Source organism: Pseudomonas sp. 1152_12 (genome assembly GCF_052850675.1).
This window is the reverse complement of the sequence record NZ_VXCW01000001.1, coordinates 288,357-517,726: the sequence shown is the minus strand read 5'-3', so window position 1 is coordinate 517,726 and position 229,370 is coordinate 288,357. Positions and strand designations below refer to the sequence as shown.

The 229,370-nt window shown below is 60.1% G+C and carries 199 protein-coding genes, 2 tRNA genes and 13 pseudogenes (2 of these 214 cut by a window edge); 88 read left to right on the top strand and 126 right to left on the bottom strand.

Features of this window, described 5'->3' with window-relative positions; translation table 11 throughout:
- The 12 genes from FW764_RS02270 to FW764_RS02215 all read right to left on the bottom strand — a co-directional run.
- Positions 1 to 1,347, bottom strand: the 5' portion of a protein-coding gene (locus FW764_RS02270) for an AAA family ATPase (protein WP_446432555.1). The gene continues 2,292 nt to the left of window position 1, outside the view; only the first 1,347 of its 3,639 coding nucleotides appear in the window; it begins with the start codon at positions 1,345 to 1,347; its stop codon lies off the left edge, out of view.
- Complete coding sequence (locus FW764_RS02265) at positions 1,344 to 2,585, bottom strand: exonuclease SbcCD subunit D C-terminal domain-containing protein (protein WP_446432554.1); 1,242 nt, start codon at positions 2,583 to 2,585, stop codon at positions 1,344 to 1,346. Before FW764_RS02265 ends, FW764_RS02270 begins: the two co-directional genes overlap by 4 nt.
- A 173-nt stretch (positions 2,586 to 2,758) precedes the next feature.
- Complete coding sequence (locus tag FW764_RS02260; RefSeq protein ID WP_446432553.1) at positions 2,759 to 3,058, bottom strand: DUF6124 family protein; 300 nt, start codon at positions 3,056 to 3,058, stop codon at positions 2,759 to 2,761.
- Between the two features lie 347 nt (positions 3,059 to 3,405).
- Positions 3,406 to 5,064, bottom strand: coding sequence for a 5'-methylthioadenosine/S-adenosylhomocysteine nucleosidase family protein (locus FW764_RS02255; protein WP_446432552.1), 1,659 nt, complete (start codon positions 5,062 to 5,064; stop codon positions 3,406 to 3,408).
- Between the two features lie 18 nt (positions 5,065 to 5,082).
- Positions 5,083 to 5,151, bottom strand: a tRNA-Lys gene (locus FW764_RS02250).
- Between the two features lie 84 nt (positions 5,152 to 5,235).
- The gene (locus tag FW764_RS02245; protein ID WP_446432551.1) at positions 5,236 to 6,876 is read right to left on the bottom strand and encodes a BatD family protein; all 1,641 of its coding nucleotides are present in this window, start codon (positions 6,874 to 6,876) and stop codon (positions 5,236 to 5,238) included.
- On the bottom strand, positions 6,873 to 8,612 hold the full coding sequence (locus tag FW764_RS02240) for a tetratricopeptide repeat protein (protein ID WP_446432550.1): 1,740 nt from the start codon (positions 8,610 to 8,612) through the stop codon (positions 6,873 to 6,875). Before FW764_RS02240 ends, FW764_RS02245 begins: the two co-directional genes overlap by 4 nt.
- Positions 8,609 to 9,697: a vWA domain-containing protein gene (locus FW764_RS02235; RefSeq protein WP_446432549.1), complete on the bottom strand. Its 1,089-nt coding sequence runs from the start codon at positions 9,695 to 9,697 to the stop codon at positions 8,609 to 8,611. The genes FW764_RS02240 and FW764_RS02235 overlap by 4 nt, the downstream gene beginning before the upstream one ends.
- Positions 9,690 to 10,184 carry a DUF4381 domain-containing protein gene (locus FW764_RS02230; RefSeq protein WP_446432548.1) on the bottom strand — a complete coding sequence of 165 codons (495 nt, stop codon included), beginning with the start codon at positions 10,182 to 10,184 and terminating at the stop codon, positions 9,690 to 9,692. Before FW764_RS02230 ends, FW764_RS02235 begins: the two co-directional genes overlap by 8 nt.
- Positions 10,181 to 11,113: a DUF58 domain-containing protein gene (locus FW764_RS02225; RefSeq protein WP_446432547.1), complete on the bottom strand. Its 933-nt coding sequence runs from the start codon at positions 11,111 to 11,113 to the stop codon at positions 10,181 to 10,183. Before FW764_RS02225 ends, FW764_RS02230 begins: the two co-directional genes overlap by 4 nt.
- A 5-nt stretch (positions 11,114 to 11,118) precedes the next feature.
- Positions 11,119 to 12,078, bottom strand: a complete 960-nt coding sequence (locus FW764_RS02220; RefSeq protein ID WP_017739127.1) for an AAA family ATPase — start codon at positions 12,076 to 12,078, stop codon at positions 11,119 to 11,121.
- 218 nt (positions 12,079 to 12,296) lie between these two features.
- Complete coding sequence (locus FW764_RS02215; protein ID WP_446432546.1) at positions 12,297 to 12,650, bottom strand: hypothetical protein; 354 nt, start codon at positions 12,648 to 12,650, stop codon at positions 12,297 to 12,299.
- Between the two features lie 493 nt (positions 12,651 to 13,143).
- On the opposite strand from FW764_RS02215, the gene FW764_RS02210 reads away from it, so the two are divergent.
- Positions 13,144 to 18,012: an NAD-glutamate dehydrogenase gene (locus FW764_RS02210; RefSeq protein WP_446432545.1), complete on the top strand. Its 4,869-nt coding sequence runs from the start codon at positions 13,144 to 13,146 to the stop codon at positions 18,010 to 18,012.
- Positions 18,013 to 18,212: 200 nt separating this feature from the next.
- On the opposite strand, the gene FW764_RS02205 is transcribed toward FW764_RS02210, so the two are convergent.
- Positions 18,213 to 18,875 carry a hypothetical protein gene (locus tag FW764_RS02205; protein WP_446432544.1) on the bottom strand — a complete coding sequence of 221 codons (663 nt, stop codon included), beginning with the start codon at positions 18,873 to 18,875 and terminating at the stop codon, positions 18,213 to 18,215.
- 134 nt (positions 18,876 to 19,009) lie between these two features.
- Here FW764_RS02205 and FW764_RS02200 point away from each other — a divergent pair, with 134 nt between their 5' ends.
- Positions 19,010 to 19,588, top strand: coding sequence for an LOG family protein (locus FW764_RS02200; protein WP_446432543.1), 579 nt, complete (start codon positions 19,010 to 19,012; stop codon positions 19,586 to 19,588).
- A gap of 30 nt (positions 19,589 to 19,618) precedes the next feature.
- Here the strand turns inward: FW764_RS02200 and FW764_RS02195 are convergent, their stop codons facing one another.
- From FW764_RS02195 to FW764_RS02185, 3 genes are all read right to left on the bottom strand, one after another.
- Positions 19,619 to 20,305 (bottom strand): GntR family transcriptional regulator, encoded by a 687-nt coding sequence (locus FW764_RS02195; protein WP_446432542.1) that lies wholly within the window; start codon positions 20,303 to 20,305, stop codon positions 19,619 to 19,621.
- A 17-nt stretch (positions 20,306 to 20,322) separates the two neighbouring features.
- Complete coding sequence (locus FW764_RS02190) at positions 20,323 to 21,024, bottom strand: FadR/GntR family transcriptional regulator (RefSeq protein WP_446432541.1); 702 nt, start codon at positions 21,022 to 21,024, stop codon at positions 20,323 to 20,325.
- Positions 21,025 to 21,189: 165 nt separating this feature from the next.
- Positions 21,190 to 22,515: a C4-dicarboxylate transporter DctA gene (locus FW764_RS02185; RefSeq protein WP_446432628.1), complete on the bottom strand. Its 1,326-nt coding sequence runs from the start codon at positions 22,513 to 22,515 to the stop codon at positions 21,190 to 21,192.
- Between the two features lie 217 nt (positions 22,516 to 22,732).
- Here FW764_RS02185 and FW764_RS02180 point away from each other — a divergent pair, with 217 nt between their 5' ends.
- Positions 22,733 to 23,362, top strand: coding sequence for a DNA-3-methyladenine glycosylase I (locus FW764_RS02180; protein WP_446432540.1), 630 nt, complete (start codon positions 22,733 to 22,735; stop codon positions 23,360 to 23,362).
- 46 nt (positions 23,363 to 23,408) lie between these two features.
- Here the strand turns inward: FW764_RS02180 and FW764_RS02175 are convergent, their stop codons facing one another.
- Complete coding sequence (locus FW764_RS02175; RefSeq protein ID WP_446432539.1) at positions 23,409 to 23,810, bottom strand: cupin domain-containing protein; 402 nt, start codon at positions 23,808 to 23,810, stop codon at positions 23,409 to 23,411.
- An 84-nt stretch (positions 23,811 to 23,894) separates the two neighbouring features.
- Positions 23,895 to 25,328 carry a MocR-like pyridoxine biosynthesis transcription factor PdxR gene (pdxR, locus tag FW764_RS02170; RefSeq protein ID WP_446432538.1) on the bottom strand — a complete coding sequence of 478 codons (1,434 nt, stop codon included), beginning with the start codon at positions 25,326 to 25,328 and terminating at the stop codon, positions 23,895 to 23,897.
- Between the two features lie 154 nt (positions 25,329 to 25,482).
- On the opposite strand from pdxR, the gene FW764_RS02165 reads away from it, so the two are divergent.
- Entirely contained in the window at positions 25,483 to 25,926 is a 444-nt protein-coding gene (locus tag FW764_RS02165; protein WP_446432537.1) for a carboxymuconolactone decarboxylase family protein, read from the top strand.
- On the opposite strand, the gene FW764_RS02160 is transcribed toward FW764_RS02165, so the two are convergent.
- From FW764_RS02160 to FW764_RS02130, 7 genes are all read right to left on the bottom strand, one after another.
- Positions 25,927 to 26,694, bottom strand: a complete 768-nt coding sequence (locus FW764_RS02160; RefSeq protein ID WP_446432536.1) for an SDR family oxidoreductase — start codon at positions 26,692 to 26,694, stop codon at positions 25,927 to 25,929.
- Between the two features lie 9 nt (positions 26,695 to 26,703).
- Entirely contained in the window at positions 26,704 to 27,771 is a 1,068-nt protein-coding gene (locus FW764_RS02155) for a phosphotransferase family protein (protein ID WP_446432535.1), read from the bottom strand.
- Between the two features lie 130 nt (positions 27,772 to 27,901).
- Positions 27,902 to 29,794 carry a pilus assembly protein TadG-related protein gene (locus FW764_RS02150; RefSeq protein WP_446432534.1) on the bottom strand — a complete coding sequence of 631 codons (1,893 nt, stop codon included), beginning with the start codon at positions 29,792 to 29,794 and terminating at the stop codon, positions 27,902 to 27,904.
- Positions 29,795 to 29,875: 81 nt separating this feature from the next.
- Complete coding sequence (locus FW764_RS02145) at positions 29,876 to 30,835, bottom strand: 2-hydroxyacid dehydrogenase (protein WP_446432533.1); 960 nt, start codon at positions 30,833 to 30,835, stop codon at positions 29,876 to 29,878.
- A gap of 96 nt (positions 30,836 to 30,931) precedes the next feature.
- Positions 30,932 to 31,456 carry a cysteine hydrolase family protein gene (locus FW764_RS02140; RefSeq protein ID WP_446432532.1) on the bottom strand — a complete coding sequence of 175 codons (525 nt, stop codon included), beginning with the start codon at positions 31,454 to 31,456 and terminating at the stop codon, positions 30,932 to 30,934.
- 526 nt (positions 31,457 to 31,982) lie between these two features.
- On the bottom strand, positions 31,983 to 32,429 hold the full coding sequence (locus FW764_RS02135; RefSeq protein WP_446432531.1) for a hypothetical protein: 447 nt from the start codon (positions 32,427 to 32,429) through the stop codon (positions 31,983 to 31,985).
- Between the two features lie 55 nt (positions 32,430 to 32,484).
- Entirely contained in the window at positions 32,485 to 32,985 is a 501-nt protein-coding gene (locus FW764_RS02130; protein ID WP_446432530.1) for a DUF4822 domain-containing protein, read from the bottom strand.
- A 1,930-nt stretch (positions 32,986 to 34,915) separates the two neighbouring features.
- On the opposite strand from FW764_RS02130, the pseudogene FW764_RS02125 reads away from it, so the two are divergent.
- From FW764_RS02125 to FW764_RS02115, 3 genes and pseudogenes are all read left to right on the top strand, one after another.
- Positions 34,916 to 35,422 (top strand): annotated as a pseudogene (locus FW764_RS02125) (methyl-accepting chemotaxis protein); the annotation flags it as partial.
- A 349-nt stretch (positions 35,423 to 35,771) separates the two neighbouring features.
- Positions 35,772 to 37,049, top strand: coding sequence for a serine/threonine transporter (locus tag FW764_RS02120; protein ID WP_446432529.1), 1,278 nt, complete (start codon positions 35,772 to 35,774; stop codon positions 37,047 to 37,049).
- A gap of 138 nt (positions 37,050 to 37,187) precedes the next feature.
- Positions 37,188 to 38,828: a SulP family inorganic anion transporter gene (locus tag FW764_RS02115; protein ID WP_446432528.1), complete on the top strand. Its 1,641-nt coding sequence runs from the start codon at positions 37,188 to 37,190 to the stop codon at positions 38,826 to 38,828.
- 48 nt (positions 38,829 to 38,876) lie between these two features.
- Here the strand turns inward: FW764_RS02115 and acnB are convergent, their stop codons facing one another.
- On the bottom strand, positions 38,877 to 41,486 hold the full coding sequence (gene acnB / locus FW764_RS02110; protein ID WP_122719137.1) for a bifunctional aconitate hydratase 2/2-methylisocitrate dehydratase: 2,610 nt from the start codon (positions 41,484 to 41,486) through the stop codon (positions 38,877 to 38,879).
- 396 nt (positions 41,487 to 41,882) lie between these two features.
- Between acnB and FW764_RS02105 the strand changes: the two genes are divergently transcribed.
- Positions 41,883 to 42,353, top strand: a complete 471-nt coding sequence (locus tag FW764_RS02105) for a DUF1289 domain-containing protein (RefSeq protein WP_446432527.1) — start codon at positions 41,883 to 41,885, stop codon at positions 42,351 to 42,353.
- An 804-nt stretch (positions 42,354 to 43,157) separates the two neighbouring features.
- Here FW764_RS02105 and FW764_RS02100 read toward each other — a convergent pair.
- A complete protein-coding gene (locus FW764_RS02100) occupies positions 43,158 to 44,021 on the bottom strand; it encodes a universal stress protein (protein WP_446432526.1) in 864 nt (287 codons plus the stop codon).
- A gap of 157 nt (positions 44,022 to 44,178) precedes the next feature.
- Here FW764_RS02100 and miaE point away from each other — a divergent pair, with 157 nt between their 5' ends.
- On the top strand, positions 44,179 to 44,781 hold the full coding sequence (gene miaE / locus FW764_RS02095; protein ID WP_446432525.1) for a tRNA isopentenyl-2-thiomethyl-A-37 hydroxylase MiaE: 603 nt from the start codon (positions 44,179 to 44,181) through the stop codon (positions 44,779 to 44,781).
- On the opposite strand, the gene FW764_RS02090 is transcribed toward miaE, so the two are convergent.
- Entirely contained in the window at positions 44,737 to 45,936 is a 1,200-nt protein-coding gene (locus tag FW764_RS02090; protein WP_446432524.1) for an MFS transporter, read from the bottom strand. The two genes, miaE and FW764_RS02090, sit on opposite strands and share 45 nt — an antisense overlap.
- A gap of 157 nt (positions 45,937 to 46,093) precedes the next feature.
- On the opposite strand from FW764_RS02090, the gene FW764_RS02085 reads away from it, so the two are divergent.
- A complete protein-coding gene (locus FW764_RS02085; protein WP_446432523.1) occupies positions 46,094 to 46,801 on the top strand; it encodes a winged helix-turn-helix domain-containing protein in 708 nt (235 codons plus the stop codon).
- Positions 46,802 to 48,079 (top strand): ATP-binding protein, encoded by a 1,278-nt coding sequence (locus tag FW764_RS02080; RefSeq protein ID WP_446432522.1) that lies wholly within the window; start codon positions 46,802 to 46,804, stop codon positions 48,077 to 48,079. It abuts the gene before it with no gap.
- A gap of 414 nt (positions 48,080 to 48,493) precedes the next feature.
- Here FW764_RS02080 and FW764_RS02075 read toward each other — a convergent pair whose 3' ends face one another.
- From FW764_RS02075 to FW764_RS02065, 3 genes are all read right to left on the bottom strand, one after another.
- Positions 48,494 to 49,285, bottom strand: coding sequence for a MipA/OmpV family protein (locus tag FW764_RS02075; RefSeq protein ID WP_446432521.1), 792 nt, complete (start codon positions 49,283 to 49,285; stop codon positions 48,494 to 48,496).
- 17 nt (positions 49,286 to 49,302) lie between these two features.
- Positions 49,303 to 51,126, bottom strand: coding sequence for a serine hydrolase domain-containing protein (locus FW764_RS02070; protein WP_446432520.1), 1,824 nt, complete (start codon positions 51,124 to 51,126; stop codon positions 49,303 to 49,305).
- A gap of 94 nt (positions 51,127 to 51,220) precedes the next feature.
- Positions 51,221 to 51,709, bottom strand: coding sequence for a GFA family protein (locus FW764_RS02065; protein ID WP_446432519.1), 489 nt, complete (start codon positions 51,707 to 51,709; stop codon positions 51,221 to 51,223).
- A gap of 91 nt (positions 51,710 to 51,800) precedes the next feature.
- Here FW764_RS02065 and FW764_RS02060 point away from each other — a divergent pair, with 91 nt between their 5' ends.
- The 4 genes from FW764_RS02060 to FW764_RS02045 are packed head-to-tail and all read left to right on the top strand — an operon-like array spanning position 51,801 to position 58,044.
- The gene (locus tag FW764_RS02060; protein WP_446432518.1) at positions 51,801 to 52,922 is read left to right on the top strand and encodes an AAA family ATPase; all 1,122 of its coding nucleotides are present in this window, start codon (positions 51,801 to 51,803) and stop codon (positions 52,920 to 52,922) included.
- On the top strand, positions 52,919 to 53,365 hold the full coding sequence (locus FW764_RS02055) for a bpX5 domain-containing protein (protein ID WP_446432517.1): 447 nt from the start codon (positions 52,919 to 52,921) through the stop codon (positions 53,363 to 53,365). Before FW764_RS02060 ends, FW764_RS02055 begins: the two co-directional genes overlap by 4 nt.
- Positions 53,352 to 55,157, top strand: a complete 1,806-nt coding sequence (locus FW764_RS02050; protein ID WP_446432516.1) for a hypothetical protein — start codon at positions 53,352 to 53,354, stop codon at positions 55,155 to 55,157. Before FW764_RS02055 ends, FW764_RS02050 begins: the two co-directional genes overlap by 14 nt.
- On the top strand, positions 55,150 to 58,044 hold the full coding sequence (locus FW764_RS02045) for a bpX6 domain-containing protein (protein ID WP_446432515.1): 2,895 nt from the start codon (positions 55,150 to 55,152) through the stop codon (positions 58,042 to 58,044). Before FW764_RS02050 ends, FW764_RS02045 begins: the two co-directional genes overlap by 8 nt.
- Here the strand turns inward: FW764_RS02045 and FW764_RS02040 are convergent.
- Positions 58,031 to 58,930 (bottom strand): LysR family transcriptional regulator, encoded by a 900-nt coding sequence (locus FW764_RS02040; RefSeq protein ID WP_446432514.1) that lies wholly within the window; start codon positions 58,928 to 58,930, stop codon positions 58,031 to 58,033. The genes FW764_RS02045 and FW764_RS02040 overlap by 14 nt on opposite strands.
- Before the next feature lie 203 nt (positions 58,931 to 59,133).
- Here FW764_RS02040 and FW764_RS02035 point away from each other — a divergent pair, with 203 nt between their 5' ends.
- From FW764_RS02035 to dctM, 8 genes are all read left to right on the top strand, one after another.
- Positions 59,134 to 59,952 (top strand): FAS1-like dehydratase domain-containing protein, encoded by an 819-nt coding sequence (locus FW764_RS02035; RefSeq protein WP_446432513.1) that lies wholly within the window; start codon positions 59,134 to 59,136, stop codon positions 59,950 to 59,952.
- Between the two features lie 28 nt (positions 59,953 to 59,980).
- Entirely contained in the window at positions 59,981 to 61,144 is a 1,164-nt protein-coding gene (locus FW764_RS02030; protein WP_446432512.1) for an acyl-CoA dehydrogenase family protein, read from the top strand.
- Between the two features lie 10 nt (positions 61,145 to 61,154).
- Positions 61,155 to 62,504, top strand: a complete 1,350-nt coding sequence (locus FW764_RS02025; protein ID WP_446432511.1) for an MmgE/PrpD family protein — start codon at positions 61,155 to 61,157, stop codon at positions 62,502 to 62,504.
- Between the two features lie 9 nt (positions 62,505 to 62,513).
- Positions 62,514 to 63,707, top strand: a complete 1,194-nt coding sequence (locus FW764_RS02020) for a CaiB/BaiF CoA transferase family protein (protein ID WP_446432510.1) — start codon at positions 62,514 to 62,516, stop codon at positions 63,705 to 63,707.
- Between the two features lie 15 nt (positions 63,708 to 63,722).
- Positions 63,723 to 64,538, top strand: coding sequence for an HpcH/HpaI aldolase/citrate lyase family protein (locus tag FW764_RS02015; protein WP_446432509.1), 816 nt, complete (start codon positions 63,723 to 63,725; stop codon positions 64,536 to 64,538).
- 158 nt (positions 64,539 to 64,696) lie between these two features.
- Positions 64,697 to 65,680, top strand: a complete 984-nt coding sequence (locus FW764_RS02010; protein WP_446432508.1) for a TRAP transporter substrate-binding protein — start codon at positions 64,697 to 64,699, stop codon at positions 65,678 to 65,680.
- A gap of 177 nt (positions 65,681 to 65,857) precedes the next feature.
- Complete coding sequence (locus tag FW764_RS02005; protein WP_446432507.1) at positions 65,858 to 66,490, top strand: TRAP transporter small permease; 633 nt, start codon at positions 65,858 to 65,860, stop codon at positions 66,488 to 66,490.
- The gene (dctM, locus tag FW764_RS02000; protein ID WP_446432506.1) at positions 66,490 to 67,770 is read left to right on the top strand and encodes a C4-dicarboxylate TRAP transporter large permease protein DctM; all 1,281 of its coding nucleotides are present in this window, start codon (positions 66,490 to 66,492) and stop codon (positions 67,768 to 67,770) included. The genes FW764_RS02005 and dctM overlap by 1 nt, the downstream gene beginning before the upstream one ends.
- Positions 67,771 to 67,885: 115 nt before the next feature.
- Here the strand turns inward: dctM and ampC are convergent, their stop codons facing one another.
- Positions 67,886 to 69,040: a class C beta-lactamase gene (gene ampC / locus FW764_RS01995; protein ID WP_446432505.1), complete on the bottom strand. Its 1,155-nt coding sequence runs from the start codon at positions 69,038 to 69,040 to the stop codon at positions 67,886 to 67,888.
- A 128-nt stretch (positions 69,041 to 69,168) separates the two neighbouring features.
- On the opposite strand from ampC, the gene FW764_RS01990 reads away from it, so the two are divergent.
- The gene (locus FW764_RS01990) at positions 69,169 to 70,059 is read left to right on the top strand and encodes a LysR family transcriptional regulator (RefSeq protein WP_446432504.1); all 891 of its coding nucleotides are present in this window, start codon (positions 69,169 to 69,171) and stop codon (positions 70,057 to 70,059) included.
- 76 nt (positions 70,060 to 70,135) lie between these two features.
- Positions 70,136 to 71,320: a DUF2252 domain-containing protein gene (locus FW764_RS01985; protein WP_446432503.1), complete on the top strand. Its 1,185-nt coding sequence runs from the start codon at positions 70,136 to 70,138 to the stop codon at positions 71,318 to 71,320.
- Between the two features lie 142 nt (positions 71,321 to 71,462).
- Here FW764_RS01985 and FW764_RS01980 read toward each other — a convergent pair whose 3' ends face one another.
- From FW764_RS01980 to FW764_RS01970, 3 genes are all read right to left on the bottom strand, one after another.
- Positions 71,463 to 71,765, bottom strand: coding sequence for a DUF6124 family protein (locus tag FW764_RS01980; protein WP_446432502.1), 303 nt, complete (start codon positions 71,763 to 71,765; stop codon positions 71,463 to 71,465).
- Positions 71,766 to 72,239: 474 nt separating this feature from the next.
- Complete coding sequence (yghX, locus tag FW764_RS01975; RefSeq protein ID WP_446432501.1) at positions 72,240 to 73,127, bottom strand: YghX family hydrolase; 888 nt, start codon at positions 73,125 to 73,127, stop codon at positions 72,240 to 72,242.
- 44 nt (positions 73,128 to 73,171) lie between these two features.
- A complete protein-coding gene (locus FW764_RS01970) occupies positions 73,172 to 73,666 on the bottom strand; it encodes a PaaI family thioesterase (protein WP_446432500.1) in 495 nt (164 codons plus the stop codon).
- Positions 73,667 to 73,789: 123 nt separating this feature from the next.
- Here FW764_RS01970 and FW764_RS01965 point away from each other — a divergent pair, with 123 nt between their 5' ends.
- Complete coding sequence (locus tag FW764_RS01965) at positions 73,790 to 74,356, top strand: YceI family protein (RefSeq protein WP_446432499.1); 567 nt, start codon at positions 73,790 to 73,792, stop codon at positions 74,354 to 74,356.
- Here FW764_RS01965 and FW764_RS01960 read toward each other — a convergent pair.
- Positions 74,353 to 75,243: a DMT family transporter gene (locus tag FW764_RS01960; RefSeq protein WP_446432498.1), complete on the bottom strand. Its 891-nt coding sequence runs from the start codon at positions 75,241 to 75,243 to the stop codon at positions 74,353 to 74,355. The genes FW764_RS01965 and FW764_RS01960 overlap by 4 nt on opposite strands.
- 90 nt (positions 75,244 to 75,333) lie before the next feature.
- Between FW764_RS01960 and FW764_RS01955 the strand changes: the two genes are divergently transcribed.
- Positions 75,334 to 76,659 carry an aminotransferase-like domain-containing protein gene (locus FW764_RS01955; protein ID WP_446432497.1) on the top strand — a complete coding sequence of 442 codons (1,326 nt, stop codon included), beginning with the start codon at positions 75,334 to 75,336 and terminating at the stop codon, positions 76,657 to 76,659.
- 16 nt (positions 76,660 to 76,675) lie between these two features.
- On the opposite strand, the pseudogene FW764_RS01950 reads toward FW764_RS01955, so the two are convergent.
- A pseudogene (locus FW764_RS01950) lies at positions 76,676 to 76,846 on the bottom strand (nuclear transport factor 2 family protein); the annotation flags it as partial.
- A 99-nt stretch (positions 76,847 to 76,945) separates the two neighbouring features.
- On the opposite strand from FW764_RS01950, the gene FW764_RS01945 reads away from it, so the two are divergent.
- The 3 genes and pseudogenes from FW764_RS01945 to FW764_RS01935 all read left to right on the top strand — a co-directional run.
- Positions 76,946 to 77,164: a DUF6434 domain-containing protein gene (locus FW764_RS01945; protein ID WP_446432496.1), complete on the top strand. Its 219-nt coding sequence runs from the start codon at positions 76,946 to 76,948 to the stop codon at positions 77,162 to 77,164.
- Complete coding sequence (locus FW764_RS01940) at positions 77,161 to 77,631, top strand: RidA family protein (protein ID WP_446432495.1); 471 nt, start codon at positions 77,161 to 77,163, stop codon at positions 77,629 to 77,631. Before FW764_RS01945 ends, FW764_RS01940 begins: the two co-directional genes overlap by 4 nt.
- An 86-nt stretch (positions 77,632 to 77,717) precedes the next feature.
- Positions 77,718 to 77,969: pseudogene (locus FW764_RS01935) on the top strand (CPBP family glutamic-type intramembrane protease); the annotation flags it as partial.
- Between the two features lie 31 nt (positions 77,970 to 78,000).
- Here FW764_RS01935 and FW764_RS01930 read toward each other — a convergent pair.
- Both FW764_RS01930 and FW764_RS01925 read right to left on the bottom strand, forming a co-directional pair.
- On the bottom strand, positions 78,001 to 79,710 hold the full coding sequence (locus FW764_RS01930; protein WP_446432494.1) for an amidase: 1,710 nt from the start codon (positions 79,708 to 79,710) through the stop codon (positions 78,001 to 78,003).
- 55 nt (positions 79,711 to 79,765) lie between these two features.
- Positions 79,766 to 80,554: an MmyB family transcriptional regulator gene (locus FW764_RS01925; RefSeq protein WP_446432493.1), complete on the bottom strand. Its 789-nt coding sequence runs from the start codon at positions 80,552 to 80,554 to the stop codon at positions 79,766 to 79,768.
- Between the two features lie 83 nt (positions 80,555 to 80,637).
- On the opposite strand from FW764_RS01925, the gene FW764_RS01920 reads away from it, so the two are divergent.
- Complete coding sequence (locus FW764_RS01920) at positions 80,638 to 80,943, top strand: DUF2834 domain-containing protein (protein ID WP_242150129.1); 306 nt, start codon at positions 80,638 to 80,640, stop codon at positions 80,941 to 80,943.
- Positions 80,936 to 81,067, top strand: a pseudogene (locus FW764_RS01915) (MAPEG family protein); the annotation flags it as partial. The gene FW764_RS01920 and the pseudogene FW764_RS01915, both read left to right, overlap by 8 nt.
- 78 nt (positions 81,068 to 81,145) lie before the next feature.
- Here FW764_RS01915 and FW764_RS01910 read toward each other — a convergent pair.
- Positions 81,146 to 82,357: an MFS transporter gene (locus FW764_RS01910; protein ID WP_446432492.1), complete on the bottom strand. Its 1,212-nt coding sequence runs from the start codon at positions 82,355 to 82,357 to the stop codon at positions 81,146 to 81,148.
- A 97-nt stretch (positions 82,358 to 82,454) separates the two neighbouring features.
- Between FW764_RS01910 and FW764_RS01905 the strand changes: the two genes are divergently transcribed.
- Positions 82,455 to 83,276 (top strand): AraC family transcriptional regulator, encoded by an 822-nt coding sequence (locus tag FW764_RS01905; RefSeq protein WP_446432627.1) that lies wholly within the window; start codon positions 82,455 to 82,457, stop codon positions 83,274 to 83,276.
- Here the strand turns inward: FW764_RS01905 and FW764_RS01900 are convergent.
- Together FW764_RS01900 and FW764_RS01895 are read right to left on the bottom strand one after the other, a co-directional pair.
- Entirely contained in the window at positions 83,269 to 84,456 is a 1,188-nt protein-coding gene (locus FW764_RS01900) for an MFS transporter (RefSeq protein ID WP_446432491.1), read from the bottom strand. The genes FW764_RS01905 and FW764_RS01900 overlap by 8 nt on opposite strands.
- Positions 84,456 to 85,478 (bottom strand): alpha/beta hydrolase, encoded by a 1,023-nt coding sequence (locus FW764_RS01895; protein WP_446432490.1) that lies wholly within the window; start codon positions 85,476 to 85,478, stop codon positions 84,456 to 84,458. Before FW764_RS01895 ends, FW764_RS01900 begins: the two co-directional genes overlap by 1 nt.
- 165 nt (positions 85,479 to 85,643) lie before the next feature.
- On the opposite strand from FW764_RS01895, the gene FW764_RS01890 reads away from it, so the two are divergent.
- Positions 85,644 to 86,576: an AraC family transcriptional regulator N-terminal domain-containing protein gene (locus FW764_RS01890; protein ID WP_446432489.1), complete on the top strand. Its 933-nt coding sequence runs from the start codon at positions 85,644 to 85,646 to the stop codon at positions 86,574 to 86,576.
- Here FW764_RS01890 and FW764_RS01885 read toward each other — a convergent pair.
- Together FW764_RS01885 and proP are read right to left on the bottom strand one after the other, a co-directional pair.
- Positions 86,551 to 87,057, bottom strand: a complete 507-nt coding sequence (locus tag FW764_RS01885) for a GAF domain-containing protein (protein ID WP_446432488.1) — start codon at positions 87,055 to 87,057, stop codon at positions 86,551 to 86,553. The genes FW764_RS01890 and FW764_RS01885 overlap by 26 nt on opposite strands.
- Positions 87,058 to 87,114: 57 nt before the next feature.
- Complete coding sequence (gene proP / locus FW764_RS01880; RefSeq protein WP_446432487.1) at positions 87,115 to 88,617, bottom strand: glycine betaine/L-proline transporter ProP; 1,503 nt, start codon at positions 88,615 to 88,617, stop codon at positions 87,115 to 87,117.
- Positions 88,618 to 88,770: 153 nt separating this feature from the next.
- Between proP and FW764_RS01875 the strand changes: the two genes are divergently transcribed.
- Complete coding sequence (locus FW764_RS01875; RefSeq protein ID WP_446432486.1) at positions 88,771 to 89,301, top strand: GNAT family N-acetyltransferase; 531 nt, start codon at positions 88,771 to 88,773, stop codon at positions 89,299 to 89,301.
- Positions 89,302 to 89,444: 143 nt separating this feature from the next.
- On the top strand, positions 89,445 to 90,848 hold the full coding sequence (locus tag FW764_RS01870) for an MFS transporter (RefSeq protein ID WP_446432485.1): 1,404 nt from the start codon (positions 89,445 to 89,447) through the stop codon (positions 90,846 to 90,848).
- A gap of 76 nt (positions 90,849 to 90,924) precedes the next feature.
- On the opposite strand, the gene FW764_RS01865 is transcribed toward FW764_RS01870, so the two are convergent.
- On the bottom strand, positions 90,925 to 92,217 hold the full coding sequence (locus FW764_RS01865) for a PQQ-dependent sugar dehydrogenase (RefSeq protein WP_446432484.1): 1,293 nt from the start codon (positions 92,215 to 92,217) through the stop codon (positions 90,925 to 90,927).
- Complete coding sequence (locus tag FW764_RS01860; protein WP_446432483.1) at positions 92,214 to 92,639, bottom strand: DUF2231 domain-containing protein; 426 nt, start codon at positions 92,637 to 92,639, stop codon at positions 92,214 to 92,216. The genes FW764_RS01865 and FW764_RS01860 overlap by 4 nt, the downstream gene beginning before the upstream one ends.
- A 255-nt stretch (positions 92,640 to 92,894) precedes the next feature.
- Between FW764_RS01860 and FW764_RS01855 the strand changes: the two genes are divergently transcribed.
- From FW764_RS01855 to FW764_RS01845, 3 genes are read left to right on the top strand one after another with little or no spacing between them, the layout of a single operon-like run.
- On the top strand, positions 92,895 to 93,923 hold the full coding sequence (locus FW764_RS01855; RefSeq protein ID WP_446432482.1) for a UV damage endonuclease UvsE: 1,029 nt from the start codon (positions 92,895 to 92,897) through the stop codon (positions 93,921 to 93,923).
- A 40-nt stretch (positions 93,924 to 93,963) separates the two neighbouring features.
- Positions 93,964 to 94,443, top strand: coding sequence for an AAA family ATPase (locus FW764_RS01850; RefSeq protein ID WP_446432481.1), 480 nt, complete (start codon positions 93,964 to 93,966; stop codon positions 94,441 to 94,443).
- Entirely contained in the window at positions 94,440 to 95,210 is a 771-nt protein-coding gene (locus FW764_RS01845; RefSeq protein WP_446432480.1) for a nucleotidyltransferase domain-containing protein, read from the top strand. The genes FW764_RS01850 and FW764_RS01845 overlap by 4 nt, the downstream gene beginning before the upstream one ends.
- Positions 95,211 to 95,332: 122 nt before the next feature.
- On the opposite strand, the gene FW764_RS01840 is transcribed toward FW764_RS01845, so the two are convergent.
- Complete coding sequence (locus tag FW764_RS01840; RefSeq protein ID WP_446432479.1) at positions 95,333 to 95,815, bottom strand: MarR family winged helix-turn-helix transcriptional regulator; 483 nt, start codon at positions 95,813 to 95,815, stop codon at positions 95,333 to 95,335.
- Between the two features lie 64 nt (positions 95,816 to 95,879).
- On the opposite strand from FW764_RS01840, the gene FW764_RS01835 reads away from it, so the two are divergent.
- Positions 95,880 to 97,346, top strand: coding sequence for an FAD-dependent oxidoreductase (locus FW764_RS01835; RefSeq protein WP_446432478.1), 1,467 nt, complete (start codon positions 95,880 to 95,882; stop codon positions 97,344 to 97,346).
- 9 nt (positions 97,347 to 97,355) lie between these two features.
- Here the strand turns inward: FW764_RS01835 and FW764_RS01830 are convergent, their stop codons facing one another.
- Positions 97,356 to 97,592, bottom strand: a complete 237-nt coding sequence (locus FW764_RS01830) for a hypothetical protein (RefSeq protein WP_446432477.1) — start codon at positions 97,590 to 97,592, stop codon at positions 97,356 to 97,358.
- Positions 97,593 to 97,701: 109 nt separating this feature from the next.
- On the opposite strand from FW764_RS01830, the gene FW764_RS01825 reads away from it, so the two are divergent.
- From FW764_RS01825 to FW764_RS01815, 3 genes are read left to right on the top strand one after another with little or no spacing between them, the layout of a single operon-like run.
- The gene (locus FW764_RS01825; RefSeq protein WP_446432476.1) at positions 97,702 to 98,133 is read left to right on the top strand and encodes an HIT family protein; all 432 of its coding nucleotides are present in this window, start codon (positions 97,702 to 97,704) and stop codon (positions 98,131 to 98,133) included.
- A 20-nt stretch (positions 98,134 to 98,153) separates the two neighbouring features.
- On the top strand, positions 98,154 to 98,609 hold the full coding sequence (locus tag FW764_RS01820) for a bleomycin resistance protein (RefSeq protein WP_446432475.1): 456 nt from the start codon (positions 98,154 to 98,156) through the stop codon (positions 98,607 to 98,609).
- Complete coding sequence (locus FW764_RS01815) at positions 98,602 to 99,066, top strand: NUDIX hydrolase (protein WP_446432474.1); 465 nt, start codon at positions 98,602 to 98,604, stop codon at positions 99,064 to 99,066. Before FW764_RS01820 ends, FW764_RS01815 begins: the two co-directional genes overlap by 8 nt.
- On the opposite strand, the gene FW764_RS01810 is transcribed toward FW764_RS01815, so the two are convergent.
- Positions 99,021 to 100,118, bottom strand: coding sequence for an NAD(P)/FAD-dependent oxidoreductase (locus FW764_RS01810; protein WP_446432473.1), 1,098 nt, complete (start codon positions 100,116 to 100,118; stop codon positions 99,021 to 99,023). The two genes, FW764_RS01815 and FW764_RS01810, sit on opposite strands and share 46 nt — an antisense overlap.
- Before the next feature lies 1 nt (position 100,119).
- Positions 100,120 to 100,683, bottom strand: coding sequence for a cysteine hydrolase family protein (locus FW764_RS01805; protein WP_446432472.1), 564 nt, complete (start codon positions 100,681 to 100,683; stop codon positions 100,120 to 100,122).
- A gap of 127 nt (positions 100,684 to 100,810) precedes the next feature.
- Here FW764_RS01805 and FW764_RS01800 point away from each other — a divergent pair, with 127 nt between their 5' ends.
- Positions 100,811 to 101,317: a GNAT family N-acetyltransferase gene (locus FW764_RS01800; protein ID WP_446432471.1), complete on the top strand. Its 507-nt coding sequence runs from the start codon at positions 100,811 to 100,813 to the stop codon at positions 101,315 to 101,317.
- 7 nt (positions 101,318 to 101,324) lie between these two features.
- Here the strand turns inward: FW764_RS01800 and FW764_RS01795 are convergent, their stop codons facing one another.
- From FW764_RS01795 to FW764_RS01780, 4 genes are all read right to left on the bottom strand, one after another.
- Positions 101,325 to 102,638 (bottom strand): NAD(P)/FAD-dependent oxidoreductase, encoded by a 1,314-nt coding sequence (locus FW764_RS01795; RefSeq protein WP_446432470.1) that lies wholly within the window; start codon positions 102,636 to 102,638, stop codon positions 101,325 to 101,327.
- Between the two features lie 49 nt (positions 102,639 to 102,687).
- Positions 102,688 to 102,843 carry a hypothetical protein gene (locus FW764_RS01790; protein WP_446432469.1) on the bottom strand — a complete coding sequence of 52 codons (156 nt, stop codon included), beginning with the start codon at positions 102,841 to 102,843 and terminating at the stop codon, positions 102,688 to 102,690.
- A gap of 101 nt (positions 102,844 to 102,944) precedes the next feature.
- Positions 102,945 to 103,751, bottom strand: a complete 807-nt coding sequence (locus tag FW764_RS01785; RefSeq protein ID WP_446432468.1) for a suppressor of fused domain protein — start codon at positions 103,749 to 103,751, stop codon at positions 102,945 to 102,947.
- 28 nt (positions 103,752 to 103,779) lie between these two features.
- Complete coding sequence (locus tag FW764_RS01780) at positions 103,780 to 104,412, bottom strand: TetR family transcriptional regulator (protein ID WP_446432467.1); 633 nt, start codon at positions 104,410 to 104,412, stop codon at positions 103,780 to 103,782.
- Positions 104,413 to 104,523: 111 nt separating this feature from the next.
- Here FW764_RS01780 and FW764_RS01775 point away from each other — a divergent pair, with 111 nt between their 5' ends.
- Positions 104,524 to 105,180, top strand: coding sequence for an O-methyltransferase (locus tag FW764_RS01775; protein ID WP_446432466.1), 657 nt, complete (start codon positions 104,524 to 104,526; stop codon positions 105,178 to 105,180).
- Positions 105,181 to 105,183: 3 nt separating this feature from the next.
- Here the strand turns inward: FW764_RS01775 and FW764_RS01770 are convergent, their stop codons facing one another.
- On the bottom strand, positions 105,184 to 105,804 hold the full coding sequence (locus tag FW764_RS01770; RefSeq protein ID WP_446432465.1) for a LysE family translocator: 621 nt from the start codon (positions 105,802 to 105,804) through the stop codon (positions 105,184 to 105,186).
- A 133-nt stretch (positions 105,805 to 105,937) separates the two neighbouring features.
- Between FW764_RS01770 and FW764_RS01765 the strand changes: the two genes are divergently transcribed.
- Positions 105,938 to 108,136, top strand: coding sequence for an OsmC domain/YcaO domain-containing protein (locus FW764_RS01765; RefSeq protein ID WP_446432464.1), 2,199 nt, complete (start codon positions 105,938 to 105,940; stop codon positions 108,134 to 108,136).
- A 132-nt stretch (positions 108,137 to 108,268) separates the two neighbouring features.
- Here the strand turns inward: FW764_RS01765 and FW764_RS01760 are convergent, their stop codons facing one another.
- The 11 genes and pseudogenes from FW764_RS01760 to FW764_RS01710 all read right to left on the bottom strand — a co-directional run.
- Complete coding sequence (locus FW764_RS01760; RefSeq protein ID WP_446432463.1) at positions 108,269 to 109,435, bottom strand: cystathionine gamma-synthase; 1,167 nt, start codon at positions 109,433 to 109,435, stop codon at positions 108,269 to 108,271.
- Complete coding sequence (locus FW764_RS01755) at positions 109,432 to 110,808, bottom strand: pyridoxal-phosphate dependent enzyme (RefSeq protein WP_446432462.1); 1,377 nt, start codon at positions 110,806 to 110,808, stop codon at positions 109,432 to 109,434. Before FW764_RS01755 ends, FW764_RS01760 begins: the two co-directional genes overlap by 4 nt.
- A 141-nt stretch (positions 110,809 to 110,949) precedes the next feature.
- Positions 110,950 to 111,813, bottom strand: a complete 864-nt coding sequence (dapA, locus tag FW764_RS01750; protein ID WP_446432461.1) for a 4-hydroxy-tetrahydrodipicolinate synthase — start codon at positions 111,811 to 111,813, stop codon at positions 110,950 to 110,952.
- A gap of 283 nt (positions 111,814 to 112,096) precedes the next feature.
- Entirely contained in the window at positions 112,097 to 113,074 is a 978-nt protein-coding gene (locus FW764_RS01745; protein ID WP_446432460.1) for an alpha/beta hydrolase, read from the bottom strand.
- A gap of 257 nt (positions 113,075 to 113,331) precedes the next feature.
- Positions 113,332 to 113,469, bottom strand: a pseudogene (locus FW764_RS01740) (VOC family protein); the annotation flags it as partial.
- Positions 113,470 to 113,503: 34 nt separating this feature from the next.
- On the bottom strand, positions 113,504 to 113,644 hold the full coding sequence (locus tag FW764_RS01735) for a hypothetical protein (protein WP_446432459.1): 141 nt from the start codon (positions 113,642 to 113,644) through the stop codon (positions 113,504 to 113,506).
- A gap of 70 nt (positions 113,645 to 113,714) precedes the next feature.
- Positions 113,715 to 114,230 carry an SUKH-4 family immunity protein gene (locus tag FW764_RS01730; protein WP_446432458.1) on the bottom strand — a complete coding sequence of 172 codons (516 nt, stop codon included), beginning with the start codon at positions 114,228 to 114,230 and terminating at the stop codon, positions 113,715 to 113,717.
- A 10-nt stretch (positions 114,231 to 114,240) separates the two neighbouring features.
- On the bottom strand, positions 114,241 to 114,879 hold the full coding sequence (locus FW764_RS01725; protein ID WP_446432457.1) for a hypothetical protein: 639 nt from the start codon (positions 114,877 to 114,879) through the stop codon (positions 114,241 to 114,243).
- Positions 114,880 to 114,957: 78 nt separating this feature from the next.
- Positions 114,958 to 115,908 (bottom strand): RES domain-containing protein, encoded by a 951-nt coding sequence (locus FW764_RS01720; protein ID WP_446432456.1) that lies wholly within the window; start codon positions 115,906 to 115,908, stop codon positions 114,958 to 114,960.
- 211 nt (positions 115,909 to 116,119) lie between these two features.
- Entirely contained in the window at positions 116,120 to 116,740 is a 621-nt protein-coding gene (locus tag FW764_RS01715; protein WP_446432455.1) for a LysE family translocator, read from the bottom strand.
- Positions 116,741 to 116,867: 127 nt separating this feature from the next.
- Positions 116,868 to 116,999 (bottom strand): annotated as a pseudogene (locus tag FW764_RS01710) (hypothetical protein); the annotation flags it as partial.
- Between the two features lie 143 nt (positions 117,000 to 117,142).
- Here FW764_RS01710 and FW764_RS01705 point away from each other — a divergent pair.
- Positions 117,143 to 117,553 carry an ASCH domain-containing protein gene (locus tag FW764_RS01705; RefSeq protein WP_446432454.1) on the top strand — a complete coding sequence of 137 codons (411 nt, stop codon included), beginning with the start codon at positions 117,143 to 117,145 and terminating at the stop codon, positions 117,551 to 117,553.
- A gap of 285 nt (positions 117,554 to 117,838) precedes the next feature.
- Here FW764_RS01705 and FW764_RS01700 read toward each other — a convergent pair whose 3' ends face one another.
- From FW764_RS01700 to FW764_RS01685, 4 genes are all read right to left on the bottom strand, one after another.
- On the bottom strand, positions 117,839 to 118,291 hold the full coding sequence (locus FW764_RS01700) for a hypothetical protein (protein ID WP_446432453.1): 453 nt from the start codon (positions 118,289 to 118,291) through the stop codon (positions 117,839 to 117,841).
- An 87-nt stretch (positions 118,292 to 118,378) separates the two neighbouring features.
- Positions 118,379 to 118,675, bottom strand: a complete 297-nt coding sequence (locus tag FW764_RS01695; RefSeq protein ID WP_446432452.1) for an antibiotic biosynthesis monooxygenase family protein — start codon at positions 118,673 to 118,675, stop codon at positions 118,379 to 118,381.
- Between the two features lie 42 nt (positions 118,676 to 118,717).
- Complete coding sequence (locus FW764_RS01690; protein WP_446432451.1) at positions 118,718 to 119,692, bottom strand: zinc-dependent alcohol dehydrogenase family protein; 975 nt, start codon at positions 119,690 to 119,692, stop codon at positions 118,718 to 118,720.
- A gap of 65 nt (positions 119,693 to 119,757) precedes the next feature.
- A complete protein-coding gene (locus FW764_RS01685; protein WP_446432450.1) occupies positions 119,758 to 120,060 on the bottom strand; it encodes an ArsR/SmtB family transcription factor in 303 nt (100 codons plus the stop codon).
- A gap of 135 nt (positions 120,061 to 120,195) precedes the next feature.
- On the opposite strand from FW764_RS01685, the gene FW764_RS01680 reads away from it, so the two are divergent.
- Positions 120,196 to 120,531, top strand: a complete 336-nt coding sequence (locus tag FW764_RS01680; RefSeq protein WP_446432449.1) for a helix-turn-helix domain-containing protein — start codon at positions 120,196 to 120,198, stop codon at positions 120,529 to 120,531.
- Between the two features lie 313 nt (positions 120,532 to 120,844).
- Here FW764_RS01680 and FW764_RS01675 read toward each other — a convergent pair whose 3' ends face one another.
- The 5 genes and pseudogenes from FW764_RS01675 to FW764_RS01655 all read right to left on the bottom strand — a co-directional run bounded on the left by FW764_RS01675 (position 120,845) and on the right by FW764_RS01655 (position 126,481).
- Complete coding sequence (locus tag FW764_RS01675) at positions 120,845 to 123,001, bottom strand: TonB-dependent siderophore receptor (protein ID WP_446432448.1); 2,157 nt, start codon at positions 122,999 to 123,001, stop codon at positions 120,845 to 120,847.
- 212 nt (positions 123,002 to 123,213) lie between these two features.
- Positions 123,214 to 123,942: a CPBP family intramembrane glutamic endopeptidase gene (locus FW764_RS01670; protein ID WP_446432447.1), complete on the bottom strand. Its 729-nt coding sequence runs from the start codon at positions 123,940 to 123,942 to the stop codon at positions 123,214 to 123,216.
- 67 nt (positions 123,943 to 124,009) lie between these two features.
- Positions 124,010 to 124,852 carry a PD-(D/E)XK nuclease domain-containing protein gene (locus FW764_RS01665; protein ID WP_446432446.1) on the bottom strand — a complete coding sequence of 281 codons (843 nt, stop codon included), beginning with the start codon at positions 124,850 to 124,852 and terminating at the stop codon, positions 124,010 to 124,012.
- A gap of 50 nt (positions 124,853 to 124,902) precedes the next feature.
- Complete coding sequence (locus tag FW764_RS01660) at positions 124,903 to 125,817, bottom strand: RES family NAD+ phosphorylase (protein WP_446432445.1); 915 nt, start codon at positions 125,815 to 125,817, stop codon at positions 124,903 to 124,905.
- 166 nt (positions 125,818 to 125,983) lie between these two features.
- Positions 125,984 to 126,481, bottom strand: a pseudogene (locus FW764_RS01655) (Lrp/AsnC family transcriptional regulator).
- A 121-nt stretch (positions 126,482 to 126,602) separates the two neighbouring features.
- Between FW764_RS01655 and FW764_RS01650 the strand changes: the two are divergent.
- Complete coding sequence (locus tag FW764_RS01650) at positions 126,603 to 127,637, top strand: histone deacetylase family protein (RefSeq protein WP_446432444.1); 1,035 nt, start codon at positions 126,603 to 126,605, stop codon at positions 127,635 to 127,637.
- A gap of 66 nt (positions 127,638 to 127,703) precedes the next feature.
- Positions 127,704 to 129,109 (top strand): annotated as a pseudogene (locus tag FW764_RS01645) (amino acid permease).
- A gap of 276 nt (positions 129,110 to 129,385) precedes the next feature.
- On the opposite strand, the gene FW764_RS01640 reads toward FW764_RS01645, so the two are convergent.
- The 18 genes and pseudogenes from FW764_RS01640 to FW764_RS01555 all read right to left on the bottom strand — a co-directional run bounded on the left by FW764_RS01640 (position 129,386) and on the right by FW764_RS01555 (position 150,301).
- Positions 129,386 to 130,147, bottom strand: coding sequence for a PIG-L deacetylase family protein (locus tag FW764_RS01640; RefSeq protein ID WP_446432443.1), 762 nt, complete (start codon positions 130,145 to 130,147; stop codon positions 129,386 to 129,388).
- A 177-nt stretch (positions 130,148 to 130,324) separates the two neighbouring features.
- Positions 130,325 to 130,480, bottom strand: a complete 156-nt coding sequence (locus FW764_RS01635; protein WP_446432442.1) for a hypothetical protein — start codon at positions 130,478 to 130,480, stop codon at positions 130,325 to 130,327.
- On the bottom strand, positions 130,477 to 131,076 hold the full coding sequence (locus FW764_RS01630; RefSeq protein ID WP_446432441.1) for an SAM-dependent methyltransferase: 600 nt from the start codon (positions 131,074 to 131,076) through the stop codon (positions 130,477 to 130,479). Before FW764_RS01630 ends, FW764_RS01635 begins: the two co-directional genes overlap by 4 nt.
- Positions 131,073 to 131,831, bottom strand: a complete 759-nt coding sequence (locus FW764_RS01625; RefSeq protein WP_446432440.1) for a PIG-L deacetylase family protein — start codon at positions 131,829 to 131,831, stop codon at positions 131,073 to 131,075. Before FW764_RS01625 ends, FW764_RS01630 begins: the two co-directional genes overlap by 4 nt.
- On the bottom strand, positions 131,828 to 132,826 hold the full coding sequence (locus FW764_RS01620; RefSeq protein ID WP_446432439.1) for an acyl-CoA dehydrogenase: 999 nt from the start codon (positions 132,824 to 132,826) through the stop codon (positions 131,828 to 131,830). The genes FW764_RS01625 and FW764_RS01620 overlap by 4 nt, the downstream gene beginning before the upstream one ends.
- 1 nt (position 132,827) lies before the next feature.
- Complete coding sequence (gene glgX, locus FW764_RS01615) at positions 132,828 to 134,984, bottom strand: glycogen debranching protein GlgX (protein WP_446432438.1); 2,157 nt, start codon at positions 134,982 to 134,984, stop codon at positions 132,828 to 132,830.
- Positions 134,985 to 135,118: 134 nt separating this feature from the next.
- Positions 135,119 to 135,388 carry a DUF2934 domain-containing protein gene (locus FW764_RS01610; RefSeq protein ID WP_446432437.1) on the bottom strand — a complete coding sequence of 90 codons (270 nt, stop codon included), beginning with the start codon at positions 135,386 to 135,388 and terminating at the stop codon, positions 135,119 to 135,121.
- A 24-nt stretch (positions 135,389 to 135,412) separates the two neighbouring features.
- On the bottom strand, positions 135,413 to 138,169 hold the full coding sequence (locus tag FW764_RS01605) for a malto-oligosyltrehalose synthase (protein WP_446432436.1): 2,757 nt from the start codon (positions 138,167 to 138,169) through the stop codon (positions 135,413 to 135,415).
- Positions 138,166 to 140,250: a 4-alpha-glucanotransferase gene (malQ, locus tag FW764_RS01600; protein ID WP_446432435.1), complete on the bottom strand. Its 2,085-nt coding sequence runs from the start codon at positions 140,248 to 140,250 to the stop codon at positions 138,166 to 138,168. The genes FW764_RS01605 and malQ overlap by 4 nt, the downstream gene beginning before the upstream one ends.
- Entirely contained in the window at positions 140,247 to 141,992 is a 1,746-nt protein-coding gene (gene treZ, locus FW764_RS01595) for a malto-oligosyltrehalose trehalohydrolase (protein WP_446432434.1), read from the bottom strand. The genes malQ and treZ overlap by 4 nt, the downstream gene beginning before the upstream one ends.
- A 19-nt stretch (positions 141,993 to 142,011) precedes the next feature.
- Positions 142,012 to 143,568 carry a glycogen synthase GlgA gene (glgA, locus tag FW764_RS01590; RefSeq protein WP_446432433.1) on the bottom strand — a complete coding sequence of 519 codons (1,557 nt, stop codon included), beginning with the start codon at positions 143,566 to 143,568 and terminating at the stop codon, positions 142,012 to 142,014.
- A 492-nt stretch (positions 143,569 to 144,060) separates the two neighbouring features.
- Positions 144,061 to 145,014 (bottom strand): D-2-hydroxyacid dehydrogenase family protein, encoded by a 954-nt coding sequence (locus FW764_RS01585; RefSeq protein WP_446432432.1) that lies wholly within the window; start codon positions 145,012 to 145,014, stop codon positions 144,061 to 144,063.
- 27 nt (positions 145,015 to 145,041) lie between these two features.
- Positions 145,042 to 145,567 (bottom strand): annotated as a pseudogene (locus FW764_RS01580) (alpha/beta fold hydrolase); the annotation flags it as partial.
- A gap of 44 nt (positions 145,568 to 145,611) precedes the next feature.
- A complete protein-coding gene (locus tag FW764_RS01575) occupies positions 145,612 to 146,052 on the bottom strand; it encodes a YqaA family protein (protein ID WP_446432431.1) in 441 nt (146 codons plus the stop codon).
- Positions 146,053 to 146,055: 3 nt separating this feature from the next.
- Positions 146,056 to 146,502 (bottom strand): DUF411 domain-containing protein, encoded by a 447-nt coding sequence (locus FW764_RS01570; protein ID WP_446432430.1) that lies wholly within the window; start codon positions 146,500 to 146,502, stop codon positions 146,056 to 146,058.
- Positions 146,503 to 146,613: 111 nt separating this feature from the next.
- Positions 146,614 to 147,072: an SRPBCC family protein gene (locus FW764_RS01565; protein ID WP_446432429.1), complete on the bottom strand. Its 459-nt coding sequence runs from the start codon at positions 147,070 to 147,072 to the stop codon at positions 146,614 to 146,616.
- Between the two features lie 90 nt (positions 147,073 to 147,162).
- Positions 147,163 to 149,157, bottom strand: coding sequence for a methyl-accepting chemotaxis protein (locus tag FW764_RS01560; protein ID WP_446432428.1), 1,995 nt, complete (start codon positions 149,155 to 149,157; stop codon positions 147,163 to 147,165).
- Positions 149,158 to 149,305: 148 nt separating this feature from the next.
- Positions 149,306 to 150,301: an aldo/keto reductase gene (locus FW764_RS01555; RefSeq protein WP_446432427.1), complete on the bottom strand. Its 996-nt coding sequence runs from the start codon at positions 150,299 to 150,301 to the stop codon at positions 149,306 to 149,308.
- 119 nt (positions 150,302 to 150,420) lie between these two features.
- Here FW764_RS01555 and FW764_RS01550 point away from each other — a divergent pair, with 119 nt between their 5' ends.
- Positions 150,421 to 151,329, top strand: a complete 909-nt coding sequence (locus FW764_RS01550; protein ID WP_446432426.1) for a LysR family transcriptional regulator — start codon at positions 150,421 to 150,423, stop codon at positions 151,327 to 151,329.
- Here the strand turns inward: FW764_RS01550 and FW764_RS01545 are convergent.
- Entirely contained in the window at positions 151,326 to 152,231 is a 906-nt protein-coding gene (locus FW764_RS01545) for an AraC family transcriptional regulator (protein WP_446432425.1), read from the bottom strand. The genes FW764_RS01550 and FW764_RS01545 overlap by 4 nt on opposite strands.
- Before the next feature lie 102 nt (positions 152,232 to 152,333).
- On the opposite strand from FW764_RS01545, the gene FW764_RS01540 reads away from it, so the two are divergent.
- The 5 genes from FW764_RS01540 to FW764_RS01520 are packed head-to-tail and all read left to right on the top strand — an operon-like array spanning position 152,334 to position 156,751.
- Complete coding sequence (locus FW764_RS01540; RefSeq protein ID WP_446432424.1) at positions 152,334 to 152,894, top strand: carboxymuconolactone decarboxylase family protein; 561 nt, start codon at positions 152,334 to 152,336, stop codon at positions 152,892 to 152,894.
- A gap of 51 nt (positions 152,895 to 152,945) precedes the next feature.
- A complete protein-coding gene (locus tag FW764_RS01535; protein WP_446432423.1) occupies positions 152,946 to 154,007 on the top strand; it encodes an acyl-CoA dehydrogenase family protein in 1,062 nt (353 codons plus the stop codon).
- Positions 154,004 to 154,807: an ABC transporter ATP-binding protein gene (locus tag FW764_RS01530; RefSeq protein ID WP_446432422.1), complete on the top strand. Its 804-nt coding sequence runs from the start codon at positions 154,004 to 154,006 to the stop codon at positions 154,805 to 154,807. The genes FW764_RS01535 and FW764_RS01530 overlap by 4 nt, the downstream gene beginning before the upstream one ends.
- Positions 154,794 to 155,993 carry an ABC transporter substrate-binding protein gene (locus tag FW764_RS01525; RefSeq protein WP_446432421.1) on the top strand — a complete coding sequence of 400 codons (1,200 nt, stop codon included), beginning with the start codon at positions 154,794 to 154,796 and terminating at the stop codon, positions 155,991 to 155,993. The genes FW764_RS01530 and FW764_RS01525 overlap by 14 nt, the downstream gene beginning before the upstream one ends.
- Before the next feature lie 11 nt (positions 155,994 to 156,004).
- Positions 156,005 to 156,751 (top strand): ABC transporter permease, encoded by a 747-nt coding sequence (locus tag FW764_RS01520; RefSeq protein ID WP_446432626.1) that lies wholly within the window; start codon positions 156,005 to 156,007, stop codon positions 156,749 to 156,751.
- A gap of 41 nt (positions 156,752 to 156,792) precedes the next feature.
- On the opposite strand, the gene FW764_RS01515 is transcribed toward FW764_RS01520, so the two are convergent.
- The gene (locus FW764_RS01515) at positions 156,793 to 156,930 is read right to left on the bottom strand and encodes a hypothetical protein (RefSeq protein WP_446432420.1); all 138 of its coding nucleotides are present in this window, start codon (positions 156,928 to 156,930) and stop codon (positions 156,793 to 156,795) included.
- A gap of 172 nt (positions 156,931 to 157,102) precedes the next feature.
- On the opposite strand from FW764_RS01515, the gene FW764_RS01510 reads away from it, so the two are divergent.
- On the top strand, positions 157,103 to 157,297 hold the full coding sequence (locus FW764_RS01510) for a hypothetical protein (RefSeq protein ID WP_053255884.1): 195 nt from the start codon (positions 157,103 to 157,105) through the stop codon (positions 157,295 to 157,297).
- A 10-nt stretch (positions 157,298 to 157,307) separates the two neighbouring features.
- On the opposite strand, the gene FW764_RS01505 is transcribed toward FW764_RS01510, so the two are convergent.
- The gene (locus tag FW764_RS01505) at positions 157,308 to 157,688 is read right to left on the bottom strand and encodes a fe2+ zn2+ uptake regulation protein (RefSeq protein WP_446432419.1); all 381 of its coding nucleotides are present in this window, start codon (positions 157,686 to 157,688) and stop codon (positions 157,308 to 157,310) included.
- Between the two features lie 237 nt (positions 157,689 to 157,925).
- On the opposite strand from FW764_RS01505, the gene pvdQ reads away from it, so the two are divergent.
- Positions 157,926 to 160,205, top strand: a complete 2,280-nt coding sequence (gene pvdQ / locus FW764_RS01500) for a bifunctional acylase PvdQ (protein WP_446432418.1) — start codon at positions 157,926 to 157,928, stop codon at positions 160,203 to 160,205.
- 212 nt (positions 160,206 to 160,417) lie between these two features.
- Positions 160,418 to 160,491: transfer RNA gene (locus FW764_RS01495), tRNA-Cys, on the top strand.
- A gap of 144 nt (positions 160,492 to 160,635) precedes the next feature.
- Here the strand turns inward: FW764_RS01495 and FW764_RS01490 are convergent.
- From FW764_RS01490 to FW764_RS01480, 3 genes and pseudogenes are all read right to left on the bottom strand, one after another.
- Positions 160,636 to 161,070 (bottom strand): annotated as a pseudogene (locus tag FW764_RS01490) (methyl-accepting chemotaxis protein); the annotation flags it as partial.
- A gap of 99 nt (positions 161,071 to 161,169) precedes the next feature.
- Positions 161,170 to 161,847: pseudogene (locus FW764_RS01485) on the bottom strand (PAS domain-containing protein); the annotation flags it as partial.
- 423 nt (positions 161,848 to 162,270) lie between these two features.
- A complete protein-coding gene (locus FW764_RS01480; RefSeq protein WP_446432417.1) occupies positions 162,271 to 163,104 on the bottom strand; it encodes an enoyl-CoA hydratase/isomerase family protein in 834 nt (277 codons plus the stop codon).
- 104 nt (positions 163,105 to 163,208) lie between these two features.
- On the opposite strand from FW764_RS01480, the gene FW764_RS01475 reads away from it, so the two are divergent.
- Complete coding sequence (locus tag FW764_RS01475; protein WP_446432416.1) at positions 163,209 to 163,571, top strand: winged helix-turn-helix transcriptional regulator; 363 nt, start codon at positions 163,209 to 163,211, stop codon at positions 163,569 to 163,571.
- Between the two features lie 254 nt (positions 163,572 to 163,825).
- On the opposite strand, the gene FW764_RS01470 is transcribed toward FW764_RS01475, so the two are convergent.
- Entirely contained in the window at positions 163,826 to 164,089 is a 264-nt protein-coding gene (locus FW764_RS01470) for a hypothetical protein (RefSeq protein ID WP_446432415.1), read from the bottom strand.
- A gap of 80 nt (positions 164,090 to 164,169) precedes the next feature.
- Between FW764_RS01470 and FW764_RS01465 the strand changes: the two genes are divergently transcribed.
- Positions 164,170 to 164,385: a hypothetical protein gene (locus tag FW764_RS01465; protein ID WP_446432414.1), complete on the top strand. Its 216-nt coding sequence runs from the start codon at positions 164,170 to 164,172 to the stop codon at positions 164,383 to 164,385.
- A gap of 211 nt (positions 164,386 to 164,596) precedes the next feature.
- On the opposite strand, the gene FW764_RS01460 is transcribed toward FW764_RS01465, so the two are convergent.
- Together FW764_RS01460 and FW764_RS01455 are read right to left on the bottom strand one after the other, a co-directional pair.
- Entirely contained in the window at positions 164,597 to 165,157 is a 561-nt protein-coding gene (locus FW764_RS01460; protein WP_446432413.1) for a fasciclin domain-containing protein, read from the bottom strand.
- A 276-nt stretch (positions 165,158 to 165,433) separates the two neighbouring features.
- Complete coding sequence (locus FW764_RS01455; protein WP_446432412.1) at positions 165,434 to 165,703, bottom strand: helix-hairpin-helix domain-containing protein; 270 nt, start codon at positions 165,701 to 165,703, stop codon at positions 165,434 to 165,436.
- 323 nt (positions 165,704 to 166,026) lie between these two features.
- Between FW764_RS01455 and FW764_RS01450 the strand changes: the two genes are divergently transcribed.
- Entirely contained in the window at positions 166,027 to 166,491 is a 465-nt protein-coding gene (locus FW764_RS01450) for a hypothetical protein (protein ID WP_446432631.1), read from the top strand.
- A gap of 75 nt (positions 166,492 to 166,566) precedes the next feature.
- On the opposite strand, the gene FW764_RS01445 is transcribed toward FW764_RS01450, so the two are convergent.
- Entirely contained in the window at positions 166,567 to 166,734 is a 168-nt protein-coding gene (locus FW764_RS01445; protein WP_446432411.1) for a hypothetical protein, read from the bottom strand.
- 106 nt (positions 166,735 to 166,840) lie between these two features.
- Positions 166,841 to 167,137: a hypothetical protein gene (locus tag FW764_RS01440; protein ID WP_446432410.1), complete on the bottom strand. Its 297-nt coding sequence runs from the start codon at positions 167,135 to 167,137 to the stop codon at positions 166,841 to 166,843.
- Between FW764_RS01440 and FW764_RS01435 the strand changes: the two genes are divergently transcribed.
- The 3 genes and pseudogenes from FW764_RS01435 (at position 167,130) to FW764_RS01425 (ending at position 169,323) form a co-directional block, all read left to right on the top strand.
- Positions 167,130 to 167,738 carry a LysE family translocator gene (locus FW764_RS01435; protein WP_446432409.1) on the top strand — a complete coding sequence of 203 codons (609 nt, stop codon included), beginning with the start codon at positions 167,130 to 167,132 and terminating at the stop codon, positions 167,736 to 167,738. The genes FW764_RS01440 and FW764_RS01435 overlap by 8 nt on opposite strands.
- A 372-nt stretch (positions 167,739 to 168,110) precedes the next feature.
- A pseudogene (locus FW764_RS01430) lies at positions 168,111 to 168,269 on the top strand (S26 family signal peptidase); the annotation flags it as partial.
- A gap of 43 nt (positions 168,270 to 168,312) precedes the next feature.
- Positions 168,313 to 169,323 (top strand): GlxA family transcriptional regulator, encoded by a 1,011-nt coding sequence (locus FW764_RS01425; protein ID WP_446432408.1) that lies wholly within the window; start codon positions 168,313 to 168,315, stop codon positions 169,321 to 169,323.
- Here FW764_RS01425 and FW764_RS01420 read toward each other — a convergent pair.
- From FW764_RS01420 to FW764_RS01365, 12 genes are all read right to left on the bottom strand, one after another.
- A complete protein-coding gene (locus FW764_RS01420; RefSeq protein ID WP_446432407.1) occupies positions 169,316 to 171,232 on the bottom strand; it encodes an avidin/streptavidin family protein in 1,917 nt (638 codons plus the stop codon). The genes FW764_RS01425 and FW764_RS01420 overlap by 8 nt on opposite strands.
- Before the next feature lie 138 nt (positions 171,233 to 171,370).
- Positions 171,371 to 172,711 (bottom strand): MFS transporter, encoded by a 1,341-nt coding sequence (locus tag FW764_RS01415; protein WP_446432406.1) that lies wholly within the window; start codon positions 172,709 to 172,711, stop codon positions 171,371 to 171,373.
- Between the two features lie 21 nt (positions 172,712 to 172,732).
- Positions 172,733 to 173,554, bottom strand: a complete 822-nt coding sequence (locus tag FW764_RS01410; protein ID WP_446432405.1) for an aspartate/glutamate racemase family protein — start codon at positions 173,552 to 173,554, stop codon at positions 172,733 to 172,735.
- Positions 173,555 to 173,585: 31 nt separating this feature from the next.
- Positions 173,586 to 174,476: a hypothetical protein gene (locus tag FW764_RS01405; RefSeq protein ID WP_446432404.1), complete on the bottom strand. Its 891-nt coding sequence runs from the start codon at positions 174,474 to 174,476 to the stop codon at positions 173,586 to 173,588.
- A gap of 67 nt (positions 174,477 to 174,543) precedes the next feature.
- Complete coding sequence (locus tag FW764_RS01400; protein WP_446432403.1) at positions 174,544 to 176,202, bottom strand: hydantoinase B/oxoprolinase family protein; 1,659 nt, start codon at positions 176,200 to 176,202, stop codon at positions 174,544 to 174,546.
- A 12-nt stretch (positions 176,203 to 176,214) separates the two neighbouring features.
- Positions 176,215 to 178,293, bottom strand: coding sequence for a hydantoinase/oxoprolinase family protein (locus tag FW764_RS01395; RefSeq protein WP_446432402.1), 2,079 nt, complete (start codon positions 178,291 to 178,293; stop codon positions 176,215 to 176,217).
- A gap of 167 nt (positions 178,294 to 178,460) precedes the next feature.
- Positions 178,461 to 181,088: a LuxR C-terminal-related transcriptional regulator gene (locus FW764_RS01390; protein ID WP_446432401.1), complete on the bottom strand. Its 2,628-nt coding sequence runs from the start codon at positions 181,086 to 181,088 to the stop codon at positions 178,461 to 178,463.
- A 599-nt stretch (positions 181,089 to 181,687) separates the two neighbouring features.
- On the bottom strand, positions 181,688 to 182,947 hold the full coding sequence (locus tag FW764_RS01385; protein WP_446432400.1) for an NAD(P)/FAD-dependent oxidoreductase: 1,260 nt from the start codon (positions 182,945 to 182,947) through the stop codon (positions 181,688 to 181,690).
- A 3-nt stretch (positions 182,948 to 182,950) separates the two neighbouring features.
- Complete coding sequence (locus tag FW764_RS01380) at positions 182,951 to 184,522, bottom strand: aldehyde dehydrogenase (NADP(+)) (RefSeq protein WP_446432399.1); 1,572 nt, start codon at positions 184,520 to 184,522, stop codon at positions 182,951 to 182,953.
- A 56-nt stretch (positions 184,523 to 184,578) separates the two neighbouring features.
- The gene (locus FW764_RS01375) at positions 184,579 to 185,526 is read right to left on the bottom strand and encodes a dihydrodipicolinate synthase family protein (protein WP_446432398.1); all 948 of its coding nucleotides are present in this window, start codon (positions 185,524 to 185,526) and stop codon (positions 184,579 to 184,581) included.
- A 38-nt stretch (positions 185,527 to 185,564) separates the two neighbouring features.
- Positions 185,565 to 186,491 (bottom strand): 4-hydroxyproline epimerase, encoded by a 927-nt coding sequence (locus tag FW764_RS01370; RefSeq protein WP_446432397.1) that lies wholly within the window; start codon positions 186,489 to 186,491, stop codon positions 185,565 to 185,567.
- A 12-nt stretch (positions 186,492 to 186,503) separates the two neighbouring features.
- Complete coding sequence (locus FW764_RS01365; protein WP_446432396.1) at positions 186,504 to 188,129, bottom strand: APC family permease; 1,626 nt, start codon at positions 188,127 to 188,129, stop codon at positions 186,504 to 186,506.
- A 177-nt stretch (positions 188,130 to 188,306) separates the two neighbouring features.
- Here FW764_RS01365 and FW764_RS01360 point away from each other — a divergent pair, with 177 nt between their 5' ends.
- Positions 188,307 to 189,077 (top strand): helix-turn-helix domain-containing protein, encoded by a 771-nt coding sequence (locus FW764_RS01360; RefSeq protein ID WP_446432395.1) that lies wholly within the window; start codon positions 188,307 to 188,309, stop codon positions 189,075 to 189,077.
- Positions 189,078 to 189,103: 26 nt separating this feature from the next.
- On the opposite strand, the gene FW764_RS01355 is transcribed toward FW764_RS01360, so the two are convergent.
- Positions 189,104 to 189,964, bottom strand: a complete 861-nt coding sequence (locus tag FW764_RS01355; RefSeq protein WP_446432394.1) for a S1 family peptidase — start codon at positions 189,962 to 189,964, stop codon at positions 189,104 to 189,106.
- 378 nt (positions 189,965 to 190,342) lie between these two features.
- Between FW764_RS01355 and treS the strand changes: the two genes are divergently transcribed.
- Positions 190,343 to 192,409, top strand: a complete 2,067-nt coding sequence (gene treS, locus FW764_RS01350; protein ID WP_446432393.1) for a maltose alpha-D-glucosyltransferase — start codon at positions 190,343 to 190,345, stop codon at positions 192,407 to 192,409.
- Between the two features lie 109 nt (positions 192,410 to 192,518).
- Here the strand turns inward: treS and FW764_RS01345 are convergent, their stop codons facing one another.
- Complete coding sequence (locus FW764_RS01345; RefSeq protein ID WP_446432392.1) at positions 192,519 to 193,124, bottom strand: cysteine hydrolase family protein; 606 nt, start codon at positions 193,122 to 193,124, stop codon at positions 192,519 to 192,521.
- A gap of 195 nt (positions 193,125 to 193,319) precedes the next feature.
- Here FW764_RS01345 and FW764_RS01340 point away from each other — a divergent pair, with 195 nt between their 5' ends.
- Positions 193,320 to 193,607, top strand: a complete 288-nt coding sequence (locus FW764_RS01340; RefSeq protein WP_446432391.1) for a helix-turn-helix domain-containing protein — start codon at positions 193,320 to 193,322, stop codon at positions 193,605 to 193,607.
- A gap of 80 nt (positions 193,608 to 193,687) precedes the next feature.
- Here the strand turns inward: FW764_RS01340 and FW764_RS01335 are convergent, their stop codons facing one another.
- Genes FW764_RS01335 through FW764_RS01325 form a run of 3 tightly spaced genes read right to left on the bottom strand, consistent with a single transcriptional unit; the run spans position 193,688 to position 195,301 of the window.
- Positions 193,688 to 194,395 carry a 2OG-Fe(II) oxygenase gene (locus tag FW764_RS01335; protein ID WP_446432390.1) on the bottom strand — a complete coding sequence of 236 codons (708 nt, stop codon included), beginning with the start codon at positions 194,393 to 194,395 and terminating at the stop codon, positions 193,688 to 193,690.
- Positions 194,392 to 194,661, bottom strand: a complete 270-nt coding sequence (locus FW764_RS01330) for an Ada metal-binding domain-containing protein (protein ID WP_446432389.1) — start codon at positions 194,659 to 194,661, stop codon at positions 194,392 to 194,394. The genes FW764_RS01335 and FW764_RS01330 overlap by 4 nt, the downstream gene beginning before the upstream one ends.
- Positions 194,651 to 195,301 carry a 2OG-Fe(II) oxygenase gene (locus FW764_RS01325; RefSeq protein WP_446432388.1) on the bottom strand — a complete coding sequence of 217 codons (651 nt, stop codon included), beginning with the start codon at positions 195,299 to 195,301 and terminating at the stop codon, positions 194,651 to 194,653. Before FW764_RS01325 ends, FW764_RS01330 begins: the two co-directional genes overlap by 11 nt.
- 345 nt (positions 195,302 to 195,646) lie before the next feature.
- Here FW764_RS01325 and FW764_RS01320 point away from each other — a divergent pair, with 345 nt between their 5' ends.
- Both FW764_RS01320 and FW764_RS01315 read left to right on the top strand, forming a co-directional pair.
- A complete protein-coding gene (locus FW764_RS01320; RefSeq protein WP_446432387.1) occupies positions 195,647 to 196,357 on the top strand; it encodes a glycosyltransferase in 711 nt (236 codons plus the stop codon).
- A 379-nt stretch (positions 196,358 to 196,736) separates the two neighbouring features.
- Entirely contained in the window at positions 196,737 to 198,455 is a 1,719-nt protein-coding gene (locus FW764_RS01315; protein WP_446432386.1) for a hydrogenase maturation protein, read from the top strand.
- Between the two features lie 326 nt (positions 198,456 to 198,781).
- On the opposite strand, the gene FW764_RS01310 is transcribed toward FW764_RS01315, so the two are convergent.
- Entirely contained in the window at positions 198,782 to 199,696 is a 915-nt protein-coding gene (locus FW764_RS01310) for a LysR substrate-binding domain-containing protein (protein WP_028616088.1), read from the bottom strand.
- 247 nt (positions 199,697 to 199,943) lie between these two features.
- On the opposite strand from FW764_RS01310, the gene FW764_RS01305 reads away from it, so the two are divergent.
- From FW764_RS01305 to pgm, 4 genes are all read left to right on the top strand, one after another.
- Positions 199,944 to 200,966, top strand: a complete 1,023-nt coding sequence (locus FW764_RS01305; RefSeq protein ID WP_446432385.1) for a zinc-dependent alcohol dehydrogenase family protein — start codon at positions 199,944 to 199,946, stop codon at positions 200,964 to 200,966.
- 702 nt (positions 200,967 to 201,668) lie between these two features.
- On the top strand, positions 201,669 to 203,102 hold the full coding sequence (locus FW764_RS01300) for a hypothetical protein (RefSeq protein WP_446432384.1): 1,434 nt from the start codon (positions 201,669 to 201,671) through the stop codon (positions 203,100 to 203,102).
- The gene (locus FW764_RS01295) at positions 203,099 to 204,505 is read left to right on the top strand and encodes an aminotransferase-like domain-containing protein (protein WP_446432383.1); all 1,407 of its coding nucleotides are present in this window, start codon (positions 203,099 to 203,101) and stop codon (positions 204,503 to 204,505) included. Before FW764_RS01300 ends, FW764_RS01295 begins: the two co-directional genes overlap by 4 nt.
- Before the next feature lie 106 nt (positions 204,506 to 204,611).
- Positions 204,612 to 206,255 (top strand): phosphoglucomutase (alpha-D-glucose-1,6-bisphosphate-dependent), encoded by a 1,644-nt coding sequence (pgm, locus tag FW764_RS01290; protein WP_446432382.1) that lies wholly within the window; start codon positions 204,612 to 204,614, stop codon positions 206,253 to 206,255.
- A gap of 125 nt (positions 206,256 to 206,380) precedes the next feature.
- On the opposite strand, the gene FW764_RS01285 is transcribed toward pgm, so the two are convergent.
- Complete coding sequence (locus FW764_RS01285; RefSeq protein ID WP_446432381.1) at positions 206,381 to 207,076, bottom strand: pirin family protein; 696 nt, start codon at positions 207,074 to 207,076, stop codon at positions 206,381 to 206,383.
- A 220-nt stretch (positions 207,077 to 207,296) separates the two neighbouring features.
- Here FW764_RS01285 and FW764_RS01280 point away from each other — a divergent pair, with 220 nt between their 5' ends.
- Positions 207,297 to 209,744, top strand: coding sequence for a UvrD-helicase domain-containing protein (locus FW764_RS01280; RefSeq protein ID WP_446432380.1), 2,448 nt, complete (start codon positions 207,297 to 207,299; stop codon positions 209,742 to 209,744).
- A 92-nt stretch (positions 209,745 to 209,836) separates the two neighbouring features.
- Here the strand turns inward: FW764_RS01280 and FW764_RS01275 are convergent, their stop codons facing one another.
- Positions 209,837 to 210,109 (bottom strand): DUF1652 domain-containing protein, encoded by a 273-nt coding sequence (locus FW764_RS01275; protein ID WP_446432379.1) that lies wholly within the window; start codon positions 210,107 to 210,109, stop codon positions 209,837 to 209,839.
- Positions 210,110 to 210,367: 258 nt separating this feature from the next.
- Between FW764_RS01275 and FW764_RS01270 the strand changes: the two genes are divergently transcribed.
- The 4 genes and pseudogenes from FW764_RS01270 to FW764_RS01255 all read left to right on the top strand — a co-directional run bounded on the left by FW764_RS01270 (position 210,368) and on the right by FW764_RS01255 (position 213,985).
- Positions 210,368 to 211,177: a helix-turn-helix domain-containing protein gene (locus FW764_RS01270; RefSeq protein ID WP_446432378.1), complete on the top strand. Its 810-nt coding sequence runs from the start codon at positions 210,368 to 210,370 to the stop codon at positions 211,175 to 211,177.
- Between the two features lie 49 nt (positions 211,178 to 211,226).
- Complete coding sequence (locus tag FW764_RS01265; RefSeq protein WP_446432377.1) at positions 211,227 to 212,633, top strand: NAD(P)/FAD-dependent oxidoreductase; 1,407 nt, start codon at positions 211,227 to 211,229, stop codon at positions 212,631 to 212,633.
- Between the two features lie 26 nt (positions 212,634 to 212,659).
- A pseudogene (locus FW764_RS01260) lies at positions 212,660 to 212,803 on the top strand (cupin domain-containing protein); the annotation flags it as partial.
- 102 nt (positions 212,804 to 212,905) lie between these two features.
- Positions 212,906 to 213,985 carry a polyamine ABC transporter substrate-binding protein gene (locus FW764_RS01255; protein ID WP_446432376.1) on the top strand — a complete coding sequence of 360 codons (1,080 nt, stop codon included), beginning with the start codon at positions 212,906 to 212,908 and terminating at the stop codon, positions 213,983 to 213,985.
- Positions 213,986 to 214,078: 93 nt separating this feature from the next.
- Here FW764_RS01255 and FW764_RS01250 read toward each other — a convergent pair whose 3' ends face one another.
- Positions 214,079 to 214,864: a response regulator transcription factor gene (locus FW764_RS01250; RefSeq protein WP_446432375.1), complete on the bottom strand. Its 786-nt coding sequence runs from the start codon at positions 214,862 to 214,864 to the stop codon at positions 214,079 to 214,081.
- 199 nt (positions 214,865 to 215,063) lie between these two features.
- Here FW764_RS01250 and FW764_RS01245 point away from each other — a divergent pair, with 199 nt between their 5' ends.
- The 9 genes from FW764_RS01245 to FW764_RS01205 form a co-directional block, all read left to right on the top strand.
- On the top strand, positions 215,064 to 216,428 hold the full coding sequence (locus FW764_RS01245; protein ID WP_446432374.1) for an APC family permease: 1,365 nt from the start codon (positions 215,064 to 215,066) through the stop codon (positions 216,426 to 216,428).
- Between the two features lie 9 nt (positions 216,429 to 216,437).
- Complete coding sequence (locus FW764_RS01240) at positions 216,438 to 217,541, top strand: DmpA family aminopeptidase (RefSeq protein ID WP_446432373.1); 1,104 nt, start codon at positions 216,438 to 216,440, stop codon at positions 217,539 to 217,541.
- Positions 217,542 to 217,907: 366 nt separating this feature from the next.
- Positions 217,908 to 219,341 carry a serralysin family metalloprotease gene (locus FW764_RS01235; RefSeq protein ID WP_446432372.1) on the top strand — a complete coding sequence of 478 codons (1,434 nt, stop codon included), beginning with the start codon at positions 217,908 to 217,910 and terminating at the stop codon, positions 219,339 to 219,341.
- A 50-nt stretch (positions 219,342 to 219,391) separates the two neighbouring features.
- The gene (locus tag FW764_RS01230; RefSeq protein WP_446432371.1) at positions 219,392 to 219,760 is read left to right on the top strand and encodes a protease inhibitor Inh/omp19 family protein; all 369 of its coding nucleotides are present in this window, start codon (positions 219,392 to 219,394) and stop codon (positions 219,758 to 219,760) included.
- A gap of 102 nt (positions 219,761 to 219,862) precedes the next feature.
- Positions 219,863 to 221,617 carry a type I secretion system permease/ATPase gene (locus tag FW764_RS01225; RefSeq protein ID WP_446432370.1) on the top strand — a complete coding sequence of 585 codons (1,755 nt, stop codon included), beginning with the start codon at positions 219,863 to 219,865 and terminating at the stop codon, positions 221,615 to 221,617.
- A complete protein-coding gene (locus FW764_RS01220; protein ID WP_446432369.1) occupies positions 221,614 to 222,927 on the top strand; it encodes an HlyD family type I secretion periplasmic adaptor subunit in 1,314 nt (437 codons plus the stop codon). Before FW764_RS01225 ends, FW764_RS01220 begins: the two co-directional genes overlap by 4 nt.
- A 2-nt stretch (positions 222,928 to 222,929) precedes the next feature.
- Positions 222,930 to 224,264, top strand: coding sequence for a TolC family outer membrane protein (locus FW764_RS01215; protein WP_446432368.1), 1,335 nt, complete (start codon positions 222,930 to 222,932; stop codon positions 224,262 to 224,264).
- 30 nt (positions 224,265 to 224,294) lie between these two features.
- Positions 224,295 to 227,252 carry an autotransporter serine peptidase EprS gene (eprS, locus tag FW764_RS01210; RefSeq protein ID WP_446432367.1) on the top strand — a complete coding sequence of 986 codons (2,958 nt, stop codon included), beginning with the start codon at positions 224,295 to 224,297 and terminating at the stop codon, positions 227,250 to 227,252.
- A 118-nt stretch (positions 227,253 to 227,370) separates the two neighbouring features.
- A protein-coding gene (locus FW764_RS01205) for an autotransporter outer membrane beta-barrel domain-containing protein (RefSeq protein WP_446432366.1) crosses the window boundary here: on the top strand, positions 227,371 to 229,370 show its 5' portion. It continues 1,111 nt past the right edge of the window; the window shows 2,000 of its 3,111 coding nt (coding positions 1-2,000); its start codon is at positions 227,371 to 227,373; the stop codon falls past the right edge of the window.

Below are 229,370 nucleotides of genomic sequence, written 5' to 3'. Positions count from 1 at the left end.
TTGCAGGCGGTCGCGGTAGGCGCCCCAGGCATCGCTCAACGGCGCCAGGGCGGCGCTGCGCTCAAGTTCGGCGGCCAGGCGCTGCAGGCGCTCGGCGACTTGGCTGTGCGTGTCCTGCAAACCCTTCAACAAGGTCTGGCCTTCAGCGCAAGCCGTTTCGTGTTGCTGCTTGTCTTCGGTGCGTTTGGCCAGGTCCTTGGTCAGGTGGGCGAGGGTGCTTTGTTCTTCGAAGGCTTGGCGTAATAGCGGCCCGGCATCGCTCTGAGCTTTAAGCGCATCCGCTAATGCAGTCTGAGCCGCGACCTGTTGCTGATGGGCCTGATCCTGGCGACTGTGCAGCGTGCCTTGCTGTTCGATGTGCAACTGAATCTGCGCCGCCAGCGGTGCGAGCAGCGTGCCGAGTTCAGCTTGGCGAGCGAAGTAATGGCGTTGCGGCGCCAATTGCTCCAGACGGCGCAAATCCTGGCGCTGCGCGTCTTGGCCGTCCGAATGCTGCTGGGCGTGTTGCAGTTGTTCGACGGCGCTGAGCTGGCGCTCCTGCCATTCGCGCAGTTCCTTGAGCCACGTGTGCTGCAGCTCCAGCTGTTTGAGCTGGGCCTGTTGGGTTTTGAGCTGCTGCTGCGCCTCGGCCAGCTGTTGATCAAGCTCGGCGCGGGCTTCGGGAGCCAGGGGCACCACGCCAGTGGCTTGGTCCTGCAGTTGTTTGTGCGCGTCCTTGGCGTCCTTGGCCTTGTCGAAGGCGCGGCGGCCAAGCTGGGTGTAGAGCGCGGTGTCGGTGAGCTTTTCCAGCAACTCGCTGCGCTCATTGTCGTTGGCCTTGAGGAACGCGCTGAATTCACTTTGCGCCAGCAACACCGCACGGGTGAACTGCTCGAAATTCAAGCCCAGCGCGAGTTCCAGCTGGGTTTTGTATTCGGTCTTCTGGCTGGCCAGCAGTTGGTCGCTGTCGAGGTCGATCAGGCTTTGCCTGCTGTTCTGCAACTTGCCGCTGGCCTTGTCGCGCGCGCGGTTGGCCTCCCAGCGTGCACGGTAGCGGCGGCCACTGACGCCGACAAAATCCACCTCGGCATAACCGCCGCCGGTGCCGCGCCGCAGCAGCGTGCGCGGGTCGCCGATGGAAATATCGCTATCGGCATCCGGCATCTTCGCCTGGCCGGTATCGCCCAAGCGCGGTACTGCGCCAAACAGCGCCAGGCACAAGGCATCGAGCAGGGTGCTTTTACCCGCGCCGGTCGGCCCGGTGATGGCGAACAACCCGGCGCTGGCCAGCGGCTCGGCGGTGAAGTCGATTTCAAACGGGCCCGCCAGGGAGGCGAGGTTTTTCAGGCGGATGGCGAGGATCTTCATGGTTGTTCGCCCTCCTGTTGCACTTCCTGGAGCAGCACGGCGAAATCCTTCAACGTCTGTTCATCCACTTCGCTGCCGTAGCTGTCCTGCCAGGCGCGGCTGAACAGCTCCTGGGGCGTGAGCTGGTCGAGTTCGATCAGGCGCTCGTCGTCCGTGTTGTCGCTGCCGCGGTTACCCGCGTATTCGGCGGCGATGCGCACCAGGCGCACGGCTTTGCCTTGCAGGGCGGCTTCGATTTGCTGGCGCAGGTCCGGCTGCGGTTCGTCGAGGCGCACGCGCACTTCCAGCCATGGGTGGCGTTGGGTTTCGGCGAGCAGGTCGATGTCGGGCAGATCCGCCAACTGCTTTAGGATATCCGCCAGCGGCGCGGCTTCCAGGCGTTGCAGGTTGACCGAACGCGGGATCAGGCGCGGCTCGACATTCACCAGGCGTTGGCCCTGAAAGGTCACATCGAGAATCTGATGTTTGTAGCCGATTTCGGAAAACGACAAGGGAATCGGCGAGCCACTGTAGCGAATCCTGTCCTCGCCATTCACGCGCTGCGGCTTGTGCAAATGGCCGAGGGCCACATAACTCACGCTGTTATCGAACAGGCTGGCGGGCAGCGCCTCGGCATTGCCGATGATCAGGCTGCGCTCGGAGTCTTCCGATACCGAGCCACCCGCCATATGCGCATGGCTGATGGCAATCAGCGCCTGGCCCTTTTTGCGCTTGGCGTTGGCGGCGGCGATCAGCCACTCATGCACTTGGCCGATGCCGCGCAGGTAATCATCCCCCAAGTGCGCGCCGGTGACTTCCGCCGGGCGCAAGAATGGCAGCGCCAGGCACCACGCGGCGATTTTGCCTTTGGCGTCGGGCAACGGAATCAGCAAACGATCGACATCCAGTTGGCCGTCATCCAGCCACAGTACGCGGCCCAAGGCATGCGTGCGCAGGCGGCGCATCAGTGGCGCCGGCAGCTCGATACGTGAACCGGAGTCGTGGTTGCCGGCGATCATCACAATCGTGAGTGTCGGGTTTTGTTCGTGGGCGCTGATGATGAAGTCATACAGACGCTCCTGGGCCTTGAGCGGCGGGTTGACCGTGTCGAAGATATCGCCCGCGATCAGCAGCGCATCTGGCTGCTCGGCTTTTAGTTGGCCCAGCAGCCACTCGAGAAAACAGGCGTGTTCGAAGTCGCGTTCCTGGCCATGCAGGTTTTGGCCAAGGTGCCAGTCGGAGGTGTGAAACAGACGCAAGGCGAACTCCGTGGAGAAGATGAAAAGGAGGGGAGTTTACCTGTAAAAGCCCACACAGTGCCCGCGGACGAGCCAGATCAAATGGGGGAGCTGGCTTGCCTGCGATACAGGCACCTCGGTCTTTCAGTCACACCGAGGTGATGCCATCGCAGGCAAGCCAGCGCCCACAGGGGTTATGCGGCGTGCAGGCAGTCCAGCGCGCGCTCGGCGAGGGTTCTGGCGCTGTTGATCAAGTGCTCGGTGGCGCCGGCCAGGTGGTGTTGGTCGGCGGACAGCCCTTGGGAGGAGGCAGCTGCGGTGGCGGCTGCGCAGCGCAACAGGTCGCAGAGTTGGGCGAGAGCGTCTTCGAAGCTGAGGTCGTGATGTGCGGAGAAAGCCGGCGGTGAGTCGGGTTGTAGGTAGTGGCTCAGGGCGCGCTCGAAGATTTCGCGGTCGGGGGTGAAGCGGGGTGGGTCTGGGACGATTTTGTTCATGAATGAAACTCCTGAAAGGTCTGGAGCCATTCTTTTGCCGATCTCACTCGTCAAAAGGTGGCAGCTATGTGCGGGGTGAGATTGCCGGTCAGGAGCACCCGGTCAGACCGAAGTCTGCCCGCACACAGCCGCCATAGAGCATGTTGCTCGCGGTTGTGGCACTTGGCACCTAATCACATCACAGGATCTCACCCCTGATCGCTGATATGCAGCGACGGAGCGAAGGCTAGCCAATGGACTGAGCAGGCGCAAGGCTGAAGGATTGTCTAGGAAACTTCCCGCAAATTAAAGAGATATGGATTGCTGGCCTTTAACAATGCATGTCGATCAGGCCGTGTGCGTCGGTCTCAAGCAGTGGAGCTGAGCATGTGTACAACAAAGTTAGCTGCCGCTGTTGCCGCAATCTGCTGATTAACTGTTTTATTGTCGCCCTTATCGCCATCTGCCCAATCGCAAATGGCTTTGATCAACAGCCAATCTACTCGAGCCTCTTGGCAAGCTACATACAGCCCTGCGCCCTCCATTTCGCCTCCCAGGGCTTCCGGTGCGAGAGTGGTGAGTGCTGTCCGATAATTCAAGTTGTCGATTAATTTATCGCCGCTCAACATCAGGCCGGCCTTAACTTTTCCGGAGTCTTCGGGCCAAGTCATTTCGGCATTACGTAACCAGTTTAGCGGTGCAGAGGATGCTGAGGCCTTGTCACCGCGCAGGGTGATGTTGCCGTCCTTGCTCACGCGTTGCAGGTCATACATCTGTAACTGCTTGGCGACGAGAATGTCTCCAATGGCGTATTGAGTATCATCGATGCCAAACGCGATGCCGACCATGATGACGGTCTCTGGTTTGATTTCGCTGATCGCTTTCTGGATTGACATTTGCGAGCCACTTGCACCGCCTGAACCCATGTCAGAGGTCGCTAAAAAACACTCAAACCCGGCGACGACACCCAGTTGCTTGTAAACATGTTTGTCGACTTTATGATTTCTTGCGAGTTGGCCGGTTTTTGTCGCGAAGGCTGATAGAACAGCTCGGCTCTCTACGGAAGTAACAGTCACTATTAGTAATCGTTGCGACGCCATCTCAGGTCCTTTTTGAGGTGCATGTTCTAATTCGTTCACAAGCTTGAATTCGGCATTAACCAGTTCCCAAGCCTTTTGCGCAGAGACGCTGTCGGCAATTGCGGCATGCGGTGAGGTGATCAGCCGTAGGGCGTCCTCGGGCAGCGCTACGCGTTTTTTCAGTTGGAACTGCAGCATAACCGCAAACTCGAGCATGGCGATGGCATTGGCGAAGCGTTGCAAATTTCCAGCTGCCGCAGCCGATGCGTAGGCAGGCACATAAGCAACGACGCCCTGCTTATCAATCAGTAATAACGACTGATCTACCTGATGAGGGTCGTTTTTCTCCAGCACGGTGTCCGCTACGCGATCCAGCATCAGTGGGTGTCTTGACACCAAGACGGCCATCCGGCGACGCCAATCAGCCGGGTCATCCTCTAAAGACACGATACGAATGGCGGGGTAGTACCTGGGGAGGTTGCCCAGGGGTTCTGCACGATGGTCGTAGGTACTGGCAATCGCTAATACGTAGCGAAACAACTTTTCAAGATCGGGGTAGTTCTCGACTTTCTGAAGTTCGCTGAAATCGCAGCCACCCGCAATTTCAAATTCAGACAGGATGAAGTTGAGAAATAGAAGTTTGCCGAATAGGTGGAAATTGATGTTGAGCCGCCCCGGCATATCGGTCCGGAGAGACTCGAGATCATACGGAAGTTTCTTGCCGCTGAAGTTCAATGTTGTCTGCAACTTTTTTAACGTCGCATAAAAAACATCCGTAGGCTCGAGCACAACAGGCGCGTAACTCGTTCTGATGCGCCCGCCGATGCTTCTAAGAAAACGCTTGCCGCCTCTTTGGTTGAACAGCAGGTTGGAGTTACTCAGCGTCGCCAGGCCTGAGGAGGTCATCTCAATCGCAAACCCCCATTGAAGCGTGACCCGGTAACTCATGAGCTCTCCTGAATTGGGCGGCCGGGAGCAGGAATCGAACCTGCCGACGCTGAGCAAAGCTCAGCCCTTGAACCTTCAAGCCCGGCCAGATGGTGGCATATTAACATCCGATGGATCCAAAGTGCAGTGCGATTTTCAGGCGTTTTCGCAATCTGGACCGCAACCCCACGATTATTTCGGATACAACGGCGGCAAGCTGGTGGTATCCGTCGCCGGGTCCTGTACGCGCTCGGCAACCGGAATGGCCTTGACCGCACGCCACAGGTCTTCACCCAACCAGAAATGCCCACTCTCGCTATACAGCGCGCCATTCAATCCATCCAGCGCATCCGACAACGGCACAAACCGCGCCGCCATGTCCGCCAATGTTTCCGGCTGTTGCCGCGCCCAGGCGTCCAGGGCCTGGCGCGTGGCTTGCGGGTCGTTGGCCTGGGTGGCGCGCTTGAGGTCGTCGAGCAGGCTGCGCGGGCTCGGGCCAGTCTGCGCGGCGCGCTGCACGGCCGGTTGCCGGCGCGCACGCCACCACAGGCCAAAGCCCAGCAGCGTGGTACAGGCGAAGATCAGCGTGCTCAGTTGCCACAGCCACAGGCGGTCATCGTCCGGTGCTGTAATCACGGTTGGCGTGGCGGGGGTGTCCACCACCAGGCTCGGGTTGGTCGCCACTTGCAGGGTGCGCGCGGGCAGGGTGGTGCGTTCGAGGTGGTCTTCGTGGGTGTTCCACCACACCACTTCCACGGCCGGCAGTTCGACGGCGCCGGCGCGGGTCGGCACCAAGGCTTCGCGGTCTTCGCGGCTGCCCGTCAGGCCGTGGTCGTTGTTCTGGTTGGCGAGCACCGGCTGGTCGGGGTAGCGGCGCAGGCCGTTGATGTCGGTGCTGGGCAGGGCCGGCAGTTGCGCGCTGGACAGGCCTTCGGCCTTGACTGTGAGGCTGCGGGTCAACGAGTCGCCGACTTGTACGTGCTCAGGCTCCGGGTTCCAGGCTTGCGTCAGGGTCAGGCTGCGTGCCGGTATCCAAGGGGCGTCGGCGGGGTACATTGCCGGCTTGGGCTTGACGATCAGTGGCAGCTCGGCGGAGCTGACGTGGATCAGCTTGCCCGGCTTGGTGCCCTGCAGCGTGTTCTCCTGGGGCGGGCGCGATTCCACCAGCGTAGCGCTGAAGGTTTGTGCCGGAATCACCAAGGCGCCGCTGTGCTGCGGGTAGATCGCGTAGCGGGTTTCGATCACGCCATGGCGAATGCTGTTGATGACTTTTTCGTAGGTGCGCGACTCGCCCAACTGCTCGATGCGTGCATCGGGAATCTGCAGCGGCGTGAGGCTGCTGTCGTCGTACAGCGAAACCGAGTGGTACACGCGCACGGTCAACAATACCTGGGCCTGCACGTACACGCTGGTCTGGTCGAGGTTGCTTTCGATGAACACCGGCGCCAGTTCGGCGCTGGTGTTCTGGCTGGCGGTTTCAACCACTTGCAGGCTGATGGGCTGGGTCTTGAGCTCGCCCACTTGCAGCGGTGGAATCACCACGGTGCCGTTTTCCTTGGGCAGCAGGGTAATGATCCAGCGCGTGGTAGCGTGGTTATCGCCGCCCAGGGTGGTGAGTTGGTTGATCTGGCGTGTGCCGCTGACTTCGAATTGCGCATCCAGGGGCGACAGGTCGGGTTTGCCGAACTGCGTGACGTCGCTGGATTGCACCGTCAGCTCCACCGTTTCCCCGGAATTGAGGCGGCTGCGGTCGACGCTGGCGGCCAGGTTCGCCGCCTGGGCGTGGCCTGCCGTTAACGCGAGCAGGAGCAAAAGGGTGGTGCGGCGGCTCATCGAGTCTTGTCCTGATGTTGTTGCTGTTCGTACCAGAATTTGCGCCGCAGCAGTTCGCCGGGGTTGTCCGGGATCTCCTGCAGCCATTGCTCCAACGCTTGGCGGTGCTCGCCGTCAATGTTCGCATCGGCGGGGCGCAGCGGCGGGGTGGTGGTGTGTTCATCGCCCAGTTCGCTGCCCGGTACGTCGTTGCTGCCGGCTTTGGGCGTGCCGCCGGTTTGAGTATCGCTCGTGCTGGCCTCGCCCTGGCCTTGGGACGAGTGTTCGCCGCCCGAAGCACTTTGCCCGCTCGTGCCCGGTTGCGCAGTTTGGCCGGGTTGGGTGGTTTCGTCATCCTCGTTTTTTTCGGGTTTGGCGGGGTCAGGCTGAGCTTGTTGCTGCATCAGGCTTTCCACCAAGGCTTTGTTTTTCAGCGCCGGTTGCAGGTCGGGCTGGGCTTCCAGTGCCTGTTCGTAGGCGTCGATGGCGGCTTCCAGTTCGCCGGACTTGGCCAGGGCATTGCCGCGATTGTAGTGGGAATAGGCGTCATTGCTCAGCGCAAAGCGCTTGATCGCCTCGGCGTAATTGCCCGCCTCATACAGGGCAACGCCTTGCCACTGCGGGTTTTCGAAGTGTTCGGCGGCCTCGGCCGGGCGCTTTTTCTTCAGCAGGTACTGGCCCTGCTGATCGGGACGCAGCCACAGGTCTTGGAAGTCGAAGGCATAGCTGGGCTGCGGCGCGCCCAATAGCAGCAACGGCAGGCAGAACAGCCAGCCCCGGCGCCCGGCGCAGGCGGCGAGCAGCAACAGCGGCAGCAGTAGCCAATAACCCTGGTCGGCCCAACTGTCGAGGTGCAGCAGTTGGCCGTCGTTGCGCAGGGTTTGCGGGCCATCGAGCAGGTTGAGTTGGCGCAAGTCCTTGTCGTCCAGGCGCGCGGAGCGGTAGCGGCCGCCCATTTCGCTGGCGAAGGCCTTGAGGGTCGGGCTGTCGAGGCGTGGCACCAGGATCGCGCCCTGTTCGTCCTTGAGGAACTCGCCGCTTTCCTGGGTCACCGGTGTGCCTTCGCGGCTGCCGATACCGAGGATCGACAAGGTCGGCGCCTGCGCGCCTTGCAACTGCAGGCGGATGCCCTGGCGTTCCTGTTTCGACAGCGAGGAGCCGACCAGCAACAAGCGCCCCTGGCCGAGGCCGCCTTGCTTAAGCAAGCCCAGGGCTTTCTCCACGGCGAGGTCGGCGCGATGGCCGGGCTCGGGCATGATCGAGGGGCGCAGGGCTTCGAGCAGGTTTCGGCTGGTGGCCAGGTCATCCGACAGCGGCACCAGCGTGTGGGCGCTGCCGGCATACACGATGATGGCGGTCGGTGCGTCGGCGCGCGCTTGCAGCAAGTCATACAGCTTGCGTCGTGCCTGCTCCAGGCGATTGGGCGGGCTGTCGGTGGCGAGCATCTCCGGGGTCAGTTCCAGCAGCACCACCAGCGGGTCGGCGGGTTTCTGGCTGGATTGCTCCACGCGCTGCCAACTGGGGCCGAGCAAGGCCAGCACGGCCAGCAGCCAGGCGATGCCGAGCACCACCCATGGCGATTTGCTTTCGCGACCACTGCCGCCACTGAGCAACACCGCGTGAAAGGCCGGCGGCAAAATCATCTGCCAGCGCCCGGCACGCTTTTGCCGATGCCACAGCTGCCACAGCAGCCAGCCGAGCAGCGGCAACAGCAACAGCCACCAAGGACGGAACCAGTGCGGCCACAGGTCGATCATCGACGCCTCCGCAAACGCAGGCGTTTGAGGCGCTGACGCCATTCAGGGTGCTGTTGCAGGAAGTTGCCCTGGGTCGAGAGTTTGTTAAACAAGCGCTGCAGCGCGTTGTTGGGCCAGCGTTCCTGGATCACCAGCAACATGCTCAGGATCAGCGCGAGGGCCAATGGCGCGCTGTACAGCGCCTGCGCCGGGCGGGCTTGGGTCGGTTGCTGGGCTACGGGTTCAAGCTGGTCGAGGGTTTGCTTGATCTTCTGCAATTCGTCGCCGTCGCGGGCCCGGAAGTAGCGGCCGCCGGTGGCGCCCGCGAGGGCTTTCAAGGCCGGTTCGTCGAGGTCCAGGCTCGGGTTGACGCCAAGAATGCCCAGGGAACCGGTTTGCTCCGGATCGGCGCCAATGCCGATCGGGTAGATCTTTACACCTTCTTCAGCGGCCAGGCGTGCGGCAGTCAGTGGGTCGATCCGCCCGGCGTTGTTGGCGCCGTCGGTGACCAGGATCAGTACGCGGCTTTGTGCCGGGCGCTGACGCAGGCGTTTCAGGGCCAGGCCAATTGCATCGCCGATGGCGGTGTTCTTGCCCGCAATGCCGATGCGCGCTTCGTCCAGCCAACTGCGCACGGTGCGCCGGTCGAAGGTCAGCGGGGCTTGCAGGTAGGCCTGGCTGCCAAACAGGATCAGGCCGACGCGGTCGCCTTCACGGCTTTCCAAAAAGTCGCCGAGCAGGTGTTGCACCAGGCTCAGGCGGCTGACGTCTTCGTCCTGCCAGTGCATGTCGGGGAAGTCCATGGAGCCGGAGACGTCCACGGCGACCAGCAAATCGCGGCCACTGGCGGCAATCGGCAAGGGTTCGCCGAGCCATTCCGGGCGGGCCGCCGCGGTGAGTAGCAGCAGCCACAACACCACAAAGGGTGCCTGCTGACGCCATCCAGGCAGGTTGACGCGCGCGCGCCGTCGGGCCAAGCCTTCGAGGTCGGCGAGGTAGCTGACTTTTAACGCTGGCTCACCGCTGTCGGCCACCGGCAAGATAAGCCGCATCAACCAGGGCAATGGCAACAGGGCGAAGATCCACGGCCAGGCGAACTCAAACATGCTTGCGAATCCAGGTGTCGACGGCTTGGGTCAGACCAGCGATGGCTTTGTCGTCGAGTTTGCATTCGGGTTTGTAGGCGCCTTCGACCAGCACCATCCAGCGCGTGAGGCCGGCGGCCGGGCAACGGTTGTCGAGGAACGCCAGCCATTTACGCCCATTGAGGGTGTGGCTCTGGCTGTAGGGGTAGTCGTTTCGGCACAGGCGTTTGAGCAGGCCATTGACTTGTTGCAGCCAGGCGCCGGCGGGTGCACCGTCGTAAGGTTTGGGCATCAAGGCCAGTTCGGCCAGGGCGGCGATGCGCAGCGGATCCAACGGTTGTTCGGCACGAGCCACGGGGCGGCGCGTGGGCAGGAAGCGTCGTAAGGACCACAAGCCCCAGCTGAGCAGCGCAATCATCAGCAGCAACAGCCACCAACCCGGCGCAGGCGGCCAGAAGCCGATGGGCGGCGGGGCGATCAGCGGTTGCAGTTGGTCGAGGCTGCTCATTGCTTTTTAACCGGGCGTTGCGGGTTGAGGTATTCGCGCAGTTGCTCGACCATTTCGCTTTGTGTGCTCAATGGCATCAGCAGGATCCGCAGTTTCTGCGCGAGCAATTCCCAGCGGGCGATGCGCGCTTCGGCCTGGGCCTTGTAGGCTTGGCGCAAGTCGAAACTCAGCGTGTCCAGTTCCAACTGCGCGCCTCTTTCCGCGAAACGTAATAGCCCGGCCGCGGGCAGTGCGTGGTCCAGCGGGTCGGAAATTGGCAACAGCAGCAGGTCGCAATGTCGCGACAGCAAGCTCAGTTGTTGCTCGGCGCCTTCGGTCAGCGCGCGCTCGTCGCAAATCACGATCACCAGGCTGCCAGGGCGCAGCACTTCACGGCCACGGCGCAGCGCCATGCCCAGGGCATCGGCTTCGGGGCGGCTCTCGGTATTCAGGCTCTCGTTGACACGCACCAGGCGGTTGAGCAGTTGCAGCAGGCTTTGCTTGCTGCGCCGAGGCTTGATTTCGTAGTGCTCGTTGTCGCCAAACACCAGCCCCCCGACCCGGTCGTTATGCCCCAGCGCCGCCCAACCGATCAGGCTGGCGGCTTGCGCGGCGAGCACCGACTTGAACATCTGGCCGGAGCCGAAAAACAGCCGGCAGCTTTGCTCCACCATGATGAAAATCGGCCGCTCGCGTTCTTCGTGGAACAGCTTGGTGTGCGGCTCCTGGGTGCGTGCCGTCACGCGCCAGTCAATGGTGCGCACATCGTCGCCAGCCTGGTACACGCGCACCTGGTCGAAATCCACACCACGACCGCGCAACTTGGAGTGGTGCAAGCCAATCAGCGGGCTGCGCTGGCTCGGCGTGGAAAACAGCTGCACTTCGCGCACGCGGTGGCGCATCTCAATCAATTCGCTGAGGGTGACGCGGATTCCATCGCTTGCGTTCATGGGGTTCAAGCGACGGCAACGACGTCGAGAATGCGTTGCACCACGCGGTCCTGGTCAATACCGGCGGCTTCGGCCTCAAATGACAGAATGATGCGGTGGCGCAGCACGTCGAACAGCACCGCCTGGATGTCTTCCGGGCTCACAAAGTCGCGACCGGCCAGCCAGGCGTGGGCGCGGGCGCAACGGTCTAGGGCAATGGAGCCGCGTGGACTGGCGCCGTAGGCGATCCACTCGGCCATCTCCGGGTCGAACTTGGCCGGGGTGCGCGTGGCCATTACCAACTGAACCAAGTACTCCTCCACCGCGTCGGCCATGTACAAACCGAGGATTTCCTTGCGCGCCGCAAAGATGGCCTGCTGGCTGACGCGGCGCTCGGGCTTGGTTTCGCCGTTGAGCGCTTCGCCACGGGCCTGTTGCAGGATGCGCCGTTCGACGGCGGCGTCGGGGAAGCCGATCTTGACGTGCATCAGGAAGCGGTCGAGCTGGGCTTCGGGCAGCGGATAGGTGCCTTCCTGCTCGATGGGGTTCTGCGTGGCCATCACCAGAAACAGCGGCGACAACTCGTAAGTACTGCGTCCGACGCTGACCTGGCGTTCGGCCATGGCTTCGAGCAATGCCGACTGCACCTTGGCTGGTGCGCGGTTGATTTCGTCCGCCAGCACCAGGTTGTGGAAGATCGGCCCTTGTTGGAATACGAAGCTGCCGGTTTCCGGGCGATAGATCTCGGTGCCGGTGATGTCGGCGGGCAACAGGTCGGGGGTGAACTGGATACGATGGAACTGCGCTTCAATGCCTTCGGCCAACTCTTTGATGGCCTTGGTCTTGGCCAGCCCTGGTGCGCCTTCGACCAGCATGTGGCCGTCGGCGAGCAGCGCGATCAGCAGGCGATCGATGAGTTTTTCCTGGCCGAGAATCTGCGTAGAAAGAAAAGTTCGCAGCGCGAGCAGCGCTTCACGATGTTCCATCGATGACGGTTCCTGGAGAGATTGGCCGGGCGTTGAGAAAAAACACCGGGCCTGGGGGGCTTACTTTAATGCATCGAGGGGTGTAGCGACTAACGGCGCGCGGGGTATTTTTTGGAAAACTTGTAGGAATATTGTGTGGGCTGCACAAAATAGGCTGATTGCGCGTGCTTCCTGTGGCAGTGAGCTTTCTCTGTGGCGAGCAGGCTCGCCACAAGGCGTCATGCGCGGGTGAACGTCCCCGTGCCCTTGAGAATATTCTGCAAAGTTTCTTCAACCTCAGCCAAGTCCGACACAGCGGTGGCATGGGTAATCTGAAGCTGATCCTTGCCCCCCAACGCATCCGCATCGCCCGCTGCCAGCTCGATCAGCAGTGTGGTGTCACTCAAGGTGACCTTCAGCCCATCCAAGGTCGACGGCTCGTAATCCCAAGTGAGCTCAACCTCATCTTCATCCGGGTAACGGGTGAGCATGAACATCTCGCCGTTCTTACCGTGACAGCAGAGCATGGCCATGTTGTCTTCTTCGTCGTCGCACGGGGTGGCCATCAGTGCGTCAGTGTTCAGTTGCAGCATGAGAAATCCTGTCTGGGGGAGGGCACAGCGAGGCAATTGTGCCATTGCGGCGAATTTTGTGCTGCATCGTATGTCAGACCCAATGCATGACCTGATGGGCAATACCAGTCATTTTCGGTACTCGCAGGCTTGAAATTCGCCGGTTTTTCTGCGGAAAAAACTGGGTTGCTCAAGTCGCAACCCCAAGCCTGCGTGCCGATGACCGAATATGTCGCAGCATCGCAAGCAGCTGTCTTCCTACACTCGTTAAGCTGCGCAACGGATGTGCCCTGTGCCGGGAGTCTGACCTGCCCGTCGTACCGTCGCCCTACATCGCGCACATCTTATGGAAGTTGTATGTGACCTCATTGTCTTGTCCAGCTTCACCCACCTGTCACCCTGATTCGTTTATGGTACTTATTGACCCGTATCGACGAACAGCGCTGACGGTCTCCCCGCAAGGGGATAACACGCGACGCTTCCATCAATAACAAGCCCAAGCGGAGTACCACAGATGGCGTTCTTCACCGCAGCCAGCAAGGCCGACTTCCAGCATCAACTGCAAGCGGCACTGGCGCAGCACATCAGTGAACAGGCACTGCCACAAGTGGCGCTGTTCGCTGAACAATTTTTCGGCATTATTTCCCTGGACGAACTGACCCAACGTCGCCTGTCCGACCTGGCCGGTTGCACCTTGTCTGCCTGGCGCCTGCTTGAGCGCTTTGATCACACCCAATCGCAAGTACGGGTCTATAACCCCGATTACGAACGTCACGGCTGGCAGTCGACCCACACCGCGGTCGAAGTGCTGCACCATGACCTGCCCTTCCTGGTGGACTCGGTGCGTACCGAGCTGAACCGCCGTGGCTACAGCATTCATACCTTGCAAACCACCGTGCTCAGCGTACGTCGCGGCAAGAAAGGCGAACTGCTGGAAGTCCTGCCCAAAGGCACCCAGGGCGAAGGCATCCAGCAAGAATCGCTGATGTACCTGGAAATCGATCGCTGCGCTAATGCCGCCGAACTGAGCGTGCTGAGCAAAGAGCTTGAGCAGGTGCTCGGCGAAGTGCGCGTGGCCGTGGCTGATTTCGAACCGATGAAGGCCAAGGTCCAGGAACTGCTGGACGGCATCGACGCGAGCCAGTTCAGCATCGACGGCGAAGAAAAAGCCGAGATCAAGAACTTCCTGGAATGGCTGGTGGGCAACCACTTCACCTTCCTCGGCTATGAAGAATTCGTGGTACGTGACGACAAGGACGGCGGCCATATCGAATATGACGCCAATTCCTTCCTCGGTCTGACCAAGCTGCTGCGTGCCGGCCTCACTGCCGAGGACCTGCGCATCGAAGACTACGCCGTGGCCTACCTGAACGAGCCGGCTGTGCTGTCGTTCGCCAAAGCCGCGCACCCAAGCCGCGTGCATCGCCCGGCTTATCCTGACTATGTGTCGATCCGCGAGATCAGCGCCGACGGCAAAGTCATCAAAGAACACCGCTTCATGGGCCTCTACACCTCTTCGGTGTACGGCGAAAGCGTGCGGGTGATTCCGTATATCCGTCGCAAAGTGGCGGAAATCGAACGTCGTTCAGGCTTCCAGCCTAAAGCTCACTTGGGCAAAGAGCTTGCCCAGGTGGTTGAAGTACTGCCGCGTGATGACCTGTTCCAGACCCCGGTCGACGAGTTGTTCAGCACCGTGATGTCGATCGTGCAGATCCAGGAGCGCAACAAGATTCGCGTGTTCCTGCGCAAAGACCCGTACGGTCGTTTCTGCTACTGCCTGGCCTACGTGCCGCGCGACATCTATTCCACCGAAGTGCGCCAGAAGATCCAGCAAGTGCTGATGGATCGCCTGAAAGCCTCGGATTGCGAATTCTGGACCTTCTTCTCCGAGTCCGTGCTGGCCCGTGTGCAGCTGATTCTGCGGGTTGACCCCAAGAACCGCCTGGACATCGACACGCTGCAGCTGGAAAAAGAAGTGGTGCAGGCTTGCCGCAGCTGGCAGGACGACTACTCCAGCCTTGTGGTTGAAAGCTTCGGCGAAGCCCACGGCACCAACGTGCTGGCAGACTTCCCGAAAGGCTTCCCGGCCGGCTACCGCGAGCGTTTTGCCGCGCACTCGGCCGTGGTCGACATGCAACACCTCAACAGCCTGACCGAAACCAACCCTCTGGTGATGAGCTTCTACCAGCCGCTGGGTCAGATCTCCGGCCAGCGCGAGCTGCATTGCAAGCTCTACCACGCCGACACGCCGCTGGCACTGTCCGACGTGCTGCCGATTCTGGAAAACCTCGGCCTGCGCGTGCTGGGTGAATTCCCGTACCGCCTGCGTCACGCCAATGGGCGCGAGTTCTGGATTCATGATTTCGCGTTCATCGCCGCCGAAGGCGTGAACCTGGACATCCAGCAGCTCAACGACACTCTGCAAGATGCGTTCGTGCACATCGTCCACGGCGATGCCGAGAACGATGCGTTTAACCGTCTGGTACTGACCGCCGGCCTGCCATGGCGCGACGTGGCGCTGCTGCGTGCTTACGCGCGTTATCTGAAGCAGATCCGCCTGGGCTTTGACCTGGGTTATATCGCCAGCACCCTGAACAACCACACCGACATCGCTCGCGAGTTGACCCGGTTGTTCAAGACCCGCTTCTACCTGGCGCGCAAGCTCACCGCCGATGACCTGGAAGACAAGCAGCAACGCCTGGAACAAGCGATCCTCACCGCCCTGGACGACGTTCAGGTGCTCAACGAAGACCGCATCCTGCGTCGCTACCTGGACCTGATCAAGGCCACACTGCGTACCAACTTCTACCAGACCGATGCCAACGGCCAGAACAAGTCGTACTTCAGCTTCAAGTTCGACCCGCGCGCGATTCCTGAGCTGCCTAAGCCGGTGCCGAAGTTTGAAATCTTCGTTTACTCGCCGCGTGTTGAAGGCGTGCACCTGCGCTTCGGCAACGTGGCGCGTGGTGGCCTGCGCTGGTCAGACCGTGAAGAAGATTTCCGTACCGAAGTGCTCGGCCTGGTAAAAGCCCAGCAAGTGAAAAACTCGGTGATCGTGCCTGTGGGCGCCAAAGGCGGCTTCCTGCCGCGTCGCCTGCCATTGGGCGGCACCCGCGACGAGATCGCGGCCGAGGGCATCGCCTGCTACCGCATCTTCATTTCCGGCCTGTTGGACATTACCGACAACCTCAAAGACGGCGCCCTGGTGCCACCGGCCAACGTCGTGCGCCATGACGACGATGACCCCTACCTGGTAGTCGCAGCGGACAAGGGCACGGCGACCTTCTCCGACATCGCCAACGGCATCGCCATCGACTACGGCTTCTGGCTGGGCGACGCGTTCGCTTCCGGTGGTTCCGCCGGTTACGACCACAAGAAAATGGGCATCACTGCCAAGGGCGCGTGGGTCGGTGTGCAGCGTCACTTCCGTGAGCGCGGCATCAACGTGCAGGAAGACAGCATCACCGTGGTGGGCGTCGGCGATATGGCCGGTGACGTGTTCGGTAACGGCTTGCTCATGTCCGACAAGCTGCAACTGGTCGCGGCCTTTAACCACCTGCACATCTTCATCGATCCAAACCCGAACCCGGCGACCAGCTTCGTCGAGCGCCAGCGCATGTTCGAGCTGCCGCGTTCGGCATGGACCGACTATGACACCAGCATCATGTCTGAAGGCGGCGGCATCTTCTCGCGCAGCGCGAAGAGCATTGCCATCTCACCACAGATGAAAGAGCGCTTCGATATCCGGGCCGATAAGCTGACCCCGACCGAACTGCTGAACGCCTTGCTCAAGGCACCAGTGGACCTGTTGTGGAACGGCGGCATCGGTACTTACGTCAAGGCCAGCACCGAAAGCCATGCCGACGTGGGCGACAAGGCCAACGACGCGTTGCGCGTCAACGGCAACGAGCTGCGCTGCAAGGTCGTGGGCGAGGGCGGTAACCTCGGCATGACCCAGCTGGGTCGTGTGGAATTCGGCCTCAATGGTGGCGGTTCCAACACCGACTTCATCGACAACGCCGGTGGCGTGGACTGCTCCGACCACGAAGTAAACATCAAGATCCTGCTCAATGAAGTGGTGCAGGCCGGTGACATGACCGACAAGCAGCGCAACCAACTGCTGGCGAGCATGACCGACGAAGTCGGCCATCTGGTGTTGGGCAACAACTACAAGCAGACCCAGGCGTTGTCCCTGGCCGCGCGCAAGGCCTATGAGCGTGCCGCCGAGTACAAGCGCCTGATGAGCGACCTGGAAGGCCGTGGCAAACTGGACCGCGCCATTGAGTACCTGCCGACCGAGGAGCAGCTCACCGAGCGTGCCTCTACTGGCAAGGGCCTGACCCGTCCGGAACTGTCGGTGCTGATCTCGTACAGCAAGATCGACCTCAAGGAAGCCTTGCTCAAGTCGCAGGTGCCGGATGACGACTACCTGACCCGCGACATGGAGACCGCGTTCCCGCCGAGCCTGGTGGCCAAGTTCGGCGAAGCCATGCGTCGCCACCGCCTCAAGCGTGAGATCGTCAGCACCCAGATCGCCAACGACCTGGTCAACCACATGGGCATCACGTTCGTGCAGCGACTCAAAGAGTCGACCGGCATGAGCCCGGCGAACGTAGCGGGCGCGTATGTGATCGTGCGTGACATCTTCCATCTCCCGCACTGGTTCCGTCAGATTGAAGCCCTGGACCACCTGGTCTCCGCCGACGTGCAACTGGAGCTGATGGACGAGCTGATGCGTCTGGGCCGCCGCGCTACGCGCTGGTTCCTGCGCAGCCGTCGCAACGAGCAGGACGCTGGCCGTGACACCGCGCACTTCGGTCCGCACCTTGCGGCGTTGGGTCTTAAGCTTGACGAACTTCTGGAAGGTCCGACCCGCGAAGGCTGGCAGAACCGCTACCAGGCCTACACCGAAGCCGGTGTGCCGGAGTTGTTGGCGCGCATGGTTGCAGGCACTACTCACCTGTACACCTTGCTGCCGATCATCGAAGCCGCTGACGTGACCGGGCATGACGCTGCCGAAGTGGCCAAGGCCTACTTCGCCGTCGGCAGCGCCCTCGACTTGCCGTGGTACCTGCAGCAGATCAGCGATCTGCCGGTGGCCAACAACTGGCAAGCCGCGGCCCGCGAAGCCTTCCGCGACGACGTGGACTGGCAGCAACGAGCGATCACCATTTCGGTACTGCAAATGGCCGACGCGCCACACGACATGGAAGCCCGCGTGGCCCTGTGGCTTGAGCAGCATCAGGACATGGCCGATCGCTGGCGCGCAATGATGGTGGAAATTCGTGCCGCCGTCGGCACGGACTACGCCATGTACGCGGTCGCCAACCGTGAGTTGCTGGACCTGGCGTTGAGTGGTCAGTCGGTGCTGCAGCCGGCTTGATCAGGCAGTAAAACCAAAGCCCCCGTATCGTCAGATACGGGGGCTTTTTGTTGGAGCACGATTTATCAAACAACGGGATCAACTGTGGGCGCTGGCTTGTCGTGTAGCCGCGCCGCTGCGATAGCGGTCTCTGAGTGAAAAGAAGGGCAAGCTGGCCCACCGCTGTCGCAGGCAAGCCACACGGGGTCCGACCTCAAACGTTAGCGTGCAGCCGCACTGGCATTATTCAGGCAAGGCTGGAGGGCTTTTTTCAGTCCGTTGTTGTTTGCCGGCAATGTGAACACTGCCGTCAGCGGCTTGCCGCCTGCGATGGCGGGTGCCAACACAAGCTTCAGTGTCTGGCCCCGTGAGGCATCGCTGGCCCAGTAGGCCAGTTCGTCGCGCGGCACCTGGCTGTTGAGCGCATAGATAGTGCCGATCTGGAAAGACCCGGCGTAGGTCCAAACGCCATTGACCGCAAGCTCGATGGCCGTGCGTGTGCCCGTGGTGATGCGCAGCGGCCCACTTGCATTGGCGTCTGGGCCTTCAAATGGATCAGTGTCAAAACCCAGCATTTGCGGCGCTATTTGCAGCGCCAGCCCGGCCGTTGGGCTTCGCGGGTGACAGCTGATTTCCAGGCTGGCCTTAGTGTGGAAGTCGTCGTAAGCGCTGTCACCAAACGTCCGTGCGGTGGTCAGCATCGGGCTGTCGGTGTCGGGACGCTCAATCAACCACACAGGGTGCGCAGGCGTGATGATTGCGTCGTCATCGGCGTGCGCATACGCAGTGAGCGTTGGAATGAAAAGTGTGGCGAGCAGTGCAAAGCTGAGGGTTTTCATAGAGGCATTAATCCGCGTGTAAGGCTTGCTGAAAGGAAGAGTCATTCGTCGTCGAGGGCTCCATGGAATGACCCTATTCTGCAGAGTGGCGGCCATTTTATCTGTCAGTCATTACGCAAAGGTCTGAGCGTGGTTTAATCACGGCTGTGCTCCAACACAACCAGATCAAGCGAGGATGTATGCGACTTTGTATTTTCTCGGGTTCAAGCCCGGGTCGGTTGCCGGTGTATTCGCAAATGGCTGCCCAACTGGGTCAAGCGCTGGCCAAGGCGGGTATCGGTGTGGTCTACGGTGGTGCCTCGGTTGGCTTGATGGGCGCGGTGGCCGACGCCGCGCTGGCCAGTGGCGGTGAAGTGATCGGTGTGATGCCGGGGTTCCTGGCCGAGAAAGAACTGGCCCACAGCGGCTTGCAAGACCTGCGAATCGTCAGCTCCATGCATGAGCGCAAGGCGCTGATGGCTGAGCTGTCCGACGGCTTTATCGCGTTGCCCGGCGGCATCGGTACGTTTGAAGAGTTGTTTGAGGTGTGGACCTGGGCGCAACTGGGGCAGCACGCAAAACCTTGCGCCTTGCTGAATATCAACGGCTTTTACGACGGCCTGGCCACGTTCCTCGAGACGGTTGTCAGTGAGGCGTTTTTAAAGCCTGTGCATCGCGACATGCTTATCGTTGAACCGAACGTCGAGCGTTTGCTGGCCGCGGTGCTGAGTTATCAGGCGCCCAACGTGCCCAAGTGGATCAAGCGAGAAGACACCTGATGGTGCAAAACACCGGCGCGGTAGTGACCGTTAGTTGAGTTTCAGCAGTTTTGCTTCCAGGTGATCCAAGTGCTGGGTCATCAGGCGGATCGCGCTGCTCACATCGCGTTGTTCCAGCGCATCCACAATCGCCACATGCTCCTGCCACGCACAGTACGTACAGGCTTGCGCCTCGTACTGGGCAATGATCAGCGAGGTCAATGGCACCAGGCTGTTGAGGAACTGCGCCAAGGGCACGTTACGCGCCATCGCGGCCAATTGCAGGTGAAACTCCCCGGACAGACGAATCGCCGGCCCGCGCTGGTCGCGCTCAATGCACTCACGTTCCCGGGCGATCAACTCGCGTAACTGACGGATCTGCGTTGGTGTGGCCTGGGCACAGGCCAGCTGCACCACGGTGATTTCGGTCAAACGCCGCGCTTCCAGAATCTGCCGGGTTTGCTGGGCATCCGGCGCCGCCACTTGGGCGCGCTGGTTGGGGCGCAGGATGATCACTTGCTGGTGCGACAGTTTGGCCAATACCCGGCGAATCACGCTGCGGCTCACACCAAAGATTTCGCCCAGGCTTTCTTCGGTAAACCGGCTGGAGGGGGCGATGCGTTGTTCGAGGATGGCGTCGAACAAGCGTGGGTAGATGTCATCCACCGCGGGCTTTTTGCCGGACACCCGACGCAGGGCAGGGAGGATGGGGTTGCGTTGCAGGGCATGGGCGGTCATGGCCGGTCTCCAAAAAATCAGCTGCTCAGGTGGTCGTCCGGGATGTTCAAGCGAATGCCCATGCGCAGCCCTTCTTGGAGGATGTGCCGGCGCATCTCGGCACTGGCCAGGGCGCTGTTTTTATTGCGGACCGCGCGTACCACGGCTTCGTTTTCCTGTAAGCGTTGCGCCAAATGTTCGGGCGAGTTGCGCAGTACCTGAGCGCTTTGCTTGAGGGCGTTGCTGGTCTGTTGCACCACGTTCTGAAAGATTGGATTGGAGGTCAGCGCAAACAACGCCTCATGGAAGCCGATGTAGGCGTTCATGCCCGCTTCGGCGTCGCCCGCGTCAAGGGCTTCGCGCATGTCCATCAGCGTCAGACGCAGTTGGCCGACTTCCTTGCTGCTGATGGTTTGGGCGACCAAGCCGACGATAAACGGCTCAAGGGTGTAGCGCAGTTGCAGGATGTCTTCGAGGCTGGCCTCGGCCACAGCGTCGGTCGATTGCGCTTCGCTGAGACGGGTTTCCAGCACTACCACGCCCTTGCCGGGCATCGAGCGCACGAGGCCGAGGGTTTCCAGCACGATCACCGCTTCGCGCAAGCTGGGGCGGCTGATGCCCATCTGTTCGGCCAGTTCACGCTGGCCGGGCAGCATTTCGCCACGCCGCCATTGGCCGCGCGCCAGGGCGGCGCGCAGTTTTTCTACGACTGAATTGACGACGGTTGAGGTGCTGATCACGTCGATGGCTCCTTGAGGGGGCGAATGTTGTAGTGAACCCTGCGACAGCCAAAATGTGGGAGCGGGTGTGTTCCCGAAAGCGCTATGTCAGTTAATCAATCTGGACCTGATGCGCCGCTATCGGGGGCAAGCCCCACATTTGACCTGTGTCGCGCATAGAATGGGTCAGAACTCCTGATGTGCCGGCAACACCGGCTTCTTGGCCTGGAAGGCATAGCCCTGCTGACCGTCTAGCACCTTGTTGGCGCGCTGAATATCGATGTCTTTTTCCCAGCGGGCAATGGCCACGGTAGCGACACAGTTGCCGATCAGGTTGGTCAGTGCGCGGCCGATGCCCATGAACCAGTCCACCGCCAATACCAGCACTAGACCCACCACCGGAATCGCCGGGATGGCGGTGAGGGTCGCTGCCAGGATCACCAGCGCCGAGCCTGGAATCCCATGCGCGCCTTTGGAGGTAATCAGCGACACCAGCAGGATGGTCAGCAAGTCGGTCATTGACAGCGGCGTACCGGTGGCGTTGGCGATAAACACGATGGCCAGGGTCAGGTAGATGGAAAAACCGTCGAGGTTGAACGAGTAGCCGGTAGGGATCACCAGGCCCACGGTGGAGCTGCCAATGCCCAGGTGCTCGAGTTTACGCATGATCTGCGGCAACACCGCGTCGGACGACGCGGTGCCCATCACGATCAGTAGCTCTTCGCGCAGGTACTTGAGCAGTGGCAACATGCGCAGGCCCGACAGGCGCATCACCAGCCCGAGGATCACCGCCACGAAGGCAAAGCAGGTCAGGTAGAAAAGCCCCACCAGGCTGCCCAGGTGTTGCAGCGAGTCCAGGCCGTAGGTGCTGGTGGTGAACGCGATAGCACCGAATACGCCAATCGGCGCCAGGCGCACGATCATGCCCATGATGCGGAAGATCACATGGCTCAATTCATTGATCAGCCGCGAGATGCCGCTGGCCGCTTCACCCACCAGGTTCAGCGCGCTACCGAATAGTACTGAGAACAGCAGTACTTGCAGCACGTTGTTGTCAGCAAAGGCGCCGATCACCGAATTGGGGATCAGCTCCATCAGGAACTGGCTGGTACCGCGAATATGTTGACCCTTGTCGGCCAGTTCGTTCAAACCGGCGGACGACAGCTGTTCCAGATGGATATTTGCGCCTTGGCCGATTCCGGTGCTGAAGGCCATGATCAGGCCGATCACCAAGGCGACGGTGGTCAACACTTCAAAGTAAATCACCGACTTGAGGCCAATGCGCCCAACTTTCTTCAAGTCGCCGGCGCCGGAAATACCGCTGACCACCACGCAGAACACAATCAGGCCAATCAGCATTTTGATCAGCTTGATAAAGCCGTCACCCAGGGGTTTGAGTTGCGAGGAGAATTCGGGAAGGGCCAGGCCGCAGGCTATGCCGAGCATCAGGCCAATCACGACTTGCAGGAAAATCGAACGCGAGCACCATCTGAGCATGGGAGGGATCTCTATTCGGTGCCCTGGTGGTTCCAGGGCTTAATTGTTGTGGTCTTACCGGTAAGTCCAGTGCGCGGCCAGTCTACGCTGGGTTTTTTTCAAATCACAAGTAAATATTGGACGGTGCCTAGGTCCCGGTCTGACCAGTTGGTCGGTAAGGTCGATGCTTGAGCGGTTGGCGGGTTGGAAAATTTTTCGCTTATCATCCACGGCAAGATTGGCGAGGTGATGGATGGACGAACCTGGATTGACCACGGATGTAACAGGGCGCACCCACTGCACTTGGCGCACAGCGGCGGCGGAGTACCCGCGTTACCATGACCACGAGTGGGGCGTGCCGGTGGCCGACGATATCCAGCTGTACGAGAAAATCTGCCTGGAGGGGTTTCAGGCGGGTATGGCGTGGATCACTATCTTGCGCAAGCGCGAACAGTTTCGAGTGGCGTTCGAGGGCTTCGATTTTCGCCGTGTGGCGCAGTACGGCGAGGCGGATATAGAGCGCTTGATGAATGATCCCGGCATTGTTCGCAATCGGGCGAAGATTGTGTCCACCATTAACAATGCGCGCAGGGCGTGTGAGCTGGTGGAAGAAACCGGCTCGCTGGCACGGTGGATATGGGCGTTTGAGCCGAGTGATGAGGAGCGCCCGGCGGTGGTGGACATGGCGTACTGGACCGGTAATCCGACGTCCCCGGCTTCGGTACGGTTGTCGAAGGCGTTGAAGAAACGTGGCTGGACCTTTGTTGGCCCGACCACGATGTACGCGCTGATGCAGGCGATGGGCATGGTCAATGATCATTTGGAAGGTTGCGTTTGCCGAGCGCACATCGAAGACCTCCGCCGCCAGTTCAAACGCCCCTGAATGATTGGCTGAACCCGCTCCCACACGTGTTCAGCAACGTGGCGAATTATTGTTTAAGCGGCGTCAGCACCTCAGCCTTATCATCCAGCACCATCACTACCAGCAGCTTGGCCGGTTCAGTCTGGCTGGCATTGCTCGATTCAAAGTGCCGCGAACCGGCCGGTTCATAGAACGACTCACCCACGTTGTAGGTAATCGCCTTCTCATCATTGACCCGCGACGTAACCTGGCCTTGCAGCACATACGCCACGGCCGTGCCGGTGTGGCTATGGGGCGCGGTGGCCTGGCCCGGCGCGTAATCAACGGTGAGCATGATGGTTTTCTTGCCTGGCACATTGGTCAAGGCATGCGCTTGCAGCACCTTGATGGATTCTTGGTTGTACACTGGTTCATGGGCAAAGGCGCCGAGTGAGGCGAGCATCAGGGTGGCAGCGAGCAGTGGTTTCATGATGAGGTTTGCGCAGTAATCGAGACCTCATCACCCTACGCCGCAGGCGGCAGGCCACCAATGACCAATCCATTGGAAAACCTGCTAGCCAATCTGTTGCAGAATATCGCGCACCCTGTCCAGCGCCGGGTCGATGTCCAGCAACTCGATGGCACCAAAACCGATGATCAAACCGTGCCGAACGGGTGTGTCATGGAAGAACACATCCACCGGGTAAAGCCCCACCTCCATCCGCCGCGCCAACGCCATCAGCAACGGGATATTCACCGCCACCTTACATAGCGCCGCCATGTGAAACCCCGCTTCAGTGGGCACCGCTTCAAACCACGGCGACAAGTCACCCGCCAGGCGCTGCAGGATGCGTTCGCGGCGCCCGGCGTACACCGTGTGACAGCGGCGGATATGCTTGAGCAGGTAGCCTTCGCTAATGAACTTGGCCAGCGCCCATTGTGGCAGTGTGGAGCTGTGTTGGTCGGTCAATTGCTTGGCCTTCAGCACGGCGCCGTAAATAGCTGGCGGCAGTACCGCATAACCCAGGCGCAACTCCGGCAGCAGGGTTTTGGAGAAGGTCCCCACATAGGTCACGATACCGCGCGTGTCCATGCTTTGAAGCGAGTCGGTAGGGCGGCCTGCGTAGCGGAATTCGCTGTCGTAGTCGTCCTCGATGATAATCGCCCCCAGCTCGAATGCGCGCGCCAGCAAGGCTTCGCGGCGCGACAGGCTCATGGGCATGCCGAGAGGGAACTGGTGAGAGGGCGTCACGTAGATCAGCCGCGTGCCATTGGGGATCTTGTCGACCTGAATGCCCTGTTCGTCAACGGGCACGCCGGCAACGTTGGCGCCCATGGCCATGAACAACTGGCGCGCCGGGCTGTAGCCGGGGTCTTCCATGGCCACTGTGGTGCCCGGTTCCAATACCACGCGGGCGATCAAATCCAGCGCCTGTTGCGCGCCATTGGTGACCACGATGTCGTCGGCACGGCCTTTCACCCCACGGGAAAAGGCGATGTGCCCGGCGATCGCTTCGCGCAATGCCGGCAAGCCTTCAGGCTGGCTGTAGAAGCCGCTGTCACGGGCGATACGGCGCAACGCATCCTGGGTACAGCGTCGCCATTCATCCTGCGGGAATTGATTGCGCGTGGTGGCGCCGCCGATAAATTCATAGCGCAGGGTACTGTCGCGCGTGGGGTGGCGCATGGGGGAGGGCAGCGTCGCCCATTTGCTCAGGTTGGCGGCGCAGGCCAGGTCGGTGGCGGTTTGCAGGCGTTGGGTGGCTGGCGTGTTGGCGTTGACGAAGGTGCCACGGCCAGTCTTGCCCACCAACAGGCCTTCGTAGGTGAGGGTGGCGTAGGTGTCGGACACGGTCTTGCGTGATACACCGATTTGCTCGGCCAGCAACCGGCTCGGCGGCAGCTGCGCGCCGGCGGCCAGGCGCCCGGACGCAATGGCTTCACGCAACTGCTGGTACAGTTGTTCAGCCAGGTCTTTGCGGCCGTTGATGACTACGTGCAGTTCCATATCTTTTCCTGAGGCACACACTCTGCGCCCAGATTACGCGCTCGTGTGGCGCACTCAAAATGGTCTGCGCATAAACCGCTTGATTGGCTATAGAGCTTATGGCGTGAGGCCCCTAGGCTGGGACGTGATGACCTACCCCGCCCGAGAACCGCCCATGGAACCGCGTCTGGATTACTACACTGCCTCACCGCAAGCGCTTAAAGGCATGTTGATGCTTGAGGCGGCGACCTTTGACCTGTCCATCGAAAAGCCGTTGTTGGAATTGGTCAAGATCCGCGTGTCGCAACTCAACCACTGCGGGTTCTGCACCGACATGCACTCGATGGCTGCACGCCAGCGAGGCGAGACCGAGCGACGCTTATTTGCAGTGTGTGTGTGGCGTGATTCGCCGTTTTTTACCGCGCGGGAGAAGGCCGCCTTGGCCTGGAGCGAGTCGGTAGCGAAGCTGCCGACTTCAAGCGTCTCGGATGAACTCTACGCGACGGTGCGCGCGCAGTTCAGTGAACAGGAACTCGTGGACCTGACCATGGCGGTGTCCAGCATCAGTGGCTGGAACCGCCTGGCGGTGAGCTTTCGCCAGCAACCGCCGAATGCGTGATCAGGACAGGAAGCCGCCGTCCACATTCAGCGACACACCGGTGGTGTAGCTCGATGCGTCACTGGCCAAGAACAACACCGCACCGGCCATTTCGCTAGGGTCGGCGACGCGCTTGAGCGGGATCTGCGCCAAGGCCATTTTCAGGATCGCGTCGTTCTTGACCAGCGCCGAGGCGAACTTGGTGTCGGTCAGGCCCGGCAGCAGGGCGTTGCAGCGAATGCCAAACGCCGCGCACTCCTTGGCGAATACCTTGGTCATATTGATCACGGCAGCCTTGGTCACCGAGTAGATGCCTTGGAACACGCCCGGGGAAATTCCGTTGATCGACGCGACGTTGATGATGCTGCCGCCGCCGTTGTCGCGCATCAGCTTGCCGGCTTCCACCGACATGAAGAAGTAACCGCGGATATTCACGTCAACGGTCTTCTGGAATGCGCCCAGGTCGGTGTCCAGCACGTTGCAGAATTGCGGGTTGGTCGCGGCATTGTTGACCAGGATATCCAGGCGGCCGAACTGTTCGCGGATGTCGGCGAACACTTGGGTGATCTGCTCCATTTCGCCGATATGACAGGCAATGGCGGTCGCCTTGCCGCCGTCGGCGATGATCGCGTCAGCCACGTGCTGGCAGCCTTCGAGCTTGCGGCTGGAGACGATCACGTGGGCGCCTTGTTGGGCCAGCAGCTTGGCAATCGCTTCACCGATACCACGGCTGGCGCCGGACACAAAGGCAACCTTGCCGTCGAGGTCGAACAGGTGGGTCTTGGACATAACAACTCCTTAAAGGGTGGATTTGCCAATCACATTCAGGCTCATTTGCTCAAGCAGCTTGTTCATGTGGATGAACTGGGCAAAGCGCTTGTCCTGGGTCTGGCCGTGGAAGAAACGGTAGTAAATCTGCTGCACGATGCCAGCCAGGCGGAACAGGCCGTAGGTGTAGTAGAAGTCGAAATTGTCGATCTGGATGCCCGAGCGTTCGGCGTAGTAATCGACGAACTGGCGGCGGGTGAGCATGCCCGGCGCGTTACTCGGCTGGCGGCGCATCAGTTGCACGGGCGCAGGGTCGGCAGCTTCGATCCAGTAGGCGAGGGTGTTGCCCAAATCCATCAGCGGGTCGCCTAGGGTGGTCAGTTCCCAATCCAGTACGCCGATGATTTGCATCGGGTTCTGTGGGTCGAGGATCACGTTGTCGAAACGGTAGTCGTTGTGCACGATGCTGGAGGTCGGGTGGTCGGCTGGCATCTTGTCATTGAGCCAGGCGCGCACCGCTTCCCAGCGCGGGGCGTCGGGGGTCAGGGCTTTTTCGTAACGGTCGCTCCAGCCGCGAATCTGCCGTGCGACGTAGCCTTCAGGTTTGCCCAGGTCGGCCAGGCCGCAGGCGGCGTAGTCCACGTGGTGCAGCTCGACGAACTTGTCGATAAAGCTTTTGCACAGCGCCTCGGTCTTGGCCGCGTCCAGGCCCAGCTCGGCCGGTAGATCGGAGCGCAGGATGATGCCGTTGACCCGCTCCATCACATAAAACTCGGCACCGATCACCGATTCATCGGTGCAGTGCACATAGGCTTTGGGGCAATAAGGAAAGCCGTCTTTAAGCTGATTGAGAATGCGGTACTCGCGGCCCATGTCGTGGGCAGACTTGGCCTTGTGGCCAAACGGCGGGCGACGCAGCACAAATTCCTGGCCCGGGTATTCCAGCAGGTAAGTCAGGTTGGACGCGCCGCCAGGGAACTGGCTGATCTTGACCGTGCCGCTAAGACCTGGAATATGGGCCTTGAGGTAGGGATCGATGAGGCTGGCATCAAGTTCTTCGCCTGGGCGAATCTGGGTCGATTGGTCGTTGAGCGCCATGCTTATCCCTTCTGCTTATTCTAAAGGCCTTGGACTATTGGCTAATCTAATGCGCACCGCCGCCCAGCGACAAGGTCGGGGCGGCTTTATAGGTTAGCGTGTTGGATGATGATCAGCGGGCATGATGTGCTCAAATCACCAGCATGGCCCGGCCACCGGGGTTGCAGGACAGGTTGGCACCGATTTCGACTTTTGCCAGGTCAATGCCAAGGCCGGCGAGCAGGTTATTGACGATGGGGTCGAGCAGCGGCCCGAGCAGCCCGGCAATCAACCCGCCCAGGGTGGAAAGCAAGCCGTTGACCAGGCCGGTGACGAGGCCGAGTACGGCGCCCAGCAGGCTGGCCATTTTCGGCGGATGGTTGATCAGTTGGATGCCGGTGAGCGTCTCCTTGAGGCTGCTGACCACATTTGAGGCGGCGAACTGATAATAGGTGGGCGGCTGGTTAACGACGGGCGGTTCGGTGTAAGTGTGCGCGCGCTCGGTTTTCAGGACTTTGCTGTCGACGCGTATGCCCAGGCCGCCTGCCGCGTACGCCTGCCTGTCGCCACAGACTCCCGTGCCGCGCTTGCAGGTTTTAGTGCCAATATCCACCACCGGGTATTCGTCGGCGCTGAGCGCGTCCTTGGATGAAAACAAATGCTTGGAATCAACCTGACCAATCATCACGTGTAATGCCGAAGTTTCGCCGAGCACCGACAATGATTTTTCATCGCTGTCGCAACGGTAATCTGTGACCTTGGCAAAGCCACCGGCAGCTTCCAGGGCGATGTCGAGTTTGTCGCCGATTTCAAGGCTGGCGACCAAGCAACAATTAGGGTCGAGCAGCCCAAGAAGGCCGCCCAGCAGGTCGTTGAGTGTCTGTACCAGGGCGCCCAGCACGTTATTGACCAGCGTGACGATCGGCAGCTTTACCGAAATTAATGTACGCACCTGGGCCGTTCGAACGTGGATGGGTTGTTTGGCGATGTCCTTCGGGTTGCCGATGCTGGAGACCTGTGCGGGCTCGATCACTTTGGTCGAGACGGTGACACCGATCAGGCCCAGCACATCAACTGGCAACTCCACGGCGACCGCGCTCGCCTTGTTCGACAACTGTACAAAGCCCTGGATCAGGTTGAACAGTTGCAGGTTCACGTCCAGCGCACTTTTGTCCGTACCGTTCTGGATAGTGATCAGGTCGCCCACGTGCAGGATCTGCGTGCCCGGCGCGATCAGTTTGATGGCTTCAAGACTGTTGATCACCACGTTGACTGCATCACCGCCCAGCTTGAGCACATCGATAGCGGCTTGGATTAATTGGCCAACCGTGGCGTCAGTCTTGAGCAGCTGGTCGTAGTTACCTGCACTGACTTTCAATTGGATGGCCAAGGCATCCAGGTATTTGAGTAAGCTGATATCGGTATTAATCAAGCCGTTCCAGCCCACCGCGTCGAGTTGCAACTTGCCGCCCAGCAAGCCGCCGATCAGAGCGTTGAGAGCGACGGACTTGGTGCTGTCTACGGTTAACAAAGTGCTGCGTATGGTGAGTGACGCAACCGTCGGAGTCGGTGCGGCAGCGACCGCCGTGGCGCTCAAGAGCGTCATCATGTTGAGCGGTTTGGCCGAGAACAACGTGAGCAGTGCATGGGCGACGCTGGTGTGGACGCGATAAGTGGCAATCACCCTGATCGCGTCGGTTTTGGCCGGGTCGACGCTGAAGGTGCGCATAAAATCAGCGCCGGTGGCCAAGGTGCCGCAGGCGATCGTCAGTGTGCGGTTGTCGTTGATTTTGAAGGTGTTACGCGCCGCGCTTTCAGTCGCAAATTGTGCGGCCGTGTTATTCGGCGCCGCGCACTTGCCGCTACGGCTTACCGCTTCCAGCGCTGCGGTATCGGCCACGCGCTGCAACTTGCGCTTCTCCAAGTACAAGCGGCCGCTGTCGACCACCAGCAGCAGAAATAACAGCGCGACCCCAAGGGTGATGGCACCGATCAAACCGATGGCCCCGCGTTGGCGGGCTGGGCCAAGTCCATGGCCAAACATTGTGCGTTCCTTCGCCGGTCATGCACCGACGTCCTGAGCATACCCGCAGAGCAGTGTAGTCAGTTTTTGCATGGGCGATGGCTAAGCGCTATTAGTTGGTGGCGGGAGCATGACGGGGGTAAGCACGGGACGGCCAGCGAAGTATTCCACCAGGTTATCGGCCACGCGCTGCACCGTGTCGTGGGCCGCTTCCGGCGACAGGCCGGCCACGTGGGAGGTGAGCACGGTATTGCTCAGGCGCTTAAGGGTGTCCGGCACTTTTGGCTCATCGTCGAACACATCCAGGGCCGCACCGCCGATACGCCGTTGCTCAAGAGCAGCCACCAGATCGTCGGTCACCACCACGCTGCCGCGGCCGATGTTCACCAGGTAGCCGTTCGGCCCCAGCGCGTCCAGGGCGTGGCGATCGATCAGGTGACGGGTGCTCGCGCCGCCAGGCGTAGCCAGGATCAGGAAGTCTGAGGTGCGCGCCAGCTCCACAGCGGTAGCGCAGTAGGTGTAGTCGACATCGTCTCGGGGCTGGCGGTTGTGATAGCTCACCTCCATGCCAAAGCCGAGGGCCGCGCGCTTGGCAATCTCCATGCCCACCGCGCCGAGCCCGAGAATGCCCAGTTGCTTACCGCCCAGTGAAGGGCGCATCACCTTCGGCCACTCGCCGCGCCGCACGGCCGCGTCGTTCTGGGGAATACCGCGCACCAGCGACAGCAGCAACGCCATGGCGTGGTCGGCCACCGATGGCGCATTCACCCCGGCGCCGTTGGTCACCACAATGCCGCGGTTGCTCGCGGCCTGCAGGTCCACGTGTTCGTAGCCTGCGCCGATGACGCAGATGATCTCCAGCAACGGCAGCGCAGTGATTTCCTCGGCATACAGCCCCAGCGGTCCGCGGGTCAGCACGGCCTTGATCTGCCCACCATGGGTTTTGATCGCCTGGGCGCGCTCGGCCGGCGTCGGCGCCAGAATCACATGAAAGTCGTTGCTTTCGATGATTTGCAGGTAGTCGTTGATGGTTTCAACCAGGACCAGAACAGTGGTGGGCATCGGAAGGCTCTTCCTGAAGGGTTTGAGAGGGGGAGTATGCGGGATTTGTAAGACGGAACGTTTTGTTCAGTCATAAAAAATCCCGCAGAGGTGCTGTTAGAACGCAATACTTTGCGCCGTCACCCGCTTCACAAACGCCCCGGCCAGGGTTGCATTGTGATGCGCGATGATCGCTTCGGCCGACAACGCCGGGGTGTCCATGCAGGTATGGCCGTCCTCCGGCAATCTCACCGAAAACCCCAGTTCGACTGCGACTCGGCACGTGGTGTCGACGCAGAACTGCGTTTTCATCCCCGCAATCACCAGTTCGTCGACCTGTGCGGCTGCCAATTGCTGCGCCAGATCAGTGCCCAGGAAGCAACTCGGGCGGGTTTTATTGAACAGGTGGTCGCGGGTTTCGTCGACATCCAGGCCGGGGCACAGCTGCCAGAGCGGGCTGCCAACTGCAATCGGGGAGCCCGCCGGGCCCGTGTGACGGGCGACGAAGATCGGCGCCTTGGCGGCGCGAGCGCGCTGAATCAGTTGGTTGATGGTACCCAGTACACGTTCGCGCTCGAAGGGGGGTTCCGGGCCATCGTATAAACCGTTTTGCATGTCAATGATCAGCAGGGCAGTTGCCATGGTCTTGCTCCTTGCAGTGGCCAGGTGGCGGGGCAATAAAAAGGCCCCGTCCATTGCTGGCGGGGCCTTGGGTTGAATCCGGGGTGTTTCTAGTTCAAGCACCCACAGCAACCGCACGACCCGCCATAAGCGGTCGTGGTGGTGGTGCGAGTGAGGCATAGCTGAATAAGGTTCATGGCCCGATCATGCTGGCGTGGTCGCGCGGCTGTCAACGGTCGCTTCCGAATTCTTCACGGGCAGCAGCGTGTTTCGTGCGGGTCCAGGAGTTTTTCTGACGGGCCACTGCCGGGTGCCGCACGCGACAGGGTGAGGGCACCGTTCATCATCGCGTACTCAAATGGCTTTTGGCAGGCCTCTACACCTATCTGCGGGACACGCGAGACCTGGCAGGGCTCTCAGAATATAGGCTCGCATTGCGTGAAAAATAGGGACCGGTTGGCATTCGAAAATTGCTTTCTTGTGGCATGTATTCTGTAGGGTGCTGCAGCTTCAGGTAGGGCTTGAAGCCGCAGCAACCAGGACACGCTTATTGCGCAGTGCTTGCCTGCCTTACCTTGTTCTGCTCTGCCTGTGCTATTGGCATGAAGTCGTAGGTGGGGAAGAATTGCGTGTTGTACACACCCCACGCGGTATTTTCGATCGCCAAGTTGACCTCTGCCAGGCGCGACGCCGGCAGGCGCAGGACGATGACCTGCCCGATGCCCATGGTTATATTCCAACTGACGACTTCCACCCCGGCCGGAGGAAATGCTTTGTGAAACTCCTGCTTGGCCAGTTGTGCTTTCAGTGCGCTTAACGGCCGTGACTGATCATGTTTAAGAAACACCGTTAACATGACCGCGTTATCAGGCGTGGCAGCCGCATTTTTTGCAGTGGAGGCTGCGTCGGCGTTTGCCGTGGCTGCGCCTGGCCATAGAGCAATGGCTAATAGCGCAGGTATTAACAGTGACGTGAGTGGGGTACGTAGATTCATCTTGGGCTCCTGGCTTGTTATTGGCTTTATAGGGGGCGGTAGGTGTGGCTGTTAACTAGTTCGACATTGCCGTTTTTAGCGGGCCGGCATAAGGAGCGTGCACCACATAGATGCGAACGAGAGGGTTGCTGGCTACCATGTCGCGAGGTACTTCCCGAGAGTAGGTGAACTCGCTCTTATCAAGCTTTTCCAGGCGCCTGACGACGGTTTTGGTCGGGCCAATATCCGGGACCAGAATATGCGTCTGCTTGTCGCCGGTGACCAGGAAGTAGCCACCGCCGCCATCGGCGTATTTTGAAAGCCCTGTATCGGTGTGGAAGAATTCATAGCGGTTGCGCTGTGGGTCCCACATGGATATCCCTACGACACCGGGGTAGTTCGCCTTAACGTCCTTCTCGGGTTCACCCTCGATATAGACTTTGGTGGTCAACCACTGCGGGGAAGAAGCCAGCGCATAGACGTCTGATCCATGCTCTCCTTGTCTTGCGTAAGTTTCGGATGAGCTAAGTATTCCCGTAAGAAGCAGGCCGGCAAAAGCCGTAGTGAGTAGTCGCATTTCTAGAACTCCTAGGGGTCAAGTCAGCGATGTTTTTTATTTTTTGCACTCGGTGAGGGTTGGATAGTAGTTAGAAACTCAGGCGTTTCTCAATGGCTATGTCTATGTTCGTAACACACATATACAAATGGTGTTGCGGATGACTGATTTAGAAAAAAATGTATCGAAAATTGTTATTGGGTTCTTTTGAAAGTTCGGAGTACTAAGGGGGGCGATAAACGTGTCGCACGGCGGCGGTAAGTGGAAAGCGCTGCCGGCCCGCACGGTCATTTGCCCAAACGCGGCCGATGCGTTATGTATTAAGGGCCTTTTCGTCAGGCCTTCTGTGTTAAGTGCGCAACTCGCCCATACCCAGCAGCCGTTTTCCAACCATTCATCGGTTTGACAGGCCAAGCAGCGTGGTCAACTCAACAGTGGGATCACATCGAAGCGTGATGAAAATGCCTGCTCATCAATCGCGATGTCTTCAATACGCGCATGAATACCTCGGTGGCCTTGGACACAATTGATCTGTTCGCGTCCTCGTGCGGCGTTCTCAAGTGATGGCTGCAACCATTCATGAATTAATAAGCACCTGAGCATCCGACTTGCGCCTAGACTCCAATATGTCGCTGCATAGCTTTTGGTAATGATCCGAGAATGGCCGCCGTTGTGTGGCTTGTTTTTGTCCCCCCCTAGGACTCATAGCGCTATGAATGCAGCTAAAACATCACGGACGCTTTACGGATTGTTGCTTCTGATCGTCATAACATTCGTGGCGTTGGTTTATACGTTTTACTCGATAAAGCTCGCCTCCAAGGACTTATTGGCTTCCAGCGAAAAGCGCTACCACTCTTACCTACTGGCAGATGAGTTGCGGCAGAGTTCTGATGACCTGACGCGTCTGGCCCGAACCTATGCCGTTACGGCGGATCCTGAGTACGAACGCGAATACGTGCAGGTCCTGCAGATTCGCAACGGTAAAGCCCCTAGACCTGAGGGATACCATCGAATCTACTGGGATTTTGTTGCTGCCGGTAATCTGAAACCACGGCCAGATGGTGAAACAGTTGCATTGAGTGAGCTCATGCGTCGTGCGGGCTTCAACGATGCGGAGTTTGCGAGGCTTAAAGAGGCTCAGGATAAATCCGACGGTTTGGTCCAGCTTGAAACCAAGGCAATGAACGCCGTCAAAGGTAAGTTCATTGACCCTCAGGGCACTTACTCAATCAACGCTGCACCTGATTTGGCGTTGGCGCGTGACCTGTTGCACGGCCGCGAATATCACCAGTTCAAAGGGCAAATCATGAAGCCCGTTGACGAGTTTTTCGGCTTGGTGGAGGAACGTACCGATCAACAGGTAGCCGTCGCGGATAATACGCTGTCTCTATTCCAGAACCTGTTTATTGCCGTGCTCCTGGCGTTGATTCTGGAAATTGCTCTGTTGGTTATGCTCGGGCGAAAGCAAATGCTAGCGCAACTGGGTGGCACACCCGCTTTGCTGGATAAGATTTTGAGCGAAATCGCCAATGGCAACCTCGGCGTTCTGATTCCCGACGCGCCCGCCAATAGCGCGATGTCCAGTGTCCGGGTGATGAGTACAAAGCTCAGGGATCTGATCGGCCAAGCACTGGTAACCAGCGCACAACTCAATGTCGCGGTTGGCCAAGTCACGCAGGTTGTTGAAGGGACGGCAGAGAGAGCGGTGCAGCAAAATGAGATGACCGATATGGTCGCCACGGCGGTGCAGGAAATGGGCCTGACGGTGCAGGAGATTGCACGTAATGCCAGCAGCGCAGCGCAGGCCTCAAACAGCGCTCGCTCCGAAGCTCAACAGGCCAGCCAAATTGTTGGCAGTTCGACGGTGCATATCGAGCAAATGGCCGACGGCATTGGCCATGCGGCAAAATCGGTCAGTGCGTTGGCCGAACAAATAGCGACGATTGATCAGGTGCTGGCCGTTATTCGTGGGATATCGGAGCAGACCAATCTGTTGGCCCTGAACGCTGCTATTGAGGCTGCCAGGGCAGGGGAGATGGGCCGAGGTTTTGCGGTTGTTGCTGACGAGGTGCGCACGCTTGCTGGACGTACTCAGGGTTCTACTGACGAAATTCAAGGGATCATCCAGAACCTCAAGCAAGGCGCTGAGGCCGCAGTCAGCTCAATGAGTTCTGGCCAAGCAGCCACCGGTACCGGCGTTGAGTCGAGCGAAAGTACCAACCGCTTGCTGCAAACTATCTCCAGCCAGATTGAGCACATCAGCGATATGAACCGCCAAGTGGCGACTGCCACGGAAGAGCAATCGTCAGTAACAGAGGAGATCAATCGTAATGTACAGGGGATAGCCGACCTTGCAACCACCACCAATAGCGAGGTGCAACGCTGTCGCGAAGATTGTCGTACGCTGCGTGGGCTGTCCGAAAACCTGACGAAGCAGATGGGTAGTTTTCGGCTCTAAATGTCGGCTCTGTTTTGAACGCCGTTTTGCTGAAGGTGTTTAAAAGGGAAGCTTCAATTTTACGGATTCGCAAGGGTTCATCTCCGCTTCCGTACGGCAGAAAGTCCAAGATTTCTGTCGTTGCGAGGCCGACTTGCCTAGGATCGTGAAGATAATCCAAAAATCCTGAAAGCGTGTGAAACCGTCGCCTGCGGCCGCCCTTGAGCGGCCGCACCGTATAACCATTCCTCAGCTAAGTCTTTGCTTATTCACGAGAATCCCGGACAATCGCGCGCTTGTTATGGCTGGGGCGCTGCCTGTCAGGTTTTTCTGACTCGTCCCGGCTATGGAAATGCGGAGATCCGACCGGATGAATGATCAGGCCAATAGCGTCGACGAACGCTATGCAACGACACCTGCAACCCTCACACGCTGGAGCCGCCAGGACACCACCTGGATGCTTGGCCTGTTCGGCACCGCCATCGGCGCCGGTACTTTGTTTTTGCCGATCAACGCGGGCCTGGGTGGCTTCTGGCCGCTGGTGATCTTGGCGTTGCTGGCATTCCCGATGACGTTTTTTGCCCACCGTGGCCTGACTCGTTTCGTGCTGTCCGGGCGCGCAGGCTCAGACATCACCGACGTGGTCGAAGAGCATTTCGGCCTCAAGGCCGGTGCGCTGATCACCTTGTTGTACTTCTTCGCCATTTTCCCGATCCTGCTGATCTACAGCGTGGCGCTGACCAATACCGTCAGCAGCTTCATGGAACATCAACTGCACATCATGCCGCCGCCACGGGCGATCCTCGCGTTTGTGCTGATCCTCGGCCTGCTGGCCGTGGTGCGTTGCGGTGAGCAAGTGATCGTCAAGGCCATGAGCCTGATGGTGTATCCGTTTATCGTCGCCTTGCTGTTCCTGGCCGTGTACCTGATCCCACACTGGACCGGTGGTATCCTCAGCACTGCCAGTGAGGTCCCGACGCCGTCGGCCTTGCTTAGTACGCTCTGGCTGGCGATTCCAGTGATGGTGTTCTCGTTCAACCACTCGCCGATCATCTCAGCCTTCGCGGTTGACCAGAAGCGCCAGTACGGCGCCAACGCCGATGAGCGTAGTTCGCAGATCCTGTCCCGCGCGCACCTGTTGATGGTGGCGATGGTGCTGTTCTTTGTATTCAGCTGTGTGCTGACCCTGTCGCCGGCGCATCTGGCTGAAGCGAAAGCGCAGAACTTGTCGATCCTGTCGTATCTGGCCAATCATTTCGACAACCCGACCATCGCCTTTGCCGCGCCGTTGATTGCATTCGTGGCAATCGCCAAGTCGTTCCTGGGCCACTACATCGGCGCCAGCGAAGGCCTCAAAGGTCTGGTGCTCAAGACCGGTCGCCGTCCGGCAGCCAAGTCCCTGGACCGCATGACTGCAGCGTTCATGCTGGTGGTGTGCTGGATCGTCGCCACGCTGAACCCGAGCATCCTCGGCATGATCGAGACCTTGGGCGGTCCGATCATCGCGTCGATCCTGTTCCTGATGCCGATGTATGCGATCCGCAAGGTGCCGGCCATGGCCAAGTACCGTGGGCAGGCATCTAACGTGTTTGTCACGGCAGTGGGCCTGGTTGCGATTACCGCGTTGATCTACTCGCTACTGTCCTGACGGCAGGCTGTACACACCCAGGCCGATTCGCGCACTGCGCGAATCGGCTTTTTTTGTGCTTGGAAAACCTGTCCTGGCTCAACCACAAGAAGGTAATGCGGGCTAAGCTGACGCAGGTTATTTGCCAGGATGGGCTGATTGAAAACTGCAACGGTTGTTCCGCCGTCTAATCGTACTCAGGACATACTCGCCGGTTTATCCATTGCCGGTTTGCTGCTGCCGGAGGCGGTGGCCTATTCCAGCATTGCCGCGCTGCCGCCCCAGGCCGGGGTTATCGCCCTGTTTGCCGGGTTGGTGTGCTACGGCCTGTTCGGCACCAGTCGTTTTGCGATTGTATCGGCCACCTCGTCTTCGGCGGCGGTACTGGCTGCGGCCACCGCCAGCCTGGCGGGCGGTGACCCGGCGCTGAGGCTTTCCCTGGCGTTCGGGCTGGTGTTGATCACCGGGGGGCTGTTCCTGCTGGCCGGGTTGTTCAAGCTCGGCGGCATAACCTCGTTTATTGCTAAGCCGGTGTTGCGCGGGTTTGCCTTCGGCCTGGCGCTGACCATCATCCTCAAGCAGCTGGCCAGCGTGGTCGGTGTGCACTTGACCGACAACAACCTGATCCGCTTTTTGCCGCAGCTAGTGGAGCAGCTACCCGATTGGAACTGGCCAGCTGCGATGGTCGCGGCGGTTGCGTTGATGGTGTTGTGGGTGTGCGCGCGTATTCCGCATCTGCCGGGCGGGCTGCTGGTGGTGATCCTGGGAATCGTGGCCGGGCAGTATCTGGAGTTACAGGCCCGGGGCGTGGCGCTGATCGGTCTGATCGACCTACGTCTGGAGTTGGGGCATTTGCCCGTCTTGCCATTTGCCGACTGGCTGCGCCTGGGTGAGTTGGCGTTTGCCTTGGTCATGATTTTGTATGCGGAGTCCTACGGCTCCATCAGTTCTTTCGCGCTCAAGCACGGCGACCGCGTGTCATCCAACCGCGACTTGCTCGCGCTGGGTGCGGCTAACCTCATATCCGGGCTGTTTCATGGCATGCCAGCCGGTGCTGGCTATTCGGCGACCTCCGCCAACGAGGCGGCCGGTGCCGGCTCGCGTCTGGCGGGAATCGTTGCTGCGCTGGTGGTGCTGGTGATCGTGCTGACGGTGCTGCCCTATGTTGCGCTGACCCCGGAGCCGGTGCTCGCTGCCATTGTCATTTACGCATTGGGCCGAGGCCTGAGCTTGCAGCCGCTGAGGCGTTACTTCCTATGGCGGCGCGACCGTTTGCTGGTGATCTGTGCGGTGGCGGCTGTGCTGGTGCTGGGCGTACTGGATGGGCTCCTGGTCTCTGTCGCGATCAGCGTGATGTTGATGTTGCGCCAGATGTCGTCGGCCGATATTCAAGTGCTTGGGCGTTTGGCTGAGAGTCATGATTTTGTTGATCGCCAACACCACCCGGAAGCCGTGGAAGTGCCAGGCCTTTTGATCGTGCGTCCCAGTGAGGCGCTGTTTTTCGCCAATGCCGAACGCATTTTGGGTGCGGCGTTGCGCTTGATGCGTCAGTCGCAGGTCAAGGCGGTGGTGCTGAGCCTGGAAGAGTCTCCTGACCTGGATGGCACCAGTGTCGAGGCGCTGGCGGCATTCTTCGCGCAAGTAAGCGGGGAGGGCAAGCGCTTGGTGCTAGCGCGTGTGCGGCACAACGCATTTGAAGTGTTACAGGCATTACCTGAAGTACTGGCGCCGTACATTCTGCTCAGCGGTTTGAGTGTTGACGGTGCGGTACAGCTTGCACGGGTTAAACCTCAGGCATAAAAAAGCCGCGTACCTTGCGGTACGCGGCGTTCTTTACATCAACACACCTTAGGCTTGAATCACCGGGATGTTGGCACTTGCTGCGATTTTGCGGAACTCGGCGATCTGGTCGAAGTTCAGGTAGCGGTAAACGTCACTGGCCATGGTGTCCAGTTTGGCCGCGTAGCCCATGTACTCTTCGACGGTCGGCAAGCGACCCAGCGTGGAGGCCACTGCCGCCAGCTCAGCCGAGGCCAGGTAGACGTTGGCGCCATCACCCAGACGGTTCGGGAAGTTACGGGTCGATGTCGACACCACGGTCGAGTTCGGTTCTACACGTGCCTGGTTACCCATGCACAGCGAGCAGCCCGGCATTTCCATGCGCGCGCCAGCCTTGCCGTAGATACCGTAGTAGCCTTCTTCGGTCAGTTGGTGAGCGTCCATCTTGGTCGGCGGCGACAACCACAGACGGGTTGGCAGCTGGCCCTTGACCTGTTCCAGCAGCTTACCGGCAGCGCGGAAGTGACCGATGTTGGTCATGCACGAACCGATGAACACTTCGTCGATCTTCTCGCCGGCAACGCTGGACAACAGACGGGCATCGTCCGGGTCGTTTGGCGCACAGAGGATCGGCTCGTTGATTTCGGCCAGGTCGATTTCGATGATTTCGGCGTATTCCGCGTCGGCATCGGCTTCCATCAACTCCGGGTTGGCAACCCAGGCTTCCATCGCTTGGGCGCGACGTTCCAGGGTACGTGCATCGCCGTAGCCTTCGCCGATCATCCAGCGCAGCAGGGTGATGTTGGAGTTCAGGTACTCGGTGACGGAATCTTTCGACAGCTTGATGGTGCAACCGGCAGCCGAACGTTCAGCCGAGGCGTCGGACAGCTCAAACGCTTGTTCCAGCGTCAGGTCGTTCAGGCCTTCGATCTCCAGGATGCGGCCGGAGAAGGCGTTCTTCTTGCCTTTCTTCTCTACGGTCAGCAGGCCAGCCTGGATCGCGTAGTAAGGAATGGCGTGAACCAGGTCGCGCAGGGTGATGCCAGGCTGCATTTTGCCTTTGAAGCGCACCAGGATCGATTCCGGCATGTCCAGCGGCATAACGCCAGTGGCTGCGGCGAACGCTACCAGGCCGGAACCGGCCGGGAACGAGATGCCCATCGGGAAACGGGTGTGGGAGTCACCACCGGTGCCGACGGTGTCCGGCAGCAGCATGCGGTTCAGCCAGCTGTGGATGATGCCGTCGCCTGGACGCAGCGATACACCGCCGCGGGTCATGATGAAGTCAGGCAGGGTGTGGTGGGTAGTCACGTCGATCGGCTTAGGGTAAGCCGCGGTGTGGCAGAAGGACTGCATCACCAGGTCGGTCGAGAAGCCCAGGCATGCCAGGTCTTTGAGTTCATCACGGGTCATAGGACCGGTGGTGTCCTGAGAGCCTACGGTGGTCATCTTCGGTTCGCAGTAGGTGCCAGGGCGAACGCCTTTGCCTTCTGCCAGGCCGCAAGCACGGCCGACCATTTTCTGCGCCAGGGTGAAGCCCTTGTCGCTTTCAGCCGGCGCTTCCGGCAGCTTGAACAGGGTCGAAGGCGGCAGGCCGAGTTCGGTGCGAGCCTTCTCGGTCAGGCCACGGCCGATGATCAACGGGATACGGCCACCGGCACGCACTTCGTCCAACAGCACCGGGGTCTTCATTTCGAAGGTGGTCAGGACTTCATCAGTGCCGTGTTTGCAGACTTTGCCAGCATGCGGGTACAGGTCGATCACGTCGCCCATGTTCATGTTGGTGACGTCAAATTCGATTGGCAGAGCGCCGGCATCTTCCATGGTGTTGTAGAAGATGGGAGCGATCTTGCTGCCGAAGCAGAAGCCGCCAGCGCGCTTGTTCGGCACGTATGGAACGTCGTCGCCGAAGAACCACAGCACGGAGTTGGTTGCCGATTTGCGCGACGAACCCGTACCGACCACGTCACCGACGTAGGCAATAGGGAAGCCTTGGCCGCGCATTTCTTCGATCTGCTTCATCGGGCCGGTTTTGCCTTGCTCGTCCGGCACGATGCCTTCGCGAGCCATTTTCAGCATCGCCAGGGCGTGCAGCGGGATGTCAGGGCGGGACCAGGCATCAGGTGCAGGAGACAGGTCGTCGGTGTTGGTTTCGCCGGTGACCTTGAACACGCGCAGGCTGATCTTGTCGGCCAGGGTAGGGCGGTTCTTGAACCACTCGCCGTCGGCCCAGGACTGGATCACGGCTTTAGCGTGTTCGTTGCCGTTCTTGGCTTTTTCAGCCACGTCGTGGAACGCATCGAACATCAGCAGGGTGTGCTTGAGTTGGGCGGCGGCGACAGGTGCCAGCTCAGCGTCGTCCAGCAGCTCGACCAACGTCACGATGTTGTAGCCGCCTTGCATGGTGCCGAGCAGTTCAACAGCGCGTTTCTTGTCGATCAGGGGGGAAGTGGCTTCGCCCTTGGCCAGGGCAGACAGGAAACCGGCCTTGACGTAGGCAGCTTCGTCAACGCCTGGTGGAATGCGGTTAGTGATCAGGTCAACGAGGAATTCTTCTTCGCCAGCCGGGGGATTTTTCAGCAGCTCGACCAGGCCTGCGGTTTGTTCGGCGTTAAGCGGCTGGGGAACGATACCCAGTGCTGCACGCTCTTCGATATGTTTGCGGTAGGCTTCAAGCACAGTTATTACCCTCATCAGTGGTCCCACGGGACGCTCATCCAGAAATGAACGGCACGCATGCGCTCGGGGGCTTTTTGGGCCGCAAAGCCAGCGCTGCCGGCATTCCTCACAGAAGCTGCTTTCAAAGTTTTACGCCTGCAGAACGGAGCTGATGAGGGTTGGCGCTGGCTACTACCTACCGGGTAATGACCTTCGCCAACACCGTTCTGAAGGAACGACTGTGCTCGTGACGCTTTGAAAACAGCTTCCAGCGGATTATTGGCGCCTTACAAGGCCGGATGATTCTACGGCAAAAAAAATCTAAAGGTAAGTTGCCTAACCAAGTTTGCGGGGTGATCAACCTTAGACAAAGGGCTAACATGGCGCATTGTTTCGCTGAGTTGTGTGTCGCTGCCCATGTCCAACCAAACCATCAAGACCCCCTGCGTCGGCCTGTGCTCCACGGTTTACGGCGATCTCGTGTGCCGTGGCTGCAAGCGCTTCCACCATGAAGTGATTCAGTGGAATGGCTATAACGAAGAGGAAAAGCGCGCGGTGTGGCTCAGGCTTGAGCAGCTGTTGGTGCAGGTGATGGCCGGTAAATTGGAGGTTTTCGACGCCAAGATGCTGCGCGGGCAGTTGGAGCAGCGCAAGATTCGCTTCGTGCCGCACCAGTCTGAATATTGCTGGGCCTACCAGTTGATCGCCCGTGGTGCGCGGGTGATTTCCAATCTGGAGGCCTATGGGATGGTGCTGTTGCCGGAGTTTCGTGACTGGGCGTTGCCGGAACTGCGCGATGCGATTGATCGGGAGTTTTTTATCCTGTCGGAGGCGCATTACCAGCGCTATATCGCCCCGGGCTTTTTGAAAGACGCGCTGGGACGCTGATTGGAAAGGTCAATGGGCGCGCTTGTTGGTGATGGCTGTTAGCTAGGCGACACATCCTTGAGTGATCGACCGCTATTGCAGCATCGGTAGCTACGCAACGCTTTGGGTTGCTCTGAGTCTGTGGGGCGTTTCGGTAGATTGAGTGCATATCCGTTGTTGCGGTAATGGCCACCTATGGTTCCGCTCTTACAGCGGGTCACTTTTTTACAAACGCCTAAAAAAGTAACCAAAAAACGCTTTGCCCCACCACTCGGTGCCTCGCTCCGGCCAGCGTGGTTAACGGGACCTGTCAGATCAAAATCAATAGCAGAGCACGGCGGCCTGAGTGGTTGAAGCAAAAGCAGAGCAAAAGCACAGCAACACCACTTTTAGCGCATGAAATGAGTTTTAAATGTGGGAGCGGGCTTGCTCGCGAATGCGGTGTGCCAGTCACCAACTGCATCAACTGACACACCGCTTCGCTTGTGCTTTTGATCTAACCACTCAGGTCGGCTGTCAGGCCGCCGTGCTTTGCTTTTGACTTTGATCTTAATCTTAGGCGCCCCGTTAACCAGTCTGCGTGAGGGCACACCGAGCCTAAGCGAGGTGCCGAGTGGTGGGGCAAGAGCCCTTTGGCTGCTTTGGGGCTTTTCCAAAGTGACCCGCCGTAAGGGCGGAACCCGTGTCAGCCGTGACCCAAACAGCGGATATGTACTCAGCGCGCCCCCGACAGCCACAGCACTCAAGCCGTAAAAATGTGTAGATACCTATGGCTGTCGCAGGCAAGCCAAACACAAGGGCGCCTCATCGTCTGAAGGATTTGTATCAGGCTTTGTTCGCCAGCTCCTCCAGATGATCCATCAGCTCCTGCGGCTTGAGCACCAGCACATCGCCTTCCACCGCATCCAGCACCACTTCCGCCGTATTCCCAATCAACGCCCCGGAAATCCCGGTGCGCGCCACGGTGCCGATGATGGTCACCGCCGCCTGCCATTTATGCGCCGCATGCGGGATCAACACATCGGCCGGGCCTTCTTCGATATGCAGGTGTGCGTCATCCACGTCGAATTCGGCCTGAAACGCCTTGCACTGCTCGCGATAGCGCGCCTCGATGGTTTCCTTGAGCTGGAACGTCGGGTCGGCCGCCGACAACATTGGCGACGGATGGGCGCTGATCACATGCAATTGCGCCTTGGCCAGGCGCGCAATGTCGAAGCCGTGGTCGACGATGGTGTTGTGCAACGCCTGATGTTCGCTGTCGGTGTTGCCCACATCAATGGCTGCCAGCACCACCTTGTCGGCCCATGGTGTGGCGGTTTTGACCAGCAGCACGGGCGTCGGGCAGTAGCGCAGCACTTTCCAGTCTGCCGGGGTCAGCAGGGCTTTTTTCAGTGGGCTGTCGGCAAAGTGCTGCTTGATCACCAGGCCGCAACCCTCGGCTTGCTGCACGTCAATGATGGTTTCATGCAGGCTGTCATTCCACGCCTGTTCGGTGGTCACGCTGTAACCGTCTTCCTGCAAACCGGACTTGAGCAGGCTCAGCAGCGCCGAATGCTCGTGTTTCTTGTCGCAGACCAGTAAGTGCAGGTGCGCGCCGGTGACCCCGGCGATCAGTTTGGCGCGCTTGAGGGCCAGGCTTTCCGAGTGCTCGGGTTCGATGACCACCAGGATGCTGCGAATGGCTTGCATGGACGAGTCTCCAGAGACGGGAAAAAAGGGGCCTTGGACAACTATAGTTGCTGCCCGCCAGACGTCATGTTGATGCACATCAAAGCCGGTGGCTGGTGGTCTGCGGCGGGGTCGGTATAATCGGCGCCCTTTTGTGATTCTTTTGCCCGTGAGCCTGATGAACCTGCCCGAAATCCACGAATTCCTCGGCTGCCGCACCCCCGACGCCTGGGTCCAGGCTGCCTTGGCCGATCAGGCAACGCTGCTGATCGACCACAAGAACTGCGAATTCAAAGCCGCCAGCACCGCCCTGAGCCTGATCGCCAAGTACCATGCCCATGTTGACCTGATCAGCATGATGTCGCGCCTGGCCCGCGAAGAGCTGGTGCACCACGAGCAAGTCATGCGCCTGATCAAGAAGCGCAAAGTTGACCTGCGCCAACTGCATGCGGGCCGTTACGCTTCAGGTTTGCGCAAAGTGGTGCGCAGCCACGAGCCGGTAAAACTGGTGGATACGCTGGTGGTCGGGGCTTTTATCGAAGCGCGCAGTTGCGAGCGTTTCGAAGCACTGGTGCCGCATTTGGACGAAGAACTCGGCAAATTCTACTTCGGCTTGCTCAAAAGCGAGGCCCGGCACTTCCAGGGTTACTTGAAACTGGCCTACCAGTACGGCGACGCCAAAGACATCGCCCAGGTGATCGAGCGGGTACGGGCGGCCGAGCAGGAACTGATCGAATCACCCGACATCGAGTTCCGCTTTCACAGTGGCGTGCCAGCCTGAAGCGACGGCCACGCCGAGCAGTGCGGTGATCCCGGCCAGCAGCAGAATCACCGTTTGTGTGCCCAGTGGCGCTGCCAGCACGGCAATCGCCAGGCCTGCCAATGGCTGGGCGAGGTTGTTAAGTAGGGTGATAACGCCCACGGTCTTGCCAAAGTCCTGCACCGGAATCACCCGTTGACGCGTGCTGCGCATGTACACATTGAACATCTTGTCGAAGCCGGTGATCAGCAGGAAGCCCAGGGTATACGCCCAGAGGTTGGGGCTGATCGCCACGATCAGTGCGCCTGCCGCAATCATTGCATAGGAGAGCCCTCCCAGCATTTTCAAGGGCAGGGTTGCGCGCGCCAAGTAAAACAGAATGACGATAGTCACCACCGCGCCGGCAGCCTGTAGCAGGGCGTAGGCATCCTTGCCGGCAGCGTAGAGGCCAGTGACCATCGCGGCGGACGTTGCCAGCGTCACGCCGATGATCAAATTAACGCCCACGGCCAGGGTAATGACCCGCTTCAACTCCGCCAGGTTGCGGATATGCCCAAAGGCGATGCGCAGCGGTTGCAGCCAGATATCCTGATGCTGCTCAAAGCTTTCCAGGCTGACCGTGGTGTTGCGCTGCCACACCCGCATCGCCAAGTCCGCCAGCACAAACAGCCCGGCAATCCCAATGACCACCCAATGCCAGGCCCAGACCTCCAGCATCAACGCCGCCACCAACGGCCCCAGTACCAGGCCGCTCTGGTCGGCGATTTGTGAGTAGGACAAGGTTTTGGCATAGGTGTAATGCTTGAAGATATGCGGCATGACCACTTCGCGGGCCATGATGCCTTGGGTCGTCAACACCCCGCACAGCGCCGATAGGATGACCAGCCAATAGATGCCGTCGAACACGCCGTACAACGCCACCGCCACCACACACGCCAGCGCCCGGTAAACCTGGCTGATATGCAGGATGCGCACCGGCGAGAACTTGTCGCACAATGCGCCGCACACCGGGAAGGCCAGGTAACGCGGCAGCGACTCGACAAAGAACGCCAGCCCCGCCCAGGAAACGCTGTTGGTGGTCTGGAACACGATCAGCGGCACGATAAACAGCAGGACCTGGTCCGCCAGCCGCGACAGGAACAGTGAAACAAAGAACGCCAGATAATCCTTGCGCATACAACTCCCTGTGAATGGCGTTAAAGATTGCAGGCAATTTGTTAAAAACTCTTAAAAGTATGAAGCTTCGTCAGGCAAAACCGGTCAACCGCTTCTGCCGGACAGCTTGCCACCTATAATGCTGGCACTTCAATCCGCGCGCGCACACTGAGAACTTATGGAAAACCTGGGTCTGGGCAAGGTCCTACTCGTTGAGGACGATGAAAAGCTGGCGGGGCTGATCGCACATTTTCTGTCGCAACACGGTTTCGAGGTGCGGGTGGTGCACCGCGGCGATAAAGCCTTGGCCGCGTTCCTCGATTTCAAGCCGAAGATCGTCGTACTCGACCTGATGTTGCCGGGCCAGAGCGGCCTGCACGTGTGTCGCGAGATTCGGAACGTGTCTGACACACCCATCGTGATCCTGACGGCCAAGGAAGACGACCTCGACCACATTCTCGGCCTTGAGTCGGGTGCCGACGACTATGTAATCAAACCCATCAAGCCACCGGTGCTGCTTGCTCGTTTGCGCGCGTTGCAACGTCGTCAGGTGCCCGAACCCACGGTGCGCGGCGCTCTGGAGTTTGGTCAACTGGCGATTGACCGTAGTTGCCGGGTGGTCAGCCTGGGCGGCGACAAGATCGACCTCACCACCATGGAATTCGAGCTACTGTGGTTGCTGGCCAGCAGCGCCGGCAAGATCCTCTCCCGTGACGACATCCTCAACCGTATGCGCGGCATTGCCTTTGATGGCCTGAACCGCAGTGTCGATGTGTACATCAGCAAGTTGCGCAGCAAACTCAATGACAATCCGCGTGAGCCGGTGTGCATCAAGACCATTTGGGGCAAGGGTTACCTGTTCAACCCTTTTGCGTGGGAGGTCTAGATGCTGCGTCTGTTTCTGCGCCTGTATGTGATCCTGGCGCTCGGTTTGGCGGGGGCGATCTGGCTGGTCAACTACACCTTCGACGAGTTATTGCCTGAGGCCAACGAAGTCTATAACCGCGAAGCTTTGCGCGGGCCGGCTTACGGCGTGGTGGAACAATTGCGCCCGGTGCAGGGGGCGGCCCGCGATGCTCGCCTGGCTGAGCTTCAGCCCCATTACGGGCTGCACCTGAAGTTGGTGCCGCGCGATACCTTGGCGCTGAACGAGCGCGAGCAAAAACTGCTGGCTGACGGCCAACTGGTCGTGCGTGGGGACTTTATGGAGTTCTTGACCACAATTGACGACGGCCCGCAATTACTCCAAATCAAACTGCCGGAGGAACCCAAGTGGCTTTACCTATGGGCCTATGGTTTTCTCGGCGTGAGCCTGGCCATCGTGCTGTATTTCTGGGTGCGCCCGCACTGGCGCGACCTGGAGCATATCCGTCTGGCCGCGCAACGCTTTGGTGACAACGACCTGGCGTCGCGCATCCTGCTGCCACGCCGTTCCACCGTGCGTGAACTGGCTGGGCACTTCAACCAAATGGCTGAGCGCATCGAAAGCCTGATCGCCAACCAGCGAGAACTGACCAACGCCGTCTCCCACGAACTGCGCACGCCGATTGCGCGATTGTCGTTTGAACTAGACCAGCTCAAGCAACAGGCCGATCCGCGCCAGAGCCGCGCGCTGATCGCTGATATGTATGCTGACTTGGGCGAGTTGGAAGAAATGGTCTCCGAGCTGCTCACCTACGCCAGCCTGGAGCGCGGCGCCACCCAAGTCACTCGAGAAAACATCGAGGCGCACAGCTGGCTCGACAGTGTGATCGGCAGCGTGGCCTTGGAAGCCGAGGCGGCGGGGGTGCAGTTGTCGTTGCGTACCTGTGAGGTCGACTTTATCCAGATCGAACCGCGCTTTATGGCACGCGCAGTGATCAACCTGCTGCGCAATGCCATTCGGTATGCCGAGCGTCGGGTGGAGGTGTCGCTGGTCAAGTTTGGCAGTGGTTACGAAGTGCGGGTTAACGACGATGGTCCGGGTGTGCCGCTAGAGGGCCGGGCGAAGATCTTCGAACCCTTCTTGCGGCTGGACACCAGCCGTGACCGGCGCACCGGTGGGTTTGGATTGGGACTGGCGTTGGTAAAGCGGGTCAGCCAGTGGCATGGTGGGCAGGTGGAAGTGCTGGATTCGGAGTGGGGCGGGGCGTCGTTTCGGATGACTTGGGCTTATGCTGAGTAGGGCTGGGAGCTATGGCCATCGATGGAGTGCATATCCGTTGCTGCGGTCAGCGTGGTTTAACGGGGCGCCTCAGATCAAGATCACAAGCAAGAGCACGGCGGCCTAGTAGCCGACATGAGTGGTAGAAGCAAAGCAGAGCAGAAGCAGAGCACCCCATCTAGCTGATGTAATGAGATCCCAATGTGGGAGCGGGCTTGCTCGCGAAGGCGGTGGTTCAGTTACAAATAAGCTGACTGAAACACAGCATTCGCGAGCAAGTCGCACGGCCGCTCCCACAAGTTGACCTTGTTCGGCAGCCAGCCCCGCAGTGCTCTGCTTTTCTGTGGAAGCTGGCTTGCCTGCGATGGCATCAACTGGTTATGCCTGATACACCGAAGTGTCTGCATCACAGGCAAGCCAGCCCTCACTCCCAAGTCAGAAGGTGTACTCAAGCACCCCCATCACCGATGTCTGCAACCGCCGCTCCACGATCGGGCTCTTGCCCGCTTCATCCGCCAAATACTGCACATCCAGCAAGGTCGAGAATTGGGTGTGCTCGCTGATCGGCATGCTCCAGACCAGGTTCATGCCGTTGCTGATATTACCTGCACCGGCCTTGTACGCCTTGAAGCGGCTTCGCGCGGCTTGGCCGGTGGTTACGCCGTACCAGGTCTGCAGGTATTCGCGGTCACCGAAGTGGCTGCTGAGGCTGGCGTCCACGGAACCGTAGCGGCCTTGATACAAATGGGTGCCCAGGCTCAACTCAAGGTGGGTGTAGGCCTTACCGGTGTCCTTGTGGTTATCTTCCTTGAGCGCGTGTTCCAGGGTTGCGCCGACAATTACGCCGCCCAGGTTGTAAGCGGCGCTGACGCCCAGTTGCGGGCGCGACTTGATTTCGCCCATGCCCTTGAGGCGCTTGGAGCCGGCATGCAAACGTTGGTTTTTATCCTTGCGCGCGTTGCTGGCGCCGACGTAGGTACTGAAGCTCAAGGCATTGCCTTCGTAGCCCCAGCCCAGCCCCTTGCCGGTGTCGAGGAAAATCCCCCAGGGGCTGACGATTTTGCCGCCCAGCAATGGCGCGGTCATGCGTTCGTCGCTGCCGCTGTAGCGCGGTGCGTTGACCACGCCAGCCTTGAGGCTGTATTGCCAGTCTTCGGCAATCGCGGTGTCGGCCGCGGCGAGCAGGCACAGTGAGGTGAACGACAGGCAGAGATTTTTTGAGTGCATCAGGGTATTCGTCCGGGTTAGAAATTCAGGCGGTTGTGGGGGGGATGGGTGCGTTTGAAGGAGTAGCCCGAAGCGCTCAGGCCATTGACCTGTCGACTCACGGTATCGCCCAGGCCGTAGCCGTTGCCGGCCAATACTGCGTGGGCGTTGTCGACGGGGAGCAGGATGTAGTCGGTCAGTGGCTCGTCGTGCAATTGGCCGCGAATCACCAGGAAGCCTTCTTCGAGGCGCACGCTGATGCCGCTCAAGGGCGCGTCGGGCTCGTGGGTGTTGAGCACTTGATACGTGCCGATGGTGTCGGCCCAGGCCAGGGGCAGCGGTGGCGGGTCAATACGCTCGCCGATGGCGATGCGCTGACCGTGGCTGCGGGCGGTGAGCATCTGGCGGCCCTGCACCGTGATCACATCGAGTTGCACGCGGCCCAGGTCGCCGAGGTCCTTGAACCACACGCCCAGGACCTTTTTCTGCGCCCGCAGCCAGCCGGAATCGTCGCGCAATAACTCGAAGTCGAACCCGGCCAACTCGCCGGCCAGCCGGTTGTTCTCATCCTTGATGCGGAACACGCCCCAGGCCGTGGCATAAAACCCGGCCAGGCGCTTGCGGTCGACGGCCGCCGGCACGTGGCGCAACTTGAGCCCCTGGCCGTGCGCCTGGCAGTCGTCGGCGCACACCGCTTCGCCGGTTTGTGCCTGCAGCATCAGGCGCAGGGCGTCGGTGGCGAGTCTGGCGACCAGTTCTTCGGCGTTACTGTCATTGGCCATGATGATCACGGCGAGTTGCTGGTCCGGCAGCACGCTCAACTGCGCAGCAAAATCGTCGCCGCCGCCGCTGTGTTGGTAGGTGCGCACGCCGGGGCTGACCGGTTCATCGCCGCACGGCGCAAGGAACCAGCCCAGGCCCATCTGGCAGTCGAAGTCCAGCGCGTTGCCGGTATTTTGCTGGGTGAACATCGCGTCAATCGAGGTGCTGCCCAACACCCGGTTACCTTTGTAGAGGCCTTGGGCGAACAGCATCTGCACGTAGTGGCTTAAGTCTTTCGGGCTGGCCCACAAGCCAGCGGCGGCGAGGTCGCGCACCTGGGCGTCGGCACTCGCCACGCCGTCCTCATAGCCCAAGGCGCGAAAGCTCAATTGCGTGCCGGTGCCGACAAAACTCGATTGGCCCATCTCCAGCGGCTTGAGCAAGCTGGTTTGCATCTGCGCTTCAAAGCTTTTGTTGCTGACGCGCTCAATGGCCGCGCCTACCAGCGAATAAGCCAGGTTGGAGTAAGCCACCTGCGAGCCGGGTGGGCTGCTCAACCAGACGCCGGACACACGCATCGGCATCTGGCCCATGGCGTAGGTGCTGCGCAGGTCGCGCAGGTGTTCACTGGGCAAGCCGGACTGATGGCTGAGCAAACGGCGCAAGGTGATATCGCGGTCAGCGGCACCCTGGTCGCTGTGAAAGCGCGAACGCACGTAGAACTCGCGCAGGGTTTGCTGGACCGGCGCATCCAGGGCCAGGCGCTGCTGCTCGACCAACTGCAACGCTGCCGTGGCGGTCAGCAGTTTGGAAATACCCCCGGCGCGAAATGCCGTGTTGGGCGTTACCGGCACGCCCTGCGCCTTGTCGGCCATGCCAAAGCCGCGTGCCCAGATCAGCTCCTGGCCGTTGACCAGCGCAATCGACAGCCCCGGTACATTTTCCCGCGCCATCTCCTGTGGAATACGCGCTTGCAGGTAACGAATGATCGCACCGTAATCCCCCTTGGGAATCGGCGGCGGGGCAGGCGGTTGCCCATGACAACCGAGACTGCTCAGCAGGCAACCCAACAGCGGAATACCGCGCAATGTGCGAAACATGAAGAGCACCCGGATGGTGATGTGGATGCTCGAATGCTAGGGCGCAACTGACCCACAATCTTTGATAGCTTTGTCGGGAAACTGTCAAAGACTGTTAACGCGCAAGCCCTAAGCGTTCATGCCATTGGGCGATGGACTCTTCGGGGTAGTGATCAAACTGCAGGTCGCCCTTGCGCACGCTGACCTCGACCCATGGCGCCTTGGCGCCGAGCATCAGGTGCGTGTGTTCCGGTGGCACCGGCAAGGGCGTGTCGATGGCCGAGGCAAAGGGGTGGATCAGCTCCGGCCATTGCGGGCTGAACAGCCACAAGGCACTGCCGCACTGCGAGCAGAAGTGCCGCTCGGCGGTGCTTGCGTGCGCGCGGCTGGCGCCCTCGGGCTTGAGCCGGGCGTGGTAGATCGAGATCTGCCTGCGCCCTTGTACCTTCAGGCTTTGCGTATCCCCGGCAAGGTTGATCGCATAACCACCGCCGCCTTGGGTCTTGCGGCAGATCGAGCAATAGCAACGCTGATAGGGGTAGGGATGCTGGCTGTTCAGGCTGAATGTTACGGCGCCGCAATGGCAGGACCCTTCGAGTTGCATGAGCTGACTCCTCCAGACAGGTTGTAACAACGCTTTGCTAATACCTTAGCCTCAGGCAAGATTCCCCGCTTTGGTTTCAGGGAAGACCCCCATGATTGCTCACTTGCAAAGCGCTGCCGCGCAAATTCGTCACGCTGTGCGTGCGGCCACCGAAGGCTTGGTCGGGCGTGAGCAATTGGCCGAGCTGATTGTGCTGGCAGCGGTCGCCCAGGAACACATTCTGGTCATCGGCCCTCCCGGCACGGCCAAGAGCGCCGTGGTACGCCGTGTGGCGCAATCCATGGGCGGGCGTTACTTCGAATACTTGCTGGGGCGTTTCACTGAACCGTCCGAGCTGTTCGGTGCCGTGGACCTGAAGAAACTGCGCGAAGGCACAGTCGAAACCGACGTCAGCGGCATGCTGCCGGAGGCCGATATCGTGTTTCTCGATGAAGTCTTCCTGGGCTCGACCGCCATCCTCAATACGTTGCTGGGCGTCCTCAACGAGCGCCGCTTTCGCCGTGGTCATACCCAGATCCAATGCCCGCTGCGGGTGTGCGTCGGGGCGGCCAACGGCTTGCCGGACGATGAAGCGCTGGCGGCCTTTGGCGACCGCTTCCTGTTGCATCTGTTCGTCGAATCGGTGCCGGACAACCAATTGGAAGCGATGCTGGCGGGCGGTTGGCAGTCAGAGCAGCGGCCGGTGCAGCAGTTGCTGGGGCTGGCCCAGTTGGACACGCTGAGCCAGGCCATGAAAAACGTCGACCTGGGCGCCGTGCGCCCGGCGCTGGCTCAGGCCATTCGCCGCCTGCGCGAGGCCGGCATTCAGCTGTCGGACCGCCGCATCGTCAAGTCGCAGCGGCTGATTGCGGCGGCGGCGTTGTTGGGGGGGCGCCTGGAAGCCAGCGACGCCGATTTGTGGCCACTGCTGTATGTACTGCCGACCAAGGAAACCCAGCAACATGGCCGTGAAGTGCTGCGCGACCTGTTTGCCGCTTCCTGCAACAGTCATTTGTTCAGTGCTGTCGAAGAGGCCACCTTGCAGCCGATGTCGCGCTTGAATCGCTTGTTGGAAACCGCAGAAGACTACTTGGCCCGTAGCGAACCGCCGGCGAGCCAGGCGCTCGAAGGTCTGCTGCGCGAGATCGACGCCAATTTCAATAGCCAGACCCTGCCGGAACCCTTGCAGCACGTACGCGGGCAACTGGCCCGATTGCTGACGCCGACACCATGAGTGCCGGTTCGCAGACCTGGGCCTGGCGCCCGCGACAGGTGCCCGCGGACCCTGAGGCGGCGGTGGCCTGGGGCGACGTCGCACGTCGTTTGCATGCGCGCTTGCTGCTGCTCGCAGATGAACAGGCTGCCCGCTTGCACGCTACCGCCAATGGCGACGTATTGGTCGTCACCGGGGCGGCGGTTGATTTGCCTTGGGTTGACGGTGTCGAATACGCCGCAGCCCACCCCGGCGCGCCCGGTGTGTGGCTGCCCACCAGTTGGGAGCCGACGGTGCCGGTGGATGTGCTCGGCCAGACGCTGTCGACACGATTCAAACGCTCACCTTTGCTGTTGTGGCGTGCGCCGCAAGCAGTGGTGCCGCTGGATCGTCTGTTGCCGGTGTCTGTTGAGCATCTACAGCGCATCGCGACGTATTGGGGAGCGAGCGATGCAACTGCCTGAGGCCCTGCAACCCTGGCGACAGTGGTTGGAATGGTTTGCGCCGCAGCATCTGCCGCTGTTCGCCGACCTGCTCGGTCGCCTTAACCCGGTGCTTGGGCCACTGCGCGGCATGCAGCAGGGCGGCGTGCCGGAGCCGGATGGCGTGGGTGATCTGCAACGCCGTGGGCCTTATGAACGCTTGCTTTCCAGCGAATGGCTGCTGGCTGACGACGTGCCCGACGAATTCATGCGTCGGGCCGTCAGCGGCGAGCATATGTTCCTGGCACCGCAGTACCGCGCCCGTGAAGCGAACCGCTTGATTATCGCGCTGTTCGACGCAGGCCCCTTGCAGTTAGGCGCCGCGCGGCTGGTGCACATCGCCTTGCTGATGCTGCTGGCCCGGCGTGCCGAGGAGGCTGGGGCGCAGTTGCGTTGGGGCATCCTGCAAGGCGCGCCGGTGCTGCATGAACTCGATAGCCCGGCACAGCTCAAACGGCTGCTCAAGGCGCGCACCTATGAAAGTGTTGGTCCGGCGCATTGGCAAGCCTGGCATGAGTGGCTGGCCGCGCAGGAAGAGACAGTGGGTGAGTGCTGGGTCGTCGGGCAGCGCTTGCCCAAGGACGCAACCCAGACCTGTACGCATCGGGTGCAGGTGCAGCGCAGCCTGAATGGGCACAGCCTGTCCTTTGAGTTGCAGGCCGGGCCGGTGCGCCGCGTGCTGCTGCCGATGCCGGATGAAGGGCCAGCGGTGCAGTTGCTCAAAGGCCAGTTTGACAATGAAGTCCAGGCGTCGCCGTCGAAGCTCGCCCGTGCGGTGCCACGGGTCGCCTTGACCTTGCCGCCCGTGATCTCCAGCGCCGGTAACTATGTGGCGCTGCGCCTGCTCGATGAGTCGGGCATGGTGGTGATCAAGCTGCCGCACAAGAATCAGAAAAAGTCCTTGGAGGTTCGGCGCCGTCTGTGGGGCAAACATCAGCGCGTATTGAGCACCACCTTTCACCACCGCAGCCTCGGTGCCGTGTTGAGCGATAACGACAGACTGACGTTCTGGAACATCCCCGGTATGGCCACCGTCGACAAGCCCACCCGTGAACAGCTGCAACTGCCACCGGGTACTGCGACGTTCCTGCCGAGTGTCTGGCTGCACAGTCAGAACTCAGTGCGTGTGTACCTGCTCGACAGCCAGGGACGGCTTGCCTACTGGAAGGCGCGTGAACTCTGTCGGGTGGCGGACGACGTGCTAAGCCTGGTGCAGGTCGACCCCATGACCATTGCCTATGTACGCAGCGAAGGCGGGCAGATCGTCGCGTATTCCGGGTCTGCTGACGGTTTGCGCGCCAATGGTCATGCTGTCGGCTCGGCAGCGGGCGTCAGCCAAGTGCTGTTGGCTGCCAACTTTTACTGGCGCCAGTATTGCGGTGGTTGTGCGCTGCTGACCACTCAGGACGGCCACCAGAGTTGGCGTGTCGTGACCCATGAAAGCTTTCCGGCGAAGCACGAACAGATCGACTTGGCGCCGGGTTGGAAAGCCATCGGCCTGCACCACGCGTTCGGCCAACGGCAGCTCTACTCACTGGTGCTGCTCGGGCCGAACCAGCACAGTGTCGGGTTGTACGCCGAGGGGCAACAGCGCAATTTGTTCACCACTTCGGCGCCGATTGCCCGCGCGAGCTTTTGCCCAATGAGCGGCTTGATCGCCGTACTGACCACTGATCGGGAATTGCTGGTTTACTCGGTTGCCGAGCGTGCCATGCGTTTGCAAGTGATGTGCAACCAGGCACCGCAGCTCACCCAGGAAGGTGCCAATGCTTGAGCCAGAACGGATGCTGATTCGCCGCCCGATACTGACCGGGCACCAACAGATTGACGGCCTATGGTTTGCCTGCGAACGCTTTGATGAAGGCGAGCGCAGGCGCCTGATCCTCAGCTATTGGCAAACCGGTGCGCGTGCCTATCGCTTTGCCGACGGCGACTTGTTGCAGTTCCCTACTGCGTGCCCGGTGGACTGCGCAAGCCTGCACGGCTGGCCTCTGATCCGCCAGGGCCGGGGCTTGTCGTCTGCCGCGCTGCACCCCGAGGAAGTGCGCGGGCTGGCGGCTGCCGACCTGTGGCTGGTGCGCGGCAGCCATATCCACGCGCTGCAGTTGCGCGACGCTCATGTGCTGACGCCTGGGCTGTGGCTCGACATCAGCACCTACACACTGCTCGACACCTTCGACTGCCATGTGCCGTTACCTGCCACAGTCCCGGACGCGGTGGTCACCGACCTGCGCGAAATTCTGGGTGGGCCACTGGAGCCTGTGAGCCCGGAGCGCGAAGCGGTGATGCAAGCGCTGCTGGAGCGCCAGCGTCATATGCCGAGCACAGCGTCTGGTGCCAGCTCGTCACCTGCGCAAAATAACGCGAATACTGCCCGGGAAGTCTCGTCCCCGGTGCTGAAAATCGTCATTGGTTTGCTGCTGTTGGGTGGGCTGATCCGCATGCTCGGCCAGAGCGAGCCCGCAGCCGTGCTGGCCACGCACACACAGTCCCTCGGCGGTATGCTCCTGGGCGCCGTGATCTGGATGGTTGTGATCACCGCGCTACTGTTCGGGTTGAACCGCTTCCTGCACCGTGGCGCGTCGGCCCCCGCCAAAGCGGCGCCTAGGCCGGTTGCGCCCGCATCCGCTAACCCAGGCATCGCTGCGCGTGCCACCCCGCGCGCACATAAACCTGCCGCGTGGCGCCGCCTGCTGACCCGGCTGACCCAGCATTCGCAGCTCTCCAAACTGTATGGCAAACGTCAGGCTGCCTATATGCAGCGCATGTTGGAGATGTTCGAAGACGGCAATTTCGAAGAAGCCTTGCGTCACGCGATCCCCTTGAACAGCGGCACGTCGAGCGGCGAACAGAGTTTTGGTACGCCCCAGCGCCGCCAGGACCTGAGCCTCAGCCAACAGGATGGTCCCGCGCGCTCAATGTTGTTCGAAGAGGACTTGGCCGCGCACTTGGCACAGGTATATCGCCAGACCTTTGAGCGCCTGGACCGTGCCTGTCGTATCGAGGAAGCGGTGTTTGTGCTCGCCGAATTGCTCAAGGAGCGTCAGCAAGCGCTCGATTACCTGGAGAAACACGCGCGCTATCAGCAGGCCGCCGATTTGGCCCTGGCGTGGGACATGCCGGCCGCGGTGATCGTGCGCCTGCTGTGCCTGGCCGAGCAGTGGCAGCGCGCCGTGCTGGTGGCGCGGCGCGACAATGCCTTCGCCGACGCCGTGGTGGCGCTCCAGGCAAAATCGCCGGAGATCGCCGACCGGTTACGCCTGGAGTGGGCCGAGTCATTGATCGCCAAAGGCCTGTGGTTGCAAGCCGTCGACGTGATCTGGAGCCTGCCTGCAGAGCGCACGCGCGCCGCGCAATGGTTACTGAATGCCGAGGCTGGCGGTGGGCGCCTGGCTATTGGCGCATTGGTCAAACGCGCGATCCTGTTGCCCGAGACGCTGCAGGCTTACGGGCCTTGGGTGGAGCAATTGCGCGATGACCCCGAGCGCGCGAGCGAGCGGGCTGCCTTGGCGCAAGCCTTGTTGTTGCATAAGTCGCACACCACCGCCCTGGCGTGGCTGGCAGGTGCCACCGTACATGCGATTCTGGCCGATCAAACCCGCGATCAAGGGCACCTGACGCATAACCAGCTACAGGCGCTGGTCAAGATGAGTCGCGACAAAGCGCTCCAGGCGGACTTGCCTGGCCAGGCGCTGAAGCGAGCGCCGGTGGTCGCGCTGGACCGCTTGGGCGACACCCGCCAGTGGCCTGCGCCGGCCGCTGGCAGCCGACCGATTTTCGACGCAGTGCCGCTGGAAGACGAGCGTTACCTGGTGGCGCTGGGCGAGGCGGGTGTGATGGTGGTGGATGCGGCGGGCGCAGCGTTGTTTCACTTTGCTGTGCCCGCGCAGAAAATTGTCATCGCCCACAGCCGACAGGTTGCGCTGGTGCTGATCTGGCGGGGAAATATATGGCGCGTCAGCAAACTGGACCTGGTCAATCGTGTCGCCAAGGACCTCGGTGTACTGGCCATGGATGTATTTGCAAACGCGTTTGATGGCTGCAGTTGGACCATCGGCAAAGGCCAGCAGTTGCGCGTCGTGGATGTTGACCGTGGCTTTGAAACGCTCTGGCATGTGAGTGATCTACCGGAGTCGGTGCGAACCATCAAGGTGGATGAACACAACGAATACCTGTGGCTGTCAGCGCCGGGTGGGTGCCTGATGCTTTGGCATTATCGTCTGCCGGAGCGGCGCCTGATCAGCCGCGAAGGCGCATTTGACATCGTAAATACGGACTTCCAGGTTCCCAGTGCCACGGCTGAATCGGCGCAGTATCGAATCAAGTACGACGATGGACCACCCACTCTGATACTTAAGCAGCATGGTGTTCGTAAGGGCTACAAGCTGCCTGGCAATTTGCCGGAAGAGGAATGGGATGAGTCCGTCAGCCCGTATCTATTCGAGGATTGGTTGCTGATCAGTTATCGGGTTGAGGAGCAGGACACATGCTGGCACGTGATCCACCGTACCAGCGATCGGCTTTGCGTCACTTTGCACTGGCCGCAATCACCGGCCCAGCTTCGCCGCCTGGGATCTGATCTGTTGCTGTTTGATGGGCAGGGACGCTTGAGCCATATCAATATCGATAACGCCAGCCAGCGCAACATCAGCCTGCACTGAGTGTGTCCGGCCTCAAGGTGGCGATCAACGCTCGAATGGTGCCGGGCAGTGCTTCCAGTTCGCGTACAAGGATGCTGCGCTCGCGAATTGCCCAGGGCTCATCAAGTTTTACCGCCACCAGTTGCATGGTGCGGCTGTGCCGAACGGCGGCGGACTCGGGGATGATGCCGATGCCCACGCCAGCCTCGACCATTCTGCAGATCGCTTCGAAACTCGAGACCTGGATGCGCAGCGACAAATGCTTGCCGAGGCGTTCCACATGTTCGCGCAGAAAACTCAACAGCGTGCTGCCTTCGTGCAGGCCGATGTGTTGGTACGCGAGGGTTTGTTCCAGCGTCACTGAAGGCTGGTCGGCCAGCGGATGATCCACGGGCACCATCAATACCAGTTGATCGGTACTGAAATGCAGCACCTGCAAACCCGCTGCCTCAACCGGCCCGGCAATAATGCCCATGTCGCTGGTGCCGTCCAGCACGCCGCGCACGATATCGCGGGACAAACGCTCTTGCAGGTCGACGGTCACACCGGGGCGCTGGGACAAAAAGCCCGCCAGCACTTCAGGCAAGAATTCGGTAACGGCCGTGGTGTTGGCAAAGATGCGGATATGCCCAGCCGAATCCGCGCCGTATTGGGTGAACTCGCTCTTGAGGTAATCCACCTGGCGCATGATCAGCCGCGCATGGTGCAGCAAGCGTTCGCCCGCCGGGGTGATCTCCACGCCACGGCTGTCGCGGTACAGCAGCCGCGTATCGAGTTGGCCTTCGAGCGCCTTGATTCGCGCACTGGCGGCCGCCGGCGAGAGGAATGCCCGCTTGGCGCCCTGGGTCAGACTGGGGGATTCGGCGATATGGATAAACAGGCGCAAGTCGGCGAGATCGAAGTGCATGGCGGCTCCTGGGTGTACACAACGCTCATCACAATGAAGATTACAAAATGTGGGAGAGGGTTTGCTCGCTCCCTCATCAGTTGAGGCGTGACGGGTAGCGTTCAGCATAACCGAACGCTGGTTTATTGAAATGCAAATTCTCAGAACGGGCAGGCGCTTGCATGATCCCGGGCAGACAACCACTGCCCGAGGACTTTTACCCGATGAGCGCCATCGATTGGATCGGCCGAAGTGAAACCGCCTACGACCACCTGAGCCACAACCTGCTCAAACGCATCGCCGCAACCTTCGGTGAAGCGGTGCCCCGCGATGGCGACGCCGTTCCGCCGTTGTGGCAGTGGTGTTTCTTTCAAGACTCGCTGCCGGAGTCGGCGCTGGGCACCGACGGCCACCCGGCGCGTGGCGGGTTCCTGCCGCCGGCCGATAACCGCAACCGCATGTGGGCCGGTGGGCGTATTGAGTTCGTACAGGCCTTGCGCGCCGGTGAAGCGGCCACCCGCGTGTCGACCATTACCCAGGTTGAAGAGAAGACTGGCCGCACCGGTTCGCTGCTGTTTGTCACCGTACGCCATGACTACTCCCAGGACGGTCGCCTGGCGATTCGCGAAGAACAAGACATCGTCTACCGCGAACCCACGCCGCCCAAGCCGGGCAGTGGCGACGCATTGGCCCAGGGTGATTGGCTTGAGACGGTCGAGCCCACGCCAACCCTGCTGTTTCGCTACAGCGCGGTGACCTTCAACGGCCACCGCATCCACTACGACTACCCCTACGTCACCGGCACCGAAGGCTATTCGGGGCTGGTGGTGCACGGGCCGTTGATCGCCACCTTGAGCCTGCGCGCGTTTTGCCGCGCCCATCCTGAAGCGACCTTGCGCCGTTTCGCCTATCGCGGCGTGCGCCCGTTGATCGCACCACAGCCGTTCGCCGTGAGCGGGCGCGTGACGGCACCCGGCGTGGCGCAGTTGTGGGCCGGTAATGCCGACGGCGTGGCGCAAACAGCCGAACTGCATTTCGAATAACACCAGCACACCAGGCGGAGCGCCGTTAATGAACCCCAATAACAACGAAGAACTCAATGCCATCCGCGAAGGCGTACGCGCCTTGTGCGCTGAATTCGATGCGGCTTACTGGCGCAAGATCGATGAAGAAAAGGGCTTTCCCGAAGCGTTCGTCAAGGCGCTGACTGACGCCGGCTGGCTGTCGGCAATGATCCCTGAAGCCTACGGAGGCTCGGGCCTGGGCCTGGCCGAAGCCTCGGTGATCCTTGAGGAAGTGAACCGCTGCGGCGGCAATTCCGGCACGGTACACGGCCAGATGTACAACATGTTCACGTTGCTTCGCCACGGCAGCGACGCACAAAAAAACAGCTACCTGCCCAAGCTCGCCAGCGGCGAATTGCGTCTGCAATCGATGGGCGTCACCGAGCCCACTACCGGCACCGACACCACCAAGATCAAGACCACCGCCATCAAGCGCGGCGACAAATACGTGATCAACGGCCAGAAAGTCTGGATCTCGCGGGTGCAGCATTCCGACCTGATGATCCTGCTGGCGCGCACCACGCCGTTGGCCGAGGTGAAGAAAAAGTCCGAAGGCATGTCGATCTTCCTGGTGGACCTGCGCGCGGCCATCGGCAACGGCCTGACCGTGCAGCCCATCGCCAATATGGTCAACCACGAGACCAACGAGCTGTTCTTTGACAACCTCGAGTTGCCGCTGGACAGCCTGATTGGCGAGGAAGGCAAGGGCTTCAAATACATCCTCGACGGCTTGAATGCCGAGCGCACGCTGATCGCCGCCGAGTGCATCGGCGATGGCCGCTGGTTTATCGAAAAGGCCAGCGCCTACGCCCGCGACCGCGTGGTGTTCGGCCGGCCGATCGGGCAGAACCAGGGCGTGCAGTTTCCGATTGCCGAAGCGCATATCGAAATCGAGGCGGCGGACCTGATGCGTTGGCGTGCCTGTGAGGAGTACGACAGCGGCAAGAATGCCGGGGCCAGCGCCAACATGGCCAAGTACCTGGCGGCCAAGGCGTCGTGGGAAGCGGCCAACGCCTGCCTGCAAACCCACGGCGGGTTTGGCTTCGCCTGCGAGTACGACGTGGAACGCAAATTTCGCGAAACCCGCCTGTACCAGGTGGCGCCGATTTCCACCAACTTGATCCTGTCCTACGTGGCCGAGCATCTGCTCGAACTGCCACGCAGTTTCTGAGGGTAGGACCATGAGCCATACCCAAGCCCTGTGTCGGTTCCTTGCCGAACTGAGTCATGAGCAGTTGCCCGACAAGGTGCTGGCGCGCACCGAAGACCTTTATCTGGATTGGCTGGCCTCGGCACTGGCGAGCCAGGGGGCGCACCCGATTCCGTTGTTCGAGCGCTATGCGCAGAAAATGGGCCCGAGCAGTGGCCCTGCGCAGATCATCGTCAATGGCGCCAGCAGCAGCGCATATTTCGCGGCGTTGGTGAACGGCGCCGCGTCCCATCTGGTGGAGCAGGATGACCTGCACAACAGCTCCGTGCTGCACCCGGCCACGGTGGTGTTCCCGGCTGCCTTGGCCGCCGCGCAAGACCTGGGCAAGTCCGGCCGCGAGTTACTGCTGGCCTCGGTAGCCGGTTATGAAACCGGGATTCGCATCGGCGAATTCATGGGGCGTTCCCATTACCGCATCTTCCACACCACTGCCACCGTCGGCACCCTGGCGGCGGCGGTGGCCGTGGGCAAGTTGCTGGATTTCAATGAGGAGCAATTTATCAACCTGCTTGGCAGCGCAGGCACCCAGGCCGCCGGCCTCTGGGAGTTCCTGCGCGATGCCGCTGACTCCAAGCAACTGCACACGGCCAAGGCCGCCGCCGATGGCTTGCTTGCCGCGTATTTGACGGCGGACGGGCTGACCGGTGCGCGCAATCTCCTTGAAGGCGATCAAGGGTTGGCGGCGGGGATGTCGAGCGACGCCGAACCGAGCAAATTATCCGCAGGGCTCGGCAGCCGCTGGGCGCTGCTGGAGACCTCGTTCAAGTTCCACGCCTCGTGCCGCCACACCCATCCGGCCGCTGATGCGCTGCTGGATTTGATGCAGCGTAAAGGCCTGGGCGCAGCACAGATCGCCCACGTGGAAACCCATGTGCACCAGGGCGCCATCGATGTATTGGGCCGCGTGACAGTGCCCGCGACCGTGCACCAGGCCAAGTTCTCCATGGGCACCGTGCTCGCTCTGATCGCCGTGCATGGCAAGGCCGGGCTCACCGAGTTTGAGCAACTGGCCCTGACCGATCCGGCCGTTTCGGTCTTTCGCGACAAAGTCAGCATGACCCTAGACCGCGCCGTCGACAGCGCTTACCCGCAACGCTGGCTGGGCCGCGTCACTGTCACGACCACCGACGGGCGCACGCTGCACGGCGCTATCGACGAACCCAAGGGCGACCCGGGCAACACCCTGAGTCGCGTGGAACTGGCGGATAAATTTCGGCGCCTGACCCAATTCAGCGGCGCCCGTACGCCAGCCCAGGCGAATGCACTGATCGAGAAGGTCTGGAACCTGCGTCACGCAGCGTCCATGGCCCACTGGCTTTGAGGAACCGCAATGACTAATCAACGACCGCTGGATGGCATCACTGTTGTCAGCCTGGAACACGCGATTGCTGCGCCATTCTGCACTCGCCAACTGGCCGATCTGGGCGCCCGTGTGATCAAGATCGAGCGCCCAGGCGCCGGCGATTTTGCCCGTGGCTATGACGAGCGCGTGCGCGGCCTGGCGTCGCATTTCGTGTGGACCAACCGCTCCAAGGAAAGCCTGACCCTGGACCTCAAGCAGGATGAGGCGGGCAGCATCCTCGACACCTTGCTGGCCGACGCCGATGTGCTGGTGCAGAACCTCGCACCCGGCGCGGCGGCGCGCATGGGCTTGTCGTTTGAAGCGCTGCATGCGCGTTTCCCGCGGCTGATCGTCTGCGATATTTCCGGCTATGGCGAAGGCGGGCCTTACGAGAAAAAGAAAGCCTACGACCTGCTCATTCAAAGCGAGGGCGGCTTCCTGTCAGTGACCGGTGGCCCCGGTGAAGACCAGATGGCCAAGGCCGGTTGCTCCATCGCCGATATCTCTGCCGGCATGTACGCCTACAGCGGCATCCTCTCGGCACTGCTGCTGCGCGGCAAGACGGGGAAGGGCAGTCGCATTGACGTGAGCATGCTCGAAAGCTTGGTGGAATGGATGGGCTACCCGATGTATTACGCGTTCGACGGCGCGCCTCCGCCACCGCGTGCCGGTGCGGCACACTCGACGATTTACCCGTATGGGCCGTTTCCCACCGGCGACGGCGGCACGGTGATGCTCGGCTTGCAGAACGAGCGCGAATGGGCGGCGTTCTGCGACAAGGTGCTGTTCTCGCCGGAACTGGCCACCGACGCGCGTTTCTCGGCGAACTTCAAACGCTCGGCCAACCGCGACGTGCTGCGTCAGATCATTGTCGACCGTTTTGCGCAGCTGGACGCCGAGGCAGTGATCGAGCGCCTGGAGGACGCGCAAATTGCCAGCGCGCGCGTCAATGACATGCAAGGCGTGTGGGACCACCCGCAACTCAAGGCGCGTGACAGCTGGCGTGAAGTCGCCAGCCCTGCGGGGCCTTTGCCGTCGTTGCTGCCGCCTGCGCGCAATGCTGCGTTTACCCCGCGCATGGAGGCGGTGCCGGCACTGGGGCAGCACAGCCAAGCGATTCTCGACCAGCTTGGCTATTCGCCTGAAGCCATCGACACGTTGCGTGCACGCGGCGTTATCTAACAAGGAATTTAAGTGATGCCAAAGCCTTTAGTTCGTTCAGCCTTGTTTGTGCCCGGCAGCCGCCCGGAGCGGTTTGCCAAAGCCTTGGCCAGTGGCGCCGACGCGGTGATTGTTGATTTTGAAGACGCCGTGGAAGAGCCGCTCAAGCGTCAGGCGCGGGATAACCTTGGCGTGTTCCTGCACGGCCATCCCGAGGTCCAAGTGTGGGTGCGCATCAACGCCCCGGAGCATGCCGAGCATTTAGCAGATGTGGCGTTCTGCAAGGCTCACGCCAACGTCGCTGGCGTGCTGCTGCCGAAGGTGGAGAGCGCAGCGCAGGTGGCGGTGGTGGCGGCCACCAGCAAAGTGATCTGGCCGATTATCGAAAGCGCGCGCGGTTTGCTGGCCGTGGCGCAAATCGCCCAGGCACCGCAGGTGGAACGCCTGTCATTGGGTGGCCTGGACTTGGCGCTGGACCTGAACCTGAGCAGCAATTCCCCCGCCGCGCAGTTCGCCCTCGACCAGGCACGCCTGGCGCTGATCGTGCACTCGCGCGCAGCGGGCCTGGCCGCGCCGCTGGACGGCGTGCACCCGGCTATCGATGACCCTGAAGGTTTGCGCCGTTCGATTCGGCATGCCTATGAAATGGGGTTCGCCGGGGCGCTGTGTATTCATCCCAAGCAGGTGGCGGTGATCCATGGTGCCTTGGCGCCGAGCGCCGAAGACCTGGCCTGGGCCAGGCGCGTGGTGGAGGCCGGGACACACGGGGCAGGGGCCTACCAGATTGATGGGCAGATGGTGGATGCGCCAGTGCTGCTGCGCGCGCAAAGACTGCTGGCAGCTCAGATATAGCTGACCAGAATCGACTCAAAATCGGGAAGGGGGCTTGTGATTGTTGATGAGCTTAGCGTTCGGCCATGCCGAACGCAGGTATCTAAAATTCGAAATTCACTACACGCCTCACATCAGGCACTTTGCCCTACAACACAACAATAAGAAGGTGATTTTCCATGCTCAAGCTTTCTCGGGCGCTGCTGTGCGCTGCCACTTTATTTGCCGGGGGCCTGGCCCAGGCGGCCGATCCGATCGTGATTAAGTTCGCCCACGTGGTCGCCGAAAACACTCCCAAAGGCCAAGGCGCGCTGCTGTTCAAGAAGCTCGCCGAAGAGCGTCTGCCGGGCCGCGTCAAGGTCGAGGTGTACCCGAACTCGTCGCTGTTCGGCGACGGTAAGGAAATGGAAGCGCTGCTGCTTGGCGACGTGCAGATGCTGGCGCCGTCCCTGGCCAAGTTCGAGCAATACACCAAGCAAGTGCAGATCTATGACCTGCCGTTCCTGTTCAACGACCTGGCCGCTGTCGACCGCTTCCAGGCTGCCCAGGGCAAAGCCTTGCTGACCTCGATGCAGGACAAAAATATCCTCGGCCTGGCCTATTGGCATAACGGCCTCAAGCAACTTTCGTCGAACAAGGCCCTGCGTGAGCCCAAGGATGCCCGTGGCCTGAAGTTCCGCGTGCAGGCCTCCAGCGTGCTCGAAGAGCAGTTCAAGGCGATTCGCGCCAACCCGCGCAAGATGAGTTTCGCCGAGGTGTACCAGGGCCTGCAGACGGGCACCGTCAACGGCACCGAGAACACCTGGTCGAACTATGAAAGCCAGAAGGTCAACGAGGTGCAGAAGTATTTCACCGAGTCCAACCATGGCCTGATCGACTACATGGTGATTACCAACGCCAAGTTCTGGAACGGCCTGCCGCCAGACATCCGCACCACCCTGGACCAGATCATGGTCGAGGTCACCGTCGAGGTGAACAAGCAGGCCGAAGCACTGAACCAGTCGGCCAAGCAGAAGATCATCGACGCCAAGACCAGCGAAATCATCGAACTGACTCCTGAGCAACGCCAACTCTGGCGCCAAGCCATGCACCCGGTGTGGCAGAAGTTTGAAGGTGAGATTGGCGCTGACCTGATTAAGGCGGCGGACCAGGCCAACCAGTAGTTGGGCGAGCACCCAAACCTACTTTGGAAACGGCTTTATGTGGGAGCTGGCTTGCCGGCGATGCAGGCAACTCGATGCATCTGTCGAACCGAGTTGATTCCATCGCGGGCAAGCCCGGCTCCCACAGTTTTATCCGGTTTCCACCCCGACATCATTCCCGCTTCGCGAGGTTTTGCCATGCAAACGCTAAGGCGCGTCTGGGAGCACCTGGAGGAAAGCTTTATTGCTTTCCTGCTGGCCGCCATGACCCTGGTGACATTCGTCTACGTCATGTTCAACAACGTCTACACGCTGTTCTTCTCCCTGGCGGACAAGTGGGCTTTGAGCGCTGACTTCTTCAACGCCCTGGGCGACCACACCCTGTCGTGGGCCCAAGAGATGACCTGGAGCGTCGCGTTGACCAAGGCCATGTTCGGCTGGCTGATCTTCTTTGGCATCTCCTACGGCGTGCGCACCGCCGGCCACCTCGGGGTGGACGCGCTGGTCAAGCTGACCAAGCGCCCGGTGCAGCGCTTGCTTGGCATGCTCGCGTGCCTGTGCTGCCTGGCCTACGCCGGGTTGTTCATGGTGGCCAGCTACAAGTGGGTCAGTGCGGTCATGACAGCCCAGATCGGCGCCGAAGACCTTGCCCAATATGGCGTGGACGTGGGCGACATCGTGATCATCGTGCCGATTGGTTTCGCCCTGGTGTTTATCCGTTACCTGGAAATTTTCTACCGCCTATTCACCCACCGTCAGGTCGGGTTGGGGCTGGCCGACGAAGCCGGTGAGGCCAGCAAGTTGGCCAGTGGTCATGAGGAGCGTCACTGATGGCCGTGCTCTGTCTGTTTTTGCTGTTGTTCGTGTTCATGTTCCTCGGCGTGCCCATCGCGATTTCCCTGGGTTTATCCGGCGCGGTGTCGATCCTGATGTTCAGCCAGGACTCGGTGAGTTCGCTGGCGATCAAATTGTTTGAAACCTGCGACGCTTACACCTTTTTGGCGATTCCGTTCTTCCTGCTCTCCGGTGCGTTCATGACCACCGGCGGCGTGGCGCAACGGCTGATCGACTTTGCCAACGCCTGTGTCGGCCACATCCGTGGCGGCCTGGCGATTGCCGCAGTGTTGGCGTGCATGCTGTTTGCGGCGCTGTCCGGCTCATCACCGGCGACGGTGGCGGCGGTGGGTTCGATTGCCGTAGCGGGCATGGTGCGTTCCGGCTACCCGAAGGCGTTCGGCGCGGGAATAATCTGCAATGCCGGCACCTTGGGCATCCTGATTCCGCCCTCGATTGTGATGGTGGTGTACTCGGCGGCCACTGAAACCTCGGTGGGCAAGCTGTTCATGGCGGGTGTTATTCCAGGCTTGCTGTTGGGCCTGATGCTGATGGTTGCGATCTACATCGTCGCGCGCATCAAGAAATTGCCGGCCCAGCCACGCGCTACCTTGCGTGAATGGCTGACCTGCGCGCGCCGCGCGTTCTGGGGCTTGCTGCTGCTGGTGATCATCCTCGGCGGCATCTACAGCGGCATGTTCACTCCGACGGAAGCGGCAGCGGTGGCGGCGGTGTACTCGGCCTTCGTGGCGTTGTTCATCTACAAGGACATGACCTTTCGCGACTGCCCCAAGGTGCTGCTGGAGTCCGGGCGGCTGGCGATCATGCTGATGTTTATCATCGCCAACGCCATGCTGTTCGCGCATGTGCTGACCACCGAACAGATCCCGCAGCAAATTACCGCCTGGGTGATTTCCGAGGGCCTCACGCCGATTGGCTTTTTGATCATGGTCAACGTCGTGTTGTTGGTGGCGGGCAGCTTTATGGAACCGTCAGCCATCGTGCTGATCCTGGCGCCGATCTTCTTCCCGATCGCGATGAAGCTGGGCATCGACCCGATTCACCTGGGGATTGTGATGGTGGTGAATATGGAGATCGGCCTGGTGCACCCACCGGTGGGCTTGAACCTGTTCGTGACTTCGGCGGTGACCGGCTTGACCTTGGGGCAGACCATTCGCGCGGCGTTGCCGTGGCTGATGATCTTGCTGGTGTTCCTGATCATGGTGACGTACTTGCCGTTTATCTCGCTGGCGCTGCCGCACTGGCTGGGGATGTAATGCGCTAAAAAAGGGGGCGGGCTGGCTCGCGAAAGCGCTGTATCAGTGACAGCGGTATTGACTGACACGGCGCCTTCGCGAGCAAGCCCGCCTCCACATTTGATCGTCGCTGACCTTACTTATCCATCGCGCTCAAGATCGCATACGCCACCTTGACCCGTTCAGCATTTGGGTAGTTCTTGTTCGCCAGCATCACCACGCCCATGTCCTTGCTCGGCACGTACACCACGTACGCCCCAAACCCGCCGGTGGAGCCGGTTTTGTTGTACAGCACGTTGGCCGGTTGCGGCTGCGCCGGGGTCAGCCATTTGACCTTGTGCGGCTCCATCGCCATGGGCGTGGAGTTGCCATCGAGCAATGCTTGCAGCGAGATCGGGTAAGGGTAGCGCTCCCAACCCAGGCCCTGGGTCATGCCGTTGACGGTGTAGTAGCCCGTGTGCGTCGCCGCGATGGCCTGTTGCAGCGGCTTTTCCAGGGTTTGCGGGTGCATGTTCACCATTACATAGTGAGCCAGGTCCTGGGCGCTGGTCTTGATGCCGTAGGCCTCGCTGTCCAGCGCGCCGGGGCTGACGCGCAGGGGCTTGAGCTGCTTGTCGTAGCCTTGGGCGTAGAGGTGAGACTGGTCGGCCGGCACGCGGACGTGGGTGTTGTTCAGGCCCAGTTTGGGCAGCAGGGTTTTCTGCATGGCGACGTTGAACGGCTGGCCAAGGCTTTGCGCCGACAGGTAGCCGAACAGCCCGATGCTGGGGTTGGAATACAGGCGTTGTGCGCCCGGCGCGTAAGCCGGTTTCCAGTGCTGGAAGTAGCCGAGCATGTTCTCGGCGCTGTCGGCGGCGTCGGGAAACTGCAGGGGCAAGCCGCCTGGCGTGTAGGTCGCCAGTTGCAGCAGGCTGATCTGGTCGAAGGCGCTGCCGGCCAGTGCGGACAGGTGCTCGCTGGCCTTGTCCGAGAGCTTGAGCTTGCCGGTCGCCTGGGCATAGCCGCCGAGGGTGGCGGTGAAGGTTTTGCTCACCGAGCCGATTTCAAACAGGGTGTTTTCGCTGACGGGCTGCTGGGTTTCCTTTGAGGCAGTGCCGTAGTTAAAGTACTGCACTTTGCCGTTTTGTACGACAGCGACCGCCAGGCCGGGGATGGCCTGTTGCTGCATCAACGGTTTTACGCTGGCGTCTACCACGGCCTGCAGGTCGGTGGCGGCCAAGCAGTTGCCGGCGGTGACCAATGCGGCCAGAGCCGCGAAATGACGTACTCCAAACAAAGACAGTTGGGGCATGATGGTGCTTCCATGAGAAGATTCGATTGAATAAAGAGCCTGCGCAGGCGAGGCAAATGTAGGCAGTTTGCCAGCTGCGAACAAACGATCATATCTCGCACCAGCCATTAGAAAATTTGGGGTCAAGCATGCTGCGTTCCCATCTGCCGCTCAATGCCTTGCGCGCTTTCGAGGCGTCGGCCCGTCACTTGAGCTTCACCCGGGCGGCCATTGAATTATGCGTGACCCAGGCGGCGGTCAGCCATCAGGTCAAAAGCCTGGAAGCCCAACTCAATGTCACGTTGTTCAAGCGCCTGCCGCGCGGTTTGATGCTCACCAGTGAAGGCGAAACCCTGCTGCCGGTGGTGCGCGAATCCTTTGATCGCATCGCCCAGACCCTAAGCCAGTTCGAAGGTGGGCACTACCGTGAAGTGCTCACCGTGGGCGCGGTGGGCACCTTTGCTGTGGGCTGGTTGCTGCCACGCCTGCCGGACTTTCAGGCGCGCTATCCGTTTATCGACCTGCGCTTGTCCACCCACAACAACCGCGTCGACGTAGCGGCCGAAGGCCTCGATTATGCAATCCGCTTCGGCGCCGGGGCTTGGCACGGCACCGACGCCTGCGAACTGCTCGTCGCGCCGCTGACCGTGCTGTGCACGCCCGTGATTGCCGAGCAACTGCGCACGCCTGCCGACCTGTTCAAGCACACCTTGCTGCGCTCCTACCGCGCCGATGAGTGGACCCAATGGTTCCAGGCCGCCGGTCTGCCTGCCGACACCGTCATTCCACGTAGCATCGTATTTGATTCGTCGCTGGCCATGATGGAAGCGGCGCTGCAAGGCATTGGCGTAGCGCTGGCCCCAGCGATGATGTTCTCGCGGCAGTTGGAGAGTGATCTGATTCGCCAACCGTTTGAGGTGGGGATTACCACCGGCAGTTATTGGCTGACGCGCTTGCAGTCACGGGCTGAAACTTCGGCGATGCTGGCGTTCAAGGGTTGGCTGGAGGCGGTGTCGACATCGGCTAGGAAACTGTCTTAATGTGATTATCTAGAAACAAGATGAAACATTTGCCTGGCGGTGGAGATCTACCGCTTCTCCCGTACTGAGTTCATGAATGAAAACCCCGCGCCCCTCCGACCGCATGCCCCACCTTACGCAATTGCGCAATTTGAAGATGGCGCGCTCCGCCCACGCCTACGTACGTGGCAGTACGGTGCAATTCTACGAATGGCTGCACAGCCAGCCTGGCCGTCGCTTGCCCCATGGCCCGGCGATCTGGATCTGCGGCGATTGCCACGCAGGTAACCTCGGCCCGACCGGCGATATCAAAGGCCGCATCGACATGCACATCCGCGATCTCGACCAGACCGTGATCGGCAACCCGGCCCACGACCTGGTGCGCCTGGCCCTGTCCTTGGCCACCGCCGCGCGCGGCTCGGACCTGCCTGGAGTGACCACCGCACGGATGCTCGAAGAAATGATGGTGGGCTACGAACAAGCATTCAAAGACAAACCCGATGAGGCACCACCACGCCCATCCCAAGTCAAAGCCGGGATGCGCAGCGCCGTGGAGCGTACCTGGAAAAATCTGGCGCGGGAGCGCATTGAAAATGCGCGGCCGACGATCCCGCTGGGCAAGCACTTCTGGTCGTTGTCGCGGGCAGAAAAGGGCGCCCTGCAAACGCTCTGCGCCTCGGATGAAATCCACCAGTTGGTCACCTCGCTCAAAGGCCGACCCAAAGACGCCAAGGTCGAGCTGCTGGACTCAGCGTATTGGGTCAAGGGTTGCAGCTCCCTGGGCTTGCTGCGCTATGCGGCGCTGCTGGGCGTGGGCGACAAGGAGGATCAGGAATATTGCCTGATCGATATCAAGGAAGCCGTGGGCGCCGCTGCACCGCGTGCACCGCGCGCGAAAATGCCTCGCGACAACGGACGCCGAGTGGTGGAGGGAGCGCGCCAGCTGTCACCGAGTTTGGGTGAACGCATGCTGGCAACCCGCTTTTTGGACCACGGTTTTTTCATCCGTGAGTTGCTGCCCCAGGACATGAAACTGGAGCTGGACGAACTCAGCGAAACCGACGCCATGCACGCCGCCGGTTACCTGGCCCGCGTGGTCGGCATTGCCCATGCCCGGCAGATGGACCGCGATACGCGCAAGCAGTGGATGGCGGTGTTGCAGGAAAACCGCTCGAAACAGCTGGATGCACCGTCGTGGTTATGGACCAGTGTGGTGCAATTGGTGGGCAGCCATGAACAGGGTTATCTCAACCATTGCCGGCGGTATGCGTTGGAGCATTGATCTGGAAAAAGCGACTAACCAATGTGGGAGCGGGCTTGCTCGCGAAGGCTGTGTGTCAGCCAACGGATTCAGCACTGATACACCGCTTTCGCGAGCAAGCCCGCTCCCACATTTTGGGTGGTGTTGTGTCAGGGGTAGTGGCTTATGCCTTGGGTTGCAGGCAATCCAATGCGCGGTCGGCCAGTGTGCGAGCCATGTCGATCAGATGTTCGGTGGCGCCGGCCATGTGGCGTTGATCGCCGGTCAGGCCTTGGAGGGTGTCGGCGGCGGTGGCTGCAGCACAGCGCAGCAGGTTGCAGATTTGCGCGAGGGCGTCTTCGAAGCTGAGGTCTTGGTGCACGGTAAAGGACGGTGGTGAGGCGGGTTGCAGGTAGTGACTCAGGGCGCGCTCGAAGACTTCGCGGTCTGGGATGGCGTGGGGTGGGTCCGGGACAATTTTGCTCATGCATAAGCTCCTACTGAAAAGGGGAGCCATCCTGATGTCGTTTCCACACGACAAAGGGTGGCAGCTGTACGCAGGGTGGAAAACCAGGCAGTAGGACCCGGTCAGACCGAAGTCTGCCCACGAACAGCCGCCATATAGCTTTCTGAAGGCGAAAAGAAAACGCCGACATCGGTCTGATGGTGCTGGCGCTTTGCGCCTACTGATTCCCAGGTTTCCACACCCGATCGCTGATGTGCAGCGACAGAGCGAAGGCTAGCCAGTGGCGTGAGCAGGCGCAAGGCCGAAGGATTGTCTAGGAAACTTCCTGCAAATTAAAGGGATATGGATTGCTGGCCTTTAACAATGCATGTCGATCAACCAACACCGATCACATGTGGGAGCTGGCTTGCCTGCGATAGCGCCGGGCAGGCCAGCCTATTTTTCACTGGAAGACCGCCATCGTAGGCAAGCCAGCTCACACAGTTTAGATTTGGGCTAGGCCAGGTATTTGTGGAACCAGCCGAGGGTTCTTTCCCACGCCAGATTCGCCGCCGCCTCGTCATATCTCGGCGTCGAATCATTATGAAACCCATGGTTGGCGCCCTTGTAGATAAACGCCTCATACGTCGTACCCGCCGCCTTCAACGCCGTCTCATACGCCGGCCAGCCTTCGTTGATCCGCGCATCCAACTCGCCGTAGTGCAACATGATCGGCGCCTTGATGCGTGGCACGTCCTTGGCTTGCGGCTGACGCCCGTAGAACGACACCGCTGCGCCCAGTTCGGGGTAGGCCACCGCCGCCGCATTGGTCACGCCGCCGCCATAGCAGAAGCCGGTAATCCCGACTTTGCCGGTGCTGCTGTCGTGGTGCATCAGCCATTCGATGGCGGCGAAGAAGTCGTTCATGAGTTTTTCGGGGTCGACTTTCTGTTGCAGTTCCACGCCTTTTTCATCGTTGCCGGGGTAGCCGCCCACGGCGGTGAGACCGTCCGGCGCCAGGGCGATGAAGCCAGCTTTGGCCAGGCGCCTTGCCACGTCTTCGATGTAGGGGTTCAGGCCACGGTTTTCGTGGACCACCACCACGGCGGGCAGTTTGCCGCTGGCTTTGGCCGGGCGCACCAGGTAGCCGCGCACCGTGCCGTTGCCTTTGGGCGAGGGGTAGGTGATGTAATCGGCGATGATGTCCGGGTCGGTGAATTTGACTTGTTCGGCCAGCGCGTAGTTGGGGCTCAGGGCTGCCAGCAGCGCGGAAGCGGTAAGGCCGCCGAAGGTGAACAGCGCGGCGCGGTCGAGAAATTCGCGGCGGTTGAGCTTGCCGTGGGCGTAGCCGTCGTAGAGTTCCAGCAGTTCGGGGGCAAAGTCTTTCGCGGTGAGACGAGTCATCGGTGCATTCCTCGATTAGCGGTGCCAGTCAATGTAGACCAGGATCAGCGCACGCGGCCATGGGCGGAATCTGACAGTTGCCGGGTGTCGACACGCACAAACACCGAGTCGCCGATGGCGGTGAGCACGTCACCGGCGTACACCTCGCAGACCACGCGGCTTTTACGCCCCACCTCGCCCTCGACCCGCGCGCGCAGGCTCAGCGTCACACCCATGGGCGTGGGTTTGATGAATTTGATCCCCAGGTTGCCGGTGACGCAGTCGATGCGCGGCAGGCTGCCGGGCTCACGCTGCTCGGCGCGGTAGTGGTAGGCCATGGCAGTCCAGTTGGAGTGGCAGTCCACCAGCATGGCGATCAGGCCACCGTAGACCAGCTCGGGCCAGCCGCTGTATTTCGCGTCGGGCTGATGCTCGGCGATGACATGGACGCCGTCGGCATCCCAGCGGCTCTTGATGTGCAGGCCATGCGGGTTGCTGCCGCCGCAGCCGTAGCAAATGCCCTCGGGGGCGGTGGTGTCCTGCAGGGAAGGGATGTGCATGCAAAGTCCTTATTGTTTCTTTTGGCGACTACTCTGTTTAGCAGGGCACGCACCGAAAGGGAATCAATCCATGCGATGGCGTGTTAGCTCAGCACCGGTGTCCTTTGTTTTGCGGAGTGTTCCATGAAGCGTCGAATGTCCCTGGTCGTCCTGCTGGCCCTCGTTTTCGGTGGTGTATCCAACGCCCGGGCGGCGGAATACAAAGACGTCAACCGTACGGCCAGCCAGATCAGCTTTACCTTCCAGCAATTCGGGCAGCGGGTGTATGGCACCTTCAGCGACTTTGAGGGCTCCCTGAGCTTCGATACGCAAAAGCCCGAAGCGGCGCGTGCGTTGCTGACGATCCAGCTCGCCAGCATCAATGCCGGCAGCCAGGACACCAATACCCAGTTGCAGCAAGCCGCGTGGTTTGACACCGCGACTTATCCGGTCGGAGTGTATGAGTCCAGCGGCGCCACGGCGCTGGGTAATAACCGCTACACGATCAGCGGCAACCTGACGATCAAGGGCATCACGCGGCCGGTGGCTATCACGGTGTTGCTCAAGGAGCAAAGCGGCATCGGTGTGTTCGACGGTGAGTTCGTGCTCAAGCGCGCCGACTTCAAGATCGGCGAGGGCGAGTGGGCGGGCAACAGCGTGGTGTCCAATGACATCAACATCAAGTTCAAGATGGTCGCGCCGCAACGCTAACGTGAAAATTTCTTCGCCCCGGCCACGCAGCCGATCACCGCAACGGTCACCAGCAGCATGCCCAGGCTGACCTGCTCATGCAGCAGGCCTGCCGCCAGTGCCAGACCAAAAAACGGCTGCAGCAATTGCAACTGACCGACGGCGGCGATGCCACCTTGGGCCAGGCCGCGATACCAGAACACAAAGCCGATCAGCATGCTGAACAGCGACACATAACCCAAGCTCAGCCAAGCCGGCAGGCTGATGCCGTTCAAGGTCGTGGGCGCCAGGAGCATGCTCAACGGCGCCACCACCGGCAACGACACCACCAGCGCCCAGCAGATCACTTGCCAACCGCCCAGGCTGCGCGACAACCTGGCGCCCTCGGCGTAACCCAGGCCGCACACCAGCACCGCCAATAACATAAGCACGTCACCGGCAGGCGCGGCGCTCAAGCCTTGGGCGACGGCGTAGCCCATCACCAGCAGGCTACCGAGGCTCGAAAACACCCAGAACACCGGGCGCGGCCGCTCGCCTGCGCGCAGCACGCCGAACACCGCCGTGGCCAGGGGCAGCAGGCCGATAAACACGATGGAGTGGGCCGACGTCACGTATTGCAGCGCCAGCGCGGTCAGCAGCGGGAATCCGATGACCACGCCGAGCGCGACGATTGTCAACGGTAGCCATTGAGCGCGCGTGGGGCGTTTCTCCTTGAACAGCCACAGCAGGCACAGCCCCAAAGCAGCGGCGAGGGTGGCGCGGATCATGGTCAGGAATACCGGGTCGAATTCCATCACCGCCAAACGCGTGGCCGGCAATGAGCCGCTGAAAATCACCACGCCGATAAAACCGTTGATCCAACCTTGGGTGCTGGTGTCCAGGGAGGTAAACCGTGAAGTACGTTCCATGAAGGGCTGCCTGAAAAAGAACAGTTGCGTGTGCGCCATCCTAGGATCGAAGATTAAGACAATCAAAAAATTGTCATGGATACATCGCCTATGCCGCGCGCCCGCTACAAGTCGCTGGTCGACACCTTTGCCGAGAACATCCGCAGCGGCGCCTTAGCGCCCGGCACGCGCTTGCCCACCCACCGGCAATTGGCCGCCGACCATGGCCTGGCGTTGGTCACCGCCAGCCGGGTGTACACCGAGCTGGAGGCCATGGGCCTGGTCAGTGGCGAAACCGGACGTGGCACCTTTGTGCGGGAAATTTCGTTGCCGCCGGGGCAGGGCAGTGGGCAGATGAATGTCGCGACCGGCATGCTCGACCTGAATTTCAACTACCCGTCGCTGCCCGGTCAGGCTGACCTGTTGCGCACCGCGTTGCGCCAGCTGGCGCTGTCGGGCGACCTGGAGGCGCTGCTGCGTTACCAGCCCCATGCCGGTCGCTTGCATGAACGGGCTGCCGTGGCGCGGCACCTGCTGAGCCGAGGCCTGAGCGTCGAGGCTGAGCAGGTCTTGGTGGTCAGCGGCGCCCAGCACGGCCTGGCGGTGACGATGATGACGATGCTCAAGCCTGGCGACGTGATTGCGGTGGATGCGCTGACCTATTCAGGCTTTAAGGTGCTGGCTGAAACCCTGCACCTGGAAATCGTCGCCATCCCGGCCACCGCCAGTGGCCCGGATTTGGAGTTCCTGCACACGCTGTGTCGCAAACGCCCGGTGCGCGCGGTGTACAGCATCCCGACCCTGCACAACCCATTGGGCTGGGTGATGAGCCTCGCGCAACGTGAACAGCTGATTGGTATCGCCCGTCAGTACTCACTGATGATCATCGAGGATGCGGCCTACGCCTTCCTGGCCGACGACGCGCCACCGCCACTGGCGGCATTGGCCCCCGAGCGCACGGTGTACGTCGGCGGACTGTCGAAGAGTGTCGCCACCGGTTTACGCGTCGGCTTTATTGCCGCCCCGCAGACATGGGTAAAGAGGCTGGAGCGAACCATCATGGCCACCACCTGGAATGTCCCTGGGGTGATGAGCGCGATTGCGGTGTCCTGGATCGAGGACGGCACCGTCGCGCAACTGGAAGCGCAAAAGCGCCGGGATGCGCGGGCGCGCCAGACCTTGGCGGCGCAGGTGCTCAAAGGCGTGCACTACATCAGTCACCCGTCATCGTATTTTCTGTGGTTACCGCTGGGGGAGGAGGCGCGGGCTGATCAGGTCGCCATGGTGTTGCAGCGCGAGGGTATTTCCGTGTCCACCGCCGAACCGTTTGCCGTCTCGGCCACCGTGCCGCATGCGTTGCGGTTGGCGCTGGGCTCGGTGGACATGGCGGCGCTGCGTGAGGCGCTGGTGAAGGTCGCCGAGGTGGTGCGCTGGTGAGCCGCGCCCCGCCGGATCAGTACTTGTAAGCCTGGCGCCCGATCAGCAGCCAATGGTCTTTTTGCTGTTGCCAGACCTGGGAGTTGTCGATATCGGTCGGCGTGTCTACGCCGCTGTTCACCGCCAGCGCGTGAAAGTGGTTGCGCACTAGCGCGGTGTCACCGCCCAGGGTGATGGTTTTGGGCTGCGTTACTGTGGCGGTGTTTCAAGGACTGAACTTGCCGCTTCCTGCCCAAGTAGTACATCGCTATGCTACTGCCGGTACATCAATAGCCCGGTGAACTACATGGATTTTGACTGGCACAGCGAGCCCATCACCCGCGCCACGCCCTTGACGCGCCACTACAAAAATACCCAGAACGTGCGCCGTTTCATGCTTGAGCACTGTGGCCCCGCGTTCAGGTTCGACCGTCCATTCATGGCCTGGATTCGCAACGGCACCCCCAAGACCCTGGGCGATATGGTGGATGAATGGCAACGTCGAAACGAGGCTGCACGCCCATGACTCGCGATGAAAAATATCAGGCTGCTCAACAGCGCATTGGCTATCAGCTGGACGAATTCAAAATCGGCGGCAACTACACGCCGTGGGTGCGCGAGGGCAACCACTTGTACATCAGCGGCCAGATTCCGCGTGTGGGTGATACCGTGGTTTTGCCGGGCAAAGTTGGCGACAGCCTGACCCTGGCCCAGGCGCAAATCGCCGCCGGTATCAGCGCGCTACGTTGCTTGGGCTTGCTCAAGCAGGCGCTGGGTTCGTTGGACCAGATCAAGGCCATCCCGCGCATCACCGTGTATGTGCGCAGCGCTGAAGACTTTGATCAGCAAAGTGAAGTGGCCAACGGCGCCTCGGACCTCTTGCACGAGATTCTCGGCAGCGCCGGGGCGCACACACGCACCTCGCTGGGGGTGATGCAGTTGCCGAAGTCGGCGGCGGTCGAAATCGACATGATTGCCGTGGCGCACGGTTGAGTCGCGCATGATCGCTCAGGCCTTGGTGTACTGCTCAATTACGCCAGCCACGTGGCGCCTGGTCTGGTGTTGTTTGGTGTGTGGTTCGCGGGTTCTTGCAGGGTTACTTGGAACAACAGGTGACGCCATTACGCGCCGCGTTGGTCAGCGCCACAGCCTTCGTGGCGTGCCATGCTTCCCCGGCGTTGAGTGTCATCCCACTGGGCTGGCCGGTGTTGCGATTTACCCTGATCGAAGGGCTGGCTTGCGCGCTGGTGCGCCTGCGCTATGGCGTACTGGACGCGACCGCCACCCATGGCACGGCAATCCTGCGAATCGCCGTGCCATGGGTGGCTTGAGTGAATCCATCTCCCAGCGTATTGACCGGGTTTATTCTGCTGTCAGCGGCGGCGTGCGCGGCGGGATCTGGCGCTTGCTGCCGGTGGCTTCATACGCCGAGGCAAAACGCAGCAGTGCAGCGTCGTCATAGGCTCGCCCGGCAAAGGTCAGCCCCACAGGCATGCCAATGTCCGCCATCACGCCCATCGGCACAGTCACGGTGGGCACGCCCAGGTGACGAATCGCAAGGTTGCCATTGGCCACCCACACGCCGTTGCTCCAGGCAATGTCAGCAGACGCTTCATTAACGTCGGCATCTGCCGGACCAACATCGGCCACCGTAGGGAACAGCACTGCATCCAGCCCTAGGGTGTCCATCCAGTCTTCCAGGTCGATGCGCCGGGTTTGTTCCAGGCCGCGCAGGCCATCCGGCACCGTGCTGATTTCATTCCACGGTGTGATGCCGCGCGCGGCCATGCGCACATACTCATCCATACCGGCGGCCAGGTCGTCTTCACGGTTGGGCAGGGTGCCTGGGTCATGCGGGAAGATATTAGGCCCGTCTACGTCTGCCAGGCGGTTCAACGCCGGGTCGTCATTGGCGCGTAGGAAGTCATCGAACGCCCAGGCCGACAGCTCCCACAATTCGTCGTGCAGGAATTCCTTGGAGACCACGCCACGGGTAAACACCGTCGGCGCGCCAGGGCGGTCGCCCTCGCAGTTGGAGACCAGTGGGAAGTCCACCTCGATCACTTCGGCACCGGCGGCTTCCAGCGCCTGGCGAGCGGCGTGCCACAGGTCGATCACGCTGGCGCGGGTGTTGATCTTTTGCCCGGTCGGCCCGCCGATCCCTGGCTTTTCGCTGGTGCCGGCGTCGGGGTCGGCGTTGATGTACATGCGCGGCACGCCGAAGCGTTTGCCGGCCAGGGATTCACTGCTGACGGCCAGATCCGCATAAGACGCTGGGCGCACCGAGGCCACGCTCGGGATTGGCACCCAGGGTTGCAGACGCCACAGGTCGCCACGTGGGTTGGTGTCTTCAGCGACCACCACCTCGAGGACTTCGAGCAGGTCGGCCATGGTGCGCGCGTACGGCACCACCACGTCCATGGTCGGCGTCAGCGGCCAGTTGCCGCGCACCGAAATTACCCCGCGCGACGGCGTGTAGGCGCACAGGCCGTTATTGGACGCCGGGCCGCGTCCGCTCGACCAGGTTTCTTCGGCCAGGCCGAAGGCGGCGAAGCTGGCAGCTGTTGCCGTGCCTGCACCGTTGGACGAGCCGGAGGCAAACGGTGCGGTCAGGTAGTTCGCGTTATATGGGCTCTCTGCGCGGCCATAAACGCCACGCTGCATCCCGCCATTGGCCATCGGCGGCATATTGGTTTTGCCCAGGCAGATGGCGCCGCCGATACGCAGGCGCTCAATCGTGAACGCATCGCGCTGCGCGACCAGTTTGGCGAAGGCCGGGCTGCCCGAAGCAGCCGTCAGGCCCTTGACCAGGTAGCTGTCCTTGGCGGTATAGGGGATGCCGTCCAATGGCCCCAAGGTCTCCCCTTTGGCCCGGCGCGTATCCGAGGCCTCGGCTTCTTTAAGTGCCTCGGGGTTGCGTACCACCACGGCGTTCAATGCGGTCGCGGTCTGCGGGCCGTCATAGGCCTCGATCCGCGCCAGGTAAGCCTTAACCAGTTCAACGGCAGTGGTCTGGCCGCTTTCAAGCGCAGCGCGCAATTGGGCAATGGAGACTTCGGTAACTTGCATCACGTTTTTTTCGCCGCCTTCAGGTGGGAGGTATGGCGGCAGTCTACGTACAGATATTTCACAAAACCAGCGCCGCATACGTCTCATAGGCGGCACGCATTACCTGCCACGTCGGCTCGTCAGCGGGAATCAGATGCTCGATACGCAGTGAGGCAAGGGTGATGTCCTGAGGCATGCCGAAGGTGGTGAAGGTCGACAGGAAGTTCAGCTCACCGCGGGTTGAACGGATGCGCGTCAACACCAATGGCGGCATTTCATTGGGCAGCTCGGTGCTGGTGGGCACCGGCAGGCTCGCCAGCAATGTCGCCAACGCAGGGTTGCCCAGCGCTTCACGGGTGGCGCGTTGCCAGGCCAGGGTGCGAATCTCTTCGGCGTTGATCAGGTGATCGCCCAGGCCCCCGGTTTGCAGCAGTGTGGTCAGCAGGTTCAGCCCATCGGCGGCATTCGCTTTGATTCCCACCAGCTCGAATAACACACCAGCGCTGGCATTGGCCGCGAGCACGTCCCACTGGCTGCCCAACAGAATTGCCGGGGCGGGGTTGTTGGCGTGCAACACGTGGCTGACGGCTTCACGAATGGCGGCCATTGCCGGGGCGGCGAGTGGGGTGGCGGTGTAGCGCGGCGCATAGCCGGCGGCAAGGAACACGCGGTTGCATTGCTCCAGCGGGGCGTCCAAGGCCGTGAGCAACGTATGCAAACTGCTCGGGCTAGGCTTGGCGCGGCCGGTTTCGATGCAGCTGAGGTGGCGTTGGGAAACACCCGTGATCAAGGCCAGGTCCAGCTGGCTAAGCTTGGCGTGTCGACGCAGTTGGCGCAGGTGCTGGCCGGCAGTTGAAGGGGTGTCCATGGCCTGATCATGACCTCCGAGGTCATTGCGAGAGACGCAACCTTATCACTATGTTGAGCCTCGATCATTTCAAGGAAGGCACCATGCACAGACCCTATATCGCCTTGGCCGGCTTGCTGGGATTTTCGTTGTACACCCTGGTCACGATGCTCACCGCGCAGCAATCGCTGCTCGCGTTCGGGTGGGAACTGATGTCCAGGCCGGACACCGCGCAGGTGGTGATTGACCTGTATCTGATGGCGCTGCTTGCGTGTGTGTGGATGTACCGGGATGCTCGCGGGCGAGGGCGTTCGGTTGCCTGCGTGGTGCCGTACTTTTTGCTGACAGTGGTGTTTGTGTCGGTGGGGCCGTTGCTTTACATCGTCGTGAATGGGTACCGAGATGAATGAACTGCTGCCTATCTACGCAGGGTGCGTGCTAGTGCTGTGCCTGAAGAAGTTTGCGATTTCTTGCTACCAGGGTTTCTTCCGAATTCGGGGACTGGCGTTTACCAACCTTGAGGATGCAGCTTTTTCCAGGCCGATATAAAAAGTGGCCTCTTGTGGCAAGCCCGCTCGCCACAACTAGCTGTGCGAGCGGGTGATCGGCCGGTCAGACGCCTTTGGTCGAGGGCAGCAAGATCGTCAGGATGCCCGCCAACGGCAGGAACGAGCAGATTTTGTAGACGTACTCGATGCCGTGGTTGTCGGCCAGCAAGCCGAGCAACGCGGCACCAATCCCGCTGAAACCGAACATCAGGCCGAAGAAGATACCCGCGATCATCCCCACATTGCCCGGCACCAGTTCCTGGGCGAACACCACGATGGCGGAAAAGGCCGAAGCGATGATGAAGCCGATCACCACGCTGAGGATGGCGGTCCAGAACAGGTCGACGTAGGGCAGGGCCAGGGTGAATGGCGCGGCGCCCAGGATCGAGAACCAGATGACTTTCTTGCGCCCGATCTTGTCGCCAATCGGCCCACCGGCAAAGGTGCCGACAGCCACCGCGCCGAGGAACATGAACAGGTACATCTGCGAGCTGGCCACCGACAGGTGGAATTTCTCGATCAGGTAAAAGGTGAAGTAGCTGGTGAGGCTGGTCATGTAGAAGTATTTGGAGAACACCAGCAGCGCCAGTACCACCAAGGCAAAGGTCACGCGGCCTTTGGACAAACCGTGGGCGGCCTTGCCGCCTTGCTTGAGCTTGAACAGGTCGAGGTGGTGGCGATACCAACGGCTCAGGCCGTACAGCACCATGATCGCAAACACGGCGAACAGCCCGAACCAGGCGATATGGGTTTGGCCGTAGGGAATGATGATCGCCGCCGCCAGCAACGGACCGAAGGCGCTGCCGGTGTTGCCGCCGACCTGGAAGGTCGATTGCGCCAGGCCATAACGCCCGCCCGAGGCCAGGCGTGCCACGCGTGAGGTTTCCGGGTGGAAGGTCGACGAGCCGACACCGATCAGCGCCGCCGCCAACAGGATCAACGGGAAGCTGCCGACAAATGCCAGCATCAGGATGCCGATCAACGTGCACACCATGCCCGCCGGCAACAGCCAGGGTTTGGGGTAGCGGTCGGTGTGGTAACCGATCCAGGGTTGCAGCAAGGACGCGGTCAGCTGGAAGGTGAAGGTGATCAGGCCAACTTGGGTAAAGCTCAGGCCGTAGTTGGTCTTGAGCATCGGGTAGACCGACGGCAGCACGGCCTGGATCAGGTCATTGATCATGTGCGCCAGGGCGCAGGCGCCGAGGACGCGCATGACCAAGGGGCTTATTTGCGGCGTAGTGGTTGCAGCGGCGGGTGGCGCGGTCAGGCTCGACATGCAGGCATTCCATACAAGGCAGCGAACAGGGGCAGTGCGTACTTTAGCGCGCTGCCCGTTTCTAAATGTTGCGGCGTTTATGCTAGATTCGCTGAAAATGCCTGTCTCGCGTAATTCGGGCGCTAACCATCGCAAAAAGGGCGAAATCATCAAATCACTGGATGTATTTCTGCGGGAGATCGACGAAGGCGACTGGGCCGTCATCAGTTCCGCCACCGACTACCCCGAGAACTGGGTGATCCCCGATCACAGCCACGAAAAGCATCAACTGCTCTACGCCGTCGAAGGCGTGATGGTGGTGTATTCGGCGCTGAACCAATGGACGGTGCCGCCCAATCGTGGCTTCTGGATGCCGTGCGGGCAAGTCCATTCGCTGCGCTGCGTGGGCACGTTGAAGATGCGCAGCGTGTTCGTGCGCCCGGACTGCTACCCCAACCTGCCGAGTGAACCCAAGACCGTCAGTGTATCGCCATTGCTGAGCGAGCTGATCAAGGCCTCGGTCAGCTTGAAGCCACCCTACGCCGAGGATTCGCGCGACGCGAGGATCATGCACCTGATCCTCGACGAGCTTGCCATCCTGCCAGCCTTGCCACTGTCGCTGCCGCAGCCAGCCGACCTGCGCATCAATCGTATCTGCCAGGCGCTGCAACAGGAGCCGGGGGATGCCTCGACGGTGGCGGATTGGAGTGATCGACTGGGCGTGGATCAGAAAACCATTCAGCGCTTGTTCCGTAAGGAAACCGGCCTGACCTTCGGCCAATGGCGCCAGCAAGCACGCTTGCTGCTGGCGCTGGAGCGCATTGCGGTGGGGGAGAAGATCATTGATGTGGCCATCGAGCTGGGCTACGAAAGCCCGAGCGCCTTTACCAGCATGTTCAAGAAGCAGTTTGGCAAGACGCCGAGTCAGTTCTTCAGGTAGCACGGGTGCTCACGTATGCCGCCGTAGCGCGCCGTGAGGCCAGGTAGGCCAACAGGCTGGCGATACCCAGCAAGGCCGCGCTGAGTTCAAAGGTGGCACGGTAACCACTCAGGTCGAACACTGCGCCACCCAGGGTGGCCCCGCAGGCAATTGCCAATTGGATGATTGCGACCATCAGTCCGCCTCCGGCCTCGGCATCGTCCGGCAGTGCTCTTGAAAGCCAGGTCCACCAGCCCACCGGCGCCGCCGTGGCAACCAGTCCCCACATGCCCAGCAAAACCGTGACCGCTATTGGCGAACGGCCCCAAGTCAGCAGCCCTATGGCGATCAGTGCCATCAACAGTGGGATGACCATAAGCGTCAGGTACAGGCTGTTGCGCACAAAGCGCTCAATCAGGAAAGTCCCCGCAAGCCCGGCCAGGCCCAACACCAATAGCATCAGCGACAGTGTGGGCACACTGACGTGGGTGACGTTTTCCAGGAAGGGGCGCAGGTAAGTGAACAGCATGAACTGGCCCATGAAAAACACGCACGCGCCAGCCATGCCCAGGGCCACGGTGGCGCGCTTGATCAGGGCAAAGGCGTTATGGGGCTTGGCGTTTGTGTCCGTCATGATCGGGGGCAGGCTTGCCAGCAGCCAGAGGCTAGCAATAATGGTGACCGGAACGACGCAAAAAAACGCCCCACGCCAACCGATCAGGCCACCGAGGAAGCTGCCCAGCGGCGCCGCAATCACTGTCGCCAGCGCGTTACCGCCGTTGACGATCGCCAAGGCGCGTGGCATGCGGGCTGCGGGGACCAGGCGCATAGCCGTCGCCGCCGACAGTGACCAGAAGCCACCGATGGCGATGCCGATCAATGCACGGCCCAGCATGAACGTCAGGTAGTTCGGCGCCAGTGCCACGAGCGTACCGGACAGGATCATCAGTAGGGTGAGCACGAGCAGCAAGCGTTTGCGCTCGACGCGCGCCGCAACGCCAGCGATCACCAGGCTGGTGAGCAAGGCGAACAACCCCGACACCGAGATTCCCTGGCCAGCCTGGCCTTCAGAGATGTGCAGGTCGGCGGCCAACGGCGTCAGCAGGCTCACGGGCATGAATTCAGAGGCCACCAGTGCGAACGCGGCCAACGACATGGCGAACACGGCGCCCCAGCGAGGGGTGTGAGTAGGGTCGGACATTATTTCAAGTGGCCTTTGAAGAAGGTGGTGAGCTTGGCGAAAGGGATCAGGTCGACGCGGTCGTAAAGGTCGACATGGCCGGCGCCTGGGATGATCACCAGTTCTTTGGGTTCGGCGGCTCTCTGGTAGGCGTCTTCGCTGAATTCACGGGAGTGCGCGTCAGCGCCGGCAATCAGCAAAAGGGGACGCGGGGAGAGCGTCTCGATGTCGTTGAACGGATAGAAGTTCATGAATTTCACGTTGCTGGTCAGTGTCGGCCGCGTCGTGGTGTGCGCCGACGCACCCGCCGGGGTGAACTCACCGCGTGGGGTACGGTAAAAATCGTAGAACTCATCGCCTACCGCATCACCGGTGAGGGTGTATGGCGTACCGCCGGTGTAGACGGTGTCGCCGCCCTGGAACTCCACGTAGCGCTGGTTGGCCGCTTGCAGCAGCTGCTGCTGGCGCTGCTCCAGGGACACGCCATGCTTGAGGCCGTTGCGGTTGGCCGCCCCCATGTCGTACATGCTGACGGTGGCGATGGCCTTCAGGCGTGGGTCGATCTTTGCCGCGGCGATGGCGAAGCTGCCACTGCCACAAATGCCGATGATGCCAATGCGCTCACGGTTCACCAGCGGTTGAGTGCCGAGGAAGTCCACGGCGGCGCTGAAGTCTTCAACGTAGAGGTCAGGCAGCACCGCGTTGCGTGGTGTGCCTGCGCTGGCCCCCCAGAACGACAGGTCCAGGGACAGGGTCACAAAGCCCTGTTCAGCCATTTTTGTGGCGTAGAGATTGGCACTCTGTTCTTTCACGGCGCCCATGGGATGGCCGACGATGATTGCCGGATGCTTTGAGTCGGCCGCCATACGCTTGGGCACAAACAGATTGCCCGCGACGGGCATGCCGTACTGGTTATTGAAGGTGACCTGTTGCATCGTCACCTTGTCGCTTTTATAGAAGTTGTCAGCACCGCTGGACATATCGGCTCCCATGGAAGAAAAAGAAGTCACCAGCAAACTCAGGGCGAGCATGAGGCTTTTCATCGGTAGACCCTTGGCGAAGTGGAGTGCCCATTTTTGCGCTGTGGTCGAGGGTTCTGCAGCGTGTATTCACTGGAATACTTGCCTGATCCTCTGAGTCTGCGCACTTGGCTGGGACGCCTGCCGGCTGGCGCGGTAAAGTTCGCTGAAGAAAACAAAGAGCCTGTCATGAAGACAAAGCACCTCCCTCAAGCGCCTCTGGACATGCTCGTTCAGTCGATTGCCGCGCGGGTCGCGGCGCCCGGCGACTACCCCATGCCGATCCCGGGCCTGGGCTTTTATCGGCGTGAGCAGCCCGCTGCGCCGGTGGTGTGCATGGTCGAGCCAAGCATCGTCCTGGTGGCCCAGGGCGAGAAGCAGTTGTGGGTCGGTGGCGAGGGCTATTCGTACGACACCTCGCGCTTTTTGGTCACCTCACTGGACATCCCGGCCAATTCGCAAGTAGTGGCAGCCAGTCCCTTGACGCCCTGCCTGGGGCTGACCTTCAAGCTCGATCTGCGCATCCTCGCCGAGCTGATTGCCCAGAGTGATACGCCGCCGACGCGTGAGCGGGCGGTATTAAAGGGGGTGGGTATAGGCACGGTCACCGAAGGCATACTGGTGTCTTTCGCGCGCCTGGTTGCTTTGCTCGACGAGCCTGAGGCGATACCGGTGCTCGCGCCGCTGATTCAGCGCGAGATTCATTACCGATTGTTGAAGAGCGACCAGTCCAACCGATTGCGCCAGATCTGTTCCGTGGATGGGCCGGGCTATCGAATTGCCAAGGCAATCGACTGGCTGAAACTCAATTACGGTGAGCCGTTGCGCGTGGATGAGTTGGCCGCACGGGTACAAATGAGCGCGGCCACGTTTCACCATCACTTTCGCCAACTGACGGCCATGAGCCCGTTGCAGTACCAGAAGTGGTTGCGCTTGAACGAGGCGCGACGCTTGATGTTGAACGAGCATCAGGACGTGTCCAGTGCTGCGTTCCAGGTGGGCTATGAAAGCCCTTCACAGTTCAGTCGCGAGTACAGCCGACTGTTCGGCGTGCCGCCAAAGCGCGATATTGCTGCGCTGCGCGGTAGAGTGCCGATTAATGATCGGTCGTTGTCAGGTTAGCGAAAAAAATGCAGCCAATCAGCCGCGCAAACAGGCTCAGGGTTTCCGGCAGATTAGGGTCGTCAAACAACATCGCTCGCGAATCCAGGGCGCACAGGGCGCCGAACAGGCGGCCATCGGGCAGGAAAATCGGCGCGCCGGCATAGCTCTCGATCGCGTATTGCTTGACCACTGGGCGTGCGGCAAACCGGCCGTTCTGGCTGATCTGCGGGATGAACAATGTTTGCGGGTTGATGCAAAACTCACTGCACAAGGTGGTTTCCAGGTCGAGTACGTCGTCGACATGAATGCCCATTTGCAGTGGGTCATAAGCCGAACACACCACCCATTCGTGGTCGGTGAATTTTGCGATACCGGCAAAACGCATGCCGGTCAGGCGAGTGACCAGTTGCAGAATGCTGGTGGTGGCTTCTATTTCGGCAATGGCAGCGCGCTCATCGGCGCTGAGTAACGCGTGTGCTGCGGTGACGCTTATATCCATGCTTGAGCACTCCAAAGGCGTGGCGTGGCGGTGCGGGCCGCCACGCACGGTCAGGTGTTAATTAATCCGTGGATGCTGCTGCACCAGGTTCTGGCGCTTGGCTTCGAGCGCGGCAATTTCGGCATCGATGTCCTCAATCTTCTGCTCGATATTGTCGTGGTGCTCTTGCAGTATTTCCTTGGCTTCTTCCATGTCCGAGGCCGCTGGTGCCGCGCCGCGTAGAGGCTTGTTAGCGGTTTCCTTCATGGTCAGGCCGGTGATCAGGCCGATCACCGCGAACACCATCAAATAGTAGGCGGGCATGAACAAGTTGTTGGTGCTTTCCACCAGCCACGCCACGGCGGTGGGGGTGATGCCGGCGATCAATACCGAGACGTTGAACGCACTCGCCAACGCACTGTAACGCAAGTGCGTGGGGAACATCGCCGGCAAGGTCGAGGCCATCACGCCGATGAAGAAGTTCAGGATCACGGCGAGGATCAGCAAACCCGCGAAGATTAGACCGATCTTGCCGCTGGTGATCAGCATGAACGCCGGAATCGACAGAAACAGCAGGCCGATACTGCCGGCGATGATGAAGGGCTTGCGGCCGATCTTGTCGCTGACAAAGCCAATGAATGGCTGCACGAACAGCATGCCGACCATGATCGCGATGATGATCAGCACGCCGCTGTTTTCTTTGTAGTGCAGGTTGTGCGACAGGTAGCTTGGCATGTAGGTGAGCAGCATGTAGTACGTCACGTTGGTGGCCGCGACGATCCCGATGCAGGTCAACAGGCTGCGCCAGTGTTGGGTGGCGACTTCTTTGAACGACACTTTGGGGCCGTGCGTCAGGCCTTGGCGGTCGCCTTGTTCGAGTTTGTCCATGTGCTGCTGGAAGGCTGGGGTTTCTTCCAGCGCGTGGCGCAGGTACAGGCCGATGAGGCCCAGGGGCAGGGCGAGGAAGAACGGCAGGCGCCAGCCCCAGGCTTCGAAGTCGGCTTCACCCAGGATTGTCGAGATCAGCACCACCACGCCGGCGCCCAGCACGAAACCGGCGATGGAGCCGAAGTCCAGCCAACTGCCGAGGAACCCGCGTTTACGGTCCGGCGCGTATTCGGCGACGAAAATTGAGGCGCCGGTGTATTCACCGCCCACCGAGAAGCCTTGGGCCATTTTGCACAGCAGCAGCAGGATCGGCGCCCAGATGCCAATCGAGGCATGCCCGGGAATCAGGCCGATGGCGAAGGTGCTCAAGGACATGATGACGATGGTGGCGGCGAGGACTTTCTGCCGCCCGTATTTGTCACCCAGGGCGCCGAAGAACAGGCCACCCAGCGGGCGAATCAGGAACGGCACAGAAAAGGTGCCCAAGGCGGCGATCATTTGTACGCTGGGCGAGGCGTCGGGGAAGAACACTTTGCCGAGCACATAGGCGACAAAACCGTAGACGCCGAAGTCGAACCATTCCATGGCGTTGCCCAGTGCAGCGGCAGTGATTGCCTTGCGCACCTTGGCATCGTCGACGATGGTGATGTCTTTCAATCCGATGGGTTTGACGCTTTTCTTACGTAATTTCATGCAAGCCACTCTAAAACTGAACAGGGGAGGTGCCATCGTAGCGATGGCACCGCTCTGTCAGTTCAGATACAAGCGGACATGAAATAATTCAGCGTTATTTGCTTTTTTTTGCAACTGAATTGAACTTCATGCTTTCAAGAGGGAATTCTCCGAATGTCAGTCACCGCCTCACGCTTGACCTACCGTAAGCCCGAACTCAGCGATGTGCAGCGATTGTTCGCGATCTTCGGTGACCCGCAGACCAACTTGTTCAATCCTGCGGGCCCGATGGCCAGCCTGGCCGACGCTCAACGGCTGCTCAATCACTGGCGCGAGCAGTGGGCCACCCAAGGCTATGGCTGGTGGGCGATTGCGCGTCGTGAGGCACCGGAACACATCATTGGCTTTGGTGGCGTGGCGCCCCTCAATTACCTGACCGAGCGGCGCATCAACCTGGGTTATCGCTTCGCCGTCCAAGCCTGGGGGCAGGGCTACGCCACTGAGCTGGGGCGAGACGCATTGAACATGGCATTCGAAACCCTCCGCTTGCCTGAGGTATTCGGGCTAGTGCGGCCCGACCACGCGGCCTCGATTCGGGTGCTGGAAAAGCTGGGCATGCAGCCCTTTGGCGCGCTTGATGATGTGCCGGGCCAGGCGCCAAGCCTGGTATTTCGCCTCTGTCGTCCTATAACTACTGCCGGCTGAGTATTTTAGTACCCGCATGATACCTAGATAAACGGCAATCTTTCAGATTGACAGCGTTATGGGGGCTCGCTATAAAAGTCATAGTTGTACGACGACATATGACATTGCGTATGTCCTATCTAACAAAAATAAAAAGTGATGCCATGAATTTGAATGAGCCCCTCAACGCCCATCGCGTCGGCACCGCCGTCGGCAACTATCGCTGGACCATCTGCGCGATGTTGTTCTTCGCCACCACCATCAACTACCTCGACCGCCAGGTCCTCAGCCTGTTAGCGCCGCAGCTGTCAACGCAATTTGGCTGGAGCAATACCGACTACGCCAACATTGCGGCGGTGTTCCAATTTGTCTATGCGATTTCCATGCTGTTTGCCGGACGCTTTGTCGACAAGATCGGCACCAAGGCTGGCTACGTGGTGGCGATTGCCATATGGTCCACCGGCGCCATCATGCATGCGTTCTCAGTGCCGATGGGCGAGGGCATCGCTGCGGTCAGCGGCGCCATTGGCCTGGCGGTGATCCCGGTGTCGATTGCCGGTTTCATGGTGTCACGCGCTGTTCTGGCGGTTGGTGAGGCGGGTAACTTTCCCATCGCGATCAAGGCCACCGCTGAATACTTCCCGAAGAAAGAACGCTCACTGGCCACCGGTATCTTCAACTCCGGGGCCAACGTGGGGGCGATCTTGGCGCCGATCTGTGTGCCCTTGATTGCCGGAATGTGGGGCTGGGAAGCGGCCTTTATGGTCATCGGCATGTTGGGCTTTGTGTGGGTGGCGGTGTGGGCGATGGTTTACGAAAAACCGGAGCAGCAAAAACGCCTGTCGGCCGTAGAACTGGCTTACATCCGCAGCGACCAGACGGTGCAACCGTTCACGCCTGAGCCCGTCGGGGCAATTCCAAAAAAGGTCTCGTGGTTCAAGCTGCTGACCTACCGCCAGACCTGGGCATTTGCTTTCGGTAAGTTCATGACCGACGGCGTGTGGTGGTTCTTTCTGTTCTGGCTGCCCACCTACCTGTCAGCGCAATACGGCATGAAGGGCGCCGATATCGTACTGCCGCTGGCCGTGCTGTACAGCATGACCATGGTCGGCAGTATCGGCGGCGGCTGGTTCCCCAGCTATTTCATGGCACGTGGCGACGCACCGTATGACGGCCGCATGAAAGCCATGCTGGTGATTGCGCTGTTCCCGCTGGTGGTTTTGCTGGCACAGCCCTTCGGCTACTTGAGCTTCTGGGTGCCGGTGCTGCTGATCGGCGTAGGTGCCTCGGCGCACCAGGCGTGGTCGTGCAACATCTTTACTACCGTATCCGACATGTTCCCGCAAAAAACCGTGGCCTCGGTGGTCGGTATCGGCGGCATGGCCGGTGGCCTGGGCGGTGTGGTAATGACCAAGATTGGCGGTTGGGTGTTCGACTACTACAAGTCCATCAACGATATTCACACCGGCTACATGATCATGTTTGCGATCTGTGCCCTGGCGTACCTGGTGGCGTGGAGCGTGATGAAGGCGCTGGTGCCGCGCCATAAGGAAATCACTGATCTGTAACCCAGCGCGGCTTGGCTTGAAATGCAATTGCAGGTCGAGGGCTGACAGGGGCGCGACTGCCCCTGTCATACACGGGCTACTTATTACGGGTCACGCGCCAAATGGTATTGGCCAGGTCGTCGGCGATGATCAGCGCCCCTTTAGGGTCCACCGTCACACCCACCGGGCGCCCACGCGTCTTGCCGTCATCGCCGCGAAAGCCGGTGGCGAAGTCGATGGGTTCGCCGGACGGCTTACCGTTATTGAACGGCACGAAGATCACTTTGTAGCCCACCGGGTTGTCGCGGTTCCAACTGCCGTGTTCGCCGACAAACACACCGTCGGCGAATTTCTCACCCATGGCCGGGATGGAAAAATCCACGCCCAACGCCGCTACGTGGGAACCCAGGCTGTAATCGGGCTTGATTGCGGCGGCGACTTTCGTCGGGTTCTGCGGTTGCGCGCGCGGGTCGACGTTTTGGCCCCAGTAGCTGTAGGGCCAGCCATAGAAGGCGCCTTCACGCACCGACGTCAGGTAGTCCGGCACCAGGTCCGGGCCGAGTTCGTCGCGCTCGTTGGCCACCGCCCATAGCTGTCCGGAGCCGGGTTGGATGGTCAGTGCCGTCGGGTTGCGGATGCCGGTGGCGTAGGGTTTGTGCGCGCCGGTGGCGGCGTCGATCTGCCAGACCATCGCCCGGTCGATCTCCACTTCCATGCCACGCTCGGTGATGTTGCTATTGGAGCCGATGCCCACGTAGAGCTGGCGCCCGTCCTCGCTCACCGCCAGGGACTTGGTCCAGTGGTGGTTGATCTGCGCCGGCAGGTCGGTAATTTTAGTCGGCGGGCCGCTGGCTTTGGTCTGGCCGTCGGCGTAATCGAAGCGCACCAGTGCGTCCTGGTTGGCGACGTAGAGTTTGCCGTCGGCAAAGGCCAGGCCGTACGGCGCGTTGAGGTTGTCGGCGAACACCGTTTTCAGTTCATACGTGCCGTCACCGTCAGCATCGCGCAGCAGGGTCAGGCGGTTGCCGCCCTTGACCTTGGTGTTGCCCTGGGCCTTGATCAGGCTGGCGATCACGTCCTTGGGCTTGAGCTTGGCCGCGCTGCCGCCGCGACCTTCGGCGACGAGGATGTCACCGTTGGGCAACACCAGGGTTTGGCGCGGGATGGCCAAGTCGGTGGCAATAGCGGTGACGCTGTAGCCGTCGGGTACCTTGGGTTTTTGCTCGCCCCAGGGCGCAGGCTCGGCAATTTTCATGCTCGGCAGCAGGCTGCTTTGTTGCTCGGGTAATTTTGGGTCGGGGCCGCGGGCCTGGGTTTTGTCGCCTTCACCGCCACAGGCCGTCAGCAACAGGGCAGCGCTCAATACGCTCAGAGTATGAAGTGTTTTCATTTGGCAACTCCTGCGCGCAGGTTGGTCAGGCCGATCCAGGCGGCGGCGATTGCCAGCAGCGTGACGATCACCGACAGGATCAGGCCGCCCGGCATCATGGCGTAGGCGTCTTTGGCATGCTGAAACGCGTTGACCAGCCCAAGTACCCAGGCGGCTAGCAGTAGCAGGAAGTAAGCAACAGGGCGTCCGGCCTTGCGGTCGGCACGCAGCAGGTTGACCAGCGCAAACAACAACGCAAAGCCACTCAATACCAGCGCGCCGGCGATCAGCCAGGAAGCGAAGTTGGCCCATTGGATCTGGTAGGTCTGGCCGTAGGCAATGTCACTGAGCAAGGCACCAAGAAACAGCGGTACGCTGCCGGCCAGCAGCATCGAATGCAGCGGGCCAGGTCTGACGGTGGGGTAGGCGGGGAGGGTTGTCATGTCGGTGGCGGCTCCTTATCGTTCAGCACCCTGGAATCAGGGCACGATGACTTCGCATAGGAAAGGAGCCTGCCATTTGTAAGAAAGTTCACTGGGGCTTCGTGTCGAGATGTTTGTTGTTGCAAGCCCGCTCGCCACAGAATCGCCACCGGCAGTCAACTTGATTCACGCACTACGGTGGTTAAGTGAACCCCTGGCAGCGCCACGCGCCTAACCTCGTATACTCTTAACGATCGCTCATTTCCAGGCCTTTCCATGACCCACCCCCGCATCGGCTTTGCCTGCCAGTACAAGCACCCTGAGCGCCTGCCGTCAGCCAGTGCGCTCAAGTTAATCGAAGGCCCGTTCAACCCGCGCACTACGACCTTGCGCTGGATGGACAGCGTTGAACCCCAAGTCGCCCGCAGCAAATTGGTCGAGGTGGTGACACACAACCTGGCAGCCCAGTTGCGCCTGCTCGCCTATGTCGCCGAGCTGCCGGCGACGCTGCGCATGCTGCGCCTGAGCAGTGATTTGTTGCCGTTCTATAGCCACCCTAAAGTGGCGGGTGTGTACAAAGACCCGGCCATTCAACGTCAGTTGATCGAGGGTTTCGCCGCGATTGGCGACCTGGCGCGCAGCGCAGATATCCGGCTGTCATTCCACCCCGGCCAATATTGCGTGCTGGGCTCGGACAACCCCGGCGTGGTGGAAAACAGCCTGGCCGAGTTCGAATACCACGCCGACATGATTCGCATGATGGGCTACGGCCGACGCTTTCAGGACCTCAAGTGCAACGTGCACATCGCCGGCCGTTTGGGCGTTGAAGGCACGCGTGCGGTGTGGTCACGCTTGTCTGAGGTGGCGCGCAACTGCATCACCTTCGAGAACGACGAAAAGACCTACGGCCTCGACCACTGCCTGCAAGTGGCCGACCTGGCGCCGGTGGTGCTGGACATTCATCACTGCTGGATCAACGAAGGCGAGTACATCGACCCCGATTCGCCCCGGGTCGCCCGCGTGATCGACAGCTGGCGTGGCGTGCGCCCCACGATGCATTACTCCCAGCCGCAGGAAAGCCTGCAAGCGCTGGGCTTTGACGCCGAGCACAGGCTGGAAATGGACGCGCTTTTGCAGGTGGTCTCCAAGCGCGATCTGTATGCCCATAGCGAGCAAATGTGGAACCGCTGGACCAATGATTACGCGCTGCAGTTTCTCGAGCGCTTCGACATCATGCTCGAAGCCAAAGACAAGAACGTCGCAGCCTTGGCATTTTATGAGTATTGGCAGCGTCATTCGGCGTGAAAAATGGCATGCTGGGTGGCCCGATAAAAGGAACCGCTCCATGCCAACCCTGCATCTGCTGTGCGGCAAGATCGCCTCCGGCAAGTCCACACTGGCTAAAACCCTGGCCGCTGAGCACGCCGCTGTCGTACTCAGCGAAGACCACTGGCTCGCGCAGCTCTATCCGGGTGAAGTCCTGTCGATTGCCGATTACCTGCGCTGCGCCCAGCGCATTCGCGGGGTGTTGGGGCCGCTGGTGTGCAATATGCTGCAATCGGGCGTCAACGTGGTGCTGGATTTTCCCGCCAATACACTCGCCAACCGCGAATGGTTGCTCGGCCTGGCGCAGGCGGCTCAAGTACCCCATTGCCTGCATTACCTGGAGCTGGACGACGCCACCTGCCGCGCGCGGCTGCATGCGCGCAATGCCCAGGGCGAGCATGATTTCGCCGCTACCGATGCCGAGTTCGACCTGATCACGCAGCATTTCTGTGTGCCCAATGCTTCGGAAGGCTTGATGATTGAGGTGCATCGCCCATGAGCGCACTTCAAGGTGTCGATACAAATGGCTGTGTGCTGACCGTTACCGAAGCGCCCATTCAAGCCGAATTTCAAACGTTGCTGACTGCTGTGCGCGAGTCTCTGTCAAGTGCAGGGCTGGGTGTGGACAGCCTTTACCTCTACGGCAGTGTGGCAAGGGGCGATGCCAGCCCAGGCGAGTCCGACCTTGATCTGACGCTGGTACTGACTGACCCGCCGGAGGCGCAAGTACTCGAGGCGTTAGAACAACTGCGCCAGGCACTGGAACAACGGCACGAGGCGGTCACCAAGATCGACTTCGATATCGGCCACCGCGCCGAGGTGCTGGCGCCCGAGAACCGCAATCGCTGGGGCTTCTGGCTCAAGCATCACTGCCGTTGCGTGTGGGGCGATGACCTTTCGCTGCGCTTCGAGCCGTTTCGCCCATCGCGTGAAATCGCCTTGGCGCTCAATGGCGACTTCGAACCGGTGTTGAAGGGCTACCTCACGCGCATCGAACACGCCAACAGCGCGCCCGAGCGGCTGCGCTTGCAGCGTGAAGCGGCGCGCAAGTTGATTCGGGCGACGCACACGTTGCGCACGGCCGACGCCTCAGGCTGGCCGCAAACCCTCGAAGAGCACGTTGCCTTGTTCGTAAAGCATTACCCGGCAATGCGCATTCAGATCGCCTACTTCCTGTTTGAGGCGCGCAACCCAAGTGCCGAGCGCGAGACCTTTTCCACGCGGCTGCAGGCCTTTGTAAACTGGATGGTTTCAGCGCAGGCGTAGGCAGATATAGAGATCGATAGATGGAGGCGGTGCCTTACCGATGTGTTCCAACCCGCTGGCGATGTGGCAACAGATCTCAGAGCGCCAGTGCGGCGCGCGTTAGGGGGTAAAGCGCAGCACTGTCAGCTGATGTCTTTGGTCGCCTGTATCGAGTCGGCCTTGATCTCCTCGGCAAACTTGCGCATCAGCCGCACCAAATTGTCGAAATCGCCTGCCTCCCATGTCGAGAAAATCGACACGCCCATACGCTCGCGAGCGTCATCCACACGGTCGGTCATGGCCTTGCCTTTTTCGGTGATGACCGACTCGCGTACGCGGCGGTCCGCCGTGCTTTCCTGGCGCAGGATCAGGCCGAGGCCCTCCAGTTTCGCCACTTGGCGGCTGACGGTGGTGTAGTCGCGGCCCACGCGGTCGGCCAGTTCTACCACGCCAATCGGGCCTAGCCGCTCAACCAACACCAGCAGTGGAAACAGCGCGCGGTCCAGGGAAATCCCGGCCTCGCGCACCATGGCTTCGTCGCGCTGGGGGCGGTTCATCACCCCGACAATCTCCACTAGCGAGCCATGCAAGTCACGCAACTGCGCGCTCATATGTGCGTTTTGCACGCTTTTTCTTGACACTGTGTTTCTCCATCATAATATGTGCGTATTGCACATATAGGTGATCCGTATGAACGAGCGATGCGCTGTTGATGTACTGATTTGCGGTGCCGGTGCCGCCGGCTTGACCCTGGCGATCGACTTGGCGCGGCGCGGTATCACGTTCCGCCTGGTCGAAAAAAACCAGCAGCCGTTTCACGGCTCGCGTGGCAAAGGCCTCCAGCCGCGGTCTCAGGAAATTTTCGAAGACCTCGGGATTCTGGATCGCCTGTTTGCCGTGGGTGGAGTCTATCCGACTGAGCGGCGCTACCGCGACGATGGCAGCTACAGCGACGCTAATTCGATTGAGAGTCAGGCCCCAACGGCGGCCGAGCCGTATCAACAACCGTTGATGGTGCCGCAATTTCTGACCGAACGTGTGATGCGCGAGCGCCTGCTCGAACTGGGCCATCGGACACAGTTTGGTTGCGAGTTGGTGGCTTTCGAGCAGGACGCCGAAGGTGTCACTGCGCAGTTGGTCGGCCAGGCTGGTCCTGAATCACTGCGCGTGCGCTGGCTGGTGGGCGCTGATGGCGGCCGTAGTTTTGTGCGGCACGCCCTCGATATCGGTTTCCCTGGCAAGACCCTCGGCGTGCGTGCGCTGGTCGCCGATGTGCAGCTGTCCGGCCTTTCAGCGGAGTGCTGGCACCGCTTCGGCGAAGGCGACGTGCTACGGCAGATCGCCGTGTGCCCGCTGGCCGGCACCGAGTTGTTCCAGATCCAGGCGCCGATCCCGCTGGAGGCTGAGATGGACCTCAGCGCCGAAGGGCTGACGGCATTCGTAGCAAGCCGCACCGGGCGCGATGATATCCAGGTGCACGCCGTGTCCTGGGCGTCGGCGTACAGCATGAATGCCCGCTTGGCCGATCACTACCGCGTCGGCCAGGTGTTTCTGGTCGGGGACGCTGCGCACATTCATCCACCCACCGGCGGCCAAGGGCTCAACACCAGCGTGCAGGACGCTTACAACCTGGGCTGGAAACTGGCGGCAGTGGCCAACGGTGCAGCGCAAACGCTGCTCGACAGTTACGAAGAAGAGCGGCGTCCAATCGCAGCTTCGGTGCTCGGCTTGTCGACCCAACTGCTCGACAACTTGCAACGTGGCGACATGCGCCGGGGCAGGGAAGTGCATCAGCTGGACCTCGGCTACGCGCACGCGTCACTGGCGCTTGGGCGGGCAGGTCAGCGCGCGCCGGATGCGCGGCTGCGTGGTGCTGCCGGGCAATCGTTGCGGTTGTTTGACGTGTTCAAGGGCACGCATTGGACACTGCTGGGCTATGGCGTTACGCCGGGTAGCATGTCGCCTCGAGCAGGGCTGCATGTTCATTGCATTGGCCCGCACGGTGAGATGGTGGATGAGCTGGGGCAGTTTCAGGACGCCTACGCACTGGCGATTGGCGAGTGGGTGTTGGTGCGTCCAGATGGCTACATCGGGGCGTTTTTTTCGCCAGACAGTATTGAAACGCTGGAAGGCTACTTAGTGCGAGTAGGGCTTTAGCGGTGTATTTCAACGGCCGGGTTTTGGACCGTTGAGCACGGCGTCAGCCTCACGTGCGAGCGAAAGCAGTGCCGAGGTGGTCGCGTTGGTAATCTCAATAGTCAGCCCGGCGGCGTGTTCTGCAGCAGCCAGCAGGTCGGGCCGTACTTCATGACGCAGAACATCCGGTGCGACGCCGAGTGCTTCAGCGGCGGCATCAAACACCGCTACGTTGCTGTGTGCCGTATGGAGGCAGGTGATTCGCATCGGTCAATGTCTCCTGGCTCAAGGGGTGAACTCAGTTAACCTGGCTTCGCTGGGCGAAACAACGTTATGTTTGTTTCCCTGAGTTGAACGTCATCATTAAGGACGAAGGATGTCATTGATTACGCAACGCGTAGAACTGGCCAGCAACGGCGCCAACGATAAAGTCATTTGCCGCATGGCGTCAGGCTGGGCAGTGATGGGCGACGTGCAGTTTCTACCGGGTTACTGCCTGCTGCTGCCTGACCCTGTAGTCGCCAGCTTGAACGACCTGGACAGCGATGCCAGGGCAACCTACCTGCTCGACATGGCCCGCCTGGGCGACGCCGTGCTAGAGGCGACCGGCGCGCTGCGCATGAACTATGAGATTCTGGGCAACTCCGAGCCGGAGCTGCACTGCCACATTTTCCCTCGCTACGCCTCGGAACCGGCCGACAAACGCAAGATGCCCGTCTGGTTCTACGACTGGAAAACCGCTACACCTTACGCTGAAGAACAGCACGGCGACCTGCGTAAGAAAATCGCAGCGTTAATCAGCCGTTAACCCGCAATGGAAGCAAGCGCATGATGCAACGCAATAAACTCGTCCCAGAGCTGATGGTCACGAACCTGAATAAGAGCCTGGAATTCTGGGTGGCGCTCCTGGGTTTCAAGGTTGCCTATCAACGCCTGGAGGATGGGTTCGCCTACCTCGATCTGGAGGGCGCGCAGGTGATGCTTGAGCAAGTCGACCCGCTCGCCAATCAATGGCAAACCGGCGCGCTGGAGCGGCCGTTTGGGCGCGGCATCAACCTGCAGATCGACGTCGCGGCCGTACTCCCAGTTATTCAGCGGCTGGACGCGGCGGTATATCCCTTGTTCAAGGCAAGCAAGGACGTGTGGTACAGGGCGGGCGAAGTCGAGGTCGGCCAGCGCGAGTTCCTGGTGCAGGACCCGGATGGTTATCTGGTGCGGCTGGTTGAGCGGCTGGGTGAACGCGCGAATAACGCTTTTCAAAAGGGAACAACGTCAAATGCGTGAACGAAAGGCTTCCCGATTACTGGTGATCAACCCCGCTGGCGACGTCCTGCTGTTCAGGTTCGTGCATAAGGACGGTGCGTTGGCCGGCAAAAATTACTGGGCCACGCCGGGGGGCGGCGTCGAGGAGGGCGAAAGCTTTCACGCGGCGGCCCTGCGTGAATTGCGCGAGGAGACCGGGATTGTGCTCAGCACGGTTCAAGAACCGGTGGCAGAGCGCAGATTTCCTTTGATGCTACCCAGTGGCGAAACCGTGTTGGCGATTGAGCAGTTCTTCGTGGTGCATGCACCCAATGAGCTGCTTTCCCGAGATGAATGGACGCCGGAAGAAACCCAGGTCATGGCCGATCACCATTGGTGGACTGCAGACCAATTGCGCTCAACCACCGATACGGTATGGCCGCAGGACCTGTCTCAAATACTGGTGGACGCGGGTGCGTTTGACGCTGCGGCATCTTGAAAAAAGCGCGCTGGCCGGCAGGGCAGCAGTGAGGCATGTGCCTGGCTGTCGAGAATTTCTTCACTGGCCAGGCGCCCGACGATTGCCGCCAGCGCCACGCCAGGGTGCATTGAGCACACATACACACCGCCGACCGTGGGCAAGAAGCCGATCACAGGCAGACCATCCACCGCGATGGGCCTGAGCCCGACACAGGCCATTTGCGGTTCAAGTGAACGCACGCCCCTGAGTTCGTTGCAGATCGCTTCGCCCGTGCGCCGTGTAATCGCTGACGGATGATTCTCCTCGGCGTCGTCCCGGTAGTCTTCTGCCACCAGCAACGTGCCATCTGCCGTTTGGCGCACCTCCATTTCCGTGTTGGAGATAAGCGTACTCACGAGGCCGGGCTGTGTTGCGTAGCGGATGAACACCGACGGCGAGGCCTCGACTGCAAGCGTTGCGCCGAGCATGCCCGTCAGCGCCTTGATGCCGGTGCCTGCGGCGAACACGACCCCATCGGCCTCCAGTGTGCCCGTCGCGGTTTCGACGCCGGTTACCCGGCCATTCTCCGTTCTGAAACCCAACACGCGCGTCTGCGTGAGCACTTTCGCCCCCAGTGCCTGGGCGCCTGAGATCAACGCCTGCGTGGCTTGCACCGCGTCCAACGCACCCTCTTCGGCTTTGAACAAGGCATGTTCAGGCGGGTTTTTCAAGGTCGGCTCAAGCTCAAGAATCCGTGAGCGCGGCACCTGAGTGGCCGAAGAGGCGTGATCCGTGGCCTGCAAGGCTGCATCGGTGCCTGCGCCGTAACACAAGGCCCCGGTCCAGCGTATCTGCAGGTCAGGCAGTTCGCGTTGCAGGCGGCGAAACTCGCCGATGGCTGCACGGCGCAAGGCAGCGATCGGGTCGGGCGCACTGTGCGAGGTGTTGATCCAGGCGAACGAAGTGGCGGTGACGCCCGAGGCGATTTCACCGGCTTCCACCACGGTGACCTTCGCGCCTTTGCCTGCCAGGTGATAGGCCAGTGACGCACCCACTATGCCTGCGCCGATGACCACGATGTGTTGGCTCATCTCAATCTCCAACCGCCAACAGTTGCGCCGTGTCGACGACCCTGGCGTAGTCCATCGCCAGGTTACTCAGGGACAGCGCATGCACATGCTCGGCAGGCCAGAGCTGCCCCGACAAATCGGTTTGATCAAAGGTGTAGCAGGCGTCCCCGGCCACGATCACGTCAAAGCCCAGGTTGCCGCCGGAACGCGCCGTAGATTCCACGGAGTTGTTGGTGATCACCCCAGCGATCACCAGTTGCTTGATCGAACGCATGTGCAGCCAGCGTTCCAGGCCGGTAGCGGCAAACGCATCCGGGACGTTTTTTTCCACCACGTGTTCATGCTTGAGCGGCGCCAGCGCCTGCTGGAATTCGCAGCCTGGCTGGCCCGGCCAAAATACCGAGCCGGGAGTGCGCGATATGTGCCGCACATGGATGACCGGGCGTTGAGACTGCCGCCAGGCGTTCAGAAGCTGCTGGATGTGCCGTTCGGCATCCGGGTTGTTGCGACGCCCAAGCTTCGGGTCGTTCATGCCTCGCTGCATGTCGATGATCACCAGCGCTGCATTTGTCGCTAACGGTTCCATGGCATGTCCTTTTGCTGATCAGGAGCGAAACATAGCAGCGATGCAGGGGTTCAAACAGGGGCACATATGCCGTCGCGCCGAAGCCCGCGTAGAATTCGACGCAAGCCAACCACGTTCTAGAGGTCTCATGCCTGCCCACATTCGCCCGGCGCTTCCCGATGACGCGCCTCTATTGCCTCGTATCGAACTGAGCGCAGCTCAAGTATTCCGTGCGCTCGATGGCTTGAGCTGGCTGGCGGACACCGTCACGATGAGTGTCGAGCGTCACCGGCAGTTGATCGCGTTGTCAACCTGTTGGGTGGTCGTCGACGCGGACGCTCAGCCTCAAGGCTTCCTTAGCGCAGAGCGCCAGGGCGACGCACTGCATATTCATGAAGTATCGGTCGCGCAAGCAATGCAGGGCCAGGGCTGGGGGCGCAAGCTGGTCGAAACCGCGATGGAGTCTGCGCGCTCAACCCCGTTGCGTTCGGTGACCTTGACGACCTTCAAGCACGTGCCGTGGAATGCGCCGTTCTACAGTCGCTTAGGGTTTAAACCTGCAGTGGATCAGCGCCTGGCAGACATTCTGGCCGACGAATATGCCCATGGCTTTGAGCCGGATAGCCGCTGCGCCATGGCGTGGCGCGCCGTTTGACTGCCCGTCAACGCAGCTTCTCGAGCATCTGGTAGTACCACATCCCCACGGCCAGCATCGGGTTGCCCAACACATCGCCCAGCGGCACCTTGATGTGTTTGCACCCGGCAAAGGTGTCGAACTTTTCCAGGGTGCCGGTCAGTGCCTCAGCCATGATTTCGCCCATGATGTGGCTGGTGGCGATGCCGTGCCCGGAGTAACCCTGGCAGTACCAGACGTTGTCCGACAGCTTGCCCAGCTGTGGGATGCGATTCATCACAATGCCCATCGCACAGCTCCACTGAAACTCGATGTCCACGCCCTTCAGCGCCGGGAATGTGCGTTCGATGCACGGGCGCAACTCCGCTGCGATGTCACGTGAATCGCGCCCGGAATAGTTGGCGCCGCCACCAAACAGCAAGCGTGCGTCGCCCGTCAGGCGGTAGTAATCGAGCACAAACCGGCAGTCGTACACCGCCAGGTCGTGCGGGTTGATCTGCTGGGCCAGTGCGCCCAGCGGCGCGGTGGTGACGATGCCGCCCATGGCCGGGAAGATCTTGCCCTTGAGCTGCTTGGCTTCGAGCTTGTGGTACACGTCGCCGGCGAGCAACACCTGGCGTGCGTCGATGCGGCCCTGGGCGGTGATCACGGCGGGTCGCTCGCCATGCACGATGTCCAGCACTTCGCAGTTTTCGAAAATCAGCGCGCCCAGGCTGTGCGCCACGCGTGCTTCACCCAGGCATAGGTTGAGTGGGTGCAGGTGCAGGTTGCGCGTATTTTTTAGCGCGCCTAGGTACAGCGGGCTGTCCAGATGCTGGCGCACAGCGGTCTCATCGAGCAGGCTGACTTGATCGCCCATGCCACGCCGTTGCGCTTCATCGTGAAAGGCGCGCAGGTCGGTCATGTGCGAGGGTTTCATCGCGGCATGCAAGTGGCCGTGCTTGAGGTCGCAGTCAATCGCGTACTTGCTGACGCGTTGCTCGATGATGTCGTGGCCGCGCCAGCGCAGGTGCCAGATAAAATCGTCCACCTCATCGCCCAGGCGGCTGCGCATTTGTGCGCGCATGGCCGCGTCACCCGACAGGCTGCCGGTGACTTGCCCGCCATTGCGCCCGCTGGCGCCCCAGCCGATACGGTTAGTCTCGACAATCGCGACTTTGAGCCCGCGTTCAGCCAACTCGACGGCGCTGGCAACGCCGGTAAAACCGCCCCCGATAATCACCACGTCAACGCTGACCTGGCCTTGCAAAGTTGGGTACTGGGTGGCGTCGTTGAGGCTGGCGGTGTAGTACGAAGCGCTGCGCTGGGCAGCACCGATGACTGGGCGCATGGCGGCGGTCATGGGATGATCCTTCTGATAAATGAATGCCGGGCAGGCAATTTCGAGTTAATCAGAAGCGCGCATCGGGCGGGCGTGCATGACGGCAATGCCACAGCGCCCAGAAGGCCAGGATGATATTGAACAGGGGATTCTCGCAGGAGCGCGCCTGCACCTTCGCGAAGGAGGGGAGCAGGTGACGACGGATCAAGCTTAAGCGCGAAATCATGGTCGCCGATGCTCCCATCGCGTGCAGGTGTGTTCAATCGTCGTTTGTGAACCTTCAGTTATGGCTTTGTTAAACAATCAACGCGTCGACACAACGACCGTTCACACCACGCTTGCGCGATACAGGCTGCTGGTATGGCCTACGCCTGCGGCCTTCAACCGCTCCACCAGATCTTCCCGCGCCGCACGCCCACCGGAACGCACGTACTCGAGCTCCGACGCGGTGATCAACACCACCGGTACCAGGCGCACGGGTGACAGCGGCATGTCTTCCAGGCGGATCGGGAAGTCGGGTTCCGGCCCACCGAGCAGCACGCCGACGGCATCGTCGTCGGTGACGAACAACTTAGGCACTTGCTCGCTCATCTGGTGCGACAGGCTGAACCCCGGCAGTTCCAGGGACAGTACGCCATGGTTGTCCAGCTGATGCGTGATGCCGCCTGCATTAGCCACGGTTTTGGCCACGTGTTCGATCAGTTCGAACGCCCAGCTACGGCGTAAAGGGTCGACATCACCCAGCTCGCCACGCGCGTCGTTGGGGATGTCTGCGGTTTCCAGGAACAGTTCCATTTCGAACCCATTGCCCAGCCCTTCGGCATCGTCGAAAGGGTCGGACAGGCCCTCAGTGGCCAGAATGATGGCGCCGCCACGGCGCACCACGCGGTAGGCCTGGCGGGTGGACGGCCAGTGAGGACCGCCGGTGAAGCTTGGGCTGATTATGTACGTCAGCACGTCGCGCTCCACAGTGCCAACGGCTTGCCAATGCCGGTCCAGGCATTCTTCGCTGGCAATTCGGGCGGCCGTATTGGCGGCATCCGCTGGGGTTTCAACCGGGTCAACCGGCGTCGGCAGGGCGGCTTCGGCTTCGGGCTTTTTGGCTGCGCCGAACAGCTTTTTGAAGAAGTTCATGTGCATTCCTTTGCTGGAGATGAGTGCTTTACAGGTGATTGAGCGCGTTCACGTAGGCGCGAAACATATCAGCCATTCCGTCGGCGTAAATAGCTATTTCTGCGGCGGTACGCGGGCTGCAGGAAAAATCCTTACCCACCGAACTGAGCGTGGTCAGGATCAAGTCGCAGGCCAGCGCGCGAATGGGCTCAGGCACTTGCGGCAGCAATTGCAGCATGAAGGTCTCAAAGGCCTGCTGGCCCGCCGCGCGGACTTCCACGGCTTCGGGCGCATCCCGATACAACGGCGCGGCGTCGTTGAGCGCCACACGCATCTGCGCTTCCTCGCATTCGGAATGGATAAACGCATGCACCAGGGTGCGCAGGCGCTGCAGCGGCGCAATGTCGGTTTTATCCAGAATGTCGCGCAGCATCTGCGTGGTCTGCTGCCACTCATCGCTTTGCAATCGAAACAGAATCGCCGCCTTGTTAGGGAAGTACTGATACACCGAGCCGACACTCACACCGGCCTTTTCCGCGACGCGTGCGGTGGTGAAACGCGTAGCGCCTTCCTTGGCCAAAACCTGAATAGCCGCTTCAAGGATAGCCGCCACCAGGTCGGTGGAACGCGCCTGCTGTGGCTGCTTGCGTGAGGAAATACGGACGGTCTGACGGGTTGTCATCTAGGGCTCCAGCGGTGGGCCTAACGCGAATAGCGAATGCGAGGAATCACTTGCATACTTTTAATGCGACGAATTAGTCGCATCTTAATCTCAACCTGACGGAAATCAATCATGGCAACCCTGACCTCTACGCCACTGGCGCCCTTGATCGAACGCCTCTACGCACAAGCCGGCGCGGCGACCAGCCCGCTCATCAACAGCGTATCGCGTGAAGAACGTGAGCGGATGATGCACAGCAAAACCGATTACCTTGAGCTCTACACGATGCTCAAAGACCTGTGGCTGCCGGTCTCCCGCGACACCGGCCACTTGCTCTACATGCTGGCGCGCAGCAGTAAGGCACGGACTGTCGTTGAGTTTGGTACTTCGTTTGGCCTGTCCACCTTGTTCCTGGCTGCCGCGTTGCGTGACAACGGTGGTGGCGTGTTGATTGGCAGCGAGTTCGAGCCCTCGAAGATCGCCCTGGCGCGCGAGCATTTCATCGAAGGCGGCGTGAGCGACCTGATTGAAATCCGTGAAGGCGACGCATTGGTGACGTTGGCTGCGGGCCTGCCGGAAGCGGTCGACTTGCTGCTGCTGGACGGCGCCAAGGCACTGTATGGTGATGTGCTGAACTTGGTGGAGAAACACCTGCGACCCGGCGCGCTGGTAGTGGCTGACAACACCGACTACTGCCCGCAATACCTGGCGCACGTGCGCGATCCTGCGAACGGCTATTTGTCCGTGGCGTTTGCCGATGACATCGAACTGTCGATCCGCCTCAGCTAAGGCTTAGCGCTTGCTGAGCGCCAGGCGCGCGGCAAACACTACAAAGATCAGACCGGTGGTGCGGTCCATCCACCGGATGACCTTTTCCTTGCGCAGAAACCCGGACAGTGGCCGGGTGGCGCCAATCAGCAGCAGTGACCATGCCAGGCCCAGTACCACATGAATGCTCACCAGACCGAACGTCCAGGCAATCAACGAATGGCCTTGGGGAATGAACTGCGGCAAAAACGACACGTAGAAAATCCCCACCTTGGGGTTCAGTACATTGCCCAGCATGCCTTTGAGGAACCCGTTGCCACTGGGCTTGTTTTCGGCCTCAACCGTTGACAGTGAATGGCGCGGGCGCAGCAGCATGTTCAGTCCCAGCCACGCCAGGTACGCGGCGCCGCAGTACTTGAGCAGGTTGTACGCCAACTCCGACACCGCGATCAGTGCGCCCAGGCCAAAGGCCACGGCCGCGCCCCACAACAGGCACCCGGCGTTGATACCCAAGGTGGCCTTCAGCGCCTGGCGCTTGCCTTCTACCGTGGCGGTCCGCAATACCAGCGCGGTGTCGAGCCCGGGCGTGAGCGTGAGCAGGGTGGCGGCGAAGGTGAAGGCGAGGAGGTTGTCTGTGATGGACATGGGCGCATGACTTCAACGTGAGGTGGACGAAACATTAGCACCGACCGGCAGGCAATGCGGAAAACCCTGAGACTTCCCGGCGAAAATCTTCATAATGGCGGCCAATTTGTTTAGCTCGTTCTGGTGTGCCCGCATGGAAATTAAGGTCAACTTTCTCGACAACCTTCGACTTGAAGCCAAGTTCGACGACTTCACGGTGATTGCCGACCAACCGATTCGCTACAAAGGCGACGGTTCGGCCCCAGGTCCGTTCGATTACTTCCTGGCTTCGTCGGCGTTGTGTGCGGCGTACTTTGTGAAGCTGTACTGCCAAACGCGCAATATCCCCACGGACAATATTCGCCTTTCGCAGAACAACATCGTTGATCCGGAAAACCGCTACAACCAGATCTTCAAGATCCAGGTCGAGCTGCCAGCGGACATCAGCGACAAAGACCGCCAGGGCATCCTGCGTTCCATCGATCGTTGCACGGTGAAAAAAGTCGTGCAAGCCGGGCCGGAGTTTGTCATTGAGGAAGTCGAAAACCTCGACGCCGATGCTCAGGCGCTGTTGATGCCAAGCTCCACGTCAGAAGCCGGTACCTACATTGCGGGCAAGGACCTGCCGCTGGAGCAGACCATCGCCAACATGTCGGGCATCCTCGCCGGCCTGGGCATGAAGATTGAAATCGCCTCGTGGCGCAATATCGTGCCTAACGTGTGGTCGCTGCATATCCGCGATGCACACTCGCCGATGTGTTTCACCAACGGCAAGGGCGCGACCAAGGAAGGCGCACTGGCGTCTGCCTTGGGCGAGTTTATCGAACGGCTCAACTGCAACTTCTTCTACAACGACCAATTCTGGGGTGAGGAACTGGCCAATGCGCCGTTCGTGCATTACCCGGATGAGCGCTGGTTCCAGCCGGGGCGCAAAGACGAGCTGCCGACTGAAATCCTCGATGCCTACTGCCGCAAAATCTACAACCGCGATGGCGAACTGCGCGGCTCGCACCTGTACGACACCAACTCGGGCAATGAAGCGCGCGGGATTGTTTCGCTGCCGTTCGTACGTCAGTCCGACGGTGAAGTGGTGTACTTCCCGTCCAACCTGATCGAAAACCTCTACCTCAGCAACGGCATGAGCGCGGGCAATACCCTGGCCGAAGCTCAGGTGCAGTGCCTGTCGGAGATTTTTGAGCGCGCGGTCAAGCGCGAGATCATCGAAGGCGAATTCGCACTGCCGGACGTCCCGGCCGACGTCCTGGCCAAATACCCAGGCATTGTGGCGGGAATTGAAGGCCTGGAAGCGCAAGGCTTCCCGGTACTGGTCAAGGATGCGTCGCTAGGCGGTGAGTTCCCGGTGATGTGCGTGACTTTGATGAACCCGCGCACCGGCGGCGTATTTGCCTCGTTCGGCGCCCATCCGAGCCTGGAAGTGGCGCTGGAGCGCAGCCTCACTGAATTGCTCCAAGGCCGCAGCTTCGAAGGCTTGAACGACCTGCCACAGCCAACCTTTGAAGGTCACGCAGTTACTGAACCGAACAACTTCGTCGAGCACTTTATCGACTCCAGCGGTGTGGTCTCCTGGCGTTTCTTCAGCGCCCAATCGGATTATGAATTCGTTGAGTGGGACTTCTCGGGCCAGGGTGAAGACTCAAACGCCCAAGAAGCCGCGACCCTGTTCGGCATTCTCGAAGGCATGGGCAAAGAGTCCTACATGGCGGTTTACGAGCACCTGGGCGCAACCGCCTGCCGCATCCTAGTGCCGGACTACTCGGAAATTTACCCGGTGGATGACCTGATCTGGGACAACACCAATAAGGCACTGTTTTTCCGCGCCGACATCCTCAACCTGCACAGCCTCAGCGATGACGAGCTGAAGGCATTGGCTGAGCGTCTGGTGGAAAGCGAGCTGGACGATTACACCGATATCACCACCTTGATTGGCATCGAGTTCGATGACAACACCGCGTGGGGGCAGTTGACCATTCTGGAGTTGAAGCTGCTGATCTACCTCGCCCTGCAGCAATATGAAGAAGCCAAGGAGTTGGTGGAAATGTTCCTGCAGTACAACGACAATACCGTTGAGCGCGGCCTGTTTTACCAAGCGGTGAACGCGGTGTTGGAGATGCAGTTGGACGAGGACCTGGAGCTCGAGGATTACGAGGCCAACTTCCGTCGCATGTTTGGTAACGAGCGGATGGACGCGGTGATTGGCTCGGTTAACGGCACGGTGCGCTTCTACGGCTTGACGCCGACCAGCCTGAAGCTGGAAGGGCTGGACCGGCACTTGCGCTTGATCGAGAGCTACAAAAAGCTGCACTCGGCACGGGCCAACATCACTTCAGCCTGACGCTAAGCCCCTTTGCCAGCAGGTTTGTGTGGGAGCTGGCTTGCCTGCGATAGCATCACCGTGGTGTAACTGATACACCCAGGTGCCCGTATCGCAGGCAAGCCAGCTCCCGCATTTGACCAAGTCCTGTGTTTAGATCAGCGCCAACGCCTGTGCCAAATCGGCCCTCAGGTCTTCCACATCCTCAACGCCCACCGACAACCGCACCAACCCATCACCAATGCCCAGTTGCGCCCGCGTCGCCGCAGGAATGCTGGCATGGGTCATGATCGCCGGGTGTTCGATCAGGCTTTCGACGCCGCCGAGGCTTTCGGCCAACGCAAAAATCTTCACGTTTTCCAGAAAACGTCTGGCGCCCGCAAGATCACTGTTCAAATCCACCGAAATCATCCCGCCAAACCCACGCATCTGCTTGCGTGCCAATTCGTGCTGCGGATGCGAAGCCAGGCCCGGATAGTAAACCCGTGACACTTGTGGCTGCTGTTCCAGCCAGGTGGCCAACTCCAGGGCATTGCTGCAATGGCGCTCCATGCGCAGCGCCAGGGTTTTGACCCCGCGCAGGGTCAGGAACGCATCGAACGGTCCGGCAATCGCGCCAACCGAGTTTTGCAGGAAGCCCAGGCGCTCAGCCAGTTCCGGGTTATGGCCGACGATGGCGATGCCGCCGATCACGTCGGAGTGGCCGTTAAGGTATTTGGTGGTGGAGTGCACCACGATATCGAAACCCAGCTCCAGCGGGCGCTGGATCCATGGGCTGGCGAAGGTGTTGTCGGCTACACAGATAATGCCGCGGTCACGGCAGATGCGTGCGATGGCGCTGAGGTCGGTGAGGCTCAGTAGCGGGTTGCTCGGGGTCTCGACCCAGACCATGCGCGTGTCGTCCTGCAACGACGCTTCAAACGCCGACACGTCGCTCAAGTCGACATAGCTGAAGCGGTGCCCGGCACTGCGTTGGCGCACCTTGTCGAAGAGGCGGAAGGTGCCGCCGTACAGGTCATTGCCGGAGACGATGTGCGCGCCGGCATCGAGCAACTCCAGCACGGTGGAGATCGCAGCCAGCCCTGAGGCAAAGGCAAACGCCTGGCTGCCGCCTTCAAGGTCGGCCACGCAACGTTCCAGGGCAAACCGCGTGGGGTTGTGGGAGCGGCCATAGTCAAAGCCCTTGTGCACGCCGGGGCTTTCTTGCAAATAGGTGGAGTTGGCATAGATCGGCGGCATCAGCGCGCCCGTTGTCGGGTCGGGTGATTGCCCGGCGTGAATGACGCGGGTGGCAAACGCACTTTTATCGGGCTGGCTCATGCAAGGGATCTCCGTAGGTGATTAAGCAGGTCGACGCGGGTGATCAGGCCGTGGAAACCTGAAGCGTCGGCGATGATAGCGACCAGGCCGCGATCCAGTTCCGCCTGCAGTTCAGCCAGGCTGGCACTCGGGGCCAGGGTTTGCAAGGTGTCGGACATGGCACTGGCGACGAGCATGGAAAAGTCCGCTGCATCGTGATGCAGCCCCAGGAGGATGTCGGACTCATCGATCACGCCCACCAGCTTCTGGCCGTCGACCAGCACCGGCAGTTGCGAGACGTCGGCCAGGCGCATGCGCTGGAAGGCGGTGAGCAGCGTGTCGTCGGGGCTCACGCTGATCACGCGGCCGTCTTCGAAGCGGCGCGCGATCAAGTCGCGCAGGTCGCCGTAGTGTTTGTATTGCAACAGCCCGGCGTCGTTCATCCACTGGTCGTTGTAGACCTTGGACAGGTAGCGTGTGCCGGTGTCGCAGACGAAGGTGACCACGCGTTTGGGCACGGTTTGCTCGCGGCAAAAACGCAGTGCGGCGGCGAGCAGGGTGCCGGTGGACGAGCCGCCGAGAATGCCTTCGGCCTTGAGCAGTTGGCGGGCGTGGTCGAAGCTTTCTTCATCGCTGATGGAATAGGCATGGCGCACACTGGAGAGGTCGGCAATCGAGGGAATGAAATCTTCGCCGATGCCTTCCACGGCCCATGAGCCTGGGGTTTGAATCTTACCGCTACGGCTGTATTCGGCCATCACCGAACCCACCGGATCCGCCAGCACCATGGCCAGCTCCGGCTGTACCCGTTTGAAGAAGCGCGTCAGGCCGGTGAGGGTGCCGGCCGAGCCGACGCCCACCACAATTGCATCCACGTCATGCTGGGTCTGCGCCCAGATTTCCGGCGCGGTGCTGGTTTCGTGGGCCAGCGGGTTGGCTGGGTTGTTGAACTGGTCGGCGAAAAACGAATCGGGAATGTCCTTGGCCAGGCGCGCGGCCACATCCTGGTAATACTCGGGGTGGCCCTTGCCGACGTCGGAGCGGGTGATATGCACCTCGGCGCCCATGGCCTTCAAGTGCAGCACTTTCTCGGTGGACATTTTGTCCGGTACCACCAGCACCACCCGGTAGCCTTTGGCCCGGCCGACCAGTGCCAGGCCCAGGCCGGTGTTGCCGGCGGTGGCTTCGATGATGGTGCCGCCGGGACGCAGGCGGCCGTCGCGTTCGGCGGCGTCGATCATCGCCAGGCCGATGCGGTCCTTGATCGAGCCGCCGGGGTTTTGCGATTCAAGCTTGAGAAACAGCGTGCACTGGCCGGTATCAAAACGGCTGACCTTGACCAGCGGCGTGTTACCGATCAGTTCGAGTACGGCGGGGCGGGAAAGCGTGGGCATGTCGTCACCTGCTACGGAAGCGGCGTAAGGGTGGGCCAGCAAAAATGCAAAGCATGGCTTGGAACATAGGCCGGGATCGCGCCGGTCGCAACCGGGCGGTCCATTGGATGACTTTTTTGCCGCATGAGCGGCTTTGAGCCGTTAAGCGTCGGGCCTAATGACCTGCTGCAAACGCTCTAGAACAACGGCGCTGGCGGTTTGCATCGGCGCGCGTAACGCGCTGCCAATTAACCCTAGCAGGGCCAGTGCGGCCTTTACCGGCGCAGGGTTTGGCTCCATGAACAGTGTGTTGATCAGTGGCACTAACCTGAAAAAAGTCGCCCTGGCTTCGGTCAGCTGGTTATCCCGAACTTGTTGGTGCAGCGCTACAAACGCCTCGGTGCGCACGTGCGCCGAGGCTGCAATCGCGCCGCTGGCGCCCAGGCACAGCGCGTTGAAAATCTGCATGTCCTCGCCGCACAACACGTCCACCTCGCCACTTTCGATCAGCGCCAAGGTAGTCGCCAGGTTGCCGCCGCAGTCCTTGATTGCGACGATCCGCGAATGCTTGATGATGTTCAGCAGCGTGGCCTGCTCAAAGGTCACGCCGGTGCGGTAAGGAATGTCATACAGAACAATCGGCACGCTGGAGGCATCCGCCACCGTACGGAAAAACGCTTCAAGGCCCGCCTGAGAAGGGCGGATGTAGCTCGGCGCCGGCACCAGCAATCCGGCCAGCGGGCGCGTGAGGATTTCGCCCTGAAAGTGCAGCAGTTCAATCTGGTTGTTGCCCGCCAGGCCCATCACGACACGGTGCGCCGGTACCCACTGCAACACCGCATCGAGCACGGCCAGCTGTTCCTGACGGCTTAACGACGCGGCTTCGCCGGTGGTGGTGCAGACCATGATCCCGGCGACGTGCTTTTCAAGCAGGTGGCTGACCAGCCGGTGCAGGCCAATAAAGTCGATGGCGCCGTCATGAAACGGCGTGACGACGGGAACCCAGATTCCTTGAAACGATGACATGCACTTTCTCCTGATGGTTGACCGTTGGAGGCACCGTCAGAAGAGCAGAGGGATTGTGCAAAGGGCGGGAGGTCCGTCGCGCTCAATGTCCTGTCAGCTCATCTGACGGGACAGCGCGCCCCGGTCACATGAGCGACTGTTTCTTCGATTTGAGGGCGCGCGCCACGCAACCTTGCGCCTTGGCAATCAAGCCAATAGTGCAAAGGTTAACGGAAGACGATGCAGACATGCGCTGGCACACCCTGAATAAGGCCTCCATCTTCAGCGGATGTGACGGAATGTGTCAACCCCGCCGCAGCTGCTCGCGCACAAAATCTGCCACCTCGGCGGCCAGCTCGGTATCTTCCGGCGCACCCATGAAACCGCCATGGGGCATGGCCTCGAACACATGCAACTGCGCAGGCACGCGCGCTTGGCGCAAGGCGCGGTGCAGGCGCACGGTGTTGGACAGAAACAGATCGCGGGTGCCGCTTTGCAGAAAGGTCGGCGGGAAGCCCAGGGTAAAATCGCCGAACAGCGGCGACAGGTAAGGGTGGGACAAGTCCGCGCCGTTGGCATACAGCAGGTTCACACTCATCAACGGGTTGGGCAGCACCACGTCGACAGTGCGATTGACCTGGAAACTGTCGCCGGATTCGGTGAGGTCGACTTCCGGCGACAGCAGCACCAGTGCCGCCGGCAGTGGCAAACCTTCGTCTCGAGCGCGCAATACCATGGCCGCCGCGAGGTTGCCGCCTGCCGAACGGCCACCGATCACGATCTGTTCCGGCGCGTGATGCTTGAGCACATGGCGGTAGGTGGCCAGGCAGTCATCCAGCGCTGCGGGGTAAGGATGATCGGGTGGCATGCGGTAATCCACGCCGTAGCAGATCACGTCGTGCAGGTCGGCTTGTTTGCCGGCCGCGATGCGGCAGTTTTCCCCGCCGCCGAACACCAGTGCGCCGCCGTGCAGGTCGATGTAGGCGAAGTGTGTGTCAGTGGCCGGTGTGGCCACATGCACGCTGGCGTTTTCGACGCTGAGGGTGTGCAGGCTGGCGCGTAAAGATCCCGCCTGCCCTGCATTGGCGCTGGCGTAATTGTGTGCAACGGCGGCTTGCAGACGGCGCCAGGCGTCGTGGTCATTGGGCGCGGGCATGGCGTGCAGCGCGTTGAGGGGCACGCCGTCAGTGCCGACCAGGCGTTGCAGAGTGGCCTGGGCTTGGGCACTGATCGACTGCGGAACCGCGAGTGTGCGGGGTTCAAGTTTAACGCCGTGGTTCATAGGCTTGCTGCTCGCGTTCGATGACGGGGGCGGTGAGGATGCCAGAGTACGTGCTTGCGTGGGAGCGGGTGTTCACCTGAAGGCTAGGACAGGCCTTTGTGGCAAGCCCGCTCGCCACAAAAACCCGCTTGGTACAGGCGCCAGGCAAACCAGCTCCACCGTTGAGCTTGGATGCTTTCAGCGCCCGGCCACGGCGGCCTCGATCGCGTCAACCGCGCGCTTGGCGATCACCGGGTCGGGGTGCGTGACCGCGTCGCCCTGTTACCGGCCGGAAAGTCACCCGGCGCAGGGTGCACGGCTTTCACGGCGCTGTCAGGGAAGATCTGGGCATAGAAAGTCGCGGTTTCCAGGGTGGTGCCGTTGTACCAGAGGCATAGCGTGTTTTTGTTGTTCATCTCGGCTCTCCACGGTTTTTATCGATCAAAGTTGTTATTCAATCGCCGTCTTCTTGATCATCGACCCGACGTGTGCGATTTTTCCGTCGACGACTTCATAGAATACGTTAGTGATTAAAAGATCGGCGACGCGGCCTGGCATATGCGCAATTAACGCAGGGGCGTAGCGGCTCAAGGCCGAATCCATTCGTGGGGTGCAGAGGGCTGTGTAGCGATGCCGGCGCGGCGTGTTGTCAATTACAGCGTCAGCCCAACTCGGCACCGATTTCGTCGGCCCACATTGTACCCGGCGCTGCCGCTGCAGGATCAATACGCTCGATGTCGGCCAAGCAGCGCGCCATTGTGTTGTCGCGTAGATGCTGCTGAAACACGCACAGGCATTGCGCAAACAGTAACAACGCAGTGTTGATAAAGACTCGCTCATTGTTGAAGTCGTGATTGAAATAAACCACCTCGCCGCTTTGGCAGTCGAGCGCCAAAACGTCCCCGGACCCAGTATGGCCGAGGGGGAAATAATGATCCGCCACCCCGAATATCGTTCGCCTGCGGGTGGCTTCCGTTTCGCTGTAGACGGAAAAACTCAGGAACGGCGCGGCACTCTCCGGCAGCCCTTGTTTAACCAGGAACTCGGCGTCTGGTTCCGCCATCAGCGGAAGTTGCCTGGCTTCCCAGAAAATGAAGGCATCAAGAGGCAAGTCCAACCCTGATGGCAGGGAAGGCAGTGCAGAGAGAAACCGCGTGTTGAAGTCAAATTTGCTCATCGTCACGATGCTATTTTTCGTCAGTTACAGGGGCTTTTCGCTTGTGGAGCTCGAGGGGCGTGTGCTTTTCAAGATTGTTCAATACCACTTCTTTGAAGCTTGATGAAAGACGGCTTAAGCGTCTATGCATAATAATCGAGTAGCCGAATGCGATGAGGCAGATAGTCGTTATCAGCGTGTTGTATTCAGGCGGCGTATAAATGAAAGCGACAATAGCACCTGCGAAAGAATTGAATGCAGTGCCGCGAGCAATTCGATCCCTGCTGATATAGGCCTCCATCGTCCTGACGGCGTCCGCAGGGGAATAGGCGAGGATCGCTGCGGTGTTTTTGTAAGGCTCGCTTTTGGGGACGCCTGCGACAGCGCTGTATATCCTCGCCAGGACGTTTGGCATTAATGGTGGTATAGGCACTTTTTTACTAAAGCATCTGTGCACCTCTTTGGCTCTACGTATAAAGTAGGAGGAGGTGGTGTCGACATAAATTCCCAAAATGTAGGCGATGGGTAGGTATATCAGGATCAGCATTTCTTTGTGATCATTGATCGTATGCAACAGAAGTGGGTAGTAATTGATGAGCACTGCTGTCAGCCAAGCCGATGCGACAACGCCAGAAATCAAATATTCTATTAGTGCTACTGCAAATTGCATTATTCCTCCGCTGAAAAAATGTCCATTGTTGCGTTGATAAAATTTACGTCTGACGTGCTATTCAGTCACTCCTCAGTTTTATACCTGAGGCAGTAGTTTAAATGCCGTTGTGGTGACCTTCGTATAGTCTTCTCGGGCGATGAGACTTTTAGTCGTGTTTCTAAGCTGAGCGATCCTCTCCATTACCTCGTGGTGTTTCGCCATGAAACGTGATTTATTATTATGGTACGTCAGCGTCGTGAGTCTTTTTTTCTTCTTTGCGTCAGGTAAAAGCATTTTCAAATAGTAGGGTCGATAATGTTCATCGCATCGTGCAAGCCAGCCGACTTGCAAGTAGGCGGCGGGTAATTTTTCCTCAGGCAGTGCGAGGTTTGTAATAGAGCTAATTTCTCCCCATGTTGAGTCGTAGTAGTTTTCTTTGACCTTTACAGAATCATAGGCAATACCGTGATGAGTGGCATGGTTGAGATAGTCATTGTAAGTCCGGGTGATGACGGGGTAAAAGTTTTCGTCTGTGCTTTTGAATAAAGCGCTCAGCAGTTTTGTACATCTAAACTCTTCAGGGGGAACGCACACAAAGTGCATATCGGTTTTGAGTACAAAATAACTGAAGAGGAAATGTTCACCAGGCTCGATTCCGCACTCCTTCAATGCCACAAACGCATGATCGGCCAAATACAGCGTGCGTTCTCCTTCCGCGTTGAAACGACCCGCACGCGCTTGTGCGGTTTCGGACGCGGGTGGAAAAAAATCGCTAACCTTTAGAGGGGTTTTTAAGAGTTTTTCCAGCTTCTCATTTCGGATTCTCCGAACCCTTGAAAAAATCGAACCTTTACAGTACGTACGTGATTCAAAGGGCAGCTCCGCAAAACTGACCGTGTCGGGCGTCGAGTCGGGTATCAGATACTTACGTATGGCTGCGCAGTAACCGGCAACACCTATAAAGGGATCGTATTTTTCAAAACTGGGGGCTGGTGGCGAGCCAAATTTAAGTTCGAAGTACAAGGAAAGCTTTTTTCTTAAGTCCATTTAATGATTGACCAACGTCCGAGGCTTGCGTTTGCGTGATAGGGTAAATAGTGGTCACTGCGGCAAACATTATGACTGACTCCCTCAGCCTGAAACACACCGAGTGCAAATAATTTTCCCCTGAGCGCCATCAACGTCTGAAGGGCTCCGCAGTTGGTGCTGTCGACTCAAATCTGGTGTGTATGTTTGTTCGAATATTCAGGGCTGCCCCTCAAGCCCGGCGCGCCATCAACAACACCGTCGCCGCGGCCGAGAGCAACCCCGCGCAGCAACGATTGAAAATCCGTTTGCCTCGCGGCTCCGCGAACCAGCGGCGCATGTGCAGGCCCATATAGGCGTAAGCGCTGATGGCGATCCACTCCAGCATCAGGAACATCACACCCAGCAGCGCAAATTGCGGTGCGATCGGCTGGCCCGGCACTACGAATTGGGGGAGGAAAGCGGTGAAGATCAGGATGGCTTTCGGGTTGCCTGCCGCCACCAGAAACTCCTGACGTGCCAACGCCCACAATCCCACCTTGGACGTCGCTGATTCAGCCTCGGCTCGTGGATTCGCCCGCCACAATTGAAACGCCAGATAAAAAAGATACGCCGCGCCTAGGATCTTGATCGCATAAAACAGCAGCTCCGAGGTTTGCAGCACCACCGCGAGGCCAGCGGAGGCGAGGGCGATCATGCCGGCGAAGGCCAGCAGCCGGCCGAGACCGGCGATGCAGGAAGTACGGTAGCCGTAGCGGGTGGAGTTGCTGACCGACAGCAGGTTGTTTGGCCCCGGCGCCATGTTCAGGGCGAAGCAAGCGGGGAGGAAGAGGGCAAGCGTGGCGAGGTCCATGGCGGCTCCGGGTTGGCAGGTTCAGAGGCTTGAGGATAAAGGCACACCCCACCGTTGGACAATCCATACGCCAGGTCGCTGGTGTGATGCAGCGTCTCCAATGCCCGCTGAGTCTGACGTCGTTGGGTACGCCTTGGGTGGCCTTGCTGTTGTTGTTTTTAACGTTGGCGATAGTCTTGGAATCTGGCGTCAACCACATCAACTGGACGTTGCGTTGAGCCTCTCGCTCCAAACGTTGGCTCGAGAGGAGTAAGCCCAACGTGTTTGGCGCACTCAATAGGCGGCATGTAGTATCTGGCGCGAAGAGCTGGCGTTGGAGCAACACACAGAGCTCTAGCCGCTTCCTGAAGGTCTGACGGTGATGATTGTATAGCCAACAACATGATTTAAATGGATTTAGTTGTGAACATAATTGAAGACTTAAAAGTCAGGTATCCCGGAGCCATTGCATGGTCATTTGGGGATACTCCAGAAATGGCAGATGAACTGGCTGAGCGTGTTGCTAAAGGAATAAAGACAGCAACCTGCTGTTCACTCGCCTCGTTAAAACATGAGGGCGACTCACCGGCTATTGGCGGTTACAGCATCATCCTCAACAGCAAGGGTGAGCCGGTATGTGTCGTTAGAGTTATTTTGCTGCGTGTCATTCGTTACTGCGACGTCGATCAAATGTTTGCCAGAAAGGAAGGCGAAGGGGATCTCAGCCTCAGGTACTGGAGGCAGGGGCATAAAGATTTTTTCCAAAGAGAGGGCGTGTTTGACGAGGCTATGGAACTGCTGGCAGAAGAGTTTGAATTGGTGGAAGTGGTTTAAAAAGACCAGGCTCCCTAGCCGTTAATCAAGTCTGCTTTCAATCACTGAGCTCTTCGAAGAGCGCTAGCAAAAAAACATCAGCCGCAGCTGAGTCTGAAAGCAAGTAATGTCCAGACCCGTGGCCACAGCCGGCGGCGAGGCGGTACTCGGCACAGTCAGATGACCAGTATCTGTCCTTTTTTTGGGGGGCATAAGTCACCGTTTAAGCCAATGTTGAGTATTGCTGACCCGCTTTAACTAAAAAATGGGGGGCAGAGCATCAGTGTGTTGAACGTGGTCTGCCCCTTATTCAGCAATGGCCGTGGTAGCGGGGGCACCGAAGGTAAATCTGCTCGAAAACCTTGAAGGTTTATTTTCCTCGGGTTGATGGCCCAGGCGCCCATGTCCATAGTAATTCATGAGGTCGCGCATCGTCGGTGAAAGCGTCTCTTGCGACGCAATCTGCCAGCACGTTGTTTCCCCCAGAACCGGCTGTAACCGCTTGATGAGTGCCTGCGCCGTATTGTGTTGGCCAGTACGCAACCAGTGACTGAGCATGCGCTCGTTTTCCTGCTTCGGTAGCTGTGCCGCTTTGAGCAGTTCGAGTGCGTATCGGTAGTTCAGTGGCCACAGTTGCTTTAGAACGTCGAGCCTCTCAGTGAGTGGAAGGCGCACTGACCATTGCCTCACTTCCCTATCCTCCTGGGCAATGCCAGATCGAGATACCACCTGATCCGCAGTGAAACGTGAGTCGTCCATGGTGTACAAGGCCGAAGAGTCTGAGGGAAGGTCCATTCTGTCGTAAGCACAGGAATAACGGCCAGGTTATTACATCAACGTTTGCGCCTAGCCGATACCGGCCCCCTCAATATGGTAAACCGTCGGTTCATCGGCAAAAAATTCCTCCAGCCTCAACATAAACACCCGATGATCTTCACTCGCCTCAAACCCCGGCGTGTGATCCTCTAGCGATTCCCACTGCACGATCAAATTAAACACCTCTGGCGCTTCAATCCCTTGCGCAAGCATGTGCCCGGCATAGCCCTTCGCGCGGCACAGCAGCGGCGCAACCTCGGCAAATGCATGCTTGAACGCATTAGCCTGTTCTATGTGAATCGGGAGCAGGGCGATCTCATAAATCATGGTGTTTCTCCAAAAATGGTTTTGACGGGTAATAGCATGCCGTCATGCCATGAGCGTTGGCTCGACGGCAATCGCGACTTTTCCTTGAATACCGTTGTTGCGGCTCTCAAGCCGCGCATGGGCGAGCCCGATGTCGGCCAGCGCATACACGGCGCCAACATGCGGCCGCAGCTGACCGCGCTCTACCAGCGCGTGTAACTCATCCAGCTTGCCGCGATTCTGCCGCGTGAAAACGAAGTGATACGCCGCGTTCTTGCCCCAGGCTTGAATGAGGTTTTGTGGGTGTGCGATGTCCACAATCGAGACCACGCGGCCCAGTTGCGCGAGTGCGTCGGGGCTGCGCGATAAGGTGTCGCCGCCGATGGTGTCGAACACCACATCGACACCGTGGCCACTGGTTTCGCGCAGGATGGCGGCGACGTAGTCGTCTTTTTCGTAGTCGATGACTACATCGGCGCCCATGCTCCGGGCGAACTCAACGTTGGCTTCGCGCACGGTGGTGAACACGCGTGCGCCGATGGCTTTGGCCAGTTGGATTGCCACATGCCCGACACCGCCCGCGCCGCCGTGTATCAGCACGCTTTCGCCGACTCTGAGCGCCGTGCGCACGGCGAGGGCTTCCCACGCGGTGCCGCCAACCAGGCTCAGGCTGGCGGCTTCCAAGTGGCTCAGGGAGGCGGGCTTTTTGCCGATGATGTTTTCGGCTGCGACGTGGTACTCGGCGTAGCTGCCGGGGCCGTCGAATATCTGCGGGGTGTACCAGACTTCGTCGCCTGGGGCGAAGGCGGTCACCCCCGGCCCGATGGCTTCGACTACACCTGACACGTCGTGGCCGGTGATGGCTGGGAGTGGCACTAAGTCCGCGTAGTCACCACGTCGCACCTGGTAATCCAACGGGTTGATGGAGGTGGCGTGGACCCGCACCAGCACCTGCCCCGCATGCGGCACAGGTTTGGGCACGTCGCGCAGTTCAAATGATTCGGGCCGGCCGAAGGTGTTAAGGATCATCGCTCTCATTGTAATACCTCGTTTCGGTAAAAAGGGATATCGGGAAATATCGATATCATGGGGTGAAAAAAAACCTAGAGTTCTTTCCCTAGGAATTCCGCCAGCGCGCTGATGTTGGCTTCATTGCGTTTGTAGTAAGTCCACTGGCCGATACGGCGAATTTCGACCAGGCCTGCGCGGTGCAGGGTGGCAAGGTAGTCAGAGACGGTCGACTGCGACAGTCCAACGCCTTCCTGGATGCTGCTGACACACACGCCCACGGTGTGAACGTCTCCCTCGTCTTGCGCGGGGAAGTTCTTTTCGGGGTCCTTCAAACCTTGCAGGATTTCGAGGCGTGTGCGGTTTGAGAGGGCTTTGAATATTTCGAGTAGGTCCATGGGGGCGATAATATCGAGATTTACCGATATGTCAATCCGAGAGGTTGACGCTGTCCATAAGTCAGCTCAAATGAATGTCCTTCTCGCCAGGGTATAAGCGTATGGTGGGTCAACCCCTCAAATCAGGCATTCAACATGGACGGCAATTTAGGTGTGCGCTTAAAGGAAGAGCGCAAACGGCTCTTACTCTCCCAACACGACTTCGGTGTCGTCGGTGGCGTGGCCGAGAATGCCCAAGGTCATTATGAGCGTGGCGAGCGGCTGCCAAAATCCGACTACCTGATGGCTATCCGTAAGCGCGGGGTCGATGTGCTGTATGTGCTGAGCGGGGAGCGTTTGCTCGTGAGTGCCGATGACCTCAGCGAGCAAGAGACGTTGATCCTCAACCAGTACCGTACGCTGCAGGAACAGGATCGCGGCGCGATCGCGCAGATCACTTCATCATTGTCCCGAGACCCATCAGCTCACTGATGAAACCTGCGCCTGAGCGCATCCAACCGCACCGCAATCGGCGGCAAGCGCTCACTGCTGCGCGCCAGGGCTCAGCATGATGCGGTCAGCCTTGTGGTAGTACTTGAAAAAAAGCGTGCGGGTCGGCATTCACTCTTATTCCATGTGGTCGAGCCGGGAACAGCTAGGCATGCGGCGTGCCACGTGGGCAGCCTGTGGAGTGACGCTCGTGTTCAATGTTTTTCAGGTTCAGGGATGCAATCGCGCTATCGGCATCCCTGAGCGGGACGTTAAGCGCGTCTATCCGAATGGACAGACGCGGCGGCAAGGTTGATCAGAAGCTGTACTTGGCTGTCAGCATCATGTTGCGTGGGTTGCCGTAGGCGTCGCCGCCATAGCTGACGGAGTTGGCAATGGTCGAGTAGTAGCGACGGTCGAAGATATTGTTGGCGTTGAGCTGCAGGTCCAGGTGCTGGCTGATCTGATAGCCAGCCATCAGGTCGGTGATGGCGTAGCTGCCCTGTTGTAGCCGGTAGTTGCTGCCATCCGCCACTTTGAGGTCGTTGTACATGCGACTCTGCCAGGAAACGTTGCCGCCGACGCGGAGCTTTTCCAGCGGGCCTTGGAAGTTGTAGCGGGTGGTGAGCTTGAACAGATGTTCCGGCGTGTCAGTGTCGAACGGCCTGTTGACCCGCTGCGGTTCAGCCTCATTCTTGATGGTGTGGGTACGCGCGTAGGTGTAACCGCCGCCGACCTGCCAGTTCTCGGTTAATGCGCCTTGCAGTTCGAGGTCGATACCCTGGCTGCGAATCTCGCCTGAGGCGTCATTGCATGATGCCTGTGGGCAGTTGGGTACGACCACCGCAACGGCGCGGTTTTCCTGATCAATGCGGAACAGCGCCACGCTCGCATTCAGCGCGCCGCCAAGGTATTCGCCCTTGATGCCGACCTCATAGTTTTTACCGACGATGGGCTTGAGCGGGGCGCCGGTGACGTCCTTCGCACTCTGCGGCGTAAAGATGTCGCTGTAGCTGACGTACGCCGAGTGATGGTCGTCCAGTTTGTAGATCAGGCCAGCGTAGCGCGTGAGGTTCCGGGTGACATGAAAGTCGCCGTCGCCATCCCGGTTGTCGTAATCGTACCAGTCCAGGCGCCCGCCGAGGATGAGTTTCAACGGGTCGGCCAGGCTCAGGCGAGTGGTGACATAGACACCTTCCTGGGTGGTGACTTCGCGTTGGTTGTTGGTGTGGACGAACTCCGGTTTGCCCGCACTGAGCGGCCAGTTCATGTCGTACGGGCTGTAGTTGTGGGTGGTCCTGTCGTAGATGCGCTTGCTGGCGCCTACCACCAATTCGTGGGTGCGCCCGAACGCCTGGAACGGGCCACTGGCGAAGGCGTCGACGCCGGCCTGGTTCTCATCGTAGGCGGCCTGGTAGACCGTGCGCGCCGGTGTATTGTTGACCCAGCGCGACTGATAGGAGCCAGAAAATAACGCGTCCTGTTCGGCGTAGTTGGCGTTGACCTGTAGGCTCCAGTCGTTGGCCAGCCGCTGGCGCAGTTCGGCGAATACCGTGTTGATCTCCTGGTCCTTGTTCTCCCAGCGAGTGCCAGGGTTGTAGGCACGCGGCAGGTCGAGGTGATGGCCGTCCTGGCCGACCATCGATGAGCCCCAGAAGTAGTTGGTCCTGTCCTTCTGGTTGGAATAGCCGAGGGTCAGCGTGGTGTCTTCGCTCAGGTCGGCTTCGGTGACGGCGTAGAACAGGCCGTGATCTTCCTCGGCCTTGTCGATGAAGCTGTGGGCATCACGGTAAGAGGTGACGACTCGGCCGCGCCAAGTGCCGCTGTCGTTGAGTGGGCTGGACGCATCCAGCTCGCCACGGTAGTCGTCCCAACGGCCGGCCGCGCCGGTCAGGGTGACTTTCTGTTCGTCCAGTGGCCGCTTGCGGATCAGGTTGATGGCGGCCGATGGGTTGCCCGAGCCGGTCACCAGGCCCGTTGCGCCGCGCACGATCTCGACGCGGTCGAACATCGCCAGGTTCGGCTGGGCACCTATATCTGCGCCGTTGTAGCCGGTTGGGATGCCGTCGTACATCAGGTTGTCGATGTCGAAGCCGCGCGCTGTGTATGACTGTCGACCGGGGCCGTTGGAGAAGTTCAGGAACAACCCGGGCGTCGCCCTGACCACGTCGTTGATGCTGGTCATCGCCTGGTCGTCCATGCGCTGGCGCGTGATGACCGTGACGGCCTGCGGTGTTTCACGCAAGGTCAGTGGTAGTTTGGTAGCGGTTGCCATCGAGCCGGTGGTGTAGGACTGGCTGCCCTCGGTGGTCGCGCCGAGTGCTTGCTCGGTGTTGATTTGCGTGGCGCCCAGCTCGATTACCGCCGGCTGTTCCGCCTTGGCGGCGAAGGCCGCGTGTGATGTGGCGATACACACCGCCATCGCGATCAAATTGGGTGAAAAACTGTTGCCGCCGTGTTGTTGCACAGACATCGAACCGACTCTCCCTGAGCGCCTTCCTTGGCGAATAATAAATTTGTTGATAATTATTCGCATCAGTGTGGCAGATTGAGCCGTTAGGAAAAAGTCTTGGGGGAGAATTAGTTAACGAATTTTTCACATTTCGGCGGTGGCGTTTTACCGCTTTACAGCGGGAAGCGGGCGTGAACACCCAGTGTTACGCCCACTCCGAAGAATGCCTGGGATCAGCCGTAAAGCCCGGCCGACGTCCAGGTCCAGTCAAGGCTCGACCCGACCACTTCCGCCAGCATGTGCAGCACGATAGGCACCAGCAAGCCGCCGCTGGCAATCCTCGCCCAGGCGAACAGGCAACCCAGCACGAAGATCAACACCAGCGTGTTCCAGCTGCCGTATTGGGTATGCAGGCTGGCGAACAGCGCGGAGCTCACAATCACCGCCGTCCACTTCCAGGCGACACTGCGCTCGTAGGGAAACAGGCGCAGCAGGTAGTGCCGCATCATCAGTTCCTCGGCGATCGGTGGAAGGATAATCAGCGAAGCCAATTTGATCAGGGTTTGCCACTGGGTCAGGCCGCTGTACAGCTCAGCCATGAACGCTTCACGCGGTAACCCCAGTGCGGTGGCCAGCAACCCGAACAGGGCATACGCGGCGATCAGGGCAATAACGCCCAGGCGCAAGGTCTTACGGATGTGGTGGCCGTAAAACGTAGCGGCCAGGTTATGCCGGTGTTGCACCACGAACAGGCCGCACAGCAGCAACCCGATCACGCCCAGGCTGGTCACGAACATCAAGTAGCTTTGCATCGCTGGTGGCACCAGCAACAGGCCGGGAATGGGCGCCAGCAGCATAATCAACGCCGCCAGGACGAACATCCCGAGGCGTCTGAAGAAGCGGAATTCCGAGGGCGAGGCGGGTAGAAGGGTGGATTCCGAGGGGGCAAGAACGTGCGTCACAGTCACTCCATGTGTGGGTAAATGGGTAGTTTGCTATTCAACAGCCTGTCAACTAACGCGCTTACGCCTACCGGCCAACGATATAAAAGGCCCTCCAGTTTTGAGGGAAATTCTTTTCTTTCCAAATGGCGTTAAAGCGTTCCTTGCCTATCAAGTCGTCGGTGACATAAAACACCGCGTAGAACAAACGGTAGTCGTCATCCCCGGTATAGCCAAGCACGTCTTCTGCGATTTGCCCTATCGTTGCCTTGAGTTTTTCCGGCGTTGTTGCGTATTTGTATTCGACGGCCGTTGCAATGCTGGGGATCAGAATGTCTGGCTTATATTCTTGTGCCAGCTTGATGAAATTGGATCTAGGTTTGGCGGTGTCAGGAAAAACCGCTTCGATGACCTGCTTGACACTGTTGTAAACCTGCGCCTCCGACGATACGGCGTTCCCACTGTTGTGGATAATCATGGCGGTGTTATTCAGTATGTTTTCGAGGTACTTAACCCCCGCTTGTGCGTAATAGGCTTTGGCGTCAGTAGAAATTCCGATGGATGCTAAAAAACGGCTTAAGTCTGTTAAGAACGGGCTGTAATATTCGCCCGTTTCAGTGTCAACATCAAAAACTGTTCGCGTCGGCTGCGCGTCAAGCGTAGGTCCGAATATATGTTTGAATTGATCGATGAGGGTGGGCAAATTTACAGTTTCGAGCAGCGCCAGCGTCGTCAGGTAGATGCTGTCGGTCAACTGTTTGAACGGTTTAAACAGTGTTTCATCATCATCAATTAAATCTTGCGGTGGCTCAACAGCGTCAAGGAGGGTCCAATTCGCCCAACGCATGCTGTGCAACGCCACAGCTGAAGTGCGTGCGTAGGCGTCTGTCAAGCTGGTGATCAATCGTGCTTCTAATGAGTTTCTGTTCATGGTTGAGTCGTCTCGAAATACGGCGTTATCTGTGTGAACTCATTTGAAATTCAACGGGTGACTATGACGGGGTAATCAATTAAATTCCGTTCGTGGAGTGGCGTTTTGTCTGGGTCCGAGCCATCGCCTCCGAGCACAGAGCCAAAGGCTTCATAGTCTGCATTGGCGTACACCGGGTCCGCCCGATAGTCATAGGTGCCTGACGCGTCAGCTTCGTATGCCCCAAGTAAGGGGCCAGCCATGCCTGGACGTACGCCCTGCGTGGTATATATTTTCAACAGTTCGAGCTTGTCCGCCGCGTGGGGGTGGATGCAGTAATTAGTCCCGCCATGGCGCGCAACAGAGGGATAGAACCATCCGTCTGTTTCAATTTTCAAGAATTCGTTTACAAACTCGCTGCTGAATAAATAGGCGGCCTCACCTTTTGCCAACAAACTTCGTTGGATGAAGTGGGTGATGATGTTGAGTTTTTCAGTGGCTGGCGCGGAAAGTTGCTTGTCAAAATCACTGTTTACGCCGATAAATTTAATGGGCGACTTTACTCGATAGACAATCATAAGGCATTTTCCATCAGTTTCGAGGCCAATTTCAGCCAGTGTCGTACGCAGGTGTTCGGCGGTGTATAAGACCCCCTGGGACGGCCTATTCATACGTCCGTACCCACTCACCTTTTCTGGTGGAGGTGCCCAGAACTTTGAGAGGTCGAGCGTTTCTTCAAACCCATCTACTTTTCTACTTCGCCAGAGAGTTGCACCTGGGAGAAGCGTTCTCGACTCAGCGCAGAACGCGGAAGATCTTAAGCAAGGCGTATCAATAAGGAGCGTATCTTTTAGATGGGTATAAACAGTGTCATGGCGCAGTGTCGGGTATAGGGTGTCAAACGAATTTATCTTGTGTTCCAGCTCTTCTGTTGATGTGTGACTAAGAATAAACTCAAGCTGCTGCGCTTCATCAATCTGTTGCATGGTGACTTCCTTGAAACCTTTAATTTACGCTTCCTGAAATTCGGCTAATACAACTCGTTGTGGTGACCGTCTGAATGTCCAAGTTTAAGTGAGTGATGGCTATGTGATGTTATCCTTGCCAATCTCTCGAGTCCAGCCGATTTTTGGAGCAGGTCATAAAAATCATTTATGTGAGTTTCGCCGCAGTTATAGCCACCCGACTCGTCGCCTTCACTTCCTTCAGCGCCAGGCTCGATTGGATCGACGCAATCCCCAGCTGACGGCGCAACACGCTCTCGACAAACTCACTGTAACTGTCCAGGTCTTCCGCCAGCACCTGCAGCGGATAGTCCGCATCGCCGGTGATTTTGTGACAGGCCAGCACCTGCGGCAGTTGCTTGACCACCGCCTCGAACGCGTCCGGCGCGTGGTCGGTGTGGATGGCAAAGCGCACATGCACGAAGGCCATGATGTCCAGCCCAAGCAGTTTGCGATCCAGGTTGGCCTGGTAGTCCTAGATCACGCCTTCTTCTTCCAGGCGCTTACGTCGACGCCAGCACGGCGTCAGGCTCAGGGACAGGCGCTCGCTCAGTTGGGCGTTGGAAATACTTGCGTCTTCCTGCAGTAACGCGAGGATGGCGAGATTGGTGTCGTAAAGAGCGACTTGTTTGGTTTTATTTTTCATAACTTGCTGCAACAAGGGTAAATATTTCCGATAAACCTAACAGTGCGCGAACTAAAAGCAAAGAAAGCCCAGCCTCGCCCGAACAAAATAGAGCCTGTCTTTTACTCGGGGATGTTGAGAAATGCTGACTGTTTTTAGTGATGCCCACCGTTTGCACCATGGCACCGAATTGAAAGACGGTGTGCTTAAGCCCTCATTCGAGCAACCCAGCCGCGCCGACACCGTGCGCGACCGCGTCCAGCTCGTTGGGCTAGGCGATATTATCGCGCCGCGCACCTTCGACCGGGCGTGTTACGTCAACGCCCACAGCGAACGCTACGTGTCATTCCCGGAAACCGCCTGGGCTGAATGGGCCGCCCTAGTCCGCAGTCACGACGCGCTGCCGCTGGTGTGGCCGGTGCGCGACCTGGCCAACCAACAGGTGCCGGACTTCATCGACGGTAAGCTGGGTTTCTTTGCCATGGACGCCGGTTCGCCGATCACCGGTACCACCTGGAACGCGGTCAAAACCAGCGCCGATATTGCGCTCACCGGCCTGGGCCTGATCGACGAAGGCCATAACAGCGCCTTCGCCCTGTGCCGGCCACCGGGTCATCACGCCGCCCGCGAATACATGGGCGGTCACTGCTACCTCAACAATGCGGCGATTGCCGCGCAGCAAGCGATCACCCAAGGCGCCCAGCGTGTGGCGGTGCTGGACGTGGATTTCCATCATGGCAACGGCACTCAGAACATCTTCTACCAGCGCTCGGACGTGATGTTCATCTCCCTGCATGGCGAACCGGCGGTGTCCTATCCGTATTTTTCCGGGTTCAGCAGTGAGCGTGGCGCGGGCGCCGGGGAGGGCTTCAACCTGAATTACCCGCTGGCGAAAAACACCACCTGGGCCCACTACCAAACTGCGCTGATCGACGCCTGCCAGCAGTTGCGTGATTTCGCCCCCGACGTGTTGGTGATTTCCCTCGGTGTCGACCCCTTTAAAGACGACCCCATCAGCCACTTTCTCCTCGACAGCCAGGATTTCCTCGGCATGGGCGAAATCATCGCCAGCGTCGGCGTACCCACGTTGTTTGTGATGGAAGGCGGTTACATGGTCGATGAGATCGGCATCAATGCCGTCAACGTGCTGCACGGTTTCGAAAGCAAGACCGCCTGAACCCGAGCATAAAAACCGCTCATTCCTTTTCTGCCAAAACTCAAAAACATAACAAGAGGTTTTGTAATGAAAACAACCACGCCTGGGCTGACAGAAAAGCCTGCGTTGCAACGCACCCTGAGCAACCGCCACATCCAGTTGATGGCCATGGGCGGTGCGATCGGCACCGGCCTGTTCATGGGCTCCGGTAAGATCATCGCGCTCTCGGGCACCTCGATCATCCTGATTTACATGATCATCGGGCTCTTTGTGTATTTCGTGATGCGTGCCATGGGGGAGCTGCTGTTATCCAACCTGAACTTCAAGAGCTTTGCCGACTTTGCCGGTGCCGACCTGGGGCCGCGCGCGGCGTTTTTTCTCGGCTGGTCGTATTGGCTGAGTTGGAGCGTGGCGGTGGTCGGCGATGCGGTAGTGGTCGGCGGGTTTTTCCAGTACTGGTTCCCCGATGTACCGGCGTGGATGCCGGCCGTGGGCATGTTGCTCACGCTGTTCGCGCTTAACGTGCTCACGGTCAGGCTGTTTGGCGATGTCGAGTTCTGGTTTGCGATCATCAAGATCATCGCCGTAGTCACCCTGATCAGCGTGAGCCTGGTGCTGATCGCCAGCTCGTTTGTCTCACCCACCGGTGTCACCGCGTCGTTGACGCATTTGCTGGATAAACAAGCGGCGTTCCCCAACGGCGTCTTCGGTTTTTTTTGCCGGTTTCCAGATGGCGATCTTTTCCTTCGCCGGCACTTAACTGATCGGCACCGCGGCCGCAGAAACCCGCGCGCCGGAGAAAACCTTGCCCAAGGCGATCAACTCGATACCGCTGCGCATCATCCTGTTCTACGTACTGGCCTTGGCGTGCATCATCGCCGTGACGTCGTGGCAGCAAGTGTCGCCAAGCAAAAGCCCGTTTGTTGAACTGTTCCTGGTGGCGGGTTTCCCCGCAGCGGCGGGCATCGTGAATTTCGTGGTACTCACCTCTGCGGCCTCGTCGGCAAACAGTGGCGTGTTTTCTGCCAGCCGCATGCTGTTCGGTTTGGCAGACCTGGGCGATGCGCCGGGCATTTTTCGGCGGCTGTCCAACAGCAGCGTGCCATTTATCAGCCTGGCATTTACCACACTGCTGATGGTGCTGGGCCTGGTGTTGCTGTTTGTGGTGCCGGAGGTAATGACGGCCTTCACCCTCGTGTCGACGGTCTCGGCGATCCTGGTGATTTTTACTTGGTCGACTATCCTCGCGTCCTACATCGCCTACCGTAAAAAGCGTCCGGACTTACACGCACAATCACGCTACAAAATGCCCGGTGGCGTGGTTTTCCCTGGCTTTTCTCGCCTTTGTATTATGCCTGCTTGCCTTACGGCCGGACACGCGATTGGCGCTGTGCGTGATGCCTATCTGGTTTATCTGGCTGGGAGTTGCCTACCAGCTGTCGCACGTTCGTAAACGGTTCACTGCGCAGGTGACGGGGGGTAGGGCGCTGTAGTTTTTACACCACGTTGCGTTCACTTATGCGCGCAACGTGAAGCCGATCACATCCTGTGCCAACGCCGCCCGTTCGCGGTTGCGTAGGGTTTTATCCGACAGACAACGGGCGCCGCCATCGCCGCGGGCACGCGGGGTTAGCACGCGTTAGCCCTTGGCCGCCAGCGACGCTGGCATAACGGTTGAAGTCGTAGGGCCAACGGTGCAGCAGGATCACCATTTGGCCGTTGGTATCGTCGGTTGTGCTGTACACAATGCGATACCTGAGCCTGGCCCTCTAAGCAAACACAATCTCGTAGGGCTCGCGTATCCGCTCCAGCAGATCCTGGGCGAGCATCGGTGCCAAGCCGATTGTCGGGTCGCCGACCAATTGGCTCGCAAACGCATGGGTTGCGTGAAGCTTGCGCGCGACGCTCCATGCATTCAGGCGGACTTTATGTGCCCGTTGCCAAGGGATTATTGCGCCATCGCGTACCGGCCAATGCCAGGCCCAGATGGGCAGTTCATAGAGTCGCGCTCCCACCAGCCTGCACGCGTTGGCGCTGGCACGACCGACGGCGTCATGGTCGTCATTGCCGTCGTTGCGCCACGTGGTGAACACCACGTCACTGGGTTGCAGGTAGCGCGCGATAAATTGACTCATCGGCTGTTCGCTGGCCGCCAGCGCGTCGTCGCGAAAACCGCCACGAATCCATTTCAAACTGTGCAGCGGCATGCCCAGGCGGCGCAGTGCTTCGGCGCTTTCCTGGGGGCGAATCACACTCAAGCGGCTTGCCGGCCAGGCGTTAGAGCCTGGGTGGCTGGCGCTGCCATCGGTGATTGAGATCAGCAACAGGGGGTGTTCAAGGGTACTGAGCAGCTGCAGCAAACCGCCACACGCCAACACCTCATCGCCCGGATGAGGAGCGATGACCACCACGCGCACGCCCGGTGGTACCAGCGTGGAGGGGTTTATAGCGGGGATTTGCGCCAACTGCGGGGCGCTGTTCCAGATTTGCGCAGGGCCGCGGCGGCCGTCGCCTAAGGAGGCAGGCTTCATGGGTGTCACATCCTTGTCAATGGGGTCTGGGTCGTACCCCGTTGACGGGACGACACTCTTTTTTAGTCAGCGCAGGTTCCGCCGCACTGCTGCGGCCCCCCAACCTTGGAGTGCCAGCAAGGCGTCTTCAGCATAGTCAAGGATTGGGCGCTTTTACATCTTGTAATGTCGATTTTTTCAGGTGGCTAGCGTCAAGCTCTTCAGGTTATCGCCAAAGCTGCCTGGTGCCCGGCAGTCGAGGCGGGCACGGGTAATGGCGTGTGGGTTGTGACGCCAGGCGATCGACGCATTGCAACGTTTCAGGTTGCGCACCGGGATCAGAGTGCCGATCATCGCAAACCCTCGCGGGAGGCGACCGAGGTGCCGTCGCGGCTCCACAGGTCGAGGAGAAAATCGCTCTCGTGATGCTGCACCACAGGCGCCATAACCAGACGTTGTTGCAGCAGGGCGTGCACCTGGTCAGCGGTTTGTGGGCAGCCTTCGATAGCGGGGCGCCAGTGGCAGGCAAGCAGCTGCCCGTCCTCGGTCAACGAGGCGAGGGCGCAGTCAACCAAGCGATGCAAATCATCGGCGTCGAGGTAGTAACACAACTCGCTCAAGACGATCAGTTCGAACGCGCCCGCAGGCCATTGGTCGGGCAGACGGCTTTGTTGCACCTGGGCGTGGGGAAATCCCAGCAAGCGGTTTTTCGCCAGTGCGACGGCGGCGGCGGCCGTGTCGCAGCACACCAGGCGGTCACAGCGTGGCGCCAATTCGGCACTCAGCTCGCCGTTGGCACAGCCTGGCTCGAAGATCGACGTGTAACGTGGCCGAGTCAGCACCGCCAGGGTCAGCGCGCGTTTGCGCCGCTCGTACCAGCGCTGGCGAAACGCCCAAGGATCGTCATTGCCGGCGAACAGTTGATCAAAATAGGGTGTGGCAACGCTCATACAAACACCACTTCAAAAGGCTGCAGCAAGCGCTCCACCACGTGGGGTGCGAGCACAGGTGGCAGGCCGATCTGCGGGTCACCCTCTAACTGGCTGGCAAACGCGTGAATGGCATGGCGTTTACGTGCAACGGTCTCGGGCGCCAGCAGGATCTTGCGTGCGCGGTCCCACGGCACGTGGCTGTCTTCGGGAGTTGCCCAGTGCCAGGTCCATACAGGCAGTTCGTAGAGCGTGGCGCCTACCGCTCGGGTCGCTTTGGCACTGGCGCGGCCGACGGCTTCGTGGTCGCAATGGCCGTCTTCGCGCCAAGTGGTGAACACCACATCGGTGGGCTTCAGATAGCGCTGGATAAACGTGCACAGGTGTTCTTCGCGAGCAGCCACCTGACTGTCGGTGAAGCCTGCGCGCAGCCATTTCAAACTGTGCAGCGGCAAGCCGAGGCGATGCAGGGCCTGGGCCGACTCCTGCGGGCGCACCACGCTCAAACGCTCCACCGGCCAACGTGTGGAGCCTGGATGGCTGGCGCTGCCGTCGGTTACGGAAATCAGCTGAATCGGCCGACCGAGCATCGCCAAACCTTGTAGCAGGCCGCCACACCCGAGCACTTCATCGTCCGGGTGTGGGGCGATGATCACTGCCCGATGGCCTTCGGGCACTAACTGCTCAATGCTGATTTGCGCTAATTGCGCCATGTGAGATGACGCTTGCCACTGATACAGCGGGGTGCCCTGGCCGACAATCGGATTAGGTTTCATAAATGCCATCTCCGTGCGGAGTTTGCAGCGGCCAGCTCACCCAAGGCTGCCAGGTCGCGCTCGGCGTGACTTTGCCGCACATACACCGGCAAGTCCGCCATCAATTGAGCAAAGTGCGGGTCTTTGCAGTAAGGCCCTGCACCGACCGCGCGGCCGACGTGGTGGATGACCTGCTCGACGGTATCTTCGATACACGCCCGTACCTGCTGGGCCAAATGCCGGGCATCGGCCCCCGGTTCGCGATCGATCTGTTCGGCACTGTCACGCAAGACACAGACGCCACTGTTGAGCACACTGTCAACCGCCCCCAAGTGGGCCAGGGCATGAGGTTCGGGGCGCTTGCTGCACTGCTCGCGCAAGACTTCGGCCAGGCGTTGCGCGCCGCCATACCAGCACGCTGCGATGCCGATTCCGCCGTGCCAGAAGCCGGGACGGGACAGATATTGCCCCGGCCTGCCGACGGCGATCCCCTTGGCGTCATCAAACACAATCTCGACGCTACCCGTGGCCGCCATCCCTACGGCATTCCAACCTTCATCCGTTACCGTGATCGCGGGCTGCTGCATGTCCACCGCAACTAATTGCTGGCGTTCCTCTTCGTCCCAGGCGGTCAGCAAGCCATGGCTGACCACCGCTGCCCCGGAACACCAAGCCTTGCGCCCGTCGACGATCAACCGCTGGCCGTCTCGCCGCACCCGCACCTTCGCCGTTGGCGGTTCGGCGGCCCACATACCCCACGTGCTACCCAGGGGCGGCAAGGGGCTGTTGAGTTCAGCGATGATCGCCAAGGCATCGGTGTGGCCCTCGAACAGTTTGCACAGGCGCAAATCATGCCCAGCCACTTGGGCTAGACGGCTGAAGCGCGCCAGTGTCTGGCCGCTGCCGGGCAATGGCAGCTGGTCCAGCCCTTCCTCCTGAAGCGCCCTCAGTGCATGACCCAGGGCCTGCGTGTCCGCATAACTCCGGTAGCCTTGAAGGAATCCATGCAACGCCATCTCACACCTCGTCGTGCTGCAGTTCAAACAGTAGCAGTGAGCGACCGGTGATGGCGTACTCATGCTCGAAGTCAAAGCGTTCCTGGCCACGTACGGCCGGGTCATTGGTGTCGAGCATGCAGGTCCAGAACTCACCTTCGGGCACCGGTGGCAGGCGGAAATTCACCATGTCGTGGTGGGCGTTGACCGCGAGCAGTAAGGTTGCATCGCCACCCGGACGCCGAATCCCGGTCTCCTGGGCGCGGCCATCCATCAGCATGCCCAGGCAGCGGCCATGGCTGTCTTGCCATTGCTCGATGCTCATCTCGCTGCCGTCCGGCGCCAGCCAAGTGACATCTTTGACGCCGATGTCTTCGTTGTAATCACCGACCAGGAAGCGACCACGGCGCAGAATTGGATAGGCCAGGCGCAGCTTGATCAAACGTTTCACAAACTTGAGCAGGGCTTTGCCGTCGGCGTCCAAGTCCCAGTTGACCCAGCCAATCTCGCTGTCTTGGCAGTAGGCATTGTTATTGCCGTGCTGGGTACGGGCAAACTCATCACCGGCCACCAGCATTGGCGTGCCCTGTGCCAGCAGCAGCGTGGCGAAGAAGTTACGCATCTGGCGCAGGCGCAGCGCGTTGATTTCCGGGTCGTCGGTCGGGCCTTCGACGCCGTGGTTCCAAGACAGGTTGTTGTTGCTGCCGTCCTGATTATTCTCGTCGTTGGCTTCGTTGTGCTTGTCGTTGTACGACACTAAGTCGTGCAACGTGAAGCCGTCGTGGGCGGTGATGAAGTTCACCGAGCTGTACGGGCGCCGGCCCCGCTGGTTGAACATCTCCCCAGAGGCGGTCATGCGCGCGGCGAAGTCCGCCAGTTGGCCGTCGTCGCCTTTCCAGAACGCGCGCACGGTATCGCGGAACCGGTCGTTCCATTCCACCCAGCCCGGCGGGAATTTACCGACCTGATAACCACCGGGGCCACAGTCCCAGGGTTCCGCGATCATTTTCAGCTGGCGCAGCACCGGGTCCTGGCGGCAGGCCACGAGGAAACTGTGGCGCTCGTCGAAGCCATCACGGTAGCGGCCCAGAATGGTCGCCAAGTCAAAGCGGAAACCGTCCACGTGCATCTCGGTGGCCCAGTAGCGCAGCGAGTCGGTGACCATTTGCAGCACGCACGGGTGGCTCAGGTCCAGGGTATTGCCGGTGCCGGAGTCGTTGATGTAAAAGCGCTTGTCTTCAGGCATTAAGCGGTAGTACGACGCGTTGTCGATGCCGCGCATGGACAAGGTCGGGCCACGCTCGTTGCCTTCGGCGGTGTGGTTGTAGACCACGTCGAGGATTACTTCCAGCTTGGCCTCGTGCAGGTGCGCGACCATTTCCTTGAACTCGGCGATCTTGCCGCTGGCCAGGTAACGCGGGTCTGGTGCGAAGAAGGCAATGCTGTTGTAGCCCCAATAATTGGTCATGCCTTTTTGCAGCAGGTGCTGGTCGTTGACAAATGCATGTACCGGCAGCAGTTCTACCGAGGACACGCCCAACTCGCGGATGTGCTTGAGCACGTCGTCCTCCATCAAGCCGGCGCAGGTGCCACGCACCGACTCGCCAACCGAAGGGTGACGCATGCTGATCCCGCGCAGGTGGGTTTCATAGATGATCGTGCGGTCCCACGGCACGCGCACCGGCTGGTCGTTGCCCCAGGTATGCGCCGGGTCGATGACCTTGCACTTGGGCACGAAGGGCGCGCTGTCGCGCTCATCGAAACTGAGGTCATCATCGGGGTGGCCGATGGTATAGCCGAACAGGGCCTCAGACCATTTGAGCTCGCCCACCAGTTGTTTGGCATAGGGGTCGATCAGCAATTTGTTGTGGTTGAAGCGGTGGCCATTGGCGGGGTCGTATGCACCGTATACGCGGTAGCCGTAAATCAGCCCGGGGTGGGCGTCGGGCAAGTAACCGTGGAAGGTCTCATCGGTGTATTCCGGCAGTTCGATACGTTCCAGCTCGATTTCGCCGGTATCGTCGAACAGGCACAGTTCGACTTTCGTGGCGTTGGCCGAGAACAGCGCGAAGTTCACACCCAGGCCGTCCCAGGTGGCGCCAAGGGGGAAGGGCAAACCTTCACGAATCCGCGACGGCTCATTTTCCGGCATCGGTTGGCTTTTTTCGGGTTTGCTCATTGTTGAGTTGCTCCTGCAAGGGTCTTTTTTCGGGCCGAGCGCGACCGTGCTGGCGATCGTTCAGCTGACGCAGTGGACAGTTAAAATGACCGCCTGCCGACAACGCCGGCAGGCGGCCCATAGGATCAAAAGGCTTAAGACTTGGGCTTTTTCGGCGCGGCCGGCTTTTTGGTCGCAGGCGGTGCGGGTTTGCTCGCGGCAGGGGCAGCGGGCTTGGCTTTGGGCGCAGGCTTGGGCGCGGTTTTTGGCTTGGCGGCGGCCTTGGGTTTGCTCGGCGTCAGCGCTTCGGCTTCGGCCAGCTTGCGTGCCATCTCCCAGTGGCGTGCATCTTCACCGTGGGGTTTGCCTTCGGACTCCCAGATCTGATGTGCCAACTCGCGTATGCGTTTGTCTTCAGTACTCATCGAAATGCTCCTCACAGAAAAGTTTCAGCTTTCTTGATCATCAGGATTGATAAAGACATTGACCGGGAAATTCCCCAGGGCAGTGCTGATCAACAGCTCCTTGTTTGGTGTGACTGCGCCTGTCTGAAAAAGTCCCTTCCAGTTTTGTGTTGTGGCGGCAAACGGTAATTTCACGCGTGTATCGCCCCAAACCTGCGCACTGACGTGGGGGTGCTCAGCCGTTTCCAACAGGCGATGAGACCAACGTGGCACCACCACCAGCAGGTATTTGCCTTGATACTCGCGGCAGAATGCGACGACGTGTTCAGCGTGTTTGCCTACGACGTCCAGCGGTGTGTAGCGGCCGCTGCGGAACATCTCGGGATCAGCCTTGCGCAAGGCTAAAACCTGGGCAATCAACGCCTGTTTGACACGCCCATCGCGCCAGTTAACCAACAGTTCACTGATGTCCGGTGGCGTATCCAGTGCCCGTTGCCGTGCGCTGAAATCCACTGGGCGCCGGTTGTCCGGGTCGACCAGGCTGAAGTCCCAGAACTCATCGCCCTGGTACACATCTGGTACACCCGGCACGGTGAGTCGAAGCAAGGATTGCGCCAGGCCATTAATCGCACCGGCCGCAGCAATGGCGTGGGCGGCGTCACCCACCGCGGTGCGCAGCGTCTGGCCTTCTTCGCTGAGCAGCAGGCGCGACAGGAAGGCTTCGACGCCTTGTTCATAGGCCTCGTTGGGCGCGCTCCAGCTGCTTTGCAACTTGGCTTCGCGCAGGGCTTTTTGCTGCCATTGCCAGAGGCGCTTTTGATAGGCATGCATGTCCGGGTTGGCGTCCAGCGGCCAACTACCCAGTAGCACTTGATACAAGATCAGTTCGTCACCGGCAGACGGGCTGTCGGCAGCCTCACGCAATTTTGCCGCGAGGGTGCGCCAGTGCTCGACCTGCTCGGCATACCATGGTGCGCACTCGCTGAGCACCGCCAGGCGTGCGCGGGAGTCTTCGCCACGTTTGTGGTCGTGGGTGGCAGTGGCCAACAAGTTGTCGGGAAAGCGCTGCAATCGCTGCGCGTTGACAGCGTGAAAATCGGCCACAGGTGCGCTGAATTGCTCGGTGCTGAAGCCCACATCGTTACGCGACAGCAGCACCGCCGAGCGATAAAACGCAGTGTCTTCCACGGCCTTGGCGGCAGCCGGCGATGTCAGTTGCTGGAAGCGCACGCAAGCATGCTTGAGCATCTTGCGCTCACGGCCGACCCGGCGATTGCGCCAAGGCTGGCCACCGAGCCATTTTTCCAGGTGATCGAGTACCGGCCAGTCGCCTTCGCCTAGAGTGCCGCGAGCACCCGCCAGCGCTTGCAGAAAAAACACGTCGTCGCTTTCACTGCGGCCACGGGCGCTGATGTAGGTACGGTACACCGGGAAGTGCACTATTAGTTCCTGCAGGGCACGGCGGATTGCACCGAGGGTCAGGTCGCGGGTCATCACATCATCACGGGCCACTTGCAGCAGGGCTTGCGCCACGCTTTCGAAGTCCCCGGCCAGGGAGCCATTGAGGATCTGTTGGCGTGCCAGCCATGCCTCCTCGATAAATGACGCAGGGCGTCCGCTGTGGCGGGTCCACAACTCGGCAAGCGGCGCAAACCCTTCAGGATCATGCTGCAGCAGTGACAGTTGGTTCATGAATTCGTAGCCGGTGGTGCCGTCCACTTTCCAGTCCTCGCGCAGGGTTTCGCCCTCGCCGAGGATTTTCTCCACAAAGAGCGGCAGGTGCCGCTCGGGCGATAGCGAGTCCACCCGACGGCGCAGCTTGCGGCAGTAGGCGCGTGGGTCGGCCAGACCGTCGATGTGGTCGATGCGCAGACCATCCACCAGGCCTTCGCTGATCAGCTCGAATATCTTGCCGTGGGTGGCTTCGAACACCGCCGTGCGCTCCACGCGCAGGCCGCCCAACTCATTGACGTCGAAGAAGCGCCGCCAGTTAATATCGTCTGCGGCGGTGCGCCAGCTGGCGAGGCGGTATGTTTGCTGCTCGAGCAATTGATGCAGGCGCTCAAAACCTTCGGATTGGCGCCCGTCGAACGCAGTGATGCGCTGTTCAATGGCGTGCAGCACGTCGCTCTCGGTCGCGCGCTCAGCCAGCGCTTGTTTGAGCCAGGCGGCTTCGTGGTAAGCGTCGTCTTGATAGGCGAGGGCGTTGAAACGGTCGGCCAACGGCCTTAGCAGTTCGTCGGCGCCGAGAATCAGTGCGTAATCGCGCGGGCAAATCGGGAAGCGATGCTCGTAATGCTCGACGTAAAACGCACCGTGTTCGGCATCGAAATGCAGCGCCAGGCTGCCGGTTTGCAGGGCCTCGCCGTAGTCGCTGCCCAGAAACGGCATCAGCAGTTGGCCCTTGAGCAATGGGTCAGGCGAGTGCCATTGAATATCGAAAAACTCGCTGTAAGGGCTCAAACGCCCCCACTCCAGCAGGTCCAGCCACCAGGGGTTATCCGCGCCGCCGACGGCCATATGATTGGAGACGATATCGAGGATCAGCCCCATATCGTGTTCACGCAGCGCGGCGACCAGCCGGCGCAAGGCCTGTTCGCCACCCAGTTCAGGGTTGACCGTGGTCGGGTCGACCACGTCGTAGCCATGCATCGACCCGGCGCGGGCGCTGAGTAGCGGCGAGGCATACAGATGACTGATGCCTAACCGGGCGAAGTACGGCACCAACGGCACCGCATCGTCCAGGGTGAAACCTTTATGGAATTGCAGACGCTGGGTAGCGCGCAGGGGCAGTGCTTTCATCGGTCACGCTCATAGGCTTGGTTGCGCGCGACGGCCAGCAGTTCGAGGCGGCGCGCGGCGCCAGCGTTGTCGAGCAGGCTGGCGGCTTCGCCGGGCAGGCGGCGGCGCCAATTGGGGTGGGTGTCGGTCGTGCCGGGCAGGTTGGCTTGTTCTTCTATGCCCAACGCATCTTCCAACGGCAGCAGCACCAGTGGCGCACGGGTGTGGCCCAGGTAGCGCACGCTGGCGTCGATCATGTGATCAGTGTCGTTGCGGATCTCATCAACGAAGTTCTGCGGGTCCTGGCTCAAGGCCTGGCGCAGCGCCTGGCGTTCGCGCAGGCGGTGCTCGCTCCATTGCTCCACGGCCGGTGCGTCGATCAGGCCCAGTTGGATATTCCACTCGATGTCGCGGCTGTGCCACCAGCCATTGAGTGTCGGCAAGTCGTGGGTGCTGGTGGTCGCCAAGGCATTGTCCGGCCAGTCGAGGATCGGTTTGAACTGGCCATCATGGCCCTGTTCGAACAGCAGCACCCGCATGCCCAGAATCGAGCGGCCGCTGAGTTTTTCGCGCAGACCGTCGGGTACGGTGCCCAGGTCTTCACCCAGTACAATCGCCTTGTGGCGCTGAGACTCCAACGCCAACAGGCGCAACATATCGTCCACCGGGTAATACAGGTAGGCACCCTCGCTCGGTGAGGCATCCATGGGGATCACCCACAGGCGTTGCAGGCCCATCACGTGGTCGATGCGCAAGCCGCCGGCATGCGCGAAGTTGGCGCGCAGCATCTCGATAAACGCGCGAAAACCATTGCGCTTGAGACCTTCCGGAGAAAACGCCGAAATCCCCCAGCCTTGGCCAGCACGGTTGAGGACATCGGGCGGCGCCCCCACCGTGAGATCGGCCAGCAGTTCGTCTTGACGGCTCCAGGCTTGGCTGCCACCGCCATCGGCGCCGACGGCCAGGTCGGCGATCAGGCCGATGCCCATGCCACTGCCGCGCGCGGCCTGCTGCGCACGCGCAAGGCAGCGGGCGATCAGCCATTGGCTGAAGGCGTAAAAGCCGATTTCGTCAGTGTGTTCTGCGGCAAACTGCACCAGTGCCGGGCTCTGCGGCGTGCGCCAGGCTTCGGGCCAGTGACGCCAGTCGAGCGCTTCGCCAGCGGCTGCGCGCACGGCCTGCACGGCTTCGAAGCGGCAGTGGTTTTCCAAGGCTTCGCCGCCAGCCTGGCGGAAGCTGAGAAAGTCGGCATGTTGCGGGTGTTCGCCGTGGCGGAAGTCTTCATACAAGGCGCGCAACAGGCGCTGCTTGGCCTTGGCGGCGGCGGGCCAGTCGATCAGGGTGTGTTGCTCAAGGGTGTGCAATTCATCGGCGAGCCCGAGCGCTTCAATGGCATTGCGCACTTCACGCTCACCGAGGATGCAGGCGGGCGAGGCGTACAGGCTGTTGAGAAACAGGCGACTGGACGGCGAGTAGGGGCTGTAGCGTCCAGTGTCGGCACTGAACATTGCGTGCATCGGGCTGATCGCTAAGGCATCCGCGCCGCGTTCGGCGGCGCAACGGGCCACGTGTTCCAAGGCCTGGGTGTCGCCAAACCCGCCATCACCCAGGCGGCGCAGTGCATAGAGCTGTGCGCTCAGACCCCAGGCGCGAGCGGGTTGAATGTCGACCGCTTCGGCCACGCTGTAGCAGTGGGTGGGCGCGACAGCCAGGGTGAACGCCTGGTCGTCGATATGCACTTGGTGGTAGCCCAGGGCAATAACGCCGGGCAACACGGCGTCGCCATCGAGGCGTAACTCCAGGGTTTCGCCGTCTTCCAGGCTGACCCGGCACGGCGTGTCCGCGGCAAAGTAGCGTGCCAGGTCCAAGCCCTCGCCACTGTCGACGGTCATCAGCGGTGGCAGGTGTTTGTTTTGTTGTGCCTGCTCAAGCTCGAGCAGGCTGGCATTGATCTCGGCGTCGGTATCGGCCGGGTGGCCCAGACCTTTGAGAACGGCGCGCAGGGCGGCGGGTTTCACGTGTTGCGGGCGGCCGTTTGCGTCGATCCAATCGACGGCCAGGCCCGCGCGGCTGGCGAGTATTTCCAGGTTCGCTTCGCTCAAAGGTGCTCTCCAACAGGGGATAAGGCGACGCGTGCGCTGAACGGCGCAAAGTGCGCCTCATCCGTGGCTGGCGTCTCGTATAGCAGGTGCGGCGGCGCCGGGTGATCCAACGGCGTCGCGCCAAGGTTCAGGTCGATTTGCAACACGCTGCCATTGCCCAGGCGCCAGCGCGCCGTGACCGCACCGTCCGCCAGCACCTGAGCGCCCAAGGCCACGCTGCCTGGCAAGTGCGGCACGATATGCAGGTGACGCAGGCTCAGCAGGTGACGGTAAAACTGGCTCTGCGTGTTCTCGGTAAAAACGGGCGCCGATTGCAGGAAGGTCAGCAGCGCATTCGGGTCGGGGATGTGTTCGCGCCGTTCAAGGTCTTTGAACGCAGCGAAATCGGCGAACTCGTTGCGCCGGCCTTCGCGTACGGCTTCGGCCAGTTCGCCATGGTGGTCGGTGAAAAACAGGAACGGCTGTTCGGCGTTGACCTCATCACCCATGAACATCAGCGGGATCATTGGCGACATCAGCAATAACGTGGTGGCCGCTTTGAGCGCCTGGGGTGAACACAGTTGATGCAAGCGTTCGCCCAAGGCGCGGTTGCCGATTTGGTCATGGTTCTGCAAAAACGCCACGAAGGCACTAGGCGGCAAGTGACCACTGGGTTCGCCGCGCTCATGGCCATGGCGGGTGGTGTGGCCTTGGTAGATAAAGCCTTCGCCCAGGCAACGCGCCAGTTTTTCGGTAGGGTTTTGTGCGAAGTCGCTGTAATAGGCGTCAGTTTCGCCAGTCAGCAACACGTGCAGGACGTTATGGAAGTCATCGTTCCACTGCGCATCAAAATCATGTTTTAACAGGCTGGCCTGGTTGAGCTCATTTTCCAGCACCAGCCAGACATGCCGGCCGACATCCGCCTGGCGGCGAACGCGCTGTGCGAGTTCGGTCAGGAAGCCAGGATTGTCGATCGCGTGCACTGCATCCAGGCGCAGGCCATCGACGCGGTACTCCAGCAACCACATCAGTGCGTTATCGAGAAAGAAGTCGCGCACCTCGCGGCGATCAAAGTCAATGCCGGCGCCCCACGGCGTGTGCACGTCTTCTTGAAAGAAACCCTTGGCGTATTGACCCAGGTAATTGCCATCGGGGCCGAAGTGGTTGTAGACCACGTCGAGAATCACCGCGAGGCCGTGCTCGTGGGCGCTGTCAATCAGGGCTTTGAGTTGTTCGGGAGGCCCGTAGCAGGCTTGTGGGGCGTAGGGCAGGACACCGTCGTAACCCCAGTTGCGCTCGCCGGGAAATTGCGCCAAAGGCATTAATTCAATCGCGGTGATGCCCAGTTCGGCCAAGCGCGGTAGCTGCTTTTCAACCGCTGCGTAGCCACCCATTGCACCCACGTGCAGTTCGTAGATCACAGCCTCATGCCATGGGCGGCCTTGCCAGTTGGCGTGTCGCCATTGATAGGCGAGTGGATCGACGACCACGCTCCAACCATGTACGTCCAGGGCTTGAGCCCTGGACGCCGGATCGGGTACATCCATTTCGCCGTCGATGTTGTAACGGTAGCGAGTGCCCGCCGGGCACTTTATCTCTATCTCAAACCAGCCTTCTGCCTGTGGCAGCATGGCGATGGACTTGCCGTCTTCCAATTCAACGCTGACATAAAACGCGTCTGGCGCCCACAAGGCAAAACGCGTGTGTTGCGCGTCCAGCATGATTGCGCCGTGGGGCCAGGTTTCCAGAGTCCGTGACGGCATCTATGAAGCCCTCCCTTGATTATTTAGCGGATTTCCCCAGTGCTTTAGCGACAAGTTGCTCATACAGTTCGGCGTAGGGTTCCACCGCCTGGCACCAGTTGAAGGGTTGGGTCATGGCGCGGCTGCGCATGGCGTTGAGCAGGCCTTTGTTGGCAAACACGCGGAACGCGCGGCTCAGCGCCTCTTCGTAGCTGTCGACCGTGGATTCATTGAACAGGAACCCGGTAACGCCATTTTCGATGGTGTCCGCCAGCCCGCCGGTATTACGCGCTACCGGCAAGGAGCCGAAGCGCTGGGCATACATCTGGCTCAGGCCGCAGGGTTCGTAACGCGATGGCATCAGCAGGAAGTCGCTGCCGGCAAACATGCGGCGCGCATCGGTTTCGTTGAAGCCAATGCGCACGCCGACCTGGCCGGGGAAGCGAAGGGCCAGCTCGCGCATGGCGTGTTCTTCTTCAGGCTCGCCGCGCCCAATAATGGCGATCTGGCCGCCGTTTTCGACGATAAAGCTGCTGACCGCCTCGGTGAGGTCCAGACCTTTTTGATACACCAGGCGCGAGACCACAGCAAACAGTGGGCCAGTGGATTCGTGCAGGCCGAACAACGCGCGGACGTGGGCGGCGTTGACTGCCTTGCCTTCCCAGTCACCGATGTTGAAGTTGTGGGTCAGGTGCGTGTCGGTGGAGGTTTCCCAGCTCTCGTCAATGCCGTTAGGAATGCCACTGAGCAGGCCTTGCTGGGTTTTGCTGGCGAGGAAGCCATCAAGGCCGCAGCCAAATTCCGGTGTGGTGATCTCCTGCGCGTATGTGGCGCTCACCGTAGTGATATGGCTGGAGTAGGCCATGCCGGCCTTGAGGAACGACATTTTGCCGTAAAACTCCATGCCCTCCTGCTGCAGCGCATGCGGTGGAATACCCAGCTCCGGCGTGGACGCCAAACTGACCACGCCTTGATAGGCGAGGTTATGAATGGTGAACAGGGTTGGGGTACGTGAACCACGCCAGTGCATATACGCCGGGGCCAAGCCAGCGGGCCAGTCATGAGCGTGCACCAGGTCCGGGCACCAGTGGATCTGTGCGAGGTTGGCGGCCATGTCAGCGGCGGCCAGGCCCAGGCGGGCAAAGCGAATATGGTTGTCGGGCCAGTCGCGGCCGTTGTTGGCGCCGTACGGTGTGCCTTCGCGCTCATAGAGTTCGGGGCAGATCAGGACATAGATAACCAGGCCGTCCTTGAGGTCCATGCGCCCGATCTTGCAGGGCGGCAAGGCAGCGTGGCCGCCCAGTTCGCCGATGACGTGGATCGGGTTGTCGCTTTCCATCACCTGCGGGTAACCCGGGATCAGCACGCGCACATCATGCAAGTGTGCCATGGCGCGGGGCAGGGCAGCAGAGACGTCGCCCAAGCCGCCAGTTTTAACCAGGTCGGCGAATTCGGAGGTGACAAACAAGACTTTCTTTCGATTGGGGTTCGGACTCACGATCGGCCGCACAGTATTGGGCAGGTCGGCCAAAGATGTTGGCCCCCCCGCTGGCTGACTAAAACGCTCTCCCTGAGTATCTACTGCAGCACTGATCATAGTTCTCTCCCACATGTCTGGTAGGCTAATGGCCCGCTGCCATTAGCTCCGAAGACCGCATCCTGCGGCCAGGCGCACAAGCACTGTACAAACTGGCAAGGCGTATGCCAGTTGCACGATTAACCTAAAAAGATTGGATGGACGGGCACTTGGTGTGGACCGCGTGCACTCGCCTCCCTTAAAAACTGGACCTATGGCAGCGTTGTAAAGTTTCGATTTTTTGCGGGGTTTTTGTTTTTGAACGGACCCATCGGTCATGAGTCTAGGACAGATCCTAGAGCCTGTAGGGTTTATATGGGATTTTTGTAGGACAAAATTTTTAACGTTATACGGGCTAAGTGTGGCTAGCAGGCTTGCCCCGCGTTTGAGTGCGAGGCGCTCCCATTAAGGCACTCTCGGCGTGCCTGCTGTACCGAGGATGCCCATGTTTAGAGCCGATTAGCGCCCCAGCGCAGGGCAAGCCATCTCGTCACAAAATGGTGCGAAGCAGGATCAGCCAAGCACGCGAATGGGCGCGCCGCCGGCCCAGGCTTGAACATCTTCAATCATCTGCTGATAAAACTGCCGGTAATTCTGCTCGCTTACATAGCCCACATGGGGTGTAGCCAACACGTTGGGCAAACGCCGAAACGGATGATCAATCGGCAGCGGCTCTTCGCTATACACGTCCAATGCTGCTCCCGCCAAGCGCCCGGCGGCCAATGCTTGGGCAAGAGCCTGTTCATCCACAATCGGCCCGCGCGCGGTATTCACCAAACGGGCGGTTGGCTTCATCCACCCCAACGCCTCGGCATCCACCAAGCCGCGGGTGCGCTCGCTGAGTACCAGGTGCACAGTGAGGATATCGGCCTGCTCGAACAACTCGCGCTTGGTGACCCAGGTCACTGCGCAGACGGATGCGCGTTCCGGCGTCAGGTTTTCACTCCAGGCGATCACGCGCATGCCGAACACCTGGGCGAATTGCGCAACTTTCTGGCCGATGCTGCCCAAGCCGAGGATCCCCAAGGTTTTCCCATGCAGGTCGCCACCCAAGCCGACCTGCCATCCGCCGTCCCTCAGGGCGTTGGCTTCGCCCAGCAGATTGCGCGTGGAGGCCATGATTAACGCCCAGGTCAGCTCAGGCGCCGCCTGCTTATAGCTGTCGGTGCCGCACACCTGGATGCCCAGGGCCTTGGCGGCGGGAATGTCGATGGCCGCATTGCGCATGCCGCCGGTCACCAGCAGCTTGAGGTTGGGCAGGCCTTGCAGCAAGGCTTTGTCGAAGGTAGAGCGTTCGCGCATGACGCAAATTACCTCGAACCTGCGCAAACGCTCGATCATCACCTGGGTCTGTGCCGGGTAATCGTTCAGGAAATGCACCTGGCCTAGCGTGTCGAGCACTGACCAATCCACCACACCACTGGCCACATTCTGCCAATCATCAATGACTGCGATCTGTACCGACATTCACGAGTGCCTCGAAAAAGGTTGGACTTAAAGGGCGTTCAAACCCTGCAACAGCGTTCTATCAAACTGGGCCAGCGCTTCCATCTGTGGCGTATGCCCAAGCCCCCGGAACGCCACTACGGTTGCGCGGGGTATCAACTTGGCCGCGTGCTTGCCCAGCCCTTGTAATGACCGAGCTTGGCCTTGACCGCAGGTGGCGCGATTTCGCTGCTGATGGCGGTGGTGCCGGACGTGCCGATTAGCAGCAGGGTGGGCATTTGCAGACTCCTGCACGCGCAGTACGCCCGCTGGGTGTAGATCATGTCGTAAATCAACGCCGAGTTCCATGCGACCTGGGCGTGCCCCGGGTCGCTATTCAAGCCTGCGAGCATGCCGCCGGTCGAGTGGCCGACGAGGGGGGCTTTTTAGAGGCCGAATTTATCCAGCAGATGATGGGTGTCGATCGCGAGTTGATGGAAACTGTACGGGTAGTGGTCCGGCTTACGGGAGGCACAAAAGCCGATCGGTTCCGGCGCGCCACTCGGTAACCGGTCACGTTCTGCGCGTTGATATTGCCCGCCTAGCTGTCAGAAGTGAGCGTGGGCCAATGGTCGGGTGTCAGGCCGTCGTGAGTTGGCTGACTGTCAATACCACCAGCACCGCGTATCGAGCGCCTTTGGCCATGGAGACGATGAGCAGGAAGCGCCAGAACGGCTCACGCATGACGCCGGCTACCAGTGTCAGCGGATCACCGATAATCGGTACCCAACTGAGCAACAACGACCAATGCCCCCAGCGTTGGTAGTGCGTACGGGCCTTTTCCAGGTGTCGTGGGCTGACCGGAAACCAACGCCGGTCCTTGAAGCGTTCAACTGAGCGCCCCAGCCACCAATTGACCACTGAGCCCAGCACGTTGCCAGCTGTGGCAATGCTGAGCAGCAACCACAGGCTGTAATGCCCGCTGATCAACAGGCCGACCAGCACCGCCTCCGATTGCATCGGCAACAGCGTGGCGGCACCGAAGGCGGCGAAAAATAGCCCCAGGTAACCGGCGAGCATCAATCAATGTGCCGGGTAGTCGGCCACCACCACGTCTTTGCCGTCACGGGTCAGGCCGATGACCTGATAGGCATCGCTCATGCCGTCCATGTCCATGCCCGGCGAACCGATCGGCATGCCTGGGGCGGCAATGCCCAGCAAGTCGTCGCGTTTGCGCAGGGCCAGCACGTGTTCGGCGGGCACATGGCCTTCAACGAACTTGCCGTCGATCACGGCGGTGTGGCACGAACCCAGACGCGGTGCCACGCCCAGGCGCTGCTTGACGGCGCTCATGTCAACCTCCACAGCGTCGTTGACCTTGAAGCCATTGCTTTGCAGGTGGCTGATCCATTTTTTGCAACAGCCGCAGTTGGCATCGCGGTGCACGTCGATAGGGATCAAGTCGGCCGCCTGAGCCAGGGAGGAGGCCAGTAGGGCCGAAAGCACGGCCAGTCGCAATGGAATGTTCATGCGGATCTCGTGAGCAAGAGAGCGTCGTCGGGAATTGGCGGCGATCATGACGACGTCATCGCAGGCACGCCAGCGCCCACCGGTAAGTGGGTCGGGGTTAATGTTTCAAAATTATACGAAGCCTGCGTTTTCCAACCGACATTTGAGCTGGTCCAGCGCGATGAGTGACAGTTCAACCATGCGCTCATGCAGGCTGGCCAGTTGCAATTCGGTTTCGTAGGTCAGCACGCGTTTGAACAAGGTGCCGTCGCGATGAGCCTGCAAGAAATAGTGGACAGAGCCGTCGACGGCGAGGGAGGAGAACACGGTTTTGAATTCACTGGGGCGATGGGCGATCTGTACGCGATAACTCATGGGCACGCGCACACCCAGCAGGTCGATGTCTTCGGTAAAACGGGCGCCGGCCGGGAGTGGGCCGGTGGTGCCGGTATTGGCACCGAGGGATGAGGGGTGCCATTCATGCCAGCGGTCAGGCTGGGTCACATAGTCGTAAACGAGCTCAATAGGGGCCTCGATAAAACGTTCTTGGCTGATCCGCTCCAAGCGGCTCGAATGCTCAACAACGTGCATGACACACCTCCTGTGTGGCGAGACTTTGCACTAAGAGATGTCAGAATAGTCCCACTCCCGTGTTTTGCACGGGAGGGATTCACCCATTTATCAGCGCACCTTGAAACGGCTCATCAACGCAATCACCCGGCCGTTGGCATCCAACAGGCTTCGCGTATTGGTTTCAGTGGCATGCCCGCTTTCCACCAGTTCTTCGACCATATGTCGGATCTGCACCATGCTGCGGTTGATCTCCTCGGTGACCGCGCTTTGTTGCTCGGCGGCTGTGGCGATCTGGGTGCTGAGGTTGTTGATATGGCTGACCGAACCGGCCATTTCGTCCAGGCCGGTGTTGACCCGGGCCGTGGCATCCGCCGCCGATTGGCAGCTGGCCTGGGTGTTTTCCATGGCCGTCACCGACGAACTTACGCCGGTCGTCAGACGCACGAGCATCTCGTTGATCTGCGAGGTACTGGCCTGGGTGCGCGCCGCCAGGGCCCGAACTTCGTCGGCTACTACCGCAAAACCACGGCCTTGCTCACCCGCTCGCGCCGCTTCAATCGCGGCGTTGAGTGCCAACAGGTTGGTCTGGCCGGCGATCGCGCCGATTACACCCAGGGTCTCGGTGATGCGCGCGGCGTCCTGGCGCATATTTTCCACGGTGTGGGTGGCGCTGGCCACTTCGCCGATCAAGGCGCTGACGCTGTTGGACGCTTCGCCCACCACGACGCGGGAGCGGTCGGCGTGTTCGTTGGCGCGCTGGGTGAACGAGGCGGTCTCAGCGGCGTTTTGCGCAACCGTGTCGGCGGTGGAGCTCATCTCAGTGATGGCGGTGACCGTCTGATCGGTCTCGGAGGCATGTCGCACCAAAATCCGGTTAGTCTGCGCCGAGGTCTGTTGCAATTGTTCAAGCCCCGAGGACATGGCGCCCGTGGCCTGGGTCACTTCGCCGATCATGTTTTGCAGGTAGATGATAAAGCGGTTGACCGAGTGGCCGATGGCGCCCATTTCATCTTCGGCACGGATGGTAATACGCCGCGTAAGGTCGGCATCGCCGGCACACAGGGCGTCAATATTGGTTCTCAACGATTTCATGCGCTGTACCAACTGGCGGATTGCATAGAACGCCAATAACACCAGCAGCAACACCATGGGAATTTGCAGCATGGCCAGGGTGCCGAGCACGTCATCGCGTTGGGCGGTGATCAGCGAGGTGGGCAGGGCGGTAGCGAGGAACCAGGGCGTGCCCTCAATCGGGCGCATGTAAAACGTGCTGGCCACCCCTTGGTTGTCGAACTCACTGCGCTGCAACGCTTGGTCGCGATGGGCAAGGGCTTTGCTGATTTGGGCGGCGAAAGCCGAGGTGCCAGCCAGTTCGCTGATGTTCTTCAACACCACCGGGCCGCTGATGCGTGTGCTGTTGCTGATGATCTTGCCGTCGGCTTCGACGATCAGCATCTGCCCGCCGATGTCTTTTTCCTTGCTGGCGACCAGGGCATTGAAGAAACCCAGGGTCACGTCGATGGTGGCGACGCCGTACGCCGCGCCGTCACGTTGGATCGCCATGGCGCAATTGGTGCGCGGCTCCTGGCTGGCGTCGTCCTTGTAGGCGGCCGCCCAGGCGCACTGGCCGCGGGGTGAGGCGAGACCGCCTTTGTACCAGCTCTGGTCATAGTAGTTGGGGGCCGCGTCGCTGTTCCAGAAGGTGTTGACTGCCAGCTTGCCCGAGTCATCACGGTGCCAGAAGGTGCTGTGCTTGTTGCGCCCCGGGGTACGCAGGTTGGGCAGTGGCCAGATGCCGCCGCCGAAAACTTTGAGCTCGCCATATTGGTCCACCAAACCGGGCAGCACCTTGTCGATGGCGTCGCTGTCGAGCAGGGGAATGGTCTGGGTGATACTGCGTTGCTGGGCTTGCACCTTGTTCAGTTCGCCCTGGATCTGCTCGGCGACTTCGGCGATGCGGTTGAGCACCACCTGTTCTTCGGTGTGTTTTAGCGTGGGAGCCACCAACTGGCCGATGCCCACGACGGTCAACACAATCAATACCAGGACGAACAGCACCAGAAACACGGTGTATCGGGTTTGGATAGAGCGCAATGGGAGCATGGGGGGGTCGTCCTTACGAAGCGTTTATTATCGACGCGGCTTTGTTAGAGCTTCATCGGGCTATCGGCTGGGTAAGGAGGAGCTTTAGGTACGATGGTACAAGATAATCAGAGCGCCCACTGAACCGGGGCGCTCAGGCCTGCAAAGGCTATTGATTCACTAGCTGCATGGCGACTTCGCCGTAGCGCGAGCCAGCCGTAGCGCCCGCCGGGAAGATCGACGCCAGTGCCGCCTGTTCGGCAGGGCTTAACGTGATATCCAGCGCCGCGACGTTCTCTTCCAGGTACTTGCGTTGCTTGGTCCCAGGAATCGGGATTAGGTAATCGCCTTGCGCCAGTACCCAAGCCAAGGCCAATTGCCCGGCCGTGATGCCTTTTTCGGCAGCCAGCGCTTGAACCTGATCCACCAGCAGCAGGTTCTTCGCAAAGTTTTCGCCCTGGAAGCGTGGGCTGGAGCGGCGGTAGTCGTCGGCGGCGAAATCATCCGGGCTTTTCAGCGCGCCGGTGAGGAAGCCTCGGCCCAACGGGCTGTAAGGCACAAAGGCGATGCCCAGGCGTTGGCAGGCGGCCAGGCAACCGTTGTCTTCCTGGTCGCGGCTCCACAGCGAGTATTCGCTTTGCAGGGCACTGATCGGATGCACCTTGTGCGCACGTTCCAGGTTGGCGGCGGACGCTTCGCTGAGGCCCAGGTAACGCACTTTGCCTTGCTTGACCAGTTCGGCCATCGCACCGACGCTTTCTTCGATGGCCACTTCGGGGTCGACGCGGTGCTGGTAGTAGAGGTCCAAGGTTTCTATGCCCAGGCGCTTCAATGTGCCATCAATGGCCGTACGGATGTACTCGGGGCGGCCGTTTACGGCGCGACTCGCAGGGTTCGATGGGTCACGTACAAAGCCGAATTTACTTGCCAGGAACACGTGCTCACGCTTGCCGGCGATGGCTTTGCCGATCAGCGCTTCATTGGTGTGAGGGCCGTACATGTCTGCGGTGTCGAGCAAGGTGATGCCCAACTCTAGCGCGCGGTGCAGGGTCGCGATAGCTTCCTGGGTATCAGTGCCGGTGGTGTAGAAGTCAGTCATGCCCATGCAGCCGAGGCCGATGGCTGAGACCTGAGGGCCGTTCTTGCCGAGTTGACGAGTGTGCATCGGAGCAGTTCCTTGGTGGGGAAAGGCCTTATTGTTGTCCTCGACAAGCCGGGGATAAAGCGGCTAAAACTGCTATCACTATTATGATTTTCTAAATAATCACAGAAGGCAGCTCGGCTTTGGATCGATTTAACGCCATGCGCGTGTTCACCCGAATCGTTGAATTGGGCGGTTTCGCCAAGGCCGCCGACAGCCTGCAACTGCCGCGTGCCTCCGTCACGATTCTGATCAAACAACTCGAAGCGCACCTTGGGGTGCAGTTGCTGCAACGCACCACGCGGCAGGTCAGCCCGACGCTGGATGGCGCAGCGTACTACCAGCGCTGCGTCAGCCTGTTGGCGCAGCTTGAGGAAACCGAAGCGGTGTTCTCCCGCCAAAGTAGCCCGCGCGGTACGTTGCGTGTCGACATGCCGTCAGGCATCGGGCGATTCCTGGTGATTCCCGCGCTGCCCGCATTCAGTACGCAGTACCCGCACATCGACCTCGAAATCGGCCTCAATGACCGCCCGGTCGACCTGATTCGCGAAGGCGTGGACTGCGTACTGCGCGCTGGCTTGGCGCTGGACGATGCACTGGTGGCACGGCCACTGGCGATGATGGATCAGGTCACCTGTGCCAGCCCTGAATACTTGCAACGTTTTGGCCTGCCCCACACCGTTGACGACCTGGCCGGTCATCAAGTTGTCGAGTACTTTTCCAGCAGCAGCGGTAAGCGCTATGGCCTGGAGTTCCAAGTGGGCGAGGAAATTCGCCTGGTGGATTTACCCAAGCAGGTCGCCGTCAACAGCGCCGACGGTTACCTCGCCGCCTGCGAAGCCGGCTATGGCTTGGTGCAGACGCCTTACTACCATGCCATGCGCCAGTTGCAAGCCGGCAGCCTGATAGAAGTGCTCAGCGCGATCAAGCCGCCGCGGCTGCCGCTGACCGCGCTGTACCCGCCACATCGCCAACTGTCCCCACGGGTGCGGGTGTTTGTCGATTGGTTGGTGCAGCTATGTGCCCGCCCGGGCAATGGTTTGCGACGCTAGGCCTGAGCCTTGCGATAGGCGCCGGGCTGCTGCCCGGTGACTTTGTAGAACGCTCGAGTGAACGCCGCGACGGATTGGTAACCCGCTGCCAGCGCTACGTCCGCCACCGTCTGGTCTTGCTTGAACAACTGGCAGGCATGGCGCATGCGTATCATCAACAGTACGTGCCCCGGCGATTGGCCGCACAGTTCAGTGAATCGTTTGAAAAACGCCGAACGCGACAGTCTGGTGCACGCCGCCATGCTTTCCAGCGTCCAGGCATCGGCGGGGCGCGCGATCAGTTGTTCCAGCAGGTTGGCGAACGACGGTTGCCGAGCCAGTGCAGCCAGGCCACCAAGCTCGGTATTGTCGATAACTTGCTGGCGCAACACGTACAGAAACAACAAGTGGCAAAGACGCTCAAGCAACGCGGAAGAGGGCGCGGGCGTGCGTTCGCATTCTTGCAGGATCAGTTCGAACAGCTGACGCGCGGCGGTCAGTGATGGGTCGCCGGCCCGCAGAATAATCCAGGCGGGCAGGGTGTCGACGATCAGCGCTGACAAGCCTGAATGGAAGTGGAAGAAGCCGCAGACAAGGCCCACGCCATCGTCGGCGGCGCTGTCCAGCGCCAGCATCGGCCGGCGCGGGCGTGCCTGCGCTGCCGCGGCCGTTGCCTCCCCCGACAGCTGAAACTCAAGGTCGCGCAGCAGAAACACGGCATCCCCATCGTTCAAGCTTTGCGGGGTGGGTTCACCGTCGATATGCAGCCAGCACTGCCCCTGCACCACCAGGTGGAAGCTCGCGCTGGCCAGGCCATGCGTACTCGCATGCCAGTCGCCACAATAGCGGCCGACATGGAACAAACGAGTGTTCAGCTCAAGGCTGGATAATAACCAATCGACGAGTGCACTGGACGAATTCATCTAAGCGAAAGACTCTAGAGCAAGTAATCGCTACTTTAGCCTATTGAGGCGATTTTTTATAACCAACAGACTGGGTGCACGAACCCACCAGGAGACCACTCCATGTCCCGTGTACCGTTGTTGACCCCCGAAACTGCGCCAGAGGCGGCCAAACCCTTTCTGGAAAACGCTCTGAAAGCCTCGGGTTTCATTCCGAATCTGCTCGCCGTATTGGCCAATGCACCGGCTGCGTTGGAAACTTACATCACCGTCTCGGGCCTCAATGCCAAGGCAGAGTTGAGCCTGGCCGACCGTGAAGTGGTGCAACTGATTGCCGCCACCACTCACGGCTGCGATTTCTGCGTGGCCGGGCACACCGCCGTCGCGCGCAACAGAGCCAAGCTGCCCGAACACGTGATCGACGCCTTGCGCCAGCGGGGTGAACTGCCTGATGCGCGCTATGAGACACTCGCCGCCTTCACCCGTGAAGTGATCGCCACGCGTGGTGATGTCAGCGACGCCGGTTTCGAGGCATTCCGTGCCGCCGGTTATTCCGAAGGCCAGGCCTTGGAGGTGATTTTGGGCGTGAGCCTGGCAACCCTGTGCAACTTCGCTAATGTATTTGCCCGCACCCCCCTCAACCCGGAGCTGGCGCAATACCGTTGGGAAAAACCGGCAAGCTGAGGCGCACACGCGCAGGTGTTGGTCCACACGTTGTAAAAAGGAGAGACATGAATGCTTGACCCAATCTTGAGCCGTTGGCTCGATGTTCAAGCGCAGGCCCTGGATGTGGGCAGTTGCGATCCGCAGGAAGTGCTGCCACGGTTGGCAGACGCAAATGTATTGCGTGTCGGCGTGCCAAAAGCCCTCGGTGGCCTGGGCGGCGATGTGGCCGGTGCGGTGGACGTCATCGCCAATGTCGCCAGCCACTCGTTGGCGGCAGCCTTTGTATGCTGGGGCCAGCGATCTTTTATCGAGTATTTGTTGCAGAGCCCGAATGAGCGGCTGCGTGAGCAATTGTTGCCGGACTTGCTCAGCGGCAAGCTGGCCGGCGCCACTGGGCTGTCAAATGCGATGAAGTTTTTGTCAGGCATCGAGTCGCTGCAAATCAGCGCCGAGCCCACCGAAGACGGCTGGACCCTCAACGGTCGCCTGCATTGGGTGACCAACCTGCGCAAGAACGGCTTTGTGGCCGCCGCCGCGATTGAGCACGCCGGGGGCGGTGCGCCGTTTATCCTGGCGATTCCGGATTCGGTTGCCGGCCTGCAACGCTCGCGGGACCTGGAATTGCTGGGGCTGCAATCGAGCAACACAGCGGCGCTTGGGCTCGAAGGCGTTGAGCTGAGCCGTGATTGGTTATTGCATGAGGATGCGCGTAAGTTTTTACCGGCCGTACGCCCGGCGTTTCTTGGCTTGCAGTGCGGCATGTCGATCGGCCTGGCCCGCCGCTCGCTGGCGGAAGTGGCCAACCACCTGGGGTCGAGCCGCACCGTGTTGCGTGATGAGTTGCAAGCGCTGCGGGTGACCCTGGACCACCTGGTAGGCGAGCTGAAACAAGGCCTGTTGGCCGGGCGGTTTGCGGCGGAACCGGTGCCGCTGTTCAAGCTGCGTATTGCCCTCGCGGAAACCGCCGCAAGCGCGGTGCAACTTGAGCTGCAAGCCAGCGGTGGCAAGGCTTACCTGACCGCCCATGGCAGTGGTTTTGCCCGGCGCTGGCGCGAGTCGGCCTTTGTGCCCATCGTCACGCCAAGCCTGGTGCAACTGCGCACCGAGCTGCACCGCCAGGCCAATCTATGAGCCAGGCGGTATTGCGCGCCGAGGGGGTTTGCCTGGGGTATGCCAGCGGCCCGGTATTGCAAGGGTTTGACTTGCAGTTGCAGCCCGGTGAAGTGGTATCGATCCTTGGCCCCAGCGGCGTCGGCAAGTCCAGCCTGTTGCGCGTGCTGGCCGGCTTGCAGGCGCCTCAGGGCGGTAGCGTGCGGGCGCTGGGTGAGCCGCTGAGTGGCCCGCATCCGCGCGTCGCCGTGGCCTTCCAAGACCCGAGCCTGTTGCCCTGGCTGACCCTGGAAAAGAACGTCGCCTTTGGTTTGGATTTTGCCCGCCAGCCGCACGTGAGTGCGCAGGAACGCCGTCGCCGTGTTGACCACGCCATCGCCGCGGTCGGGCTTGAGCATGCCCGCCAGCAGTTCCCGGCGCAGTTGTCCGGCGGTATGGCTCAGCGCACGGCGTTGGCCCGTTGCCTGGCGCGGCAACCGCAAGTGCTGCTGCTGGATGAGCCGTTCGGCGCGCTGGATGAAGTCACCCGCGCCGATATGCAGCACCTGCTGCTCAAGGTCAACCGCGAGCAAGGCTCGGCAGCGGTGTTGATCACCCACGATATCGATGAAGCGCTGCTACTGTCCGACCGCATTCTGCTACTGGGCAACCGCCCGGCGCGGACGTTAGGCGAATGGCACATCGACCTGCCGCAACCTCGCGAAGAACAGGTAGAAGCTATCGGCGCACTGCGCATTGAGATTCTGAAAACCTTACGGCAGGCGAGCCGCCCTCAACCCAACCCTCTTGAACCACTGGAGCCCAACTATGTGTCTGGATGACCTGACCCACTCGCGCCGTTACTTTCTCAAACTCTCGGCGGTGCTCAGCGCCGCCGGTGCCTTGCCGCTGTTGAGCAGCTTACATGCCCGCGCCGCCAGCGAGCCGGACGCGCCGGTTCGCATCGGTTACTTGCCGATCACCGACGCCACGCCGCTGCTGGTTGCGCATAACAACGGTCTGTTTGAAGCCGAAGGCATCAAGGCCGAGCGCCCGGTGTTGTTACGCAGTTGGGCGCAGGTGATCGAGGCGTTTATTTCCGGGCAGGTCAACGTGATTCACCTGTTGTCGCCGATGACGGTGTGGGCGCGCTACGGCAGTAAAGTGCCGGCCAAAGTGGTGGCCTGGAACCACGTGGGCGGTTCAGGCTTGACCGTTTCGCCAGGCATTACCGAGATCAAACAATTGGGCGGCAAGTCGGTGGCGATTCCGTTCTGGTACTCGATCCACAACGTGGTCGTGCAGCAACTGTTCCGCGATAACGGCCTAACGCCGGTGGCCCGTGCAGTCGGTACGGCGATTGCTGCCAATGAAGTCAACCTGATCGTGTTGCCACCCTCTGACATGCCACCGGCGCTGGCCAGCAAGCGCATCGACGGCTATATCGTCGCCGAGCCGTTCAACGCCCTGGCGGAAAACCTCAAGGTCGGCCGCGTGCAGCGCTTTACCGCAGATGTGTGGCGTAACCATGCGTGCTGCGTGGTGTTCATGCACGAACACGACCTGACCAACCGCCCGCAATGGTCGCAGAAGGTGGTGAATGCCATCGTCAAGGCGCAGGTATGGACGCGCGACAACCGCGAAGAGGCGGTGAAGCTGTTGTCCAAAGACGGCCCGAACCGCTACACGCCGCATGCTGAGCCGGTGTTGAGCAAGGTCTTGGCGCCTGCGGCTGGTGACCGTGCCGCTTACCTGGCCGACGGCGCGATCCAGCACGCCCATTGGGACGAGCACCGCATCGACTTTCAGCCTTACCCATTCCCCAGCTACACCGAAGAACTGGTGCGGCGCTTGAAGGACACCTTGATCGAGGGCGACAAGAAGTTTCTCGCCGACCTTGACCCGGCGTTCGTCGCTAAAGACTTGGTGGACGATCGCTTTGTGCGTAATGCCATCGAGTCGGTGGGCGGTATGAAAACCTTCGGCTTGCCGGATGGCTACGAGCGGCAAGAGGAGATTGGCGCTTGAGTAAAGACACAATCCCGGGCTGGTTGCTGGGGCTCAGTGGTTTGGCCGGCTTGCTGTTTTTGTGGTGGGGCGGCGTCAAAGTGTTTGGCGTCGCCGATGGCTTATCGGCGCGCTTTTCGCTGGCGGCGACCTTCAGCAGCCTGTGGGAATTGTTCGGGCGCGGCGAGCTGTACCTGCATATCGCCGTGAGCCTCAAGCGCATCTTCGTCGGCCTGTTTCTCGCCCTTTTGGTGGGCGTGCCACTGGGCCTGCTGGTGGGCAGTTCGCGCAACCTGGAAGCCGCCACCACGCCCGCCTTTCAGTTTTTGCGGATGATCTCGCCGCTGTCCTGGATGCCCATCGTGGTGATGTTGATGGGCGTGGGCGACCAGCCGATTTACTTCCTGCTGGCCTTTGCTGCCGTGTGGCCGATCATGCTCAATACCGCTGCCGGCGTGCGTCAGTTGGACCCGCGCTGGTTGCAGTTGAGCAAGAGTTTGAGTGCTACACGCTGGGAAACCTTGCGTCGGGTGATTATTCCCGGCGTCGTGGGGCATGTGCTGACCGGTGTGCGTCTGGCCATCGGGATTTTGTGGATTGTGCTGGTGCCGTGCGAAATGCTTGGGGTCAGTGCAGGGCTTGGGTACTACATTCTCGACACCCGTGACCGCCTGGCGTATTCGGAATTGATGGCCATGGTGCTGCTGATCGGGCTGCTGGGTTTCGCGCTGGATGCGTTTGCACGCTGGTTGCATCAGCGTTGGGTTCACGCCGGCTGAGCGTCTCGCTTTGCGCCCTGTAAAGCGAGACGCAAGTGCGCTCAGCGATGTTCATAGCCTCGCCCGCTGTCATAGCGGTGGTCGTGCCAGCCGCCACCGCCGCCGTGTGGGAAAAAGAAGCAGCCGCTCATGCTCAGCATGATTAGCACTGGAATCAGCAGTGTGATTCGACGCAACATTTCAAAATCCTCTGGGGTACTTACAAGATCAATCAGGCGTGGAGCGAGCCAAAGCTTTTCATCGCCTGTAACATACGACCCTGTCGACCCGCATCCATCCCCGTCACTGGGTAGCTGCTTGGCATGCTCGACGATACAAAGTGCATACATTTATCAGGTTCAGGAACCCGTCATGACCCAAAAGCAACGTTTGAAATATTCGATTCTGATCTCCCTCGTGGTGTTGGGAACAATGTTTGGCCTGTCCTACCTGCAAAACACCGGGGTTATCAGCGAGAAAACGTTCCAGTACATCGCCATTGCCGTGGCGGTGACCGTGGTGGTGATCAACGGCATCATGCGCCGCAAGGTCAAGCCTAACTTCTGATTCAGCTCAGTCAGGCGCGACCGTCGAGCACTTTGGCAGCCTCTTCGTGGAGGCTGTAGCTCTTATCGGCATTGAGGGTGATCACGCCCTCGCTGCACAGGCGCTTGAGCACCTCACGCACGCTGAGAAACGACAACGGAATGCCCAGCTCCAGCAAATGGCTGTGCACGCCGCGCACACCCAGCGTGCGCTGGTTGCCGGCAGCCGTCAGCAGGGCGTCAATGACCTTCAGCCGAATCAGGCTGGTGCGCAACCCGAAACACTTGAGCAAATGGCGAATACGCTGGTTGCCGTGCTGTTCGGGCGCTTTGCCGAACGCGTGTGCGCCGCCGCTGAAAGTGGCGTCGGCAGCTGGCGAGTGTCCGTCCGTGGGCAGTTGCGAGTTGTACATGCAAAAACTCCTTATCAGAGCCTGATCAGGAAAATGATGGCGCTCTTGTCTAATAAGACGAACGAGCGAGCAAAATCATGAAGTGTCGGATGTAGAAAATTTGTCGGTATCGAATGTGTCACAGCGCGCACGGCTTGAATAAACGTGCCCGGCGGCTAAATTATTCCCGGTCGATTGCGTCCTTACGGTGGGGTTACTGCCCCATGTGAGGGTGTTTAATTTGACGGTGGAGCGGGCGTGATTATTTCCAATAGGTTGTCCAGAGCGAGCGTGGCCGGGGTGTTGCTGGGGTTGAGCCTGGCCGCATTGGCGCGCGAGCACGTCACACAGGCATCGGCGGATATTCGCCGCACCACCTTCGGCGTGCCGCACATTCGCGCCAACGACGAACGCGGCCTGGGCTACGGCATCGGCTACGCGTATGCCCAGGACAACCTGTGCCTGCTCGCCAACGAAGTGGTCACGGTGAACGGTGAGCGTGCCAAGTTCTTCGGCCCCGAGCAGGCGACCCTGGAAGAACGCAACAACCTCGCCAGCGATGTGTTTTTTACCTGGCTGAACACGCCCAAAGCGGTTGCCGCGTTCTGGAAGGCGCAGACGCCAGAGATCCAACAGCGGATTGAAGGCTATGTGGCAGGCTACAACCGTTATCTGAGGGAGCAGGGCGCGCCTGCACAGTGCCGCGCGGCGTGGGTCAGGCCGCTGGTGACAGGGGATCTGGTCAAACTCACCCGCCGGCTGTTGGTGGAAGGCGGTGTCGGCCAATTCGCCGAAGCCTTGGTCGGCGCCGCACCGCCTCGGGCCACCGCCAGCGTGCAACCCAGCTTGAAAGCCTTTGAACTGGCCGCTGCCAATCAGCAACGCTTCAGCCTGGAACGTGGCAGCAACGCCGTCGCCGTGGGGCGTGATCGTTCGTTTAATGGCCGTGGCATGTTGTTGGCCAACCCGCATTTTCCGTGGGTTGGCGGCATGCGCTTTTATGAGATGCACCTGACCATCCCCGGCCAGCTGGACGTGATGGGCGCCGCGCTGCCGGGCCTGCCGGTGATCAACATCGGTTTCAACCAGCACGTGGCTTGGACCCACACGGTCGACACCTCCAAGCATTTCACCCTGTATCGCCTGACCCTCGACCCCAAGGACGCCACGCGCTACCTGCTTGACGGTAAATCCATGCCCTTGGAGAAAACTTCTGTAACCGTGCAGGTCAAGCAAGCCGACGGCAGCCTCAAGCCGCAGGCGCACACGCTCTACAGCTCGCAATTTGGCCCGGTGGTGCAATGGCCTGGCAAACTCGATTGGGATAACCACTACGCCTTCAGCCTGCGCGACGCCAACCTGGGCAACGACCGCGTGCTGCAGCAGTGGTACGCCATGAACCGCGCCACCAGCCTCAAAGAACTGCAAACCTCAGTGCACACCCTGCAAGGTATTCCGTGGGTCAACACCGTGGTGGCCGATGACCAAGGCCAGAGCTTGTACATGAACCTGTCGGTGGTGCCCAACGTCAGCGCCACCAAACTCGCACAATGCAGCGACCCGCGGGCGGGCCTGCAAATGATCATGCTCGACGGCGCCCGTAGCGCCTGCGCCTGGGACATCGACCCGCGTGCGGCGCAGGCCGGCATCTTCGCCGCCGATCAACTGCCGCAACTGCAACGCACCGACTATGTGCAGCACTCCAACGACTCGGCATGGATGGCCAACCCCAAGGCGCCGTTGACTGGGTTTTCCCCGGTCATCAGCCAAGACTCTATTGGCCTAGGCCCTCGCGCACGCTTCGCCGTGCAACGCCTGCAGTCTCTGGAGAAACAACCGATCAGCGTGGTCGACCTGCAAAACATGGTGATGGACAACGAGGTCTACCTCGCCAGCCAAGTCATGCCTGACCTGCTTGAATTCTGCGCAAAACACCTCGGCAATGACGCGGCGGCATTGCAGCCACTGTGTGCCAGCCTGAACGCCTGGGACCAGCGCGCCAATCTCGACAGCGGCGTAGGGCTGGTGCACTTCATCAACCTGTTTGAACACCTGCAGCAACTCCCCGACGTTTGGCGCGTCGCCTTCGACCCGACGCACCCGCTGACCACGCCACGCGGCCTGGCCATCGATCGCGAACCCGTCGCCAAAGCCTTGCGCGAAGCCATGCTGGCTTCCAGCGCCGACGTCGCCAAACTCGGCCTGACCCGCTGGGGTGATATCCAAGTCTGCGGCCAAATACCTATCCATGGCGGCCCCCAAGCGTTGGGCATCTACAACGCCATGCAAACCGTGCCCCGTGCCGACGGCAAACGCGAAGTGGTCAGCGGCAGCAGCTACCTGCAAATCGTCACCTTCGGCGACAAAGGCCCCCAAGCCCTGGGGGTATTGGCGTTCTCCGAATCCAGTAACCCCCAGTCGAAATACGCGAAGGACCAAACCCAAGCCTTCTCTGAGAAAAAACTGCGCGCGCTGCCCTTTACCGAAGCCCAGATAAAGGCTGACCCGCAGTACCAGCAACAGCTCATCAAGGAGTAGGGCAGGGGCGCAACCCCTTGATGCCAATACGAAATATTTTTGAAATCAAGGGGTTGCAGGCAAAAGCAAATGAGTACATAATGGCGCCCATCGAACGCAACGAAGTATTAAAAACTTCAATGTATTCAATGAGTTAGAGTAGAGGCAGGGTTCTATAGCCCACTCAAGTTTTTATGCGTTGAACGTCAGTGATAAGGGCGTTGATCGTTTGAGGCCGAGTAGCAAAATGGTTATGCAGCGGATTGCAAATCCGCCTACGCCGGTTCGATTCCGACCTCGGCCTCCACTCTTAGAAACCCCGTAGATTAACGTCTACGGGGTTTTTTATTGGGCGCGAAACAACAATATCAAGCATAAGAAACCGCCCTATTTTACAGGGACAACGCGTCCCCTGATCGGGTAACGCCGCAACGTCGATGCACCATTGGGATCACAGTTGCTTGGCAAACCTTTCAACTGCCCCTAAAACTTCTCGGGCGCCAGATTGAATTTCCAGTATTACGCTTCCCGCTTGTTGAGCCAGCATCAGCCCTTGCTCCGCCTGGGAGCGACTGCTGCCCATGTTTGCTACGGCTTCATCGACGAGAAGCTGATTTTTTTGCACCACCGCGACGATTTCCTCCGTCGCGTTACTCGTTCTCCCTGCGAGTTGCCGTACTTCGTCTGCGACCACCGCAAACCCTCTACCTTGTTCACCTGCGCGTGCAGCCTCGATTGCCGCGTTCAATGCTAATAGATTAGTTTGAGCAGCGATTCCACCAATAGTTTGTACCATTGAGCTGATCAGGTAAGACTGCTTACCCAAGGCTTCAATGCCTTCCGAGGCAGACGATATTTGGTCGACAATTTTGTTCATCGTGCCGACCGTTTTCTGAACGACATCGGCTCCCCGATTGGCAGAAATGTCAGTTTGCTGTGAGATGTCATAGGCCGTGCTAGCCGCAGAGCTAATCTCTTGTTCGCGCTGAACTTGATCGGTGACCAAGGTGGCGAACTTTACAATCTTGTAAAGCTTTCCTCGGGTGTCATAAACAGGGTTGTAGGTGGCTTCAAGCCAAATTTCCCGGCCAGAGCTATCTATTCTTTTAAATCGATTAGCGACGAAATGTCCGTCATTCAGCGTTTTCCAAAACTGCTGGTATTCTGAGGAGGACGTGTAGGCGGGCTCACAAAATAAGCTGTGATGTTTCCCTGACAGTTGTGCAAGTGTATAACCCACCGCATTTAAGAAGTTAGCGTTCGCGGTGATTATTTTTCCCGAGGTGTCGAACTCTATCACTGCGGTAGATCTCAGCAGTGCTTGGATAAATTCGCTATTCTCACGGGACTTGTCTATAGAATCTGTGGCGTCCAGTCCATAACAGACCATATGGGTTACACGATCATTTTCATCTTTGACTGGGCACCAAGCTGCGTGTATCCAAACCATTCGTTTGTCGGCTGTGATGTACCTGTAGTCATCGCTGACTGAGCGTCCTTCAGACATCGCGCGCATGAAGTTTTTATAGCAAGGAAGCTCTGTGACATACGAGGGCGATAGGGTGCCTAGTGAGGCCCCAATCAATTCAGCTTGGTCATACCCTACGAGGTTGGCGAAATTTTTATTGATGCAGGTAATTATCATGTTGCTGTCGACAGTCATGGTGACCATTTCGGTGTTTACACCGTCTTGTAGTTCCTGCAGCTTTTTGAACTCAGCCTTTAACTCCACGAGCTCTTTATTTAAGGTTTTGTTGAACATACAGATACCCGAGATAAGTGTGTGTGTGCCCTAAGGCGAAGCAATGGCAGCTAAGATGATCGGTGCTTGGATGACTCGCTAGATTTGCCTATTTTTTATTGTAGTTGACGTCTTGTGCGCGCGTGAAAAGTTTTGAACTGATATTTCTGTCTGTCTCAACCAAGACTGCCTTGTCCTGAGTGAGATTTATCTACCCTATTGGGTGTTCTGACCTTGCCGCCGAATTTCGTATCCCGATCGCCTGGTAGTGGCGCGGTTACGTAACAGCCTCGATGAAGTGTCTGTAATAGTGTTTTTTAAAGCCAGGTCGAACGAAGGGATGGGTCATCGTTTCAGCCCTCGCAGAAGGCTCTCCAGATTTCGCTCTCCTTCTTTCGTCTGCGCGCCAGCCTTGAGCCCTCCCCGGATGAGCTTTTCAGCCGCCGGACGTTCGAAGAGTCCCGCCCAGGCATCGTGCTCGCGGCGAAAGCCTTCCTGCAGGTCTGTTCTGGGCATTGCTTTTTTGGCGGCGGCGATGACCCCTTCGGGCAGTGCAGCGATGTTGCGCGCCAGCCGATCAACAAAACCGTCAAGTTGGTCCGCAGGTATTGCCCTGTTGATCCATCCGTAACGCTCTGCCGTATTGGCGTCGATCAGATCGGCACCAAGTATTACTTCAAGCGCTCGGCCACGCGTCATTCGACTAGAAAGGTATTGAGTGGCTCCGCCTCCCGGTGTGATGCCCATCAGCGCTTCGCATTGGGCCAGTCCTGCTCGGCCTTGCGCGGCAAATACCATGTCGGCCGCTGAGATGAATTCTGCACCTCCCCCGCGCGCCAATCCGGCGAGCTTGATAATGGTGACCTGTGGCTGATCTCGCAGCAGTTCGCCGAATGCCTGGAACGGGTTGAGCCCCCCTGGAGGCTCATGAACAAAATCGTCAAACGCGTGCGGTTCGTCGATCAATGTCATATCGACGTGCGCAATGAAAAACTCGGGATCAGCACTCTGGAAAACCAGCACGCGGGTGTTTGTGTCATCACGAGCGCAAAGGAGAAAGCGGCGTATCTCGCTCATCAACGATACGTCGAGGACGTTCACCGGCGGATTATTAATCGTGATCGTTGCGACGCCATTCGAGCTCGAAATGTGAAGCCTGCCAAAGCCTGTGTCTGTCATCTCTGTTTTTCCTGGGTTAGGTACGTTAATGACCTGATAGTATTCTTCGGATACCTAGAGTCAATTACGCACCTGAAGCATCCCAGGGGTGCTGGAGGATACCAATGGAAGACACTGACCCGATCTACCGCGCCGATTGTCCGAGCCGCGTAATACTCGATCAGATAGCAGATAAGTGGTCGATGATGGTTCTGGCTGTCTTGTGCGAGCCCTGTCGCTTCAATGGCATCAAGCGTCGCCTCGATGGCATCACCCAGCGCGTGCTGACCCAGACGCTACGTAAACTGGAGCGCAACGGAATGTTGACGCGTAGAGTTCTGGAGGGGCGGGTGCTTGGTGTTGAGTATGCCCTGACACCCCTTGGTCGATCGTTGCAGGGGCCTTTCTCGGTTCTGTTCGACTGGACCGTCGAGAATATGGAGGCAATTCAAGCCTGCCGACGTAGCTATGACGCAGGTGAAAAATAGCGCGAAGGGTGAACTGATGAGTTACCTACGACGCGGCTTGGCTGGGCCTGAGTGTTGGTGTTTGTGATCCTGTCTGGATTTTGTCGAATCTTGCGCTGTGCCGCGTTTTCTGTGCGCACGCGCGTGGATCGTGCTGGCTGCTGTTCCCAGAGCCGGCGTTGACGTGCTCTTTGTCATCACTGGGCAGCGCGCACAGAATGGCAGTGCGCTCCCCTTCAAGTGCATGTTGCCTGTCGCTTGCGTACTGCGACGCCTTAGTGAGTGGCCGAGCTGGTTTGAGTGGGCGTTGAATCAAACTTGGACACGGCCTGAACCCAGAAGCGCCGATACTGGGTCTGGTCAGGTGGAACGGGCTTATGAAGCGACCAAGCGTGCTCGGCATTCAACGCGTCTCGATAGGCCTGCCACTCCTTCGCTTCAGCAACATCCATAGCGCATTTTTTGTCCTCAAACCAACCTAAAATGTAGACCTCACCTTGATCTCTTCCATGCTCTATCAGTAAGTAAATATCGTTCATACGCTAAATCCACTGCCACATTTCTCAATTTCCCCTGCTCGGGGGGGGCTTATTTACAGGGTACCGGCCCGCGCTTGCACGTGTTGAAACTTATTGCGCCGCGCTATGCCCGTACGGCCAATCACTATCCGCGCCAGGCCGGTTTTGTTGCAGAATTTATGAACCACGTGCGTAGTGCGATCATAGCGTTTGGAACGGTCACCATGGATCGGCACCTTGCAGGTCTCTTGTTGCTGCTCACCCTTGGTTGGGGCGCCACCGTGATGTCGGTGAGGTGGTATTTCTACGACCGTTAGTCGACGCGCCGGGGGGTGTGTATGCCTGAGCTCCCTCAGGGCGCCAGCAGGCTCTTGGATCACCTGCGCAGTGATGTCAGTGGAAACTGCAATCACGCCTTTTTCAAACGCGTGATTCGATGTTTCCAAGATTTTTTCGCAGGATTTCGCTGCCAGGCATCCTTGCGTTTGATACCCGGCAAACGCTGGTTTTGCCGGGATGGCACGGCGTTTAAGGCATCAAGACCGAGTCGACAACGTGGATCACGCCGTTGGACTGCATCACGTCGGCGATGCTGATACTGGCCTTGCCGCCCTTGGCATCGACCACCCAAAGCTTGCCATCATGCAGCTTGATACTGAGCGACTCACCTTGCACGGTTTTCAGCACAACAGTGCCGCCGTTCTTCTTCGCGTCTGCCATCAGTTGTGCCGATGTGTGAGTGCCTGGAACGACGTGGTAGGTCAGGATCTTGGTCAGGTCGGCTTTGTGTTCCGGCTTGACCAGCGTATCCACGGTACCTGCCGGCAGCTTGGCAAAGGCTTCGTTGGTGGGTGCAAACACGGTGAAAGGGCCTTTGCTATTAAGCGTATCAACCAGCCCGGCAGCCTTGACCGCTGCTACGAGCGTTGTGTGGTCCTTTGAATTGACCGCGTTCTCGACGATGGTTTTGCTTGGGTACATCGCTGCGCCTCCGACCATCACGGTGTCGGCGGCGAAGCTCAGCGTTGCGGTGGCACAGAGAATAGTAAAGCAGGCTGCTGCAGCAATTTTTTTGTAAAAGGCGTACATGATGTATCTCCTTGGCTCTTATGCCCTCCGGTGAGGGTATTGAATCTACGAGCCAACCCTCAAAGTGGATGCACCTCTTCATAACGTCATTGTGTGAGCAGGTGAATGGGTGCATCGCAGCGAAGCCTGTAGGTTCGTAGCGCTCACGAAAAAGACTTAGCCCAGCCGAGCACTCAGCTTTTTGCATCGGGGCCTCAGTGCTGGAGTTTTGTGATTGTCATGCAGCTCGTTAAACAGGTCGTGGTGTAAGCAGGGATGTCGTGCAAGTACCGGCTTTCACGGGGTAGAAAAATAGTCAGGCTCAGACGTCCTCCCCGGACCCCTTGCCAGTTCCACAGCCGCCGTAATGGCCGCACGGGCCTGAGGGCTGTTCTTCCAGCACGTTGAACCCAGGGCCGCCGATGCTTGCGCGAGGATGTCACTCACGTGCGCCTTTGCAAGTTCGTCCATCGACGCAATACCCATCTGTTCCAACCGCGTAATCACGGTGGGGCCTACGCCCTTGAGAGCAAGCAAAGCGGTTCTTTCTTCAAATGAAAACGGCATCCGTACGTTCCTTTTTTAACCCATGAAAGCGTGCTCAACCCGGTCGCATCTTCAAGGGCATAATCCAGCTAAGCCCCAGCGCCTTATGCAACGAGGCAAAGTCATTGAGCCATTTCCGGCACCACCACTGCCAAAGTATCGCCAGTAGCGGGCGTTTACGCGCCCATATCCGCCTATTTAAACGGTCTGAAACGCTGCGAAAATCGCCCTGTCGTTGTGAAATGTTGTGAAGCGTGAGGAATGGCCCTTTGCCCATGTTAACGTCCGCATCAGGGTATCGTCAGCACGACGATTTTATTCGTTCCATTGAGGGAGCAGCGCCGATGTCTACTACCGTAACGCCCGCGTCTGGCGGGTCAAACACGCCAAAGTCCTCGCCTTCTACGTTCGACGACAAGTTGAACATTGCCAAATCCAGCAAGGTTATCGCCGACTACATGCGCCAGACGGGCAAGTCGGCGATTACCAGGCAGGAGCTGACGCAACTGGCGAATAACGCCTCAGGTAAGGTGCCAGCCGATGTTTGCGACGCTGCCAAGTATATGGAAAAACACCCTGATGTTTTCACCGCCATCGAAACGCACGACGTAGCGGGCGCCGACAACCTGTCGGGGGTGTGGAACTTCGATTGGGCCGCCAACGGTGGGCTCAAGGGTACGGCAACCGACGCCATCGCTAAAATGCAGGACACGTTCGACCTGGCCATCGCCAAGTCAGCGCAAATCACTGAAATTTCCACCGCCAAAAAAGCTGAGCTGGACTCGACCAAGCAACGGCCTCAAAACTGAGTTCCGTGCGTTGTCAGCCAAGATGAACGGTTCCCGGCGAGTCATCGGGAACTGTTTTAAACAGGCGACAGGTGGTTATTTGTTATAGATGTCATTCAGTATCAGCAACTCAAACACCGCGACCATCACGCAGAGGGCTACAAACCTGCGCGTGAATACCCGGCGCGGCTTTTGATAGGTCAAGTCCAAGTCGCAACCAAAAGGCAACAGCAGCGAAAGCAGTAATAACTTGATGACCCTCATCCCTCATCCTTTTGTGATGTGTTCAGCGTGGATGCAAACGAAGTGAGCAAGTCTACCTGTCGGTCAGAGCAATCCCACGCACCAGCCGTGCTGCTGTTGCACGGTTTTAAGTCGCGACAAAGGCGTTTAGCTGGGGTGTACCCGCCACCTTTGGGATGACTACCGCGTGATCATTCCAGAGCTCGCCGGCCACGGTAAAAGTGCCTTTGTGCCAGGCCGCGACTACGGCATCGCGGCCCATGCCCATTTGCAAATGCTTGAACCGGCCGCCCATTGTCGCGAACGGCTCGACAAAGCCAAAGTGTACGCCTTGATCCGCCCTTAGCTGTACGGGGCGCAGGGTTCCAGAACCCACTACTGTCGCAGGTATACCGCCGCCGTTCGGATGCCTCGCGATGTTCATGTCTACCAGCCTGCTGTCAGCCTTTGTACTGTTTGCCTTCGTATCCTCGATCACCCCAGGGCCCAACAACACCATGTTGCTGGCGTCGGGGGTGAACTTCGGGTTTCGCCGCTCGATGCCCCACGCGTTGGGGATCAGCATTGGCTTCATGCTGCTGGTGATTTCGGTAGGTCTGGGCCTGGGCGAAGTGTTTAAAGTGTTGCCGTGGGCCTACACAGTGTTGCGTTATGTGGGCGCGACTTACTTGTTGTACCTGGCGTGGAAAATCGCGACCGCAGGCGGCATGTCCACTAGCAGTGACGAGCACAGCACGCCCATGACCTTCCTCGGCGCGGCGGCGTTCCAGTGGGTCAACCCCAAGGCGTGGATCATGGCATTGGGCGCGATCACCACCTATACGCCAGCCGAGGGTTATGTGACCAATGTGTTGGTGATTGCCTTGGTGTTCGCGGTGGTGAATTTGCCCAGCGTGTGTGTCTGGGTGGTCTGTGGCACCGGCCTGCGCACTGTGTTGCGCGAGCCACGCTGGGTTAGAGTGTTCAACGGGTTGATGGCCGGATTGTTGGTGCTGTCGCTGTACCCGATGCTTTTTACCCATTGAACCCACCAGGCTGCGCGCAACTCGGCGCATGTCGAAAGGGTGACCAGTTGCTGACCTGTTTTAGACTGGTGAGATGGTCGCCAGCAAGCCGATACCGATGGTCAACACCAAAAAACCGAACAGAAAAAGTGCCATCTTGGTCATAAGGCCTCCGAAGGGAAGGGGGCGTCAGGAACATTCCTGTCGCGCTCGACAAGGGTGTCGGGAATGGCCCTATTATCCGCCCCAGGCAGTTTTCGATACAGGCGCAGATGGCGCAGAAAAAACCGTATCAGATGGAGGCGTAGCTGCTTGGCAACGGGCTTGGGAGGCGGTGGGATTTGTGAAGATCAGACGTAAACTCACGAGTCCAACGCTGGTGGAAGGCGATGTGACAGTTATTTCATGCTGGGTGACAACCGCGATAACAGTGCAGACTCACACTACCTCGGCTTCGTAGCGCGCGGCCGTGCGCACCCTGTGCTGGCGTCGGCGCAGATCGTGGAGAACTGGACGCCACGATTTCGCCGATTCGGTTCCGCAATCCTCTAAGATGACGCCTACTGCATCAATAATAAGAGTGAGCTAAGCCTCAATGGAAAGACGCGAGTTCAGCGGTGGCATGAAAGGCAAGAACCTGCGCTACCTCAACGAAATACCCCAGCAACCGGCCGTGGCCACTCGTGTCGGCTTTTTGCTGCTCGAACATTTCTCCCTGCCCGCATTCACCCAGGCCCTCGACACCCTGATCACCGCCAACCTGCTGCGCCCCGACCTGTTTGCCACGCGAACCTTCGGCAGCGGCGATGGCGAGGTCATCAGTGATCTGGGCCTGGTGATTCGCCCCGATGCGCGCTTGGAACTGTCGGCGCTGTCAGGTCTGGAATTGTTGGTTGTTTGCGGAGGGTTTCGCACCGAACTCAAAGCCGGTGATGAGCTGATCCAACTGTTGCGCACCGCCGCCGAACTGGGTGTCAGCCTCGCCGGTCTGTGGAATGGTGCATGGTTTCTTGGCCGCGCCGGTGTATTGCAGGACTACCGCTGCGCCATCCACCCCGAACATCGTCCGGCGCTGGCGGAAGTTGCCAAGGCCGCCCAGGTCACCAGCGAACCCTATGTGATTGACCGTGACCGGCTCACGGCGTCGAGCCCATCGGGGGCCTTCCACATGGCGCTCGATTGGATCAAGGGCCTGCATGGCAAAGCGTTGGTTGAGGGTATTGAGGACATCCTGTCTTTCGAAGAGTCCCGCTACCGGCGTATCAAACCCACAGAGAACGTCTGCGTCAGCGCGCCGCTGCGCGAAGTGGTCAAGCTGATGGACGCCAACCTCGAAGAACCGCTGGAACTGGACCAGCTGGCTGTCTACGCCGGCCGCTCCCGGCGCCAATTGGAGCGGCTGTTCAAGGAGCAGTTGGGCACTACGCCGCAACGCTATTACATGGAGTTGCGCGTCACCGAGGCGCGGCGTTTGTTGCAACATACCGAGTTGTCGCAAGTGGACGTGCTGGTGGCCTGCGGGTTTGTTTCGCCGAGCCATTTCAGTAAGTGCTATAGCGCGTATTTTGGCTACAGGCCGTCGAAGGAAAAAAGGCTAGTCAAGTAGCGCGGGTGCAGTTTAACGAGCAAAGCCGGGTTGCCAGGTACGCCTGTGCGGGGGCCGAAGGTGAACTTGCCAATACCAGCAGGTTCAACGTCTGCCCGACCAGATCCAAGCTGCCACACAGCGTCGAAACTGCGCCTTCGTGGGGATTGATGACGGTCAAGCTTACGGATTGAAATGCGAGCTGGCTCGCTGTCGCAGTGATATCGGTAAAGCCGCAGACGTCGCTGACGGCGCCACCCAACGTCAAGTGCCCCTTAACCATTCCAAATCGATGCTGGCTGTCAGCCTCGACACGCAAAGTCAGGCATGTTTCATCGCTGGCGAACCAACGACCGCTCAACTGGTTTTCGACTGGTATCGACGCGAAAGAGGCGCAGGGCTGGGCGAGTGTTGACGGTGCCACGCGACGATAGACCAGCTTGTCGATGTAGTTTCCTCGTCGCGCCAGGTCTGGGAAGTCAGTGGATGCGATCAATAGATGTGAGAGTGTCAGCACATCGCCTTGGTCGGCGGTACTCAGCTGCCCGCTCAATCCAGAGACCCAGTGCCAACTTGGATCACGCGTTTGTTCGTCAACGTCGTGCCACTCAATGGCCAACGCTATCGGTGGGTTCAGCGCATGAGTGGCGCCTGGCCCTAAACAGAACCCGATCACGTCGTATCGGCCGCTTGAGCCGGTTGACGATTGGTAAGTGCCGCGCACGTGTTGTCCCGACAGCTCCAGGGTCATAACGGAGCCATAGTCGTTCTGCCACGTGCCAGCGACCGAGGCGCTGTGTGTGGGCGTGAGCGTTTCATTGAGTACGGCTCGTGTGCCGGGTACGAAGCGCCTCGTTGAAGACCGCGTGATAATCGGCGGACCATCGGCGCGATTGAACAGCCAGACGCCGACCGGGGCCAGGGAATACAGCGTGTTGGAGCATTTCACCACGCGGTATTCATACACCGTATAGCAGTGCTCCATCACGACCGACCCCACCAGCACCAGATCGCGAATCCCCAGTGGATTGAACTGAGGCAGTGTCTGGCCTTTTTGCGGACCTTCCTCGATGAAGCAGTTGTAGAGGTCGGCGCCCAGCGTAATTTCGCCGTCAGCGAATCCCAGTACAATCTCGGGTTGATCGCCCAAGGCAATGCGCGCCAGGGTCTGGCGCATCAGCGTGTCGTCGCCCTTGAACCGCGAAGAGCCGGAGTCGATAGCGAACTTGATATCGCACGCCAGTTGCTCCGTGCCTACGGCATACGTTTTCAAGTCGGTTGACCACAGGTATTCCACCCCGGGCAGGGCGGTGTAAACCGACCAGGGCAAGAACACGCGTGGGCCTTGGGTTTTCAACGGATCGACGGCGCCCATTTGGCAACTGCCAGTGCGCTCTTGGCGATTCCAGTCGAAGGCGACAAAGGGGTAAGCGGGGTCCAGTTGCCCCTCACGCATCAACGTTTGCAGCACAAACGAACTGCGACCTTCCACATACGCGCTGCTGCAAGGCAGGCCGAGCGCGCCGTCCCAGTCGAGCTGCTTGAATTGCTCACCTTGATAGGCGGTGGCCACCAACAACTGCGTGCGCAAGTCAGTGCCTGTCGGCGTGGTCAATACGTCGCTGGCCGACTCGACTTGCATCGTGCCCCATGGCCCGAAGCTGTAAGGCCTGCGCAGGCAATCGGTATAGCTGAAGGTGCTGGACGCTTTAACGTCAAAACGGCCATCGGCGAAATGCACGCACTGGTCGGCCGGGCAGAGCGTCGATGTGATCCAGTTGATATTGGTGCCTGAATCGAGGCACAACTTCAACGGTTGTGGCGGCGTGCCAAGGTTGATCGTGGAGTACCACGGTGATGCGCCGTTGTTCTGAAAAGGCCCGCGTTGCATGGGGAAAACCAGATTGCTTGGCGAGGGTGGGTGTGCCATGGGAACTCCGTTTCCAAATGAAAGTGGGCCCCCGGCTAATGCCGGGAGCGGTGCACGTATTCAATCCGGGTTCGCGGTTGGCGGCTGCCGGTAGCGTGCGTCTGCGCCAGTCGGATTCGACGGTGAAACAAGCGGGTTTCAACGCAATGCCTCGCCTTCCGTTTCGGGGATGAAGGCGGCGAGGACCACCGTGACCAGCAGAAAGGCGTTGATCAGGCTGGCGGTCAGGTTGAACGAGGAACCATAGGCGATCAGCGCGCCGATCAGCGAAGGCGCCAACACGTTCGCGACGCGCTGGGCAAAGATGGCCCACCCGTAGCCCACGGTGCGCAGGGCGGTAGGGTACAGTTCGCCGATCCAGGTGCCCCATACGCCCCAAGCGCCAAGGCTGAAAAAAGCCAGGGCAAAGTTGCTCAGGTAGAGCATCTCCAGGCTCTGGGCATTGGCAAAGCTGTAACCGGCGAGCGCCGAGGCACCGATGAAACTCACGATGACTTTTTTACGCCCCAGGCGGCCGGTCAAATATGCCGCCGCCATGTACCCCGGAATCATGCACAACGCCGATAGCGCAATAAAGCCGTAGCTCTGCGGCAGGCTCAGGCCGCGTTGCTGCAGCAAGGTCGGCAGCCAGGTTTGCAAGCCCCAATACCCCCACGAAAAGGTGAAGTTAACGGCGATTTGCAGCAGGCTGACCTTGAGCAGGGCGCCGCTGAAGAGATCGCGCTGGCGACCTGCTGTCGTCCGATCAACCTGCAGTTCACACGTCTGGGGAATCAGTAACGTGCCACGGCTCAATGTATAAATTGTCGCTTTGGCATCTTCCTGACGCCCCACCGACGCCAGCCAGTAAGGTGACTCGGGCACCCAGCGCGCCACGGCAATCGCCCATAACCCGCCGAGCGAACTCAATACAATAATGGCGCGCCAACCGTACGGCAGCAGCCACACCGTGGCGCCCAACGCCAGCAACATGCCGATCGGCCAGCCTGACGCGAGATACACCGTCAACGCACCGCGGTGGCGAACCGGCAGCAGCTCCTGGAAATGCGCAAAGGTCACCACGATCATGCCCACCGCTGCGACCCCGGAGAGCAGGCGCAAGGCGTACAGGCTTGAGTAATCCGGTGCAAACGCGCTGCCAAGGGATATCAGGCCATAACTGCCAAGGCTCCAGATAATTGCGCGTTTGCGGCCGATGCGATCGGCCACTTTGCCCCAGGCCATCGCCCCCAACAGCATGCCGATGAACATCGCGCCGATCAGGTGGCCGATGGCGAGAGCATCGAGGGAAAAATCGGCAGCAATCAACGGCGCGGTGTAGACGATGATCATCATCTCCCAGGCTTCGATCGCAAACACACAGAACAACACCAGGCAGCAGCGCAGATGGTTGCGCGTCAGCGGAACGTCTCTGAACACATCACCCACATTGCGATTGAGCGCCGCAGGGTTTTGTAGCGTCGGGGGAGTATCAGACATGGTGGCTATCCTCTTGTGGGATCAGGCTTTGACGCGATTGCCGATGGGGGCGGGGCCCTGGAACAAGCCGAAGCGTTCTATTTCGGCTTCCGGCGGCGGTTCACAACTGCCCACCCGACTCGGCCGCCAGCCAAACCTGCGCTTCATGCCAGCCATGGCTTCGGCGACTTTAAAGGCCGCCACCACCGGGTCGATGACCGGTACGCCGATCTCCCTTTGCACTTCCTCAAAAAAGCCGAATTCGAGGGTGCAGCCCAGAATGATGGCCTCGGCGCCGTCCTCTTCGACCGCGCGCCGGGCTTGCTCGATGATCTTGCCACGGGTCAGCGCGTGGTCTTGCTGGAACTCATCCACGCCCATACCGAGCGCGCGCATGGAAGCCAACCGGTCGCCGGCACCATAGCTGTGCACCAGGCCGCGCATCTGCTCGATCCATTTGGTGCGGCCGACAATGATCGAGAAACGATTGGCCAGGTGCGCGGCCACCTGCAGGCTTGCCTGGCAGGGCCCGACGACCAGGGTTTTACCGGAGATCTCGCGGGCATCCGCCAATGCCGGGTCGTAAAAGCAGCCGAGCACTAACGCATCCACGCCCGAGCGCGCGCAATCACGAGCGATGTGCACGGTGCGCTCATAGGTGAGCGCCTCGTAGGCACGGTATTCCAGATGGGTGGGGCTTGGCGTCAAATCGAACGACACCACTTCAACCTCGGTGCAAGGCTGTTTGATGCTGTGCAGCAGGTCGGCGATCGGGGCGTCGAACGTTGGGTAACCAATCGGGTTGAGCCAACGCACGATCACTGGCATGTCATGGGGTTCGAGCGTGCGGGGGGTGCTGTCCATAGGGTATTCCTCATAGATGATGTGGGTGGCGCTAGAAGAACTTCACCAGCGCCATGGTCAAGCTATTGGAACGGGGCAGGTTGTCGCTGTGGTAGTAATCGACGTTCAGGTTGCTCGACAGATACAACCCCTGTTTGCTGAATCCCGTGTAGGTCATCGCCGGGCCAATCTTGCCTTGACGCGACGCCTTGAAATCCGAGGCCATGCGATTGTTGATGTGGTAGGCGTGGTGCACACCGAGCCACACGTCATCGGTTACCAGGTAACCGGCAGCAATGTTGGCCAGCCAAAAGCTGACCCCGCCTTGCAGTCGTGTGGGGTCGCCGTCGCCAAGGTCGGTCGTGTGCCGGTTGCGCGCCGCGTAATGAATGCCGGCCGGGGTGAATGTGGCGGCGAAGCGGCCTACGCGCAGGTAGTTGGCGACGCTGAAGCTGGCACCGTAGCGGTTGCCAAACGCGCCATAACCGGTGCCTTCATCGTTGCCGTTGGGAAACTCCAGCGCGAGTGTGGGGTTGACCCAGAACGTGGTGAAGTCATCCGAACCGTACTCGCTGGTGGGCTGCACCACGTTGTAGTAATAGGCCAGGCCTACGTTGGGCGAGGCGACACCCCAGGCGCCATTGCTGCGCGTGTTACGGGTGCCGGTGTATCCCGTGTCTGCACCGACCCAGAACTGCAACTGATCGCGTTGCGTGCCGGTAAAGCCGGTCTCGGAGAAATACGCCAGGACCGTGTTACTGCCCGCTCGCACGTCGCCATTGCTCGTGCGGTTGAACACGGGGAATGATTCCAGCGCCCACTTTCCGGGAACGCCGGGTTGGGCGAAGCCGATGAATTGATCGCCTTGGGCCGTGGGCGTGAAGCCCAGAATCGAGGCAAGCGCGGGCGCTACCCATAAACGCGATGAGTGCTGCAGTTTCATGGTGGTGCTCTCTTTTTTGTTGTTGTTCTTGTAAGCCGAGCGTCAGGGCGCGTGTTGCGCCTCGGGGCTAAGGTGTCAAGCCGTAGACGGCGTGGGCTGTCGCGGCGTCGATATATCCGTTTTTCAGATCTTCGCGAACGGCCTGCGGGTCGCGCCGGTCGGCAGGGCCATACCCGCCGCCTGCGCCGGTGCGGACCCTGACCAGGTCGCCGGCATTCAAGGCGACACTGCTGGCCATGCTGTAGCGTTCGTGTTGACCGTCCTTGCGGATGACTTCGACAACGTTGGCCGTGCCTTCGCCACCTTGCTCCAGGCCCCAGGGCGGGACGACCGAACGCGTGTAGCCACAGGTCATGAAGCTGGCATCGGCGCGAATCCGGTAGTCGATGCACACGCCGCGCCCGCCACGAAACTGGCCATGGCCACCGGGCTCGTCGTTCAGTTCAATGCGCTCTACATACAGCCCATAACGGGCCTCACAGACTTCGACGGGGCAGTTGTAGGTTTCGCCATGCAATCCGCAATAGACAGCGTTGTTGCCATCGCGCCCGGGTTCGGCGCCCCAGCCGCCGATTTCCGGCTCTACCAGCGTGAACGGCCGGCCGGTGTCCGGGTGCACGCCGCCAATGATGGTGGCGCACACGGAGGCGAAATTACCCGCGGGCAAGCGCTCGGGAAACCGCTGGGCCAGGCAGCACAGGATCAAGTCATGCACCCGAATCAGGTTTTCGAAATAAAAACCCTCTGCGGCCGGCGGCAGTGCGTCGAACAATGAACCTGGGCGCGTCAGCACACGCAGCGGGCGAAATGTGCCGCCATTGGTGATGCCTTGCGGTGCCGTCAGGGCCTTGAACGCCATTTGCGCCGCAACCACCGCGCCGTCGCGGCTGAGGTTGGTGGGCCCTTGGCACTGGTCGGGGTTATCGCGCAGGTCGATCAGCAGTTCGTGAGCGCGGATGTCAATGCGCACCTTGAACAGGCTGCCATCATCCTGCAGTTCCTCAAGGTTCAGCTGACCGGCCGGCAATGCGGCCAGCGCCTTGAGCGAGACCTTCTCGCCCAAGTCCATGAAGTCTTTCATAGCCAGCAAAAACAGCACGGTGCCATATTTTCCTGTGAGCTCGCGCAAGCGCACAGCGCCCCCGCGCACGGCGGCGACACCGGCCCACAGATCGCCTTCCATGAAGTCGGGCATACGTGTGTTGGCACGCAAGATCTGTAAGACCGAACGGATCGGCTGGCCCTTGCTGATCAACTTCACCGATGACAGGCGCAGCCCTTCCTGGAAAATATCCGTGGCCTCTGTAGACAATGATCCCGGCACCCGACCGCCGACGTCGCTCCAATGCGCAATGTTGGCGGTCCAGGCAACCAGATGGCCGTCGGCGAACACTGGCATGGCCAGGACCACGTCGTTGAGGTGGGTCACCGCACCATCGTGGGGGTCGTTGCTGATGAAGACATCGCCGTCCTCGATGTCCTGGGGTAACGGATGATGCTGGCGTATTTTCTTGACGGCTTTGTCCAGCACGCCGACAAAGGCAGGGATGCCTGCGCCGGAGCTGGCGATCTCGCCTTGGGCGTCGGTAATGCCGGTGCCCATGTCCAGCACTTCGTAAATCACCGGGCTCATGGCAGCCTTGCGCATGGCGGTGAACATTTCATCGGCAATGGCCTGCAGGGAATTCTGGATGATGTCGCGGGTAAAGATATCGAGGGTGCTCATAGCAATACTCCGTCAGCCGTTGATCAGAATGTGCAGGTTGCCCAGGCGGTCGACCTGCACATAATTGCCGGGGTGTACGACCACGGTCGTACCTGCGTCCTCGACAATGGCCGGGCCGTAAAAGGTCATCATGGGTTCGAGCAAGGCATAGTCGTAGAGACTCGCCTGGTGGATGCCCTCCTGGGCATAGTCGACGCGTCGCCGCCCCTTGCAGGCCTCACTCACCAAGCGACCGGTCACGGGCAACGCCTGGGGCGCCAACTTACCGATCTGGGCGATGGCCACCAGATGAAAACCGATGATTTCCACTGGGGCCTGCAGGTTGTAGGTGTAGTGCTGTTCGTAGAGGCTGTGGAAGCGTTGTTCAACCATCGCCCAACCCGCGTCGAGGCGCTCGTACGGGCCGAGCAGCACCTCGACCGAATGCTCCTGGTTCTGGTAACGCAGCTTGCAATGCACTTGAACCTCAACGTGCTGAGGCGCGATGGCTTGCGCAACGAACTGTTCGCGGGCGGCACCCGTCAGCTCGTCCAGAAACTGTTGCGCCTGCTCCAGTTGAGCAGGGGAGGTGGTCTCCACAAAACGGTTGATAAACAGGTCGCGTCGCAAGTCCGAGAGGGTCATGCCCCAGGCCGAGAATACCGAGGCACTGCGCGGCACGATGACCTTTTGCACACCCAACTCCTGGGCGAGCGCAACGGCATGCAGGGCGCCGCCCCCACCGAAGGCCATCAAGGTCAGTTCCCGTGGGTCATGCCCGCGGCTCAACGACACCAACTTCAGCGCGTTGACCATATTATCGTTGGCCAAACGCACCACGCCGCGTGCAATCTCATCCGCTGGCAGTTGCAGGCGCTGACCCAGGCCATTCAAGCCATGCAGAACAGCGCACATGTCCGCCGTCACGTTACCGCCGCAAAAGTAGTCCGGGTTAATGCGCCCAAGCATCAAGTTGGCATCGGTGGTGGTAATGTGCGTGCCGCCGTTGCCATAGGCGGCAGGCCCCGGTACGGCACCGGCAGAATGGGGGCCGACATGCAGTTTGTCGAAGTCATCAACCCAGGCGACCGAGCCGCCGCCGTTGCCGATTTCCACCAGGTCGACCACGGGCACCATAATCGGGTAACCCGCATTAATCCGGTCCCGCTCAATCCAGTAGTCGGTCTTGATCGAAACCTGGCCGTTGCGAATCAGTGCGCACTTAGCCGTGGTCCCGCCAATGTCGAGGCCCAACACGTTTGGCTCATCAATCAGGCGCCCCAGTTCGGCAGCGGCCCAAAAACCACTGGCCGGGCCGGACTCGACCATGGTGATCGGGGTTTCCCGCGCATGCTCGACGCTGTCGATGCCGCAGTTCGATTGCATGATGTACAACGGCGCCTTGTAGCCTCCGTCGCGCAAACCGGTGACCAAGTCGTCGAGATAGCGTGCGGCGATGGGCTGCACATAGGCTGACAGCACCGTTGTGCTGGAGCGCTCGTACTCACGCCATTCGCGGGTGATCTGGTGCGAGGCCACCACGCAGACGTGCGGCCAGAGCCTGCGCACTTCATTCAACACGGCCTGTTCATGGGCAGGGTTGGCGTAGGCATGCAGCAAGCAGATCGCAATGGCCTGTACGTTGTCGGCGCGAAACGCTTCGATGATCGGCGCGACTTGCGCGAGGTCCAGGGCTTGGCGCTCCTGGCCGTTGGTGTGCAGTCGTCCGGTTATTTCACGACGTAGATAGCGGGGTACAAACGCGGCGGGTTTTACCCATTTCAGGTTGAAATAATCCGGGCGATTCGCGCGGGCGATCTCCAGCACATCGCGAAAGCCCTGGGTAGTGATCAAGCCGGTTTTCACGCCTCGGCGTTCGGTCAGGGCGTTGATGACCACGGTGGTGCCATGGGCCAGGAAGTCTACGCGAGCCAAATCCACCTCGGCTTTGCGGATGACATTCAACACGCCCTGGGCAAAGTTTGGTGGGGTGGTGTCGACTTTGGCGGTGCGAATGGTCTGTTCGCCGGTGGCCGGATCGTTTTCGAAATACACCAAATCGGTAAAGGTTCCGCCGACGTCGGTGGCCACGCGCACTGTTTTCCCGTCCATACCCACAGGGCATCTCCTGCTGTATTTAAGTGGTGTTGGAACCAGCGGAGCACTTCTGGCTGGCGTTGAGGGATGCTAGGGCGCGCTGCTCGGCGGCGGCTACGAGCAGGGCGGGTAGGTGCGGGTCATCCGGGCATCTGGACTACCCGCCTGGGTAGGTTGGTGGGTCAATGGGGCGCTTCGAGCACGCCCACACGTATCGCTGCGGCCATTGCGGCGGTGCGGCTGTCGACACAGAGCTTGGTAAACACATGCTTGAGATGGAATTTCACGGTGTTTTCAGAAATATCCATCGCCTGAGCGATGGCTTTGTTCGATTGGCCCTCGGCGAGCAACGTCAGGATCTGGGTTTCCTTGGCACTGAAAGATGTGCGCGAACGCACCGGGTGAGCGCGCCACCCGCGCAGTCGGGTGATGATCGCGTGCTGGCTGCGCGCGGTAATGGCGCACGCCTCCAGCGCAGCCAGGATACAAGGGCCTGCTTCCAGCAGAAGGCCGGGTAATACCGGTTCTGGAATCGACGTCAGCAGTGTGTTTTGCAGTGGCGGATGGCCTTTGCCGTGAGCGGCCAGGGCCAGCAACTGCACGCGCCAGGCAGGCAACTGCAACCCGCGGCCCTGCAAGGATTTGGCTGCCCGTTGCAGGCGGTTGAGTGCTTCACTGGATGCTCCCGTGGCGAACTGCAACCTGGCCAGGGCCAACGTTGCGGCCTCATAGTTGCGCCAGTCATTCGGGTTATTCGCAGTGCTTTCCAGGTTGATCGCCAGTGCTTCCTGACGCGCTTGGGTCAAGGCACCTCCTTGCACCAGAAGGTCGACTCGCCACGCATTGACCAAGCCTGTCAGCCTCTGCCAGTTGCGCACTGCGGCGAGTTCGCCCGCCTGTGCAAGCTCCTGTAACGCCGGCTGCAGGCCAAGATTGCGTAGCGCAGTGCGCCATGTCACTTCGGCGGTGACGGCAGCGATATCCAACCAGCCGTCGGTATCGATGAGCGAAGCCCAACCGTCGCGACACCAAGGGGTTGCCTCGGCCCAGGCACTTTTCCAATACAGGTGCTGCGCCTTGAGGCAGCCCACCAGCGCCTTTGCCGAACTCTCTGTACCGAATTGGCGTTCGGCCGCAGCCAGCGCGGTCTCGACTACCTGTGCCGAGGCATGGACATCGCCTGCCAACGACAGCATTTGCGCCTCATGGACCTGGCAGTAAATGTCACCCCATACGCTGGCGACCACCCGCATTTTGACGTGTGCCGAGCGAATGACGCGCAGCGCCAAGGGCAGTTGGGCCTGTTTGAGTGCGTGCAAGGCCTGCACGACTTCCAGCGTGGCGGCGGCGAGCATACCGTCGCCTGAATCACTGGCGAGCGGTGGCAACTCGAAACGATCGACGTAGCCATCAGCCAGCGTCTGAATCACACGAAAATCTCGCCTCAAGCGGCTATCTGCCTGAACCCGGTCCTGAGCCAGTTCGAGTAACTGGCTGGCCAGGGCGTGCTCGCCAAACTTGGCGTGCAAGTACGCCTGGAGCAGTAGCAGGTCGGGCTCGGCACGCACGGTCTTTTCATCAAACAGCTGCAGCAGGCTTTCGGCGTAGCGGATGCCGTTGTACAGCACCACCTCCCAGCCCCCGGCTTGCACCAGCAGGTCAACCGCCAGCCGAGTATCGCGCGCGCGCAATGCGTAGCTGATCGCCTGCACCCAATCCCTTTCCTCGGCCAGCCATCGGGCTGCCGCGTGATGAATGTCACGGGCTGCTTTGGCGTCGCGGCTGTGGTTGAGAAAGTCCTGCAGCAGCCGATGATGACGAAACCATTGGCGACGGGCATCCAGGGGCACGAGCAGGGCGTCCAGATGAGTCAGTTGGGTTAATAACTGCGCACTGTCGCTGCGGCCACGCACGGCGTCGGCCAGTTCAGCGTTGAAGCGCTCCAGCAAGGCCATATCGCGCAAAAAAGCCTGGCATTCAGCGGACAGGCGTTGCACCACTTGGCCGGTCAGGTATTCGGCCATATCGGTGACACGCCCGGAAAAGGCATGCAGGCCATACAGCGATGCATCTCCACTGCCACGCCACAGCCTGGCCAGTTGCACGGCGACCGCCCAACCTTCTGTTTTTTCGTGCAAACCATTGAGTTCGGTGGCGGGTATGTCGGGGCCCAATATGGCCGCGGTTTCGGCTGGCGTGAACGTCAGCGCCTGAGCGCAGACTTCATGTACCCAACCATTGGCCTTCCACTGTGCCAGCGGCCAGGCGGGTCGTTGGCGCGCCGATACCACCCATTCAAGCCATGGCGCGGCCTGTTCCAGCAGGGTCTTAACGATGGGGTCCAGTTGAGGGTTTGCCGCCGTGTGGTAGTCATCAAGAAACAGCGTGACCCGACGGTTCGCACGCGCCAAGGCCTGGAGCAGGGCGGTGATCGTACGCTGCGGTTGCACATCCAGTGATTGAGCCTGCGCCAGGCCAGCAAGATGCCCAAGATCAAGGCCAGCATGGTCCAGCGTCAGGATCAGGTAGGACAGGAAACGGTGGGGGTCGCCGTCTGCCGCATCCAGTGACAGCCAGGCGATGGTCGCCTGTGTCTCGCGCGCCAACAGCGCTTGTCGCCACTGCATCAAGAGCGTCGTTTTGCCGAACCCGGCGGGCGCGATCACTAAGGCCAGCGGGGTGCTCAGCCGCGCGTGAAAAGAAGCCAGCAATGCCTGGCGCGGCAAGGACGTGAGCAAGGTCAACGGCGGCGCGAGTTTGCCAACCCAGCACCAGGCGTTGGATATAGGGAAAGAGGGATTTTTTTTCAAGACAGCGGTCTCGTACGCAAAGATATGTACGGGTTTTATCAGTTACCTATTTTGTGTAGACCGGCTGAATCGTCACCTTATGTTTACTCAAGCAGCACGTGGGCGACAGATGCCAATGCCGCGATGCACGTTTGGCACAATGCTCTCGCGCTAAGCCTTTGTTCTGGCTGTGTTGCTGCGGGTTGTCAGGAGGTGACGATAACGTTCCTACAGGCAGCGCAGGACTTATCTGAATCTTCGGCGCTGCCTGCAAAACACCCCGCGCAAGTGATTGGTCGAGCGGTACAACATACCTTGAGTATGAGTAAATGCGGACCTCAAAACGCAGCCAATCGAATGTGTGGAGCGGGCTTGCTCGCGAATGCGTTGGGCCAGTAACAAATAAGCTGACTGACACACCGCCATCGGGAGCAAGCCCCCTCCCACATTTAAGCGAGTTCAGCTTCCACCATCAGGTCGGCTACTAGGTGGCCCGTGACAACCACAGTACTCAACTCATAAAAAAGAGGTGTAGAGACCTATACGGCGCTGGCGTCACCTTTGTGACGGTGAAACACCGAGTCGCCTGCATCTCAAGCAACTCACACCGCGCGTGTTTTTCAAAACCGGTTCAAGCGATACGCTGCAAGCGCCGGCAGGCCCTTAATCGGGCGCGTCGCGATAGCCAATTGCCCAACCATCTCCGCCGTCACCGCCGCCTGCGTCAGCCCCAAATGCTGGTGGCCGAACGCGAGCAGTACCTTGCCGTCGCACACCCGGTCAATGATCGGTAGCGAGTCGGGCAGGGACGGACGAAAGCCCATCCATGACGTAGCGCCTTGCGTGCTGAGGTCGTGGCGAAACAGCCCGTGGCTCAGCCGGTGCAGTTGCCAGGCGCGTTGCATATTCGCCGGGCGCACGAGCCCGGCGAATTCGACGGTGCCGGCCAGGCGCAAGCCACCGGCCATGGGCGTCATGATGAACTTGCGTTCGAACGAGGTGATGGCGAAGGGCAGTCGATCGTGCTCGTTGGGTAGCATCAAGTGATAGCCGCGTTCGGTGTCCAGCGGCACTGTTTGACCGGTGAGTGCGGCGGTGAGTTTGGCCGAGTGTGCACCGCAGGCGATCAGCACCTGGCGCGCGGTGAGCGGGCCTTGATCGGTGATCAGCGACACGCCATCCGGTGTCAGGCGCCCATCCAAAACGCGCTGCTTGAGAAACTGCACACCTTCGGCATTGGCAGCCGCTACCAGTTCGCAGACTACGTGGTACGGGTCGAGAAAATGTCCGGTGCTGGGGAAAAATAAGCCGCCTTGTATTGCGTCGCTCAACTGCGGCGCCGCTGTTTGCACCGCAGTACTCGACCAGAATTCCACCGGCACGTTCTGTTGCTGCATGCGCTGTTGCAGCGCATCGACGGCCTCGCGCGATTCGGCGCGTTCAAACACCAGCAGCGAACCGTCTTCACGCAACAGGTGTGGGCGTTCAATCGATTGCAACAAGCGTTGCCAGGCGCCCAGGCTGTGTTCATTCAATGCACGAATACCCGCGACGGTGCGCCGGTAATTCGCCGGACGCAGGTTCAACAGCAGGCGCACAAACCAGGGCGCGGCGCGGGGCAGGTATTTCCAGTCCAGGCGCAGTGGGCCCATAGGGTCCAGCAGCATCGCGGGCAGGCGCTTTAAGATCGAGACATCGGCGATGGGAAACACCTGCTCGGTCGCCAGGTGCCCGGCATTGCCGTAGGAGGCGCCCATGCCCGGCGCCTGCGGGTCGATGACCACCACCCGCTGGCCCTGACGCGCCAATTGCAGGGCACAGGCGACGCCGATAATGCCCGCACCGACCACAGCGATGTCAGCAGTGTTGGAATCGGACATGACTCAGGCCTCTCTGTGGCCGTTGAGCAAACGCGGTAACCGCAACGGGTTGGCCCGTTGCAAGGCGCCCGGCAGCAAACTGTCCGGGAAGTCCTGGTAACACACCGGGCGCAAGAAACGCAGGATCGCCGCCGTGCCGACTGAAGTGCTGCGTGAATCGGAGGTGGCGGGGAAGGGCCCGCCATGCACCATCGCATCGCACACTTCCACACCCGTAGGCCAGCCGTTGATCAGCAGACGACCGGCTTTGCGCTCAAGCACGGGGAGCAAGGCCTTGGCGTCTGCCAGGTCGTTCTCATCCAGGTGCAGGGTCGCGGTCAGTTGACCTTCCAGGTGTTCGCAAACCCGACGTACTTCGTCGTGGTTGGCGCAGACCACGACCAGCGACGCAGCGCCGAAGACTTCTGCTTGCAGGTGTTCGTTGGCCATAAACGCGTTGGCCTGGGTGACGAACAGGTGCGCCTGTCCTTGGTTCGGGCCCGTAGCCGCCACGCCTGTCGCGACAATCTGTGCATGCTCTGCCAGCGCTCCCACACCGGTTTGGTAAGCGCTGAAAATACCTGGTGTCAGCATGGTCTGGGCCGCACAACCGCGAAGCAGTTGACTCGCCGTGGCGATAAAGCGCTCCAGTGCGCCACCTGCGACACCAATCACCAGACCCGGCTGCGTGCAGAATTGCCCCGCGCCCTGGGTCAATGAGGCCACGAAACCTTGCGCCAATCCTTCGGCACGTGCCTGCAGCGCGGCAGGTAACAGACAGACCGGGTTGATCGAACTCATTTCGGCATACACCGCAATTGGCTCCGGCCGCGCTTGCGCCGCCTGGGTCAGCGCAATGCCGCCGCTGCGTGAACCGGTAAATCCCACGGCCTTGATACGCGCGTCGGTGACCAGCGCAATGCCCACCTCGTGACCTGAGCCGAACAACAACGAAAACACCCCTTCCGGTAAACCACAGTCATTGACTGCCTTGGCCACAGCGTGTCCCACCAGCTCACTGGTGCCGGGATGGGCGTCATGTGCCTTGACGATCACCGGGCAACCGGCCGCCAGTGCCGAAGCGCTGTCGCCGCCTGCCACCGAGAACGCCAGCGGGAAATTACTCGCGCCAAATACCGCCACCGGCCCGAGTGGCACGTGACGTTGACGCAGGTCCGCACGCGGCAGCGGCTGACGCTCGGGTTGCGCGGTGTCCACCCGCACATCCTGCCATTCACCAGCACGCACGGTACGCGCGAAGGTTCGTAACTGCCCGCAAGTGCGGCTGCGCTCTCCCTGAATGCGCGGACGCGGCAGGCCAGTCTCGGCCACGGCGCGGTCGATCAACGCGTCGCCGAGGGCTTCGATGTTGTCAGCGATGGTTTCCAGAAAGGTCGCGCGATCTGCCAGTGAGGTCTCGCGATAAGCATCAAACGCGGCCCACGCTAGTGCGCAAGCCTGTTCGACATGCGTGCCACTGCCGCCAGCGTAGCTCGGCTCCAAGGGGGTGTCGGTGGCGGGATTGATGGCCTGGATCGCTTCGCGATCACCGGAAATTGCTTGCTGACCGATCAGCATCTTGCCCGTCAGAGTCATGAGGTCATCCTGAAAAAAGGGGGGGGCGCTGTGAGGACCACAGCGGCGCGCTGGGGTCAGGCGCAGTTCTGTTGCGCCGACCAGTTGGCGTACCACTGGCGAAACAGCGCGTACTGGTGTTCGGCGTAACGGCGCTGCGCATCGCTGAGCACGTCGGTTTCGTTGAAGTGCAGGGCGTAACGCGGGTCGCCGTTAAGCACCATCAGATGCTTGTAATACAGCACCAGGTCGCAGCCTTCGTCGAAGGACGACAGCACGCCCAGCGCGGCTTCCAACTCGCGCGCCAGGCGCCGTGCCTTGGCGTCGCCTTTGGCCGCTTGTTTGCTCAGGGCCACCAGTTGCAGCACTTCGCGTGGCAGCGCGTTGCCGATTCCGGTGATCGCGCCGGTGGCGTTGCAGTTGACGAAGCCGTGCACCACTTGGGTGTCGACGCCAACCATCAGGGTTACGTTATCGTCCTGTGAGGTGATGTTTTCTGCGGCGTAACGCAGGTCGGCAGCGCCGCCGAATTCCTTGAAGCCGATCAGGTTCGGGTGTTCGCGGCGCAGCTCGAAGAACAAGTCCGCGCGAGTGGCGAAGCCGTAATACGGGCTGTTGTAGATCACGGCCGGCAGGTTGGGCGCGGCCTTGAGGATGGCGCAAAAGTGCGCCTTCTGCGCGGTTGCCGACGCACCACGGGACAGCACGCGCGGGATCACCATTAAGCCCTGCGCGCCGACCTTGGCTGCATGCGCCGCGTGGGCCAGCGCCTCACGGCTGTTCACCGCGCCGGTGCCGACGATGGTCGGCACGCCGGCGGCCACCAGGCGTGCGACGCCTTCCTGGCGCTCGGCTTCGGTGAGCAACGGCCAGTCACCCATGGAGCCGCAGTACACCACGGCGCTCATGCCGATATCGATCAGCTCACGGCCTTTGGCGACCAGAGCGTCGAAGTCCGGCTTGCGCTCTGGCGTGCACGGGGTCATCAGCGCGGGGATGCAACCGGTGAAGATGTTGTCGCTCATTGTTCTAACTCCAGCGTTCAGTTAAATAAGGCCTGGGCTCAGATACCCCAGGCGAAAGGGTCCTGCTCGTCGATCAGCAAGGTGCTGTCGGCGGTCATGTAGGCGCGGCCGGTGATGAAGGGGCGTACGCGTTCGCCGTCCCATTCATAACGGCCTTCGAATTGGCTGCCGGTGATACTGGCTTGTACCCACGGCGCGCCGGGGGCGAGTTTTGCATCGGCGGCCAGGCACGCGAGTTTGGCGCTGGTGCCGGTGCCGCATGGCGAGCGGTCGTAGGCTTTGCCGGGGCACATTACGAAGTTGCGGCTGTCGGCGTGGGCGTCATCGGCGAACAGTTCGATATGGTCGATCAGCGCGCCGTCAGCACCATGAATGCCTTGGTCTTCCAGGGCCTTGAGCATCGCCCAGGTGTAGTCGGTGAGCGCGTCGACATTAGCCATCTCCAGCGTTTGCCCATGCTCCGACACCAGGAAGAACCAGTTGCCACCCCAGGCAATGTCGCCGTAAACCACACCAACGCCCGGCACCTCCACCGGCACCTGCTGGCGATGGCGATAGGCGGGCACGTTGCGCAGCGTCACCGCGCCGTCCTCGTGCAATGTCGCCGCTACGAGCCCCACCGGCGTGTCGAGGGTGTGAACACCCGGTTGAATGCGCCCCAAGTGGTGCAACGAGGCGACCAGCCCGATAGTGCCGTGGCCGCACATGCCGAGGTACCCGGCGTTGTTGAAGAAAATCACCCCGCACGTGGCGCCGGGCGTGACCGGCTCGCAATACAGTGCGCCGACCAATACGTCATTGCCTCGCGGCTCCAGCAGGCAGGCGCGGCGCCATTGATCGTGCTCGGTGCGCAGGGTGTTGAGCTGGTCGGCGAGGGTGGTGCCCCTCAGCGCGGGAAACCCGCTCATCACCAGCCGTGTAGGTTCGCCGCCGGTGTGGGAGTCGATAACGTGCAGGCGCTTCATAAAACGCTCCATTCAGTGAGTGGCCGGGGACAAGGGCACAGCGTGGTGAGGTTCGCTGATGGTTTCGCTTTCGTCGTCTTCATGTTCCAGGCGCACGAGGTGTGCAGGCACACCGGTGGCGGCGCCCCAGTAATAGATGCCCAAGGCGCAGACCGCGACTACCAGCGTGTCAAATGGGTGGCTGAGTACGCCGATGCCGCCAAAACTGCCGAGTTTGGAGAGCAGGATGGTCACCGCGTAGAAGCCAATCAGCCACGCTGACGAACGCACTTGCTGTTTGATATTCAGGTGCGCCGTCGGCACCCAGCGTGCGCACAGCAGGTACACCACAAACATCAGGATCTGCAGGCCGAGTAGCCACGACACCGTGCTCCAGCCGGACCAGTACACAATCAGCGCGGCGATGATGAACGACAGCGGGCCGAGCACCGCCATGCCCTTGACCCGGAACGGTCGCGCCATCTGCGGTGCATTGCGGCGTAGCGCCGCGACGGTCACCGGGGCAACGGCGTAGCTCAAGATCAACGCGGCGGACACCACATTGATCAGCGCTTCCCAGGATGGGAACGGCAGGGTCCAGAACACCGACAGGCCAAAGGTCAGCCACAGCGCCGGGCGCGGGATGCCGGATTTTTCGTCGATCCGCGTGAAGACCTTGAAGAACGTGCCGGTCTGCGCCCAGCCATACACCACGCGCGGGGTGGCGTTCATGTAGATATTGCCGCAGCCGCTGGGCGAGATCACCGCATCGGCGACCACCAGGTAGGCTAACCAGCCCACGCCCAGTGCCAAGGCGATATCGCGATAAGGCAGCGCCAGTTCCTTGCTGATCCCGGCCCAGCCGTCGGCGAGCATCTCGGTCGGTACGCCGCCGAGGAACGCGGTTTGCAGCAGCACATAGATCGCCGTCGACAGCAGCACCGACAGGATCAATGCAATCGGAATCGTGCGTTGCGGGTTTTTCACTTCACTGGCCACCGAGATGATCGGCGTCAGGCCTAGATAAGCAAAGATCACCCCACCGGCCGACACCGCCATCTCAATGCCCGAGAGCCCGAACGGCGCAAAACCGTGCACCTGAAAGTTCGCCGGTTTGAAGAAGGTGAACAGTACACCGATCACCAGCAGCGGCACGATGAACTTGAATACGCTGACCAGGTTGTTGGCGATGGCGAAGGTTTTTACGCTGCGGTAGTTGAGGACAAAGAACAGGCACAGCAGGGCGAATTGCACCAGCCAGCCCAAGGTGGTTGGGTCGCTGGAACCGGCTTTGGTCAGCTCGGGAAACCACGCGGCGGCGTATTGGCGCGAAGCGACCACTTCAATCGCCACCAGGCTTGAAAACGCGATCAGCGTGATAAAGCCCATCAGGTAGCCCAGCAGCGGGCCGTGGGAATACACCGGGTAACGCACCACGCCACCCGCACGCGGCAGGGCGGCGCCGAGTTCGCAGTACACGATGCCCAGCAGCAGCACGGCGAAACCGCCGATCAGCCAGGAAATAATCCCCGCCGGCCCGGCGATGGCAGAGACGTGACTGGCCGCGAACAGCCAGCCCGAACCAAAGATGGCGCCCAGCCCGATAAAGGTCAGGTCCATCAGTGAAAGTTGTTTTTTGAACTTGCCTTGAGCAGACATGGCGGCGCCTTCTTGTGAGTTATTGGATAGGCAGGTAGTGGCGCTATCCTGAACCCGGCAAAGGCAGCGGCGATTGATGTTTTGCGCGTATGTGGATGACGATTTCGGCACAGTTTGCCGCGCTCGACAGCCACGTCGGCTTGGGGCAATCTGCTCGAAAAATGGGGAGTCCACGTCATGTTGCCGAGCGCATTTGCGAGCCTTTTTCAGGCCAGTCGCCCGCACAATATCGAACAGCTATTGGCCGGGGTGGCGCAGCTGTTGCCGATCTTGGACGTGATCCCGAATGCCGCGATTTTTATCAAGGACATCGAGGCGCGCTACGTGCTCGCCAACCACACGCTGGTGCAACGCTGCGGCCTCAAGCAGTTGCAACCGCTGCTGGGCAAGACCAGCGCCGAGGTGTTCCCGGCGCAACTGGGGCCGGGTTATACCGAGCAGGATCGGCGCGTATTGGAGCAGGGGTTTGTGCTCGAGGATCAGCTTGAACTGCATTTGTATGGCACACGCGAACCCGGCTGGTGCCTGACACACAAGTGGCCGCTGTACAGTGATGACGGCCAGATTATCGGCCTGGCGGGTATCTCGGTCGACCTGCAATCGGCCAGCGAAACCCACCCGGCGTACCAGCGCCTCGCTGCCGTGGACGAATACATTCGCAGGCATTTCAACCGGCGCGTGAGCCTCGGTGAACTGACGCGCATCGCCGGTATTTCCGTTGCACAGCTGGAGCGTTACTGCAAGCGCGTGTTCCACCTCACGCCTCGGCAGATGATCCAGAAAGTGCGCCTGGAGCATGCGCATCGGTTGTTGCACACCGATCTGCCGATCACCGACGTGGCGCTGCAATGCGGCTATACCGACCATAGCGCGTTTACCCGTCAGTTCAAGGCACTGACCGGGTTCACGCCGAGGCAGTATCGGCAGGCGACGGGAGGTTCCCTTTAACGGCTTGGCCACCCTCAACCCGACAATCACCACACGCCGATCAGATAGGCAATCACCAGTGCCAGGTGAGACTTCCAGCCGCCACTGGGTTTCATGGTGTCGCTGACGAACTGTGCGACCTCGGGATTGGACAGTCGAACGATAACAACGGACTGGCTTACCACCCCCACCTGTATAAATCCTGTTCCAGGTTGATTGATAAATACCGGACTGCCCGAGTCGCCACTGTTCGGAAATGGTCCTCCTGCTGCCAAGACACCGATGCAAAAACTCGTCTGCGAATTCAGGCTTGGAATGAACGCTGTGCACTCAGCATCGGAGATGCGCGGCATCGAAGCCTGTTGTAACCGGTCGGAACTTGCGGAGACTGCGGTGTCACCCCAGCCTGCGGCGATGACTGTCTTCTCGCTGTCTTCCAGTCGCTGCGCACTGGCCACTCGGTTAATCGGGGTAACACCGGTGACAGCGCGCTCAAGTTGCAGCAGTGCTATATCGTAGACAAGCGCTTGCTGAAACTTGGGGTGAGAGACAATGGTTTTCACGGCCACAGTCTGTCCCTGTTGTGCGTGGCTAAGTTGGGTACGACCGACAATGACCTCGATCTGCGAAGGCTCTGTATTGACCAGGCAGTGAGCAGCGGTAAGCACCCACGTGGGTGAGATCAGCGAGGCGCCACAGCCATGGCGCTCCAGAGGGGAAGCACCGGATGTTTTGAACTGGATCGTTGTGATGAACGGAAAGCGGCCTTCGGACGCGTCAATGCCACCGACGATGGCGTTAGAGATGCAGGGGAAAGCGCTGGCGCCTAAGGTAACGGCGATCAGTAGCCACGCTTTAGCGCCATGATAAAAGCGATATAGAACCGAGCGATTGGCGTGGTTGTCCATGTCAGGATCTCCTATTGGGCCGGGTGATAGTGCGTGCATTGCGATCAGAATGATCAATAACTAAATAACGCCATTGATCGTTAAACACGCGTGGGACGCACTGCTCGACCAGAAGGAGAAACGACCTGCAAACTAAAACGACGCGGCCTACTGTCTGCTATAGCCAATCAACCTTGTGTGCACCTCACAGAACGCTTTCACCTTCCATCTGCTGTGGCCGTCGGGTCGCCTGGTGCCCTCAAGCTGCGCATGCTGATTGATTTTTTAGCCGCCGAATCGTGTTTCTGTGCTGACCCTGCGCGGTTAATGCAACGAATCGCGCCTGTCGCCGCTCCTATGCTTACGAGTAACCTTTTCACGCACACAGGTAATGGGCTTATGACGGCGCCGGACAACGATCATGTGAACTGGCTGGTTGAGCAATCGATGCTGCATGCGGCGCGTCAACGCGCCAAGCTTTATTCCGGGCAAGGGCGTTTGTGGCAACAGCCGTATGCGCATACCCGGCCGCGTGATGCGTCAGCCTTGTCATCGGTGTGGTTTACCGCCTACCCAGCCTCGATTGTGACCCGTGAAAATGGCACGGTGCTTGAGGCACTGGGGGATGAAAGCCTGTGGCACGCGCTGTCGAAGATCGGCATCCAAGGCATTCACAACGGTCCGCTGAAAAAGTCCGGCGGGCTTTCCGGCACGCGGCATACGCCCACCATCGATGGCAATTTCGACCGCATCAGTTTTGAAATCGACCCGCAACTGGGCACCGAGGCGCAGCTGCAGGCGCTGACACGCATGGCAGCTGCGCATAACGCGGTGATCATCGATGACGTGATCCCATCGCATACCGGTAAGGGCGCCGACTTCCGCCTGGCCGAGATGGCGTATGAGGACTACCCCGGCCTCTACCACATGGTCGAAATCCGCGAGGAAGACTGGCCGTTGTTGCCCGATGTCGCCGAGGGTCGTGACGCACAGAATCTCGGCCCGCTGCAGGTGGACGCGCTGCGCGACAAGCATTACATCGTCGGCCAGTTACAGCGGGTGATCTTCTTCGAGCCTGGCGTAAAGGAAACCGATTGGAGCGCGACGCCGGTGGTCATGGGCGTGGATGGCAAGCCGCGGCGCTGGGTCTACTTGCATTACTTCAAGGAAGGCCAGCCGTCGCTGAATTGGCTGGACCCTTCGTTTGCCGCGCAACAGATGATTATTGGCGACGCCTTGCATGCGATTGATGTGATGGGCGCCAAGATTCTACGCCTGGACGCCAACGGCTTCCTCGGTGTGGAGCGCAAACTGGATGGCACGGCCTGGTCGGAAAGCCATCCGCTGTCGATCACCGGCAACCAGCTGCTCGGGGGCGCGATTCGCAAGGCTGGAGGGTTCAGCTTTCAAGAGTTGAATCTCACCGTCGACGATATCGCCGCGATGTCTCACGGCGGCGCCGACCTGTCCTATGATTTCATCACGCGCCCGGCCTATCAGCACGCCTTGCTGATGGGTGACACCGAGTTCCTGCGCCTGATGCTGCGCGAGATGCACAGCCAGGGGATTGACCCCGGCTCGCTGATCCACGCGTTGCAGAACCACGATGAGTTAACCCTGGAATTGGTGCATTTCTGGACGTTGCACGCGCACGACAGTTACCGCTTCCAGGGGCAGACCTTCCCCGGCAACATCCTGCGCGAGCATATCCGCGAGCAGATGTACGAACGCCTGGCTGGCGAGCATGCGCCGTATAACCTTAAATTTGTCACCAACGGCGTGTCTTGCACCACCGCCAGCATTATCACGGCAGCTCTGGGCATTCGCGACCTTGAGGCGATTACACCGGCCGATATCGAGCAGATCCGCCAGATTCATTTGCTGTTGGTTATGTACAACGCCATGCAACCTGGGGTGTTTGCCTTGTCGGGCTGGGATTTGGTCGGCGCGCTGCCGCTCGCAGCCGATGAAGTCGCGCACTTGATGGCCGATGGCGATACCCGCTGGGTGCATCGCGGGGCCTACGACCTGGTGGACCTGAACCCGGATGCGCCGTTATCGGCGGGGCAGATGCCACGCTCGAAAACCTTGTACGGCAGCCTCAACAGCCAGTTGCAGGACCCGGAGTCGTTTGCCTCGCAACTGCAAAAAATTCTTGCGGTGCGCAGTGCCTATGGGATCGCCGCCAGTCGGCAGATTCTAGTGCCGGATGTCGAACATCCTGGCTTGCTGATCATGGTTCACGAGTTGCCAGCCGGGAAGGGCACACAGATTACCGCGCTTAACTTCGGCGCCACAGCGATCATCGAGACCTTGCACCTGCCCGATATCGCACCGGGGCCGGTGGTGGACATCATCAATGAACGGGTTGAGGGCGACCTCACCGTTGAGGGCGAGTTCACCATCACATTGGATGCGTATGAGGGGCTGGCGTTGCGCGTGGTCAGCCATTCGCCGATGCTTTAAGGGCGAAGGCGCTGATTGATTCATCAATCAAGTGCGGCAGCTTGGCCGTGCGCCGACCGATTGACGCAAGCACTGAAAAGGGGCGACTCATAATGAATCGCTCCCTATCTTATTGAGCCTTCAGCGCTTGCAGAAACGCGGTGTGTTGCAGCGTTTGCGAGAACATCGGCAGCGTAAACTGCTCGGCTGCGTGCTGTTGTTCATCACTGAACGTCGCAGTGCAGTCGGTCAGTGTGACCACGTCGTAACCTTTTTCATAACCCGAGCGGACGGTGCCTTCGACACAGCAGTTAGTCAGAAAGCCTGCGACGACCAGGTTCTTGATGCCATTGTTACGCAGCACCAGGTCCAGGCCGGTGCTGGCGAACCCATCCAGCCCACGTTTGCCCTCAACGACGATGTCTGCGGCCTCACGTGTCAGTGCATCGGTGATCTCAGCGCCCCAACTGCCGGCGCGAAAGGCGTTGCCGTCGGCGACACCTTTGAGGATGCCGTAGGTGCGCAGGGTCAGCTCAGGGTAGCCGTCGGCAAATTGGATCGGTAAATGGATGATCTTCACGCCAAGCTTGCGTGCCTGCAAGAGGGTGGTGGCGGTGTTCGCCAGCATATTGGTCTTTTGCATGACGTCTTTCACCGCGTCATGGAAGACCCCGCCCGGCGTGGTGAAGTCGTTCTGGTATTCGATCAAAACAATCGCGGTGGTGTGCGGGTGCATGGTAGCTCTCCGATCAATAGGGTTTATTCGTCATCACACTGCGTTGCGCCTGTGAACCTTAAGCTCATTGCATAACCTCGGCCGCATCAGGCTTTTAATCGTAGATCAATCAAAGGCCCCTGGCGGCGTTTTTACTGGAACTAAGGCACCGCGAAAAACCTCTTACGAACGTCTGAGCGGGTATTGGAAGCAGGTATGAGCATCGGTTCGAGATTGAAGGCGGAGCGGGTGAGGCTCGGGCTTTCGCAAGCTGCGATCGGAAACATCGGTGGCGTGGCAGTAAACGCCCAGGGACGCTACGAAAACGGGATCAGATTTCCGCGTGCCGATTATTTGGCTAACGTAGCGAGTGCTGGGGTTGACGTGCTGTTTGTGATCACCGGTAAGCGCACACAAAACGACGGTGCTGGCTCCGCCAAGGCGGCGCAGGCGTTGGATAGCGCATCCGAATGCCTGGAAAAGGCGAAGGAACTGATTCACTGACAGCGCGCAGCGCCAGGCCTACACGCTGCAATGGAGCAACCGGTGAAGGGTACACAGCACCGGGCCGACATTAAGGTTTATCACTTCGCGTCGTGAAAAATAATCCCGAGCGTTCTGCGCTCACCACGATGCAGGCGACTCACGCCGTGACGCACACTCACTCGGCAGAACCCTCGTGTGGCGCGCGCTGGGCGGCTGTTCACCGCAAATACGAGTGCCTGGCCCTGTTCCAGGCGGATGACTTCAGCCTGGCCCGGTTTGTTGGAGCCCGTTTGGGTCAGGACGAACTCGCCGCCATCGAAGTCCAGCCCTGGCTGGTCTAGCAGGAACACGACCTGGAAGGGAAATACCTGCTCGCCGTACAAGTCTTGATGCAGGCAGGTGTAGTCATTTTCGCGGTAGCGCAGCATCAACGGCGTGGGCCTGCATTGGCCAGCCTGATGACAGCGGTGCTTGAACTCGCTGTGGGTTTGCGGGAATCGCTCGCTGATCTTCAACGCCGAATGCCAACGGTTGGCGAGCGGCGCGAGCTGTCGGTACAGGCGAGTTCGAAGGTCTTCGACGATTTCCGGCAGGGGATAGCTGAAGTATTGGTATTCGCCCCGGCCAAACGCGTAGCGCTGCATGACGATTCGGCTGCGAAAGTGCTGTTCATCCGCGTAGAGCGCAGCCAACTGTTGGCAAGTTTGCCGAGTCAGCAAAGGCGGGAGCAGGGCAAAACCGTGGTTCATCAGCGCGGCATCAACCGCTGACCAATTGATGCTCTCCACGTCAGTTTGAATGTTCATAAGGCAGCCTGAGTTTTCCATTGACGGTATTCGACTGGCATACACACTGCACAAGGGCGATATCCCGCCGCGGTGGCGCAGGCTTGGTCGAGAAAAAATACGCGATTTTTCACATAGCCTCCGCGAGCGATAGTCTGCAGCGCTGCGCGACAATCAAGCGTGCCGTAGCGTTTGCCGCGACGGTGGCCACCCAATGCACCGGCTTGGAGGCTCGGGTAGCGTGTGCCGTCGCTGCCCATCAGCATCCACACGTGTTTAGCCGCCATGACCAGGCCCTGGGGAAAAATGAAAACTGAGTAAAAACCCCAGTCGTTGACCGCTTGTGACCCGGCTGATGGCATGTTTCATATTGACGCGGTAGTAGCCCTTGCTGCCTTTAAAAGGGCGCTGAGCCGTGGTGATGATCGCGATATCGCCGCGCTGCAACGGCAGCACCATCGGGCGTGATTGCATCCGGGGTCGCTGCTCTATAAGAACAAATTCCCCGCCGGCGAAGTCCTTACCGGGGGACGACAGCACCGCCACCAATTGAAACGCAAACACATGCTCACCATCAGCGTCTTGTCGAATCTGCAGGTAGTCATCCTCACGTAGACACATGAGGTGAGAGCGTTCCTGCCGCTGCCCAGCGGCCAAGCATTGCGCTTGAAACTGATGGAATTGCCGAGGGTAACGGTAAGGCAATTGAAGTCGCTGGTTCCACTGGTTGGAAATCTGCGCCAGGTAAGGATAAAACCCATGCTTGAGGCAGCCGAAGGTTGCACCCCAGTCACGCTCAAGCAGGTCCAGCGCCTCAAGAAAACCGTCCAGCAATGCAAAACCGTCTTGGTCGAGTTGCGAGCGGATGTTTTGCCAGTCAAGGTGTGCGATGGCGTTGGGGATGCTGGTCATGGCGGCCTCGGTCACTGTGCATGCGAGCCAGTTTAGGCAGCCATTGAGTCGCAGACACTCCGGTTCTTGCGATAGAAATCGTCCATTTACCAGCCGGTTTACACAGGACTTGTAAGCTGTTAGCGCGACACCCGACACCCGACACCCGACACCCGACACCCGACACCCGACGCTAGGCGTCTGGTGGCAGTGGCCTGGTGAGGCCTCGCCTGGCTGCCAGGCATCCGCCTGCGACGTTCCTTCTAATCACGGCGGCCGTGTCTTCAGCCGTTGTTCGTCTACGCCTTAAGATTCTTTAAACCTTCTGCATAAGGGCCGTGTCGATAGCTGTAGATACTTTGCCAGGTAGAGGGAACGTCAATGATAGGGATAGTGATACCTGCCCATAACGAAGAGCGGCATATCAGTGCCTGCCTCACCTCCGTCCAACGCGCCATTGAACATCCGGCTCTCCAACATCAACAGGTCAAGGTAGTGATTGTCCTCGACGATTGTTCGGACCGGACGGCAGCACGGGTGTCGGCCATGGACATTGCAATGCTTGAGGTGTGCTTTCGAAATGTGGGTAAGGCGCGTGCTGTGGGGGCGCAGCAATTACTTGAGGAGGGCGCGCAGTGGCTCGCCTTCACCGATGCGGACACTGTCGTGCCTGCAGATTGGCTGGTGCGTCAGATCGAGTTTGGCGCCGACGCGGTGTGTGGCACGGTCGAAGTGGACAGTTGGAGCGACTACGGGGAGTCGGTGCGTTCACGCTACCTTGAGTTGTACCAGTTCACCGAGAACCACCGCCATATTCACGCTGCCAACATGGGCCTGAGTGCCGATGCTTACCGCAACGCGGGCGGGTTCCAGCACCTGGTTGCGCATGAAGACGTGCGCCTGGTGGCCGACCTTGAGAGGATCGGAGCGCGCATTGTCTGGACGGCGACCAATCCTGTGGTCACCAGCGCGCGACGGGACTATAAGTGCCGGGGTGGGTTTGGCGAGTACCTGGCGTCCCTCGTTGCGGGTACTGGACACCCCCCAGCCGAGGCCAGCGTCAGCTCAAACGTTACACTTGGAACCGGGTGACGCGTGGCCTTATTGATAGGGTGCAATGGCCGTCAATGCGCGTCACCGTGATCTCGGCCTGGTTCATCGGGTAGCAACGACCTCCCCGCAGCATGCTCGCCTTTTGGGGCTTTATCAGCCGTAATGCCCAATGGGTCGCTTGGAGGCGACGCGCAAACGCGCTGAGCGGGTTCAGAAGGCGTACGACATTGAGCCTGGCATGCCGGTCTGATACGGGGGAACCGCCTGCGCCACTTATCGCTCATGCTGACTCGCTGACACAAGATTGATCTCGATCAGTTGGCGTTCCGAGCACGCCCTCTAACCTTGCGCTTCCATCAAAGGCCAAGGACGGCTCAATGAGCACCTGTGGTCGCGCATTCTCAAGGAAGAGTCAGCTATGCGGTCATTGAAGATCATCTTGTTATCGTCGGCGTTCAACGGTTTGACCCAGCGGGCCTGGCTGGATTTACGCCAGTCGGGTCATGCCCCCAGCGTTGTGCTGTTCACTGATGAAGCCACGGTATGCCGACAGATCGAGGACTGCGACGCGGACCTGGTGATCTGCCCATTTCTGAAGGATCGCGTGCCCCAGCAGCTGTGGAGCAATCCCGCCCGCCCGCTGGTGATCATTCATCCGGGGATTGTCGGCGACCGTGGTGCCAGTGCACTGGACTGGGCGATCATCCAGCAGGTTAGCCGCTGGGGCGTGACCGCCTTGCAGGCGGTGGAGGAAATGGACGCCGGGCCCATCTGGTCAACCTGTGAATTCGACATGCCTGCCGATGTGCGCAAATCCGAGTTGTACAACGGGCTGGTGAGCGACGCCGCCATTCAGTGTATCCGCGACGTCGTGGAAAAATTCGCCAAGGGCTTCGTTCCGGTGCCGCTCGATTACACGCAACCCAACGTCATTGGGCGTTTGCAGCCGAACATGACCCAAGCTGAGCGCAGCTTCAGTTGGTACGATTGCGCAGGTTTTATCAAGCGCAGCATAGACGCCGCCGACGGCCAGCCGGGGGTGTTGGCAAGCATCCAAGGCGGTCAGTATTACCTCTACGACGCGCACCTGGATTCACGCCACGGCACACCGGGGGAAATCCTCGCGGTGCAGGACGACGCGGTGCTGGTGGCGGCTGGCGATCGCAGCCTGTGGATCGGATCGCTCAAACGCAAGGCCCAGCCAGGCGAAGAGACCTTCAAGCTGCCGGCACGCCACGTGCTGGCTGAAAAACTGACCGGCGTTCCCGTGCTGGGTGGCTCGATCGCCAGTCAAGCGTTCAACGAACAGGCCTATCAACCGATTCGCTATCGCGAATGCGGTCACGTCGGCGAGCTGACGTTCGAGTTCTACAACGGGGCCATGAGCACCGAACAGTGCCAGCGATTGGTGGCGGCGCTGCGCTGGGCCAAGGCGCGTGAGACGCAGGTATTGTTGATCAAGGGCGGGCGCGGCAGCTTCTCCAATGGCGTACACCTCAACGTCATCCAGGCTGCCAAGGTGCCGGGGCTGGAAGCCTGGGCCAACATCCAGGCCATCGACGATGTGTGCCAGGAACTGCTCACGGCACGGCAACTGGTGGTCAGCGGCCTGACCGGCAGCGCTGGCGCCGGTGGCGTCATGCTGGCGCTGGCTGCCGACATTGTGTTTGCCCGTGCAGACGTCGTACTCAACCCTCATTACAAAACCATGGGCCTGTATGGCTCCGAATACTGGACCTACAGCCTGCCGCGTGCCGTCGGCAGTGAAGTCGCGCATAAACTCACCGAAGAATGCTTGCCCATCAGCGCTTTCCAGGCCCAGCAGTACGGCATGATCGCGGATATCGGCCCCCGTTGCCCTGGTGAATTCAACGAGTGGCTTATGCAACAGGCCGCCAGCGCGTTGCACGACGAAAAATACGCCGCGGCTCGCGAACGTAAAGCCTCGCTGGATGTTGCACAGGTCGAACGCTGCCGCGAACACGAGTTGGCACAGATGCAGTTGGACATGGTGAAAAACCGTCAGCAGTTCGCCGAGAAGTGCCGCAACTTTGTATTCAAGCGCAAAACCTGCCAGACCCCGCAGCGGTTGATTGCATCGTGGGCAGTGGTGCGTAACGCCGCGTTGGTCGACTGATAGCGTGACAGGCCGTTGTTGGAAGGGCGGCAAGGTGTCAGCACTCGACGGAGTGCAGATGCGAAACACGGGCGGCTCTGCGGGAAAGTGTGTCGGCAATGCCGCTTAGCGCGTTGGCTGAAGTGGGTGGCAAGCTGACTGAAGGGCGGCAACAGCGAGTGCCGCTGCCCAGGTCGAGAATCCTCTGACAGGCACTGGCTAATCGACAAGGTTGGGGGTCCGCGCGGGAGCACAACAGCGTGATGCGTGCAGCGCCTGAGACTATCGCGAGGGTCCCTTCGCTTCATCGACGGGCCTTGCGATAACCTTAGATCATCGGTGCGTTTTCAGAGGCTATCAGGATCGCCGAAAAACATCTGAATCCGCGACCGCAACCAACGTTCCCCCGGATCATTATCCTGCGACCCACGCCAGGCCATGTGCAATTCAAACGACCGCACCGGCAACGGCGGGTCTTCGGCCCGTAAGCCACCGGCCGAGGTCAGCGCCTCGGCCGCATAGTCCGGCACGGTCGCCAGAATATCGGTGCCGGCCAGCAACGTGCCCAGCCCATTAAATTGCGGTACGGCTAACACTACGTGGCGCTTGCGATCGAGTTTTTCCAGCTCTTCGTCGATAAACCCGCTCAGGTCGCCGGCGAACGACACCAGGGCGTGGGGGCGGGCGCAGAAGTCGTCCAGGCTCAGTGAGCCGGGTACGCTGTCGGCGCGCAGTAGTTTCGGCAGGCTGCGGCGCAGCACCTTGCGTTTGGCGTTGGCCGGCAGGTCGGCGGTGTAGCTGACGCCGATGGATATTTCTCCTGAAGCCAGAAGACCTGGCATCAGGATGTAGTTGACGCGGCGCACCACTAGCACGATGCCGGGGGCTTCGGCGCGCAGGCGTTTGAGCAGTTGCGGCAGCAGGGCGAATTCGACGTCGTCAGACAGGCCGATACGGAACACGGCCGTACTGGTGGCCGGGTCGAATTCGGCGGCGCGGCTGACGGCGGTGGAAATCGAGTCCAAGGCTGGGGAGAGCAGGGCGAAGATTTCCACGGCGCGTGCCGACGGCTCCATGCTGCGCCCGGTGCGCACAAACAGCGGGTCATCGAACAGCCCGCGCAGGCGCGACAGGGCCGCACTGATGGCCGGCTGGCCGAGGAACAGCTTCTCGGCGGCGCGGGTCACGCTGCGCTCATGCATCAAGGTTTCGAATACGATCAAGAGGTTAAGGTCGACACGACGCAGGTCGTTACGGTTCATCTTGTGTCCTGGAAGAGTCAGCAAGCTTGACGAGAGCGGCCACATGTAAACAATGACCGGCATGAATCTTACGGGGAAAGGCTGGTACTCTGCACAAGATAATTGAGTTTTCCTACAAGGGCTGAGGTCAATACCTCAGTTGCGGAATCAATGACAGACATGTCGACTATTAACGGCGACCGGTGGCCTTACCCGGAAAGCCCAGATAGAGTTCATGGCATTAGAGGTTACTTTGACGAGGTTTGCGATGTCCCGCACGATCCGTTTTCACAAGTTTGGTCCGGCCGAGGTGCTCAAGTGCGAAGAGCATGTAGCCGCGCAGCCCGCACCGGGCGAAGTGCAGGTGCGTGTCGACGCGATTGGCATCAGTTGGTATGACATTCTGTGGCGCCAGAACCTGGCGTCTTCCCATGCTCGTCTGCCGTCCGGCCTTGGCCATGAGATGGCGGGGGTGGTTGTAGCCCTCGGCGACGGCGTGGATGACTTGGCAGTGGGCGATAAAGTGGCCAGTTTTCCGGCCCAGAGCCCCAATGATTATCCGGTGTATGGCGAACAGATCGTCCTGCCTCGTTCGGCCTTGACCCGCTATCCGGATGTCTTGAGCCCGATTGAAGCCAGCGTGCATTACACGCCGTTGTTGGTTGCCTATTTTGCTTACGTCGACCTGGCGCGGGTCAAACCCGGTCAATTTGCCTTGGTCACGGACGCCAGCCACTGCGCCGGCCCCTCGTTCGTGCAACTGGGTAAGGCCCTGGGTGTGCGGGTGATTGCCGCCACCAAGGACAGCGCGGAGCGCGAGTACCTGCTGTCCCTCGGGGCGGAAAAGGTGATCGTCACCGAAGAGCAGGATTTGCTCATGCAGATCAATAAGTTCACCGATAACCGCGGCGTGGATGTGGTGTTCGATGGCTTGGGCGGGCCGCAGATGTCGTTGCTCGGCGACGTACTCGCGCCGCGTGGCAGCTTGGTGCTTTACGGCCTGCAAGGTGGCAACCAGACGCCATTTCCGGCTTGTGCCGCGTTCCAGAAGAACATTCAGTTCTTTGTGCACTGCATCGGCAACTTCACCGGCAAGCCGGAGCTGGGCATCATTCAGGACCATGTTGCGTTGCAACGAGCCTTGCGTGACATCAACCAGCTAACAGCCGATCGCGTGCTGATACCGCTGAAAACCACGGTTTTTCCGTTCAATCAGTTCGTTGAAGCGCACCGTTATATGGACGAATGCCCGTGCCGTGAGCGCGTAGCACTGCAGGTTGAAGCTGTTTGAAGTGTAGGAATATTCTCAAAGGAGTATTCCAAACCCCGGGCGCATGGGGCAAATGCGCCATTTGACAGGGCTTAACCCGCGGGTTGCCTGACGCGAAAAATAGCCGCTCGGTCCTGTAAACGATACCTTTCTCCCTGATGCCGCCCTGAATTTCAGCGCGGCGTCGTTGTGTCTGCGTTATTCGCGTAATGCCTGTGGGGCATCTGAACGGGTTTTCGACTAAGTTCTGTATCTGTTAATCATAATTCCAGTCCTGATAATTGAGCCCTCACTTTCAACTCAAGGATTGAGTAATGATTGGATTGTTGATACGGCCGTCGGCACTTTTTGCAACTAAGCATTCAACCTCCGCGTGTGCTCGAGGATGCGAGTACTTTCAAGAAGGATTTCAAGCAGCGCGAAAGCGAGGCTGGATATTTGTCAGGTTTTATTTGTCAGGCAAGTCTTTTATTTTCAGGTTAAAGGGGTGTAGGAAGTTGTCGGAATATTCCTAGGGGTGACGCTGTCGCCTGCCTGGATGCTTGGTGTGCGGGCGTTTGCTGGTACGGATGCTCCAGGATCACCATGTACGCAGCCACTGCCGATTTGTTGCAAGGTGCTAGTGTGCACGCTATGCAGGCGACATTCTTACAGAGGCAATAGATCAATCAACTGCCCTCGGTAGTTGTTTGAAACTGATATTTCAACTCAGGTAGTAGAGCTATGAGCGCTATTCACGAACAGGCTATGAATTATGTTTATCAACAAGTTCAGCAGCGGTTGATTGGGTACTTCACGCGTGCGGAACGCACAGCACTTCAATTGTTGATCCAGCGTATTGTCGTAGCGGCAGGTGGCATGGAGCAGGTGGGCGATTACAAGGTGTTGGTGGCTCACGGCGGTGGTGAAGTCAGCAGCTACACCCTGGCCTTGTTGCGCGCCGCACAATTGAGTATCGCCGGGCGAGCGCCCAGAACGTTTAAGTTGCGGGTCGCAACGCTGCGCCACGTTGGCATGACCCAGGAAACCCTCGATACGATCCATCGCGGCTACAGCCAGCTGTTTTTCCACGACGATGAACGTGTTGAGCTGCTGATGGTGGAAAACGAACAGGTATTGCCCTTCAATTACCAACGCCCTGCATCGACCCCAGGGCGTCAAGCCAGCCAACGAAAACGGTTGATGATCGGGCACCTGACCTGCGGCGATGTTCGCGCCACGCTGTGCAATGACACCTACCTGGCGTTGGGCGATTTCTATCAGCGCGTCACCGCCTGGGGCGGCGGGGTGCATGCGTTGGTCAGTGGCGATTCGGCGCGTAAACAGGGCCAGTTGCTCGCCTGGCTGAAAAAAACCGCTCAGGCAGCGGGTGTCACAGTGCCCACGGGCAAGCCTACGTCACTGAACGCGCTGTTTACGCGGATGGACGAATGGAGCGATGATTTCTACCGCGACCTCTACGGCGAGCACTATGTACCCAAGGCCGACGTCAGCCCCGGAGGGCACCGCCATTTGGCCTATATCGGTATTGCCGACCTGTTCGACGGCATTGACCGTACCTGTGCGCCAGTGCTCACCGAGTTCATGGCTTACTCCCCGGAGCCGCTGGGCTTTCATCTCAGCCACCCGACGTTTGCCAATCCGTTGTTGATGGCGCACCTGCGAGGCTTACAGGCCGAATGCCTGCGCGAGTTGGATTACGAAGAGGGTGTGCAGGGTTTCTTTGTGCAGGCGGCGGAGTATTTGCGTCGTCGGCAGTTTCCCGAAGAACTCATCGCCCACGCCGTCAGCCGCGAAGGGCGCGTATCGTCGAGCAATCTTGCCCAGCAATTCTTCGGCCTGGAAGAGAGCCAACTGATCTGCCTGTTGTTTTCCCCATTCATCCATCACGGGGAGGGGCTCGAAGGCTATCTGCGCCAGTGCCACCCCGGCATGCTCGTGGCACTGCCCGAACTGCACAAGGTGCTGCAGGGCAAGCCTGCCGCCGAGATGCTGCAACAATGGGTCGCCGATACCAGTGGCGTTCCGTTGCCTTTACTCCAGCACTTGTACCGCAAACGACCGGTGGCGTTCGTGCCAGGCGCCGGTGCACAGAGCCGGCGTTATGAGCGACCTATGGCCGCTGGTAGCCTGGCCTTCCAGCTGTCCGGGCGATGACGCTGCGTGGCGTGCGGCAAGCGGATTTCGCCTATCAGGCGGTTTATCGCTACATGATCAACCTGATCAACGAAGTCAGTAGCGATACCCGGGTGAAACTGCCCTCTCTGCGTCAGTTGTCCCAGCGTCTGAATGTTTCGATCTCCACCATTCAGTACGCGTACTCACTGCTGGAGAAAGAAGGCCGAGTGTATTCGGTGGCCAAGTCTGGCTATTACGCCTGGCCCCTCGCAGGCAGCCCTGCGACGTTGCCCAGTGGGGACTTGCTCGAGCGCCTGTACGTCGCCGCTCGGCGCCCTGGCATGATAGTGCTTAGCGGGGACGAGCCTGCGTTGCTGGCGTCCCTGGATGCTACGTTGCTGCGACTCGAGCGTGAGCTTGTGCGCCAGTATCCACGCCACTTGCAGTCCTGGTCCCAGCCGTGCGGCGTCTGGGAACTGCGGGCGGCATTGGCGGCGCGGTACACCTCGTCGCCGAGTCGCTGCTGGCAGGCCGACGACGTGTATATCGGCGCTGACCTTCGCGGCGTGCTCGATATTCTCATCGAGGTCCTGGGCTTGCGGGGCTCCACGTTGATCGTCGAGTCGCCTTGCGACTGGCTGATCCTGCGTTTGCTGCAGGATGCTGGCGTACGTGTCATCGAGTTACCGTTGGCGCCCGAGGGCAGCTTGGACCTGATGGCGCTCGAAGGCATTCTGCGCGAGGAAACCGTGCAACTGGTGTTGCTGTCATCGGCGGTCAGCCTGCCATCGGGAGTGGCCATTGAGCCTCGTGATCGTCTGGCAGTCGCGCGATTGCTTGATCAGTACGGTTGTTGGTTACTGGAGAATGACACCTTCGGTGAGCTGGGTTTTCAGCCGCCGCCGACTGCGCTGCGGGACATGGTCAACCCGGAGCGGCTGGTGGTGTTTTCCTCTTTCGAAAAAATACTCGGGCCAGAGGCGCCTTATGGCTATGTGCTGTCCCGGCACATGAGCGGCGAATTGCAGCGTCAGTTCCTGTTACGCTCGTTTCGACTGTCCTCCATTCGCCAGCGCGCCATTGCCCGGCTCTATAACAGCGGGCAAATTGACCAGCACTTGGTTACTTTGCGCCAATTGCTACGCGAGCAGGCGGGGGAAATGAGCCAGCGCCTGGACCACCATCTGGGTGATCAAGTCACCTATCGGATGCCTGCCGGCGGCGCCACATTTTGGCTAGGCTCTACCCATACGGTGGACATGCGCCAGGTGTTCCAGCAGTTACTGGCTCAGCAGGTAGTGGTGGCGCCGGGTGAGCTGTTCAGCCTCGTTGGCCTGCACCACCAGCATTTGCGTTTGAGCCATACGTTCCACGGGCAACCCAACCTGGAGATTGCCCTGGCTGCCGTGGGTGAAGCCCTGCGGCAGGCGCAAACAGGCTGAGCGGATGAAACTTCTCTGAAGCCCGTAGGATCTATACCGTCGCGTAGTAGTCCAACTCTCAGTAAACTGTCGTTTTTCTCACAATCCTTCTTTTCGAGGTTTATGCATGACAATCAGTCCTTTTGCGGGCAAGCCAGCGCCAGCTCAGTTGCTGGTGGATATCCCGCGACTGGTCACGGCCTATTACACCGGGCAGCCTGATGCAGCGATCTCCACCCAGCGCGTGGCCTTCGGTACTTCCGGGCACCGTGGCAGCTCCTTCGAGCTGAGCTTCAACGAATGGCACGTGCTTGCCATCAGCCAAGCTATCTGCCTGTACCGTGAGGCCCAAGGTATTAACGGGCCTTTGTTTGTCGGCCTGGATACCCACGCGCTGTCGACACCGGCGGGTGCCAGCGCCCTCGAAGTGTTGGCCGCCAACGGCGTGCACGTGATGCTCGCCGAAGGCGATGAATACACGCCGACCCCGGCGATCTCCCACGCGATCATTTGCTACAACCGTGGCCGCACCAGTGGCCTGGCCGATGGCATTGTCATCACGCCGTCGCATAACCCGCCACAAAGCGGTGGATACAAGTACAACCCGCCCAACGGCGGCCCGGCCGATACCCACGTCACCCAGTGGATCGAAGCCAAGGCCAATGAACTGCTGGCCAACAAACTGGCCGGGGTCAAGCGCATCACCCACGCCCAGGCGCTCAAGGCGGATACCACGCACCGCCACGACTACCTCAACAGCTACGTGGCCGACCTGATCAATGTGATCGACATCGACGCCATCCGCAGCGCCGATCTGCGCCTGGGCGTCGATCCGTTGGGCGGAGCAGGGGTTCACTACTGGTCGGCAATTGCCGAGCACTATCGTTTGAACCTCGATGTGGTCAACACCGAAGTCGACCCCACCTTCCGCTTCATGAGCGTCGACTGGGACGGCCAGATTCGCATGGACCCGTCCTCCAGCTACGCAATGCAAGGCTTGATCGGCCTTAAGGAGCGTTTCGACGTCGCCTTCGCGTGCGACCCGGACCACGACCGCCACGGCATCGTCACCCCCACCGGCGGCCTGCTGGCACCGAACAACTACCTGGCAGTGTGCATCGATTACCTGTTCCAGAACCGTCCGCACTGGCGCGCCGATGCGTCCGTGGGCAAGACCGTAGTCAGCAGCGGCCTGATTGACCGAGTCACTGCGCGTATCGGTCGTCGCCTGTATGAAGTGCCGGTGGGCTTCAAGTGGTTTGCCGATGGCCTGTTCGAAGGTTCACTGGGCTTTGGCGGTGAAGAAAGCGCCGGTGCCTCGTTCTTGCGCAAGGACGGCACCGTGTGGAGCACCGACAAGGATGGCTTGATCCCGGCCTTGCTGGCGGCGGAAATGACCTCGCGCAAAGGCCAGGACCCAAGCCAGATCTACCGTGGCCTGACCGATGCGCTGGGCGAGCCGTTCGCGATTCGCGTCGACGCCAAGGCGACCCCGGCGCAGAAAGCCTTGCTGGGCAAATTGTCGCCGGCACAGGTCACATCCACGCAATTGGCCGGGGAGAGCATCCAGCAGATCCTCAGCCACGCGCCGGGCAACAACAAGGCGATTGGCGGCTTGAAAGTGATGACCGAGAACGGCTGGTTCGCCGCACGACCATCGGGCACCGAGGACATCTACAAGATTTACGCCGAGAGCTTTATTGGCGAAGATCACCTCAAGCAGTTGGTGGAAGAGGCGCAGGTGTTGGTCGACGGCGCAATCAGCCAGTAGTCACTAAAAACCGTGGGAGGGCGCTTGCTCCCGAGCGCGGTGAATCAGTCGATAGCTTAGTTGACTGACACACTGCCATCGGGAGCAAGCCCCCTCCCACAGTTGTTTTGGCCTTGGGCTTTAGATCAGGCCAAGTCGACTAGCACGATCTCGCTGTCCTCAATTGCCGTCACCTGCAAGACCTGCTCATTCTCAACTGCCACACCGTCTCGTGCTTGTGCACGCACGCCATTGACGTCAATCACACCGGTCGCCGGCACCAGATACGCACGGCGCCCGCTGTCCAGTTGATATGCAGCGCTTTCCCCAGCTTTCAAGGTGGCCGCCACCAAGCGGGCGTCTGCGCGAATACGCAGGCTTTCACTGTCACCGGTTTTGCCGCTGGCCAAGGTCACAAAACCCTCGCGATTGCCCTTGGGGAACGGTTTGGCGCCCCACGACGGCGGCAAACCAGCTTCATTCGGAATGATCCAAATCTGGAAAATCTTGGCTGGCGTGGCTTCCAGGTTGTATTCACTGTGGGCAATTCCGGTGCCTGCACTCATCACCTGCACATCGCCGGCCTCGGTGCGGCCCTTGTTTCCCAAGTTGTCGGCATGGCTGATGGCGCCTTCACGCACGTACGTGATGATTTCCATGTCGCGATGCGGGTGCTGCGGGAAACCGGTACCTGGCGCGATGATGTCGTCGTTCCACACTCGCAGGTTGCCCCAGTGCATGCGCTTGGCGTCATGGTATTCGGCAAATGAAAAGTGGTGATGGGCATCAAGCCAGCCATGGTGGGCGCCACCCAGGGTGTTGAAAGGTCTAAGTTCAAGCATGACAGGTCTCCTGTAGAGGAAGGCCATGATCCAACAGTGCATGATCGATAAAAAGCGTAAAAAATGCTGTATTCAGATCAAATAATTCGATTGGTTAATGATGTTTTGACTTTCACTTCATCGCCTAACTGCATGACAGCAAAGCAATTGGCTGGAACTCGACGCCGATTCCGGCGACCATGGCGACTTCGCCAAAACCAACCTCATCGCTGGAGTCCGCGTGCCGCAGCAAAAGCCTGATCTGCCCCCTGACCTACGCCCATTAGCCGAAATGCCTCTGTTGAAACGGCTGGCCGCGCGTTTATTCGGCCACGGCCTGACGCGTTTACGTGCGCAGCATCGGTTCTCCTGGTTGCATGGCCAAGCCGACGGTTTCCGCAGCGGGCACGAGGCCGGTGTGGAATATGGCTATCGCGAAGGTAAGGCTGAGGGTCTTGAAGAAGGCCGCCAGGTGTTGCTGATCCGCGACTCGCGCCCGGATGAACACCGAGCGCCTGGCGTGGATGACAGCCTGTTTGACGATTGGCGGCTGCCGCTTACCGCCGAGGTCAAGAAGCGCATGAAGACGGATGTGGCGCGCTTGCTGCCGGCGCACGCGCAGCCGAGTGTCGCGCAATGGAAAATGATCTTCAGCGACACACCTTCAACCTCGGTGATAGCTGGGGCCGGGGCCGGTAAATCCACCTCGCTGGTGCTGCGCATCCTGCTGCTCACCCACTATCTGGGTTTCGAACTGAGCTCGATGACCGTGGTGACCTTCACCCGCGAGTCGCGCAAGGACTTCATCAACAAGCTCATGGAAATTCTCAGCGTCTGGGGCCAACCCCTTGGCGTCAACGAGGCCCAAGCCGTTGTGCGCACCTTTCACTCGCGCATTCTGCCGATGGTGCGCAGCCTGCCTGGGTTTGAACGGCTGCAAGCGTTTGAAAACCTCAGCAGCGGTTTCGAGGACGCCGACAGCAACCCGTTCGACCTGCGCATCAGCGATGCCCAGCGCCAACAGATGAACGCCTGTTATTACCACTTGCACGGCCGACATGAGCGCTTTCGCGAGCTGATTGTGCCGTTGGCGCGCCATGGCCTGCAGCTCAAGGAGCTGGAGCGGGATCACCCGGATGTGCAAAAGCGTATGGCCGTGACCGAACTGGCGTCCAAGCGCGATGAAGAGCTTTGTGATGTGATCGAAGACCTGTGGTTTCGCGCGGGCGCCTGGCCGATCAAGGGCATTGAACCGAGCCGCGAGACCTTCGAAATCAATGGTGCGAAGTTTCATTGCCACGGCTATATCCCGGCGCTGGATGCCTGGGTAGTGCTGGGCTTCGATTCACGCGAAAACGCCCAGATCAGCCGGCCAAACGCGAAGCTTTCCGTGCGCGCGGAGTGGGCGGTAAAGCGCACCTTGTTTCAAGCTTTCTGTCGCAAGCCTTTGATATGGATTGATAATTATGAGTCGTCAAAACGTCTTTTAAGCAGTCTGGCCGGTGATGCGATTGCCGGCCCTGGTTTTGACTACAAAGTAAAGGGCGAGCTGGCCTCGGCACCGCTCCTTGACAGCTTTGTCATGGCTGCAGGGTTTATCGAAAACCTGGGGTTGGACGTACCGACGGCCGTCAGCCAAATGAGCTTCGCCAAGGACGACCCGGACCGCGGCTTCTTTGAAGCCCTGAGCATTTTCTGGAAAGCCCTGGAAGACCATCTGCTCGATCAATCGCCGCCGATCATGACCTACAACCGGATGTTCGCGTTGTTTGGCGAGAACACCCCGGAAAACCTCAAGCTCCTCAGCGACCCACTGCTGCGGCCGATGTCGCACCTGATGATCGACGAGTTCCAGGACGTATCGCCGCAGATCGTTTCGTGGATTCGCGCCAGCCTGCGTGAAATCCGTAGCCGTGGCCCGGCGATGCACGTGGGCCGTGGCGCGCAGCGCTCGTCTTTGTTGTGCGTGGGCGATGACTGGCAGTCGATCTACGGCTGGCGCGGCAGTTCGCCCAAGTACTTCATGGCGTTCAACAAGGAATTCCCATCACCCAGCACCACCCGTGTGATGCTCAGTGAGAACTACCGCAGCCACCAGCACATCATCGATGCTGCCGAGCATATCGTGCGTGCCGCACCGGCGATCCCCGGAAAAAAGGCCAAGGCCAGTGGTGAGCCGAAGGCTTTGGTTCCCGTGGCCGTGTTTGAGCGAGACGACGCGGCACTAGGGCGGCGGTTGCTGGAGCACTATCAAAAGGGTCAATCGATCCTTATGCTTTATCGAAAAAGTAGCGATAAGCTATTGATTCAAGAGCATATTCAGTCTGTAGTTGATGTGGATTCTAGCTTGCCGTCGCCTGCGCGTCGGTTGAAACAGCTGACCTACCACAGCGCCAAAGGCCTGCAAGCGGATGCTGTTTTTCTACTTGGGGATTGCCAGCATGTGACCAGTTCGCCTTACAAGAACCAAGTGTACCGCATGGCGGGCCTGGGCAAGGACGGCGATAGCGAGCCGTATGACAGTGCGCAAAGAGACGAAGTGCTGCGCCTGTCTTATGTCGGCATAACCCGAGCAGCGAGCCACTGCTATTGGTATGTGGAAAAGCCTGAAGGCCAAGGCGTGAATGTGCCTAGGGCTTCAGAGCGGGTAGATGGGAAAAAGGCGTTTTTCGACGATCAGCGCAGTTAGCGGATGCAGTGCGTTCAATTGTGGGAGGGGCTTATGTGGGCGCTGACTGGCCAGCTCCCACATGAGTTTTGTCTGGTCTGTCAGAGAGGGCCTCAGGCCCGCAACGACATCGGCGGTACAAAACACTCCAACTCATCCTCGATCGCCTCAATAATGCGCTCCACATCGGCCGCATTCATCACGGTGGCGCAGGGTATGCCGGCGATCGCAATCAGTGTTTCGCCACTCGTTCGGTCGAAGAGTCGGGCGACCATGCTGCCAGGGGCGTCCATGCTCCCCTCAAAGCCCATCGGATGAAAATGCCAGCGCATCAGTTGGCAGGCATTGGGGAATGTCACTTTATTCATGTTGCCCACCTTGTTCATTGAGCGCTTCCTTTAGCTCGCGGCAGGGGGCCATGACCTTCACTGGTCTTGGCATCGAAGAAGTTCAAAAATAGCACTCGTTCGCGCCTTCAAGGTGACTTTTTTGATCCCGTTCGGCAGTTGTTCTCGACTCATTTGATGTGGGTCATGTCCTACTCCCAACTAGGCAAAAAGCCACTAGTCAGATGCACCCTTTGCCCATTGAAGGTGCCGTTAAAATTCGGCACTCTCAACCGTTTATCCGTCGCAGAGCTCTCCATGCCCAGCATCGCCCCAGAGGATGATTGCCTGAACACCCAAGCCACCGGCGAGCTGGTCTTGCGGCACCATCTGTGTTGGCGTCATCGCGATTTGGACGGCGTGATGTCCTATTACCATCCCGAGATCCAGTACCACGACTTCTTCCAGAATCGCGTCATCGGATACGCCGAACTGCGTGAGTACCTGCAGGCCAGCATGCCGCGTGGTGCCGACGAGGCGATTGAGCACATCGACCGCATCCGCGCCGATGGCGACACTGCGTTCATTCAGTACCGCATCACCTTGCGCGGCGGCCAGGGCCTGGTGTCGTTTCGCACCAGCGAAGCGATCACCGTGCGCGATGGGCTGATCTGGCGAGTCAATGAATACGCCTCGCTGGTGCGCGAGCAGTCGTCGCAGGCGATGCGTCCCACGGTCAGCCGTCTGGGCCTGTCGCCCCAGCAATTGGGGCATATGGCCAAGGATCTGCAGCAATACTTCGAACTCAAGCAACCCTATCTGGACCCGGAACTGGATCTGCAACGGGTGGCCAATGAATGTGGTTACAGCCGCAATCAGATTTCCTACCTGTTGAACCAAGTGCTGGGACAGAGCTTCTACCGTTACGTCAACCTGGCACGGCTCCAGCATTTGCTGGCCGAGCTGGATAAAGCCCGGCCACCGATCAAGGTCGATGATCTGGCATTCGCCGCCGGTTTTAATTCGCTGTCGGCGTTCTACAGCGCATTTCGCCAGCACACCGGCCAATCACCCAAGGCCTACGTCAAACAAATTTCTCTGCGTGCACGCACGCAAGACAGCCCCTGACACCGCGCTCTAGGATTCCGCCTATCGAAACGAGGGTGGGGAGCTTGGCATGCCAGCATGGCGCACTATCAGTTTATGGATGGATCAGTTGGATGACCCGCTGGTAGCTCGGCCGTCTTTGGAGCATGACCTTGACGTCAACGTGGCCATTATTGGCGCCGGTTACACCGGCCTGTGGACCGCCTATTACCTGAAACGCCAGGCGCCTGAGCTGAAAATCGCGATTATCGAAGCACAGACCGCAGGTTTCGGCGCTTCTGGCCGCAACGGCGGCTGGCTGATGGGTAACTTGCTCGGCGAAGACCGCCTGCTAGCCGAGCTTTTGCCGCACCAGCGCCGCGCCTCCTTTGACCTGCTGCACGGCATTCCCGATGAAGTGGCCCAGGTGCTCGCCCGCGAAGGCATCGACTGCGACTACCGCAAGGGCGGCGCCCTGTACTGCGCCGCCCGCTACCCCGAGCAGGAAGGCAGCCTGCGCCGTTACCTCGACAAACTCCATGCCCAAGGCCTGACCGAAGACGATTACCGCTGGCTGAGCCCCCAACAGCTGGCCGAACAGATCCGTATCGCCAAGCCTTATGGCGGTATCTATGCACCCCACGTCGCGACCATCAACCCGGCCAAGTTAGTGCGCGGCCTGGCGCGGGTCGTGGAGAGCTTGGGCGTCAAGATCTACGAAAACAGCCCAGTCACCCACTGGCAGCCCGGCAGCCTGAGCACCGCTAAAGCGGGTGTGCGCGCTGCTTGGGTGGTGCCGGCGGTGGAAGGCTACGCGACGACGTTGCCGCCATTGGGGCGCTACCAGTTACCGGTGCAAAGCCTGATTGTGGCCACCGAGCCGCTTCCCGCCAGCATCTGGGACGAAATCGGCTTGAGCCACGGCCAGGCCTTCGGCGAAAGCAGCCGCCAGGTCACCTACGGCCAGCGTTCAGCCGACAACCGCCTGGTGTTCGGCGCGCGTGGCGGTTATCAGTTCGCCGGAAAGCTGCGCCACAACTTCGACCTGACTGACAGCGAAGTAGAGCTACGTCGCTACCTGTTCGGCGAACTCTTCCCACAGCTTAAAAACGTAAAGATTACCCACTCCTGGGGCGGCAACCTCGGCATGTCGCGCAATTTCCGCCCGCACATGCTCTGCGATCACAACACCGGCATCGCGCTGTCCGGCGGTTACGGCGGGGAGGGCGTAGGCGCCACCCACCTGGGTGGCCGCACCCTCGCTGACCTGATTTTGGGTCGCGACACGCCACTGACCACCCAGCCCTGGGTGATCCGCGAGGGTGGCCTGGGCGCGCTCAAGGCCTGGGAGCCTGAGCCGTGCCGCTGGCTGGGTTACAACGCGATCATCCGCAGTTTTGTCCATGAAGACCAGGTGTTGGCCAACCCCAACACCGCGCCGTGGCGCCGCAGGTTGGCAACCGGCGTGGCCGGGTTCATGGAAAGTTTCATGCACTAAGCCGTTTCACCCACACGGGAAAACCCATGAGCATCACTCAACTCAAAGACGCGCTGAATGCCCACTTACCGGACTCGTCACCGGTGGCTGTGCCCTTGGGCGACCCTGTCGCCGTGGCCTCGACCTTGAGTGTGGCGCGCAACGACGGCGTCGAAACCGGTATCTGGGATATCCAGGAAACCGAGCGCAAGACCTACGTATTGATTCTTTAACGCTTTGATCCTTGATCGCCTGCCATAAAAACAGCCCTAAAACCGCCAGGAAATCGAACCATGAAAGCCATTACCCTGTTGCCCTTGATGTTGCTGGCCTCTGTGAGCCAGGCCGCCGAGACGGTGAAGATCTACAATTGGTCGGACTACATTGCGCCGGACACCACCAAGAACTTCCAGAAAGAAACCGGCTTCGGTTTCAGCTATGACGTGTACGACAGCAACGAAACCCTCGATGGCAAGTTGATGACCGGCAAATCCGGCTATGACGTGGTGTTTCCGTCCAACCACTTCATGGCTCGGCAGATCCAGGGCGGCGCGCTGAAAAAACTCGACAAGCGCCAGTTGCCGAACTGGAAAAACCTCAACCCGGTGTTGCTCAAGGCCCTGGAGAACAACGACCCGGGCAACGCATACGGCTTCCCTTACCTGTGGGGCAGCACCGGCATTGGCTATAACATCGACAAGGTCAAAGCAGTATTGGGTGACAACGCACCGGTGGATTCCTGGGACCTGATCTTCAAGCCGGAAAACATGGCCAAGCTGCAAAAATGCGGCGTGGCGATTCTCGACAATGGCCCGGAGCTGCTGCCAGCGGCGCTCAACTACCTGGGCCTGCCGCACCACAGCAAAAAGGCCGAGGACTACAAAAAGGCTGAAGACCTGCTGATGAAGGTACGGCCGTACGTGGCGTACTTCCATTCCTCGAAATACACCGCCGACCTGGCCAATGGCGACATCTGCGTAGCCGTCGGCTTCTCCGGTGACATTCTGCAGGCCGAAAGCCGCGCCAAGGAAGCCAAGAACGGCGTGAACATCGGCTACAACATTCCCAAGGAAGGCGCGGCCATCTGGTTCGACATGGTTGCCATGCCTGCCGATGCGCCTGACGAAAAGGCCGGTTACGCGTTCATGAACTACCTGCTGCGCCCGGAAGTGATGGCCAGCATCACCAACTACGTGCACTACGCCAACGGTAATGCCGCGGCCGACAGCCTGGTGGCCCCGGCGATCAAATCGGATACCAAGGTGTACCCGAGTCCGGAAATGATGGGCAAATTGTTTGCCCTGGAAGCCATGCCGCTAAATATCGACCGGGTGCGTACGCGGGTGTGGAACACCATTCGTACCGGCCGCTGAATAATGGAGGAACGGGCTTTTCTATGGCGAGCGGGCTTGGCACAACAAGCCCGCCCGCCAAAATAAGGCTGCTCATCACAAACGCGCGTGCAATCAGGGATTTTCCAGATCATGCCCCAACGACTGGATAAACAACGAAAACAGCTCCGGCTGTGACGAAATATCCAGCTTCGCGTACAGATGCCGCCGGTGCACCTTCACCGTGTCCGGCGAGATCTTCAAACGCTCGGCCATGGCCTTGGACGAGAACCCGCGCAGCACCAGGCGCGCGACTTCCAGCTCGCGCTCTGACAGCACGCCGCTGCCGAAGTGACTCAGCGCATCCCTGATCTGGCTGTCCATGGCCGGCGCCCGCTGGGTGCTTTGCTGCCAATGCTGGTGCATCAACGGCAGCACCCATGCCGCCAATGTGGTCAGCAGGCCAGTCTCCTCAAACGTGAACCGGCGTTGCATGCCCAGCGACAATGACAAGGTGCCGACACCCGGCAATTGCAGGATGACCTGCACTTCGTCTTCCAGCACGTTGTCGTGGAAGTAGCTGAGGAAATACTCACTCTGGCGAAAATGGTCCGGCGCGACTTCCTCCAGGCGGTACACGCCACTGGCATAGCCTTCGCGGTAGGCCTGGTAAAACGGGTCGAGCAAATACAAGCCGTTGAGGTACACCAGCATCGACGCCGGTTTGCTGCTGGGCTGTGCGTCGTATTCCTCCAAGGCCTGGGGTGGGCCATCGAGCGGATAGAAAATCGCCAGCGCGTTATCGAACGGCAGACACTGGTGCAGCAGCAGCACCAGTTGCTTCCAGAACCGCTCGGTGCCGATGTGCCCGACCGTGCGGCCGAGACCGGCGTGCATGCCAACTTCTCTGAACAGGCTCATGTGACAGGCTCCCGCCAGCAAAAGATCGGCCAAGGGTTCGGCTTTTAGCGAGTACCGTCAAGGGGAGTACGCCAATAGGGGAATTGGCGGGCACAGACGCAGCGGTTACTTTTGCCTGCATCCAGTGGGAAACATATCCCGCAAAAGCCCGACCTTTCGTTTCTGCCTCCTACCAAAAACAACGACAGAGGATAACGATATGAGTGCTTCCCCCGCGCCAGACGGCGTGCTCAAACCCACCCTAAGCGTTTTCGATGTAGTCGCCATCACCGTGTCAGCGGTGACGCCGGCCAGTTCCGTGTTCGTGATTGCGCCGTTTGCCATCCAACAAGCGGGCAGTGGTGTATTCCTGGCGTTTGTGATGGCCGCCGTGCTCGCACTGATGTTCGCCTTCTGTTACGCCGAACTTGGTCGTGCGCACAACAGCGCCGGTGGTGAGTATGTGTATGCCAAGCGGGTGTTTGGCGGCATGGCCGGTTATGCGACCTTTTTGACCGTGCTGGTAATGTTGCTGTTTATCCCACCAGTCTTGGCCACGGGGGCGGCGACCTACCTGAACAATGCCCTGGGGACTAAATTCGACTCACAAACCGTCGCCCTGGTGATCGTGGTGAGCAGCTACGCCTTGGGCATCCTCAATATCAAACTCAACGCTTGGATCACCGGCACGTGCTTGCTGCTGGAAGTCGCGGCGTTGCTGGTGATCGTGTTTATCGGCTTCGGCAATCCGATACAGCCGGTCAGCGTGTTGTTTGCGCCGCAAATCGTCGAAAACGGCGTGCTGCACCTGGCGCCCTGGGGGTTGGTGATGGGTGCGGTCGGTATCGGTTTGTTTTCGTACAACGGTTATGGCCCGGCCGTGTTACTGGCCGAAGACATGAAGTGCGGCGGCAAAGGCGTGCACAAAGCCGTGTTGTGGTCCCTGGGGTTGGTGGTAGTGATCGAATTGGTGCCCATCACCGCACTGCTGATCGGCGCCCCCTCGTTGAGTGCCATGATCAGCAGCCCGGACCCTATCGGCTACCTGCTGACCAGTCACGGCAATGAAACCTTGTCCCGACTGGTCAGCGCAGGGATCTTCCTGTCGGTGTTCAATGCGATTGTCGCGATCGTCATCCAGATTGGCCGCGTGGTGTTCAGCAGCGGCCGCGATGCGTTGTGGACCCCGCGTATCAACACGCTGTTCACACGCATTCACCCGCGCTGGGATTCGCCGTGGCTGGCGACCTTGTTCCTGGCCATTCCGTCGGCATTGTTGAGTTTCAGCTCCAACCTGGCAGACCTGACGTCCTTCACCGTGTTGCTGATTATCCTGGTGTACTTGGCGGTGGCCTTGTGCGCCTTGATGAGTCGGGTGCTGCTGCGTGATCGCGAGCATCCCTATCGCATGCCACTGTGGCCGCTGCCGGCGGTGCTGGCGGTGCTGGGCGCCGGTTATCTGCTGGTGACCTTGATCTACGCGGCGTCGGTGCGCGACATCATGATCATCATCGGTGTGCTGGCGTTGTCGGTGATTTTGTATTGCATCAGTGGCCGGTTGAGTCCGGCCTATCAAAAACTGTAAGGAGTGGTTATGCGTGCACGTCAAATGGGCATCACGCTGGGGCTGGGCACGCCCGGCGAATTGAATGCCATCACCGATGTTCCCGGTGTGCGGGTCGGCCACAGTACGCTCAAGACGCGTATTAACGGCAAGCAGGTGCGCACCGGCGTCACGCTGGTGCAGCCGCGTGCGGGAGAGGCGCGCGAGCAACCGTGTTTTGCCGGCTACCACGTACTCAATGGCAATGGCGATGCCACCGGCCTTGAGTGGATCAGCGAGGCGGGGCTGCTGACCACGCCGGTGGCGATCACCAACACCCACAGCATCGGCATCGTGCGGGACACCTTGATCGCCCTGGAGCGCGAGCGCCTGGCGGACCCGGCGGTGTATTGGTGCATGCCGGTAGTGATGGAAACCTACGACGGGACGCTCAACGATATTTGGGGCCAGCACGTGAAGCCTGAACACGTGCGTGAAGCGCTGGTTAACGCTGACAGCGGTCCGGTACAGGAGGGCGCAGTGGGTGGCGGCACCGGCATGATCTGCCATGAGTTCAAGGGCGGCATTGGCACTGCGTCGCGGCGTTTGCCAGCAGAGCAGGGCGGCTGGACCGTCGGCGCGCTGGTGCAGGCCAACCACGGCAAGCGCCAGGAGCTGCGTGTAGACGGTTACCCGGTGGGCCGCCATTTGATGGGCATTGCTTCACCGTTCGCCGAGCGCGGTACGCCGGGCATGGGTTCGATTGTGGTGATCATCGCCACCGATGCGCCGTTATTACCGCACCAGTGCCAGCGCCTGGCGCAGCGCGCCTCCATTGGCATTGCGCGTACGGGTGGCGGCACCGAGGATTCCAGCGGCGATCTGTTCCTGGCGTTCGCCACCGGCAACCACGGCCTGCCAGCGGCGGATTACGGGCGCAAAGGCTTGCCGCTGAGCACGGCGTTGCACATGGTCAATAACGACCATATATCGCCGCTGTTCAGCGCGGCGGCGGAGGCGGTGGAGGAGGCGATCATCAATGCCATGCTGGCTGGCGAGGAGATGAGCACCGACGAAGGCGTCACGGTGCCGGGCCTGGCGAGCGAGACATTGTTAACGGCATTACACAAGAGCGGCTGGAGTGTGGCCCGGTAATAGGGGACAACTCTGTTTAATAGTCTAAGTGGTGGCTCTTTAATGTCGCTAATGACACGGTGACAATATATTGGATCCATTATTCAAGTGGGCCGCTCACTAGAGTGGCTTTAGGTGTATTTAATATTTAAATAACACCGAGACTGCGGTCGATGAGTAAAAGCAATTACCCCCAATAAACGCTGCCCACGACTTCCTTAAGTTGAATGTGCGTCACATTTTTGCTGCGGAAATATGTGTAGACGAAAGATTTCAAGTTGTGTCAGTTTCGATACGCCTTCAAAAGAGGTGAGTGATGGGACGATCTCGCCCGCGAGGTTCCTATCGACCAAAGACTGATGCACTTGCAAACAAGGAAGTACGTTTATGTCAAAAGTAAAAGACAAAGCTATTGTATCTGCCGCGCAAGCTAGCACTGCTTACTCGCAAATCGATAGTTTTAGCCATCTGTATGATCGCGGCGGCAACCTCACGGTGAATGGCAAACCCTCCTTCACCGTGGACCAGGCAGCGGAGCACCTGCTGCGTGATGGAGCCTCGTACAGGGACGTGAACCACAACGGCAAGATTGATCTGACCTACACCTTCCTCACCTCGGCAAGCTCGGCGACCATGAACAAACATGGTATCTCCGGGTTCAGCCAGTTCAACGCCCAGCAGAAAGCACAGGCCGTATTGGCCATGCAATCCTGGGCGGACGTCGCCAACGTGAGCTTTACCGAAAGCGCCTCGGGCGGTGACACACACATGACCTTCGCCAACTACAGTGGCGGCCAGGCTGGCGCTGCGGCCTTCGCTTACCTGCCCGGCACCGGCGCAGGCTACGACGGCACCTCGTGGTACCTGACCAACAACAGCTACACGCCGAACAAGACCCCGGACGTGAACAACTACGGTCGACAGACCCTGACCCACGAAATCGGCCACACGCTGGGCCTGGCTCACCCTGGCGACTACAACGCCGGGACCGGCAACCCTACGTACAGAAACGCGGACTATGGACAGGACACGCGTGGCTACAGCGTCATGAGTTACTGGAGCGAGAGCAACACCAACCAGAACTTCACCAAAGGCGGCGTCGAAGCGTACGCCTCGGGCCCGTTGATCGACGACATCGCTGCGATCCAGAAGCTCTACGGCGCCAACTACAACACCCGCGCCGGTGACACCACTTACGGGTTCAACTCCAACACCGGGCGTGATTTCTACAGCGCCACATCCAATGCCGACAAGCTGGTGTTTTCGGTATGGGACGGTGGCGGCAACGACACCCTGGACTTCTCCGGTTTTACCCAGAACCAGAAGATCAACCTCAATGAGGCCTCGTTCTCCGACGTTGGCGGCCTGGTGGGCAACGTTTCCATCGCCAAGGGCGTCACTGTCGAGAACGCGTTCGGTGGTTCGGGCAACGACCTGATCATTGGTAACAACGCAGCCAACGTAATCAAAGGCGGTGCCGGCAACGACATCATCTACGGCGGTGGCGGGGCGGACCAACTGTGGGGCGGCGCCGGCAATGACACCTTCGTGTTCGGTGCCAGCTCCGACTCCAAGCCAGGTGCTGCCGACAAGATCTTTGACTTCACCTCGGGTTCGGACAAGATCGACCTGTCCGGCATCACCAAAGGTGCAGGCTTGACCTTCGTCAACGCGTTCACCGGCCACGCCGGCGACGCTGTGCTGAGCTATGCCTCGGGTACTAACCTGGGCACCTTGGCCGTGGACTTCTCCGGGCACGGCGTGGCGGATTTCCTCGTCACCACCGTTGGCCAGGCAGTTGCCAGCGACATCGTAGCGTGATGTAAAAAGCGCGCGGCGCTCCGGCGCCGCGCTCTAGGATGGAGCAGAAAATGCCGCGTTTTTCTCATTTGATCGCCTGTGCTTCACAGGTGTTGTTCGTGTCGGCAGGAGCCCATGCAATGGCTAGCAGTCTTGTTTTACCCACCACCGCCCAGTTGGCCGGCCACTGGCAGTTGCACCAGCAGGATCAGGTGTGCTCGCTGGACCTGTTGGACCAGCCGAACGCGCTGGCCGGTGATGTCGTCTGCGCTGAACAATGGCTGGGGGATAGACCCCTGACTTGGTTGCCGACCCCGGACGGGATCTGGCTGATGAATGCCCAAGGCACCGGCATTATCCATTTAAATCGTGAAAAAGACGGTGAATATAAAGGCCACACGGCGTCAATACCGGAAGTTGTGCTGCAACGAACACCTTAATTAAAAGTTATAAGCATATAACTCGATTTTAATAGTTGGCCGCCCTTATTCAGGGTTCGGGCAACTGTTGTGTGTAATTCGCTTCAGGGAAGATCAGAAGATATGGCGAAGTCCCATGCGGTTGCGCCCTTATTCAGGGCGTTGGGTGAATACAAGAGTATTTTGATCAGCATCGGCTTTTTCACCGCATTGATTAACCTGTTGATGCTGGTGCCGTCGATTTACATGCTGCAAGTGTATGACCGTGTGTTGTCCTCCCAGAATGAAACCACCCTGGTGATGTTGACGCTGATGGTCGTGGGCTTCTTCGCGTTTATCGGCACGCTGGAAGTCATTCGCAGTTTTATCGTGATCCGCATCGGCAGCCAGTTGGAGCGGCGTTTCAACTTGCGCGTCTACAAAGCCGCGTTTGAACGCAACCTGCAGCGTGGCCAGGGGCACGCTGGGCAATCGCTGGGCGACCTCACCGCGATCCGCCAATTCATCACGGGACCTGCGCTGTTCGCGTTTTTTGATGCGCCGTGGTTTCCCATCTACCTGTTTGTGATTTTCCTCTTCAACGTGTGGCTCGGCGTGCTGGCCACGGCGGGTGCGGTGCTGCTGATCGCGCTGGCCTGCCTGAATGAATACCTGACCAAAAAGCCGTTGGGCGAGGCGAGCGGGTTTTCCCAGCAGTCGACCCAGTTGGCCACCAGCCATCTGCACAACGCCGAGACGATCCAGGCCATGGGCATGCTCGGCGCGTTGCGCAAGCGCTGGTTCGCGGTGCATTCGCAATTTCTCGGCTATCAGAACAAGGCCAGTGACACCGGTTCGGTGATCACCTCGCTGAGTAAGTCCTTGCGCTTGTGCCTGCAATCGTTGGTGCTGGGCCTGGGCGCCTTCCTAGTGATCAAGGGCGATATGACGGCTGGCATGATGATCGCTGGCTCCATTCTCATGGGCCGCGTGCTCAGCCCCATCGACCAACTGATTGCGGTGTGGAAGCAGTGGAGTTCGGCCAAATTGGCGTACCAGCGGCTTGACGAGCTGCTGCGTGAATTTCCGCCGGAAGTCGAACACATGGCGTTGCCGGCGCCCAAGGGCCAGGTGAGTTTCGAACACGTCAGCGCGGGCCCGCCCGGGCGGCGCATGGCGACCTTGCAGCAGGTCAGCTTCACCCTAGGCGCGGGCGAAGTGCTCGGCGTGCTCGGTGCGTCGGGCTCGGGTAAATCCACCCTGGCCCGCGTGCTGGTAGGCGTGTGGCCGACCCTGGCGGGCACCGTGCGCCTGGACGGTGCGGACATTCACCGCTGGGACCGTGACGACCTCGGCCCGCATATCGGCTACTTGCCCCAGGACATCGAACTGTTCAGCGGCAGCATCGCCGACAACATCGCGCGTTTTCGCGATGCCGACCCGCAACGGGTGGTGCAAGCGGCGCAACAGGCCGGCGTGCATGAACTGATCCTGCGCCTGCCGCAAGGCTACGACACCGTGCTCGGCGACAACGGCGGCGGCCTGTCTGGTGGCCAGAAGCAACGCGTGGCCCTGGCTCGCGCGCTATACGGCGGGCCACGTTTGATCGTGCTGGATGAGCCCAACTCCAACCTCGACACCGTCGGCGAAGCCGCACTGGCCAGCGCCATCGTGCAGATGAAAGCCCAGGGCAGCAGCGTGGTGTTGGTGACCCACCGTTCCTCTGCGTTGGCCCAGGCCGACAAGTTGCTGGTGCTCAGCGAAGGCCAATTGCAGGCCTTCGGGCCAAGCCAAGAAGTGCTGCGCGCCTTGTCGGGCCAGCAACACGAAGCACCCCGAGAAAAGGCGGGTGTGAGCCTTAGCCGTCAGTACCAAGCCGGAAGGAATCCAGGCGCATGAGCAGCCTTACTGTTGAGCCTCGTTTTGAACAACGCGACGCCGGTTTTTTCGTAAAAATGGGCTGGCTGCTGACCATTGTCGGCGCCGGCGGCTTTTTCCTCTGGGCCAGTCTGGCCCCGCTGGACCAAGGCATCCCGGTGCAGGGCACGGTGGTGGTATCGGGCAAGCGCAAGGCCGTGCAAACCTTCAGCCCCGGCGTGGTCAGTCGGATCCTGGTGAAGGAGGGCGAGTGGGTCAAACAGGGCCAGCCGTTGTTTCGCCTTGACCAGACCCAGAACCAGGCCGATGTGCAATCGCTGCAAGCCCAGTACCGCATGGCCTGGGCCAGCGTGGCGCGCTGGCAGAGCGAGCGCGACAACCATTCCAGCATCACCTTTCCGGCCGAACTGAGCGCCAACCCCGATCCGGCCCTGGCTCTGGTGCTGGAAGGCCAGCGCCAACTGTTCAGCAGCCGCCGCGAGGCGTTTTCCCGCGAACAGGCCGGGATTCGCGCGAATATCGACGGCGCCACTTCGCAACTCAATGGCATGCGCCGCGCCCGCAGCGACTTGTCGGCGCAGGCCCAATCCCTGCGCGATCAACTGGCCAACCTGCAGCCTTTGGCCGACAACGGCTATATCCCACGCAATCGCTTGCTCGATTACCAGCGCCAACTGTCCCAAGTGCAGCAGGACCTGGCGCAAAACGCTGGCGAGAGCGGCCGCGTGGAGCAGGGCATCCTTGAATCGCGCCTCAAGTTGCAGCAGCACCGCGAGGAGTACCAGAAGGAAGTGCGCAGCCAACTGGCCGACGCGCAACTGCGCAGCCTGACCCTGGAGCAGCAACTGACTTCGGCCGGTTTCGACCTGCAGCACAACGAAATCAACGCACCGGCCGATGGCATTGCGGTCAACCTCAGCGTGCACACCGAAGGCGCCGTGGTGCGTGCGGGTGAAACCCTGCTGGAAATCGTGCCCCAGGGCACGCGCCTGGAAGTCGAAGGGCATTTGCCGGTGCACTTAGTGGACAAGGTCGGTACGCACCTGCCGGTGGATATCCTGTTCACCGCCTTCAACCAGAGCCGCACGCCGCGTGTGCCGGGTGAGGTCAGCCTGATTTCCGCCGACCAGATGCTCGATGAAAAAACCGGCCAGCCGTACTACGTGCTGCGCACCACGGTCAGCGAGGCCGCACTGGAAAAACTCCATGGCCTGGTGATCAAACCGGGCATGCCCGCCGAGATGTTCGTGCGCACCGGCGAGCGCTCGTTACTCAATTACCTGTTCAAGCCGCTGCTGGATCGCGCCGGCTCTGCGTTGACTGAGGAATGAGCATGAAACCTGTGTTCATTTCACTGATGTTGATTTGCGGCTCTGCCCAAGCTGCCATGGGCCCGTTTGATGTGTATGAGCAAGCCTTGCGCAACGATCCGGTGTTTCTCGGCGCGATCAAAGAGCGCGACGCCGGCCTCGAAAACCGCACCATCGGCCGCGCCGGGCTCTTGCCCAGGCTGTCGTACAACTACAACAAAGGCCGCAACAACTCCGAGGCGCATTTGCCGGACGGTCGCGGCGGTACGTACCGCGACGACCGCAACTACAACAGCTACGGCTCGACCTTCAGCCTGCAACAGCCGTTGTTCGACTACGAAGCCTATGCCAACTACCGCAAAGGCGTGGCCCAGTCGCTGTTTGCCGATGAAAGCTTTCGCGACAAGAGCCAGGCGTTGCTGGTGCGTGTGTTGAGCTATTACACCCAGGCATTGTTTGCCCAGGACCAAATCGACATCGCCCGTGCGAAAAAGAAGGCGTTCGAGCAGCAGTTCCAGCAAAACCAGCACCTGTTCCAGCAGGGCGAGGGCACGCGCACCGATATTCTCGAAGCCGAATCGCGGTATGAACTGGCCACCGCCGAAGAGATCCAGGCGCTGGATGAACAGGATGCGTCCTTGCGCGAGCTGGGCGCGTTGATCGGCGTGCAGAGCGTCAACATCCAAGACCTGGCGCCGCTGAACCAAAGCTTCTCCGCCTTCACCCTGACCCCGGCCAACTACGACACCTGGCATGAACTGGCGATCAGCAATAACCCCACGCTCGCCTCCCAGCGTCAGGCCGTGGAAGTGGCGCGTTATGAAGTGGAACGCAACCGCGCCGGCCACCTGCCGAAGATCACCGCGTATGCCAGCTCGCGCAAACAGGAGTCCGACAGCGGCAACACCTACAACCAGCGCTATGACACCAACACCATTGGCATTGAAGTCAGCGTGCCGTTGTATGCCGGTGGCGGCATTTCGGCGTCCACCCGCCAAGCCAGCCGTGGCATGGAACAAGCCGAGTACGAGCTGGAAGGCAAGACCCGCGAAACCCTGATCGAGCTGCGCCGCCAGTTCAGCGCCTGCCTTTCTGGGGTGAGTAAATTGCGCGCGTACCAAAAAGCCCTCACCTCGGCCGAGGCGCTCGTGGTGTCGACCAAGCAAAGCATCCTCGGGGGTGAACGGGTCAACCTAGATGCGCTGAACGCCGAGCAGCAGCTGTACACCACCCGTCGCGACCTGGCCCAGGCGCGTTATGACTACCTGATGGCCTGGACCAAATTGCACTACTACGCGGGCAACTTGCGCGACACCGACCTGGCGAAAGTCGATGAGGCCTTTGGCCCGGTGAAATGAGCACGTATAAAAACAATAAGGAGGGTTTAGATGATCACCGACTCATCCCGCTTCAAACCGTTTACCGCAGGCTCCTTGCTCCTGCTGTCCGTTGCGGCACAGGCGCAATACACCGAGACCGGTTTACCGGGTAACCCAGCCAGCTGGCGGTCTGCCGAGTTCCTGAGCGACTGGGGCCTGGACCGCATGAAGGCGAATGAGGCCTACGCCGCGGGGATCAGCGGCAGCGGGGTGAAAATCGGCGCGCTGGACTCGGGGTTCGATACCGAACACCCGGAAGCATCCAAAGACCGTTACCATCCGGTCTCCGCCACCGGCACTTACGTCAATGGCAGCCCGTTCAGCACCACGGGTGCGCTCAACCCCAACAACGATTCCCACGGCACCCACGTCACCGGCACCATGGGCGCGGCGCGCGACGGCGTGGGCATGCACGGCGTGGCCTACAACGCGCAACTCTACGTGGGCAACACCAACGCCAATGACAGCTTCTTGTTCGGCCCAACCCCGGACCCCAAATACTTCAAGGCGGTGTACACCGCGCTGGTGGATTCCGGCGTGCGTGCCATCAACAACAGCTGGGGCAGCCAGCCTTCGGATGTCAGCTACCAGACCCTCGGCGGCCTGCATGCCGCCTACGCCCAGCATTACAACCAGGGCACTTGGCTGGATGCCGCGGCGGATGTGGCCAAGGCCGGCGTCATCAACGTGTTCAGCGCCGGCAACAGCGGTTACGCGAACGCCAGCCTGCGTTCGGCGCTGCCGTATTTCCAGCCGGAACTGGAAGGCCACTGGCTGGCCGTGTCGGGCCTGGACAAGGCGAATAACCAGAAATACAACAAGTGCGGCATCGCCAAGTACTGGTGCATTTCCACACCTGGCGCGCTGATCAACAGCACGGTTCCTGGTGGCGGCTATGGCGTGAAGTCCGGCACCTCGATGTCGGCGCCGCATGCCACGGGCGCGTTGGCGTTGGTGATGGAGCGCTACCCGTACATGAGTAACGAGCAAGCGCTGCAGGTGCTGTTGACCACGGCCACACAACTCGACGGCTCGATCACTCAGGCGCCCAATGCCATCGTTGGCTGGGGCGTGCCGGACTTGGGCCGGGCGATGCACGGGCCAGGGCAATTGCTCGGCGCGATGGACGTGAGCCTGGCGGCCGGGCAGGGCGACGTGTGGAGCAATGGCCTCTCCGACCAGGCGTTGCTGCAGCGTCAGGCCGAAGACCGCGCCGAGCACACGGCCTGGCAGCAAACCCTGATCGACAAGGGCTGGCAAAACGGCGTGGGCGCGACTGCCAGCCAGCAGGACCAGACCGACTACGCGCTCGGCAGCGCCCGTGACCAAGCCGCCACGAACCGCGTGTATGAAGGCAGCCTGATCAAGTCCGGTGCCGGTAGCTTGTTGCTCAGCGGCGACAGCACCTATCGCGGGCCGACCACCGTCAACGGCGGCCTGTTGGCGGTGAACGGTACGCTGACCTCGGCGGTGACCGTGAACGAGAGCGGCACTCTCGGCGGCTCCGGGCGTATTGGCGCGTTATCGGTGAACAGCGGCGGCCGCGTTGCACCGGGCAATTCCGTCGGCACCTTGCAGGTGGCGGGCGATGTGAACCTGGGCGCGGGCTCCACCTATGCGGTGGAGCTGACGCCCACCAGCAGCGACCGCATTGTCGCCGGTGGCAAAGCCGTACTGGGCGGCGGCACCGTCACCCTGGCGCTGGAGAACAGCCCTACCTTGCTCAGCCAGAGCCAGGCGCAAAGCCTGATTGGCCGCCAGTACAGCATCCTCCAGGCGGCGGGTGGCATCCAGGGCCAGTTTGGTCAGGTGTTACCGAACTACCTGTTCCTTGGCGGCACTCTCGACTACGCGGCCAACGGCGTGCAGTTGGCCGTGGTACGCAACGACGCTACGTTTGCCAGCGTGGCCGCCACCCGTAACCAGCGCAATGTCGCCGTCGCCGCCGAGCAACTGGGCGCGGGCAACCCCGTATTCGAGAGTGTGTTGCAGTCGGATTCCCTCGCCGCGGCCCAACAAGGCTTGCAGCAGTTGTCCGGCGAAATCTACCCTGCGGTTGGTGCGATGTTGATCAACGATAGCCTGCAGCTGCGCGATGCCGTGGGCGAGCGCCTGCGTCACGTGCCGGTCCACGGCGAAAGCAACCTGTGGCTCAAGGCGCTTGGCGCCTGGGGCAAGACTGACAGCCGCAGCGAAACGGCAGGCTACACCACTTCGATTGACGGGCTGTTGGCCGGCGTCGACGGTGCGCTGGATGAGCAGACCCGCGTAGGCGTGGTGGCCGGTTACAGCGACAGCTCATTGAACATGGGCAGCGGCACACATTCCTCGGCGTCCATCGACAGCTACCACTTCGGCGCCTATGCCGGGCGCGAGCTAGGCGACTGGCGCGTGAGCGTGGGCGGCGCCTACAGCTGGCATCGCGGTGATGTGAAACGTGACCTGCAATACGCTGAAGTCAGCGGCAAGCAAAAGACCAAGCTGGACGCTCGTACGGCCCAGTTGTTCACCGAGGCCGCCTACCGCATTCGCCTGCAACCGCTGGCGCTGGAGCCGTTCGCCAACCTGGCGTATGTGCACTTGGACAGTGATTCATTCCATGAAAAAGGTGACGCCGCTGCCCTGGAACGCGGCCGTGATCGGCGTGATGCGGTGCTCAGCACCCTCGGTATGCGCGCGTTGAAAACCCTGCCATTGAATGATCACCAGCAGTTGGAGCTGTCCGGCTCTCTGGGCTGGCAGCACAGCCTTACCGCGGTTGAATCGCAAGAGCACTTGGCGTTTGTCGCAGGCGGGCCTTCATTTGCGGTGCGCAGTTCGCCGTTGCTGCGCGATGCGGCCCTGGTCGGGGTGCAAGCCAGCCTGGCGTTGAGCAAGGCCACGCGGGTCAACCTCGATTACCACGGGCAGTTGGCTAGGCGTGAGAAAACCCAAGGCGTGGGGCTGAGCCTGAACTGGCAGTTCTAGAACGTAGGCAGATCAAAAGAATGTGGCCGCAGGCAAGTCAGCTCCCACAGTTGATCGAGGGTGTCTGGCAGCGATCGATTTCCAAAAAAGTGCAATAAGAAAACTAAGGAAGGTCACCGTGAACAAACGTAAGACAGGGTTAATCACCGCCACTCACACAGGCCCGGGCTACCCGCTCAAGGCCCTGAGTTGCGTGCCATACGGCGCGCTGCTGTGCTGCCTGGCAAGCTTGGGGACCGCCCAAGCCGCACCCTATGTGGAAACCGGCAAATTGGGCGATGCCGCCAGTTGGCGCAGCAATGAGTTCAAGGCCGACTGGGGGCTGGGCGCGGTGCATGCAGACGCCGCCTATGCCGCTGGCTACACCGGCAAGGGCGTCAAGTTGGGAATCTTCGACCAGCCGGTGTACGCCCAACACCCGGAATTCGATAGCCCCGGCAAGGTGGTGACGGTTGTCACCGAGGGCATTCGCCAATACACCGACCCGTACATTCCGGTGAAGGCTGGCGATGCGTTTCGCTACGACGGCACGCCGTCCAAGGATTCCAACGGCAAGCTGGGTAACCACGGCACCCACGTCGGCGGGATTGCCGCCGGTAACCGCGACGGCGGGCCGATGCATGGCGTCGCGTTCAATGCGCAAATCATCAGCGCGGAAAACGGCGACCCGGGCCCGGAAGACGGGATCATCCTGGGCAACGACGGTGCGGTGTACAAAGCAGGTTGGGACGGGCTGGTGGCCAGCGGCGCACGGATTATCAACAACAGCTGGGGCATCGGCATTGGTGACCCGTACGCCAAGGGCGGCCGTGATCCGGCGTTTCCCAACTTCACAGTCAATGAAGCGCAGGCGCAGTTCGATCATATCCGGCCGATCCTCGGCACGACTGCCGGGGGGGCTTATCAAGGCGCCATTGATGCGGCCCGCAGCGGCGTGCTGACGATCTTTGCCGCCGGTAACGACTACAACCGCAACAACCCGGATGCGATGTCGGGTTTGGCGTACTTTGTGCCGGAGATCGCGCCGAACTGGCTGTCGGTCGCGGCGTTGCAGCAAAACCCGGACACCGCGAGCGCTGATCCGTATGTGATCAGCACCTTCTCGTCGCGTTGCGGTTATGCGGCCAGCTTCTGCGTGTCGGCACCCGGCACCAAGATCTACAGCTCGATCATCAACGGCACCGATCTTTCAAACCTCACCACCGATTGGGCCAATAAAAATGGTACCTCCATGGCTGCTCCCCATGTAGCAGGCGCAGCGGCGGTGCTGATGGAACGCTTCCCGTACTTGAGCGGCGAGCAGGTCTCCACGCTGCTCAAAACCACAGCCACCGACCTCGGCGCACCGGGCATCGATTCGCTGTACGGTTGGGGCATGATCAACCTGGGCAAGGCGGTCAACGGCCCAGGCATGTTCATCACCGCCGAGGACATCCCGGCTGAGTTTCGTATCGACGGTGCGTATGGCAGTGGGCAATTTGTTGCGGATTTGCCAGGGATTGGCGCCGTGGTGGATGCCGGCAAACCCTCTCAGCGCATCTGCAACGACGTGCACTGCGGGCGTGATGTATGGAGCAATGACATTTCGGGCCACGGCGGTCTGACCAAGCAAGGCATCGGCGCGTTGGTGCTGACGGGCACCAACACCTACAGCGGCCCGACCTTGGTCAATCAAGGCTTGCTGGCGATCAATGGCTCGGTCACCTCCGACGTCACCGTTAGCCAGAGCGGCAAGGTGGGTGGCTCGGGGCGCATCGGCTCGCTGACCGCAAAGAGCGGCGGCACCGTGGCGCCGGGTAATTCCATCGGCACACTGAATGTGGCGGGCAACGTCACTTTTGACGCGGGCTCGACTTACGCGGTGGAGCTGTCGCCCACCAGCAGTGACCGCATCGTCGCCGGTGGGACGGCCACGCTCAATGGCGGCACTGTGACCTTGGCCCTGGAAAACAGCCCGACACTGCTCAGCAGTGCACAAGCGCAGAGCTTGATCGGTCGCCAATACAACATCCTGCAAGCGGCAGGTGGCATTACCGGCAGCTTCGGTTCGGTGCTGCCTGATTACCTGTTTATCGGTGGCACGCTGAACTATGCGGCCAACGGTATACAGCTTGACGT

Bases quoted from the DNA above. Each gene is read 5' to 3' on its own strand.
- FW764_RS02260 (WP_446432553.1), bottom strand. From the start codon at position 3,058: ATGAACAAAATCGTCCCAGACCCACCCCGCTTCACCCCCGACCGCGAA.
- FW764_RS02255 (WP_446432552.1), bottom strand. From the start codon at position 5,064: ATGAGTTACCGGGTCACGCTTCAATGGGGGTTTGCGATTGAGATGACC.
- FW764_RS02245 (WP_446432551.1), bottom strand. From the start codon at position 6,876: ATGAGCCGCCGCACCACCCTTTTGCTCCTGCTCGCGTTAACGGCAGGC.
- FW764_RS02240 (WP_446432550.1), bottom strand. From the start codon at position 8,612: ATGATCGACCTGTGGCCGCACTGGTTCCGTCCTTGGTGGCTGTTGCTG.
- FW764_RS02235 (WP_446432549.1), bottom strand. From the start codon at position 9,697: ATGTTTGAGTTCGCCTGGCCGTGGATCTTCGCCCTGTTGCCATTGCCC.
- FW764_RS02230 (WP_446432548.1), bottom strand. From the start codon at position 10,184: ATGAGCAGCCTCGACCAACTGCAACCGCTGATCGCCCCGCCGCCCATC.
- FW764_RS02225 (WP_446432547.1), bottom strand. From the start codon at position 11,113: ATGAACGCAAGCGATGGAATCCGCGTCACCCTCAGCGAATTGATTGAG.
- FW764_RS02220 (WP_017739127.1), bottom strand. From the start codon at position 12,078: ATGGAACATCGTGAAGCGCTGCTCGCGCTGCGAACTTTTCTTTCTACG.
- FW764_RS02215 (WP_446432546.1), bottom strand. From the start codon at position 12,650: ATGCTGCAACTGAACACTGACGCACTGATGGCCACCCCGTGCGACGAC.
- FW764_RS02210 (WP_446432545.1), top strand. From the start codon at position 13,144: ATGGCGTTCTTCACCGCAGCCAGCAAGGCCGACTTCCAGCATCAACTG.
- FW764_RS02205 (WP_446432544.1), bottom strand. From the start codon at position 18,875: ATGACTCTTCCTTTCAGCAAGCCTTACACGCGGATTAATGCCTCTATG.
- FW764_RS02200 (WP_446432543.1), top strand. From the start codon at position 19,010: ATGCGACTTTGTATTTTCTCGGGTTCAAGCCCGGGTCGGTTGCCGGTG.
- FW764_RS02195 (WP_446432542.1), bottom strand. From the start codon at position 20,305: ATGACCGCCCATGCCCTGCAACGCAACCCCATCCTCCCTGCCCTGCGT.
- FW764_RS02180 (WP_446432540.1), top strand. From the start codon at position 22,733: ATGGACGAACCTGGATTGACCACGGATGTAACAGGGCGCACCCACTGC.
- FW764_RS02175 (WP_446432539.1), bottom strand. From the start codon at position 23,810: ATGAAACCACTGCTCGCTGCCACCCTGATGCTCGCCTCACTCGGCGCC.
- pdxR (WP_446432538.1), bottom strand. From the start codon at position 25,328: ATGGAACTGCACGTAGTCATCAACGGCCGCAAAGACCTGGCTGAACAA.
- FW764_RS02165 (WP_446432537.1), top strand. From the start codon at position 25,483: ATGGAACCGCGTCTGGATTACTACACTGCCTCACCGCAAGCGCTTAAA.
- FW764_RS02160 (WP_446432536.1), bottom strand. From the start codon at position 26,694: ATGTCCAAGACCCACCTGTTCGACCTCGACGGCAAGGTTGCCTTTGTG.
- FW764_RS02155 (WP_446432535.1), bottom strand. From the start codon at position 27,771: ATGGCGCTCAACGACCAATCGACCCAGATTCGCCCAGGCGAAGAACTT.
- FW764_RS02150 (WP_446432534.1), bottom strand. From the start codon at position 29,794: ATGTTTGGCCATGGACTTGGCCCAGCCCGCCAACGCGGGGCCATCGGT.
- FW764_RS02145 (WP_446432533.1), bottom strand. From the start codon at position 30,835: ATGCCCACCACTGTTCTGGTCCTGGTTGAAACCATCAACGACTACCTG.
- FW764_RS02140 (WP_446432532.1), bottom strand. From the start codon at position 31,456: ATGGCAACTGCCCTGCTGATCATTGACATGCAAAACGGTTTATACGAT.
- FW764_RS02135 (WP_446432531.1), bottom strand. From the start codon at position 32,429: ATGAATCTACGTACCCCACTCACGTCACTGTTAATACCTGCGCTATTA.
- FW764_RS02130 (WP_446432530.1), bottom strand. From the start codon at position 32,985: ATGCGACTACTCACTACGGCTTTTGCCGGCCTGCTTCTTACGGGAATA.
- FW764_RS02120 (WP_446432529.1), top strand. From the start codon at position 35,772: ATGAATGATCAGGCCAATAGCGTCGACGAACGCTATGCAACGACACCT.
- FW764_RS02105 (WP_446432527.1), top strand. From the start codon at position 41,883: ATGTCCAACCAAACCATCAAGACCCCCTGCGTCGGCCTGTGCTCCACG.
- FW764_RS02100 (WP_446432526.1), bottom strand. From the start codon at position 44,021: ATGCAAGCCATTCGCAGCATCCTGGTGGTCATCGAACCCGAGCACTCG.
- miaE (WP_446432525.1), top strand. From the start codon at position 44,179: ATGAACCTGCCCGAAATCCACGAATTCCTCGGCTGCCGCACCCCCGAC.
- FW764_RS02090 (WP_446432524.1), bottom strand. From the start codon at position 45,936: ATGCGCAAGGATTATCTGGCGTTCTTTGTTTCACTGTTCCTGTCGCGG.
- FW764_RS02085 (WP_446432523.1), top strand. From the start codon at position 46,094: ATGGAAAACCTGGGTCTGGGCAAGGTCCTACTCGTTGAGGACGATGAA.
- FW764_RS02080 (WP_446432522.1), top strand. From the start codon at position 46,802: ATGCTGCGTCTGTTTCTGCGCCTGTATGTGATCCTGGCGCTCGGTTTG.
- FW764_RS02075 (WP_446432521.1), bottom strand. From the start codon at position 49,285: ATGCACTCAAAAAATCTCTGCCTGTCGTTCACCTCACTGTGCCTGCTC.
- FW764_RS02070 (WP_446432520.1), bottom strand. From the start codon at position 51,126: ATGTTTCGCACATTGCGCGGTATTCCGCTGTTGGGTTGCCTGCTGAGC.
- FW764_RS02065 (WP_446432519.1), bottom strand. From the start codon at position 51,709: ATGCAACTCGAAGGGTCCTGCCATTGCGGCGCCGTAACATTCAGCCTG.
- FW764_RS02060 (WP_446432518.1), top strand. From the start codon at position 51,801: ATGATTGCTCACTTGCAAAGCGCTGCCGCGCAAATTCGTCACGCTGTG.
- FW764_RS02055 (WP_446432517.1), top strand. From the start codon at position 52,919: ATGAGTGCCGGTTCGCAGACCTGGGCCTGGCGCCCGCGACAGGTGCCC.
- FW764_RS02050 (WP_446432516.1), top strand. From the start codon at position 53,352: ATGCAACTGCCTGAGGCCCTGCAACCCTGGCGACAGTGGTTGGAATGG.
- FW764_RS02045 (WP_446432515.1), top strand. From the start codon at position 55,150: ATGCTTGAGCCAGAACGGATGCTGATTCGCCGCCCGATACTGACCGGG.
- FW764_RS02040 (WP_446432514.1), bottom strand. From the start codon at position 58,930: ATGCACTTCGATCTCGCCGACTTGCGCCTGTTTATCCATATCGCCGAA.
- FW764_RS02035 (WP_446432513.1), top strand. From the start codon at position 59,134: ATGAGCGCCATCGATTGGATCGGCCGAAGTGAAACCGCCTACGACCAC.
- FW764_RS02030 (WP_446432512.1), top strand. From the start codon at position 59,981: ATGAACCCCAATAACAACGAAGAACTCAATGCCATCCGCGAAGGCGTA.
- FW764_RS02025 (WP_446432511.1), top strand. From the start codon at position 61,155: ATGAGCCATACCCAAGCCCTGTGTCGGTTCCTTGCCGAACTGAGTCAT.
- FW764_RS02020 (WP_446432510.1), top strand. From the start codon at position 62,514: ATGACTAATCAACGACCGCTGGATGGCATCACTGTTGTCAGCCTGGAA.
- FW764_RS02015 (WP_446432509.1), top strand. From the start codon at position 63,723: ATGCCAAAGCCTTTAGTTCGTTCAGCCTTGTTTGTGCCCGGCAGCCGC.
- FW764_RS02010 (WP_446432508.1), top strand. From the start codon at position 64,697: ATGCTCAAGCTTTCTCGGGCGCTGCTGTGCGCTGCCACTTTATTTGCC.
- FW764_RS02005 (WP_446432507.1), top strand. From the start codon at position 65,858: ATGCAAACGCTAAGGCGCGTCTGGGAGCACCTGGAGGAAAGCTTTATT.
- dctM (WP_446432506.1), top strand. From the start codon at position 66,490: ATGGCCGTGCTCTGTCTGTTTTTGCTGTTGTTCGTGTTCATGTTCCTC.
- ampC (WP_446432505.1), bottom strand. From the start codon at position 69,040: ATGCCCCAACTGTCTTTGTTTGGAGTACGTCATTTCGCGGCTCTGGCC.
- FW764_RS01990 (WP_446432504.1), top strand. From the start codon at position 69,169: ATGCTGCGTTCCCATCTGCCGCTCAATGCCTTGCGCGCTTTCGAGGCG.
- FW764_RS01985 (WP_446432503.1), top strand. From the start codon at position 70,136: ATGAAAACCCCGCGCCCCTCCGACCGCATGCCCCACCTTACGCAATTG.
- FW764_RS01980 (WP_446432502.1), bottom strand. From the start codon at position 71,765: ATGAGCAAAATTGTCCCGGACCCACCCCACGCCATCCCAGACCGCGAA.
- yghX (WP_446432501.1), bottom strand. From the start codon at position 73,127: ATGACTCGTCTCACCGCGAAAGACTTTGCCCCCGAACTGCTGGAACTC.
- FW764_RS01970 (WP_446432500.1), bottom strand. From the start codon at position 73,666: ATGCACATCCCTTCCCTGCAGGACACCACCGCCCCCGAGGGCATTTGC.
- FW764_RS01965 (WP_446432499.1), top strand. From the start codon at position 73,790: ATGAAGCGTCGAATGTCCCTGGTCGTCCTGCTGGCCCTCGTTTTCGGT.
- FW764_RS01960 (WP_446432498.1), bottom strand. From the start codon at position 75,243: ATGGAACGTACTTCACGGTTTACCTCCCTGGACACCAGCACCCAAGGT.
- FW764_RS01955 (WP_446432497.1), top strand. From the start codon at position 75,334: ATGCCGCGCGCCCGCTACAAGTCGCTGGTCGACACCTTTGCCGAGAAC.
- FW764_RS01945 (WP_446432496.1), top strand. From the start codon at position 76,946: ATGGATTTTGACTGGCACAGCGAGCCCATCACCCGCGCCACGCCCTTG.
- FW764_RS01940 (WP_446432495.1), top strand. From the start codon at position 77,161: ATGACTCGCGATGAAAAATATCAGGCTGCTCAACAGCGCATTGGCTAT.
- FW764_RS01925 (WP_446432493.1), bottom strand. From the start codon at position 80,554: ATGGACACCCCTTCAACTGCCGGCCAGCACCTGCGCCAACTGCGTCGA.
- FW764_RS01920 (WP_242150129.1), top strand. From the start codon at position 80,638: ATGCACAGACCCTATATCGCCTTGGCCGGCTTGCTGGGATTTTCGTTG.
- FW764_RS01910 (WP_446432492.1), bottom strand. From the start codon at position 82,357: ATGTCGAGCCTGACCGCGCCACCCGCCGCTGCAACCACTACGCCGCAA.
- FW764_RS01905 (WP_446432627.1), top strand. From the start codon at position 82,455: ATGCCTGTCTCGCGTAATTCGGGCGCTAACCATCGCAAAAAGGGCGAA.
- FW764_RS01900 (WP_446432491.1), bottom strand. From the start codon at position 84,456: ATGTCCGACCCTACTCACACCCCTCGCTGGGGCGCCGTGTTCGCCATG.
- FW764_RS01895 (WP_446432490.1), bottom strand. From the start codon at position 85,478: ATGAAAAGCCTCATGCTCGCCCTGAGTTTGCTGGTGACTTCTTTTTCT.
- FW764_RS01890 (WP_446432489.1), top strand. From the start codon at position 85,644: ATGAAGACAAAGCACCTCCCTCAAGCGCCTCTGGACATGCTCGTTCAG.
- FW764_RS01885 (WP_446432488.1), bottom strand. From the start codon at position 87,057: ATGGATATAAGCGTCACCGCAGCACACGCGTTACTCAGCGCCGATGAG.
- proP (WP_446432487.1), bottom strand. From the start codon at position 88,617: ATGAAATTACGTAAGAAAAGCGTCAAACCCATCGGATTGAAAGACATC.
- FW764_RS01875 (WP_446432486.1), top strand. From the start codon at position 88,771: ATGTCAGTCACCGCCTCACGCTTGACCTACCGTAAGCCCGAACTCAGC.
- FW764_RS01870 (WP_446432485.1), top strand. From the start codon at position 89,445: ATGAATTTGAATGAGCCCCTCAACGCCCATCGCGTCGGCACCGCCGTC.
- FW764_RS01865 (WP_446432484.1), bottom strand. From the start codon at position 92,217: ATGAAAACACTTCATACTCTGAGCGTATTGAGCGCTGCCCTGTTGCTG.
- FW764_RS01860 (WP_446432483.1), bottom strand. From the start codon at position 92,639: ATGACAACCCTCCCCGCCTACCCCACCGTCAGACCTGGCCCGCTGCAT.
- FW764_RS01855 (WP_446432482.1), top strand. From the start codon at position 92,895: ATGACCCACCCCCGCATCGGCTTTGCCTGCCAGTACAAGCACCCTGAG.
- FW764_RS01850 (WP_446432481.1), top strand. From the start codon at position 93,964: ATGCCAACCCTGCATCTGCTGTGCGGCAAGATCGCCTCCGGCAAGTCC.
- FW764_RS01845 (WP_446432480.1), top strand. From the start codon at position 94,440: ATGAGCGCACTTCAAGGTGTCGATACAAATGGCTGTGTGCTGACCGTT.
- FW764_RS01835 (WP_446432478.1), top strand. From the start codon at position 95,880: ATGAACGAGCGATGCGCTGTTGATGTACTGATTTGCGGTGCCGGTGCC.
- FW764_RS01830 (WP_446432477.1), bottom strand. From the start codon at position 97,592: ATGCGAATCACCTGCCTCCATACGGCACACAGCAACGTAGCGGTGTTT.
- FW764_RS01825 (WP_446432476.1), top strand. From the start codon at position 97,702: ATGTCATTGATTACGCAACGCGTAGAACTGGCCAGCAACGGCGCCAAC.
- FW764_RS01820 (WP_446432475.1), top strand. From the start codon at position 98,154: ATGATGCAACGCAATAAACTCGTCCCAGAGCTGATGGTCACGAACCTG.
- FW764_RS01815 (WP_446432474.1), top strand. From the start codon at position 98,602: ATGCGTGAACGAAAGGCTTCCCGATTACTGGTGATCAACCCCGCTGGC.
- FW764_RS01810 (WP_446432473.1), bottom strand. From the start codon at position 100,118: ATGAGCCAACACATCGTGGTCATCGGCGCAGGCATAGTGGGTGCGTCA.
- FW764_RS01805 (WP_446432472.1), bottom strand. From the start codon at position 100,683: ATGGAACCGTTAGCGACAAATGCAGCGCTGGTGATCATCGACATGCAG.
- FW764_RS01800 (WP_446432471.1), top strand. From the start codon at position 100,811: ATGCCTGCCCACATTCGCCCGGCGCTTCCCGATGACGCGCCTCTATTG.
- FW764_RS01795 (WP_446432470.1), bottom strand. From the start codon at position 102,638: ATGACCGCCGCCATGCGCCCAGTCATCGGTGCTGCCCAGCGCAGCGCT.
- FW764_RS01790 (WP_446432469.1), bottom strand. From the start codon at position 102,843: ATGATTTCGCGCTTAAGCTTGATCCGTCGTCACCTGCTCCCCTCCTTC.
- FW764_RS01785 (WP_446432468.1), bottom strand. From the start codon at position 103,751: ATGAACTTCTTCAAAAAGCTGTTCGGCGCAGCCAAAAAGCCCGAAGCC.
- FW764_RS01780 (WP_446432467.1), bottom strand. From the start codon at position 104,412: ATGACAACCCGTCAGACCGTCCGTATTTCCTCACGCAAGCAGCCACAG.
- FW764_RS01775 (WP_446432466.1), top strand. From the start codon at position 104,524: ATGGCAACCCTGACCTCTACGCCACTGGCGCCCTTGATCGAACGCCTC.
- FW764_RS01770 (WP_446432465.1), bottom strand. From the start codon at position 105,804: ATGTCCATCACAGACAACCTCCTCGCCTTCACCTTCGCCGCCACCCTG.
- FW764_RS01765 (WP_446432464.1), top strand. From the start codon at position 105,938: ATGGAAATTAAGGTCAACTTTCTCGACAACCTTCGACTTGAAGCCAAG.
- FW764_RS01760 (WP_446432463.1), bottom strand. From the start codon at position 109,435: ATGAGCCAGCCCGATAAAAGTGCGTTTGCCACCCGCGTCATTCACGCC.
- FW764_RS01755 (WP_446432462.1), bottom strand. From the start codon at position 110,808: ATGCCCACGCTTTCCCGCCCCGCCGTACTCGAACTGATCGGTAACACG.
- dapA (WP_446432461.1), bottom strand. From the start codon at position 111,813: ATGTCATCGTTTCAAGGAATCTGGGTTCCCGTCGTCACGCCGTTTCAT.
- FW764_RS01745 (WP_446432460.1), bottom strand. From the start codon at position 113,074: ATGAACCACGGCGTTAAACTTGAACCCCGCACACTCGCGGTTCCGCAG.
- FW764_RS01730 (WP_446432458.1), bottom strand. From the start codon at position 114,230: ATGAGCAAATTTGACTTCAACACGCGGTTTCTCTCTGCACTGCCTTCC.
- FW764_RS01725 (WP_446432457.1), bottom strand. From the start codon at position 114,879: ATGCAATTTGCAGTAGCACTAATAGAATATTTGATTTCTGGCGTTGTC.
- FW764_RS01720 (WP_446432456.1), bottom strand. From the start codon at position 115,908: ATGGACTTAAGAAAAAAGCTTTCCTTGTACTTCGAACTTAAATTTGGC.
- FW764_RS01715 (WP_446432455.1), bottom strand. From the start codon at position 116,740: ATGGACCTCGCCACGCTTGCCCTCTTCCTCCCCGCTTGCTTCGCCCTG.
- FW764_RS01700 (WP_446432453.1), bottom strand. From the start codon at position 118,291: ATGGACGACTCACGTTTCACTGCGGATCAGGTGGTATCTCGATCTGGC.
- FW764_RS01695 (WP_446432452.1), bottom strand. From the start codon at position 118,675: ATGATTTATGAGATCGCCCTGCTCCCGATTCACATAGAACAGGCTAAT.
- FW764_RS01690 (WP_446432451.1), bottom strand. From the start codon at position 119,692: ATGAGAGCGATGATCCTTAACACCTTCGGCCGGCCCGAATCATTTGAA.
- FW764_RS01685 (WP_446432450.1), bottom strand. From the start codon at position 120,060: ATGGACCTACTCGAAATATTCAAAGCCCTCTCAAACCGCACACGCCTC.
- FW764_RS01680 (WP_446432449.1), top strand. From the start codon at position 120,196: ATGGACGGCAATTTAGGTGTGCGCTTAAAGGAAGAGCGCAAACGGCTC.
- FW764_RS01675 (WP_446432448.1), bottom strand. From the start codon at position 123,001: ATGTCTGTGCAACAACACGGCGGCAACAGTTTTTCACCCAATTTGATC.
- FW764_RS01665 (WP_446432446.1), bottom strand. From the start codon at position 124,852: ATGAACAGAAACTCATTAGAAGCACGATTGATCACCAGCTTGACAGAC.
- FW764_RS01660 (WP_446432445.1), bottom strand. From the start codon at position 125,817: ATGCAACAGATTGATGAAGCGCAGCAGCTTGAGTTTATTCTTAGTCAC.
- FW764_RS01650 (WP_446432444.1), top strand. From the start codon at position 126,603: ATGCTGACTGTTTTTAGTGATGCCCACCGTTTGCACCATGGCACCGAA.
- FW764_RS01640 (WP_446432443.1), bottom strand. From the start codon at position 130,147: ATGAAGCCTGCCTCCTTAGGCGACGGCCGCCGCGGCCCTGCGCAAATC.
- FW764_RS01635 (WP_446432442.1), bottom strand. From the start codon at position 130,480: ATGATCGGCACTCTGATCCCGGTGCGCAACCTGAAACGTTGCAATGCG.
- FW764_RS01630 (WP_446432441.1), bottom strand. From the start codon at position 131,076: ATGAGCGTTGCCACACCCTATTTTGATCAACTGTTCGCCGGCAATGAC.
- FW764_RS01625 (WP_446432440.1), bottom strand. From the start codon at position 131,831: ATGAAACCTAATCCGATTGTCGGCCAGGGCACCCCGCTGTATCAGTGG.
- FW764_RS01620 (WP_446432439.1), bottom strand. From the start codon at position 132,826: ATGGCGTTGCATGGATTCCTTCAAGGCTACCGGAGTTATGCGGACACG.
- glgX (WP_446432438.1), bottom strand. From the start codon at position 134,984: ATGAGCAAACCCGAAAAAAGCCAACCGATGCCGGAAAATGAGCCGTCG.
- FW764_RS01610 (WP_446432437.1), bottom strand. From the start codon at position 135,388: ATGAGTACTGAAGACAAACGCATACGCGAGTTGGCACATCAGATCTGG.
- FW764_RS01605 (WP_446432436.1), bottom strand. From the start codon at position 138,169: ATGAAAGCACTGCCCCTGCGCGCTACCCAGCGTCTGCAATTCCATAAA.
- treZ (WP_446432434.1), bottom strand. From the start codon at position 141,992: ATGCCGTCACGGACTCTGGAAACCTGGCCCCACGGCGCAATCATGCTG.
- glgA (WP_446432433.1), bottom strand. From the start codon at position 143,568: ATGATCAGTGCTGCAGTAGATACTCAGGGAGAGCGTTTTAGTCAGCCA.
- FW764_RS01585 (WP_446432432.1), bottom strand. From the start codon at position 145,014: ATGTCGGTACAGATCGCAGTCATTGATGATTGGCAGAATGTGGCCAGT.
- FW764_RS01575 (WP_446432431.1), bottom strand. From the start codon at position 146,052: ATGCTCGCCGGTTACCTGGGGCTATTTTTCGCCGCCTTCGGTGCCGCC.
- FW764_RS01570 (WP_446432430.1), bottom strand. From the start codon at position 146,502: ATGAACATTCCATTGCGACTGGCCGTGCTTTCGGCCCTACTGGCCTCC.
- FW764_RS01565 (WP_446432429.1), bottom strand. From the start codon at position 147,072: ATGCACGTTGTTGAGCATTCGAGCCGCTTGGAGCGGATCAGCCAAGAA.
- FW764_RS01560 (WP_446432428.1), bottom strand. From the start codon at position 149,157: ATGCTCCCATTGCGCTCTATCCAAACCCGATACACCGTGTTTCTGGTG.
- FW764_RS01555 (WP_446432427.1), bottom strand. From the start codon at position 150,301: ATGCACACTCGTCAACTCGGCAAGAACGGCCCTCAGGTCTCAGCCATC.
- FW764_RS01545 (WP_446432425.1), bottom strand. From the start codon at position 152,231: ATGAATTCGTCCAGTGCACTCGTCGATTGGTTATTATCCAGCCTTGAG.
- FW764_RS01540 (WP_446432424.1), top strand. From the start codon at position 152,334: ATGTCCCGTGTACCGTTGTTGACCCCCGAAACTGCGCCAGAGGCGGCC.
- FW764_RS01535 (WP_446432423.1), top strand. From the start codon at position 152,946: ATGCTTGACCCAATCTTGAGCCGTTGGCTCGATGTTCAAGCGCAGGCC.
- FW764_RS01530 (WP_446432422.1), top strand. From the start codon at position 154,004: ATGAGCCAGGCGGTATTGCGCGCCGAGGGGGTTTGCCTGGGGTATGCC.
- FW764_RS01525 (WP_446432421.1), top strand. From the start codon at position 154,794: ATGTGTCTGGATGACCTGACCCACTCGCGCCGTTACTTTCTCAAACTC.
- FW764_RS01515 (WP_446432420.1), bottom strand. From the start codon at position 156,930: ATGTTGCGTCGAATCACACTGCTGATTCCAGTGCTAATCATGCTGAGC.
- FW764_RS01510 (WP_053255884.1), top strand. From the start codon at position 157,103: ATGACCCAAAAGCAACGTTTGAAATATTCGATTCTGATCTCCCTCGTG.
- FW764_RS01505 (WP_446432419.1), bottom strand. From the start codon at position 157,688: ATGTACAACTCGCAACTGCCCACGGACGGACACTCGCCAGCTGCCGAC.
- FW764_RS01480 (WP_446432417.1), bottom strand. From the start codon at position 163,104: ATGACAGACACAGGCTTTGGCAGGCTTCACATTTCGAGCTCGAATGGC.
- FW764_RS01475 (WP_446432416.1), top strand. From the start codon at position 163,209: ATGGAAGACACTGACCCGATCTACCGCGCCGATTGTCCGAGCCGCGTA.
- FW764_RS01470 (WP_446432415.1), bottom strand. From the start codon at position 164,089: ATGAACGATATTTACTTACTGATAGAGCATGGAAGAGATCAAGGTGAG.
- FW764_RS01460 (WP_446432413.1), bottom strand. From the start codon at position 165,157: ATGTACGCCTTTTACAAAAAAATTGCTGCAGCAGCCTGCTTTACTATT.
- FW764_RS01455 (WP_446432412.1), bottom strand. From the start codon at position 165,703: ATGCCGTTTTCATTTGAAGAAAGAACCGCTTTGCTTGCTCTCAAGGGC.
- FW764_RS01450 (WP_446432631.1), top strand. From the start codon at position 166,027: ATGTCTACTACCGTAACGCCCGCGTCTGGCGGGTCAAACACGCCAAAG.
- FW764_RS01445 (WP_446432411.1), bottom strand. From the start codon at position 166,734: ATGAGGGTCATCAAGTTATTACTGCTTTCGCTGCTGTTGCCTTTTGGT.
- FW764_RS01435 (WP_446432409.1), top strand. From the start codon at position 167,130: ATGTTCATGTCTACCAGCCTGCTGTCAGCCTTTGTACTGTTTGCCTTC.
- FW764_RS01440 (WP_446432410.1), bottom strand. From the start codon at position 167,137: ATGAACATCGCGAGGCATCCGAACGGCGGCGGTATACCTGCGACAGTA.
- FW764_RS01425 (WP_446432408.1), top strand. From the start codon at position 168,313: ATGGAAAGACGCGAGTTCAGCGGTGGCATGAAAGGCAAGAACCTGCGC.
- FW764_RS01420 (WP_446432407.1), bottom strand. From the start codon at position 171,232: ATGGCACACCCACCCTCGCCAAGCAATCTGGTTTTCCCCATGCAACGC.
- FW764_RS01415 (WP_446432406.1), bottom strand. From the start codon at position 172,711: ATGTCTGATACTCCCCCGACGCTACAAAACCCTGCGGCGCTCAATCGC.
- FW764_RS01410 (WP_446432405.1), bottom strand. From the start codon at position 173,554: ATGGACAGCACCCCCCGCACGCTCGAACCCCATGACATGCCAGTGATC.
- FW764_RS01405 (WP_446432404.1), bottom strand. From the start codon at position 174,476: ATGAAACTGCAGCACTCATCGCGTTTATGGGTAGCGCCCGCGCTTGCC.
- FW764_RS01400 (WP_446432403.1), bottom strand. From the start codon at position 176,202: ATGAGCACCCTCGATATCTTTACCCGCGACATCATCCAGAATTCCCTG.
- FW764_RS01395 (WP_446432402.1), bottom strand. From the start codon at position 178,293: ATGGACGGGAAAACAGTGCGCGTGGCCACCGACGTCGGCGGAACCTTT.
- FW764_RS01385 (WP_446432400.1), bottom strand. From the start codon at position 182,947: ATGTCCGATTCCAACACTGCTGACATCGCTGTGGTCGGTGCGGGCATT.
- FW764_RS01380 (WP_446432399.1), bottom strand. From the start codon at position 184,522: ATGACTCTGACGGGCAAGATGCTGATCGGTCAGCAAGCAATTTCCGGT.
- FW764_RS01375 (WP_446432398.1), bottom strand. From the start codon at position 185,526: ATGAGCGACAACATCTTCACCGGTTGCATCCCCGCGCTGATGACCCCG.
- FW764_RS01370 (WP_446432397.1), bottom strand. From the start codon at position 186,491: ATGAAGCGCCTGCACGTTATCGACTCCCACACCGGCGGCGAACCTACA.
- FW764_RS01365 (WP_446432396.1), bottom strand. From the start codon at position 188,129: ATGTCTGCTCAAGGCAAGTTCAAAAAACAACTTTCACTGATGGACCTG.
- FW764_RS01360 (WP_446432395.1), top strand. From the start codon at position 188,307: ATGTTGCCGAGCGCATTTGCGAGCCTTTTTCAGGCCAGTCGCCCGCAC.
- FW764_RS01355 (WP_446432394.1), bottom strand. From the start codon at position 189,964: ATGGACAACCACGCCAATCGCTCGGTTCTATATCGCTTTTATCATGGC.
- treS (WP_446432393.1), top strand. From the start codon at position 190,343: ATGACGGCGCCGGACAACGATCATGTGAACTGGCTGGTTGAGCAATCG.
- FW764_RS01345 (WP_446432392.1), bottom strand. From the start codon at position 193,124: ATGCACCCGCACACCACCGCGATTGTTTTGATCGAATACCAGAACGAC.
- FW764_RS01340 (WP_446432391.1), top strand. From the start codon at position 193,320: ATGAGCATCGGTTCGAGATTGAAGGCGGAGCGGGTGAGGCTCGGGCTT.
- FW764_RS01335 (WP_446432390.1), bottom strand. From the start codon at position 194,395: ATGAACATTCAAACTGACGTGGAGAGCATCAATTGGTCAGCGGTTGAT.
- FW764_RS01330 (WP_446432389.1), bottom strand. From the start codon at position 194,661: ATGGCGGCTAAACACGTGTGGATGCTGATGGGCAGCGACGGCACACGC.
- FW764_RS01320 (WP_446432387.1), top strand. From the start codon at position 195,647: ATGATAGGGATAGTGATACCTGCCCATAACGAAGAGCGGCATATCAGT.
- FW764_RS01315 (WP_446432386.1), top strand. From the start codon at position 196,737: ATGCGGTCATTGAAGATCATCTTGTTATCGTCGGCGTTCAACGGTTTG.
- FW764_RS01310 (WP_028616088.1), bottom strand. From the start codon at position 199,696: ATGAACCGTAACGACCTGCGTCGTGTCGACCTTAACCTCTTGATCGTA.
- FW764_RS01305 (WP_446432385.1), top strand. From the start codon at position 199,944: ATGTCCCGCACGATCCGTTTTCACAAGTTTGGTCCGGCCGAGGTGCTC.
- FW764_RS01300 (WP_446432384.1), top strand. From the start codon at position 201,669: ATGAGCGCTATTCACGAACAGGCTATGAATTATGTTTATCAACAAGTT.
- FW764_RS01295 (WP_446432383.1), top strand. From the start codon at position 203,099: ATGACGCTGCGTGGCGTGCGGCAAGCGGATTTCGCCTATCAGGCGGTT.
- pgm (WP_446432382.1), top strand. From the start codon at position 204,612: ATGACAATCAGTCCTTTTGCGGGCAAGCCAGCGCCAGCTCAGTTGCTG.
- FW764_RS01285 (WP_446432381.1), bottom strand. From the start codon at position 207,076: ATGCTTGAACTTAGACCTTTCAACACCCTGGGTGGCGCCCACCATGGC.
- FW764_RS01275 (WP_446432379.1), bottom strand. From the start codon at position 210,109: ATGAACAAGGTGGGCAACATGAATAAAGTGACATTCCCCAATGCCTGC.
- FW764_RS01270 (WP_446432378.1), top strand. From the start codon at position 210,368: ATGCCCAGCATCGCCCCAGAGGATGATTGCCTGAACACCCAAGCCACC.
- FW764_RS01265 (WP_446432377.1), top strand. From the start codon at position 211,227: ATGCCAGCATGGCGCACTATCAGTTTATGGATGGATCAGTTGGATGAC.
- FW764_RS01255 (WP_446432376.1), top strand. From the start codon at position 212,906: ATGAAAGCCATTACCCTGTTGCCCTTGATGTTGCTGGCCTCTGTGAGC.
- FW764_RS01250 (WP_446432375.1), bottom strand. From the start codon at position 214,864: ATGAGCCTGTTCAGAGAAGTTGGCATGCACGCCGGTCTCGGCCGCACG.
- FW764_RS01245 (WP_446432374.1), top strand. From the start codon at position 215,064: ATGAGTGCTTCCCCCGCGCCAGACGGCGTGCTCAAACCCACCCTAAGC.
- FW764_RS01240 (WP_446432373.1), top strand. From the start codon at position 216,438: ATGCGTGCACGTCAAATGGGCATCACGCTGGGGCTGGGCACGCCCGGC.
- FW764_RS01235 (WP_446432372.1), top strand. From the start codon at position 217,908: ATGTCAAAAGTAAAAGACAAAGCTATTGTATCTGCCGCGCAAGCTAGC.
- FW764_RS01230 (WP_446432371.1), top strand. From the start codon at position 219,392: ATGCCGCGTTTTTCTCATTTGATCGCCTGTGCTTCACAGGTGTTGTTC.
- FW764_RS01225 (WP_446432370.1), top strand. From the start codon at position 219,863: ATGGCGAAGTCCCATGCGGTTGCGCCCTTATTCAGGGCGTTGGGTGAA.
- FW764_RS01220 (WP_446432369.1), top strand. From the start codon at position 221,614: ATGAGCAGCCTTACTGTTGAGCCTCGTTTTGAACAACGCGACGCCGGT.
- FW764_RS01215 (WP_446432368.1), top strand. From the start codon at position 222,930: ATGAAACCTGTGTTCATTTCACTGATGTTGATTTGCGGCTCTGCCCAA.
- eprS (WP_446432367.1), top strand. From the start codon at position 224,295: ATGATCACCGACTCATCCCGCTTCAAACCGTTTACCGCAGGCTCCTTG.